At 38.2% G+C, this 174,780-nt stretch carries 158 protein-coding genes and 2 pseudogenes; 71 read left to right on the top strand and 89 right to left on the bottom strand.

The genetic code is table 11. From position 1 onward, the window contains the following. The 4 genes and pseudogenes from ODQ17_RS05005 to pepN form a co-directional block, all read right to left on the bottom strand. Positions 1 to 499, bottom strand: a pseudogene (locus tag ODQ17_RS05005) (fimbria/pilus outer membrane usher protein); the annotation flags it as partial. A 9-nt stretch (positions 500 to 508) separates the two neighbouring features. Further along, positions 509 to 1,213, bottom strand: coding sequence for a fimbrial biogenesis chaperone (locus tag ODQ17_RS05000; protein WP_322902107.1), 705 nt, complete (start codon positions 1,211 to 1,213; stop codon positions 509 to 511). 75 nt (positions 1,214 to 1,288) lie between these two features. Next, on the bottom strand, positions 1,289 to 1,819 hold the full coding sequence (locus ODQ17_RS04995) for a Csu type fimbrial protein (RefSeq protein ID WP_440206141.1): 531 nt from the start codon (positions 1,817 to 1,819) through the stop codon (positions 1,289 to 1,291). Between the two features lie 595 nt (positions 1,820 to 2,414). Continuing rightward, positions 2,415 to 5,021: an aminopeptidase N gene (gene pepN, locus ODQ17_RS04990; RefSeq protein ID WP_322902103.1), complete on the bottom strand. Its 2,607-nt coding sequence runs from the start codon at positions 5,019 to 5,021 to the stop codon at positions 2,415 to 2,417. A gap of 319 nt (positions 5,022 to 5,340) precedes the next feature. On the opposite strand from pepN, the gene ODQ17_RS04985 reads away from it, so the two are divergent. The 3 genes from ODQ17_RS04985 (at position 5,341) to thiM (ending at position 7,769) form a co-directional block, all read left to right on the top strand. Further along, positions 5,341 to 5,598 carry a hypothetical protein gene (locus ODQ17_RS04985; protein WP_013197392.1) on the top strand — a complete coding sequence of 86 codons (258 nt, stop codon included), beginning with the start codon at positions 5,341 to 5,343 and terminating at the stop codon, positions 5,596 to 5,598. 151 nt (positions 5,599 to 5,749) lie between these two features. Beyond that, entirely contained in the window at positions 5,750 to 6,907 is a 1,158-nt protein-coding gene (locus ODQ17_RS04980; protein ID WP_216070145.1) for a hypothetical protein, read from the top strand. A 34-nt stretch (positions 6,908 to 6,941) separates the two neighbouring features. Further along, positions 6,942 to 7,769: a hydroxyethylthiazole kinase gene (gene thiM, locus ODQ17_RS04975; protein ID WP_005306557.1), complete on the top strand. Its 828-nt coding sequence runs from the start codon at positions 6,942 to 6,944 to the stop codon at positions 7,767 to 7,769. A 29-nt stretch (positions 7,770 to 7,798) separates the two neighbouring features. Here thiM and ODQ17_RS04970 read toward each other — a convergent pair whose 3' ends face one another. From ODQ17_RS04970 to ODQ17_RS04960, 3 genes are all read right to left on the bottom strand, one after another. Further along, positions 7,799 to 8,650, bottom strand: coding sequence for an AraC family transcriptional regulator (locus ODQ17_RS04970; RefSeq protein ID WP_198308602.1), 852 nt, complete (start codon positions 8,648 to 8,650; stop codon positions 7,799 to 7,801). Between the two features lie 81 nt (positions 8,651 to 8,731). Next, positions 8,732 to 9,091: a 5-carboxymethyl-2-hydroxymuconate Delta-isomerase gene (locus ODQ17_RS04965; RefSeq protein WP_198308591.1), complete on the bottom strand. Its 360-nt coding sequence runs from the start codon at positions 9,089 to 9,091 to the stop codon at positions 8,732 to 8,734. Positions 9,092 to 9,134: 43 nt separating this feature from the next. Continuing rightward, the gene (locus ODQ17_RS04960) at positions 9,135 to 10,847 is read right to left on the bottom strand and encodes an AAA family ATPase (protein WP_322902099.1); all 1,713 of its coding nucleotides are present in this window, start codon (positions 10,845 to 10,847) and stop codon (positions 9,135 to 9,137) included. Positions 10,848 to 11,077: 230 nt separating this feature from the next. On the opposite strand from ODQ17_RS04960, the gene mdh reads away from it, so the two are divergent. Both mdh and ODQ17_RS04950 read left to right on the top strand, forming a co-directional pair. Then, on the top strand, positions 11,078 to 12,250 hold the full coding sequence (gene mdh, locus ODQ17_RS04955; RefSeq protein ID WP_004791599.1) for an iron-dependent methanol dehydrogenase: 1,173 nt from the start codon (positions 11,078 to 11,080) through the stop codon (positions 12,248 to 12,250). A 195-nt stretch (positions 12,251 to 12,445) separates the two neighbouring features. Beyond that, entirely contained in the window at positions 12,446 to 13,414 is a 969-nt protein-coding gene (locus ODQ17_RS04950) for an alpha/beta hydrolase (protein ID WP_322902096.1), read from the top strand. Here the strand turns inward: ODQ17_RS04950 and ODQ17_RS04945 are convergent. Beyond that, positions 13,411 to 14,601 (bottom strand): helix-turn-helix domain-containing protein, encoded by a 1,191-nt coding sequence (locus ODQ17_RS04945; protein ID WP_068932963.1) that lies wholly within the window; start codon positions 14,599 to 14,601, stop codon positions 13,411 to 13,413. The two genes, ODQ17_RS04950 and ODQ17_RS04945, sit on opposite strands and share 4 nt — an antisense overlap. A 142-nt stretch (positions 14,602 to 14,743) precedes the next feature. Between ODQ17_RS04945 and exaC the strand changes: the two genes are divergently transcribed. The 6 genes from exaC (at position 14,744) to ODQ17_RS04915 (ending at position 21,287) form a co-directional block, all read left to right on the top strand. Beyond that, positions 14,744 to 16,255, top strand: coding sequence for an acetaldehyde dehydrogenase ExaC (gene exaC, locus ODQ17_RS04940; protein ID WP_004791594.1), 1,512 nt, complete (start codon positions 14,744 to 14,746; stop codon positions 16,253 to 16,255). 220 nt (positions 16,256 to 16,475) lie between these two features. Further along, the gene (gene eat / locus ODQ17_RS04935; protein WP_267530700.1) at positions 16,476 to 17,912 is read left to right on the top strand and encodes an ethanolamine permease; all 1,437 of its coding nucleotides are present in this window, start codon (positions 16,476 to 16,478) and stop codon (positions 17,910 to 17,912) included. A 14-nt stretch (positions 17,913 to 17,926) separates the two neighbouring features. Then, positions 17,927 to 19,312 carry an ethanolamine ammonia-lyase subunit EutB gene (locus ODQ17_RS04930; protein ID WP_322902092.1) on the top strand — a complete coding sequence of 462 codons (1,386 nt, stop codon included), beginning with the start codon at positions 17,927 to 17,929 and terminating at the stop codon, positions 19,310 to 19,312. Between the two features lie 10 nt (positions 19,313 to 19,322). Continuing rightward, positions 19,323 to 20,138, top strand: a complete 816-nt coding sequence (gene eutC, locus ODQ17_RS04925) for an ethanolamine ammonia-lyase subunit EutC (RefSeq protein WP_322902090.1) — start codon at positions 19,323 to 19,325, stop codon at positions 20,136 to 20,138. A gap of 166 nt (positions 20,139 to 20,304) precedes the next feature. Further along, the gene (locus ODQ17_RS04920; RefSeq protein ID WP_004791586.1) at positions 20,305 to 21,027 is read left to right on the top strand and encodes a glutamine amidotransferase; all 723 of its coding nucleotides are present in this window, start codon (positions 20,305 to 20,307) and stop codon (positions 21,025 to 21,027) included. Between the two features lie 146 nt (positions 21,028 to 21,173). Next, entirely contained in the window at positions 21,174 to 21,287 is a 114-nt protein-coding gene (locus ODQ17_RS04915) for a hypothetical protein (RefSeq protein WP_322902088.1), read from the top strand. Positions 21,288 to 21,400: 113 nt separating this feature from the next. On the opposite strand, the gene ODQ17_RS04910 is transcribed toward ODQ17_RS04915, so the two are convergent. Further along, entirely contained in the window at positions 21,401 to 23,128 is a 1,728-nt protein-coding gene (locus tag ODQ17_RS04910) for a glutamine--tRNA ligase/YqeY domain fusion protein (RefSeq protein ID WP_322902086.1), read from the bottom strand. 168 nt (positions 23,129 to 23,296) lie between these two features. Here ODQ17_RS04910 and ODQ17_RS04905 point away from each other — a divergent pair, with 168 nt between their 5' ends. Then, positions 23,297 to 23,806: a peptidylprolyl isomerase gene (locus ODQ17_RS04905; protein ID WP_004791583.1), complete on the top strand. Its 510-nt coding sequence runs from the start codon at positions 23,297 to 23,299 to the stop codon at positions 23,804 to 23,806. Positions 23,807 to 23,821: 15 nt separating this feature from the next. Beyond that, positions 23,822 to 24,541: a UDP-2,3-diacylglucosamine diphosphatase gene (locus ODQ17_RS04900; protein WP_322902084.1), complete on the top strand. Its 720-nt coding sequence runs from the start codon at positions 23,822 to 23,824 to the stop codon at positions 24,539 to 24,541. Positions 24,542 to 24,548: 7 nt separating this feature from the next. On the opposite strand, the gene ODQ17_RS04895 is transcribed toward ODQ17_RS04900, so the two are convergent. After that, positions 24,549 to 24,779, bottom strand: a complete 231-nt coding sequence (locus tag ODQ17_RS04895; protein WP_322902082.1) for a hypothetical protein — start codon at positions 24,777 to 24,779, stop codon at positions 24,549 to 24,551. Positions 24,780 to 24,918: 139 nt separating this feature from the next. Between ODQ17_RS04895 and nfsB the strand changes: the two are divergent. Next, positions 24,919 to 25,570 (top strand): annotated as a pseudogene (gene nfsB, locus ODQ17_RS04890) (oxygen-insensitive NAD(P)H nitroreductase). A 35-nt stretch (positions 25,571 to 25,605) separates the two neighbouring features. Here nfsB and ODQ17_RS04885 read toward each other — a convergent pair. From ODQ17_RS04885 to tsaE, 5 genes are all read right to left on the bottom strand, one after another. Next, positions 25,606 to 26,466 carry a DMT family transporter gene (locus ODQ17_RS04885; protein ID WP_151823361.1) on the bottom strand — a complete coding sequence of 287 codons (861 nt, stop codon included), beginning with the start codon at positions 26,464 to 26,466 and terminating at the stop codon, positions 25,606 to 25,608. A gap of 142 nt (positions 26,467 to 26,608) precedes the next feature. Beyond that, complete coding sequence (gene hfq / locus ODQ17_RS04880; RefSeq protein WP_005306601.1) at positions 26,609 to 27,130, bottom strand: RNA chaperone Hfq; 522 nt, start codon at positions 27,128 to 27,130, stop codon at positions 26,609 to 26,611. Positions 27,131 to 27,224: 94 nt separating this feature from the next. Beyond that, a complete protein-coding gene (miaA, locus tag ODQ17_RS04875) occupies positions 27,225 to 28,169 on the bottom strand; it encodes a tRNA (adenosine(37)-N6)-dimethylallyltransferase MiaA (RefSeq protein ID WP_049836982.1) in 945 nt (314 codons plus the stop codon). 6 nt (positions 28,170 to 28,175) lie between these two features. Continuing rightward, positions 28,176 to 30,125 carry a DNA mismatch repair endonuclease MutL gene (gene mutL / locus ODQ17_RS04870; RefSeq protein ID WP_322902079.1) on the bottom strand — a complete coding sequence of 650 codons (1,950 nt, stop codon included), beginning with the start codon at positions 30,123 to 30,125 and terminating at the stop codon, positions 28,176 to 28,178. Then, positions 30,118 to 30,591 (bottom strand): tRNA (adenosine(37)-N6)-threonylcarbamoyltransferase complex ATPase subunit type 1 TsaE, encoded by a 474-nt coding sequence (gene tsaE, locus ODQ17_RS04865; protein WP_049836984.1) that lies wholly within the window; start codon positions 30,589 to 30,591, stop codon positions 30,118 to 30,120. Before tsaE ends, mutL begins: the two co-directional genes overlap by 8 nt. Before the next feature lie 120 nt (positions 30,592 to 30,711). Between tsaE and ODQ17_RS04860 the strand changes: the two genes are divergently transcribed. The 3 genes from ODQ17_RS04860 to ODQ17_RS04850 all read left to right on the top strand — a co-directional run bounded on the left by ODQ17_RS04860 (position 30,712) and on the right by ODQ17_RS04850 (position 32,582). Next, positions 30,712 to 31,620 carry a pseudouridine synthase gene (locus tag ODQ17_RS04860; protein WP_322902076.1) on the top strand — a complete coding sequence of 303 codons (909 nt, stop codon included), beginning with the start codon at positions 30,712 to 30,714 and terminating at the stop codon, positions 31,618 to 31,620. A 111-nt stretch (positions 31,621 to 31,731) separates the two neighbouring features. Next, the gene (locus ODQ17_RS04855) at positions 31,732 to 32,040 is read left to right on the top strand and encodes a type II toxin-antitoxin system RelB/DinJ family antitoxin (protein WP_174745849.1); all 309 of its coding nucleotides are present in this window, start codon (positions 31,732 to 31,734) and stop codon (positions 32,038 to 32,040) included. 98 nt (positions 32,041 to 32,138) lie between these two features. Beyond that, positions 32,139 to 32,582: a GNAT family N-acetyltransferase gene (locus ODQ17_RS04850; protein ID WP_002122286.1), complete on the top strand. Its 444-nt coding sequence runs from the start codon at positions 32,139 to 32,141 to the stop codon at positions 32,580 to 32,582. Here the strand turns inward: ODQ17_RS04850 and ODQ17_RS04845 are convergent. Together ODQ17_RS04845 and ODQ17_RS04840 are read right to left on the bottom strand one after the other, a co-directional pair. Continuing rightward, on the bottom strand, positions 32,575 to 33,279 hold the full coding sequence (locus ODQ17_RS04845) for a pseudouridine synthase (protein WP_192454064.1): 705 nt from the start codon (positions 33,277 to 33,279) through the stop codon (positions 32,575 to 32,577). The two genes, ODQ17_RS04850 and ODQ17_RS04845, sit on opposite strands and share 8 nt — an antisense overlap. Before the next feature lie 101 nt (positions 33,280 to 33,380). Continuing rightward, a complete protein-coding gene (locus tag ODQ17_RS04840; RefSeq protein ID WP_322902074.1) occupies positions 33,381 to 33,599 on the bottom strand; it encodes a hypothetical protein in 219 nt (72 codons plus the stop codon). A gap of 251 nt (positions 33,600 to 33,850) precedes the next feature. Between ODQ17_RS04840 and ODQ17_RS04835 the strand changes: the two genes are divergently transcribed. Then, positions 33,851 to 34,303, top strand: coding sequence for a DUF441 domain-containing protein (locus tag ODQ17_RS04835; RefSeq protein ID WP_004791554.1), 453 nt, complete (start codon positions 33,851 to 33,853; stop codon positions 34,301 to 34,303). A 62-nt stretch (positions 34,304 to 34,365) separates the two neighbouring features. On the opposite strand, the gene ODQ17_RS04830 is transcribed toward ODQ17_RS04835, so the two are convergent. The 3 genes from ODQ17_RS04830 to ODQ17_RS04820 form a co-directional block, all read right to left on the bottom strand. Beyond that, complete coding sequence (locus ODQ17_RS04830) at positions 34,366 to 35,286, bottom strand: LysR family transcriptional regulator (protein WP_002122195.1); 921 nt, start codon at positions 35,284 to 35,286, stop codon at positions 34,366 to 34,368. Positions 35,287 to 35,574: 288 nt separating this feature from the next. After that, entirely contained in the window at positions 35,575 to 36,372 is a 798-nt protein-coding gene (locus tag ODQ17_RS04825) for a DUF4198 domain-containing protein (protein WP_322902071.1), read from the bottom strand. 150 nt (positions 36,373 to 36,522) lie between these two features. Next, on the bottom strand, positions 36,523 to 36,951 hold the full coding sequence (locus tag ODQ17_RS04820) for a hypothetical protein (protein ID WP_017398490.1): 429 nt from the start codon (positions 36,949 to 36,951) through the stop codon (positions 36,523 to 36,525). A gap of 226 nt (positions 36,952 to 37,177) precedes the next feature. On the opposite strand from ODQ17_RS04820, the gene ODQ17_RS04815 reads away from it, so the two are divergent. After that, the gene (locus ODQ17_RS04815) at positions 37,178 to 38,371 is read left to right on the top strand and encodes an MFS transporter (protein WP_252059222.1); all 1,194 of its coding nucleotides are present in this window, start codon (positions 37,178 to 37,180) and stop codon (positions 38,369 to 38,371) included. A 32-nt stretch (positions 38,372 to 38,403) separates the two neighbouring features. On the opposite strand, the gene ODQ17_RS04810 is transcribed toward ODQ17_RS04815, so the two are convergent. Beyond that, entirely contained in the window at positions 38,404 to 39,387 is a 984-nt protein-coding gene (locus ODQ17_RS04810) for an ion transporter (RefSeq protein WP_322902069.1), read from the bottom strand. Positions 39,388 to 39,506: 119 nt separating this feature from the next. After that, a complete protein-coding gene (locus ODQ17_RS04805; RefSeq protein ID WP_322902067.1) occupies positions 39,507 to 39,941 on the bottom strand; it encodes a hypothetical protein in 435 nt (144 codons plus the stop codon). Positions 39,942 to 40,601: 660 nt separating this feature from the next. On the opposite strand from ODQ17_RS04805, the gene ODQ17_RS04800 reads away from it, so the two are divergent. Continuing rightward, on the top strand, positions 40,602 to 42,059 hold the full coding sequence (locus ODQ17_RS04800; RefSeq protein ID WP_322902065.1) for a DASS family sodium-coupled anion symporter: 1,458 nt from the start codon (positions 40,602 to 40,604) through the stop codon (positions 42,057 to 42,059). A gap of 86 nt (positions 42,060 to 42,145) precedes the next feature. Here the strand turns inward: ODQ17_RS04800 and ODQ17_RS04795 are convergent, their stop codons facing one another. From ODQ17_RS04795 to ODQ17_RS04770, 6 genes are all read right to left on the bottom strand, one after another. After that, entirely contained in the window at positions 42,146 to 42,367 is a 222-nt protein-coding gene (locus tag ODQ17_RS04795) for a hypothetical protein (RefSeq protein ID WP_132069246.1), read from the bottom strand. A gap of 295 nt (positions 42,368 to 42,662) precedes the next feature. Next, positions 42,663 to 45,302 carry a bifunctional aconitate hydratase 2/2-methylisocitrate dehydratase gene (locus tag ODQ17_RS04790; RefSeq protein WP_004791533.1) on the bottom strand — a complete coding sequence of 880 codons (2,640 nt, stop codon included), beginning with the start codon at positions 45,300 to 45,302 and terminating at the stop codon, positions 42,663 to 42,665. Positions 45,303 to 45,553: 251 nt separating this feature from the next. Then, positions 45,554 to 45,916 carry a hypothetical protein gene (locus tag ODQ17_RS04785; RefSeq protein ID WP_004791531.1) on the bottom strand — a complete coding sequence of 121 codons (363 nt, stop codon included), beginning with the start codon at positions 45,914 to 45,916 and terminating at the stop codon, positions 45,554 to 45,556. Between the two features lie 127 nt (positions 45,917 to 46,043). After that, complete coding sequence (locus ODQ17_RS04780; protein ID WP_322902061.1) at positions 46,044 to 47,279, bottom strand: lactonase family protein; 1,236 nt, start codon at positions 47,277 to 47,279, stop codon at positions 46,044 to 46,046. 320 nt (positions 47,280 to 47,599) lie between these two features. Further along, positions 47,600 to 52,105, bottom strand: a complete 4,506-nt coding sequence (locus ODQ17_RS04775) for a translocation/assembly module TamB domain-containing protein (protein WP_322902059.1) — start codon at positions 52,103 to 52,105, stop codon at positions 47,600 to 47,602. Positions 52,106 to 52,131: 26 nt separating this feature from the next. After that, positions 52,132 to 54,864, bottom strand: coding sequence for an autotransporter assembly complex protein TamA (locus ODQ17_RS04770; protein ID WP_322902056.1), 2,733 nt, complete (start codon positions 54,862 to 54,864; stop codon positions 52,132 to 52,134). A gap of 166 nt (positions 54,865 to 55,030) precedes the next feature. Between ODQ17_RS04770 and ODQ17_RS04765 the strand changes: the two genes are divergently transcribed. Both ODQ17_RS04765 and coq7 read left to right on the top strand, forming a co-directional pair. Continuing rightward, on the top strand, positions 55,031 to 56,353 hold the full coding sequence (locus ODQ17_RS04765) for an MFS transporter (RefSeq protein ID WP_192835500.1): 1,323 nt from the start codon (positions 55,031 to 55,033) through the stop codon (positions 56,351 to 56,353). A 3-nt stretch (positions 56,354 to 56,356) separates the two neighbouring features. Further along, positions 56,357 to 56,992: a 2-polyprenyl-3-methyl-6-methoxy-1,4-benzoquinone monooxygenase gene (gene coq7 / locus ODQ17_RS04760; protein WP_004791519.1), complete on the top strand. Its 636-nt coding sequence runs from the start codon at positions 56,357 to 56,359 to the stop codon at positions 56,990 to 56,992. A 44-nt stretch (positions 56,993 to 57,036) separates the two neighbouring features. Here coq7 and ODQ17_RS04755 read toward each other — a convergent pair whose 3' ends face one another. Continuing rightward, positions 57,037 to 57,585, bottom strand: coding sequence for a DUF2799 domain-containing protein (locus ODQ17_RS04755; protein WP_004791516.1), 549 nt, complete (start codon positions 57,583 to 57,585; stop codon positions 57,037 to 57,039). A gap of 406 nt (positions 57,586 to 57,991) precedes the next feature. On the opposite strand from ODQ17_RS04755, the gene ODQ17_RS04750 reads away from it, so the two are divergent. Beyond that, a complete protein-coding gene (locus ODQ17_RS04750) occupies positions 57,992 to 59,416 on the top strand; it encodes a glutamine synthetase family protein (protein ID WP_322902052.1) in 1,425 nt (474 codons plus the stop codon). Between the two features lie 75 nt (positions 59,417 to 59,491). Here ODQ17_RS04750 and ODQ17_RS04745 read toward each other — a convergent pair whose 3' ends face one another. The 9 genes from ODQ17_RS04745 to ODQ17_RS04705 all read right to left on the bottom strand — a co-directional run bounded on the left by ODQ17_RS04745 (position 59,492) and on the right by ODQ17_RS04705 (position 70,471). Continuing rightward, positions 59,492 to 60,208: a response regulator gene (locus tag ODQ17_RS04745; protein WP_192454074.1), complete on the bottom strand. Its 717-nt coding sequence runs from the start codon at positions 60,206 to 60,208 to the stop codon at positions 59,492 to 59,494. A gap of 11 nt (positions 60,209 to 60,219) precedes the next feature. Beyond that, positions 60,220 to 62,874 carry a sensor histidine kinase KdpD gene (locus tag ODQ17_RS04740; protein WP_322902049.1) on the bottom strand — a complete coding sequence of 885 codons (2,655 nt, stop codon included), beginning with the start codon at positions 62,872 to 62,874 and terminating at the stop codon, positions 60,220 to 60,222. Between the two features lie 38 nt (positions 62,875 to 62,912). Then, a complete protein-coding gene (gene kdpC, locus ODQ17_RS04735; RefSeq protein ID WP_322902047.1) occupies positions 62,913 to 63,518 on the bottom strand; it encodes a potassium-transporting ATPase subunit KdpC in 606 nt (201 codons plus the stop codon). Positions 63,519 to 63,531: 13 nt separating this feature from the next. Continuing rightward, entirely contained in the window at positions 63,532 to 65,571 is a 2,040-nt protein-coding gene (kdpB, locus tag ODQ17_RS04730) for a potassium-transporting ATPase subunit KdpB (RefSeq protein WP_322902045.1), read from the bottom strand. An 8-nt stretch (positions 65,572 to 65,579) separates the two neighbouring features. Continuing rightward, positions 65,580 to 67,289: a potassium-transporting ATPase subunit KdpA gene (gene kdpA, locus ODQ17_RS04725; RefSeq protein ID WP_322902043.1), complete on the bottom strand. Its 1,710-nt coding sequence runs from the start codon at positions 67,287 to 67,289 to the stop codon at positions 65,580 to 65,582. A 258-nt stretch (positions 67,290 to 67,547) separates the two neighbouring features. Next, complete coding sequence (locus ODQ17_RS04720) at positions 67,548 to 67,985, bottom strand: 2-amino-4-hydroxy-6-hydroxymethyldihydropteridine diphosphokinase (RefSeq protein WP_322902041.1); 438 nt, start codon at positions 67,983 to 67,985, stop codon at positions 67,548 to 67,550. Then, positions 67,942 to 68,322, bottom strand: coding sequence for a dihydroneopterin aldolase (gene folB / locus ODQ17_RS04715; RefSeq protein ID WP_322902039.1), 381 nt, complete (start codon positions 68,320 to 68,322; stop codon positions 67,942 to 67,944). The genes ODQ17_RS04720 and folB overlap by 44 nt, the downstream gene beginning before the upstream one ends. A 15-nt stretch (positions 68,323 to 68,337) precedes the next feature. Next, the gene (locus ODQ17_RS04710; RefSeq protein WP_005306693.1) at positions 68,338 to 69,636 is read right to left on the bottom strand and encodes an ABC1 kinase family protein; all 1,299 of its coding nucleotides are present in this window, start codon (positions 69,634 to 69,636) and stop codon (positions 68,338 to 68,340) included. A gap of 58 nt (positions 69,637 to 69,694) precedes the next feature. Beyond that, positions 69,695 to 70,471, bottom strand: coding sequence for a HesA/MoeB/ThiF family protein (locus ODQ17_RS04705; RefSeq protein ID WP_322902035.1), 777 nt, complete (start codon positions 70,469 to 70,471; stop codon positions 69,695 to 69,697). Positions 70,472 to 70,644: 173 nt separating this feature from the next. Between ODQ17_RS04705 and ODQ17_RS04700 the strand changes: the two genes are divergently transcribed. Next, complete coding sequence (locus ODQ17_RS04700) at positions 70,645 to 71,223, top strand: flavin reductase family protein (RefSeq protein ID WP_322902033.1); 579 nt, start codon at positions 70,645 to 70,647, stop codon at positions 71,221 to 71,223. A 138-nt stretch (positions 71,224 to 71,361) separates the two neighbouring features. Here ODQ17_RS04700 and ODQ17_RS04695 read toward each other — a convergent pair whose 3' ends face one another. After that, positions 71,362 to 72,498, bottom strand: coding sequence for an acyl-CoA dehydrogenase family protein (locus tag ODQ17_RS04695; RefSeq protein ID WP_322902031.1), 1,137 nt, complete (start codon positions 72,496 to 72,498; stop codon positions 71,362 to 71,364). A 19-nt stretch (positions 72,499 to 72,517) separates the two neighbouring features. Then, positions 72,518 to 73,288: a 3-hydroxyacyl-CoA dehydrogenase gene (locus ODQ17_RS04690; protein ID WP_322902030.1), complete on the bottom strand. Its 771-nt coding sequence runs from the start codon at positions 73,286 to 73,288 to the stop codon at positions 72,518 to 72,520. 169 nt (positions 73,289 to 73,457) lie between these two features. On the opposite strand from ODQ17_RS04690, the gene ODQ17_RS04685 reads away from it, so the two are divergent. The 3 genes from ODQ17_RS04685 (at position 73,458) to ODQ17_RS04675 (ending at position 76,545) form a co-directional block, all read left to right on the top strand. After that, positions 73,458 to 74,486, top strand: coding sequence for an AraC family transcriptional regulator (locus ODQ17_RS04685; RefSeq protein ID WP_322902028.1), 1,029 nt, complete (start codon positions 73,458 to 73,460; stop codon positions 74,484 to 74,486). A 241-nt stretch (positions 74,487 to 74,727) separates the two neighbouring features. Continuing rightward, a complete protein-coding gene (locus ODQ17_RS04680; protein ID WP_322902026.1) occupies positions 74,728 to 75,702 on the top strand; it encodes an aliphatic sulfonate ABC transporter substrate-binding protein in 975 nt (324 codons plus the stop codon). Between the two features lie 3 nt (positions 75,703 to 75,705). Then, positions 75,706 to 76,545, top strand: a complete 840-nt coding sequence (locus tag ODQ17_RS04675) for an ABC transporter permease (protein ID WP_199987758.1) — start codon at positions 75,706 to 75,708, stop codon at positions 76,543 to 76,545. 2 nt (positions 76,546 to 76,547) lie between these two features. Here the strand turns inward: ODQ17_RS04675 and prmC are convergent, their stop codons facing one another. Continuing rightward, positions 76,548 to 77,363, bottom strand: a complete 816-nt coding sequence (gene prmC, locus ODQ17_RS04670) for a peptide chain release factor N(5)-glutamine methyltransferase (RefSeq protein ID WP_322902021.1) — start codon at positions 77,361 to 77,363, stop codon at positions 76,548 to 76,550. Next, the gene (prfA, locus tag ODQ17_RS04665) at positions 77,363 to 78,451 is read right to left on the bottom strand and encodes a peptide chain release factor 1 (protein WP_005306718.1); all 1,089 of its coding nucleotides are present in this window, start codon (positions 78,449 to 78,451) and stop codon (positions 77,363 to 77,365) included. Before prfA ends, prmC begins: the two co-directional genes overlap by 1 nt. Positions 78,452 to 78,933: 482 nt before the next feature. Here prfA and ODQ17_RS04660 point away from each other — a divergent pair, with 482 nt between their 5' ends. From ODQ17_RS04660 to ODQ17_RS04645, 4 genes are all read left to right on the top strand, one after another. Continuing rightward, positions 78,934 to 79,353 (top strand): glycine zipper domain-containing protein, encoded by a 420-nt coding sequence (locus tag ODQ17_RS04660; RefSeq protein WP_005306721.1) that lies wholly within the window; start codon positions 78,934 to 78,936, stop codon positions 79,351 to 79,353. Between the two features lie 237 nt (positions 79,354 to 79,590). Then, the gene (locus ODQ17_RS04655; RefSeq protein WP_322902018.1) at positions 79,591 to 80,103 is read left to right on the top strand and encodes a hypothetical protein; all 513 of its coding nucleotides are present in this window, start codon (positions 79,591 to 79,593) and stop codon (positions 80,101 to 80,103) included. Between the two features lie 133 nt (positions 80,104 to 80,236). Further along, positions 80,237 to 81,241 carry an LLM class flavin-dependent oxidoreductase gene (locus ODQ17_RS04650; protein WP_224970668.1) on the top strand — a complete coding sequence of 335 codons (1,005 nt, stop codon included), beginning with the start codon at positions 80,237 to 80,239 and terminating at the stop codon, positions 81,239 to 81,241. A gap of 147 nt (positions 81,242 to 81,388) precedes the next feature. Further along, positions 81,389 to 81,952: a flavoprotein gene (locus ODQ17_RS04645; RefSeq protein ID WP_322902015.1), complete on the top strand. Its 564-nt coding sequence runs from the start codon at positions 81,389 to 81,391 to the stop codon at positions 81,950 to 81,952. Positions 81,953 to 81,991: 39 nt separating this feature from the next. On the opposite strand, the gene pgaD is transcribed toward ODQ17_RS04645, so the two are convergent. The 5 genes from pgaD to ppsR form a co-directional block, all read right to left on the bottom strand. After that, positions 81,992 to 82,450 (bottom strand): poly-beta-1,6-N-acetyl-D-glucosamine biosynthesis protein PgaD, encoded by a 459-nt coding sequence (pgaD, locus tag ODQ17_RS04640; RefSeq protein ID WP_322902013.1) that lies wholly within the window; start codon positions 82,448 to 82,450, stop codon positions 81,992 to 81,994. Further along, the gene (pgaC, locus tag ODQ17_RS04635; RefSeq protein WP_322902011.1) at positions 82,447 to 83,694 is read right to left on the bottom strand and encodes a poly-beta-1,6-N-acetyl-D-glucosamine synthase; all 1,248 of its coding nucleotides are present in this window, start codon (positions 83,692 to 83,694) and stop codon (positions 82,447 to 82,449) included. The genes pgaD and pgaC overlap by 4 nt, the downstream gene beginning before the upstream one ends. Further along, positions 83,694 to 85,520, bottom strand: a complete 1,827-nt coding sequence (gene pgaB, locus ODQ17_RS04630; protein ID WP_322902009.1) for a poly-beta-1,6-N-acetyl-D-glucosamine N-deacetylase PgaB — start codon at positions 85,518 to 85,520, stop codon at positions 83,694 to 83,696. Before pgaB ends, pgaC begins: the two co-directional genes overlap by 1 nt. After that, on the bottom strand, positions 85,520 to 87,958 hold the full coding sequence (gene pgaA / locus ODQ17_RS04625; RefSeq protein ID WP_322902007.1) for a poly-beta-1,6 N-acetyl-D-glucosamine export porin PgaA: 2,439 nt from the start codon (positions 87,956 to 87,958) through the stop codon (positions 85,520 to 85,522). The genes pgaB and pgaA overlap by 1 nt, the downstream gene beginning before the upstream one ends. 385 nt (positions 87,959 to 88,343) lie before the next feature. Beyond that, a complete protein-coding gene (ppsR, locus tag ODQ17_RS04620) occupies positions 88,344 to 89,180 on the bottom strand; it encodes a posphoenolpyruvate synthetase regulatory kinase/phosphorylase PpsR (RefSeq protein WP_004791471.1) in 837 nt (278 codons plus the stop codon). A gap of 147 nt (positions 89,181 to 89,327) precedes the next feature. Here ppsR and ppsA point away from each other — a divergent pair, with 147 nt between their 5' ends. The 12 genes from ppsA to alr all read left to right on the top strand — a co-directional run bounded on the left by ppsA (position 89,328) and on the right by alr (position 101,733). Beyond that, the gene (ppsA, locus tag ODQ17_RS04615; protein ID WP_322902005.1) at positions 89,328 to 91,715 is read left to right on the top strand and encodes a phosphoenolpyruvate synthase; all 2,388 of its coding nucleotides are present in this window, start codon (positions 89,328 to 89,330) and stop codon (positions 91,713 to 91,715) included. A gap of 64 nt (positions 91,716 to 91,779) precedes the next feature. Next, positions 91,780 to 92,535 carry an RDD family protein gene (locus ODQ17_RS04610; RefSeq protein ID WP_322902003.1) on the top strand — a complete coding sequence of 252 codons (756 nt, stop codon included), beginning with the start codon at positions 91,780 to 91,782 and terminating at the stop codon, positions 92,533 to 92,535. 316 nt (positions 92,536 to 92,851) lie between these two features. Further along, positions 92,852 to 93,886 carry a ubiquinol oxidase subunit II gene (gene cyoA / locus ODQ17_RS04605; RefSeq protein ID WP_004791463.1) on the top strand — a complete coding sequence of 345 codons (1,035 nt, stop codon included), beginning with the start codon at positions 92,852 to 92,854 and terminating at the stop codon, positions 93,884 to 93,886. A 3-nt stretch (positions 93,887 to 93,889) separates the two neighbouring features. Beyond that, a complete protein-coding gene (gene cyoB, locus ODQ17_RS04600; RefSeq protein WP_252059194.1) occupies positions 93,890 to 95,881 on the top strand; it encodes a cytochrome o ubiquinol oxidase subunit I in 1,992 nt (663 codons plus the stop codon). Between the two features lie 4 nt (positions 95,882 to 95,885). Further along, the gene (gene cyoC, locus ODQ17_RS04595; protein WP_005306751.1) at positions 95,886 to 96,506 is read left to right on the top strand and encodes a cytochrome o ubiquinol oxidase subunit III; all 621 of its coding nucleotides are present in this window, start codon (positions 95,886 to 95,888) and stop codon (positions 96,504 to 96,506) included. Then, positions 96,506 to 96,835: a cytochrome o ubiquinol oxidase subunit IV gene (locus tag ODQ17_RS04590; RefSeq protein ID WP_004643325.1), complete on the top strand. Its 330-nt coding sequence runs from the start codon at positions 96,506 to 96,508 to the stop codon at positions 96,833 to 96,835. The genes cyoC and ODQ17_RS04590 overlap by 1 nt, the downstream gene beginning before the upstream one ends. Before the next feature lie 10 nt (positions 96,836 to 96,845). Further along, positions 96,846 to 97,724, top strand: coding sequence for a heme o synthase (gene cyoE / locus ODQ17_RS04585; RefSeq protein WP_107880963.1), 879 nt, complete (start codon positions 96,846 to 96,848; stop codon positions 97,722 to 97,724). Between the two features lie 184 nt (positions 97,725 to 97,908). Beyond that, positions 97,909 to 98,292: a 30S ribosomal protein S6 gene (gene rpsF / locus ODQ17_RS04580; RefSeq protein WP_004791455.1), complete on the top strand. Its 384-nt coding sequence runs from the start codon at positions 97,909 to 97,911 to the stop codon at positions 98,290 to 98,292. Positions 98,293 to 98,303: 11 nt separating this feature from the next. Beyond that, on the top strand, positions 98,304 to 98,531 hold the full coding sequence (gene rpsR, locus ODQ17_RS04575) for a 30S ribosomal protein S18 (RefSeq protein WP_004791454.1): 228 nt from the start codon (positions 98,304 to 98,306) through the stop codon (positions 98,529 to 98,531). Between the two features lie 8 nt (positions 98,532 to 98,539). Continuing rightward, positions 98,540 to 98,986, top strand: coding sequence for a 50S ribosomal protein L9 (gene rplI / locus ODQ17_RS04570; RefSeq protein ID WP_004700828.1), 447 nt, complete (start codon positions 98,540 to 98,542; stop codon positions 98,984 to 98,986). 198 nt (positions 98,987 to 99,184) lie between these two features. Continuing rightward, the gene (gene dnaB, locus ODQ17_RS04565) at positions 99,185 to 100,630 is read left to right on the top strand and encodes a replicative DNA helicase (RefSeq protein ID WP_004791451.1); all 1,446 of its coding nucleotides are present in this window, start codon (positions 99,185 to 99,187) and stop codon (positions 100,628 to 100,630) included. A gap of 32 nt (positions 100,631 to 100,662) precedes the next feature. After that, the gene (gene alr, locus ODQ17_RS04560; RefSeq protein WP_322901999.1) at positions 100,663 to 101,733 is read left to right on the top strand and encodes an alanine racemase; all 1,071 of its coding nucleotides are present in this window, start codon (positions 100,663 to 100,665) and stop codon (positions 101,731 to 101,733) included. Positions 101,734 to 101,791: 58 nt separating this feature from the next. Here the strand turns inward: alr and ODQ17_RS04555 are convergent, their stop codons facing one another. From ODQ17_RS04555 to ODQ17_RS04540, 4 genes are read right to left on the bottom strand one after another with little or no spacing between them, the layout of a single operon-like run. Next, positions 101,792 to 102,526 (bottom strand): proteasome-type protease, encoded by a 735-nt coding sequence (locus tag ODQ17_RS04555; RefSeq protein ID WP_013197333.1) that lies wholly within the window; start codon positions 102,524 to 102,526, stop codon positions 101,792 to 101,794. Positions 102,527 to 102,542: 16 nt separating this feature from the next. Further along, on the bottom strand, positions 102,543 to 103,322 hold the full coding sequence (locus tag ODQ17_RS04550; RefSeq protein WP_005306763.1) for a transglutaminase family protein: 780 nt from the start codon (positions 103,320 to 103,322) through the stop codon (positions 102,543 to 102,545). A gap of 2 nt (positions 103,323 to 103,324) precedes the next feature. Then, positions 103,325 to 103,921 (bottom strand): alpha-E domain-containing protein, encoded by a 597-nt coding sequence (locus tag ODQ17_RS04545; protein ID WP_322901996.1) that lies wholly within the window; start codon positions 103,919 to 103,921, stop codon positions 103,325 to 103,327. Between the two features lie 22 nt (positions 103,922 to 103,943). Continuing rightward, entirely contained in the window at positions 103,944 to 105,494 is a 1,551-nt protein-coding gene (locus tag ODQ17_RS04540) for a circularly permuted type 2 ATP-grasp protein (RefSeq protein ID WP_322901994.1), read from the bottom strand. Positions 105,495 to 105,721: 227 nt separating this feature from the next. Between ODQ17_RS04540 and ODQ17_RS04535 the strand changes: the two genes are divergently transcribed. Continuing rightward, positions 105,722 to 106,729 (top strand): helix-turn-helix transcriptional regulator, encoded by a 1,008-nt coding sequence (locus ODQ17_RS04535; protein WP_322901992.1) that lies wholly within the window; start codon positions 105,722 to 105,724, stop codon positions 106,727 to 106,729. Between the two features lie 377 nt (positions 106,730 to 107,106). Here ODQ17_RS04535 and mnmG read toward each other — a convergent pair whose 3' ends face one another. Then, positions 107,107 to 108,987: a tRNA uridine-5-carboxymethylaminomethyl(34) synthesis enzyme MnmG gene (gene mnmG / locus ODQ17_RS04530; RefSeq protein WP_322901990.1), complete on the bottom strand. Its 1,881-nt coding sequence runs from the start codon at positions 108,985 to 108,987 to the stop codon at positions 107,107 to 107,109. 231 nt (positions 108,988 to 109,218) lie between these two features. Here mnmG and ODQ17_RS04525 point away from each other — a divergent pair, with 231 nt between their 5' ends. The 11 genes from ODQ17_RS04525 (at position 109,219) to ODQ17_RS04475 (ending at position 119,738) form a co-directional block, all read left to right on the top strand. Continuing rightward, the gene (locus ODQ17_RS04525; protein ID WP_013197328.1) at positions 109,219 to 109,512 is read left to right on the top strand and encodes a lipase chaperone; all 294 of its coding nucleotides are present in this window, start codon (positions 109,219 to 109,221) and stop codon (positions 109,510 to 109,512) included. A 155-nt stretch (positions 109,513 to 109,667) separates the two neighbouring features. Continuing rightward, positions 109,668 to 110,573, top strand: a complete 906-nt coding sequence (gene prmA, locus ODQ17_RS04520) for a 50S ribosomal protein L11 methyltransferase (protein ID WP_005306779.1) — start codon at positions 109,668 to 109,670, stop codon at positions 110,571 to 110,573. Positions 110,574 to 110,585: 12 nt separating this feature from the next. Continuing rightward, entirely contained in the window at positions 110,586 to 111,431 is an 846-nt protein-coding gene (locus ODQ17_RS04515) for a DUF3426 domain-containing protein (protein WP_151767628.1), read from the top strand. A 376-nt stretch (positions 111,432 to 111,807) separates the two neighbouring features. Next, positions 111,808 to 112,077 carry a DNA-binding transcriptional regulator Fis gene (fis, locus tag ODQ17_RS04510; RefSeq protein ID WP_001086304.1) on the top strand — a complete coding sequence of 90 codons (270 nt, stop codon included), beginning with the start codon at positions 111,808 to 111,810 and terminating at the stop codon, positions 112,075 to 112,077. 85 nt (positions 112,078 to 112,162) lie between these two features. Beyond that, the gene (gene purH, locus ODQ17_RS04505) at positions 112,163 to 113,737 is read left to right on the top strand and encodes a bifunctional phosphoribosylaminoimidazolecarboxamide formyltransferase/IMP cyclohydrolase (protein WP_225995951.1); all 1,575 of its coding nucleotides are present in this window, start codon (positions 112,163 to 112,165) and stop codon (positions 113,735 to 113,737) included. Between the two features lie 124 nt (positions 113,738 to 113,861). Further along, the gene (purD, locus tag ODQ17_RS04500) at positions 113,862 to 115,145 is read left to right on the top strand and encodes a phosphoribosylamine--glycine ligase (RefSeq protein ID WP_013197324.1); all 1,284 of its coding nucleotides are present in this window, start codon (positions 113,862 to 113,864) and stop codon (positions 115,143 to 115,145) included. A 486-nt stretch (positions 115,146 to 115,631) separates the two neighbouring features. After that, positions 115,632 to 116,504 carry a MetQ/NlpA family ABC transporter substrate-binding protein gene (locus ODQ17_RS04495; protein WP_013197323.1) on the top strand — a complete coding sequence of 291 codons (873 nt, stop codon included), beginning with the start codon at positions 115,632 to 115,634 and terminating at the stop codon, positions 116,502 to 116,504. 75 nt (positions 116,505 to 116,579) lie between these two features. Next, entirely contained in the window at positions 116,580 to 117,605 is a 1,026-nt protein-coding gene (locus tag ODQ17_RS04490) for a methionine ABC transporter ATP-binding protein (protein ID WP_322901980.1), read from the top strand. After that, positions 117,602 to 118,297, top strand: coding sequence for a methionine ABC transporter permease (locus ODQ17_RS04485; protein WP_322901978.1), 696 nt, complete (start codon positions 117,602 to 117,604; stop codon positions 118,295 to 118,297). Before ODQ17_RS04490 ends, ODQ17_RS04485 begins: the two co-directional genes overlap by 4 nt. A 161-nt stretch (positions 118,298 to 118,458) precedes the next feature. Then, entirely contained in the window at positions 118,459 to 119,190 is a 732-nt protein-coding gene (gloB, locus tag ODQ17_RS04480; RefSeq protein WP_322901976.1) for a hydroxyacylglutathione hydrolase, read from the top strand. A gap of 344 nt (positions 119,191 to 119,534) precedes the next feature. After that, complete coding sequence (locus ODQ17_RS04475) at positions 119,535 to 119,738, top strand: hypothetical protein (protein WP_003652518.1); 204 nt, start codon at positions 119,535 to 119,537, stop codon at positions 119,736 to 119,738. Between the two features lie 172 nt (positions 119,739 to 119,910). Here the strand turns inward: ODQ17_RS04475 and ODQ17_RS04470 are convergent, their stop codons facing one another. Together ODQ17_RS04470 and ODQ17_RS04465 are read right to left on the bottom strand one after the other, a co-directional pair. Further along, complete coding sequence (locus ODQ17_RS04470) at positions 119,911 to 121,209, bottom strand: dicarboxylate/amino acid:cation symporter (RefSeq protein WP_004791418.1); 1,299 nt, start codon at positions 121,207 to 121,209, stop codon at positions 119,911 to 119,913. Between the two features lie 446 nt (positions 121,210 to 121,655). Next, the gene (locus ODQ17_RS04465) at positions 121,656 to 122,228 is read right to left on the bottom strand and encodes a TetR/AcrR family transcriptional regulator (RefSeq protein ID WP_322901973.1); all 573 of its coding nucleotides are present in this window, start codon (positions 122,226 to 122,228) and stop codon (positions 121,656 to 121,658) included. 133 nt (positions 122,229 to 122,361) lie between these two features. On the opposite strand from ODQ17_RS04465, the gene ODQ17_RS04460 reads away from it, so the two are divergent. Further along, complete coding sequence (locus ODQ17_RS04460) at positions 122,362 to 123,564, top strand: MFS transporter (protein WP_322901971.1); 1,203 nt, start codon at positions 122,362 to 122,364, stop codon at positions 123,562 to 123,564. 39 nt (positions 123,565 to 123,603) lie between these two features. On the opposite strand, the gene ODQ17_RS04455 is transcribed toward ODQ17_RS04460, so the two are convergent. From ODQ17_RS04455 to ODQ17_RS04420, 8 genes are all read right to left on the bottom strand, one after another. Then, complete coding sequence (locus tag ODQ17_RS04455) at positions 123,604 to 124,755, bottom strand: sterol desaturase family protein (protein ID WP_322901969.1); 1,152 nt, start codon at positions 124,753 to 124,755, stop codon at positions 123,604 to 123,606. A gap of 132 nt (positions 124,756 to 124,887) precedes the next feature. Then, a complete protein-coding gene (locus ODQ17_RS04450) occupies positions 124,888 to 125,778 on the bottom strand; it encodes a LysR family transcriptional regulator (protein WP_322901967.1) in 891 nt (296 codons plus the stop codon). Positions 125,779 to 125,867: 89 nt separating this feature from the next. Next, positions 125,868 to 127,223, bottom strand: coding sequence for an MFS transporter (locus ODQ17_RS04445; RefSeq protein ID WP_322901965.1), 1,356 nt, complete (start codon positions 127,221 to 127,223; stop codon positions 125,868 to 125,870). Between the two features lie 42 nt (positions 127,224 to 127,265). Beyond that, positions 127,266 to 128,543 (bottom strand): salicylate 1-monooxygenase, encoded by a 1,278-nt coding sequence (gene salA, locus ODQ17_RS04440; RefSeq protein WP_322901963.1) that lies wholly within the window; start codon positions 128,541 to 128,543, stop codon positions 127,266 to 127,268. 177 nt (positions 128,544 to 128,720) lie between these two features. Beyond that, positions 128,721 to 130,094 carry a PQQ-dependent sugar dehydrogenase gene (locus tag ODQ17_RS04435; RefSeq protein ID WP_322901961.1) on the bottom strand — a complete coding sequence of 458 codons (1,374 nt, stop codon included), beginning with the start codon at positions 130,092 to 130,094 and terminating at the stop codon, positions 128,721 to 128,723. Between the two features lie 70 nt (positions 130,095 to 130,164). Beyond that, positions 130,165 to 130,575, bottom strand: coding sequence for a PH domain-containing protein (locus tag ODQ17_RS04430; protein ID WP_322901959.1), 411 nt, complete (start codon positions 130,573 to 130,575; stop codon positions 130,165 to 130,167). Positions 130,576 to 130,644: 69 nt separating this feature from the next. After that, complete coding sequence (locus ODQ17_RS04425) at positions 130,645 to 132,474, bottom strand: DUF1302 domain-containing protein (protein ID WP_322902117.1); 1,830 nt, start codon at positions 132,472 to 132,474, stop codon at positions 130,645 to 130,647. 101 nt (positions 132,475 to 132,575) lie between these two features. Next, a complete protein-coding gene (locus ODQ17_RS04420) occupies positions 132,576 to 133,181 on the bottom strand; it encodes an RBBP9/YdeN family alpha/beta hydrolase (protein ID WP_322901957.1) in 606 nt (201 codons plus the stop codon). A 290-nt stretch (positions 133,182 to 133,471) separates the two neighbouring features. Between ODQ17_RS04420 and ODQ17_RS04415 the strand changes: the two genes are divergently transcribed. Then, positions 133,472 to 134,482: an AraC family transcriptional regulator gene (locus ODQ17_RS04415; RefSeq protein WP_322901955.1), complete on the top strand. Its 1,011-nt coding sequence runs from the start codon at positions 133,472 to 133,474 to the stop codon at positions 134,480 to 134,482. 94 nt (positions 134,483 to 134,576) lie between these two features. Here the strand turns inward: ODQ17_RS04415 and ODQ17_RS04410 are convergent, their stop codons facing one another. From ODQ17_RS04410 to ODQ17_RS04375, 8 genes are all read right to left on the bottom strand, one after another. Further along, positions 134,577 to 135,587: a YeiH family protein gene (locus tag ODQ17_RS04410; protein ID WP_322901953.1), complete on the bottom strand. Its 1,011-nt coding sequence runs from the start codon at positions 135,585 to 135,587 to the stop codon at positions 134,577 to 134,579. Continuing rightward, a complete protein-coding gene (locus ODQ17_RS04405; RefSeq protein ID WP_322902115.1) occupies positions 135,580 to 135,888 on the bottom strand; it encodes a Rieske (2Fe-2S) protein in 309 nt (102 codons plus the stop codon). Before ODQ17_RS04405 ends, ODQ17_RS04410 begins: the two co-directional genes overlap by 8 nt. A 14-nt stretch (positions 135,889 to 135,902) precedes the next feature. Further along, a complete protein-coding gene (locus ODQ17_RS04400; protein ID WP_322901951.1) occupies positions 135,903 to 136,559 on the bottom strand; it encodes a DsbA family oxidoreductase in 657 nt (218 codons plus the stop codon). Then, a complete protein-coding gene (locus ODQ17_RS04395; RefSeq protein ID WP_322901949.1) occupies positions 136,556 to 137,905 on the bottom strand; it encodes an MFS transporter in 1,350 nt (449 codons plus the stop codon). The genes ODQ17_RS04400 and ODQ17_RS04395 overlap by 4 nt, the downstream gene beginning before the upstream one ends. Before the next feature lie 117 nt (positions 137,906 to 138,022). After that, on the bottom strand, positions 138,023 to 139,075 hold the full coding sequence (locus tag ODQ17_RS04390; RefSeq protein ID WP_322901947.1) for a 3-keto-5-aminohexanoate cleavage protein: 1,053 nt from the start codon (positions 139,073 to 139,075) through the stop codon (positions 138,023 to 138,025). Positions 139,076 to 139,134: 59 nt separating this feature from the next. Then, complete coding sequence (locus tag ODQ17_RS04385) at positions 139,135 to 139,983, bottom strand: TauD/TfdA dioxygenase family protein (protein WP_017385476.1); 849 nt, start codon at positions 139,981 to 139,983, stop codon at positions 139,135 to 139,137. Between the two features lie 11 nt (positions 139,984 to 139,994). After that, a complete protein-coding gene (locus tag ODQ17_RS04380; RefSeq protein WP_322901945.1) occupies positions 139,995 to 140,981 on the bottom strand; it encodes a quinone oxidoreductase family protein in 987 nt (328 codons plus the stop codon). A 136-nt stretch (positions 140,982 to 141,117) separates the two neighbouring features. Further along, positions 141,118 to 141,870 (bottom strand): aspartate/glutamate racemase family protein, encoded by a 753-nt coding sequence (locus tag ODQ17_RS04375; protein ID WP_322901943.1) that lies wholly within the window; start codon positions 141,868 to 141,870, stop codon positions 141,118 to 141,120. A gap of 142 nt (positions 141,871 to 142,012) precedes the next feature. Here ODQ17_RS04375 and ODQ17_RS04370 point away from each other — a divergent pair, with 142 nt between their 5' ends. The 5 genes from ODQ17_RS04370 (at position 142,013) to ODQ17_RS04350 (ending at position 145,151) form a co-directional block, all read left to right on the top strand. Continuing rightward, the gene (locus ODQ17_RS04370) at positions 142,013 to 142,666 is read left to right on the top strand and encodes an NUDIX hydrolase (protein WP_322901940.1); all 654 of its coding nucleotides are present in this window, start codon (positions 142,013 to 142,015) and stop codon (positions 142,664 to 142,666) included. 30 nt (positions 142,667 to 142,696) lie between these two features. Then, positions 142,697 to 143,230: a shikimate kinase gene (locus tag ODQ17_RS04365; RefSeq protein WP_322901938.1), complete on the top strand. Its 534-nt coding sequence runs from the start codon at positions 142,697 to 142,699 to the stop codon at positions 143,228 to 143,230. Between the two features lie 174 nt (positions 143,231 to 143,404). Beyond that, on the top strand, positions 143,405 to 143,977 hold the full coding sequence (locus ODQ17_RS04360; RefSeq protein WP_322901936.1) for a nuclear transport factor 2 family protein: 573 nt from the start codon (positions 143,405 to 143,407) through the stop codon (positions 143,975 to 143,977). Beyond that, complete coding sequence (locus ODQ17_RS04355; RefSeq protein WP_322901934.1) at positions 143,944 to 144,438, top strand: chalcone isomerase family protein; 495 nt, start codon at positions 143,944 to 143,946, stop codon at positions 144,436 to 144,438. Before ODQ17_RS04360 ends, ODQ17_RS04355 begins: the two co-directional genes overlap by 34 nt. Positions 144,439 to 144,455: 17 nt before the next feature. Beyond that, positions 144,456 to 145,151, top strand: a complete 696-nt coding sequence (locus ODQ17_RS04350; RefSeq protein ID WP_322901933.1) for a response regulator transcription factor — start codon at positions 144,456 to 144,458, stop codon at positions 145,149 to 145,151. Here the strand turns inward: ODQ17_RS04350 and ODQ17_RS04345 are convergent. The 10 genes from ODQ17_RS04345 to ODQ17_RS04300 form a co-directional block, all read right to left on the bottom strand. Next, the gene (locus ODQ17_RS04345; protein WP_322901931.1) at positions 145,148 to 146,476 is read right to left on the bottom strand and encodes a sensor histidine kinase; all 1,329 of its coding nucleotides are present in this window, start codon (positions 146,474 to 146,476) and stop codon (positions 145,148 to 145,150) included. The genes ODQ17_RS04350 and ODQ17_RS04345 overlap by 4 nt on opposite strands. 32 nt (positions 146,477 to 146,508) lie before the next feature. Then, positions 146,509 to 147,555: an SAM-dependent methyltransferase gene (locus ODQ17_RS04340; protein WP_322901929.1), complete on the bottom strand. Its 1,047-nt coding sequence runs from the start codon at positions 147,553 to 147,555 to the stop codon at positions 146,509 to 146,511. An 8-nt stretch (positions 147,556 to 147,563) separates the two neighbouring features. Further along, positions 147,564 to 148,343 (bottom strand): DUF1295 domain-containing protein, encoded by a 780-nt coding sequence (locus ODQ17_RS04335; protein WP_322901927.1) that lies wholly within the window; start codon positions 148,341 to 148,343, stop codon positions 147,564 to 147,566. Between the two features lie 29 nt (positions 148,344 to 148,372). After that, positions 148,373 to 149,572, bottom strand: a complete 1,200-nt coding sequence (locus tag ODQ17_RS04330; RefSeq protein WP_322901925.1) for a cyclopropane-fatty-acyl-phospholipid synthase family protein — start codon at positions 149,570 to 149,572, stop codon at positions 148,373 to 148,375. Beyond that, on the bottom strand, positions 149,569 to 150,360 hold the full coding sequence (locus ODQ17_RS04325; protein ID WP_322901923.1) for a DUF1365 domain-containing protein: 792 nt from the start codon (positions 150,358 to 150,360) through the stop codon (positions 149,569 to 149,571). Before ODQ17_RS04325 ends, ODQ17_RS04330 begins: the two co-directional genes overlap by 4 nt. A gap of 21 nt (positions 150,361 to 150,381) precedes the next feature. Beyond that, positions 150,382 to 151,644, bottom strand: a complete 1,263-nt coding sequence (locus tag ODQ17_RS04320) for an NAD(P)/FAD-dependent oxidoreductase (RefSeq protein ID WP_322901921.1) — start codon at positions 151,642 to 151,644, stop codon at positions 150,382 to 150,384. After that, complete coding sequence (locus tag ODQ17_RS04315; RefSeq protein WP_322901919.1) at positions 151,641 to 152,612, bottom strand: acyl-CoA desaturase; 972 nt, start codon at positions 152,610 to 152,612, stop codon at positions 151,641 to 151,643. Before ODQ17_RS04315 ends, ODQ17_RS04320 begins: the two co-directional genes overlap by 4 nt. Before the next feature lie 119 nt (positions 152,613 to 152,731). Further along, positions 152,732 to 153,295 (bottom strand): lipocalin family protein, encoded by a 564-nt coding sequence (locus ODQ17_RS04310; RefSeq protein ID WP_322901917.1) that lies wholly within the window; start codon positions 153,293 to 153,295, stop codon positions 152,732 to 152,734. A gap of 96 nt (positions 153,296 to 153,391) precedes the next feature. Continuing rightward, a complete protein-coding gene (locus ODQ17_RS04305) occupies positions 153,392 to 154,795 on the bottom strand; it encodes a heavy metal sensor histidine kinase (protein ID WP_322901915.1) in 1,404 nt (467 codons plus the stop codon). Beyond that, a complete protein-coding gene (locus ODQ17_RS04300; RefSeq protein WP_322901913.1) occupies positions 154,792 to 155,463 on the bottom strand; it encodes a heavy metal response regulator transcription factor in 672 nt (223 codons plus the stop codon). The genes ODQ17_RS04305 and ODQ17_RS04300 overlap by 4 nt, the downstream gene beginning before the upstream one ends. 125 nt (positions 155,464 to 155,588) lie before the next feature. On the opposite strand from ODQ17_RS04300, the gene ODQ17_RS04295 reads away from it, so the two are divergent. Beyond that, on the top strand, positions 155,589 to 156,056 hold the full coding sequence (locus tag ODQ17_RS04295) for a GlcG/HbpS family heme-binding protein (protein WP_081313722.1): 468 nt from the start codon (positions 155,589 to 155,591) through the stop codon (positions 156,054 to 156,056). Positions 156,057 to 156,067: 11 nt separating this feature from the next. Further along, a complete protein-coding gene (uraH, locus tag ODQ17_RS04290) occupies positions 156,068 to 156,490 on the top strand; it encodes a hydroxyisourate hydrolase (protein WP_322901911.1) in 423 nt (140 codons plus the stop codon). 60 nt (positions 156,491 to 156,550) lie between these two features. Here the strand turns inward: uraH and ODQ17_RS04285 are convergent, their stop codons facing one another. From ODQ17_RS04285 to ODQ17_RS04270, 4 genes are read right to left on the bottom strand one after another with little or no spacing between them, the layout of a single operon-like run. Further along, complete coding sequence (locus ODQ17_RS04285) at positions 156,551 to 157,258, bottom strand: PqiC family protein (RefSeq protein WP_322901909.1); 708 nt, start codon at positions 157,256 to 157,258, stop codon at positions 156,551 to 156,553. Then, positions 157,248 to 158,915 (bottom strand): PqiB family protein, encoded by a 1,668-nt coding sequence (locus tag ODQ17_RS04280; protein WP_322901907.1) that lies wholly within the window; start codon positions 158,913 to 158,915, stop codon positions 157,248 to 157,250. Before ODQ17_RS04280 ends, ODQ17_RS04285 begins: the two co-directional genes overlap by 11 nt. Positions 158,916 to 158,922: 7 nt before the next feature. Next, complete coding sequence (locus ODQ17_RS04275; protein WP_322901904.1) at positions 158,923 to 159,732, bottom strand: paraquat-inducible protein A; 810 nt, start codon at positions 159,730 to 159,732, stop codon at positions 158,923 to 158,925. Beyond that, positions 159,729 to 160,337 carry a paraquat-inducible protein A gene (locus tag ODQ17_RS04270; RefSeq protein ID WP_322901902.1) on the bottom strand — a complete coding sequence of 203 codons (609 nt, stop codon included), beginning with the start codon at positions 160,335 to 160,337 and terminating at the stop codon, positions 159,729 to 159,731. Before ODQ17_RS04270 ends, ODQ17_RS04275 begins: the two co-directional genes overlap by 4 nt. Before the next feature lie 350 nt (positions 160,338 to 160,687). Between ODQ17_RS04270 and ODQ17_RS04265 the strand changes: the two genes are divergently transcribed. The 3 genes from ODQ17_RS04265 to ODQ17_RS04255 all read left to right on the top strand — a co-directional run bounded on the left by ODQ17_RS04265 (position 160,688) and on the right by ODQ17_RS04255 (position 164,747). Then, entirely contained in the window at positions 160,688 to 160,804 is a 117-nt protein-coding gene (locus ODQ17_RS04265; RefSeq protein ID WP_227555991.1) for a tautomerase family protein, read from the top strand. Positions 160,805 to 161,406: 602 nt separating this feature from the next. Further along, complete coding sequence (aspT, locus tag ODQ17_RS04260) at positions 161,407 to 163,092, top strand: aspartate-alanine antiporter (protein WP_013197284.1); 1,686 nt, start codon at positions 161,407 to 161,409, stop codon at positions 163,090 to 163,092. Between the two features lie 56 nt (positions 163,093 to 163,148). Next, positions 163,149 to 164,747, top strand: a complete 1,599-nt coding sequence (locus tag ODQ17_RS04255; protein WP_013197283.1) for a bifunctional aspartate transaminase/aspartate 4-decarboxylase — start codon at positions 163,149 to 163,151, stop codon at positions 164,745 to 164,747. Between the two features lie 83 nt (positions 164,748 to 164,830). Here the strand turns inward: ODQ17_RS04255 and ODQ17_RS04250 are convergent, their stop codons facing one another. Further along, positions 164,831 to 165,385, bottom strand: a complete 555-nt coding sequence (locus ODQ17_RS04250) for a TetR/AcrR family transcriptional regulator (protein ID WP_322901899.1) — start codon at positions 165,383 to 165,385, stop codon at positions 164,831 to 164,833. Positions 165,386 to 166,235: 850 nt separating this feature from the next. Here ODQ17_RS04250 and ODQ17_RS04245 point away from each other — a divergent pair. Both ODQ17_RS04245 and ODQ17_RS04240 read left to right on the top strand, forming a co-directional pair. After that, entirely contained in the window at positions 166,236 to 166,613 is a 378-nt protein-coding gene (locus tag ODQ17_RS04245) for a DoxX-like family protein (protein WP_322901897.1), read from the top strand. 50 nt (positions 166,614 to 166,663) lie between these two features. Next, the gene (locus ODQ17_RS04240; protein WP_322901895.1) at positions 166,664 to 167,497 is read left to right on the top strand and encodes an SDR family NAD(P)-dependent oxidoreductase; all 834 of its coding nucleotides are present in this window, start codon (positions 166,664 to 166,666) and stop codon (positions 167,495 to 167,497) included. 86 nt (positions 167,498 to 167,583) lie between these two features. On the opposite strand, the gene ODQ17_RS04235 is transcribed toward ODQ17_RS04240, so the two are convergent. Further along, complete coding sequence (locus ODQ17_RS04235) at positions 167,584 to 169,413, bottom strand: monovalent cation:proton antiporter-2 (CPA2) family protein (RefSeq protein WP_322901892.1); 1,830 nt, start codon at positions 169,411 to 169,413, stop codon at positions 167,584 to 167,586. A gap of 113 nt (positions 169,414 to 169,526) precedes the next feature. Further along, positions 169,527 to 170,762 (bottom strand): sodium/glutamate symporter, encoded by a 1,236-nt coding sequence (gltS, locus tag ODQ17_RS04230; RefSeq protein ID WP_322901890.1) that lies wholly within the window; start codon positions 170,760 to 170,762, stop codon positions 169,527 to 169,529. A gap of 359 nt (positions 170,763 to 171,121) precedes the next feature. Between gltS and ODQ17_RS04225 the strand changes: the two genes are divergently transcribed. After that, positions 171,122 to 172,273, top strand: a complete 1,152-nt coding sequence (locus tag ODQ17_RS04225; RefSeq protein WP_322901888.1) for an alpha/beta fold hydrolase — start codon at positions 171,122 to 171,124, stop codon at positions 172,271 to 172,273. Positions 172,274 to 172,989: 716 nt separating this feature from the next. Beyond that, positions 172,990 to 173,331: a hypothetical protein gene (locus tag ODQ17_RS04220; protein WP_322901886.1), complete on the top strand. Its 342-nt coding sequence runs from the start codon at positions 172,990 to 172,992 to the stop codon at positions 173,329 to 173,331. Here the strand turns inward: ODQ17_RS04220 and ODQ17_RS04215 are convergent. Together ODQ17_RS04215 and ODQ17_RS04210 are read right to left on the bottom strand one after the other, a co-directional pair. Beyond that, the gene (locus ODQ17_RS04215; protein WP_322901884.1) at positions 173,306 to 173,776 is read right to left on the bottom strand and encodes an AnBLUF65 family BLUF photoreceptors; all 471 of its coding nucleotides are present in this window, start codon (positions 173,774 to 173,776) and stop codon (positions 173,306 to 173,308) included. The two genes, ODQ17_RS04220 and ODQ17_RS04215, sit on opposite strands and share 26 nt — an antisense overlap. A gap of 281 nt (positions 173,777 to 174,057) precedes the next feature. Continuing rightward, entirely contained in the window at positions 174,058 to 174,267 is a 210-nt protein-coding gene (locus ODQ17_RS04210) for a cold-shock protein (RefSeq protein WP_003650775.1), read from the bottom strand. Positions 174,268 to 174,780 lie beyond the last annotated feature (513 nt).

The following is a 174,780-nucleotide window of genomic DNA, read 5'->3' as shown; positions in this document are numbered from 1 at the left end:
AGTTCAGAATAGCCGCGTTTAAGGGCTTCATTTTCAGCAAATGAGGGCTGGTGACTTGCTGGCCATTTAAGTCAACTGAATAATCCGTCAACATGTTCGACGGAACTTGTAAATTTAGAGCCTGTTCATTCTCTAGATATTTAAACTTGATTCCTTTTAATTCATCAATACAGACCCATTGGTTATCAGGAGTCTGCTCATCCATTTTCACCCTTAAAGTTTTTAAGGCACTAGAGCGAATATATAACTTTCCATCCTTAGATTGCTTCACAGCCACTAAGTCTTCAGAGGCATTAGAATTAATAGAAACAACTAAAAAAAGCTGGGTAAAATTAATATTTTGCTTATCGTCACTTGTATTTCCCTGTGCATATTTCTTAGTGCTATCTATAGACTCGGGAACACTCGGCATTACAGTATTCGTATTATCTTGTAGTTGCTCGGCAAAAGAATACGCCGGAAGATATGCCACACATAAGACACCTATAATATATTTCATATAAGCCTCTTAAAGTGTGGTTTTCTTACCGTTAACTGTCAGAGATACACTGTATTTATGATTTGGCTGATATGTAAAATTATGAATAGAGTAGCTTCGTGCCTGCTCCGCAAGAATATAACCATTTACGGTATTTACTTTAATCGGGTAACTTTTATTCGCTGTTGTATCAACAAGGATTAAATTATTTAAGAGCGCATGTCGGTTTCCAATATTACTTATGTTTAAGGAAGGTGCCTCTTGATTAGGATCAATTTTCCAACTAAGTTTGGTAATGGCATCTTTATTAACTACAAACACGGGTAATGATGAGCGTAATAATACATTTATGCCCTGAGCTGCTTTACGACTATCAATTGGTTTTGGTAACTCATCAATAATAATACGATAGGTTTTTTCACCAGAAATAGGTGTTGGATTAATTCTGACTACACGTAAGTTATAAGAATCATTAGACTGTAATTTTAAAAAAGGTGGACTAATGGCAATCTCATCTGTAGGTGTTAATTGATCTTGTCCATTTTTTTGAGTCCATTCAAATACGCGAATCTGCAAATCAGTGCTTTCATTTGACTGGTTAAATAAACTAATTGATGACGCATTTTGATTACTTAATATTTCCACATTTACAGGTGAAAGACGGATTGTCGCGGCGTTAATAGTGCTAGATAACGATAAGAATAATCCCGTAATAATAAAGATATTTTTTTTCATGATTTACTCAAATATAACTTTTTTTAATGTGTTAGCCCTTTCAAAAGGGCTAACAATATTTCTAATTTATAAAAATTAATAAGTTACTGTTATTGTTACCGTATCAAGATAGCTACCCGCACTCGGTAGTGTAGACCCAGCTGGAATACGGCCATACACGTTAACCGTTTGGACATTACCGGTTCCAGTTCCACTATAGGCAGTCGTTGCAATGCCAATTGCCGTACCATGCGCAGTATCTGAGAAGAGGTTATAAGGAATATATTCGTTGCTTGTTGCTCCACCAATCATACGACGTTGGGTCGTTTGAGCATGTTGCCCAGCATCGAAAGCCAAGGTCCACGGCACAGTGTTGTTACAAAGGACTTTGATTGAAGTACCGCCTGTCGTTGTGGTGTCTGCATCGACATTGCTAGTAAGAGAACTTAATGTTCCAAAGTCTATAACGGCATTTGTTGTAGTGCCTGTTGCTGAGGTATTTAATACACAACTGTTCGTTACTGTTGCCTTAACAGTTAATGTACCTGTTGCTGTTGCTGCATTTGCTGTATTAAGAGAAAATAATCCTACAGCAATGAGTGATAAATGAAAAAAAGTCTTTTTCATAGTCAAAACCTTTTAAATTAAGTTATAAAAACTAATAGATATAAAAAATTTAACATTTATTCTTACAATCATTTTTTATTTGACTGCTCCTTTTTAAAGTTTATTTTTTTACCCTATTTTAGACATCATACATAAAAACAATTAAAAAACATGCAGGCGTTATTATTCCAATTTCAAAAAAATAACACCAAGTTACCAACTTTAACACTCAATACACATTTAGTAATTTTTTAAAACCTTAAATTATTGATTTAAAGCAACTTAACAAATACGTCATAAAATTTATTTAAAAAATTTTAAATAAATATGTCAATAAATGTAGCTAGTTTTGTAAGTAGTCAAGGTTACTTACAGACTTAATAATTTTATTTCTTATATTATTATTCTATCTAAATTTTAATTTCACATATTCCATTTAAAGATATATTTAAAATAAACCATTAAATATTACAATTTAAATAAAAAGAAAATTGACGAGTAGAGGAACAACAGTTCACCCCCGATAAAATAATTTTCTTTCTTTTAAACTTCAATTTTTGATAAAGAAATATAAAAAAGGCCTCTTACGAGACCTTTATTTAGTAAGTTTAAATAATTAAATGCTCAGCATGCTATTTAAAGTTTCAGAAACATTTTTCGATTTCACTTTAGGCTGCAATGCTTGTAAAGCCTGTTGCACTTGAGTACGTTGCGGTTCAGCAAGTGTGTACCAACGCGACAATACCTGTAACAGACGTGAACCTAAAATTGGGTTCTTTTCATCTAGATATTGTGCAAGATTAATAAAGTGAGCTACACCAAAGCCCCAAGTGTTTTCTGGGTTATTTGACAGCCCTCCACTCACCGCACGAATACGGTTTGGAGTTGTTAAATCATAGTCAGGATGTTGAGTCAGGTACTCGATTGTTTCTGCTGTCGCATTTGGGTTTGCTGCCTGAATCATGAACCATTGATCTAAAGACAAGGCTTCATCTTTAAAGCGGTCATAGAAATCAGCAAGTGCATCTTGAGCTTGAGGCGCATTTTGCCAAACCAATACACGTAACGCCCCTAAGCGTTCAGACATATTACCTGTGTTTTGATATTGCACGTGTGCAAGTTCAAATGCAGTTTGATCGCCCTGACGAGCCATCATCATCAGCATAATGTTCTTTAATGCACGCACACCCATTGCCAAAGAAAACTCTTTTTGCAAGTCTGGATCAAGCGTAAGGTAAGTATCTTTCCAGAATGAACCTAACTCTTGTGCCAAACGATTCAGCAAGGCTTCACGTTTTACATGAATATCAGATGGTGCATAGTTCTGATCGATGCGACTACCTAAGTAACCTTCACTTGGCACATCAAACAAACGCGATGCTAAAAGCGGGTCACGACCAACTAGCTCAGGTAAAGTGCTTTGAATAGCTTGAATGTAAGCATCAGCTGAATGGTCTTCTAACAAGATACGCTCAAGCAAGGTTTGGGTGGCTTGCCATTGGTTAAAACCATTCGTTTCGTGCTGAATTAAGAAAGCTAATTCTTCATCGGTATAATCAAATACAAGATTTACAGGAGCCGAAAAATTACGAAGTAGCGAAACCACTGGTTGCTCAGTCACGCCAGTAAACTCAATGCTTGCCTCATCTTGATCAAATAGATACACGCCATCTTTAACATCGTTTACAAATAGGCTGTCACTGTGCAATGTGTATTGCTCGCCTGTTTTAGCATTAAAGAGTGCTAAAGCCACAGGAATCGGAACAGCTTTTAAATTTGGGTATTTAGGATGTGCTTTCAGGCTTTGCTTAAAGCTTAAACGGTAAGTTTGTGCTGCTGCATCATATTCACCTTTTGCTTCAAGCTTTGGTGTACCTGGTTGGTTATACCAAGTTAAGAATGCAGATAAATCTACGCCAGAGCCCGCTGTTAAAGCAGCAACCCAATCTTCTACAGTTACAGCCTGCCCATCATGACGGCGGAAATATTCGTCGGTTCCTTGACGGTATTTTTCTTTGCCCAGTAAGGTCGACATCATACGGTTAATTTCCGCACCTTTTTCATAAACAGTTGCTGTATAGAAGTTATTAATTTCTACGAAGTGGTCTGGACGTGGCGGATGCGACAATGGACCTGCATCTTCAGGGAACTGATGAGATTTAAGTACAGCGACATCATCAATACGTTGAACTGCCGCAGATTGTAAATCTTCAGAGAAAGATTGATCACGGAATACCGTTAAACCTTCTTTTAAGCAAAGTTGGAACCAGTCACGGCAAGTAATACGGTTCCCTGTCCAGTTATGGAAATATTCATGCGCAATCACAGACTGTACACGCATAATCGCTGCGTCAGTCGTATATTCTTCATCAGCAAGTACACATGACGTGTTAAAGATATTTAAACCTTTATTTTCCATTGCACCCATGTTGAACTGGCTTACCGCAACAATCATATAGTTGTCGAGGTCATAGGCACGGCCATAGTGTTCTTCATCCCAACGCATAGAATGCTTTAATGCTTCCATCGCGATATGGCATTTTGGAATGTCTTTCTCAATCGCATAGATTTCCAAAGCAACATCGCGCCCTTCAGACGTCGTATAACGATCTTTAAGTACAGCTAAATCACCAATGACACAAGCAAATAAATAGCTTGGTTTTTTAGTCGGGTCTTGCCAGATGGCAAAGTGGCGGTTTTCGCCAACTTCACCTGTTTCTAGCAAATTACCATTGGCAAGTAGCACTGGATATTTTTTGTCTGCTTCTACACGTGTAGTAAAGACTGAAAGTACGTCTGGACGGTCTGGATAGAACGTAATTTTGCGGAAACCTTCAGGTTCGTTTTGGGTTACAAACAACTCATCGGCTTTATATAAACCTTCTAATTGAGTATTGGTTTCAGGATGAATAATGACTTGTGTTTGTAAAATGACTTCAGCTGGTGCGTTAGTGATCACCAATTGCTCACTGTCGAGTGAATATTGTGCAGAAGTAAGAATTTGTCCATTTAACTGAACAGATTGCAACTCAAGATCACGACCAAGTAAAACGAGATCGCCCTCAGTTTGGCGCTTCATCACCAATGTTGAATCAACAATCGTTTTATCATCATATACTTGAATATCAAGATTAATTGATTCAACTAAAAACGCAGGTTTTTGATAATCTTTTAAATAAACTGTTTGATCTGCCTGAACTGGAGGCTGCGCCGCAATATTCATCTTTATTCCTTATATACTCGTCTAAAACGGCAGTATGAGTCGCCATGAAATATCATACGCCAAGTCATACATACTGTATTTGCTTACCTTTATAAAATTAATGGGACTTCATTGATACATTTCAAATTAGAATCGGGTTTTATTAGCACAGATTAGACCAAATTTACGATAATCGTTGTTTATATAAGCAATCTATACAATAAAAATAAAACACCTTTAGCTTTTAACATTTTTTAGAGTCAGCTTACATTTTGGGCATGGTTCTTGCCTATTTAAATAGACCAATATGGGTATTTCAATAAGAGCAAGAGGTGTCAATATGGAATTAAAAGCACATTTTCATCGTTTAGAAAATATTAAAGCGATTCATGATTTACACGCAGCTGGACTCGATCACCATGTGATTGCGGTGTTCTTAACTGCGGAAGGTATTTCTATGACGACTCAGGAGGTTAGCTCCATTGTGAATACTTACGATGCACTAGGCAAAGTAAAATTACCAAGTAAAAAAGTACAGGCACTTATTAATGCCAAAAAACTTGGACAGAATGATGAGAACTTGCCGTGCCCTGTTTAATCAACAATTTAACTCGATATGAAGACCTAAAATTCTCACATAGATTTTAGGTCTTTTTATTTTAACAACAAACGGAGCTCGCAATCTCAGCCATATACAGTACGGCTGTGTATAATAGCCCCATCATTTTTCATTTTATGTTCGGAGCAAAATGGCCTTACAAATTCTACAGAAACAACTGGATGAAAGTAGCCATTGTCCTCTCTGCCAAGCGTCAATGTACTGGGTAGATGCCGAGCAATTTGAACAAGACATTCAATTTCATGAATGTAGTCATTGTCAGCACCGCATATTTAAAGATGAAAAAATGACGTGCCACTGTGAGACATGCACAAAACAACGGAAAAAGCTTTTACAGCAAACACGCTTACAAGAACAACGCCAATTTAAATCAAAAGAACAACCACAACGCAGTCTGGAACAGCTCAGCTTCTTACATAAACTTTTCTTACTGAGTCTTTTAGATGAATATGCGCGTGAAGAAATCACTCATGATGAATATATTCATTGGGACAAAATTAAATATCATCACATCACTCCTAACTGGATGTTTCAGAGCTATTTAATTAAACAGCTACATAAAGATGGCATTTTGAATGCAAATGATCAAACTGAAGATCCACAGTGTTTTTATTTAAATATTCGTTTAGATGGCTACAGCGATCCAAGTTTATTTAGTGTGGCTCAGCAACTACGTAATTGGTTTTATGAAAATTTAAGTTTCGGCGTTCCCTTTCGTAGTGCAGATGAAGTTAAAGATGTACTTTTTCAGGTGCTCTATCAAGAAATTATCCAGTTCATGCAATTTTATTGTCGAACTTGGGGCATCCAGATTGCTGGGAATTCAAATTTCCAAAGCTTTTGCTACCGCTTAATGGAATCATTGGCGATTGGACAGATCTATTATCTGATTCAAACGGCACTCGAATATCTTTATAAACAAAAAGCATTGCAACCTCGCAATGAGAAATTTATTAACACCAATTTGTTAAAGAAAACATTAGAGCAATATCGTGAGAGAGCCTTAACTGAAAAGTGGGAAACCTCCATGCTGCCGCGTCCTCATAATATTCCCTATAGTAAAATGAGTTATATTTTGCTTAACCGTTTCTTAGGTTATGACGAACAGATATTTGTACAACCTGTATGGAAAGCATGGCGCAAAATTGAACCACGTTTAAATTTTTATTCTGTCAAACGTTGTATGCATTGTGGTTCAAATGATTTAACCGTTGATTATGATGCGGCAGATTATGTTTCTTTGATTTGCCAAAAATGTAAGCATCAAGACCACTATTTTACCCACTAAATCTATATCACTTTAGCTTACTCGGGATAATAATATGACATCGACATCTAGTTTGATTGAACAGGTCATTGAAGCTTGGCAAAGCATGCAGGCAAAAACGCCTCTTGTGCAATGTATTACCAATAGCGTTGCGGCTAACTATACAGCCAATGTGTTACTCGCTTCTGGTGCTTCACCTGCGATGATTGATAATCCTTATGAAGCAGAAAGTTTTACTAAAATTTCATCGGCTTTAAGCATTAATTTAGGCACCCCAACTTCAGAGCAAATGCAGGCCATGCAAATCTCTGCAAAAACAGCACAGCTTAATAACATTCCATGGGTGCTTGATCCGGTGGGCTATGGGCCAGTTTTAGCTTGGCGCAGTCAAATGACAGATGAGCTTCTACAGTTTAAGCCTAGTGTTATTCGTGGTAATGCATCAGAAATCAGTACACTTGCAGGTAATCAAGTTCAATCTAAAGGTGTTGATAGTACCCTAAGTAGTGATGATGCCTATCGACAAGCTTACGCGCTATTAGTACATACCGACTGTATCGCAATTTCAGGTGAGTCAGATTACATTTTATCTAAAGAGCTAGATGTCGTTATTCAAGTTAACGGTGGCAGCCCCTTACAACCCAAAATTACAGCAACTGGTTGTGCTTTAGGTGCATTAATCGCTGCATATAGTGCGGTAACGACTCCAACCATTGCAGCGCTTTCAGCCCATGTGCATTTTGCAATTGCGGGTAAACTTGCTGCCAATCAGGCACAAACGATGGGAAGTTTTAGTACCATTTTTATGGACTATATCCATATGTTAGATGACAATCTTATTGAGCAATATGCAAATATAAAGCTATTAGGTTTAAAGGCATAACCGCAAGTTATGCCTTTATCCCACTACTCTTATTTTAAAAGTAAGTAGATATCTGTAATAAGATCACACTCTTTCACATCATGCACAAAGTTATGATAGTGAAAGAAAACTGGATATTCTCCTGCTTCTTCGGCTTGCTCAGGTAACCAGTTTCTAAAGATGTAATAAACACTATCTTTAATCTGGTCGTGGCTACCCAAATGTCTTACGGTCGCATAACGACCTGCAGGAATTTCCCCTGTTAGTACGCCGTAACTATTTTCCGGTACAGCCTTTTCAATTGAACCAGCAATATCAAATCGAAACTCGTCAGACGGAGTCTGCTCAGGGTCAGCAAACGGAATACCATAAGTTCTAGACTTGGTCACAGGCGACAAACCTGTTTCTTTACGCCAAGCAATAAAACGTGCAGCGGTTTCAAAGACTTTATCTGGACTGCCTAAATGAGACAGATAGGCAATCTTTTCAACAGGACGCTCAACAATATTTACATTCATTTTTAGCTCACTTTTTGGAAGTGTAAAAACAAACTTCTGGTGCCAAGATTCCCAGTCCGGTTTATCTCTAAAAGCCCGAGGAGTTTGATCAAATGAACGCTTAAATGCACGAGTAAATGCCTCGGGACTATCAAACCCTGCTTGCAATGCAATCTCAATAATTTTGAGATCTGGTTCAAAAGCCAATTGAAAAGAGGCCCGCTTTAAACGAGAAAGTTGAATAAACTTCATCACATTTAAACCAATATGAATGGCAAAAATACGATGAAAATGAAACTTAGATAAGGCCGCAATCTGGCTCAATCGGTCAACATCTAAATCTTCATCTAAATGTCTTTGAATATAATCGCAAACCAGTTGCAGCTTTTGTATATATACAGCCATACATTTATGTCTGTTCATTCGATAGCACTACTTTTACATAGTGCTGATCTCTATTCTTGATCGAAATTGCGCTTTTTAGTGTTATACAACTTGCTTGAAATAATCTTCTCTTGGCATATCGACAAGCTCAACGCACAATTGAATTTCTTTATTAAACTCTTGCTGTAGGTAATTTTTATTGCTGAGCGCCGTTAATAGCTGGTCACCCATTAGCTGTTTTTGTTCGTCAGTTCTTCCCGACAAAATATAAACTTTTACATGAATATAAGCTTGATCAGCCCCTAAGCCAATGAGGAAAATCTCGTCTTTACGCGCACGGCTTTTAATGTCTTCTGGACTAAATAGCTCTGTCTCAATCAGTGTGGTATTAATTTCTTCAAGTAATTGTTTTGCGTTTAATCCAGTTAAGTTTTCTGAATAATCAACTACAACGTGCGGCATAGCCACCTCAATTTATGTAATAAGTAATTAAGCTAATTAAACTTTACTCAATAAATAATAAAGCTAATCGAACCTGATCATATCCCATTCGAGGACTGGTTGCTTCAACAATTGGTCTTAGTTTGATTGAACCATCATCAGAAAAATGATCTGGATTTTGACGTTTTTTCAGCTTCTTATAAATTTTGCGAATTTCTTCGACTACTTCTTCACCCGGATGGGCAACTGAAATATCTAGCTTTTGTTCTTTATGAAGTCGAGCCAAATGATTAATGATGGTTGCTGGTGTCAGACCACGTTCATGCGCGATGTCTTCAATTTCATAGCCTTCTTCAAACAGCGCACGTGTCTCGTCTAGCGTTGCCGTAGCGTAGTTTTGCTTTCCACCTTTTGCGAGTTTCTTCTCATTACGAGAAATCTCAGTTTCATTTAAGGTGCCGCCACAGTGACGAATGAAGGCTTTATGCTGAGCGGTTAAATCTACATCTGCAAAGTTGTCTTCAGCTTCTTTAGAAAGCTCTTGGAAACGACGATCAGCTTTTACAGCTAAACTATCTAACTCTAAAGCTTGCTCGTTAATCCCTAATAACTTAAGACCAGTTAAAGATTTTAAACGCGACAATGCTACATAACCCTGACCTTTTTCAAAGGTATTCGTGAGGTTAATTTCAGCAGCTTCTAAAGTCATGCCTTGGCTTTTATGAATGGTAATTGCCCACGCTAAACGAAGTGGAATTTGCTGAAAACTTGCAATCACTTTGCCTGCTTCATTTTCAACTGACCATGTTTCAGGAGCAACCAGCAAAGTCGTGCCATCGGTTAGTTTTACCTTTGGCAATAACCCATTTTCGTCATCTTCTTCAAAGCCAATGACTTCACCTAAACTCCCGTTGATATACCCCATATCAAAGTTATTTTTGACAAACATAACTTTGGCATGTTTTTTCAGTGTGAGTTCTTCTGGTGCGCGTACCGAAGATTTTAAAGTTTCTAATAACTTTTCATTACCATCTAAAACGGCATTGAATTGATGCCCTTCATTATCAATTTCATTTAAGTGCTGATAATTGATATTGTCGACATCCATATTGTGCGTATAAAGACGAGTAAAAGTCTCACCAATATCATGCGAGCGTGATTGACGTAATGCGTGTAAATGATTTGATTGAATATTCTGCGCACGAATAGCATTTAAAATCTGATTTAGAATTTCATCATCTTGACGGTGTTGTTCTGTTAAATAACATACGCGAAATTTGGCTTCGACCCATGCATCAGACATAAAACAGAACTTGTCACGGTTGGCTTCACTATTACGCCCAACGGGTGGCAACTGAAAGAAATCTCCAGCCACAATGACTTGAATGCCACCGAATGCTTCATCACTTTCTTTAAAATATTTTAAAACCTGATTGACCAGATTAAGCTGCTTAGCATGCAGCATTGAGATTTCATCGATGACGAGAACCTGCGCATTTTCAAGGTGTTCCTTGAGATATTTACGCTCTTTCATACGTTTTAGGTCATCGTCAGTTAACTGATCTTTAATACCGATGCCCGCCCATGTATGAATGGTCATGCCGTTCATATGTGTTGCAGCAATACCTGTAGATGCCGTAATTGCCACAGGCACTTTACGTGCTTTTAAGTATTGGATGTACTGATTAAGTGTATAGGTTTTCCCTGCACCAGCCGAACCGGTTAAAAAGACATTTTCACCTGCTTTAAGCAGTTTAAGCGCAGTTTCCTGTTTCATAATCTCATAAGTACATCTTCAACAGCCCATAGCTTAACGACTTTCCCGAAAAAATTAAATGAATGCGCCAGAATTTCTGTAAAATCATTATAAATCAATAACTAATAATAAAATAATATTTGGTAGGTTTTTGGTAGGTAGGAAAATAATCCTCACATCACAATACTAGCCCCATGGTGAGGCTCACCTGTAATAACAAACAATGGATTTATGGAAGAAGGAATCACTCCATGGCTTTTAAAAATATTGCAGATCAAACAAACGGTTTTTATATTCCCTGTGTATCACTCTTTGGACCAGGATGTGCCAAAGAAATTGGTACAAAGGCACAAAACCTCGGCGCAAAAAAAGCATTAATTGTGACCGATGAAGGCTTATTTAAATTTGGTGTCGCAGATCTTATCGCAAACTATTTAACTGAAGCAGGCGTTGCGAGCCATATTTTTCCGGGTGCAGAACCTAACCCAACCGATATTAATGTTCATAACGGTGTAAATGCCTATAACGAAAATGGCTGTGACTTTATTGTCTCTCTAGGTGGTGGATCATCTCATGACTGTGCAAAAGGGATTGGTTTAGTCACTGCTGGTGGGGGTCATATTCGTGATTACGAAGGCATTGATAAAAGCAAAGTGCCAATGACACCACTGATTGCAGTAAATACAACGGCTGGTACCGCATCTGAAATGACCCGTTTCTGTATTATTACGAATACAGACACCCACGTAAAAATGGCAATTGTCGACTGGCGTTGTACCCCACTCATTGCCATTGATGACCCTAAACTCATGATCGCAAAACCGGCTGGTTTAACAGCGGCAACGGGTATGGACGCGTTAACTCATGCGGTTGAAGCTTATGTTTCTACGGCGGCCAACCCAATTACCGATGCGTGTGCAGAAAAAGCGATTACGATGATTAGCCAGTGGCTCCAACCTGCTGTCGCAAATGGTGAAAACATCGAAGCACGTGATGCGATGAGCTATGCACAGTACTTAGCAGGCATGGCATTTAACAACGCATCTTTAGGTTATGTCCACGCAATGGCTCATCAGTTGGGCGGTTTTTACAACCTACCTCACGGCGTATGTAATGCAATCTTGTTACCACACGTGTGTGAGTTTAACTTAATTGCTTGCCCAGATCGTTACGCAAAAATCGCGGAATTAATGGGTGTGAGAACTCACGGGTTAACAGTGATGGAAGCTGCCTATGCTGCTATTGATGCCATTCGTAAACTGTCTTCATCGATTGGTATTCCATCAGGTTTAACAGAGCTAGGTGTAAAAACTGAAGACCTTGCAGTCATGGCAGATAATGCTCAAAAAGATGCGTGTATGCTCACTAACCCTCGTAAAGCAAACCATGCACAAGTTGTGGAGATTTTCAAAGCAGCACTTTAATACTGATGTAATCGCATATCCCTCTAGTAAGTCAAATCCCTCCGACCGTTGACTTACTTTTTTCGGGAATACTTAGCTCCAGCGGTATTCCCTTTTTTTAGAAACTATATTCCAACCCTCTCTAAACCTGATTGACAATTCGCCCATTTCATTGAAGGATACTCAGCATGTCTTAATTACAATAGCTCGATAAAAATGAATACATCTTCAGCTAATCAAAATTATGTTCCAGATATTTTAGGTACTGGCTACGAACAGCTCACACTCAACTTTCCTAACGATTACGAAGGAAAAGTTGTAGCCACCTTAGTCCGTAAAAAGGCCGCTCGATCGACTCAAAAAGCCGTGCTATATATTCATGGTTTTTTAGATTATTTCTTTCAAACCGAAATGGCTGAGCAATTCAATGCTCATGGTTATGACTTCTATGCGCTAGATTTAAGAAAATATGGCCGTTCAAAGCTGCCTCATCAAATTTTCTATAATGTGCTTGATTTAAATGAATACGATGCTGAAATTACACAAGCATTAGAGATTATTGGCAAAGAACAGCACACACAAGTCTTGCTTGCAGGGCATTCGACTGGCGGTTTGACAGCGACGCTTTATGCTGCCCATAACCCAAACCACCCTCTGATTAAAGGACTTTGGGCAAACAGCCCGTTTTACGATTTTAATTTAAGCTTGGTCGAGAAAAAATTTGGTATTCCAGTACTCAGTCGAGTAGGAAAATATCTGCCAAAAGTTAAATTCCCAAGTCAATTAAACAAATGGTACACCGCGAGCCTTCACAAACAGCTCAAGGGCGAATGGGACTTTAATCTGGACTGGAAACCTACCTCTGCCCCTACTGTTCAACTCAGCTTTCTACATGCGATTCATACAGCACAAAAAGAGATACATCGCGGGGTCAAACTCAATGTTCCCGCACTAATTATGCATTCTCACCAGACTAAAAACCCTAAAAAATGGGGAACAGATGCGACTCAAAGCGATGTAATTTTAGATGTTAAAGACATTGAAAAATTTGGTAAAAAAATCAAAGGCGATGTCTCTGTTGTCTCTATTCACAATGGGTTGCATGATTTAGTCCTTTCAGCCCAGCCAGTACGAGAACAAGTCTATCAACAATTGTTCCAGTGGCTGGATCAAAAAATCACTTAACTGAGCTTAGGTGAGTCAAGGTATTTCACCAGTAATTGATGCGCAGGATGTTCACTCGGTAAGAGCTCCATAAGACGTTCTACCGCATCGATTGCTTCAGGGAAATGAGCTAAATGCTTAAGTAATAAATCCGTTTCTTGCGTTTTAAAAATTGCATCGCTCAAACGCGATTCAAGGCAGTCGCGCCATGCACACAAAAACGGACTTTCCGTTTTTGCCAGAAACACACCTGTATAAAGCTGCAAAGCTGAGGCCGCATATCCTGCATCCAGTGCTTGTTCCGCTTGTAAAAAATCGGCTTCAACATGTACCAGCAAACGATATGGGCGTGAACCAAGTAAACCGCCCAAAATATCTCGTAGTTGAGACATTTCAGCTTTAAGCGTACCCATACTGACTTTACGTTCGCCATAGAGCGCCTGATAAAGATGCTCTAAAGTTAAACCATGTGGACATAACGCCAATATGGTTAAAATTTCAATTTGACGCGGTGTTAATAATAAACTTTTGCCATTAAATTTAACTTGTGGCGTCGAAAATGCACGAATATGTAATTGCTGGCGCTGCTGCTCTAGCAAAGCAGACTGAATAATGGATGCACAACGTTCAGCAGCCAATATTCCTAAACTATTATGGTTCTTCCACGTGGTTGATAAATCAACGACACCGAGGGTTTGTTTTGAGTATGGATCGATAATCGGTGCGGCATAGCACACCCACTCGTGGATCGATTCCATGTAATGTTCATTTGAAAAAACACAGCTTGATTGTTGAGTTTTTAAAGATAAAGCTAAGGCATTTGTGCCCACAAATTCTTCACGCCACTGACCACCCTGCACAAAATGTACACGTTCAGCAGCACTTTGCATTTGAGGACTTGGTGCCGTCCAGATAATGGTACTACCGATATCACCGACAGCAATCACCATTGAAGATTGCTCTGCAATATGACGTAAATCGTCAGCACACTGACTTAAAGCCATATCTAAAGCATTTTGTGAGGCAGATTTTTTTTCGACTAAAGGAGCCGCAAAACGCTCTTTAGGAATCGCAGCAGAAGCTGACCGTTCCCATGAGCTTGCAATACTTTGGCCGAGTTTGGCAGCATTCTGAGGAGAGAGACTATTTTGCGTGCGCAGTTGATCAATCAACGTCCGTTGCTGCAATAAATCCTTTTTTGTGAACATTTGTAAATTCCTTATATATCCACATTTCTATTCCAACCTTTCTCCAACCTTCTTCTTTATATCCTAATTATACAAAGTACGAAAGTACCTACTGACAGGGTTCTTGTTAGTCTTTAGTCCTAAAAAGCAAAGGAATATTTATATGCGCTATATCGATCCAAATCAACCAGGCTCAAAAGTTCAATTCAAATCACAATACGAAAATTTTATTGGCGGTGAATGGGTTGCACCTGTAAAGGGTGCGTATTTTGACAATGTATCTCCTGTTGACGGAAAAGCTTTTACACGTATTCCACGCTCTAGTGCCGAAGATATTGAGCTCGCTCTAGATGCAGCGCACAAAGCAAAAGCGACATGGAATAAAGCATCACCAACGGTACGCTCAAATATCCTTTTAAAAATTGCTGATCGTTTAGAAGCAAATCTTGAAATGCTTGCTGTTGCAGAAACTTGGGATAACGGTAAAGCAGTGCGTGAAACTTTAGCAGCCGACCTTCCACTTGCGATTGACCATTTCCGTTATTTCGCTGGATGTATTCGTGCTCAAGAAGGTGGCATCTCTGAAATTGATGAAGATACCATTGCGTATCATTTCCACGAACCACTCGGTGTAGTTGGTCAAATCATTCCATGGAACTTCCCGATTTTGATGGCAGCATGGAAACTTGCACCTGCTTTAGCAGCTGGTAACTGTGTCGTGATTAAACCAGCTGAGCAAACTCCAGTGGGTATTTTGTTGGTGGCTGAACTGATCCAAGATATTTTACCACCAGGTGTCCTTAATATTGTCAATGGTTTCGGTTCAGAAGTCGGCCGTCCATTAGCAACAAACCCACGTATTGCAAAAATCGCATTCACAGGTTCAACTCAAACTGGACAAATGGTGATGCAATATGCGACTGAAAATATTATTCCAGTGACCTTAGAACTTGGCGGTAAGTCACCAAACCTTTTCTTTGAAGATATCATGGATAAAGAAGATGACTTCTTAGAAAAAACGCTTGAAGGTTTCGCCATGTTTGCCCTAAACCAAGGTGAAGTATGTACTTGCCCTTCTCGTGCTTTAGTACAAGAAAGCATTGCTGATCAGTTCTTGGAAATGGCCGTCGAGCGTGTAAAACGTATTAAAACTGGTCATCCACTTGATACAGAAACGATGATTGGTGCTCAAGCATCTCTACAACAACAAGAGAAAATCTTACGTTGTATTAACACTGGTCGTGAAGAAGGTGCAGAACTCTTACTTGGCGGTAGCGGCCGTAAAGAAGTAGGCGATGGTTACTATGTCGATCCGACTATTTTTAAAGGTCACAATGGCATGCAAGTTTTCCAAGAAGAAATTTTTGGACCTGTACTTGCTGTGACAACGTTCAAAGACTTTGACGATGCAATTAAAATTGCCAATGACACCATGTATGGTTTAGGTGCAGGTGTATGGTCACGTTCAGCTCACATTTCTTATCGTGCTGGTCGTGCTATTGAAGCTGGCCGTGTTTGGACAAACTGCTACAATATCTACCCTGCACATGCTGCATTTGGTGGCTACAAGAAGTCTGGTATTGGCCGCGAAAACCATAAGATGATGCTAGATCATTATCAACAAACTAAAAACTTGTTGGTGAGTTATTCAACTAAACCAATGGGCTTCTTCTAAGTTTCGCACCAAGTTGATACCAAACTATCAACACTAGAAAGAAGTAAGATTATTAATTATATAAGAAGCCAGTAATTTAGATTGCTGGCTTCTTTATTTCCGATTGTTAAGCTTGAATTTTTATCATTTAGAATAAAAAAGCTCTATCTACTCTCTGAAGTGCTTCATTTAGGCATTGCTTTTGCATTGATTCATACAAACCCACTCGCAGGAGTATTGTATGAATCAACCAGAAACAGCTTCCGTCATTTCTTCAAGCACAGAAGTCTCATCAGCAGAATATTTTGCTCAGCGTCAACTAAAACAAGGTACGGTTGGTTGGTTACTCCTGATTGGTTTAGGCGTAGCTTATGTGATATCTGGTGATTTTGCCGGCTGGAACTTTGGTATTGCTCAAGGTGGTTGGGGTGGCATGTTTATTGCCACTGCACTCGCTGCAATCATGTATCTGTGCCTGTGTCTTTCTATGTCAGAAATGTCCACCATGATGCCGACAGCAGGTGGCGGTTATAGTTTTGCACGTGCTGCTTTTGGTCCTTTTGGGGGCTATTTAACAGGAACAGCCATTTTAATTGAATATGCGATTGCTCCTGCGGCGATTGCCGTATTTATTGGTGGTTATTGCGAATCTTTATTTGGTATAAATGGCTGGATGATTTACCTCGCCTGCTATGCCATTTTTATGGGCATACATCTGAAAGGTGCCGGCGAAGCCTTAAAAATTATGTTCGCAATTACACTTGTCGCAGCTGTTGCTCTGGTTGTGTTTATTATGGCAATGGTTCCACATTTTAATACACAAAATTTGTTGGATATTCCAGTTGGCGCAGCAGCTGGCGCAAGTCGTTTTCTACCTCATGGCTATTTAGGCATTTGGGCCGCAGTTCCTTTTGCAATCTGGTTTTTCCTTGCAGTTGAAGGTGTGCCATTAGCAGCCGAAGAAGCAAAAGATCCAGCAAAATCTCTCCCACGCGGTTTAATCGGAGCAATGCTCATCTTAACGGCGTTTGCCATGCTCATTTTATTCTTGGGTGCGGGGGCAGCAGGTGCAAGTACTTTGCAAAACTCAGGTGCTCCCCTTGTCGATGCTCTGGTTAAAGTTTATGGCACCAACACTTGGCTTGCGACTTTTGTTAACTTTGTTGGTTTAGCAGGTTTAATCGCGAGTTTCTTTTCAATTATCTATGCCTATTCACGTCAAATTTTTGCATTGTCACGTGCTGGTTACTTACCTACTTCACTCTCTTTAACCAATAAAAATAAAGCCCCTTATCTCGCAATTATTATTCCGGGCATTATTGGGTTCTTGCTTTCACTCACCAAAGAAGGCGATTCACTGATTTTAATCGCGGTTTTTGGTGCAACCATTTCTTATGTGTTGATTCTTTTATCCCACATCAAACTACGCCTATCTAAACCCGACATGCCTCGTCCTTATAAAACTCCTGGAGGAATCGTTACTTCAAGTATTGCCTTAGTTCTAGCAGTCGCTGCTGTAGTTGCAGGCTTTGTTGTTAATCCAAAAGTTTGGTTTATTGCTGCCGCTATTTATGTCGTATTTATTGCTTACTTTTTATTCTATAGCCGTTATCATTTAGTTAAAGGTACACCAGAAGAAGAGTTTGCAAATATTAAAGCCGCAGAACAAGAACTATAAAAAAGGATGCAACTATGAGTTATCGCAATATTGTCGCCAATCAACAGTATCACTTTACTGACTTGAAGACCTTGATGGCAAAAGCAACGCCGTTACGTTCTGGCGATGAATTAGCAGGTGTAGCGGCCAGAGATGCAACCGAACATGTTGCGGCACAAATGACTTTGGCCGATGTACCACTTAAAACCTTTTTAAATGAGGTTCTGGTCGATTACGAAACTGATGAAATTACACGACTAATTATTGATGAACATGATCTGGCAGCCTTTGCCCCTATTTCACACTTTACAGTAGGTGATTTTCGAAATTGGTTACTTGGAGAAGAAGCCACTGCCCAAAGCTTAAAAGCATTAGTATCAGGTTTAACTCCAGAAATGGTGGCTGCTGTCAGCAAAATTATGCGCAATCAAGATTTGATTTATGTCGCCAGCAAATGTGAGGTAATAACCCAATTTCGCAACACGATTGGTTTAAAGGGTCATCTTTCTACCCGTTTACAACCGAACCACCCCACCGATGATGTACTGGGTATTTCTGCCAGTATTTTAGATGGTTTAATGTATGGCAATGGTGATGCAGTGATTGGTATTAACCCTGCCACAGATAACCTTCATAATTTATCAGAGCTACTAAAATTACTTGATCATGTGATTCAGGAATATCAAATTCCAACACAATCTTGTGTACTCACACATATCAGCTCAGGTATTCAACTGACTGAAAAAAATGTGCCTATTGATTTAATGTTTCAATCAATCGCTGGCACCCAACTGGCTAATGAAGGTTTTGGTATCTCGCTCGATTTACTACAAGAAGGATATGAAGCCACGCTCGCACTTAAACGTGGAACCATTGGACAAAATGTTATGTACTTTGAAACGGGTCAAGGCAGTGCATTATCCAGCAATGCACATCACGGCGTTGATCAGCAAACATTAGAAACACGTGCTTATGCAGTGGCCCGTAAATACAATCCGCTTTTAGTGAATACAGTCGTTGGCTTTATTGGTCCCGAATATCTTTTTAACGGTAAACAAATTATACGTGCAGGACTAGAAGACCACTTCTGTGGCAAGCTACTCGGAGTACCAATGGGCTGCGACATTTGTTACACCAACCATGCCGATGCTGACCAAAATGATATGGATGTTCTCCTTACTCTGTTTGGTGCTGCGGGCATTAATTTTATTATGGGAATTCCGGGTTCAGATGATGTCATGCTCAATTATCAAACGACCTCGTTCCATGATGCCCTCTATTTAAGACAACTCCTCGGTTTAAAACCCGCTCCTGAGTTTTCTGCTTGGCTTGAACAGCAAGGGATTTTTAAACAGCAAAACTCTCAAATTTGTTGGGCAGACCACATGCCTGACCAATTCTCTCGTCTGCTCATGAACTAGGGAGAATGCTATGAAACTGAACCGTGATATTCAATATCCATCTTCTACCCATCAAGATCAGTGGGAAAAACTTAAACAGTTTACTGATGCCCGTATTGCTCTGGGCCGTGCGGGTTGTAGTATCCCAACACGCGCCTTACTTGAATTTCAGTTGTCGCATGCACAAGCAAAAGATGCGGTTTATCAAAACATGGATGTTACCTATTTATCTGAAAAATTAGCGCAAAGACAGCTGCAAAGTCTTCATGTACAAAGTAATGCTCCTAATAAGGAAGTCTATCTTAAACGTCCTGATTTAGGACGTCAGCTTTCAGATCAATCAAAAGATGTCTTAATTAAGAAGTATGCAGAAGGCCCTCAACAATACGATGTTTGTATTGTGGTCGGTGATGGACTCTCTGCAAGAGCGATTGAAGCGAATGCTATTCCATTCATTACTGCATTAAGTGAACAAGTTCAGCAAGAAAACTGGACTCTTGCGCCCATTACACTGGCAACAGGCAGTCGGGTTGCTTTAGGTGATGAAGTTGCTGAGATCTTTAAAGCACCCATGCTAGTGATGCTTATCGGTGAGCGCCCTGGTCTAAGCTCTCCTGACAGTATGGGAATTTACTACACGTGGAATGCATATTCAGGCTGCCTCGATGCTAAACGTAATTGTATTTCTAATGTCCGCTCTGCAGGCTTAAGTATTCCAGTTGCGGTACAACGCTTAATGACATTAATGAAAAAATCAAAACAGCTCGGCTTTTCAGGAGTTAATTTAAAAGATGAACATCAACTTTCAGATTTAAGTCTTGAGGGAACTCAAAAGCTATTATTTTAAACAGTAGAATATGTTTAGGGATTTATTGATAAATAGATAATCCTTTGCATAACAACATCATTTTAACGAAAAATATCAATTTTCAGGTATTGACGATTTATACAGATATTTTCTTCTTTATATTTATCGCTATACTCCACCTATTGATCTTCTATGAATCATTTGTATGAGCACAACAAACGCCTTCCCAAAAACTATTTATGCCATTCAGCATCTTGCTTTCGAAGACTTAGGTTCATTAGAAGATGTCTTTTATCAACTCGGATTTCGCGTCCGTTATTTTGAGGCAGGTGTTGATGATTTAACCCCTGCTTTTTCACATGAAGGTTTAACCATTATTTTAGGCGGTCCAATCGGAGTTTATGAAACTGACGATTATCCATTCTTAAAAGATGAAATCGCTTTACTCAAACAACGTTTAGCAGCTGACAAGCCTACACTTGGTATTTGCCTAGGTGCACAGCTCATTGCTCATGCACTTGGCGCAAAAGTATATGCAGGGCATCAAAAAGAAATTGGCTGGGGTCCACTCAGCTTAAGCTTACGCGCTAATCAGGTTTTATCTGGTTTGCTTAACAATGTTCATGTTCTACATTGGCATGGCGACACTTTCGATCTTCCAGAAAATGCGGTGCTATTAGCAAGTTCTGATGTTTATACCAATCAGGCATTTGAAGTCGGTAATAATATTCTTGCCTTGCAGTTCCACATTGAAACGACTGAAGAACATTTTGAAAAATGGCTCATTGGTCATACATGTGAACTTCGTCATGCAAATATTTCAATTCCAAAACTTCGCGAAGAAAATCAGCAATATGCTCAAAACCTCGAACATGCTGCTTTTGATGTTATTCAAAAATTCCTTAAACGAATTGGATATAGTGGTTAATCACTTTTTTATTGCTACAAATAAGTTTAAATGCTTTTTTATTAACCAAAAGATAGCGTAATAACCTATCTTTTGGAACATTTTATATTAAATTAAATGTACTGCTTCACCATTCTTTTCTTCACAAATATAAATAGTTAATCATTATGGAAATCCTGAAATTTATTAAAAGCTTTAATACGGTGAATACCTATTTATCGCTAGCGTCTATTATTCTTATCATCATTGTCCTTTATTTTTATGTGGTTAATCCGGCTTAGCTTATTTGCCAACGCCCCCTAAAGCATAATATATGTACGAAATAGATATAAAAAAGCCCAACTGAGTTGGGCTTTTTTATATCTGCTATTTGATCAAAAACATTTTACGCGTCTTATTTTTTCTCAGGCTTAAAGCTATCTTTTAAATCGAGAATACGGTTAAACACTGGTTTTTCAGGTGAGTGATCGTGTTGATCAGCAACAAAATAACCTTCGCGTTCAAACTGGAAACGATCTTCTGGACTCGCTTGTGCCAAAGCCGGTTCAATTACAGCTTCTAACACTTGTAATGAATCCGGATTTAAGTTCGCTAAGAAATCATCACCTGTTTCAGGATCTGCTTCTGTGAACAAACGATCATAAATACGTACTTCAGCAGGAATACCTTTTGTTGCAGATACCCAGTGAATTACGCCTTTCACTTTACGGCCTTCAGGATTTTTACCTAAGGTTTCTGGGTCAATTGAACATTTAAGCTCAATGACTTCACCATTTGCATCCTTAATAACTTCATCACATTTAATGACATAAGCATGGCGTAAACGCACTTCACCTTCAGGAACTAAACGCTTGAAGCCTTTTGGTGGTACTTCTTCAAAGTCTTTACGGTCAATATAGATTTCCTTGGTTAAAGGAATCACACGGTCACCCATATCTACGTTAGGATGGCGAGCATGTGTAAGATCCATATCTTCTGGTAAATTAGTTAAAGTCACTTTAAGTGGACTTAAAACAGCCATTCCACGCGCAGCTGTATTTTCCAAAGATTGACGAATACAGAACTCAAGCATTGCAACATCAACAATACCGTCAGTTTTTGACACGCCTACACGCTTACAAAACTCACGTAAGCCTTCTGGTGTGAAACCGCGACGACGCATACCCACTACAGTCGGCATACGCGGGTCATCCCAACCATTCACATGACCACCTTCCACCAATTTACGTAATTTACGTTTTGATGTAATGGTGTAGTCCACATTTAAGCGTGAAGATTCATACTGATGTGGAACCGCTGGAGATTTTACCTTTTCTACAATCCAGTCATAAAACGGACGGTGATCTTGGAACTCTAATGTACAAAGTGAATGAGTAATCCCCTCGATCGCATCAGACAATGGATGAGCATAGTCATACATTGGATAGATTTTCCATTTATCACCTGTTTGGTGATGTTCTGAATGCAATACGCGATATAAAATTGGGTCACGCATGTGTACGTTTGGACTTGCCATATCAATTTTGGCACGTAAAACCGCTTCACCCTCTTTAAATTCGCCACTACGCATTTTTTCAAAACGCGCAAGATTCTCTTCAACAGATGCATCACGGTATGGTGAGTTTTTACCCGGTTCAACAAAACTACCGCGGTTTAACTTAATTTCTTCTGGAGATTGTAAATCAACGTAAGCATCGCCCTGCTCAATGAGTTGAACAGCCCATGCATATAATTGATCAAAATAACCCGATGCATAGCGTGGCTCACCATTCCAGTTAAAACCAAGCCATTTCACATCATTAGCAATACCGTCAACATACTCTTGTTCTTCAGCATCAGGGTTTGTATCGTCAAAACGTAAATTACATAACCCATCAAATTCTTCAGCCACACCAAAGTTTAGGCAAATTGCTTTTACATGACCAATATGTAAATAGCCATTTGGTTCTGGTGGAAAACGCGTTACGATCTGCTTTGCACGCCCAGCAGCCAAGTCTTCTGTAATGACTTGGCGAACGAAATCTAAGCCAGCCTGTTGTTCTTGCTGCGCAGAATCGACAGAGGCATGAGTATTCGGTGTCGGGTTATTTGGCAGGCTCGAGACAACATCATTAGGCTTCATAGTGTATCAATCACTTCTTTGTAGATAAAATTTCGAAAAATTTAAACGCTATCTTCATTTTTCACAAAGATTTTAACGTTTTTTACTTGCCTTGTAGTTTACAGTTTGCTTATGCTTCTCTCAACCAAAAACCCATGGTCATAAGCCCATGTTTAGGAGATTAATGTAATGAGTTTTCCTCAAGTCGAATTAAACACCAATAAAGGTCGTATTGTTCTTGAACTGAATGCTGAAAAAGCACCTAAAACAGTAGCAAACTTTTTAGAATATGTACGTGACGGTTTTTATGACGGCGTTATTTTCCACCGCGTCATTGATGGTTTCATGATCCAAGGTGGCGGTATGGATGAAAACTTCAAAGAAAAAGCGACACGCGATTCAATTGAAAACGAAGCTGATAACGGTTTAAGCAATGACGAAGGTACGATTGCAATGGCGCGTACTCAAGCTCCTCACTCAGCGTCTGCTCAATTCTTCATCAATGTAAAAAATAACTCTTTCTTGAACCATACTTCTAAAACTGCTCAAGGTTGGGGTTATGCTGTATTTGGTAAAGTTGTTGAAGGTTTAGATGTTGTTGAAGCGATCAAAGGTGTTCGCACTGGCAACCGCGGTTATCACGCTGACGTTCCTTTAGAAAATGTAGTAATCGAATCTGCTAAAATTATTTCTGAATAATTTTAGGATAAAGCTGTGACTTATCTGTTTATCTCAGATTTACATTTGTCACCCGAACACCCTCGACTCGTTCGAGGGTTTTTAGACTTATTGTTGCATTACCAACATAAAAATACTCAACTCTACATCTTAGGCGATTGGTTTAATGCCTGGATTGGAGATGACTATTCAGCACCATGGCTTGATGAAATTGTTGAGGCCTTAAAAGACTTTAACCAAAAAGGGAATCGGGTTTACTTTCAAGTCGGTAATCGTGATTTTGCGCTTAATCAAGTTTTCCTCAATAAATTTAATGGCGTCTTACTCCCTGACATTTATTCTCTCAATATCGCAGGACATCAATATCGTCTAGAACACGGCGATGCATTATGTACAGATGATATTTCTTATCAAAGATTTAAAAAGATTATTCGAAATCCGCTCTTAGTTGCTCTTTTACGCCGGACTCCTCTCAGTTTTCGCACTAAACTAGTGAATGGCTTTCGCAAAAGAAGCTCCGCTGATAAACAGCAAAAAAGCTATGAAATTATGGATGTAAATGAACAAGCTGTTATTTCTGCTTTAGAAGATGTAGATATACTGATTCATGGGCATACTCACCGCCCTTCAATTCATCAGGTACAAGCGAAACAACGAATTGTTCTTGGCGATTGGCGTGAAGATCAGGCTTATATTTTGGAAATTGATCCATCCTCAAATACGCAACAGCTCGAATTGATTGTCTGGAATTATTAACTAGTAATTAGTCATTTTTTATTTCAACTTTCAATTCTTTAATTTTTTTATTTAAATCAGAATCGTAAATCACACACATGCTGGCAATAAATATAAATCTCCAGCTTATATGTGCATGATCGTGATAATCAATGTATAAAATAAGAAGACTCAATACAAAAGCTAAAATTATAAAGACTTTAACAATTCTAATTTCTTGCAGCTTACTCTTTGCATCTGTTGGCAGTAAATCAATCATTTTCAATAAATTACTAAACTTTTATATAAACATTATATTTCTTTATCAAATTACATAGGAAATGTTTTTGAATAAAATAGCGTATGATGGCAAAGATTAAATTCTCTCAATTGCCATAAGATTGATATGGAGCACACCTATGGACCTATTGAATTCTGTTAAAAGTCGCTATACAACAAAAGCGTATGATTCTGAAAAGAAAATTCCTCAAGAAAAATTTAATAAATTATTAGAAATTTTACGTTTTACCCCTTCTTCAGTAAATATTCAGCCTTGGCATTTCGTAGTTGCAGATAATCAGGCAGCTAAAGAACGAATTGCAAAAGCTTTAACAGGTAAATATGCCTACAACGCTCCAAAAGTACTCGAGTCATCACACACTTATCTTTTGCACAAGAACAGATATTTCAGCTGAATACTTAAATCAATTGCTTGAACAAGATGATTTGAGCGGTCGTTTTAAAGATGAAAAAGCAAAGCTCGGCCAAAAAGATACTCGCCATGGCTATGTTGAATTCTATCGAAATGAGCAGAAAAATTTATTTGGGTGGATGGAAAATCAAACATTCATCGCTTTAGGGCAACTACTTTTTGCTGCGGGTTTAGAAGGAATTGATGCAACACCAATGGGCGGCTTTGATGAAGATATTTTAAATACTGAGCTTGGGTTAACTGAAAAGGGCTTGCGTAGTTCAGTCATTGTTTCTCTAGGTTATCGCAGTGAAAACGATTTCAATGCCAAACTTCCTAAATCGCGTCTACCAGATGAAGTTATTTTTACTTATTTATAAAATTAAAATAGTTCAAGAGATTCAACTCTCTTGAACTATAAACTCATTGCCCTAGCTAAACAAAGTACACCACTGATCCCTAATAAAATACCCAAAGTGGTAGGCCATTTTAATTTTTCTTTATACAAAATAACGCCACTTGCAATTCCTAATAACACAACGAGAATATTCATACTTGCAAAAACAATTGCAGGTGAATCCTTTAAAAGGATATGAGCTTTCACATATAAAGCAATATTTGAAAAATTAAGAACACCTAATACTAATCCAGCTATAGCACTTTTAAGCTGCCATTTTTGAGTTTTCTGCACTAATAAATATGAAATTGATAATATAAAAGCTGTAATAAAAATAAGATTCAACGTGAGTGTAAATTGAAGACCTAAACTACTCGTATATTTTAAGAGAATGTCTACCGCGGCATATCCACACCAAACACTTAATAGAGCAACAATTGCTTTTCGAGATTGATGATTCGAAGAAGTATTCATTTGTCCAAATAAGACGAGTAAGACTGCAAAAACTCCTAGACCTATTCCCCACAGCTTTAATGCATTAAATTGCTCATTAAAAATGAAATAAGCGGCGAGTAAAGAAAGTACCACGGAAAGTCGTTGTGCAACCTCAGTTTTAACAATTCCTGCATATTCTAATGATTTAGCTAAACATAGAAAAATACTGGGCAAAATCATTCCTAGTGCAACAATTAACCACCAAGGCGTCTTTTCTATTGAAATATGTTGAATATCCGGCTGAAACCACCAAAAGCAAAGAAGACTTGCACTCGCATAATTCCATGCAATCATTTGTAGCGGCTGGTAACCTTTTTTCTTTAAGTTTTTTAAGAGGATGGACACCAAAACACTGCTTAAAGCAGCAGCTAATATTAATAGCATCGATTAAAACTCTATTTATTTAGATATATCAGCCATAATGATCAAATTACGACTACTGTTGAATTAAATATTTTAAATTAATTTATAAATAAACATAAAAAAAAGCCAGTCATTATCTGACTGGCTTCTTTTTAGATTTCAATTAACGATTATTTTCGTCTTCTTGACCATCTTCAAATTTAGTATCGTTGTCAAAACCACCTTGATGACCACCGAAACCGCCTTGACCACCGAAACCACCTTGACCACCGAAGCCACCTTGACCACCGAAGCCGCCGCCTTGACCACCGAAGCCGCCTTGACCACCGAAGCCGCCTTGACTACCACCAAAGCCACCGCCTTGACCGCCACCAAAGCCACCGCCTTGACCGCCACCAAAGCCACCAGTAGGTTGACCACCGAAGCCGCCTTGTGCGCCACCTTGTGCTGGGAAGCCAGTACCTTGCGCGCCTGCTGGGCGTGGGTTACGAGCTGGAACAACAGTTGAAATAGCGTGTTTGTAAACCATTTGACTTACTGTATTTTTTAATAAAACAACATATTGGTCAAAAGATTCAATATGACCCTGTAATTTAATACCGTTCACAAGGAAAATAGAAACAGGGATACGTTCTTTACGGAGAGAATTTAAGAACGGATCTTGTAAAGTTTGACCTTTAGACATTTTTAACTCCAAAAAAAAATTTTTAAATCAGCGCAAAAAAACTATCTTTATTTTTCAACTAAAAATTATAAAAAGACAGTGTGCAAATTTTGCTTTATCCATAAGAGTTTCGCAAGTCTTCTTTCGCCTGCTTTATCGTCAAGTAAGTTTTAAAATCGTGTATTTCTTGCAAAGAACGTAACCACGTATATTGACGTTTGGCAAGTTGTCGTGTTGCAAATAAAGCTTTATCCTCCATTTCACGTTTACTTTTGAGACTTAAGTCACTTTTTAATAGAAATTCTAGTGCTTGTCGATAACCCACTGAACGCATTGAGGGTAAATTTTCATCTAAATCGTATTTTTCAATTAGAGCTTCAACTTCACTCAAAAAACCGATATCCCACATTTTGCTTAATCTTTGCTCAATGCGTTGATGTAATTCTACCCGATCTGGAAGTAAAGCATAATTATGAAATATGTATCGATATGGTACGTTTTTTGGTTGTTCTGCCTGCAATTTAGTAATTGGTTCACCCGTAATCTTATAAACTTCTAAGGCTCGAATAATCCTTTGCTTATCAGTCACATTAAATTTTATAGCAGCAGCAGGATCTACAGAAACCAACTCATCATAAACGGCCTGCCACCCTTCATTTAAACCTTTTTCTTCAATTGCTGCGCGAACTTGAGCATCAGCACTCGGCAAATTACCAGACAACCCTTCTAATAATGCCTTAAAGTACAACATGGTGCCTCCAACCAAGATAGGAGTCTTACCACGTGAATGCATATCATCAATTAACTTACATGCATCTTCAACAAACTGAGCAGCTGAATAAACTTCAAGAGGCGTAATAATATCAATCAGATGATGAGGATAAAGCGCTTGCTCTTCACGCGTTGGTTTAGCCGTGCCGATATCCATATCTTTATAGACGAGCGCAGAATCAACAGAAATTAGCTCAAAATTTCCACGCTCGTATAATTCACATGCCAAAGCGGTTTTTCCGCTCGCAGTTGGTCCCATTAAATTGATGACGGGCAATTGATTTGACATGTAAAACTACTCTCCTCGAGCAAATAATTTATCTAATTGAGATAATGGAAATGCACGCCAAGTTGGCCGCCCATGGTTACATTGGCTCGCAAATTCAGTTTGTTCCATTTGACGAAGTAAAGCATTCATTTCTGAAAGGCTGAGTTGTCGATGTGCACGCACTGCCCCATGACATGCCATTCCAGCTAATAATTCGTCCCTTTTTTGAAGTAACCCTTGGGCTTCATCATTTGGATCTAAATCATTTAAAAGTTCTGGAATAAGATTTTCAAAATCTGCTTTTTGTAATATGGCAGGCACACCGCGAACAATAACTTGCTCATCGCCATATAAATCAATTTCCAAACCTAAGCGCTCAAGTTGAGGTTTTAACTCCTCTACCCTAACGGCTTGCATACGGCTAATAGAAATGACTTTAGGTATAAGTAATTGCTGAGATGTCCAAAATTCAGGTTTATCCCAAGCATTTTTCATTTGTTGTAATAAAATACGCTCATGTGCCGCATGCATATCAACAATAATAAGCCCTTCGGTATTCTGCGCTAGAATATAAATTCCATGAAGTTGAGCAATTGCGATACCTAAAGGAAATTCATCAACTTTAGTTACTGGTTCAATATTTTCATTTAATGAAAAAGTAGCAGGTTGGTCACGTAGAGGCGCTAAGTATGTCTTTAACGCATTATTTAATTGAGCAGAACCATTATATTTTGGTGTTTGATCTGCATAGTGAACAGCTTGCGGACGACTAGCATTAAAATCGGTTAATAACTCTGTTGGTGCGTGCTGAGTCTGTGGCTCACTATCTGCATTTAAAGTTTCATTTGCTCGGTGCAATGAAAATTGTTCCTGATATTTCGGCTGCGGCTGTACTGAATAATCTGATTGTTCATCTACTTTCATCGCTTGAGCTAAATCAGCACTCGCTGTCTGAAATTGCGATAGAGTTTCTTTTGCATAATGCCTTACAAACTCATGCACTTCTCTTTGATTTAAAAAGCGAATTTCATGTTTTGTAGGATGAACATTGACATCAATATTTTCAGGATCAACTTCTAAGAAGAGTAGATAAGATGAATGTTGATGACCATGTAAAATACCGTCATATGCCATGCGTAACGCATGCGAAATTGTTTTATCTTTGACAATACGCCCATTTACATAGACATATTGCATATCAGCCTGCGCACGTGCATCTGAAGGATGGCCAAGCCAACCCGATAAACGCATACTAATACTTTCAGCATCCATCCAATATGCATTTTGTACGAATTGCGAACCTAATAATTGCTGTACCCGCTGAAAACGGAGCTCGCCGCTATCTGCTATAGGTAAATTAATTCTAATATTATCATTATGTTCAAGCACAAAACGTATATCAAAATGTGTTAGAGCTAGACGGCGAACAATCTCTTCGATATGGCCAAATTCAGTGGTTGGTTTTTTTAAGAATTTACGGCGTGCAGGAACATTAAAAAATAAGTCCTGAACACGTATATGGGTTCCCTTTTGAGCAGCAACAGCTTGTACTTCTTGATGATCAAATGCTGTGCCGTTTACTTCAACCTGATGGCCAATACCACTTTCATCTTGGCTACTGGTCAATGTCAATCTTGAAACAGCAGCAATCGAAGCAAGTGCCTCCCCACGAAATCCTAGACTTACAATAGCGTGTAAATCTTCTGCCGTTTTAATTTTACTTGTGGCATGACGCATAACAGCTAGTGCTAAATCTTCAGAATGAATGCCATGCCCATTATCAATAATTTCTATTAGGGTTGAACCACCTTGAGCAATTCGCACAATGAGTTCAGTTGCACCGGCATCGATAGAGTTTTCTAATAATTCTTTAACAACAGATGAAGGACGCTCAATCACCTCACCAGCAGCAATCTGGTTGGCTAACGCTGCGTCTAATGTATGGATACGACGTTGTGTTAGCTTTTCATCAGTCATGAAGCTGTTCCTGCAAAGTCTGATACAAATGTTCTGTAGGTAGAGTTAGGGTTACTAAACGGCTCAACTCATCATCTGACTTTTGAATATCAATAATGATATCGGCCTCTGGAATTTCATCGCCACCTTTTGATGGCCATTCAAATAAAAATAATGCGTCTGTGATATCTAAATAATCACGGATTCCCATTAATTCAAGTTCATAAGGGTCATTCAAACGATATAAGTCAAAATGAAAAATTTCTTTATCATTAATTTTATATGGCTCAACGAGTGTATAAGTTGGACTTTTAACAGAGCCTTTGTGGCCCAAAGCCTGTAAGAAATAGCGCGTAAGTGTGGTTTTACCCGCACCTAGATCCCCAATTAAATAAATTACACCCGACTGAACATGCTGCGCCAAAGCTTGAGCTAAACGCTCAGTATCTTCTTCATGATTTAAGACCAATTTCAATGAATACGACATAGCACACATAACATGATTTGAAATAATCGATATGATAACATTGCCCTGCCTTAAAAGCCTACTTAAGCCCTAGAAGTTGGCTTTTTTTATATCAATTTCCTTACATATTTACACTTTTTTATGTCTAGTCCGAACGATTTTTTGCCACCTATGATTGATGGTGTGAGCGCAAGCCAAGTCTATCTTCCTGCACAAACAAATACTCAAACTATTTATGAGTATCTATGCCAACATTTCCAACATATTAAAGTGCAAGAGTGGCAACAACGATTTCAAGATGGACTTATTTATGGGGCAAATGGACAAAAACTAACATTAGACAGTCCATACCAAAGTCATACCCATATTTTTTATTATCGATTTCTGGCTTATGAACCACATGTTCCATTTGAACATCGGATTTTATTTGAGAATGATGATTTACTGGTGGTCGATAAACCCCATTTTCTAACGATTAGCCCGACTGGACAATATGTTCAAGAAACGCTTTTAGTCCGTCTTAAAAAACAAACAGGCAATGAATTTTTAACCCCTATTCATCGTCTAGATCGTGAAACTGCTGGTGTTGTTCTATTTTGCAAACGGGTTGAGTCGCGTGGTATTTACCAACAATTATTTGCAGAGCGCCAAGTTAATAAAATTTATCACGCTGTTGCACCTTATAAAAAAGATTTAAATTTTCCTCAGACATTACACTTGTATTTAGATAAAGGTCATCCTTTTTACACTATGCAAGTTATAGAAAATGCAAAAACAAATACCGAGACTTATATTGAGCTTATCGAGCATAACCAGATTTGGGCAAAATATCGCTTAACACCGACAACAGGCAAACAGCACCAACTTCGCGTGCATTTAAGCCATTTGGGAATTCCGATTAAAAATGATCCATTTTATCCAGTAGTTCAACACAAGGCTGAAGATGATTTCTCGGAACCATTACAGCTGCTAGCCAAGCACATTTCATTTATAGATCCCCTCACAAAAGAGGGAATGTCTTTTAATTCTGAGTTTGAATTGACATTGTAATGTAACCGTAATGACAAAAAGATTATTTTTTATGCCAAAAAGCATTGAAATTACATTGCGATGGTTTAAAATAAATTCCTAAAAATTAAAAATCATTTGGTTTTGTTATTCATGCGAAAAACAGAAGTTTATCAGGTTCGACTTGACTCCCAAGAAAAAAAACAGGCTTTTGCTGTTTTTAAACAACTGGGAATTACCCCTGCCCAAGCAGTACGACTTTTTTTTAAACAGGTCGTATTAACTAAATCTATTCCTTTTGCTATCGAAAATCAGAATATTAATATGGAACAATTATTAAAGCTGAGAAAAGCAAAAGCATCTTCATTGAACCAAAATCCATCAACTTTAGCTGAAGATGATGACCATGAAGATTTATTTGAAGAACTTAATGCACTTCTTGGTGAAAGCGACAAAACTTAACACTGTTGCATTTATAAACAAGTTTTAACGTCAAAAAGCTGTTTTTTTCGTTATGCTCTCTTTGTAAAAACATAATGATAAGTTACAAGGAGTGCCAAATGATCGTTAGACGAGCGACTTTTGAAGATTTAGAGCAACTCGCCGTTTTATTTGATGAATACCGCCAATTTTATGGGGCCTCTTCTAATTTTAATGAATCACTTCACTTCCTTAAACAACGTTTTGAGAATAGAGAAAGTGTGTTCTTCATTCATATTAAAGACGATAAAATCACGGGTTTTATTTTACTCTATTTAGGTTTTTCTTCAGTTGCTTGTTCAACTTACTATATTTTAGATGATGTATATGTTACGCCCGTTTTTCGTCGTCAAGGTTCTGCTAAACAGCTAATCGATACAGCAATCTTATTTGCAAAACAAGAAAATGCTTTGCGGATTAGTTTGGAAACTCAAAGTAACAACCATGAATCTCATCGTTTATATGAACAAATGGGATTTATTCGAGATAGTGAGTTCCAAACCTTCCATTGTTTTCTCAAATGATATTTTGAGCGAGCTGTTTTTGTTGTTCAGATAAATAAACCCACTCTCCATCTTCAAGTTCAGGTAAAACCAATTGCCCTACTTGATGGCGATGTAATGCTTCTACCTTATTTCCTACAGCTGCAATCATTCTTTTTACTTGATGATAAACACCTTGATGAATCGTCATGGTTAATTGATGCGTTTCTAATATCTCCACATCTGTTGCAGCAAAAACACCTTTTTCTTGATGCAAATTTACGCCTTGGCTCAACATTTCAATTTGCTCAGGTCTAACCGGATCTATAGTCGTAACATGATAAACCTTTGGTACATGTTTACGAGGATGAGTTAAAGCTTGAAGGTATTTACCGTCATCAGTAAGTAAAAGTAAGCCGGTTGTGTCTTGATCTAAGCGACCAATAGCCTGCACACCACGTTGAATCATAATTTCTGGTAAAAGGCTAAATACGCTTTGATGATGATGAGGCTGGTGTGAACACTCAAAACCTTTTGGTTTTTTTAGAGCAAGGTAAACTTTTTCTCGATATTGATAAGTTTCCCCAAAAAGAGAAAACTCTAAATTTTCTGGAGAGAATTGTTTTTTGAGATCATCTGCAACCTCTCCATCAATACTTACAGATCCGTTTTTTATTAACTGCTGACAATATTTACGAGAACCAAACCCTTGTGATTGTAAAATTTTTTCCAGCAGCATGAAGTTTTCTCATTAGAACTAAGCTGTTATTTTAACGTAGTTTCCACTTTTTACTAAACGCTACGAGCAGCTCTTTACATTTACTTCATTCAACTCACACTTTACTCTTCAACTACTCGATAAATATTTTCATTCTTTTCACTTTCAAATAATAATTCGGTAGTAGGCAGAATAATTTCATTATCAACAATAATATGTTCAATACGTTGGCTTAGCTTTAACGATTCATTTTCATGTTCAACTAAATTTTTCTTTAGTTGCGCTTTTGCATCATGAACCTGGTCAAACTGATCTTTGATTTTGATATCTATAATGTCCATAAATCTATCCTGTACTCATGAGTAATGACTATTTTTATATCATAATTTTTAAAAACTAAAATTTTTAACTTGTTAATTTATATAACATTGTTTCCAAGCGTAACCAGAAATTAAAACTCTTTAGGATTGAGAGATATACAATCATTTATTCTTAAAAATAAGATTTAAAATCGGCTATATCTTTTAAAGCGTTCACATTACGTGTCTTAAATATTATACAATTCCATTTATTTACTTCCTCCGCACTCCCCATGCTTGCCCAATTTGATGTTAATTTAGTTGTTCTACTCGTTCTGTTGATCTGCGGCTTATTAAGTCAAAATGCAGCTGTAACGATTGCAGCTGGTGTGCTCATTGTCGTTAAAATTACGCCATTAAATGAGTTTTTCCCCTATATTCAAGCTCACGGTCTTAATTTAGGAATTCTTATTTTAACGATTGGTGTACTTACTCCTATTGCCAGTGGAAAGCTCAGTGGGGAGAGTATTTTAAAGTCATTTGTTAGTTTTAAATCACTTTTGGCTATTGCAATTGGCTTATTAGTCGCTTGGTTGGGTGGTCGTGGAGTAAAACTAATGTCGAGCCAACCTGATGTGGTTGCAGGTTTACTGATTGGTACGGTTGCTGGTGTTGCTTTACTCCGTGGTGTACCAGTCGGTCCTCTGATTGCAGCAGGCTTACTCTCTTTATTTATTGGTAAATAAGAAGTCGATATAAAAAAGGTGCAATTAAGCACCTTTTTAACACTTAGGCTAAATTTTTATTTTTAGCCAGAATAATAAGCGTTTCGTTTTAAAGAGAACTTTTCTAACTGCTTTAAAAATCCTTCAAAATAACTTTTCTCTTTTTCTTCAGTTCGATAACCCGCATATAAAGTTCGTCTTAAACCTGTAGGAGAAACACAATCTAAACGGCGGCTTGTGACCCAGCCCTTTTGTTCATATTCATTTACCACCCAATCAGGTAAAGCAGCAATACCTCGTCCGCTTGCAACAAGCTGAATAAGCATTTGAGTTAAATCAGTTGTTCGTATTTGCTTAGGCTGAATATTCGCAGGAATGAAAAGTTTAGACATGATATCTAAACGGTGCTTATCAACAGGATAAGTAATTAAAACTTCTTCGGCCAACTCTTGAACTGTAATATTTTCAGCTCGTACCAAAGGATGCGTATTTGATAAGACTAAACGTGATTCGTATTCAAAAATCGGAAAATACTCAATTCCTTTTAACGCAATTGGGTCAGCTGTAATCAGTAAATCAAATTCTGCATTTTGTAAGAGTTCATGCGGATTGGCTTCAAAACCTGAAGCGAAGTCTAAATCTACATCTGGGTATTGCTGACGATACTGATTTAATAAAGGCATTAACCAGTCAAAACAACTATGGCATTCCGATGAAAAAATAATTCTGCCGGTCTGCCCATGCACAATACGCGTGATATCACTGTGGGTGATCTGAATTTGTGGCAAAACATCATCGGCTAACTTTAATAAGCGCTGTCCAACATTAGAAAAACTAACAGGTCTGCTTCGACGATTAACAACCTCTACCCCATACCAATGATCTAATTCTTTTAATTGATGGGAAATAGCAGATGGCGTTAAACAAAGGTCATTTGCTGCCGAAACTAATGAACCATGCTCGCGTAAAGCAACGAGAGTTTTAAGGTGGCGTATTTCTAACATGGGCACAAGCCTACAAAAAGAGATTTATCTATAAATGGGTAAAGCTCATGTTTGCTTTTCCATAAAACTTTCGACAAATCTTCATTAATGAATTTTATTCACTTTAACACAAAATTAGTTAGTTTGTCTCAACATGAATTTTATTTCACTATTTTTACATGGGATGAATTTAGGTATCTTCAAAAATAAAGGAAAATTAAAACGATTTTATAAAAATTTTTAAAGGGGTTAAAAAGCATAAGATAAAAATAGACCTTTATTAGGTCTATTTTTATAAAAAACTAAAAACTATTGTGCTAATACATTTAAGCTAATAATCGTATAACTCTGGTTTTTAGGTTTTACTTTCAAGTTTAGGGGAGCTGTTACTTCTACTAAGTACTCTCCAGCTTTTGGAAAGCTAAGCTCAACCTGACCATTCTTTTCAGCCTTAAAATGCTGCACTTGTTTGTCAGTTGCACCTTTTTCTCTTACATTAACTTCAGCATAAGCTAAAGGCTGGCCCTTTTCAGTTATAGCTAATTTAACTGGTTGAGCAGCTTTAATCTGGTTTGGATGCACAGAAAAACTAACTTTAATCGGTGTATTAGGAAGCTGAATATCTGAAATTTTTCCCTTAGAAAGATAACTTTGTAACGTCCATTCTCGTGTTACTTGCTCTGTTTTAATTGTTTTTGTTTTAAGGTCAGCCGGAATCAAATATTCGCGTTCGGCTTTCGGTGGAGCTTTATCAGCTGGCATTTCAAAAAATAGATGCCATTCTTTTTGGTCAAATACATATTTTAAAGGGTAACTCGTCTGATTTTGAACAATGTATGTACCTTCTTCAGGTAGATCTATATCAAAAACAGTTACAGACTTATGCACAGCTTCTGAGTTGACAGTTTTAAGCTCATTTTTAGGTGTAATTACAGTAAGCTTGGCATCCTTTAAAGCATATTCACTATTTAATGCTTCTTCAGCATAACCAGCAATTACAGGTACTTGAGTCTGTTGAGTTTTATAAGCTACAGGTGCTATATAAGGTTCATGAGCAAAGCCTGTTGTACATATCAATGCAAGTGACGTCATTAGAAATCTATTCATTATTACAAAATCCTGTTGTATGCAAAGTTAAAAATTAGACAAAATATAAGCGAATACAGTATACACAAATAAAAATAATTCTTATTATCATTAATAAATTTAATTTTACATAAAAAAAGACCCGAAGGCCTTTTCTTATTTAATTTGATTTTATTGCTGTTTCATCTTTGGAAATGTCTGCTCGAAATCAATTAGCTTATAGCTTTTCACTAAATCATCTGGTCCGTAAGATACTTCGTATGAAGTTTCTTTACCATTAAAATATGCTTCTGTCGGAGTCCCAAATACTTCCCAAAGGCCGATTGAAGCCACATCTGCCACACCATGACCAAAAGCTCTGCCGACTTTCACCCACTTTGAATAACCTTGCTGAAAAGTATAGATCTCAACGCGTGTTCCATCACGGTATTCTGAAAGTACAGGCGCACCAAACTCAGCAATCACATAATTACGAGAACTGCCTGGATTTAGAACATTTAAATTTTTTTTACTTGGTTGATTACCCGCCATAAATACTGCGCAACCAGACATAGATAACATAGCCATACCCATAAGGCAGGTAATAAATAATTTTCTCACGTTTTAGCATCTCTTTTTTTAGATATTTATACAACTTGTTGTAATGCTTAAAGTATTACGCGCTAATCATATATAATTTTTAAAAGTTTTTCGATGAATTATTCCATATAAAAATTTAAATTCACTTCATTTGAATATGTAATCATTTTCTCAATATTTCAGTTTTTTATTATTTTGTTCTCTTTTCCCTTATACTTCCCTTTTTTGAGTTTCCCCTTAACTTATTATGGCGTCCCCGCAATCTCCCCTTTCTACACATCAACACTATTCTCTCTTTTTAGCAATTTTCTCTCTCGCTGTAGGTGGTTTTTGTATTGGAACTACCGAATTCGTCGCAATGGGACTGATTCAGGAAATTGCAAATAATTTAAATATTACAGTACCTGAAGCTGGCCATTTTATTAGTGCCTATGCATTGGGTGTAGTTATTGGCGCTCCTATCATTGCTATTCTCGGAGCCAAAGTACCTAGAAAAACTTTATTACTAGGCTTGATGCTTTTTTATGGTATTGCTAATGCGTGTACTGCTTTAGCTCATACACCTGAAACTGTCTTAATCTCACGTTTCATTGCAGGTTTACCACACGGAGCATATTTTGGAGTGGGTGCCTTAGTTGCAGCAGAACTCGCGGGTCCATCCAGAAGAGCTTCTGCGGTTGCCCAAATGATGATGGGTCTTACAGTGGCAACTGTAATTGGTGTTCCTCTCGCAACGTGGTTAGGTCAAAATTTTGGCTGGAGAGCTGGTTTTGAGTTTTCAGCAACCATTGCATTCGTCACTTTAATTGCTGTTGGTTTCTTTGTACCCAATATTCCAGTCCAAGCTACTGCCAGTATAAAAACAGAATTAGCTGGTCTTAAAAATATTAATATGTGGTTAACACTAGCGGTAGGAGCTATCGGTTTTGGAGGCATGTTTTCTGTTTATAGTTATGTCTCACCAATTTTGACTGAATATACAAAAGTTAATATCCAAATTGTCCCTATCGCTTTAGCTATCTGGGGTATCGGTATGGTTATTGGTGGCTTAGCAGCGGGATGGCTTGCAGATAAAAACCTAAACAAAACGATTGTAGGTGTATTAATTAGTTCAGCTATCGCTTTTGTTGTTGCCAGTTTCTTAATGAGTAATATCTATAGTGCTATTGCTTCATTATTTTTAATTGGTCTCACTGTAATGGGATTAGGTGGAGCTTTGCAAACCCGTCTAATGGATGTTGCAGGCGATGCCCAAACATTAGCAGCATCACTTAACCACTCTGCCTTTAATATGGCCAATGCATTAGGTGCATTTTTAGGTGGATGGGTACTCAGCCACCAAATGGGTTGGATCGCGCCAATCTGGGTAGGTTTTGTTTTGAGTCTCGGTGGTCTTATCATTTTACTTATTGCATTTGCTGTTGAAAAAGCCAGTAAGTAAATTTAATCAAAGAAGACGCTAACTTATTATTTCTAATCATTTAGCTTTCCACCACAGTGTGGGCAATAACATTTTTTCTCTCTAACAGATTCTTCTTGTTCTAATACTTTTTCTCGCATAATTTGAACAATCAGGTTATGCGCCTGCTCTTTGGGTAGACCAACTTTTTGACGGATTCGTTCTATTTCAACTTCATCATGTAAAATATCAATACCTCGTACTTGAAGTAATTCACGAAATTCTTGCTCTAGACGTTGATTACGCTGGTTAAGTTCATTTGCAAGCCCCGATGCCAAAATACCAGCTGGTAAAGCCGCAATACCCACACCCAAAATTGTAATAAGTGCCCCCAGTAACTTTCCTAAACTGGTCACTGGTGTTACATCGCCATAACCCACTGTGGTTAAAGTCACTACAGCCCACCACATAGATTTAGGTATTGAACTAAAAGCTTCTGGCTGAGCCTTGTTTTCAACCACATAAATTCCAGAAGCAGTCATAATAATCATAATGATTAAAATAAAAATAACTGCCTGAAAAGAACCTTTCTCCCGTTTGATCACGCATAACAGTATCTGTAGTGAGATAAAATACCGTGTTAATTTTAATAAACGAAGCAAACGTAAGATTCTGAGCATACGAAGATCAATTCGTACAAAGAAATTGAGATAGGCAGGTAAAATTGCCATCAAATCAATAATTGCTTCTCCGCTTTTCATCCAGTTCAAGCGGATTTTCCACGCAGATTGTGTCGTATCTCGATCTGCAACACTCCACAATCTTAATAAATATTCAATACTAAAAATTGCAATTGAAGCAACCTCAAAATAGTCAAACCAAACACGATAACTTGTGTATAAATCATTTACTGTTTCTAATAAAACGGCAGCGACGTTGCCAACAATTAAAACAACTAAAAAATAATTAATACATCTACTTACCGTAGTTTCATAGTCATGATTATGAAGATTATTATAGAAAAACTTACGCAATCCCTTCAACGCTGAATTTTGCATATTGATCTGACCACTTGATATTGAAGATATAGTAAGCTCTCACTGCCTATTCACCAATACGGTCTTTAATAAATTTTCCTTAACACGCTTCGGTAATTAAAATTTTATATTTTTCTACTTCAGCTCGCCGCTACACATCGGAATTCATTTTCTCTCCACCACATCACATCATAGATTCCCGGATGTGATTTTAAGATAATATTTATATAATTTTGCAGCACCATAATATGATGGGTAATATCAATTTTTCGAAATAAAAACTTTCTTAAAATAGGTGTATTGGGTGAAATAAAAATTGCGAATCCGTTTCTATATTCTTCATAGACACTTATTCCAAGATACATCGTTATTTCAGGCAATGGAATTTCAATTTGCCATCCCCAATTTTCACTATACAGCTCAACATTTAAATGATATCTATTTCTCAATATACTAAAAATATATTGCGCGATGTCTTCAGTTTTTTGAACTAAAACTCCTCCTTCGTTGGAGTGGATTTTTTGTTCATATAGTTGATAATCATCAAATTTAAATTCAACTATTGTCTTTAGCATTCTCAAATTCCCTATATAAAATACCCATATTTTTTTTAATTATTTTTAAGTTCGTTTAATTATTTTAAAACAAAAAACCAGTTAATTACTACTACTATATTCAATTTTATATATATTAAATTTTAAAATGATATATTTAACGTTTTTAAATAAACTCATGACTCATTTCACGCTTTCAATAAAATTAACAACTCAGAAAGACCAATTTTTGCCCAATATTATATCTAAGTTATTTTATTTAATAATTTTTTATACCTGTTATACCTTAATTTAGATATATAATTTATTTTTTGATCTTTAATATTTTCTAAAAATTAGTATTAAAATATATTAATTTAATTAGATATCTTTATAGCTTTTTCTAAAATTAACCATACTAAGTACTATTTATTAGACTGATATCTATACAAAGAATTTATCATTCTGACATCCATTTCAGAACTAAAAGTTCAGAAAAACTTAATAATTTAGGTTTAAATTAAGAAATATTTAACTTAAAAGAATGACGTTTTCATAGAAATGAAAGTTAGTACTTATCGCTTGTGATTTTTTGAATTCTTGAATCATTTAATCGATAATAGAACTTTAATACTTATGTCTTTAGCGATTTACTCATAAAGAACTTTAATTTTTAATCATACGAAAACAAGGGGAAATTACATGGGATTTAAAGCCCTCCCTACACTTATTTCTTTATTTATTACATTGTTAATCTGGTTCGTTATTCCTGTACCAAATGGTGTTGATCCTGATGCTTGGCATTTGTTAGCGATGTTTGTAGGTGTAATTGCCGCAATCATCGGTAAAGCGATGCCAATTGGTGCCATTGCCATTATTGCAATAACTTTAGTCGCTATTACTGGCGTGACTAACACGAGCCCAAGCGGTGCAATTCAAGATGCCCTTAGTAGCTTTGCTAACCCACTCATCTGGTTGATTGGTATTTCAATCATGGTCTCTAAAGGTTTGCAAAAAACTGGCTTGGGTGCAAGGTTAGGTTATTTATTTATCGCAGTTTGGGGCAAGAAAACCATTGGGATTGGCTATAGCATGGTACTTTCAGAACTCATTCTCGCCCCTGTAACGCCAAGTAATACGGCTCGTGGTGGCGGAATAATTCATCCGATTGTACTGGCAATTTCTACTAGTTATGATTCTGATCCTGCTAAAGGTACCGAAGGTCGGATGGGAAAATATCTGTCATTGGTTAACTACCAAGCCAACCCGATTACCTCTGCGATGTTTATTACGGCCACTGCCCCTAACCCATTAGTCGTTGATTTAGTAGCAAAAGCGACCAATAGTGAAATTTCATTAAGTTGGAGCACTTGGGCATTGGCAATGTTACTGCCTGGTTTGATTGCTTTAATTATTATGCCTTTGATTATGTATTTGATGTATCCACCCAAAGTCAAAGAAACGCCTAATGCGGCTCAGTTTGCTAAAAGTAAATTAAAAGAAATGGGCCCAGTCAGTAAAAATGAAATCATCATGCTTGGTGTATTCGGTATTTTATTGATGCTATGGGCAGGTATTCCCGCCATGATTTTTGGCTCTGCTTGGGCTGTTGACCCAACGACGACTGCCTTTATTGGTTTAGGATTATTGTTACTTACAGGTGTTTTAACTTGGGATGATATTCTTACGCAAAAGAACGCATGGGATACGATTACTTGGTTCGCTGCATTAGTCATGATGGCAACTTATTTAAATAAGCTTGGTTTAATCACGTGGTTCTCGAGTGTTTTAGAAACTAGTATTGGTCATTTAGGTCTAAGCTGGATGCCTGCTTGTCTATTATTAATGCTTGCTTATCTGTATGCACATTATATGTTTGCTAGCACCACGGCGCATATTACCGCTATGTTTGCAGCCTTTTATACGGCAGGACTTGCACTTGGTGCACCGCCAATGCTCTTTGCTTTAATGATGGCAGCAGCTTCTAGCATTATGATGACCTTAACCCATTATGCGACTGGCACTTCCCCTGTTGTGTTTGGTTCAGGCTACACCACACTTGGTGAATGGTGGAAAGCTGGCTTTGTCATGAGCGTGGTTAATATCATTATTTTTGTAGTGATTGGCGGGCTTTGGTGGAAAGTGTTGGGTTATTGGTAGAATTGTTTTAGTTTTTAAAAAAGCCCCCTTATGATGGGGCTTTTTCATATATTTATTTTAAGAAGTACTAAATTATATCTGCTGAATTAATCGGGCTTGATATCATAAACCCAATTTCGTGCTTGTTGGTCTGTTGTAGTTTCGCAGACGTAGTAATCTTGATCCCACGAGTCTGGGTGGAAAATTTCCTTTTTGTGATAGGTTACGTGTTTATTATTTTCAACACAGATAAAACTATCACCTTGATCTTTAACAGCCGAGCCGTTAAGGAATCCACCAATACATAAGAAACGTGATTGTTTAGCCATTTAGTTGAATCAACTTTTTAAGTCGCTAATTTTCAATAATTAAATGATGGATTGATTGAATTGTAAAGACAAAATTACTGGACTATAACCATTAAAATTATTAGATATGCATAGTACAGGAATCACTACAATTTTTTGATTTAAAGCTTGGTATCAAATTTTAGATTAACTAGAAATTATTTCAAAAAATAAGGGCTGATTAATCAGCCCTTATTTTTAGCTTTTTGCTCAAGCAAATCATAGATTTGCTCTTGCGCTAGGGAAAAGCCTTTCGGCTTTTCTTGATCCTAACTCATTAAGTCAATTGAGCAGCTTGGATTTTCTTAGTATCAACTTGATCAGCTTCTTTAGTATATTCGCTCATCTTGTCGAAGTTTAAGTATTTGTAGATGTCAGCAGAAGCGCTGTCGATTTGCGACGCGTACTGTTGATATTCTTCTGGGCTTGGTAATTTACCAAGAACCGCAGCTACAGATGCAAGCTCAGCAGAAGCTAAGTAAACGTTTGCACCTTGACCTAAACGGTTCGGGAAGTTACGAGTAGAAGTCGATACACATGTTGTGTTCGGCGCTACACGTGCTTGGTTACCCATACATAATGAACAGCCTGGCATCTCTGTACGCGCACCAGCACGACCATAGATGTTATACAAGCCTTCTTCCATTAATTGGTGCTCGTCCATACGAGTTGGTGGAGCCAACCATAAACGAGTAGACAATGAACCACCAGGTACTTTATCAAGTAACTGACCAGCTGCACGGAAGTGACCGATGTTCGTCATACAAGAACCGATGAATACTTCATCAATTTTGTCGCCTTGAACGTCAGAAAGAAGTTTCGCGTCGTCTGGATCGTTCGGGCAGCAAAGAATTGGTTCTTTGATGTCAGCAAGATCGATTTCGTAAACTTTTAAGTATTCTGCATCAGCATCAGCTTTTAACAAGCTTGGGTTGTCTAACCACTTCTGCATGTTTTCAGCACGGCGCGCCATTGTACGAGCATCGCCGTAACCTTCTGCGATCATCCACTTCAACATGGTGATGTTAGAACGTAAGTATTCAGCAACTTTCTCTTCAGAAAGTGTGATTGAACAGCCTGCTGCAGAACGTTCAGCAGAAGCATCAGAAAGTTCGAATGCTTGTTCAACAGTCAAGTCATTTTCCATTTCTGACAAATCGATCTCAAGGATACGACCAGAGAAGATGTTTTTCTTACCTTTCTTCTCTACAGTTAAGTCACCCGCTTGAATTGCGTAGTAAGGAATTGCATGTACAAGGTCACGTAAAGTGATACCAGGTTGCATTTTACCTTTGAACTTAACAAGTACAGACTCTGGCATGTCAAGTGGCATCACACCAGTTGCAGCTGCGAACGCAACAAGACCAGAACCCGCTGGGAATGAAATACCGATTGGGAAACGTGTATGTGAGTCACCACCAGTACCTACTGTATCTGGAAGTAACATACGGTTTAACCAAGAGTGGATAATACCGTCACCTGGACGTAAAGATACACCACCACGGTTCATGATGAAGTCAGGTAATGTATGGTGAGTTGTTACGTCAACTGGTTTTGGATACGCAGCAGTGTGACAGAAAGACTGCATTACCAAGTCAGCAGAGAAGCCCAAGCAAGCTAAGTCTTTTAACTCGTCACGAGTCATAGGACCAGTTGTATCTTGAGAACCAACTGTAGTCATCTTAGGTTCACAGTAAGTACCTGGACGGATACCTTGACCTTCAGCTAAACCACATGCACGACCAACCATTTTCTGAGCTTGCGTGAAGCCTTTGCCAGTGTCAGCAGGTTGTACAGGTGTACGGAACAATGTAGAAGGTGCAAGACCTAATTCTTCACGTGCTTTAGTAGTTAAACCACGACCAATGATCAAGTTAATACGACCACCAGCACGTACTTCGTCTAAAAGTACTGGAGTTTTAAGTTCTGCTTCTGAAATTTGTACGCCATCTTTAAAAGCAGTAACTTTTGCAGCAGCGTGGTCAATTTTCAATACAACTTCGTCGCCCATGTTCATGTTAGCAACGTCGATTTCTACAGGTAATGCACCTGCGTCTTCCATTGTATTAAAGAAAATTGGAGCGATTTTAGAACCTAAGCACACACCACCATCTTTTTTGTTTGGAATGTGTGGAAGTTCGTCACCGAAGAACCAAAGTACAGAGTTAGTTGCAGATTTACGAGAAGAACCTGTACCAACAACGTCACCAACATAAGCAACTTGGTTGCCTTTCGCGATGAGTTCTTTGATTTGGCTTAATGGACCAACTTCACCTGGTTTTTCAGGGTTGATACCATCACGCTCGTTTTTCAACATTGCATTTGCATGTAATGGGATATCTGGACGGCTCCAAGCATCTTGAGCTGGAGACAAGTCATCAGTATTTGTTTCACCAGTTACTTTGAACACAGTGATTTTGATTTCTTCTGGAACATCAGGACGGCTAGTGAACCATTCTGCTTCTGCCCAAGATTGTAAAACAGCTTTAGCCGCAGCGTTACCAGCTTTTGCTTTATCTGCTACGTCATGGAATGCATCAAATACAAGAAGTGTTTTCTTTAATGCTTCAGCAGCTAGGTTTGCAAGTTCAGCATCGTCAAGAAGCTCAACAAGTGGTGCTACGTTATAACCACCAAGCATTGTGCCAAGTAAGTAAACTGCACGTTCTTTAGAAACGAGTGGTGAAGTTGCTTCGCCTTTTGCAATCGCTGCCAAGAACGCTGCCTTTACGTAAGCTGCTTGGTCAACACCTGCAGGAACACGGTTTTCAAGCAAATCAACCAAGAACGCTTCTTCGCCTGCTGGTGGATTTTTTAATAGTTCAACAAGCTGAGCTGTTTGAGCATCATCAAGTGGCTTCGGTGGGACTCCGAGTGCGGCACGTTCTTCAACGTGTTGGCGGTAAGCTTCTAGCACGGTGTTCATTCCTCTTTTTTTGAAAAATTACTTGCAAATTCCAGCTTTCTTAAAAAGCTTCACAAGTAATATGGACTACAAAAGTTTACTAGAGTTCAAGGTAAAAGTTAATGAAAACGGGGTATTTCTCCGTGATGCCCATTATTTTGTATCTAAATACCTGTGTATAAATAACAAACAAATTAGCCAAATTTGGATTGTTTTTGAGCAAAAACACCCCTCAAGAGAGGAAATTCAATAACCTTACACAATTAGAACGATTTATATTTTGGCATTTTGTCATGAGGCGTTATCAAACATTCATCCATCGCTTGCTTTCTAACTTTTTCTTGGAGTGCTTGAGAATCTTGAGTTAATTCTTCTTTTGGAATTGCATAGACTTTGTCAATAATATTAAGAATGAATTTTTTGGTAATGTCATCTTCAATTTTATTTGCATGCTCAACAGCCTGAGTTTTTTCAATTGCTTGCTGACGATCAAAAACAATGCTTCTAGCCGCATTTCCTACGCTAGTACAAAAGCCATGCCATTGCTCTTCAGGTGTTAATGGCTTTTTTTCTGAACAACCAACAAAAAATAAACTCACTGCAATCAATAAAATCTTTTTCATCATTTCACTACACTAATTATTGCTGCCCATATCATACGGAAAATCATCATTTTTGCAAAAACAGTCAAAAAAAATGAGATGATTCCCCCTCGGCCTTTTTTATATCAAGCATTAGAAATGCGAGTTTGAGTTAATTAAAAAATTTGATATCCGTCGGTGTTGATATTTTTGCTGCATCACCAACGGGTTTTAAGGTGCCTTTATTGACATCAAAACGGAACAAGCTAATGTTATTACTATAAACATTGGTTACATACAGATATTTACCCGACGCATCGAATGAGAAAGCACGTGGTTCAATACCATTAGCTTTATAAACTACTGGTTTAGCTAGCAATCCATTCTGCTGAATTTTAAATACCAAAAGTTTGTTGTCTGCACCACGATTGGCAGCAATCACATATTTGCCATTTGGACTGAGGATAATTCCACTCGCGCTCTTAAATTCAGGTGTTTTGTCTTCGTGAATTAGTTTTAATTCAGCCACTTTTTTCAAATGACCATCTTGCACATTAAATGTCACAATTTCGCTTCGCATTTCTGCGGTAACGTACGCATGTTTGCCATTTGGTGAAAAGACCATATGACGCGGGCCAGAACCATGCGTAAAAGTCACATCTCGGCTATTGTCTGCTTGGAGTGGTTGAGGCTTATTCGGGTTATAGTGAAAAGTATAGACTTTGTCATTTCCAAGATCGCTTGCATATAGATACTTACCATCTGGACTAAATGTGGTCGAATGCGCATGACCACTGTCCTGACGACCTTTGACGTGACCAGAACCTTCGCTAAAAACAATATTTTGTACTTTTTCACCTAAATGACCGTTTGGCAAAATTGGAAAAACAGCTACCCCACCACGACCCTTATCAAATGCGGAATAGTTCGACACAAATAGGAATTTGCCATCTAAACTGATTGATGCGTGTGTTGGATGTCCACCATGGCTATCCACTGTGTTCAACACATCCACCTTTCCATTTTGAATGGATAACGCAGTCACCGCTCCTTCATTTTCTTCATTAGTGGTATAGGCAAAGCGGCCATCTTTCGATTTCACAATCCAAGAAGGACTTTTCATTTTCAAGACATTAATAGGAGTTAAGGTTCCATCGCTATTCACTTTAAGCTGGTACAAACCTTCACTGGCTTGTTTTGGTTTTTGCGCAAGTGGTGCATTAGGAATCGATGTCCATGTTCCCACTAAAGCAATTTGTTGTTGTGCAGCATTTACGGTAGAGCCCCATCCAAATGACAAAAGCGTCAATGACAATGTTGCTGTTAGTTTTTGAATTAGCCCACGATATTTAATATTTGTATCGTTTTCCTTGTCATATTTAATTTCAACAGAAGTATCTATTTTCACTGGTATATCCTTGGAAAAAACCACCTTATTTGCACTTATCAACAAGGTATTATCAATTTAGTTTCATTTAATGATTCTGAAAACTAATTTATAAAATAGTAATTTTCAAGTGAGTTTTCTTTAATTAAAAGCCTGTTCAAGCTTTGGTTCCCTTTAAGAGAATCGATACTCTATATCGATAAATATTCAATTTTTTTAAAACCTATAGAAATGTTTAAAATAAAAGCCCACTAAGAAGTGAGCTTTTATTTCATTATTACTTGAGACTAATCAAATCATTATAGGTACTAAAGTACTTTCTAATGTTTAATTTCCGTCTACTAGAAGCGCCAATTGTAGAATAAATCGATCGCTCTTTCTAAAGACTGACTTGCTTCTAAGTATAAACGTCGATTCATTTGATAACGTAAAGTCAGTTTGTTCACTGGAGTAAATACGCCAACACCATAACGAATAAATAGATCAGGTGTGATATAGCCCGTTAAGCTTACTTGCGTATCTTCACCCGTACCTTGTGCATCTAGAGCTAAGCCACTCAAACCGAAAGTACGTCCAATCTGATTCGTTAAAGCACGTGTACCACCCAAGCCCATACTAATCCCTGCGGCAGCAATGGTGTTATTTACATCGGACTTAAATCCTTCTGCATTACTTAAACCACTTGAACCTTCATTAATACGGCCCGTAACGAGCGCATTCAATGCTTCTTGCTCAGATAGTCCGGCATCATTGTAAACCTGAATGTTTGGCGATGTTGCAGTACCTGTAACACGCACCCCAACCATACTGCCCTGAACATTTTTGTTTGCATCGATATCTAAAGTCGGATTAGCCAATGGACCATTAAAACGCGCAATTGCTCGATTTAAATCTAAACTTTGTCCGTAGGCTTCGATTTTCACTTTTTGGCTGACACCAATTGCTCCATTCGCTCGCATTGCAGTCTCGTAGCCACGTTGGCTTAAATTTAAACGACCAACTAATGGAATATTACTGTTGAAGCCTTGGAATATCACTTGGTTTCCAATATTAACAGCAATATCAGCCCGAATATCCCAAGGTTTAGCAGCTCGTAAAATTGCAAGCGGATCTTGGCCTTGTCGAACTATGCGAACATCTGATGAGGTGTTAATGACTGGAGCAGTTGTTTCTGGCATTGAAATACGTGCACGAGGAACATCTACCGATCCTTTTAAGCTTAAACGCTTATCGAAAGGATACATATCAAGTGTAAGGTTTGGATTAGCAATTGCAGTAATTAACGGAGCCTGACGTACAAGTAAATTATCACCTTTGAGGTTTAATTGAAGACGCGGCGAATCTTTCCATTCAAAACTACCTTTTAAAAGTCCTACACCTTGACCACTGTTAAACGCGCCATCAATTGTTGCCATGTCCTGACGAATTGATGAGTAAACCTGAACATTCGTTAAATTAACTGGAAGCGAAATCATACTGATTGCGCCATTTTTCAAACGCATTTCACCAGTAAATTGTGGCTGAGTTAATGTACCATTGACTTTACCAGCCAAGGCTAAGGTCCCGCTCAGTTTACGGACATCTTGAATAAATGGTTTTAATACTTTTAATTGAACATCATTAAATGCGACTTCACCATGCATTGGCATTGATGGCTGGAATGGATTGATAATGACGTTCGCATAACCCGTACCAATATCAGGTGTTTTCACATCAACACGGAATAACAGTCCTTCAGATACACTTTTTGCAATAACACCCAGCTCATCATAAGCCAGCGTGGTTGCAGGATCTTGTGGATCTTCAGCAGCCAAACCAATTTCACCTTTGCGCGTAATTAAACGTGCATCAAGTTTTGGATGTCCACCATTTACCCACGCTGACTTGGCATAACCATTTAGTTGTCCAGTCATCGCCAAGCCTTCCGGCATAAATGCCGCGAAGTCACTTAAATCCATGTTCTGAGTTACAAACGAAATATTACCGCGAGCCTTACTTACTCGTACTGGCTGATCAAAACAGAGCTGGCTATTCGCACTTTGCCAACAATGTTGACCTACATATAGCTCAGATCTTGCAGAAGAATAAATCACTGGAGCATTTTGATTTTGTGCAAGACGAATACGTCTTGAATCAAAACTACCTTTTTGGATTTGACCTAACCAATCATTGTTCTGGTTAAACCCACCTGCTAACTGAACATAGAACTTAGAAATACTATTATTGCCAAGTACTTTCAATAAATGCGCTTTTCTTGTTCCTGTCAGATTCACTTCAGCCGACTGAATTTGTCTATTTCCGCTACGCAAATTATCTAATTTTGCGGTTAATTGAGTTGGCGTTGTTTCCGAGGTTGGAAGTTCACCCTGAATACTCAATCTCTTCACGCTTACTAAAGTATTAAAAGCAAAATCATCTACGGCGATATTTGCTGTTGCTTTTAAACGTGGCTGTGATTGTACATTCAGATCCCCATAAGCTCGACCGCGTAGTCCTGGGTATAACTCGTAAAGTGCTGGTGCATTGAGCTTGATTTTTAGATTTTGAGCATTACCTGTCGCTTGTAGCTGATTCTGCCCATAGACTAAAAATAAATTATTTGCTTCAAATTGCTGAGGTAAAAAGCCGTTTTGGTTAGAGTCCATCAATAAAGATAGATTACCCTTACCTCGAACAGGTTTATTATTTATAAAGCCAGCAAGATTCAGTTGTTGAATATTAATTCGTTTCAAATGATCTGACCAAACCCCTTGAGTTTTCAGATTACCTGAAATTTCACCTTTTACAGCTGAGGTAAAATATTGAGGTTTAAAGCGCACCAATGAACTATTAATATCCCATGCAATGCGATCTTTCAAATTTACAGAACCTGTTGCATAGATTTTCCCAGCGACACCATCATGCTGTAACTGGTTAATTCGAATAAAATCTGGTGTACCCGCTATAGAAAACTTCAATAAACCATTTGCCTGTTTTAGGGCTTTTAAAGATCCATCATAATTAACCGCAAAACCTTTAAAGCCACCACCAGCTTTTACATCATGGAATAATAATGCTGCGGTACTTTTCCCACCCAAACTAACAGTCTCTTGACCTGCTTGAGCCAGTCGACCAGTTAAATCAATTTTCTCAAATTGAATGATTTGCTGATTTGGTTTAGCAAAACCATTCGCTTTAATCGAACCATTTAAAAGATTAACAGGTGCTGCCGCATGAATACTCTGTGGATTAAAATCTTTTGCATTTAATAATGCATTCCAAACCAACTGACGTTTTTCAGTTGGAAGAAACACTTTAGCCTGACCAGTTAAGCTACCTTTTTCAGCAGCAAAACTAAAATTGGGAACATTTAAAATATTATCTTTAACATTCAGATTGGCTAGATATTGTCCTGCTGGCAATAAAGTTTTTTCATGCTGATATACTTTTGTTGCAACTTTAATATCTTGCTGACCATCACGTAACGTTAAATCGACCTGACCACTGTCACTACTTAACCACCCAATATAAGGCATTGCACGATCTATTTTCGTCCAAGCTACATTCATGAGCATTGGTTGAGGTTTATTATTTTTTTCAGGAGCCTGATTAAACTTAAGCTTCCAAGACTCATAACGGTCGAAATCAACATTAGCAAATACTTCAGTACCTTTTTCCAAAGAACCGGTTGAGGCAACAGCAGCATCTAAACTTGGCGGTAAAAAGTCTTGTACAACCTGAGGAATAGCTTTATCTTTCGGATTAATATGGTCTAAACGGCCTTTAATATCCCAAGTAACGTGATCTTTCCAGCTCACTAAACCTTTTAGGTTAACAGCACCTTTCATGACTTGGCCATTAAAATCAGTGATATTCAACTGATGAACCAAATCAGTATTCATTAAAGCGTTATATTGACCTTCAGGTAAATTCTCACCTTTTAAATCTGTATCAACGGCCAAATTAAGTTGTTTAATATCACCTTGAAACTTAATTACACCATTTTTTGCAAATAATTTTTGTTCAACCAATAAAGGTAAGTGGTAATTTTTTAGTAGTAACTCACCTTGCATTGGAACTTCATCACGAACAGGATGCAATACCACCCAACCCGTTAACAAATCGGGAGTTGTTGTTGCAACCCCAGCTTTTAAAGTATCTAAACTTCCGCGTGCTACGACTTTAATATTTTGAATATTTAAACTTTTTAAAGATGGGATTCTTAAATCTGCTGTAGCATCTAATGGATATTTACCACTGAAATCCATTTTTCCTGTGGCATTGTGGACTGAAAGATAGCCCATATCCATACTGGATTTTTCAAATTCTAATTTAGTCTCTGACCAAAGTGCATCTTGCAAATGAACGTCATGAAAACTTAGATCTGAGGTTGCTAGCTTAATTTCTAAATGATCAACATCAGCCTCATCGACACGTAGAACAAATGGTAATTTAATTGGCTTAAATTCGAATGCCTTACCAGACGGCGGTGTTTTATTAATAATACGTAAATTACGCACATCTGCATGGCTTAAATGCACTTCTTTTTCTAATAATAAAGAGCGCCAACCTAAGCCTACGTCAGCTCTGTCTAATGAAACATCAACTTCGGTTAATTGCACCAAAACATTCTTAAGAATAATTCCGCGCAGTAAGTTTCCGCCTTCGTATTCATATTTAATTATTTTCTGAGCTTCTAAAACTCGATCTAATAAAAAACGACTTCCGCGATCTGTTGACATCATGATGACTAACGAAGACGCTAATAATAAAAATATGATTAAAATCGTCAGCAGGAAACTACGCAAAATGCGCCGCTTCTTAGGTGAGCGAGGTGCCGAAGTTGGCTGCTGTTCTACATCCGCCATAAAATAAACCTAATAAAATTTTATTTTTAAAGTTGTGGGCCTATAAAGAAATGTAAACGAATCGGATGGTTTTCATCTGAAATACCCGAAGCGACATCTAAACGGATTGGTCCGATTGGAGACTTCCAGCGAATTCCAACCCCAACGCTATAAGCTGCTGGATTATTAAAGTCTTTATCATAGGCATTACCAAAGTCTGAGAAAACAGCGGCTCGCCAACCGTCTTTAAACTGATAGTTATATTCTAAAGAACCTACAGCCAAAGCTTGTCCCCCAATTTTATATCCATCTACTTCTGGGGAAAGACTCTTATAGTCAAAACCACGAATTGTCTGGTCACCCCCCGTAAAGAATCGAAGATTGTACGGAACTTTGTCAAAATCGTCGGTAAAAATGTAGCTAAGGTCAGATCTTCCAACGAATTGATGATCATCATTTTCACCAAGAGAATAAATAAACCGCCAACCTGCACTTGCGATAGCCATATTGGCATCGGACAGTAAACTTTCACTACCTAATTCTAATTTATAGGTTTGTTTAAAAGCTTTCGTTGGGTTTAACCGTGTATTACTCGAAGTTTTAGATGTTTCATAACTAAACAATAAGGCTTCTTGCTCTGATGCCGCAGTTTTAAATGCATCTGGTAGCTCAGAAATATCAACATTACCCTGTTGAGTCAAACGGTCTAAACGGTAGCGGACACCAAAAGTATGTTGCCAGTTCCCTAGTGGACGCTTAATTATTCGCTCACCACCAACAACAGCGGATTCAGTAAGCAAACTTACATCTGGACCAATGTCATCACGAGTTTCACGCTCATAACCGCCCACGATGTTAAAATAGTCATTTAACGGATGTTTATAAGGAATACTATATCGGCCATCAATAGATTGACGAATTTGTGAGACTTCTAAGTTGGCATCAAAAGAATGACCATATTTATTGACAATAGAGCGACGATACTGACTACGTAAACGTGCACCTGTATCGGTCCCATAACCAATACCCGTTTCTAAACTATTTAGCTTATCTGCATTTAAAGTCACAATGACTGGAATTCTTTTCGTTTCACGTGCTTGAGCTTGTAAACGATCTTGTTCAGTTTCTTTGTCATCCTGCTGAGTTGGAGCACTTTGCAACATTGCTGTTTGAGGTTCTCCCTCTTTTACTTTTTGTGTTCCAGCAAACTGTTTTTCATCTACTACGTTTTGTGTAACTTCTTTATTAGATGTGGCTAATTGACGTGCTTTAGCAAGTTGTCTTTCTTCAGGTGAAAGTAAATTAGACTCATCAACATCGATATTTTGCTCATCGACTAAAGCTTGCAAATCTGGTGGTAGTTCAAGTGGTTTTTCAATTGGATCAGGCTTGATGCTATCAACTAAGGTGTAGTTAAAATAACGAGAGTTAGTTAGGTTATTTGCTAAAGTATTTACACGCCAAAATGCATAGTCATCACCCTCTTTCCAAGGGGCCATACTTTCTAAAATATTTTGATTCAAAGGCAACGGTTTCGATGGATCGCTCATGCGAAACTCAACCTTATCTAATTTATAGCGCTCACCTGTTTCGTAGCGCAAATTGATATCAGCCTTGTTTTCTGGCTGACTCACTTTCACATCGTGCAGTCGCCAATAAGCATCAAAATAACCGTTATCCGTGGCAGCGTTAACAATTCGGGTTTTCGTGGTTTCATATAAACCATGATTAAAGATATCCCCAACATCCTGATCAGGAATTAAGCGAATAACCTGAAACTGGGGGCGTTTTTCACCAGCACCAGTAAATTCGATATTTTGCTCATTAATTCGCACTGGTTCATTTGGGGTAACCTTAACGCGAACTCGGCTCGGACTTAATTTTTCAAATTTAAACTCAGCATTATAATAACCAACTGCTTGAGCTGCCTGATTACTTAATGTTCTGAGCTGAGGTAAAGCCGCATTAAAATCTTCAAATGATTCTTGGGTAAATGTTGATAATTTCCCTTTAATATTTTTAGCCAGTGCATCTGAAGCACCGTCCACATCTGCACTAATACGCGGAACTTGTTCCATCGGAATTGCACGTGGTGGGCGCACTTTATTTAAAATACGTTTAAAGAAACCTGCTTGCTCAGGTGGCTGCTCAGCCTCCGGAGTTAACTCAGGTAAAGTTTTTCCAGTTTCATTGGCTTCGACTACAATCTGGCTATCAGATTTAATCTCTTGCATAAGCTGATCAATATTTACAGGCGCTTGATTAATCTGATTTAACTCAGACTGAGTTGCATCACTGACTGTAACTTCGGGTAGCTTCTGAGTACCATTTTGGAAGTTTTGCGCCTCACTTTTAGCTTCTTCAGCGACTTTATAAATCTCGTTTGCCATGTTTTGATCAACAGGCATGTCCGGTAAATCATCAAGATTATCAAGCGTAATTGGCTTAAATTCGTCAATTTGATTTGGAAATTGTTCTTGTTGTTGCAATATAGCCAAGCTATCTTGTTGTTGCTGAGCTTGAGTCACAAGAGTAGCAATATCTGTGATTGGAGCAGTTGTTTGCTGACTCACTGGAACTGATTGTTCAGTTGACGCATCAGACACCGTTTGATTTAAAGTTGAAGTGTCACTATCAACTGAAGTTTGAGCAAAACTTTGTGTTACACAAACTGTGAACAACAAGCTGCTACAAATAAGTTTAGGAATCCCCTGCATTTTTAAAATTAAATGCATAGAATGAGAGAGAGTTGACTGTTTAAACTTAATTTTAGAAGGCATAGAAAACTCTAGACTTATTTTTTAATAAAACGCACCAAGGTAAGTGTAAAACTCACTCAAAACCATTGATTTTTCATTTAATCAAGCGTTAAAAATATCATACATGGTTTTCGATGCAAATTAACAATCCGTCACATTTTTTTATAAAACACAATGAAGTTTGCACATGATGAAACAAGATGAGCACCTGATGACATCACGTCGGTTCGTACCGATGTTTTTTACCCAGTTTTTTGGCGCATTAAATGATAACGTTTTTAAGCAAGCTTTATTATTAGTGATTACTTATGGCTTGATTCAACAGCAATCTGCCCCTGTAAGTACTCTCAATAATTTAGCAGCTCTCTTGTTTATTTTGCCCTATTTCTTTTTTTCGGCCACTGCTGGACAAATTGCAGATAAATATGAGCGCTCTCAACTCGTTCGTGGCATAAAAATTTTAGAAATTATTATTATGCTCATCGGTACTGCGGGTTTCCTGTTGGGGCACTTATGGTTACTTCTTTTTGCCTTATTTTTGATGGGGACACATTCAACGTTCTTTGGTCCTATCAAGTACGCAATTTTGCCTGAAATTTTAAAACCACAAGAATTAATGTCTGGTAATGCTCTGTTTCAGTCGGGCACATCAATGGCAATTTTATTCGGGATGATTTTAGGTGGTGCTGTAATTGCATCATCGCATGGGAACTTATTGTGGATTAGTCTTACTGTTGTGATTATTGCTTGCATTGGCTATTTATGTAGTCGCTTCATCTTGCCACAGAAAGTTGCTGCTCCCGATTTAAAGATTGATTGGAATTTTCTTCGCACAAGTTTTCAAACAATTAAATATGCTAAAAGCTTACCTTTAGTGTTCACCATTTTGTTAGGTAACTCATGGTATTGGTTTTATGGCGCTACTTATTTAACGCAAATTCCACAGCTTACCCAACAAAATCTGCATGCATCAGAAAATGTGGTCAGCCTTTTGCTTACTTTCTTTTCAGTCGGTATTGGCGTCGGGTCTCTCCTTTGCCGTAAAATTGGTGGTTCAGAAATTAATATTAAAATGGTACCAATTGGTGCGATTGGCCTTACCGTTTTTGCACTTTACCTTGCCGCGAGTTTAGCTTTTGTACCCGAAAGAACTGGCGCACTACTTACATTAAAAGATATTTTTACCCAAGGTTGGGTTTACTATCACGTCATGATTGCGGTGACTTTACTGGGAATTAGCGGTGGTTTTTATATTGTTCCTTTATATGCAATGATGCAGGCTTATTCACCACGTTCACATCGTGCTCGTGTTGTAGCAGCAAACAATATTTTAAATGCCGTTTTTATGGTTTCATCTGCAATTTTTTCAATCTTAATCTTAAGTGTTTTAAAAATTGATATTAAAATACTATTTATTATTACAGCTGTACTTAGTGCAATCTTTAGTATTTGGCTTCTAGCACGTCTAAAACCAATGCTTGCCACAGCACATCTTTCTTTGGAGGACTAATTTATGCGCCACTATACTGGAATTGATCAACTTATTAACTCTTTTGATCAAGCATTACGTAGTCTTGTTCCAGGTGCAACCGCAGCACAGCGCCAAAATCCGGCCGAATCAGTTGAAGCAAAACTAGGAGTAGAAGATGCTCGTCATGTCGCAGGTTTAATGCGTGTTAACCATAGTGGTGAAGTGTGCGCACAAGCCCTTTATCATGGACAAGCATTAACGGCGAAATTGCCAAATGTACGCAAAGAAATGCAACAAGCAGCAATTGAAGAACAAGATCATTTAGCGTGGTGTGAAGTTCGTTTAAAAGAGCTAAATAGTCATACCAGTTTATTAAACCCAATTTGGTATGGGCTTTCGTATGGCATGGGCGCACTTGCGGGTATTGCGGGCGACAAATATAGCTTAGGTTTTGTGGCCGAAACTGAACGCCAAGTGAGCCTTCATTTACAAGATCATTTAAACCAGTTACCTGCTCAAGATGATCGTTCTCGTAAAATTTTAGAGCAAATGAATGAAGATGAATTACATCATCGCCATACAGCACTTGAGGCAGGTGGTGTTGAATTACCATATGCAGTAAAAATTACGATGACTGCTATTTCAAAGTTAATGACAAAAACGAGTTATTACCTTTAAAAAACAAAGGATTGATCTCATTCAGATCAATCCTTTTTAAAATATTATTTTAAGCCATGATCATATTTGAAACGCTCAATATCTCGAATTGAGTTCCAATAGTTTCGATTAATACGGTCACGATCATTTTGTAATTCTCTTAAAAGCTTACGATAACGTTCACGCTCTTCTGGCTTTAATTTTTCGTTATAAGCACTGTCAGAATATTGCTTAAACTTTTCGTCATAACGATCATATTCATTTTTTGCATTATAGTAGTCAGAAGCTGCCTGATAATACGGTCTTAAACGATTACGCTGCTCGACTGGGCATACGTTGATATTGCCACTACCCTCTAAAGCGCTATAAAAAATATTTGTTGGCTGGCAATAATACCCTAGACCTTCTTTATATCCCCGTTCATATGACTTTTGATCTGGAACAATATTGGCTTTTCCACATGCTTTGTAATATTGATCTAAACGTGGTGACGAACCTTTTGAACCATCTTTCTCACCCACTAATGACCAATTCGCAGTCTTACATTCTTCTACGCTCATTGCAGCACAACCTGAAAGGCTGATTGCTAGAATGGCTAAACCGATATTTTTCATATTAAGAGAACTCAAAAAATAAATTAAAAAAAACGCAAAAATAAAATTCCAGTAAACACCCTAAAAGGTCTTGCTCTATTAAAGACTTCAAAAATAAGTGATTCACTGGATAAGTCTTAAGTTTAAATCAGTTTGACCCTCTCACCAAATTGAAAGGTCATAATCCTTAATATTGTTTAATTAAAAAAATCAAATTCGCAGAAATTTGCTCACTCTTAAACTACCTTTATACACTAATTTTACTTAAAACAATTACCTCAAAAATTAATTACAAGTTTATGATTATTAAAATAAAAAACCAAAACCACTCATGAATTACTCTTTAATCATTTTACTCTTTTTTTACGCGATTTACTTCAAGGGCTAAGGTAGGATTTTAGCTAAATAACCACCAAGGTTTTTTATAATGAGTACGCATATTTACCCAAGTTTAAACTTACAAAATCCTCACTTTAAGGCATTTAAAATATCAGATGATTTTATTCCTCCAACACAACCTCATATTTTCAATTCCGAGCTTTTTTTAAAAGAGGTTGATGATTATTTAAATTTATATCCTCACACTCAGCACATTGATATTTGTCTGCACGACTTAAACGGACATATTCGAGGGAAACGGATTGATGTTAAAAGTTTAAAGAATCTCTCTCATGGATGTTATTTTCCACTTTCTGTTTACGCCATGAGTCTGGATGGAAAAGTAATTGAAGAAACAGGTCTAGGAAAATATATTGGTGAACCAGATAGACTTTGCCTGCCCATTTTAGGCAGCTTGCAACCAAGTGCCTTATCCCCAGAATTAAATGCCCAGCTTTACTTATCCATGCAAGAAGAAGATGGTACAGACTGCCGCTATGAACCACGCAATATATTAAAAAAAATATTAAATCAGTTACACGATCATAATTATTTTCCGGTCATGGCTGCCGAGCTAGAGTTTTATCTTTTCTCACCTCAGCATCAGTCTGAAACCTGCATAGAAAACCAATGTTTCGATATAGATGCACCGAATAACTATCAGCAAGTCCTAGATGAAGTTGAGAAAGCAGCCCTACTTCAATCTATTGAAATTACCGCTATTGTTGCGGAGTCATCACCTGGACAATACGAGTTAAACCTCCAACATAGCCATGATATTTTAAAGCTCTGCGATCAAATTAATGCTTTAAAAAGAATTGTAAAACAAGTCGCAAGAAAGCATGACTTAACTGCTTGTTTCATGGCGAAACCAAACTTGGCAAAAGCCGGTAGCGGCATGCATTTTCATATGAGTCTACTCAATCAATACCATGAAAATATATTTAGCTCCGAAGAAGTAAAAGATGAGCTTTCCGTCAAACTACTAAACGCGATTAGTGGACTCATTGAGTTAATGCCTGCATCTATGGCGATTTTAGCGCCTAATATTAATTCTTATAGACGTTTTAAAATTGGTCATCATGTGCCATTAGAAGCCAACTGGGATACCAATAATCGTAATGTCGCAATTCGCATTCCATGCTCAGATGTACAAAATCAACGTTTAGAATATCGGGTTGCTGGAGCCGACTGTAACCCCTATCTGGTTGCAGCGACTATTTTAGCTGGCGTGTCTTATGGCTTATCTCATAAGTTACCGCTGCCAAAACCTGCACATCTTTTAAAATTTCAAGACGAGCACATTTTATTAGCCAACAACCAACCAGAAGCCTTAAAAATATTTAAAGGAAGTCTTATTTTAAAAGGATATTTAGGCGCTGACTTTGTCGAACATTGGTACACAGTTAAGCAGGCTGAATATCAAAATATTTACAGCCAAATGACTGAAGCAGAACAACATTGGGATATATAAATAAAAAAAGCTAAAAGATACAAACCACTTTGCAAGCCCTTAGGGAGAAATACCCTAAGGTTTTTTTATATCTCATTAATGATTTTTCTGTTGAGCTAAAAAACGTAATCCAACACCAGGTTCAGTAGCAATATAGCGTGGTTGAATCGCGTTATCCCCCAATTTACTACGTAACTTTCCCACTAAAATACGTAAATAGTGAGTATCTTCCTGATGGGTTGGCCCCCAAAGTTCTTTTAAAAGTTGTGGCTGTGTTAAAAGCTGACCTTGGTAGCGCATTAATAACGTCAAAAGTTGAAATTCTTTTCGAGTTAACGTAATTGGCTGTTGCTCAACCCAAACTAAACGTTGCGTAACATCAACTTTGAGATAACCATCATCATATACATGTGCTTCTTGCTGGATTGGTTGGTTTCTTAAAATGACACGTATGCGCGCCAAAAGCTCTTGCACACTAAAAGGTTTGGTCATGTAATCATTTGCGCCAGCATCGAGCAGAGCAACTTTTTCATATTCATCGGCACGTACAGATAACACAATAACAGGCACATTCGACCAGCTACGTAATTCTTGGAGCACTTCTTTCCCGTCTAAATCGGGTAAGCCTAGGTCAAGAATAACCAAGTCAGCCCCTTGGGTTGCCAAAGCTTCTAGACCTTTGTAACCCGTTTCGCAAAGTGTGGTTTTATATTTTTGAGTTCTTAAAGCGATGTCTAAAAATTTACGGATTTGAGGCTCATCATCAATAATCACAATACGTGTTTCTACAGGAGATGTTTCTGAAGTTATCATGACTTTACAACTTATTCTTTTACTGGATGAATGGGTAATCTGATTTGGATTAAAGTACCTTTATTTTGGCGTCCTGAAAATGCTTCTATTGTACCCATATGAGCACCAATAATCGCTTTTACGATTGTAAGCCCTAAACCTGTACCAAATTTTCCACGGTCTCCGCGCTCCATGGTGTAAAACATATCAAAAATGCGGTTTCTTTCGTCTTCAGGAATTCCTGCACCTTTATCTTCAATTTCTATTTTTACTTCATCCTCTGATGAAAGATGAGCTCGAATCATGACTGGTTCATCTGGAGGTGAAAAGTTTGCCGCATTTTCTAAAACATTAAAAATGGCTTGCTCTATCAGTGCTGGGTGTACATATAAACTAATCGCTTGTTCAGGTAATTCAACCAACACTTGAGTATCTGGTTTATAGCGCTTTAAACGGCGGGTTGCAGAACCAATTAATTCATCCACACCAATCCAGTCTCTTTTTAAAGATAGACCTTCATGCCCCAAACGTGTCATATCAAGTAAGTTTTGAATATAACGATCTAAGCGTTCGCCTTCTAAATGAATGGTTTCAAGTAAATCCTGTTGGTCTTGTTCTGACATATCAGCTTTAAAATGGGCAAGTGTGTCTGCTGCACCAATAATAGAAGCAAGCGGTGAACGTAAATCATGTGATACCGAAGATAATAAAGCCGAACGTAATCGCTCTGTTTCACTGGTGACTTTTGCTTGTTCAAGTTCATTGACCAATTGGGTGCGAAGAGCCGCTTGTGCAATATACTCAATTACACTTTCCGTCAGTTTCTTTTGCTCAAAATTTAGAGAAACCACATCATTCTTAAAGTAAATTCCCACTATACCTAGGCTATTTTTTTGCTCTAAAAGTGGTAGAAACCACCAGTTCGATTGACTAAGAGTATCGGTAAAACGTCCGCACGGTTGTTTATGTTTTAAGCACCAATCTGCCGCGACTTTTTCTTTATCGCTTAGCTCTATATCAGATGAAATGACTCTATCTTGAATAGAAATCCACACCTTCGTTTGAAGTTGGGTTTCTAAAGTTATTCGGCCTGTTTGCATGACTTCTTCAAGGTTTACTGCACTAGAAAGTTTACGCGCTAAGTCTTGCATTACCGTAGTGTAAGCATTGGCAGCTTTTAAGGATAAAACCTGCTGACGTAATTGAGAGGCCAAACGCCCAGCAATTAAAGCTGCCGCAAAAAAAGCCACAACAGTAACCACACCTTGGTGTGCTGAAATTTGTAGGGTAAAACGTGGAGCAATAAAGAAAAAATTATAGGCTAAGAAACAAATAAGAGCAGCTACTACCGCAGCGAGCATTCTAGTTTTCGTTGCTACAATTAAAACTGAAATAATGAAAATGACGGAAAAGTCTTCAATACCTAATAGAACTTCGGCAAAGTGAGCGATAAAAATACTGGCACATGTAACAGCTAGAACAAAAATACTTTCTTTTAATGATAAAAATGACGGCTTTTCAATCTGATTGATCTTTTTAGTACCCTGTTCTGGGTGCAAAATGGTTAAAGCAATCGAGTTTTCTTGATTTAATAATTGCTGAGCTAAATTTTTCTTAAATAACTTTAACCACCACGGCGAAATACTTTTACCAATGACTAGATTGGAAATACCTCGATCAATGGCGGCATCCATTAATACTGACGCAACTCGATGGCCATATAAAACTTCTGTTCGACCACCGAGTTGCCGAGCCAATTCAAATGCACGATCAATCTCAATATATTCTTTTTTATATGAGTTTGCTGAACTCTGACCAAAGTCCAGACTTTTAGCTACATTCACTACCGTCCATGTAGCACCATTACGCTCTGCTAAGCGGCAGCCTGCCCGCACTAAATACTCAGAAGAACCTTGTCCGTCTATCGCAATCATTAATTCATTTTGCAACGAGATAGACTTCAAACCTTTAGAGGCATAGCTCTCTTTTAAATCTGAATCGACATGTTCAGCAACGCATTGCATTGCCAGTTCACGTAATGCTGTTAAATTTGAAATGCTAAAAAAGCCTTGCAATGCCAGATTCGCTTGCTCTGGCACATAGACTTTTCCTTGATGGAGTCTTTCAATGAGTTCACTGACAGGTAAATCAATTAAGCGAATGTCTCGAATACGATCAAATACCCGATCTGGTACCGTTTCATTTACTCGAATCCCCGTAATCTGGTAGACCACATCATTTAGGCTTTCTAAATGCTGAATATTAATGGTCGTAAATACATCAATACCTGCGTCTAGCAATTCATTGACATCTTGCCAACGTCGTTCATGACGACTATTCGGTACGTTGCGATGAGCCAACTCATCGACCAAAACAATTTCTGGATGCCGAAGCAGAATAGCATCCAGGTCCATTTCTTCTAAAGTGTGCCCCTGATATTGCATTTCCTTTCTAGCAATTTCAGGTAAGCCTTCCAAAATTTTTAGAGTTTCTATTCTTCCGTGGGTTTCAACAATACCCACAACAACATCTGTGCCCTGTTGAAATAACTCTTTGGCGCGGGCAAGCATGGCATAGGTTTTTCCAACACCCGGTGCCGCACCTAAAAAGACCGTTAGTCGACCGGCTTGATATCTATTGACATGATTTAATAAGGCCTCAGCCTGATTTTCGCGATTGCTTTGCACTTGATATCATCCAGTAAACTAACAACTTTATTTTTAAGTTAATGTGTAGATTGTAATTGATCTAAAGCAATATTGAGTTCTAATACATTAACACGAGCTTGCCCCAATACACCAAACTGCTTCGGTTCAATATGCTTTTGCAAAACCTCTTCCACAATCTTAGGGTCTAAATGACGCGCTTGAGCCACTCGAGCAACCTGTAACTGAGCAGATTCAGGACTAATATGCGGATCGATACCACTCCCCGATTTAGTCACTAAATCACTTGGAATTGGTGTATTACCTGTGTGATCTTGTTTTTTCACCGCAAGAATCTGAGCATCAATTTGTTGCTGTAATTCAGGATTAGTACGAGCTAAGTTTGTACCTGCCATAGCCATCGGGTCATAAGCGACTGCCGAAGGACGTGGATGAAAATAAGCCTCTCCCACAAATGGCTGAGCGACTAATTTTGACCCTAAAACTTTATGATCTATTTCAATCAAACTACCATTCGCTTGATTGTTAAATAGCACCTGTCCCGCACCTGTAGCAATCGCACTATAAACAGCACCACAGCCAACTAAGGTAAAAATTAATAATCCCAAAGATGCTCTTAAGGTCTGACCCAAATTTGCTTCTGAATTTTGTGCATAAGTTTTCATTTCAAACTCCAGATTACAAACCAAATAATTGAACAATCACAACATCAATCGCTTTAATGGCAATGAATGGTAGAACCACGCCACCCACACCATAAATCAACATATTTCGACGTAGTAACTGAGTTGCCGTTGACGGTTTAAATTTCACGCCTCGGAGTGCGATTGGAATTAATAGCGGAATAATAATCGCGTTAAAAATTAATGCAGATAAAATCGCACTGCTTGGACTTGCTAAGTGCATTACATTCAATACTTGCATTTGTGGAATTGCAGCAGCGAACAATGCAGGCAAGATGGCAAAGTATTTAGAGACGTCGTTTGCTAACGAAAATGTTGTTAAAGCACCACGGGTAATTAGCTGCTGTTTCCCAATCTCAACTACAGCGAGTAGTTTGGTTGGGTCAGAGTCTAAATCGACCATATTGCCGGCTTCTTTTGCAGCTTGTGTACCCGAGTTCATGGCTAAACCAATATCAGCTTGCGCTAATGCTGGCGCATCGTTTGTTCCGTCACCGACCATCGCAACTAAACGACCTTGTTGTTGTTCAGTACGAATACAAGCCAATTTATCTTCTGGTTTTGCTTCGGCAATATAATCATCTACACCAGCTTCAGCAGCAATCGCGGCCGCAGTTAATGGGTTATCACCTGTGACCATGACGGTTTTAATGCCCATTTCTCTTAAACGGGCAAAACGTTCTTTAATGCCGTGTTTAATTACATCTGAAAGTTCAATCACGCCCAATACATGATGTTGATTTGCTACGACTAACGGTGTTGCACCTTTTTTAGCAACTTGTTCAACACGTGCTTTTAACTCTAAATCTTGAGAATAATCTTCATCTACAAACTTTAAGGTTGCATCTAAAGCACCTTTACGAATTTGGTCACCATTCGGTAAATTCACACCGGAAATTCGAGTCGAAGCACTAAAAGAGATAAATTCGGCTTGCTCAGGTTCTTGCTGTTTTAAACCTTGCTCTTTTGCTAACTTAACAATCGACTTCCCTTCTGGTGTTGGGTCAGCAAGTGAACTTACCCAAGCAGCAGCTCTCAACTCAGACTCGGTTACCGAAGTTAAAGGATAAAAAGAAGTTGCTTGACGGTCACCATAAGTAATGGTTCCTGTTTTATCGAGTAAAAGCACATCAATGTCACCCGCGACTTCTACCGCTTTACCTGATTTCGCCAAAACATTGGCTTTGAGGGCACGGTTCATCCCCGCAATACCAATCGCAGGTAATAAGCCACCAATGGTTGTAGGTATCAGACAGACCAATAACGCCACGAGCACAACTGGATCAAGTTCAATATGCAAATACTTGGCAATAAATGGCAAGCTAATCACGACAATTAAAAACGTGATTGTCATCACCATTAACAAAAAGCCAAGCGCAATCTCATTCGGAGTTTTTTGGCGATTTGAGCCTTCAACCAAAGCAATCATACGGTCTAAGAAACTTTGACCAGATTCAGCAGTCACTTGCACAACAATACGATCTGTCAGAACTTTGGTTCCGCCAATAACACCTGAACGGTCTGTTCCAGCTTCACGTAACACAGGTGCTGACTCACCTGTAACAGCTGATTCATTAATAGTGGCAAAGCCTTCTACAATCTCACCGTCGGCTGGAACAAGCTCACCTGCATGTACTTCAATATAATCATTTAAATGAAGTTCAGTAGCTGCGATTTGAGTGGTTTGACGGTCTGTCAAAGAGTTGAGTCTTCGAGCCGTTAAATTTTCTCTTGCTGCACGTAATGAAGATGCCTGTCCACGACCTCTGGCCTCTGCAACTGCTTCAGCATAGTTAGCAAATAAAATGGTAATAAACAGAATTGCTGTAACCGCGAAACCAAATAACAGCGTGGTGTAACCCAAGATTGTACTAATGCCTGTAACTACTGTTCCAAGCCATACGATTGCCATCACAGGGTTTTTAATTGCATGCTGCGGTAGCAGTTTCACAAATGCATTTTTCCAAACTTCAAAATTTGGCACTGCCATGGTTTGTTTATGGCTATTTACATGAGTTTGTGTATTCATTTTCACTCGCCTCCTTAGCCTTTAACCAACAAAAGTTGATCGGCAATAGGCCCAAGGACAAGAACTGGCATAAATTGTAATAAGGTAAGCAACACAACAATCGTAATCAGCGTTAAAGCAAAGGTTGGAGTTTCAACTTGAAGACTACCTGCTGTTTCGGGTGCTTTTCTTTTTGCTGCTAAATGTGTCGCAATCATTAATGGCAAAATTAAGGTCGGAAAACGTCCTAACAGTAGAGCGATACTACAAGTAACATTCCACCATATAGTGTTATCTCCAAGACCTTCAAAACCTGAACCATTGTTGGCAAATGCAGAAACATATTCGTAGAACACTTGGCTAATACCATGTGGTCCCGGATTACTAATTCCAGATATGCCTGGAACGCTGAGGCTTAATGCGGTGAATGCAAGAATGACTAAAGGTTGAATCAAGATAATAATCGCGAGCAATTTAATTTCTGCTGCTTCAATCTTGCGCCCAAACAATTCAGGGGTACGGCCTGTCATTAAACCTGCAATAAATACTGCAAGTAACAGATAAATCATAAACTGTTGCAGACCACAGCCTACACCACCCCAAATCGCATTAATCAACATATTGATGAGTTCGACTAAACCAGTAAGCGGCGCAGAAGAATCATGCATCATATTGACCGAACCGTTATTCACCTGTGTAGTGATTGCTGCCCAAACTGCTGATGCAGCTGGTCCAAAACGTTGTTCTTTACCTTCCATTACGGCAAGTTGAGATGCTGTCGATGACATACTCTCAGACCAGACAGCCGCTGCACCTGAAATAATCGACATGAAAAGCATGCTGCCAAACACAAAGTAAGCAAATTTTTTACGCTGGGTAAAATGTCCCACCATAAAAATCACGGTAAGTGGAATGAGTAATATCGCAATCATTTCTAATAAATTAGAAAGCGGTGTTGGATTTTCTAAAGGCACACTACTATTTGGACCATACCAACCACCACCATTACTACCCAATTGCTTAATCGCTACCATTGGTGCAACTGGCCCTAAAGGAATTTTTTGGGTTTGTACTGTATTCGCTTTATCAATCAGCTGTACTTCAGGCCCGCCTTGGAAAGTTGCTGGTACACCTTGGCTGTTAAGCAATAAAGACCAGACAAAACAGAGAGGAAGCAAGAATCGGACTGTAGGGCGAATTACATCTGCCCAATAATTACCAATTAAAATTTGATCTGGTTGCTCGGCAACATCGGCTGCAATATGGTTAGGACGTTGATAAAAGAAAGCTCTTAAGGTCGCGACAACTAAAGCCAGTCCCATCATTGGAGTAATGACTTGCAAGCCCACAATACCTGTCATTTGCGACAAATAAGATAATTGAGCTTGCCCAGAATAATGCTGTTGATTGGTATTAGTTAAAAATGAAATAACCGTGTGTAATACTAAATCCCAACTCATATTTGGTGCATGATTTGGATTTAATGGTAGCCATGCTTGTGTCATAAAAATAGCAAAAACGGCCACAGCTAGAACAACACAGCTCACAACAAATGCTAGCGAATATTGTTTCCAGTTCATTTGTTGTTGTGGGGATATACCTAATAAGCGATAAACAGGATTTTCAATCCAGCGAAATAATCTATCGCCCACCATCGGCTGATTTGTCATCACTTTGGATAGATATTTACCGAGGCACCATGCTAGAAAAATAGCAATAAATAAAACAAGTATAAGTTCTAACATGGCTATTCTCCTCTATACCCCTTGGCTTGATTTGCCAAACTGGAAATAAGGAGAGATGAAGAAATATCATTTGTTTTAAGTCCGCATAAGACAATGCTAGACTGATGCAAGATGCGCATTTGAGAATTTATAAGCATCTTTATTGTCCTGAAATAACACTAATTTAGTGAATTTCAGTATGGATAAAATGCCCGTAAATTCTCTATTGAGGAAATTAAAGACCGCGTAAAGTTTGCGTAAAATCTAGTTTGAAAGCATTTAAACTTTAAAATTAACGACTGGATAAAGTGGACTATTAACCTTTAAGGTTTCACAAGGCCAAAGTTCATATAAAGGAATTTTTACATCAAGCGCCAAAGGTAGTTTTTTAGAATTAAATTGCATATGGTCCAGATCACTTCCCCATGCAATCAAATCTACATCTAAAGAAATATGATGCGATGGGCGAACACGCCCCGAATCTGACTCAAGTTTCTTTAAAAAAGATTCTACTTGGTCACACGATAAAGTGCTTTTTAATAGACATGCTGAATTCCAATAATCATCTCCAATACCATCTCGGCATGGAATTTGATAAACAGATGAAAACTGCACTTTCCCCAAAGTTGCTAATTGCGTATACGCAAAAGTAAAGTGCTGATCTGCGTCTAAATTACTCGCTAGGGCGAGCGCAAAAATTGTTTCTGGTGCGTTCAAGACGAATTCCTACAGCATTAGCTTCTGCAATGATGGCGGGCTTACGGATGGTTATGGTAATTTTTTCAACTGTTGGAAAGGTTTCAAACAAACATTTCAAAACAAGATGTGCTGCATGTTCAATTAATTCAGGTTTGGCTTGTTGAATGGTTTGAGCCGATAACTCACAAATCTGGGCATAGTTGAGTGTGTCCTCAAGTTTGTCAGACTGCGCTGCTCGGCTCAAATCATTATGGATGGTTAAATCCAACATTAAAGGTTGAATAATTTGTCTTTCCCAGTTGAAACAGCCAATCACTGTCTCAACCTTCAAGCCTTCAATAATAATGGCATCCATAAATTTAAACTGACCTTAGTGCTTTAACAACGAAGCAGGTTCCATATTTTGAACCATTTTCAAACGTTGGTCTGCATAAATATCAGTATATGGTGCGAGTACGCGCATAAAACGATCGAAATAAAGCATTTGCTTAAATAATAAAGCAAAATCACGTGGGAATTTAATACCGTGGCGCTCACCAACCCCTACCATATCCATCATAATGTCGTTTAAATCAGCTGGATTCGAAGCGAGAATTTGTTGAGGGTCAGACATTAATACGCCGTTAAACAAGCGCTCTAAATCTTGTGCTAATACATCAACATCAACTTTGTTATGAGTCATACCCATTTTCAGCATATTTTCAGCCATTGCCTGATAATCAGTTTTTTGCAATGCATCCATAAAGGCCATGCATGCTGTCCAAACTTCTGGCTTTAACTGGCCGACAATACCGAAATCAATAAAACCAATTCGACCATCTTCAAGCAACATTAGGTTTCCAGCATGTAAATCCGCATGGAAACTCTTGCATAGCATGAGGCTACCGAACCATGTATTCATGGCAGTAATCAGTACTTGCGATGGATCTTTAGCATATTGTTTTACAACACTAAAGTCTGTTAAAGACACACCGTATAGGCGTTGCATGGTTAAGACACGGCGCGTAGAAAACTGATGATAAACTTTAGGTGCAGTCGCAGCTTTGTTTTGAGAAATATTCAGATATTCAATAAAGTCATCTAAGTTTTGTGCTTCTTCAATGAAATCGACTTCACGAACCATACGGCTTTTAATTTCATCAACAATTTCGGAAAGAGCAGCAAATTTGATTTTTGGTACCGCACGCTCAAGCAGCTTGGCAGCCCAATGCACCACACTTAAGTCTGTATATAAAATGGTTTCAACACCGGGCTTTTGTACTTTAATAACAACATCTTCACCTGTAGTCAGCTTAGCTGCATGAACCTGAGCAATTGATGCAGAAGCTAATGGCTTTTCATCGATATAGCTAAAAATCTGGCTTAAATCACGCCCTTCAAACTCAGATGCAAGCACACCTTGAATATAACTAAACGGAAGTGTTGGTGTCTGGTCTAAACAACCTTGAAATTCTTCTACATATTCTCTCGGGAAAAGTGATGGTGTACTCGCAATAAACTGACCAAGCTTAATATAAGTTGAGCCAAGCGACTCAAAAGTCTCTCGCATGAGTTTGGCATTACTTGGTTTTTCAGTTGCGTATTTAATTCCAGCTTTGGCCGCAACCACTGCTGTTTCACCAATGCGGGCGACTGAACGTAACCCATCAAACAAAATATTTTTTTTCATATTTCTTCAAAACCAAATCATTCAGGTTGAGTGTAGCAAATTTTGTTTCATTTACTGATTAGCTTGCCTGACAAAGTGGGCAATTTACATCTTTATCAAAACTAACAATACGTTGTGTCATATTTAAACCATCCCACAATAATAGTTTCTGCTTTAAAGGTGTACGATTTAACCCTAAATACAACAATGTGTGATGTGCTTGTAATGACGCTATCATTACAGGAGTAGTTGCAAGTACCCCGGACTCTGCACAGCGAAGGCCTTCATTACTATGTTGTTCTTTCGGAAAAAGACATTCATAGCAAGCTGAATCTCCTTCAACCATAAACATTTGTGCCTGAAAACCAATTGCTGAAGCACTAATTAACGTGACCTGATGTTTCTTGCAAGCTGCATTTACCAAATAGCGGGTTGTAAAATTATCACATCCATCTAAAACCACATCTTGGTGTTCAACCAGTCTATCAATGTTATGTTCGTCTAACCGTTCGTTATAGTATTCAACACAGATATAAGGGTTAATTTTCTGTAAACGTTTAGCCAAAATTTCTGCTTTATAACGTCCGATATCTTCATGACCAAATGCAATTTGACGCTGTAAATTACTTATCTCGATCGTATCTGCATCAATCAGTGTAATTTTCCCAACCCCTGCTCGCGCAAGTAGCTCTGCACTGCTACAGCCTATTCCACCAGCACCTACAATCAGCACATTAGCAAGTTTGAGTTTTTCCTGAGCTTCAATATCCCATCCATCAAGTAAAATCTGACGGCTATAGAGATGCATTTCTTCATCACTTAACTCTACAAAATCGATATCTTGAAGCTCGGTCACACGTTAATCCTTTCACTTAGAAGCGAAATGATTTTATGACTAAGTTCGTTATTATGAAAGCTATAAAATAGAAACAACTTTTTTATTCTAATAAAGCTTATTTACCAACATTGCATCTATCAAGCTTTCTGCAACAATAGAAATATCCATTTTCTTTATTACTTAGGTTAAATATGACGCAATCATATATTGCACCTGTAGAGTTAGAAAAAGCTTATCGTTTATTAAATCATGGCCCAACTGTGCTTGTTTCCGCACAACATGGAGACGACCGCAATGTAATGGCTGCTGCTTGGGCATGTGCCTTAGAGTTCAAACCAGCCAAAGTGTCCGTGGTTCTTGATAAAAGTACTAAAACCCGACAGCTCGTTGAGCAAAGTGGCTATTTCACACTACAAGTTCCCTGCTATGCACAGCTCGATCTGACTCATCAACTTGGAACCATTAGTAAGTTGGATGATCCACAAAAACTTGAGCATTGTGGTGTTGAACTATTTTATCAAGAAGGTCTTAGCAGCCCGCTTGTATCAGGTTGCATTGCATGGCTTGCCTGTAAACTTATTCCAGAACCTCATAATCAGTCGGCTCATGATTTATTTATTGGTTCTGTTGTGGGTGCATGGGCAGATAGCCGCGTTTTTAGAGATGGGCACTGGCATTTTCAAAATGCACCGAAAGAACTTCGAAGCCTGCATTATATTGCTGGAGGAACCTTTTATTTAATTGGTGAAGAAGTCAAAGCACAGCTTTAATCAAAAAAAACTGGCTTTACTTAAATTTCTGAATTTCATCGAATCGAATTCAACCTAGAAAATTTCTGCTCAATGGCAAAAGACCGCATAACAATTGCGGTCTTTTGCAGTCAGTGACTATTTTTTAAAATTTCATATTTAAACTTGAGCAACCTCACGAGCAATCACCAAACGTTGAATATCCGAAGCCCCTTCATAAATCTGGCTTACACGAACATCACGATAAATTCTCTCAACTGGGAAATCACTGACGTAGCCATAACCACCATGAATCTGGATCGCATCTGAACACACCCGTTCAGCCATAGTAGATGCAAACAGCTTGGCCATTGAGGCTTCTTTTAAACAAGGTAGTCCGGCATCTTTTAAAGTTGCAGCATGCAAAACTAGCTGATATGCAGCTTCAATCTGAGTTGCCATATCGGCTAAGCGAAAACCAACCGCCTGATGCTGAACTAATTCCACCCCAAAGGCCTTACGTTCATTTGCATATTGCACGGCTGCATCAAAAGCCGCTCTTGCCATTCCAACAGATTGAGCAGCAATCCCAATACGTCCAGCTGCTAAATTAGAAAGTGCAATTTTATAACCTTCACCTTGCTGCCCTACCAAATTTTCTAACGGAATTCGACAGTCCTCAAAAGTAATGGTTGCTGTGTCTGAAGCATGTTGGCCCATTTTGTCTTCAATTCGAGTCACCAAGTAACCTTGTGTATTGGTCGGCACAAGAAAGCACGAAATGCCTTTTTTGCCAGCTTGTTTATCTGTGACCGCAAATACCAAAGCCACTTGGGCATTTTTACCGCTGGTAATAAATTGTTTTACGCCATTTAAAACCCAATGGTCACCATCTCGCTCGGCTTTACATAGAATTGCGCTCGCATCGGAACCGACATGTGGCTCAGTTAAACAAAAGCACCCTAGCCATTCGCCAGAGGCAAATTTTGGCAAATAGGTTTGTTTTTGCTGCTCCGAACCGTATGCCAGTGTAATACCGCAAATCAAAGAGTTTTGTACGCTTACGATTGTCGAAATAGCACCATCGCCTGCGGCAATTTCCTCAATTGCAAGCACCAAAGATACATAGTCCATTCCGGCACCGCCCCATTCATTTGGAACAGTCATCCCCATAGCACCTAGTGCACCTAAATCTTTTAATTCCTGAGCAGGAAATTCATGAGTTTTATCGCGATGTGCAGCTGTTGGTTTTAACTGATTTTGCGAGTAATTACGCATCATCTCCTGAACCATACTTTGTTCAGCATTTAAGATCATTTAAATATCCTTGTTTTTATTATTTTGCTGCCATACGAATTGCACCATCTAGACGGATGACTTCACCATTTAAGTAAGAGTTTTCAGCAATATGCCCAACTAAACGAGCAAATTCTTCGGGTTTTCCTAAACGAGATGGATATGGTACCATTTGTCCCAAAGCATCTTGCACATTTTGTGGCATTCCTTTAAGCATTGGGGTTTCCATAATTCCTGGCGCAATGGTCATAATGCGAATGCCATGGCGCGCAAGCTCACGAGCAATTGGCAATGTCATCGCAACAATAGCGCCTTTAGATGCTGAATAAGCTGCTTGTCCAATTTGACCATCAAATGCTGCAACAGAAGCGGTGTTAACAATGATTCCACGGTCCTCTTCACCTGCTCCAACCGTGTTTTTATTCATTGCATCTGCTGCAAAACGCAGCATGTTAAACGTACCCGTGACATTAATATTTAAAGTCTTTGCAAATAATCCTAAGTCATGAACGCCCTCACGGCCAACTACTTTTGCAGAAGGGCCAATACCCGCACAGTTCACTAAGCCATGCAAACGACCATGTTTTACCAAAATATCTTTAAAGAACTGTTCAGCAGCAACTTCATCGGATACATCAAGTTTTACAAAATCAGCTTTTGGTCCTAATTGTTTCGCCTGCTGCTCACCTGCTTCTACATTCATGTCGACCAATGTGACTGAAGCACCTTGCTGGACTAAATACTCAGCTGTAGCAGCTCCTAAACCAGAGCCGCCACCTGTAATCACGAAATGTTTCCCTTGAATTTTCATTATTTACGATCCTATAAAAATGTTCTTTAACTTTAGTTGTGAGAGTAAAAGTTGTTGTTTTCCGATACAATTTCAAAAAGCCTCAATATGCTTGCAGCTTTTGATCAATCCAAATTTTAAATATGAAATATTTCACTTGAAATATATGAAGAAAATATGAGTCTTTGACATGGTTGTCCAATCTTCTTTAAGTAAAGGCACAATTTCGATTGCACTAGTACATGAAGCACTGAGTGCGGCTTATGCCAAAGGCCTAAATACACAAATAATTCTAAATAAAGCAGGCATTCCCGCTGAATTACTGATGTCTCCAAAGGCTCGTGTGCCTGTTACGACATATGCCCAATTATGGATAGAGCTTGCCAACGCCATGAACGATGAGTTTTTTGGTATGGATAGTCATCCCATGCGTCGTGGCAGCTATAAATTATTGACTAAACTTGTCAGTACAGCCGAAACTTTAGAAAAAGCACTCTACGATATTTTGAAGTTTTTTAACTTTGTGCTTGATGACATGCGCGGAGAATTAATACGAGATCAAGAAAAAGCTTATTTGGTGATTCATGATCGTGAACAACCTAAACGCATGTTTACCTATGCAACCTTTTTAATATTAGTACACGGACTTATGTGCTGGTTAGTAGACCAACGAATTGGCTTAAATAGTATTAGAGTACGTTGTCCTAAACCGAACGATATTCAGGATTATCTCGTACGTTTTGGTGAAGATATTCAATTTAATGCCGAGATAAATCGAGTTGAATTCGATGCTCACTATTTAGATATTAAAATTAAAAAAGATAAAAAAGCGCTTTATGATTTTTTAGAACAAACTCCACAAAATCTTTTAGTTCGCTTTAAAAATGAAAACGCCTTGAGCGTTCTTATTCGTCGTCATTTATTGAAACTCCACCCCGCCCAATGGCCCGAACTCAAAGATGTTGCAAAACAACTCAATATTTCAGAAGCCACCATTCAACGCCGTCTGAAACATGAAGGAGTTAGTTATCAACAAATTAAAAATGAAATCCGCTGTGATATTGCGGTTGAACGTTTAAGTAAAACTAATGATTCAATTCAAGATATTAGTGAAGATTTAAGTTTCCAAGATCCAAGCGCCTTTCACCGTGCTTTTAAAAAATGGACTGGCGTTAGTCCAGGTGCGTATCGAGATAATTTAATTGCACACAAGCAATAAAATACAAACTCAACGAAGCTTGAGATATAGAAGCTTAAGCTTATGATATTTATGTCTTTTAAATTCAATATTTCAGATAAGTGTATTCCTCAAAACTTAATAATCACTATAAAACATCAACTTATAATTTTATCTAAACTTTTATCTTTCAATCTGATTTATAAATCAAAATAACTAAGTTTGTAAGCCATCAAACGCGTGAAAGGATAATCTCTTATTTCATTTCGGTTCTATTTTTATCATGTCTTTAAAATCAAAATTTTCTTTATCAAAGACTTTGCTGGCATCAACATTGGGGTTTGTATTTGCTTCATCTGCTTTTGCAGCAGTTCCGACTACACTTAAACTTGATTATGCTTACTACGCACCAACCAGTTTAATCGTCAAAGATCAAAAACTTCTTGAGAAAGCACTTCCAAATACTCAAATTAAATGGGTTTTTAGTCAAGGTAGCAATCGTTCATTAGAATACCTCAATAGTAACAGCATCGATTTTGCTTCTACCGCCGGATTAGCAGCTGTATTAAGCCGAGCAAATGGTAGCCCAATTAAAACGGTGTATGTACAAAGCCAACCGGAATGGACCGCCCTTGTTGTTGCAAAAGACTCACCAATTAAAAGCCTAAAAGACTTAAAAGGTAAGAAAATTGCGGCCACCAAAGGAACCGATCCATTCTTATTTACACTACAAGCGCTAGACACTGTAGGCTTGAGTAAACGCGATGTACAGCTGGTTCATTTACAGCACCCCGATGGAAAAACTGCATTAGAACGCGGTCAAGTAGATGCTTGGGCTGGACTTGATCCTTTAATGGCTTCAGCTCAAATTCAATCGGGCGCGAAATTACTTTATCGTAATGTAGCATTTAATAGTTATAGCGTACTAAGTGTTAAAGAAGACTTTGCAAAGCAAAGTCCTGAAGCGGTTGAAGCCGTTATTAAAGCCTACGAACAAGCCCGAAAATGGGCAAAAGCCAATCCAGATAAAGTGGCAGCACTTTTAGCTCAAGAATCAAAACTCCCTCTACCTGTGGCTAAGCTACAACTGAGTCGAACCAACTTTGATCAAAGCATTCCATCGGCAACTCAAGCACAAGCGCTAAAACGTTCTGGGAAAATTTTGACAGAAGAAGACTTGGTTAGAAAAGGTACCAATGTCAATCAAGTGGTTGATCAGTTGTTAGATCCTCGCTTTGCTCAAAAAGTCGTGAAATAGTATATGAGTGATTCACTTAACAAAGCTGAGCTAAATCATTTCTTAGCTCAGCAGGCTTTAAAATCGCAGAAAAAGCATTTAAACAATAAATTTACACGTTGGTTTAAAGCGCTACTCATTCCACTCATCTTTTTGGGGGCTTGTGAATTTTTAGTCAGAAATGGCTATATCGATGCTTATCTACTCCCTGCACCGTCTAGTTTATGGCAATCTTTTTTAGATTTAGCTCATAGCGATCTATTTGCCCACATTTATATTAGTACATGGCGTGTTCTGTTGGGGTTTATTATAGGAAGCGGTTTAGGTTTAGTTTTTGCGATTTGGGTGGGATTAAGTAAAGAGGCAGAAGCATATTTAGAACCAACTTTTTCAGCAATTAAATCAATTCCAAGTCTTGCGTGGATCCCACTGCTATTACTTTGGTTAGGAATTGATGAGGGTTCAAAAATTACATTGATTGCAATTGGAGCTTTTTTTCCAACCTATACCAATACAGTTGCAGCAATTCATAATGTAGATAGAAAGCTCATTGAAGTTGGAAAAGTTTATCGGCTTAATGCTTTTCAGCGGATTATATCTATTATTTTACCAGCAGCCTCTCCGGGCATTTTAACGGGTTTACGCAACAGCTTAAGCTTATCTTGGATGTTTATGATTGCAGCTGAACTGATTGCAGCTACTCAAGGGGTTGGCTATTTACTCAGTGATGGCCGAGAAACCTCTCGCCCAGATATTGTTATCATTGCAATTATTTTATTAGCCCTATTGGGTAAAGTAACCGATACCTTAATGAAACTTATTGAAAACTGGTTATTACGTTGGCGGGATACACTTCAAAAGTAATTTTAAATCCAGCATGCCAAAGTGACTCGATCATTTTGGCCATAGTCTTGAATAGTTTTAATCTCACTAAAACCATGCTCAGCAAATATATTTCGAACAGCTTGCCCCTGATCATAACCATGCTCTAGTGCAATCCAGCCTTGTAGTTTTAACCAGTTTTTCCCTTGAGCAATAATAATTTCAATATCAGCCAGTCCCTGATGATCTGCAACCAATGCACGGCGTGGTTCTGTTGCCAAAGCTTGCATGTGTTCATCTTCAGGGTCGATATACGGCGGATTAGAAACAATTAAATCAAATTTTTGTGGCTCTAGTGCTTCAAACCAAGCGCCGCAAGCGAATTTTACACGTTGCAAATTATGAGCTAGTGCATTTTCTTTTGCGACTTCTAAAGTAGGTGCATAAATATCAGTTGCTGTGACGAACCAATCTGAACGTTCACTCGCTAAGGCAAGCGCAATTGCACCTGTCCCCGTTCCTAAATCAACAATATTTGCAGTATTTGGCAAATTTAGATTTAAAACCGTTTCAACTAAAATTTCAGTATCCGGACGTGGCACTAAAGTATCAGATGTTACTTTTAAATCGAGCGTCCAAAATGGCTGTGAACCCGTCACATAAGCTAAAGGTTCACCTTTTTGAATACGTTCAAGACCAGCTACATAGTCTTGCTCTTGTTGGGTAGTTAACTCTTGCTCAAGTCTAAACTTTAATTCAAGCGAATTGATTTTTAGAAAATGCTCAAGTAACCAAGCATTTTCCTGTCGTTCATAACTGTCAGGCTCACCACGAATTGCAAGCGCTTGAGCAATATTCATTAGCCGCCATTTTCCTGTGCAAGCATCGCAAGCTGATCTGCCTGATATTCACGATGTAAGCTATCGAGCAATTCAGTTAAATCACCTTCCATAATCGCGTCTAACTTATATAAAGTTAGGTTAATACGGTGATCCGTCATACGACCTTGTGGATAGTTATAAGTACGGATACGTTCAGAACGGTCACCAGAACCGACTAAATCACGACGCATTTCAGAAGTTGCTGCATCAGCCGCTGCACGTTTTGCATTTTCTAAACGTGAAACCAAAAGAGCCATCGCTTTGGCTTTGTTTTTATGCTGTGAACGTTCTTCTTGGCACTCAACTACTGTACCTGTGGGAATGTGAGTAATACGTACCGCCGAATCAGTTTTGTTAATGTGCTGACCACCTGCACCAGAGGCACGGTAAGTATCAATACGTAAATCTGCCGGATTAATTTCAACGTTGGTATCAACATCAATTTCAGGCAAGATTGCAACTGTACAAGCAGAAGTATGAACACGCCCTTGTGATTCAGTCGCTGGAACACGTTGTACACGATGCGCACCACTTTCAAATTTTAGGCGACCATAAACACCATCACCATCTACACGGCAAATGACCTCTTTAAAGCCACCATGCTCACCTTCATTTTCAGAAAGGACTTCAATACGCCAATTTTGTGTCTCGGCATATTTACTGTACATGCGGAATAAGTCACCAGAGAAAATTGCAGCCTCGTCACCACCCGTTCCAGCGCGAATTTCTAAATAAGCTGCATTAGAGTCATTTGGATCTTTTGGAATCATCAAAATATTGAGCTGGCTTTCTAACTCTACAAGCAAATCTTTATTTGCTTGAATTTCTTCTTCTGCCATATCTTTAAAGTCAGGATCAGACTTCATCATTTCAGCAGTTTCAATGTCTTCTTCTGCTTGACGGTATTTGCCCCAAACTTCGGTAATTTCAGATAAATCACTATGTTCGCGAGACAATTTACGGAAACGTTTGTTATCGGAGATGACTTCCACATCTGCAAGCAACGCGGTAAGTTCTTCATGTCGATCACAGAGTTGATCAAGTCGTAAACGGAGTGACGCTTTCATAAGAGGAAATATCTCAAAAGTCCAAAAAGCTTATCAAATGCTATATAAATAGAAGATAAGCAAAATCGTAAAAATAGCGCATAGTTTACAGATTATGCCGCTTAAATGACATATATAATCAACCAATTCATCAACTTTCACTGTAAATAGCGACTTATCAATGTAATGATTTCAGATGAGATTTGCAGGCCACTCACGTCCCTTCTCTTTACTGTATGCACAACATAAACATATGTCTTCTGCGACAAGAGCTTTGATCAATTTTCTCTGTTCAGATCGCGAGCAATTAACTCATTAAAATTAAATGAGACTCATATTTATTTATATGGGTATTAAACATTCTATTTTAATAGAAAACATACAAACCAGACACTAAACTACAATAATGAATTGATGGTTCTCCATATTTTGAGAAACGTGTTTTGTTACATTTGCCGTAACAAAAGATATAGCGTCCTGCTGCTAAGGACACGGAGTAGAAAATGAAATTAAATGCTTGGTTATGTAGTGCTGTTTTAGCAACTTCTATGGTTACTGTAGCTCATGCTGACAACACAACACATGTAGCAGCTGCTTCTGCTTTAGGTAGTGTTGCTGGTACTGCAATTGGTAAAAGCATGGGTGGTACATCTGGCGCAACAATTGGTGCTGCTTTAGGTGGTGCTGGTGGCGCAGCTGTTGCAAGTGACCGTCGTCACCGTACAGAATCTGCAATTGGCGGTGGTTTAGGTGGTGGTGCTGGCTATACTGTTGGTAAAAGCATGGGTGGTACAAACGGTGGATACATTGGTGCTGCTTTAGGTGCTGCGGGTGGTTCTGCTTTAGGTAATAAAATTTCTAAAGACCGCGATTATGATCGCTCTTCTAAACACTGGAAGAAAAAACACCGTCGTCATCACTAATCAAATTTGATGAAACGACTCTAAGCACCTTCGGGTGCTTTTTTATTAGGATCAATAAATATTCATAACCTCTTACTTGCTCAGCATTTATCCATAAATTAATAGAAACCATACAAACAGACACAAAACTAACGTATCTCCTTTGGGGTTCTCCATAATTATCACGAAATTTTTTATTACATTTATCTCAAGATAAAAATACTGTCCTTCTCAATAAAAAGGACATGGAGTTGCAAGATGAAAATGAATATTTGGTTAGCTAGTGCATTAGTTGCAACATCGTCTATGGTGACAGTTGCACACGCAGATAATGGTACTCGTGTTGCTGCAACCTCTGCATTAGGTAGTGTTGTTGGTACAGCAATTGGTAAAAGCATGGGTGGCACAACAGGCGCAACAATTGGTGCAGCTTTAGGCGGTGCTGGTGGTGCAGCCGCAGCGAGTGACCGTCGCAATCGTACCGAAGCTGCCATTGGTGGTGCTTTAGGTGGTGGTGCTGGTTATACCGTCGGTAAAAACATGGGTAGTACCAACGGTGGTTACATCGGTGCAGCGGTAGGTGCTGCGGGTGGTTCAGCGCTAGGTCGTAAAGTTTCTGAAGATCGTAACTACGATGATCGCTATGATCGTGGTAGCCGTTATGATCGAGATGATCGTAGATATGACGATGGTGACCGTCGTTACTATAGTAAAGGTGGCCATCGTCGTCATGACAATGGTTTACACCGTGGTTGGTATAAAAATCGCTAATTCACATATGAATCAAAAGAGCACCTTCGGGTGCTTTTTTATTAAGAGGTAAAAGTTAATATCGAAAAAAAACGATATACATTACCCCTTATATATCGTAGTATTTCGATATACCACTATTCGAGAATATCGCATGCGATCACTTCAAGATACCAAGTTTTCAATTTTGGAACTTGCTCCCATTCGTAATGATAAAACTATCGAATTTTCGTTACGTCACGCATTAGAGTTAGCACAACATGCAGAGAAACTAGGTTTTGAACGTTTCTGGCTTGCAGAACATCACAACATGGATGGAATTGCGAGCTCTGCTACAGCGGTTTTACTCGGTTTTATTGCAGCACATACACAGCATATTCGTTTAGGTTCCGGCGGCATTATGCTTCCTAACCATGCTCCTTTAGTTGTCGCAGAACAATTTGGAACACTTGCTACGTTATATCCAAACCGTATTGAACTTGGGTTAGGACGTGCTCCAGGTACAGATCAACTTACCATGCGAGCTTTACGTCGTGGTCATCAAGAAACAGAAGATCAGTTTCCAAGAGATGTTGTCGAAATCTTAAAATATTTTGACGCCCCTCAGGCAGGACAAAAGATTATTGCAACACCAGGTCAAAATACGCATGTTCCTGTTTGGTTACTTGGGTCTAGTCTTTTTAGTGCGCAACTGGCAGCAAAACTTGGACTTCCCTACTCATTTGCATCTCATTTTGCACCACGTATGTTAGGTCAAGCGATCCAGCTCTATCGAGAGAACTTTGAGCCTTCTGAGTACTTAGATAAGCCTTATGTTTCAATGGGTGTGCCTGTTGTTGTGGCAGATACAGATGAGGAAGCCCAGTTCTTAGCAACGAGTGCGTACCAACGTGTACTAGGTTTAATTCGTGGCGAAAGTTTAAAGCTTAAGCCGCCGGTTGAATCAATGCAGGGATTATGGAATACAGCAGAACAGCTTTCTGTTGAAAACTTCTATGCAATGGCGCAAATTGGTTCTGTAGATACAGTTCGCTCTGGTTTACAAAAACTTTTAGCGACATACGATGTTGATGAATTTATTTTCACATGTGATGTATACGATACAGCTAAACGTTTAGAAAGCTTTACACAACTAATGAACGTAAAAACAGAACTTTAAACTCCCTTCGCATTCCCATACTTGAATTGATTTCGAGTATGGGATGACCATCTATCTGAAAAGACTTTACCCCGACTTCCTGCTTGGTTATTTATATTAAAACGATAAAAACATCATGATTTAAAAACCAAAAGGACTTTTGGAAAAATGAGTATTAATATTAAAAATAACACTTCAAAATCAGCAATTTTTCAAAATACCTCTCAAGATTTTGAAGACTTTACTGGTCAAGTGATTCTATCAACCTCAATTAAAGAATTTGATTTTTCAGATTCATCTGTCGCGATTATTGGTACAAATCAAGATACGGTGACCCATCTTGAAAAAATCTGTCAACAGGCAAAATTTGTGACCGTATTTCAAATCACACCTCACTTTATTTTGCCTCATAGTCAAATGGGCACAAATAAGTTAATTACCCATCCTCTCATTATCAAAAACCGGAGATTATTTAACAATCGAGTAAAAAGTCTTTTGGCTTTACGTTTTCTTGATACTCAGGTGAGTGAAACATGGCTTAAGCGCCTTTTAACACCCAATATGGCAACGGCTAAAAAGGTATTTTTTAAAGCTGATAGTTATTATGCCGCACTCCAAAAAACCAACTGTAAACTACAAACTTGGCCCATTGTGAAAGTTAACCCTACATCAATTCATAGTATGGATGGCATAGAACAACCTGTTGATATCATTATTAGAGCAACCGTATAAAAATAAAAAAAGCATGGTTTTTAAGCCATGCTTTTTTATTTACTCATACTTTTCCAAATTGCCATGATCATCGTAATGTAAAATGACACGTTGTTTCTTTTGCAATTCACTTAACATCTCGGAACTAACCGAAAATTGGGCTGCTAACAGTTCAACAGAACTATTAGGCGCCTTAGCTCTTCGGTCCTCACCACTAAACCTGATCCAGTTATAACTCGCCCATAAAATTAAAATGAGCGCGCTAATTCCGATGAGTAATGCTAAATGTAATAAGGTCTTAACTTCTGATATATGATCAACCCAGACATAATCATAAATTAAGTGTCCTTCAAAAACCCATAAAAACAGTGAAACCAAGGGAAATAGCAACCACATCAAACAAAACCAACCGATGGTTTGTAATGTGTAGTTTGCCGTTTTATTTTTGACGTATTCTGGCTGGTCAATATATTCAGGGATATCTAACGTTTCGATATCTTTATTTTCCTCAGGTTTCATGGGCTATCTCCACGGAAGCCTCGGTCTGGACTTACCCAGCGGGCACGTTTTTTAGTGTTAAATAAAGTCTTTGGTACTGCAACAACACTTGTAAACAAAGTCAGTAGCCAGAAAAATAATGGATACCAAATAACCCAAAAATAATTTCTAAAGAAGCGGCTACGGTCATAGCGTTGATCAATCCACAAACTCACCAAAAACTGGATTAAACATGTTCCGCCGAGTATTACACCATACCACTGTGGCATAAGCGTTTTGATCTGCCATTGCAGAGGCAACTCAATAAACAATCCGACAAAAAATAGCGTAAAGATCAGAATCATGACATAAGACCAGATAATACTAACTAGCGCCTCGATCATGACAGGCCACATTCTGCGGACACGCAGTTTGAACATTTGTGGAATATATTCTATAAGTACCTCTACCCCACCTTGTGCCCAACGAAGGCGTTGCTTCCATAACCCTTTAAATGTCTCAGGCATATAGATATAACAAAGCGCTTGTGGAATATACTGAATATCCCAATGGTCGAGCTGTAGCTTCCATGAAATATCAATATCTTCGGTAATTTTATCATCTGACCAAAAACCGACTCGAACGAGAGCTGTTTTACGGAATGCCGCAATCACACCCGACACTGTAAAAATACGGCCATATGTACGCTGCGCACGTTTGATCAAACCAATAATCGAAGAAAACTCACCAACCTGTAATTTTCCTAAAATACTAGATCGGTTTAAAATTCGTGGATTACCCGTGACAGCCCCAATTCGCGGGAAGTTAATAAATGGCTGCATTAACCAAAGTACGGCATGTGGATGTAACAATGCATCGCCATCGATACAAACAAGATATTCGTATTTACTAACTAATACGCCCGATCTTAAAGCTACGGCTTTACCCTGATTTTCTGCTAAGTGCACAACCCGAAGTCGTGAGTCTTGCGCTGACAATTCATCTAGAATTTCAGCTGTCCTGTCACTACTTCCATCATTAACGGCGATCACTTCAAAATTAGGATATTTGGTTTGCAGTGCATAACGAATTGTTTGGCGTACTTGAGCTTCTTCGTTAAAACACGGAATAATGATACTGCATCCTTCGCTGGTCGGTTCAGGAAGTGCTTGTTCACGGTATTCTCTTTTAAAGAAGAACCAAAGTCCTCCTACCATCCATGTCCAAGCCATCAGTAAGGGATATAAAAAGGCAAAAGCAAATAGAATATCAAGTAATACTCTCATTACTTTTTCCCCTCTACCAATTCAGCAAAAGGCTGATACATCACAGGACTAGCATTCAGACTAATCGGATTATATAAATATTGATGAACATCTTTTGATTTTTCAAAGTCATAGCCATCGATACCGAATTTCTGGATTCCGACTCGCTGAATCGAAAAAAGTCCTTGCTGTACTTCTTCCCAAGCCGTTTTTTGCGAGTTTTCTGGTAATTCTAAAGTCAGCATTATTCTTTGCTTATCATTTTCATCAAGTCTATTTAAAAGCATTAACAACTCATTAAATTGCTTTTTCTTACCAATCACATCGAACTTCAAATTGACTAAATCATGTTGTAATAAAAGCGTTTTGATAAGCTCAGGTAGCTTTTCCACATGATCTAAATCAGGTGTAAGCAATAAACTAAACTGCGCCTGATTACTCATGTTTAAATAAGGTTTGACCGCTTTTTTAGTCATTTGACTCAGTTGTGCGAGCTGTTTTGATTGCTCAATACAACTGTTTTCTTGCACTGTTATTTTTTGCATTGCGCAGTTTAAAGCTGTTCCTGCATTGAGCTGAACACCGCTTAAATTACTGTTAAAGCGTGCGATATCTTTAGCCAAATCTACTGTTAAAAATGGCTTATCTTTTTGAGGATAAGCTGGCAATTCTAATATTACCGATTGACCAGCCCGAGTTTGAGCCTGCCATAAACTACGGTTTAAAATATCTTGTTGAACTGGCATTTTATTTGTAGGGAAATAAGCAACATCATATTGCCCATCTCCGTCTTTATCTTCCAAAGGCTTTAAGATTAGAGCATTGTTTTTTAGGCTATATAGTTTTGATAACAACTGCCCTAGTTTTTCATCAGTCTGAGCATTTTGTGGAGCTGCTAATTGCTTTAAATCCATACTCACAAAATGACGAGGTTGCTTAAATAAATCTGACTCTTCGAAATTCAGAATATTTAACATACCTTCGGTGAGCTGTTCGGCTGTAGGGTTACCTATAACCAAGCTACGCTTAAAAGTTGAATCATTCACACGATTCATACCATCACGACCCAAACTGAAAGAAAACTCAAAGCCTGCTTGCTGTGCTAGTTTTTCCAGTTGCTCATTCACAGCGCCATAAGGCCAAATAATTGCTTTCGGATTAACACCGACTTCTTTTTTCAAAACGGCGTAGGATTTTTTCAAATCCTGCAAAATACGTTGTTGATATTCTGCATCTGTTTCATAACGTGATTGCGATTTTAAATAGGCATAAGAAGTTGCAGCCGGTTGCTCATTACCTTGAGGATTGGCCAATACACCATGATGTAAATCATCACTATGGCTTGCAAACTCGGCTAACCCCGATGCTTGCATTTCACGAACTTGAGCCCAGTTCACCAAGTTACCCTGCCCATAAGCTTCATAACCTGCCTGAGTATTGCCATTTAACCAACTAGTTGGAAGAGCAAAAACTGCTGGAATTTTATATTGCTTAAGTAAAGGAAATACTCGGCTATAACTACTCAACGCCCCATCATCGAAGGTCAGTAGAATAGAGTTATGAGGTAATTCTTTACCTTGCTTACGAGCCTCTTCAATATCTTTCAGACGAATCGGTTTCCAATCAGACTGACTGAGCCAATCAAGAAATTGCGCCAGATTATTGGTCTGAATCGCATAAACATCACGGTCGCCTTCCTTTAGTACGTCATCTCGCACATCATGAAAAGTTAAAGAAACTGTATGATTTTTTGGTAGTTCAGTTTCAATACGGGCATGAGAAAATTGTACGGGTAATAATGTTGAAGCAAGCACACAGCTCAACATTTTTGACTTCATATTATTCATTAAAAACGCCCTTCAAATCCGAAAATACCGTAGGTATGTTGTTCATCATGACCATCGTATGGATGGTATTGCCAACCAATTCCATAATTAAGTTGCCAAGTCCGTGAGAGCTGCCATTGATGTTGATATTGCAAAGAATATGTTGGTCGAGCTGAGTAATCTGCTTGTTTATAAAGCCCGACTCCAGCTTCAAAATGCTGTTTAAATGAGCGTTCGTATTCTCGCCAAGAGACCCAGTCATGGCTTAAATTCAACTCAGCACTGTAGTGATTGCTTGGGCTAAAATAAGCTGTCTGATCTTGGCTATTGCTGCCATAAAATCCACGAACGGTTCCGTAGGTAACATGGTGAGGGGCATCAAATAATCGCTCGCGCCAAAAAGTAGAAAATTCTTGTTGTTTATTCCCGTCGCTTATATCAGTTAAACCGTAACTCGCCCCAATTTGGCGTGACTCATCTTTTTGCCAGGTCAAAGCGGCACGGTAAGCTTGCCCATCCTCACCAGCGTCAATTGCCTGCAATGGAATATTAGCTTGACTGTCATATTGCAATTGATATTGCCAGTGGTCATTTAACCATTGCGACCAATCAAGACGAACTCCTGCTTGTCCACCATCCGTACTTTGCGACAAAATTGCCGACAATGCCTTACGGTTCGCTTGCCACTCAGCACCTACGCCATAACGTTGGTCATGCACATCACCAAAACGATATTCTCCGAAACGGTCTTGATGCCAAGCAAATAGACGATAATTATCTTTAATCCACGGGCTATTAATACGAGTTTCCATTTCGCGGTCTTTTAAACCATTTTGCCCACTCACAGAATCGCTATTCTCTGCTTTACTCTGGCCCCAAGTCGTTGAGTGCGAGATGGTTGCTCTATCACGATCATCCAACTCTTTTCGACTTTTAACTACGCCGCTATCTTCAGGATAATATTGCAAAAGAGTTTCTGTGCTTTTGCGCCACTCAGGAATATCCCCTAAAGCCTGAGCATTTTGCATCTGGTTAATTCGAGTATCTTTGGCAACTGGTGTTAAACCATTTAAACGAGCAATTGTTTGTTTGGACTGTAAAGGTTTATCTCTCCAACGCTCAACACGAGCCAAATTATTAATTAAACCTTCGTTGGCAGGGGCAAGATCTACTTGTTTCTGGAAGTGTTTTTCTGATTGATCCAAATGATTTGCATAAGCTAAATGCATACCTTGTAAAGCAATATAATCATCACGATCAGGGTGGCTCGATTTATCCACCCCTTTCGCTTGACTATATTTATACGTAGGAATTAGCCGATCAACATCACTCAAAAGTTGTTCAGCTTGTTTATATTTTTCTTGTTCAATATATGAGTAATACAGTCCAGTATATACCGTCATATCTGAATAGTTTTTTTCAGTAAGCAAGGTTTTAAAAGCAAGCGCAGCTTGTTGCGGCTGTCTTTCAGCCAAATAACTATCAGCGATCGCATGACGAATATAGGCAGGTAGTTTTTCTAGAGGTACATTTAATTTAGTAAATTGATCTAATACCGTACGACTACGCCCGCGGAAATCTAAGGCATATATGTAGTCATAATGGAATCTTAAATAATTAGGATCTGACGTTTGAATCAAAGGCTGCATTTGCTCGCCTTGCTTCAACACAGCATCAAGCTCAGCAAAAGCTTCACTATCCGACATGCCTTCTCGATTTAAATATTTATAACGAGTAATTGCGTTATTTACACGTTGAGAAAACTCACTCACTTGTAGCCAGTGTTGTAACGATTCAGTTTGTGCATTTTTATCGCTGGCAAGCACTAACTGCTGAGCCTTGTTATAAGCCCCTACAGCCGCTAAGTCATAACTGTATTCTTGTAAAACTGCAAAAGACTTCGGCTGCTGCTGATATGCTTGTTCAATTACAGATAAAGCATCTACAGGCGAATTGATAAGTCGATATGCATAGGCTATTTGTACAAGTTGATCAGTCTTCAGATTTTTAGTATTAATCTTTGCTAACTGTGCTTTGCCATTTACAACATCTTTAGCTTCAGCATATAAAACTGCCAGCAAAATCTGTCCATCAGGCGTCTTTTGAATATTAAATTTATTCGACCAAGCAATCGCATCTTTAAAGTGTTTAAAATCACGAAAATTACGTATTAAAGGTAGCTGTCCATATTCTGGAAAAGTAACTAAATTAATATTCGCTAAATGCTGAGAAAAAGTTACTAGATCTTTTTTTTCATTTGACATTACAACTAAATAATCAGCTAGCAATTTTTGATCATGCGGATAGGTTTTTAGCAATTGATCCAGTTGAAATATTGCTTGGTGAGTTTGTCCAGTTTTGTAGGTGTGAATAGCCTGCTCTCTCAATTCATCCACTTGAGCAGCATATAAATTGAGAGGCAAGATGTATACCAATGAAAAAACACATTTTTTTAGCATTTTGATAATCGGATAGTCCCATATCGAGGTGGGAAAGTATAATTAAAATCAAAAACCAATCACACAACACAAAAATAATGTGACCTATTTATCATTTTTAAATATTTAATGTATTTTTACATGATTTTTAAAAATATTTAGCAAAATTAAATAATTAGAATTTTTAAACTTACTCAAATATATACATTTCTTTTCAATATTATTATTTTATTTCACAATTGAATTATAAAAACCTTACAGGCTGATAACTAATAAAAACGTTTTAATAACTTTTTGTTTTATATTTAAAACTTTTATTTTTCTCATGTTTTATATTTATAACCATTCAAATTACCTATAAATTAATATAAAAAATTTGAATGGTTAAAATAAAGATTTGATTAAATTAACCAATACGACGTTTTAATCCTGTCATTTGTAAAACACGCGTTGAAATTTCTTCAATCGACATTTCAGTCACGTTTAAATATTTAATCCCTTCTGAAATATAGATTCCTTCAATTGCTCTAAGTTCCATTTGGCATTGGCTAAAACTTGCATAACGACTATTCGCTTTACGCTCACTACGAATCGCAACTAATCGCTCAGCATCAATCATTAAACCAAACAATTTACTGCGATGCGGTCTTAGTACTGCTGGCAAACGGTTATCATCCAAATCTTCTTCTGTTAAAGGATAGTTTGCAACACGGATACCGAATTGAAGAGATAAGTAAATAGAAGTTGGTGTTTTACCCGAACGAGAAACGCCAATTAAGATTAAATCCGCTTTATCATAATGACGAGTACGCGCTCCATCATCATTATCAAGCGCAAAATGAACAGCATCAATACGAGCTTTATAAGATTCAGAATCGGTTACGGCATGTGTCTGCCCAACTAATGTCGTAGGAGGCGTACCTAACTCTTGTTCCAATTTGCTGATTAAACCTTCAAACACATCAAGATTAACTGCTTTAGCAGTATTAATGATTTCTCGTACGTGTGGATCAACTAAAGTATCAAAGACTAAAGGTAGGCAACCATCTTTGGTCTGACATCTATTAATTTCAATCACAACATCCATTGCCGCCTCTTCAGTTGTAATATACGGCATGATATGAATATCAAAATCAACATTGGGAAATTGTGCTAATAACGAATGTCCAAGAGTCTCGGCAGTAATTGCAGTTCCATCAGAAATAAAAAAAACGCTCCGTCTAAACTGTTTACTTTCTGACATTAAAATTCTCCTTAAACATTTGTCTTAGTGCTATATAATCTTTATAGTAAACTGATCTTACATGACTGTCGCTTAGTATAATTCTCAACTAAGCACTTTATTTTTATAATTTCATGCCAAGATAGACATTAATACTGCAAAAGTGGAGTGAAAACTTTGGAAGCGCGCGTAATCGGTCTAGAAAAATTAGGGAAACACGATGTCGAACTCGTAGGTGGGAAAAACTCATCTTTGGGTGAAATGATCAGCCATTTATCAAATGCTGGTGTATCGGTACCTGGCGGTTTTGCAACTACTGCTGATGCCTATCGTGAGTTCTTAGATCAAAGCGGTCTTAACGCTCGAATTCAAGCAGAACTTGCTCAACTCAATGTTGATGACGTAAATGCCCTTGCAGAAACAGGTGCTAAAATTCGTCAATGGATTGTAGAGACTCCACTCACTGCAAACCTAGAACAAGAAATTCGCGCCGCTTTTACAACACTTTCTAACGGCAACCCAGAAATCGCGGTTGCCGTTCGTTCATCTGCAACTGCTGAAGATTTACCAGATGCTTCATTCGCAGGTCAGCAAGAAACTTTCTTGAATATTCGCGGTATTGATAACGTTCTTATTGCGATTAAAGAAGTATTCGCTTCTTTATATAATGACCGTGCAATTTCTTACCGTGTACACCAAGGTTTTGACCATGACGTCGTTGCACTTTCTGCAGGCGTTCAGCGTATGGTTCGTTCTGAAACTGGTGCTGCGGGTGTAATGTTTACACTTGATACTGAGTCTGGTTTCCGCGACGTTGTATTTATTACAGCATCTTATGGTTTAGGTGAAATGGTTGTACAGGGTGCCGTTAACCCAGACGAATTTTACTTATCTAAACCATTATTAAATGCTGGTAGACATTCAGTTTTACGCCGTAACCTTGGTTCAAAACACCAGAAAATGATTTATGGTGAAGAAGGTTCTGCTGGTAAATCAGTTATCGTTGTTGATGTTGAGAAACAAGAGCGCCAACAATTTGCTTTAAATGATCATGAGTTACAAGAGCTAGCTAAACAAGCGCTTATTATTGAGCAGCACTACGGTGCGCCAATGGATATCGAATGGGCAAAAGATGGCGATGATGGTCAAATTTATATTGTTCAAGCTCGCCCTGAAACAGTAAAAAGCCGTCAAAATGTAGGCACAATGGAGCGTTACCTTCTTAAACAAAGAGGTACTGTTCTTTGTGAAGGCCGTTCAATTGGTCAACGTATTGGTTCTGGTAAAGTCCGTATCATTAATTCAATTAAAGAAATGGACAAAGTTCAAGAAGGCGACGTTCTTGTATCAGATATGACCGATCCTGATTGGGAACCGGTAATGAAACGTGCTGCGGCAATTATTACTAACCGCGGTGGTCGTACATGTCACGCGGCAATTATTGCACGTGAACTTGGTGTACCTGCTATTGTCGGCTGTGGTAACGCAACAGAAGTATTGACTGATGGACAAGAAGTAACAGTTTCTTGTGCTGAAGGTGACACTGGCTTCATTTACGAAGGTGCTTTAGATTTCGAAGTTCAACGTAACTCAATTGAATCTATGCCTAAGCTATCGTTCAAAATTATGATGAACGTAGGTAACCCTGACCGTGCGTTTGACTTTGCTCAAATTCCAAATGAAGGTATTGGTCTTGCTCGTCTTGAGTTCATTATTAACCGTATGATCGGCGTGCATCCTAAAGCCCTACTCAACATTGATAGCCTACCGCGTGAAACTCGTGCTGCGGTTCTAACTCGTACTGCGGGTTATGCTTCACCAGTAGATTTCTATGTTGAAAAATTGGTTGAAGGTATTGCGACCCTTGCTGCTGCATTCGGTGACAAGCCAGTTATCGTTCGTATGTCTGACTTCAAATCAAATGAATATGCAAACTTGATTGGCGGTAAGTTATACGAGCCTGAAGAAGAAAACCCGATGCTCGGTTTCCGTGGTGCAAGCCGTTATGTATCTGATAACTTCCGTGACTGTTTCGAATTAGAATGCCGTGCACTTAAAAAAGCTCGTGATGAAATGGGTTTAACCAATATTCAAATCATGATTCCTTTTGTACGTACTGTATCCGAAGCAAAACGCGTTATTGAGTTACTTGCACAAAATGGTTTGAGACGCGGTGAGAACGGCTTAAAAGTAATCATGATGTGTGAATTACCAACTAACGCTTTGTTAGCTGAACAGTTCCTAGAGCATTTTGATGGCTTCTCTATTGGTTCGAATGACTTAACTCAGTTAACGCTGGGTCTTGACCGTGACTCTGGAATTGTTTCACACCTATTTGATGAACGTGATGCAGCAGTTAAAGCGCTTCTTTCAATGGCAATCCATGCCTGCCGTAAAGCGGGTAAATATGTAGGTATCTGTGGTCAAGGCCCTTCAGATCATCCAGATCTTGCAAAATGGTTAATGGAACAAGGTATTGAGTCTGTCTCTCTTAACCCAGACTCAGTTTTAGATACATGGTTCTTCCTTGCTGAAGAAAAAATCAAGCAAATCTAATATGTTATAAAAAAAGGCCCATCCGTGGGTCTTTTTTCATCTTTAGAATAGAGAATTTTTATTTATGCAAATTTACTTGGCACGTAATAATCAACAAGCGGGGCCTTACACCTTAGAACAAGTAAATCAAATGTTGGCTAGCCAACAAATTTTGTTAACTGATTTAGCTTGGCATGAAGGCATGACAGAATGGAAAGCTTTAGGAGAATTAACCCAAGGTAAACTTGTATATCAACCTATCGGTTATTCTGTACCTGTTATAAACACCAGTAGCTCACCTAATGAAACTATTCGTCAAATTCGTGTAGAGCCTAAAATTCACGAACTTGCCTCAATTCAATCTCGAGCTTTGGCAAAAATTATTGATTTATTACTTTGGTTACCCATAGCTGCGATTCCTTCTTTTTTCTTTAATGAATCTCAATATAAGCAATTATTTGAATTGCAAAAACAAATGCAATCAGCTGAAGTTGCTTCAACTAAAGCAGCAGAGCTACAACATCAACTTTTTACTTTAATTCCTATTGAAGCTTGGCATTCTATGCTTGCTTACGTCGTAATCATGCTTGCAATTCAAGCCTTTCTTTTAACAAAATATGGGCAAAGTATAGGTAAGAAAATTGTTGGAATTAAAATTGTAGATGCCGAAAGCAATGGTAAAGTTAATTTAACTCGCATCTTCTTATTAAGAAGTGTTGTTTTCATCATACTCAACTTGTTGTTTATGCCTATTAGTACAATTATTGACTACGCTTTTGCATTAGGGCAAAAGAGACAGGCGCTACATGACAAAATTGCAAGAACAAAAGTGATCAAATGATAGTGAATGACTCATTCATTTAAGGTCTAAAAAAAAAGGAGGCACCCCGCCTCCTTTTTTCTATAGAGAGTTGATATTTAAATAAAAGCTCCATATTGATTCGATACCCTACAAAAAAAATCGGGTTTTAAAACAATTATTTCAGACTACTTTATGTATAGCTTAGTTTGTCGATATGAGGCATAATGCCCTACAACGTAGCGGTGTCATATAATTGAGAAGTCTAAATTTAAGGATTAGCGTTCTCAATCATGCGACACTTTAATCGCTATCCCATATTTAATTAGGGAATGGGACTCTTCACCGAGGTTGTAAAATGAGACAAACGATTTTAGCTGTATTGTCTTTATCAACGCTTGCCGCACTTTTGACTGGGTGTGGTGGTGATATGGTACTTCTAAACTCTAAAGGTCCAGTTGGTCAAGGTCAAAGTGACCTTATGATGACTGCGATCTATTTAATGTTACTTGTGGTGATTCCTTCAATCATCATGGCATTATGGTTTGGTTGGAAATATCGCGCGTCAAATAAAGATGCAGACTATAAACCTACATGGGCACACTCAACTACAATTGAAGTTGTAGTATGGGGTATCCCTGTCATTATTATTGGTATTTTAGCTTGGTTAACTTGGTGGGGTTCCCACAAGTATGACCCATACCGTCCTTTAGAATCAGATAAAGCTCCTTTAACTATTCAAGTTGTTGCAGAACAGTTTAAGTGGATCTTCATTTATCCTGAACAAAACATTGCAACTGTTAACGAAGTACGTTTCCCTGAAAAAACTCCGTTAAGCTTTAAAATCACCTCTAACTTTACAATGAACTCATTCTTCATTCCACAGTTAGGCGGCCAGATTTATGCAATGGCAGGTATGCAAACTCACCTTCATTTGTTAGCAAATGAAACTGGCGTATATCGTGGTTTCTCTTCTAACTACTCAGGTTACGGTTTCTCTCAAATGCGTTTCAAGGCGCATAGTGTTACAGAGCAACAGTTCAATGAATGGGTAGCAGCTGTAAAAGCGGGTAATGGTTCTACTATTAACCCAGAAGCAGTTCAAAAAACTACGCTTGACCAAGCTGAATTAGCAACCTTACGTGATGGTGACCGTTCTAAGCACCAGATCGAGCATTTAGTAAATCGTGCTAAAGCTGCTGGTGATCAAGAAGCGCTTGCTAAAGCTGAAGCTATGAAACCGTTCCCGACTAAGCCACACCCTGTGACTTATTACTCTTCAGTTGAACCACAATTGTTTGAAACAATTATCAACCATTATATGAGTAACTATCATGGTGTTGACCACTCTGCTGCGCATGCAACAGCTGAACACGCTGCTCAAGGGGAATAAGACATGGATATGATTTTTGGTAAACTGGGTTGGGACTCTATCCCGACAGAGCCAATCGTGCTTGTCACCATGGTCCTTATGGCACTTGGTGCAATTGTTGTGCTTGGCGGTATCACCTATTTCAAAAAATGGGGATACTTGTGGAATGAGTGGTTTATTACGGTAGACCATAAAAAAATTGGTATCATGTACATTCTTGTATCTGTGGTCATGCTTTTGCGTGGTTTCGCCGATGCAATTATGATGCGTCTACAACTTTTCCTCGCTAAAGGCGGCGGCGAAGGTTATCTACATCCAGACCATTACGACCAGATCTTCACCGCACACGGTGTAATCATGATCTTCTTCGTAGCAATGGGTCTTGTTGTTGGTATGATGAACATCTCTGTACCATTACAGATTGGTGCTCGTGACGTTGCATTCCCATTATTGAACTCTTTAAGCTTCTGGTTATTCGCTGGTGCTGCTGGTTTGATGATGCTTTCACTTGTATTAGGTGAATTTGCTGCGACTGGTTGGATGGCTTACCCTCCTCTGTCTGGCATTCAATATTCTCCTGGTGTAGGTGTTGACTACTATATCTGGGCACTTCAGGTTTCTGGTCTAGGTACGCTTTTATCTGGTGTTAACTTCTTCGTTACCATCATCAAAATGCGTGCACCTGGCATGAAATTAATGGACATGCCTATTTTCACGTGGACTTCACTTTGTACGGCTGTATTAATCATTGCATCGTTCCCTGTATTAACAGGTACACTTGCAATGTTAACTCTAGACCGTTACTTCGGTTTCCATTTCTTCACAAATGAGCTTGGCGGTAGCCCAATGCTTTATGTGAACTTGATCTGGACATGGGGTCACCCTGAAGTATATATCTTAGTATTACCAGCATTTGGTCTATACTCAGAAATCGTTGCAACCTTCTCTCGTAAAGCGTTGTTCGGTTACAAGTCTATGGTGTATGCAACTATCGCGATTACAGTTCTTGCGTTCGTTGTATGGCTTCACCACTTCTTTACAATGGGTGCTGGTGCGAACGTTAACGCGTTCTTCGGTATCATGACCATGGTTATTGCGATTCCTACTGGTGTGAAAATCTTCTCTTGGTTATTCACTATGTATAAAGGTCGCATCACCTTTACTACTCCAATGTTATGGACGCTTGGCTTCCTTATTACATTTGGTATCGGTGGTTTAACTGGTGTACTTATGGCTGTTCCACCTGCGGACTTCCTTGTACACAACTCATTATTCTTGATCGCTCACTTCCATAACGTAATTATCGGTGGTGTGGTGTTTGGTATGTTTGCCGGCATCATTTACTACTGGCCAAAAATGTTTGGTTGGAAGCTCAATGAAGCATGGGGTAAAGCTGCGTTCTGGTTCTGGTTCTTCGGTTTCTATTTTGCATTCATGCCACTTTATATCCTTGGTTTCATGGGTATGACTCGTCGTTTGAATACATATGACAACCCAGAATGGGATCCTTACCTTGCAATTGCATTATTTGGTGCTGTTCTCGTTGCGATTGGTATTGCATGTTTCTTAATGCAAATCATTGTTGGTTTCTTACAACGCAAAGACAACATGGACCTTACGGGCGATCCATGGGATGCACGTACGCTTGAATGGGCGACTTCTTCCCCTGCTCCGTTCTATAACTTTGCGCATGAACCAGATGCAAGCGGTATTGACCGTTTCTGGACTGACAAAGAAAATGGTGTAGCATACGCACGTAACACTAAATATGAAGACATCCACATGCCGACTGATCGTGCTGCTGGTTTTGTCATTGCAATGTTCATTACAGTTCTTGGCTTTGCACTTATCTGGCATATTTGGTGGCTCGTTGTTGTTTCATTCGTTTCAGCTGTTGTTAGCTTGATCGTAAGCTCATTCACTAAGAATGTTGATTACTACGTTCCTGCTGCTGAAGTTGAGCGTATTGAAAACGAACGCTATGCTTTACTTGAAAAACACTTGAAGAAGGACTAAGGAAATGGCTGAAGTACTTCATCACGACAACCACGGCCACGATGGTCATCATGAGCATGATGATACTGACTTAACGGTCTTTGGTTTCTGGACATACTTGATGAGTGACTTGATTCTTTTCGGATCACTCTTCATTGCGTTCGCTGTATTAAGCAGTCATATTCCACCAGGAACTCCAAGTGCATATGACCTGTTCCATGATTCATTAGGCTACGTTTTAACTGAAACATTTGCCTTATTGATTTCATCGGTAACTTTCGGTTTTGCTGTACTTGCATCTTATAAAAAGAATGTAAATCAAGTTATCACTTGGTTATTTATTACATTCCTTTTTGGTGCAACGTTCATTGGAATGGAACTTTATGAGTTCCATCACCTTGTAGAAGAAGGTCATGGTCCAACTCACAGTGCATTCTTATCATCGTTCTTTACTTTGGTTGGTACACACGGTATCCACGTAACTTCTGGTTTAGTGTGGATGTTGGTATTGATGTATCAAATCAAAACTAAAGGTTTGACATTACCGAATACACGTCGTCTAGCTTGCTTAAGCTTGTTCTGGCACTTCCTTGACATCGTTTGGATCTGTGTATTCAGCGTCGTTTACTTACTGGGAGTTCTCTAATGAGTAGTCATGACCATAATGCTGCAGGTGCGTCACACGGTAACTTTAAGCAATACACTGTTGGATTTATCCTTTCTGTTATCCTCACCATCATCCCGTTCGGGATGGTGATGGCGGGTGGTTTCAGTCGTGGAATTTTAGTTACAGTAATTGCTATCGCTGCTGTTGCTCAGGTTCTTGTACAACTTGTGTACTTCCTACACATGAATACATCATCTGAACAACGCTGGAATATGATTGCATTCATCTACACAATCTTATGTATCGCTGTGCTTTTAATCGGTTCTGTGTGGATTATGAATTACCTTCACTACAATATGATGATCTAAACTGATTGTCATGTTGAAAAAATATCTATTCCTGACTAAACCAGGAATTCTCTTCGGTAATTTCATTACCACCTTGGGCGGCTTTTTCTTAGCCGCCCAAGGCTCTATAGACATCTTATTATTACTACTCACCTTACTTGGAACAACTTTAGTTGTCGCTTCTGGTTGTGTTGTAAATAATGTGATAGACCAAGACATCGACACAAAAATGCAGCGCACGCAAAACCGTGCATTGGTCAAAAAAACCATCTCTCCTACTGTTGCACTTATATATGCATTTGTTCTTGGACTTATCGGTTTTAGTATTTTGTGGTTCGGTGTAAATGCTTACGCTTTCTTGTTTGCAATGATTGGTTTTATTGTCTATGTCGGTTTTTATAGTTTGTGGACAAAACGCACCTCAATCCATCAAACCGTCATTGGTAGTATTTCCGGAGCGAGCCCTCCTGTTATTGGTTATACAGCAGTAACACATCATTTTGATGTAGCCGCTTTACTTTTGTTTTTAGCTTACGCGCTATGGCAAATGCCACATTCATGGGCAATTGCTATTTATCGTTTTGACGATTACAAAAATGCGGGAATCCCCATTCTGCCTGTTGCACGTTCTATTTATCGCACGAAAGTAGAGTGTGTCATTTATATTGTGTTGTTTGCAGCCGTATTGAATGGTTTATATTGTTTTGGCTATACCAATATATTTTTTCTAGTAACTTTTAATGCATTAACAGCATATTGGTTCTATTTATCAATTATTGGCTTTAAAGCTGAAAATGACCAACTTTGGGCTAAACGTTTTTTCCTTTACTCGGTCATATTAATTACCCTGTTAAGTTTGAGCTTTAGCTTTACCTATCAATCCCCTGCTCCAAATCTTCCTCTCTTTTAAATAAGGGAGGATTTCCTCCTCGATAGTAAAGAAGTTTTACTTTTCTCATCAAAAGATTTGTTTTTAGTCGAACTTTTACTTATAATTCAGCCTTCGCAAATTTTGCGACATAACTTTCAAGTTATGACTCCTTGCTTCTAATTTTTTATTTATTAGGGGCTGTTTAAACCGTAAGGAGCTGACAATGCGTCATTACGAAATCGTACTTTTAGTACACCCAGATCAAAGCGATCAAGTTGTAGGTATGGTTGAACGCTATATCTCTCAGATCAAAGAAGCTGAAGGTCAAATTCACCGTTTAGAAGATTGGGGCCGTCGTCAATTGGCTTACCCAATTAACAAAATTCACAAAGCGCACTACATTCTTATGAATGTTGAGTGTGGTCAAACTACACTTGATGAGTTAGAAGAATTGTTCCGTTATAATGACGCGATCATTCGTAACCTTATCATTCGTCGTGAACACGCAATCACTGAAGAGTCATTGCTTGCTAAAAGTGCTGAAGAAAAGCGTGCGCGTAAAGCTCAACGTGAAGAAGCACAGCAAGTTGCTCAAGACGCTGAATAAGGAGAACATCAATGGCACGTTTTTACCGTCGTCGCAAGTTCTGCCGCTTTACAGCTGAGAATGTTGTGTACATCGACTACAAAGATATCGATACTTTAAAACAGTACATCACTGAAAACGGCAAGATTGTTCCTAGCCGTATCACTGGTACTAAAGCTCGTTATCAACGTCAATTAGCTCTTGCTATCAAGCAAGCTCGCTACTTGTCTTTGATTCCGTACACTGACAACCATAAGTGAGGTGATCTGTGGACGTTATCTTATTACAACGCATTAAGAACCTTGGTAAATTAGGCGATAAAGTATCAGTTAAAGCTGGTTACGGCCGTAACTTCCTTATCCCTCAAGGTAAAGCAGTTGCAGCTACTGAAGCTAACACTGCTGCTTTCGAAGCTCGTCGCGCTGAACTTGAAAAGCAAGAAGCTGAAATTTTAGCTGCTGCTCAAGCACGTGCTGAACAATTGAATGAAGTTAACATCGTTATCACTGCTAAAGCTGGTGACGAAGGTAAACTCTTCGGTTCTATCGGTACTCGTGACATCGCTGACGCTTTAACGAATGCTGGTCTTACAGTTGACCGTGCAGAAGTTCGTTTACCGAATGGCGCGCTTCGTCACACTGGTGAATTCAACATCGCAATCCAATTGCACCATGATGTTGTTGCAGAAGTTCTCGTTACTATCGTATCTGAGTAATTTCTCATCAAAAAAAGAGCATGCTTCTGCATGCTCTTTTTTTATGTGCCCTATTTTTAAAATAAGATATATTAATTCCTGATCAGTTCTTTAGTTTAATTGGTTTTTTAATTAGGTAGTTTATTTCATTTTGTTTTAAGATAGTTCTCGGCCTCACAGGCTATTTGCGTACATCTTTCTTTATCATCAGGTCTAATTATGTCTCAGGCGAATGCCACTTCTTTAACTCTTTCATCTCCAACAGAAAATAAGACGAGTGAATCAGGCCAACTTAAAGAGTTTCGCACTCCCCCACACAATTTAGCCATTGAACAGGCTGTTCTTGCGGCCTTAATGACAGTTGCCGAATCTTTTGAACAAGTCAGCGACTTATTAAAAGAAAATGATTTTTATGCAACACGTCACAAATATATCTATCGTGCCATTGAGAAACTAGCACAAGAAAACTCTCCTTATGATGCTGTATTAGTAAGTGACTGGCTCTTAAAACAAAATTTACTCGATGCAATTGGTGGCGAAGAGTATTTAATGCAGCTTATGGCTGATTCACCATCAAGTTTCTATAACTTAGAAACGTATGCCAGTAAAATTAAAGAATTCTCTACGCTTCGTAGCATGATTAAAGTTAGTACTGAAATTTTACAAAATGCTTATGACACAAAAGGTCGTGGTGTTAGTGAAATTCTAGATTTGGCCGAAACGAGTATTTTCTCTTTAGCAGAACAGCACAATAACAATAAAAAGGATGCAGGCCCCAAATCTATTAGCTCTGTTACCGCCGATGTAATTAGTAAACTTGATGAACTCTCAAAACTCGATGGCAATATTACAGGTTTAACCACAGGCTTCTTAGAACTTGATAATAAAACATCTGGTATGCAGCCTGGTGACTTAATTATTGTTGCTGCACGTCCATCGATGGGTAAAACTACTTTTGCCATGAATTTGGTTGAAAGTGTTTTGCAATATAACAAGTTACCCGCTCTGGTTTTCTCTATGGAGATGCCAGCAGACTCTATTGCGATGCGTCTTATTTCTGCAATGGGTAAAGTTCACCAAGGACATTTACGTTCGGGTAACTTAGATGCAGATGAATGGACCAAGGTGACTGGTACCATTTTACAACTTCAACAAATGCATTTGTATATTGATGACTCATCTGCTCTACCTCCAACGGAACTTCGTGCCCGTGCTCGACGCGTTGCCAAAATGCATGATGGAAAAATTGGTTGTATCATGGTCGATTACTTGCAGCTTATGAAAGTTCCTGGCATGGGTGATAACCGTGTAGGTGAGATTTCAGAAATTTCACGTAGTTTGAAAGCATTAGCAAAAGAAATGCAATGCCCAGTTATCGCACTTTCCCAGCTCAACCGAAGTCTGGAAAACCGCCCAAATAAACGCCCAGTAATGTCCGACTTACGTGAATCTGGTGCGATCGAGCAGGATGCCGACTTAATCATGTTTATTTACCGTGATGAGGTTTATAACAAAGAGTCGAAAGAAGCTGGTACCGCAGAAATTATTATTGGTAAGCAGCGTAACGGTCCAATTGGTTCAGTCCGTCTTGCCTTTGAAGGTCAATATACTCGATTTAGTAATCTCTCTCCTGAGTATTACAGCCAATATGATGATGAAGAATAAACTCTATCTCTAGCCCAAAGGAGTAAATGAGGGTGCGCCAAGCAACAGTTTATATTGATCGCAATGCGCTTCAATATAATTTAAACCGTGTCAAAGAACTCGCAGCAAATTCAAAAATTGTAAGTATGGTGAAAGCTAATGCTTATGGACATGGAATCAAAGACTGTTTAGCAGCTTTAAATGCCTCAGATGCCTTTGGTGTCGCCTGCCTACAAGAAGGTTTAGAAATTCGTGAACTCGGATTTCAACAACCTGTTACTTTAATTGAAGGGGTATTTTCTGAAGATGAAATGCCAATTGCAATTGAACAAAAATTTGAATGTGTAATTCACCATCAACAACAATTTGAATGGTTAATTAAACATAAGCAAAAATACATTGCTCAAAGTTTAAAAGTCTGGGTTAAGCTTAATAGCGGCATGAACCGTTTAGGCTTTAAAGTTACTGAAATTATTGAAGTTATTAAAAATTTAAAAGCCGAAGGATTTACCTGTGTGCTAGCGATGCATTTCGCAAATGCAGATGTAGAGCACCCGCTTAACGAACAACAAAAGCAACAATTTTTACAAGTTAAACAAGCTTGTGATCCAGTTTTAGCATCTTGCTGTAACTCTGCTGCTATTTATAAATGGCCAGAATTACATTTTGATTATGTTCGTCCAGGTATTATGCTTTACGGCGCTTCACCTTTTGCAGATAAAACAGTCCATGATCTTGACTTAAAACCAGTCATGACTTTTTCAGCAGAAGTCATTGCACTAAACCATATTCAGACTAATGAGCATGTCGGTTATGGTTCTACTTTCTGTGCAAAGCAAGCAATGGATATCGCGATCGTTTCTATAGGTTATGGTGATGGTTATCCACGAGCTTATATTAAACAGAACTATGTCGCTATTGATAAACAGCTCTGCGCAGTTGTAGGCCGAGTGAGCATGGATATGCTTGCAATCGATGTGACAGATATGCAAGTAAAATTAGGTACACCAGTCGAACTTTGGGGTGCACACCGTTTAGTGGATGATGTTGCAGATGCAAACGGAACAATAGGATATGAATTACTCTGTCGCTTAAGCAATCGCCCTACTCGTAAAAGCAGTTAAATAATAAAATAAAAAAATCCAAGCATGCTTGGATTTTTTTATTTATATATTCAAAATTTTATCGCCAATAGTCATCAGTCGGTTTTGGCATTTCCTGTAAGCCGCGACGGAGAGTATCGGACCATTGCCGACTGATTTGTGAAAAATAAGGATCATCTTCTGTAATTCGTTTTCCCATCGGAATTACAAAGCTATCTTTTATATAAATCAACGCATCTAGTGGTAAGCCGACAGAAACATTTGAACGTAAAGTCGAATCAAAAGAAATTAAGCTACAACGTAATGCATCATCTAATGGCATTGCGTAATATAAAGCTCGGTCCAGAATCGGTTTGCCATATTTACTTTCACCAATTTGAAAATAAGGCGTATCCGTCGTTGCACAAATAAAATTGCCTTGTGGATAGACATTATAAAGTTGCATGTCACCACCTTTAATCTGTCCACCCACCAAAATACTACAGGCATAATTCATTTGTTCTTGGGTGTCCGAACTAATATCCTCTAAAACAGCTTTTAAAGTTTTACCAATGAGTTCTGCTGCCTCGAACATCGTATTAACACTATATAAATTAGGCTCTTGCTGTAAAGTAAGCGCATTTTGCAAATGACCTATAACAGCTTGCGTTGTGGCTAAATTACCGGCTGTTTGCAAGGCAATAAAACGTTCTCCGGTAACGCCAAAAGTATGCAATTTTCGGAACACAGAAATATGGTCAACTCCTGCATTAGTCCTCGTGTCACTAATAAACACTAAACCTTGTTCCAATCTTAGCGCACAACAATAAGTCATTTCATTCTCTTTACATTCAACATGCCAACACTTGAACCACAGACATCATGTTCTCAACTCCACCTTGCTCTCTTACACCACGAATAGGTGCCACATCGAGATAGTCACGGCCAACTGCAAGGTAGATATGATGTTTGGGTGTAAACAACTGATTGCTTACATCAAAACAATACCACTGATTTTCTACAAATACTTCCGCCCAAGCGTGACTGGCAAGGTGCGGATAGTTTTGATCAAATAGATAACCAGAGACATAACGTGCTGGTAATTGTAGCGCACGACACATTGCAATTAAAACATGAGCATGATCTTGGCATACACCTTCTCCAGCATGAAAGGCTTCAGTTGCAGTTGTCTGAACTGAAGTACTTTCAGGCTGATAAAGTATTTTCTGTAAAATATATTCACTTAATAATGCAATATGCTGTCGATCTTTGACTACTACAATATTTCTAGCAAAATCCAACATTTCTGGATCACATCGTGTTGCACCTGTCATCTGCAAAAACAAATTTGTAGGTGTAGATAAATTTACACAACCCAGCTCTACATCTTGAAGCTCAACAATCCCTTGAGCCATGAATGTAAGATGTTGGTATTGATAGCGCTGACTAGCCGTCATCCAGACATTGTTAAATATGTCCCTTTTAATCGTTTTCTCACCTGGCACGCTAATTGCCCAATTCATAACATGTTGATGCGGCGATGTTTGAGGCATCATTTTAATATACTGAATACTGTTTTGAGCAGTTTCCGTATAGCTATAATGCGTTTGATGATTAACCATCAATTTCATAATCAGACCTCAAACATATTTTCCAACTGCTGCGTAAAAGTATAATAAGTGTCCCACGTAAGTTGCTGTTTCAGCACTTGCCAATTTTGATCTATATTCTCCCACCCTAAATCAGCAAGCCGCTTCACCAAAATATCTAGCTCCAACACCAGAGCAGATAAATCTTGCCCAAAACGTAACTCAATATCAAATTGCTCTATTTTTTGACCTAAATGCAGAAATAAACAAACATCTTCATTTTCCGCTTCTAGTATTTGAGTACATTGTTCAACAGCTTTTCTCAAGATTTCAGGTTGAGCTTCAAGCGTGTTAATAACATGATTTAATTCTGCATAAGCCTTTGATGACAATATACCTCTTAGTTCCTGAATATTATCTTTAGCAATAATGAACTGGTTCAGTAATGAAAATGTTTGCTTCTTGTCTAACATATAGTGATTTAGTAATTCAGCATTTTCTATGACCAAACCAAATGCTGCTGCAAATTTTGTTGCTTTCTCATCTTGTGTAAAGGGTAAATGAGAGGCTGCGAATTTAACTCGCATTAAATATCGACCCAACCAATATATTTGATGCGCACTCGAATTGAGTAAAACCATAAAGTTCCTCTTTAACCCACAATCAGGAATGTAATGTTTCGACAACCCATGTATCTTTTATACCGCCACCTTGGGACGAATTTACGACTAGAGAGCCAGCCTGCATCGCCACACGTGTTAAGCCACCCGGTACTATTTCAGTACGATAAGGTGAACTCAATACAAATGGACGCAAATCAATGTGACGTTCAGCCACCCCTCCTGTAGTTAAAGTGGGAGCAACAGATAAAGCTAAGGTAGGTTGTGCAATGTACATATGAGGCGTGGCGATCAATTTTTTTCTAAAGTCATCAATTTCATACGAACTGGCTTTAGGCCCAATTAACATGCCATAACCACCTGAACCCTGAGCTTCTTTAACAACCAATTGATCTAAATTAGACAGTACATAATCTAAATGTTCATCTTTACGGCACTGATAAGTAGGTACATTTTTTAGAATTGGGGTTTCACCCAAATAGTATTGGATCATTTGGTCTACGTAAGGATAAATAGATTTATCATCAGCCACGCCTGTTCCAGGTGCATTTGCAATCACAACATTTTTTTGCAAATAAGCAGACATAAGGCCTGCCACGCCTAAGGCACTATCTGGCCGGAATGCTAAAGGATCTAGAAAATCGTCATCTAAACGGCGGTAAATTACATCTACTTTTTGACGCCCACGAATAGTTTTGACAAAAACTTGATCATTTTCTACAAATAAATCCCGGTTTGTAACCAACGGCACATCCATTTCACGTGCCAGAAAAGCATGCTCATAAAAAGCACTGTTAAAACGTCCCGGTGTTAGTACCACCACAAAAGGTTGGTCTGCTGGTGAGTTCTCCTGCAATATTTCTTTTAAAAGTTTTGGATAATGCTCAATTCCCTGTAAATTATTGGCTGCACATAGCTCCGGCATCAATTGTTGGCTAATGTTTCGGCTTTCGATCATATAAGACACACCAGAAGGTGTTCTTAAATTATCCTCCAATACAAAAAACTCTCCCTCACCATCACGGATAATATCAATTCCGCTAATTTGTGAATAAATTTTACCTTTCAAAGCATGTTTGAGCATGTGGGGTTGGAAAGCCTCATTCCCCATGATTTGATCTTCGGGAATCAGTTGTTCTTTTAAAATATGTTGTCCATGATAAATATCATCTAGGAAATAATTTAATGCTTTAACGCGCTGCGCACAGCCCGAAGCTATTTTCTCCCACTGTTTTTTTTCAATTACCCGTGGAATTAAATCAAAAGGAATTGTTCGCTCTGTACCTTCTTTATCACCGTATACGTTAAAAGTAATTCCATGATAAAGAAAATGCTGCTTCGCTTGAGCATTTAATTCTTTTAACTCATCTAAAGTACGAATACTCAACCATTGTTCAATTTTTTTAGAAGCCGCGCCATTTGATGTCACATCATCAAGCATCTCATTAAAAAATTCTGATTTCAGCTGTTCAAATAGATTGGTTTGTACGGAAATATGTTCTAAAAAAGAGGTTGGGTTAATGAGTGCCGTAGTTGTCTGCTCTTGTATAAAAAAGTCATTATCTATATGTAATTCATGCTCTTGTTCTGACATAACCACCTCGTCTTATCATTTATCTATATTTCATTTTTAAATAAGCAATTTCAGTGCCACTTATATATGTTTAATATTTTTACGGTGTTTTGTTATAGCTTTCTTCTTCTAAATCTTAACATCGATTGTAAAAGGTTCAGTAAACTGAATCTGACAAACTTGCTAAATGTGTAAAGATTTTTTATTGTGTTGACACCAAAGCAATTGGATATAGATGTATTACGCTTATGTCTGTAATAGAAAAAGAAACTTCGAATAGTTTATATCGCCAATGGCAGATCTTGTCTCGCCTTCCAACCGGTAAATGGATCGGAACACGGGAATTACAAGAAATGCTTGAACGTGAAGGTATTGATATCAGTTTAAGGACTATTCAGCGTGATTTAAATCAAATTGCTCAGCGCTTTCCGATTGAAAGCAATAAGGCCGTACCTCAAGGCTGGCGGTGGCAATCCGATGCGCCTATTCAGAGCTTACCGCACATGACGAGCTCTCAGGCAGTAACCTTTATGATGGTTGAGGAGCATCTTAAACACTTACTTCCACCTAGTCTGCTTGATGAGATGGGACCTTGGTTTGATTTAGCTAAACGTAGTCTCTCTACACAAAATAATGTGAGACAGTGGATTAACCGAGTACGTATCGTACCTGCAAGCCAACCACTTATTCCACCTGTAGTCGACCGTGCTGCTCAACAAGCAATTTATGAAGGTCTACTTCAAGATAAACAAATTGAATGTGTTTATCAGGCTCGAGTAAATCAAGGTGAAGATAAAACTTATGTTTTAAACCCTTTGGCTTTGGTACAAAAAGGTGCAGTAATTTATTTGATTTGCACACGACATGGCAAAACTGAAGTTCAAACGTTTGCCTTGCACCGTTTTAAATCAGCAAAAGTCTTAGATAGTCGAGCACTGCATCCTGTCAATTTTGATATTGATCATTATATTGATTCAGGTGCTTTAGGCTTCAGAGTGGACTATAAACAGCCAACTGAGTCAATCCAGCTCACATTAACTATGACAGAGCAGACTGCTCGAACTTTCTATGAAAGTCAGTTAAGTAAGGACCAAACTATCATTCCACTTGAAGAAAATATTGTAGAAGTTACCGCAACAGTACCTTTTACATCTCAACTGGTGTGGTGGCTACGTAGTTTTGGCAAAAAATTACTGCATATCGAACCTATTCAAGTACACAACGCTGTTCGAGAAATTGAATCTGAGAATAAATAGATAAAAAAAAGAGAACCATAAGGTTCTCTTTAGATTTTGAATTATAATTTTCTTAATTTTATATTGTCTCTTATATTTATAGTTGTTTCAGATCAATCTGTTCTCCCCCTACAAAATTGATCTGCTCTTTCTTTTGCGCTATTTTGACCATGAACATTGGCATGCCATTTCATATCCATTGTAGCGAATTGATTTCATTGTCATGGTTAAAGCCCTCTTGTTTGAACGTGAATTTAATATAACTGGCTACCTGAAATATGTGAAATAAGAAAAAAAGGAAGCGAAATCTATTTTCTTCCTTAGGAAGTTTCCATATATTTTTTGAACAGAAAATAAAAAAGCCCAGTCTTAACTGGGCTTTTTGTACACTTAAATGATTAAGCTGTTTTCTTAATCATATTGTTTTTACGAATTGTGATCATTACAAGCTGAACAGCTGCTGGTGTAACACCAGGAATACGACTTGCTTGAGCTAATGTTTCCGGAAGAACTGTTTTTAATTTCTGAGTAATTTCGCGAGATAAACCAGACACTACGTCATAATCAAAATCGGTAGGAATTTTAGTTTCTTCAAGACGCTTTAACTGTGCCACATCTTCATGCTGACGGTTAATATAACCTTCGTATTTCACAGCAATCTCGATTTGCTCACCCACCTGCTCAGAAACTTCAGAACCTGTAAGTTCTGCAATTTGACCAAAGCTAATATTAGGGCGTTTAAGCAAATCAATTGCGCTACATTCTTTACTTAAATCAGCACCCGTCATCTCAACGAATTTCTTACCCATAGGGTTATTTGGTGCTGCCCACAAATGTTGTAAACGAGAGGTTTCACGCTCAACAGCTTCCATTTTTTCACAATAAGCAGCCCAACGAACATCATCAACCAAACCAAGTTCACGACCAACAGTCGTTAAACGCTGATCTGCATTATCTTCACGTAACATCAAACGGTATTCCGCACGTGAAGTAAACATACGGTACGGTTCTTTGGTTCCTAAAGTGATGAGGTCATCAACCAACACCCCCATGTAAGCTTGGTCACGCTTAGGTGTCCACTCTTCTTGCTCCCACGCACGGCGCGCAGCATTTAAGCCAGCAAGTAAACCTTGAGCACCTGCCTCTTCATAACCTGTCGTACCATTAATTTGGCCAGCAAAATATAGACCATTAATCGCTTTAGTTTCGAGAGTGAATTTCAAAGCTTGCGGATTGAAATAATCGTATTCAATCGCATAGCCTGGACGCAAAATATGCGCATTTTCCATACCACGAATAGAACGAACAAGTTCAAACTGCACATCAAATGGAAGTGAAGTCGAAATACCATTTGGATAAAGCTCGTGTGTATCTAAACCTTCTGGTTCCAAAAATACTTGATGTGAGTCTTTATCAGCGAAACGGTGAATTTTATCTTCGATTGACGGGCAGTAACGTGGACCAACACCTTCAATAACACCGGTATACATTGGTGAACGATCTAAACCACCACGAATAATGTCGTGAGTTTTTTCATTGGTATGCGTGATATAACAATTTACTTGTTCTGGGTGCATAGAAACATCACCCATGAAAGACATGACTGGAGACGGAAAATCACCTGGCTGTGGAATCATGACTGAAAAATCAACCGAACGTGCATCAATACGTGGTGGAGTACCAGTTTTTAAACGACCAACAGGTAGCTTTAATTCACGTAAACGTTGAGCAAGTGCAATAGAAGGTGGATCACCCGCACGACCACCGCTTGATTTTTCTAAACCAACGTGGATTACACCGCCTAGGAATGTACCTGTAGTCAACACAACAGTTTTAGCATCAAAGCGAATACCCATTTGGGTAACTACACCTTTAACTGTATCACCTTCAACAATCAGGTCGTCAGCTGCTTGCTGGAAAATATCAAGATTTGCTTGATTTTCCAAAGTATCGCGGATGGCAGCTTTATAGCGCACACGGTCAGCTTGAGCACGTGTTGCACGCACTGCGGCACCTTTACGCGAGTTTAAAATACGGAACTGAATACCACCTTTATCGGCAGCTAAAGCCATTGCGCCACCAAGTGCATCAATTTCGCGTACTAAATGCGATTTACCAATACCACCGATTGCTGGGTTACAACTCATTTGACCCAAAGTCTCAATGTTATGGGTCAAAAGCAAAGTCTGTCGTCCCATACGCGCAGCAGCAAGGGCTGCTTCCGTACCTGCGTGACCGCCGCCGATAACAATAACATCATAAACTTTAGGGTAGTGCATGAGTACAAAACACCAGAAAAAAAAGACGGAACATTATAGCAAAATTATCTGCTTATTGATGTACATAATTACAAAATTGTCTTCACATGGTTTACGGTACTCCACATGTTTTGACATTTTGTTGCATGAATTCAATACAAAGTGAATGTTTTTAAGATTTTTTCATCTTAGAATAAAAAATGTACAGCACTTCTACGACTTTAAAATTAACGCAACGAGAAGGAACACAAAATGAAAACGACTATGTTAAAAATCTTAACCGCATCTCTCCTTTGTTTTTCAGGCGTAACGTTTACCCACGCTGCGACGAATCATACTGCTAAATCGACTCATACGGCTAAATCAAGTAAAACAGCTAGTCATACTGCAGATTCGAGCAAATCAGTTGCGCAAAAAGAACTTAGAGCTTGTGTAAAAAAACAGCAAGGTGAATGGGTATCTTATAGCCATAATGGTGTAACCTTTAATGGTACTTGTGAACCAAACGAAAACGGTAAACTACAATTTAAAGCCCCTGCTCCTTAAGCAGTTTTGAAATAAGGTAGAGAAGAAGTCATTTATTTTCTGCCACATCTCATCAGTATTTTCAAAGACGGCTCATTAAAGATGAGCCGCTTTCTTTTTTAAAATGGTCTAGTCCGCTACAATACGCCTTTAAATAAAATTTTTAGGTCCTTTTCGTGAAGTGGTTACAAATACACATTACCGTTGATCAAGAACAAGTTGAGTTCACAGAAACACTTTTAATGTCTCTAGGTGCGGTAAGCGTAACTCTGGATGATGCTGAAGATCAGGCTTTACTTGAACCATTACCAGGTGAAACACCTTTATGGAACAAAGTAATCGTGACAGGCATCTATCAACAAGACGAACAAGACCCAATTGATGTCGACACTTTAGAAGCTTTCTTAAAAGCTCAACTTCCAGATGCTCCTATACGTCACGAAGAACTTGAAGACCAAGTATGGGAACGCGCATGGATGGATTATTATGAACCAATCCAAATTGGGGAAAAGTTCTGGATCGTACCTGAATGGCTAGAGCCACCAGAAGCAGATGCAACTAACATTAAGTTAGATCCAGGTCTTGCGTTTGGTACAGGTAACCATGCGAGTACCTTCTTATGCTTACAATGGCTAGGTAAAACTGACGTTAAAGATAAGATCGTGATTGATTATGGTTGTGGTTCAGGCATTTTAGGTGTAGCCGCTTTATTATTAGGCGCAAAAAAAGTATATGCCACAGATATTGACCCTCAAGCCGTTTTAGCAACAAAACAAAATGCTGAACTTAATGGGGTATTAGATGGACTATATGTAGGCCTTCCTGAAGAATTCGATCAAGAGTTCAAACCTCAGCAAGCAGATGTTCTAGTTGCAAATATTTTGGCTGGTCCATTAATGGCACTTGCGCCAGAGTTTGCAAATTTAATTAAATCTGAGGGTGAGTTCGCACTCGCAGGTGTAATTGAAGAGCAAGTTGCTGATGTTTCAGGTGTTTATTCTGAATTTTTTGATATATTAGATGTCGAAAAGCGCGAAGAGAACTGGTGTCGCATTTCAGGAAAACGTAAAACAATAAATTGAGACTTTTAACTCATGAATGAAAAACAAACCCGCTGCCCTAAGTGTTTAACAGTTTATAAAGTATCTCTTACTCAATTGACTGTTGCTCAGGGTATGGTTTGTTGCCCTAAATGTGATTCGAGCTTTAATGCACTCACCCATCTGATTAATATTGAAAACCCTGTCATAGTTAACTCATCTACATTAGCCAATGGTTCAATGCAAACGAGATATATGACACATTCGCACGTATTAGATATCTTCGATCAAAAAGTTGAAAATTCTAATATTGATCTTTTAACCTATCTCAACAACTTAAATTATTTTCATAACGAACCTATTAACGCCCTACCAAATCTTAATTTAGCTGAACAAACTTCCTCGCAAGAACAAGACAATAATAAAAAGCATAGTTGGCTGTACTACACGCTCTGGAGTTCTGCTAACCTTATTTTAATTTTAGTTTTTACTTTTCAAATTCTCTGGTTTAATCCTAAGCTCATGCATGCAAGTCCAACCGTTAGCCATGCGTTTAATTATGTTTGCGGAATAATGCACTGCAATAAGTCAGCCGAACAATATCAACTTATTTATATAGAAAAGTTAAAACTCCGCAAAGTTGACACAAGTCATACGCAATTCTCAGGCATATTGCTTAATCAGAATGATAAAAGTATTGAACTTCCCAACCTAAAGTTGAGTTTTTCAACAGAGCCAAATAAAACAGAAGAAATTATATTGACTCCTCAACAATATCTTGTTGAAAACTTAAGAGGTATTCAACGCATCCCCTCTGATACTCCTTTCCGATTCCAATTTGAGCTAAACAAAAGCAAAAAAAGCCTACTAAATTATCGATTAGAAATTGTCCACCCCTAAAATGTAAAAAAAGTGAAAAAAAAATAAAAAAAAATGCAGTTAATTTGCTCACTTTTTCCTAGACAGTGGTATGATACGCGCCACGAAAGCTTTGACTCATATACTCCTCGCTCTCAATCCAAAAAAAATACTGTTAAGCATGTGTGCTTTTCTACTTTAAGCACATAGCCTAACTTTTTTTGTTTTTGAGGGAGCTGTAACAAATATTTAACTATTGTTACGCTTATTTTTTATTCAATACGAAGAAATATGGCAAGCTAATTGTTCTTATGTTTTAGAGTCACTGTTTTAGGATCTAAAACAGGACTCCGTATTTTTAGACCACATTTATATACTACTTTATCCAAGTTAGTATTTGATTTTCGGATTAACTCGCATGAATAGCAAATCTCCTATTTTTACTGCACAATCTGATGTTGCTCTTCGCATCCACGTGGATCGCGCAGTTCGTCATTATTTTGCACAATTGCAAGGTGAGCAACCATCTCAGGTATATGACATGGTGCTAGCAGAAATGGAGAAACCTCTTTTATCTGTAGTTCTTGAATATACACGTGGTAATCAAACCCGTGCTGCAGAGATTCTTGGACTCAACCGTGGCACTTTACGTAAAAAGTTAAAAGCTCACGGTTTAATGAGTGAATAAATGATAAAATGCTCACGACTTCGTGGGCATTTTTTTATGCTTATTGGTTTTAATCCGTAGACTTGAAATTGTTGAATTAAACATCATGACTATTAAACGTGCTTTGATTTCTGTATCTGATAAGACAGGAATTGTCGAATTTGCTCAAAACCTTGCAGCTTTAGGGGTAGAATTATTATCTACAGGCGGCACATACAAGTTGCTTAAAGATAATAACATCGCAGTTGTTGAAGTATCTGAACATACTGGCTTCCCTGAAATGATGGATGGTCGTGTTAAGACATTACATCCAAAAATTCATGGCGGTATTCTTGCTCGTCGCGGCTTAGACGAAGCAGTAATGGAAGAACACAACATTGATCCGATTGATCTAGTTGTTGTAAACCTTTATCCATTCGCTGCAACAGTTGCAAAACCTGACTGTACCCTTCCTGATGCAATCGAAAATATCGACATCGGTGGTCCTACAATGGTTCGCGCAGCTGCTAAAAACCATGCTTCTGTAGGTATTGTAGTAAATGCTTCAGATTACGACACCGTAATCAATGAATTAAAAACTGCTGGTTCACTTTCTTATGAAACACGTTTTGATTTAGCTGTTAAAGCATTTGAACATACTGCTCAATACGACGGCATGATCGCTTCTTACTTAGGCGCTCGCGTTGGTAAGACCGAAGGTGAAGCTGATTTATTCCCTCGTACGTTCAATACTCAATTGAACAAAGCACAAGATCTACGTTACGGTGAAAACCCACATCAATCTGCTGCATTTTATGTTGAAGCAAATGCAAAAGAAGCATCAGTTTCTACAGCAAAACAGTTACAAGGCAAAGAATTGTCTTATAACAACATTGCTGACACAGATGCTGCACTTGAATGTGTTAAATCATTCGCAAAACCTGCTTGTGTAATTGTAAAACATGCTAACCCTTGTGGTGTTGCTGTTTCTTTAGACGGCATTAAAGCTGCTTACGATTTAGCTTATGCAACAGATCCAGAATCTGCTTTCGGTGGCATTATTGCATTTAACCGTGAGTTAGATGTCGCAACTGCTCAAGCAATCGTTGACCGTCAATTCGTTGAAGTTATTATTGCTCCAAGTATTGCTGATGGTGTGCTTGAAGTTACTGGTGCTAAGAAAAACGTACGTGTTTTAGTATGTGGCGAATTACCTGCGATTGATGCACGTGCACCACAACTTGACTACAAACGCGTTAATGGCGGTTTATTAGTTCAAGATCAAGACTTAGGTATGATTACTAAAAATGATCTTAAAGTAGTAACTAAATGCGCACCAACTGAACAAGAAATTGATGACCTCATCTTTGCTTGGAAAGTTGCGAAATATGTAAAATCAAATGCAATTGTTTATGCGAAAAATCGCCAGACTATTGGTGTTGGTGCAGGTCAAATGAGCCGTGTTAACTCAGCTCGTATTGCTGCCATCAAAGCTGAACATGCAGGTTTGGTTGTTGAAGGTGCTGTGATGGCATCTGATGCATTCTTCCCGTTCCGTGACGGGATTGATAATGCAGCTAAAGCTGGCATTAAATGCATTATTCAACCGGGTGGTTCTATGCGTGATGAAGAAGTAATCGCAGCAGCTGACGAAGCTGGTATTGCAATGGTCTTCACTGGTATGCGCCATTTCCGCCACTAATTTAAATTTAGTCCTCCCTAACCCTCCTTTTATTCAGGAGGGTTTTCCACAATAATGGAGCTAACTCTCCAACTTGAGGGATAGAGGGAGATGAAAAGGATTAAAGTTAAGGAACAAATTAAAAATGAATATTTTAGTTTTAGGTAGTGGTGGTCGTGAACATGCTTTAGCATGGAAAATTGCGCAAGATACCAATGTTACTCAAGTTTTTGTTGCGCCAGGTAATGCTGGAACTGCAACAGAAGACAAATGTGTTAATGTTCAACTTGATATTTTAGACAACTCAGCAATCATTGCTTTTGCTAAAGAAAATAATGTTGATCTTATTATTGTCGGCCCAGAAGCACCATTAGTTAATGGCGTGGTAGATGCTGCACGTGAAGCAGGTTTAAAAATTTGGGGACCTACTCAATATGCAGCGCAGCTTGAAGGTTCAAAAGCATTTGCTAAGCACTTTTTAAAGCGTCACAACATTCCAACTGCTTTCTATGACGTTTTCACTGAAGTAGATGCAGCTAAAGCGTATGTTGAAAAAAATGGTGCACCAATTGTAATTAAAGCTGATGGTCTTGCTGCTGGTAAAGGCGTAATCGTTGCAATGACCAACGAAGAAGCTTTTGCAGCAATTGATGACATGCTTGCTGGTAACAAATTTGGTGATGCTGGTTCACGCGTTGTGATTGAACAGTTCCTTGCGGGAGAAGAAGCTTCTTTCATTTGTATGATTGATGGTAAAAATATTTTACCAATGGCAACTTCACAAGATCACAAGCGTATTTTTGAAGGCGATCAAGGCCCTAATACCGGCGGTATGGGTGCCTACTCTCCTGCTCCAGTGGTAACTTCTGACATTTTCGAACGCGTTATGACTGAAATCATGCGTCCGACTGTTGATGGCATGGCTGCTGATGGACATGTTTACACTGGTTTCTTATATGCTGGTCTAATGATTGATGAGCAAGGCCAACCACGTGTGATCGAGTTTAACTGTCGTTTTGGCGACCCTGAAACTCAACCGATCATGATGCGTTTAAAATCATCTCTTGTGGAATTGGTAGAAGCTGGTATTGCTGGTAATTTACCAAAAGAAGCTGAATGGGATGAACGCAAGTCAATCGGTATTGTACTCGCAGCTGAAGGCTATCCTGATAGCGTGCGCAAAGGTGATGTAATTTCTGGTATCGGACAATCACCTGAAGATACTAAAATTTTCCATGCAGGCACTGCAACTCGTGAAGATGGTCACATTGTGACTTCTGGTGGTCGAGTTCTTTGTGTAACAGCATTGGGCGACAGCGTTCTTGAAGCACAAATTAATGCGCTAGAAGTATGTGGTCAAGTTACCTTTACTGGTATGCAATATCGTAATGACATTGGCTACCGCGCAATTGCACGTGAAAAAGCTTAAAAAACCTACAAGTTTAAAATGCTAATAAAAAAGCCTCTATATAGAGGCTTTTTTATTACGTATCACGATATAAGAAAATCGTATAAATCTTTAAAATTTTGCTAAAGATATCAACAAACAAAAAGAAGCCCCCTATATCAAGCATACTTTTATTGCTATCATTAGTACATAGTTGTAACTGTCATCAGACACTGCTGTTTTAATAATTTCCATAAAGACTTGCTCTACAAATTATGCCTGTAGAGAGTTTTTTAATATTCTAAATTTATGAATGCTCGTTTGGCTACTGTTGGGGATGAACTGTTTGGGGAAACAGTTTTTGTTTATTAAACAATTACCCTCTGTTATAGCCAAAATATGCAAGCAAATTATGGAACCCCAGAAAAAGATCACAGAGTTTAGACTAGTTGTAATTCCAACTCCTCTCTTTTCATATTGATATAGATCAATCGTTATTGTTCTATATCTTAATCAGGACTTTTTTAAATGAAAAAGCTGATCAGCCTTTTTTTAAGCATGTCAGTAGTATTATTGACAGCATGTAGCAAACAAGAAAATGCTCAACAAGCCGAACAAAACAATGATAGTACCAAAGTACAAAAGGTAGTAATTGCCTCTACAGGTTCGGATGCTGAAATTTGGCGTTATATCGCATCTTTACCTGAAACCCAAGCTGCTGGCTTAAAGTTAGAAGTGAAAAACTTCACAGACTCCGTTTCAATGAATACAGCAATTGCAAATAAAGAAGTAGATTTGAACGCATTCCAAGCTTATTCTTATCTTACTGCATTTAATAATTCAAACCCGGATAAGATTGCAGCGGTTTCTACCACTTATATTGAGCCAATGGGGATTTATTCAAGTAAATACAAAAAAATTGAAGAACTTCCTGAAGGTGCAATTATTTCAATCCCGGATGATGCTGCCAGCGAATCTCGTGCGCTACTCTTGTTACAAACTGCTGGCTTAATCAAGCTTAAAGCTGACTTTAATCCTATTCAGGGCAGTCCAATTGATGTTATCGAAAATCCCAAAAAGATCAACATCAAACCAATCAAAATGGAAACTGCATTACGTCTTAAAAATGAATTTGATGCAGTTGTATTAAATAATACCATAGCACTCGAGGGAGGTTTAAACGTACTCAAAGATTCTATGTTCTATGAACCTATTGATCAAATCTCAAAAATTAGTGTCAACGTTCTAGCAACTGCTGAATCACGTAAAAATGATCCTGTCTTACAAAAAGTTGGTAAGCTTTACCACAATGCAGCTGTTAAAAAATACATTGAAGAACACTTTGGTGGAACAAAAGTTGACGTAGACAAACCAATCAGCTATCTCTCAGAAGCTAAATAGTAATATAATAGCCCAAACGTGAAACAGGCAAATTCTCTTTGCCTGTTTTTTCTTTCCAGCATAGCTTCTGAAGATATGATTCAATTTAAAAACATTTCAAAGCACTATCAGCTCAAAAATCAAACCATACGCGCACTCGACGAAATCAATTTAGAGATTCCAGAGGGCAGTATTTTTGGCATCATTGGCTATAGTGGTGCAGGTAAAAGTACCTTAATCCGCCTGATCAACCTTCTTGAGCGACCAACTGAAGGTCAAATCATTATTAATCAGAAAGATTTCACTGCTTTGGATGCACGCTCATTACGTCAGGAACGTGCAAACATTGGAATGATTTTCCAGCACTTCAATCTGCTACAAACCAAGACAGTTGCTGAAAATATTGAAATGCCAATGCGCCTACTGAATTACAATAAGGTAGAACGTGAAAAACGCCTGAATGAGTTATTGGAGTTCATTGATCTTAAGCATAAAAAAGATGCTTATCCAGATGAGCTTTCTGGCGGACAAAAGCAACGTGTCGGTATTGCCCGTGCTTTGGCAAATCATCCAAAAATTCTTTTGTGTGATGAAGCAACTTCTGCTCTAGATCCGCAAACTACCAAATCAGTTTTAGAACTGCTGAAGAAAATTAATCAAGAGCAAAAAATCACGATTGTTATGGTGACCCATGAAATGGATGTTATCGAAACTATTTGTGATCATGTGGCTGTAATGGAAGCAGGTAAAGTCATTGAACAAGGTTCAACGATTGATATTTTTAGCAAACCTCAACATCCAACGACTAAAAACTTCATTCAAACTGTTTTACATCAACAGTTGCCTGTAAATATTTTAAATCAGCTCGAAAACCAGCATCATCATAGTATTTACTGCTTACAGTTTTTAGGACGTTCTGCTCAAGAACCTGTAATTCAGTCACTGATTAAAAAATTCGATATTAGCTTAAATATTTTATTTGCGAATATGACTGAAATTAATGGCACCGTCATTGGTCAAATGTTTGTGCAGCTTTTAGGTGATCCTCAGCTCATCAAACAAGCTATTGATTTTTTGGAAGAAAATGAAGTAGGTGTAGTTCAATCAGGAGATCAAGTATGAGAGATTTAATCGTACAATGGTTAACTGAACTTACTCAACCTTTCTGGCAAAGCTCCCTTTCTATTGATCAATTCGTTACAGCTTTGCAAGAAACCTTTAATATGGTTTTCTTCGCACTTTTGTTTGGTGGTATTTGGGGATTTATTCAGGGAATTATTTTATTAGTTACCCGTCCAGATGGCATTTTACCGAATAAAGTGATTTATCATTTACTTAATCCAATTGTAAATGCTTTACGCTCCCTTCCTTTTATTATTTTACTTATTGCAGTGATTCCTCTTACTAAGCTATTAGTAGGTACTTCAATTGGTACATGGGCAGCTATTGTTCCATTGACTATTTATGTTGGTCCTTATATGGGACGTCTGATTGAAACTTCATTGCTTGAAGTCAATGAAGGAATTATTGAATCTGCTCAAGCAATGGGTGCTACACCTTGGCAAATTATCTATCGCTTTATTTTGCCTGAAGCACGTAGTTCGCTCATTTTAAACCTTACAACAGCGACAATCAGTCTTATTGGTGCAACCGCTATGGCTGGCGCAGTTGGTGCAGGTGGTATTGGTGATTTAGCAATTTCTTATGGTTATCAACGTTTTGATACTAGCGTTGTGATTTTAACAGTCATTATCCTATTACTATTAGTACAGATTGTACAAACGCTAGGAAACTGGCTCGCTAAACTCCGTTAAGTCATCCATACAAAAAAGCTCTCTTCTAGAGGGCTTTTTTTGTTTTATATAACTCTTTTCTTAAAGATAGTTGAGCACATGGCTCAATACCATTTTCTGGTATGATCAAACTTAGTCATTATTATTCATTTACTCTTTGGATTTAGTTTCAGGATAAAACAATGCGTTATAGAATTCATTTTATTGATGTGCAGAATGCCCTCCAAAACTATATCTGGATTTTAGAAGATACTGAAACCCAAGAAGCTGTAGCAGTTGACCCAACAGAAGCGGAACTAGTCACCCAATTTTGTCAGAAGCATCAGTTAAATTTAAAACAAATTTGGCTTACTCATTGGCATAAAGACCATATAGGTGGTGTTGCTGATTTAACGGCTGCCCAAAATATTACTGTCTATGGTCCCCGTGATGAGCTCACAAAAATTCCGGGAATTACCCACCCCTTACAACATGACGATCATCTAAAATTTAATGATTTAAAAGTAGAGATTATTGCAACCCCAGGTCATACCTTAGGACACATTGTATATTTTATTGAAGAATTAGAAGCTGTATTTTGTGGTGATACTTTATTTGCAATGGGATGTGGTCGCTTATTTGAAGGTACGGCTGAACAAATGTATCACTCACTGTGCCGTCTAGCAGCATTACCAACCAACACAAAAGTTTATTGCACACATGAATACACGCTTTCAAATGCCGAATTTGCTTTAACAGTAGAACCGCATAATCTTGCCTTAGCAGAACGAGCTCAAGAAGTCCGTGAACTACGTAAACAAGGTTTAATCACGCTACCAAGTACGATTGAACTTGAATTGGCGACCAACCCCTTTCTTCGCGCAGAAAGTGTTGAAGACTTCGCACATATACGTACTCTTAAAGATAATTTCTAAAATTGAGCTTTAAAAAAAGATACGGTTTCATTTTAAGAACTGTATCTTTTTGCTTATTAGCTGTTGTCTGTAATTATTTTTTACATTTACTCTGTTTTTTATTTACTCACTATTCTAAAAATTACGTTGAGTTTATATTTTCAAAAACACTCAAGAAGACTGCTCTTTAAATAAAAATTTATTATTTTTCATACATATAATGAATTTATTATTTTATAAAAATAAAATCTTTTCTTACTTTTTTACAAGTTGAAAAATAAAAAAAAGTTTTACCCCTTTAAAAAATCCAATTAAAACCCTATTAATAAATAAGATGTAATGCCACGGATAGAAGGAGTTCTCACGTGAAAAAGGTTGTTAAAGCTAAAAATTTGATTGCGTTTCGTATTTGGTTAGAAAAGTTAGGGTATTCTGTTAAAAATCTCGCTGACGGGAAAGGTTTTACTTTTAGTTTTAAAAAAGAATATGGTTTAGTCACTTGTGAGTTAGCAGGTAATTCATTAGCTATGCAATTAGGTGAAGAGTTTGAGGATCACTTAAAAGCATAATTTTTTACGACTTGATTTTAATTACAGTACTGTCTTTCTTGAAAGACAAGTAATGTTGCAGAACTTTAGAATGGCTTAATTAAAATATATTTTTTAGTTATTAAATAAAAAATCTGTAGCAGGGCTACTCTCCCAAATTGCCCTTAGCTACAGATTTTTTTATTTTGTAAGGTTAATCTGCTTTATGGTTCTTTAATGCTTTATCAAGAAGATCTTTATCTAAAGCCTTATCCCAACGTGCCACCACAATTGTTGCACAAGCATTACCAACTAAGTTTGTTAATGCACGGCATTCAGACATAAAACGGTCGATACCAAGAATTAAAGCCATACCTGCGACAGGAACAGCCGGCACAACGGATAGAGTTGCAGCCAGAGTAATAAAGCCTGCACCAGTCACCCCTGCCGCACCTTTAGAACTTACCATTGCAACAAGAAGCAAGGCAATTTGTTCACTAATTGATAAATCTACATTACACGCTTGTGCAATAAACAGAGCTGCCATAGTCATGTAGATATTTGTACCATCAAGGTTAAATGAATAACCTGTTGGAATCACTAAACCTACCACCGATTTTTCACAACCTGCTTTTTGCATTTTGTCCATTAAAGATGGTAAAGCTGCTTCTGAAGAACTTGTTCCTAAAACCAACCAAAGTTCATCTTTGATATAACGAATTAAGTGAATAATTGAAAAACCGTTGTAACGAGCGACTGCACCTAAGATCACTACGACAAATAACACCGCAGTAATATAGAACGTCATAATTAATAATAATAAATTACCAATTGATTCGATTCCATAAGCTCCGATCGTGAAAGCCATTGCACCAAAAGCACCAATTGGAGCAAGCTTCATTAACATACCAACCAAGTAGAAAACTGGAGCTGTTAAGTTATTTAAAAAATCGGTAATTGGGCGCGCTCGGTCGCCTAAAGCAGCTAAAGAAATACCAAATAATACCGCTACAAATAACACCTGCAAAATCTCGCCACCAGCCAGAGGACTGACCAAGGTTTGCGGGATAATATTCATGAAGAAATCGGTAATATTTGTTGCATGTGCCTTTTCAACGTAAGTATTTACTTTGTCGTTGACTAAGGTAGCAGGATCGATGTTAAGGCCTTTACCCGGTTGGATAATATTTGCCACAATCATACCAACCACAAGAGCCAAGCTTGAGAAGGTCAGAAAATAAAGCATCGCTTTACCAGTTACACGGCCCACACGGCTCATGTTTGTCATACTGGCAATGCCTGTAACAACTGTTAAAAAGATGACGGGAGCAATAATCATTTTAACGATCTTGATGAATGCATCACCAAGCGGTTTTAAACTTTCGCCAAGTTCTGGGTAAAAATGACCAATTAAAATGCCCAAAATAATTGCAAAAATGACCTGTACATACAAAATTTGGTGAAATTTCTGTTTTTTCTGTACTGTTTCTTGGTCAAGGGTATTGAAATCCATTATCTAAATACCTTTTCGATGGGGATAAAAAAATAAAATATAAAGCGAGCACCACAAGCTGCTTTAACAAGGAAAAGCCATTGTAAAGAATAAAAAACACCCTGTGTTATAAATTTAAAAAATGTCAAATTAAAAAATCATGCATTAATTTGTATAGAATACTTTTTATTTTAAGATTTAAAAAATTATAAAATTTATTAAAAATAATATTAAATTATTGTTTATATTAAAATTAAACCCTATTTAAGTTAATAAAATCGGCTTTAAGGACTTGTTTAACTGATTCAGGACTACCATTTATTAAATAAATGATTTTATTAAAAACATGTAAATTATAAATTATGAAAATTTAATTTAAAAATAATAAGAAAAATTGATATATAATTTTTTAACAAGAGAAAATGTCTATTTCTTGTTAAAAAATTACCCTAATAAGATGTGATAAATTAATTAAAATTAGGGTGGGCCTTAAATAACCGCTCTAATAAAATATGGACGTAGTCTAAGCTTAATGTACGATCAGTGAATAAGATGCGGAATAACATAGGTGCAATCACAGCTTCGATAATTTCTTGATTTTCTATAGTTAATTCACTACGCGCCTTAGCTCTGGCTTGAATAATATCAAGTTGTTGAACGATTAAAATTTCACACTTTCGAGCGTTTGAAGATTCAGTTGCATATAGCAAATCTCGTAGCAATGTTTGCCCTACTTCAGAAGAGTACTCTTCGAAATATTGTTCGACCCATGTCGTGATATCAAGCTGAAATGAGCCTAAATCTTTTGGCTCCATATCGGGTTTCAGCTCATTAAGAGCAACATCTGAAAATAACTGATTGATATCTCCCCAACGACGATAAATTGTAGAAGGTGTTACACCTGCTTCATCAGCAATCATGGGTATAGTAATTTGGCTTTGCTCCAGATTTTTTTGAAGCTCTTTTACTGCTTGATGTACCGCAGTTTGAATTCTTTCACTACGACCACCCGGGCGTAACCCAGTAACAACTTTTGCCATTAATTAGCTCTACTTCAATAAAAACGATTAAAATAATATTTGTATATACAAAATACACTAAAGCTAATGATTTGCTTTAGTGTAAAAATCATGTATAAAAGCTAAATATTCGCTTTTATGTTATTCATCTTATATGAACAATTCAAGTTCAAAACGGTCTGGATCAGTTTTTCAGTTAGATTCAACAGTAGCATTGACCTTAAACACAATCACGCTTATGACCTTTATGGCGGCGTCTAGTGCCCCTACGCCTTTATATCGTTTGTATCAGCAGATATGGCAATTTTCGCCCGTTATCTTAACTTTAATTTTTGCAACCTACGCGTTTACATTACTTGCTTCTTTACTCATTATTGGTTCTTTATCTGATTATATCGGACGTCGGCCCGTCATTATTTCAGCAATTTTTTTGCAAATCGCTTCAATGAGCTTTTTTCTTTTTGCCTCAGATGTTTCTATGTTATTTATTGCGCGTGGCTTACAAGGTATCGCAACAGGTCTTGCCGTTTCTGCAATTGGAGCTGCAATTTTAGATTTTAGTAAGCATCATGGTTCCCTAATTAATAGTATTGCTCCAATGGTCGGCATGGCAGTAGGCGTTTTTATTACATGTTTTATTCTGCAATTTTCAGCTCAACCATTACATTTGGTTTTTGAACTCTTATGTGTTTTGTTTGCACTTGAACTTATTCTAAGTTTCTTTAACCCTGAGACTGTCCGCAAAAGATCTGGAGCTTTGGCTTCACTAAAACCCAACATGGCTATTCCTCATCAAGCAAGAGGTGCTCTATTAAGTATTAGCCCTATTAATATTGCACTTTGGATGGTCAGTGGTTTTTTCTTATCACTTATGCCCTCTTTACTGGCAAAAATTTTTCAGACATCTTCAGCTTGGCTAAACGGCAGTATGTTTATGGCGCTCGCACTTTCAGGTGCGGCAGGGATTCTGACTCTTAGAAAATCTACCAATTTGCGTATTTTGCTCACGGGCACCTTATCCATCATTATTGGTGCAACCGTTTTATTTTTAGCGATCAATTTTACAAGTGCCGTGATTCTATTTATTGGTTCTATTATTACTGGAGTCGGTTTTGGTACAGCTTTTATGGGAGCAATTCGCACAGTCATGCCCCTCGCTTTACCCGAAGAACGTGCAGGTTTAATGGCCGCATTCTTTGTTGAAAGCTATTTGGCTTTTAGTGTTCCAGCAATTCTGGCAGGCTACTTTGTGGGTAAAATCGGACTTATGAACAGTGCCAATATTTATATGAGTTTAATTATTGGGCTTGCACTGATTGCCCTTCTAATGATTTTTAAAAATATTAAAAGCAAATAAGGATTAAAAAAACAGCCTCGATCAAGGCTGTTTTTTATTTTACTGATCACGCCAAGGTTTTAAAAAACGCTTTACATACTTTTTAAAAGGCCAAGTAAACTGTTTTATAAAACTATTTGGGATTTTATAACCCACTGTTCCATATACACTCGCCAAATGTTTAGGCATATATACGCTTTTAAAAATGACATCATAGAGTGGAATAAACGCAGCGTAATTTTTATCAATGGCAGGTTTTTCTGAAGAATGATGCCAATGGTGGAATTCTGGCGTTGCGATAATCCAGCGCAAATATGGAAAACGAAAACGCACATTCGAATGAATGAAAATAGCGTGAAATGAAATAAAAACTAAATAAGCAAAAACAGCTGAAGTATGAAAACCCAATAGGAAAATCGGTAAAGTCGCAATAAAGCGAGTCATTAGCACTTCAATGAAATGCAAACGAGAAGATGCTAACCAATCCATATATTCAGTCGAATGATGAATCGCGTGAAAGCGCCATAAGAAATTAACTTCATGCATAGCACGATGTAACCAATACACCGTAAAGTCGACCACAATTAATAGTTCAATAAATTGCAACCAAATCGGCTGAGCTTGTACATAAGGCACAATTGGATTATCAGGTAGATGCGTAATCCAATATTGAATCGGCATGACGGTTAAAAAGCTAAATAATTGAATGCCAACATGGCTGACCATGAAATATTTCATATCAGTCACCCAGCCCACCCTTAATATTTTCTGTTCAGGATTTTTAGCAAAAAAACCTTCAAGCGGAATAAAAATGAACGCTAAAATGAATAAGGTCAGTACAAAATAATCGATACCTGCATAAAACGGTACACTTGGTAAAACGGGCGCCTCTATTACACCACAGCCCAAAACTGCTGCTACAAGTGAAAAACATAGTCCGTAAAAGCCATATCGGTTTTGACGGACAATTGCACTAAATGCACCGAAACCAGCGCTAATAATAATGCCCGTAATCAGGCCATAATAAAAAAGATGATAATGTTTTGCGTAAAGAGGACGCAGTTCTGGAGTCGTTAATACACTGGGAAATAAAAAGCATAATGCACCAAACAGACAAAGTAAGCTGAGTGACATCGAAATAAAGGCGCTGATTTTACCTAAACCTGCGTTCAGTTCTAAATTTTCAAATTTTGCTCTTAATTGATCTGTCATAATTCATATACAATTCTTATTCTGTATAACGCGAATGCTATCAAAATTTAATAATAAATTGGAAAGAACTTTAAGTTCTCAGATCAGAGCGCTTAATCTGAAAATGAAATTTTAAGTAGCTGTAAATAGTTTTTATAAAACTTCAAATATTTGACCGACAGATTGAATCAGCCACTTTCTGGCAATAATATCATCGCTACGATTAAACCAGTTCAAGCTCACTTTAAAAGAATCCATGGCAAAAGGTAATTCAAACATTTGGACATTACCATGTGCTAGATAATGCCGAGCTGCTCGCGATGGTAAAGTTACCAACATATCTGAACTCTGCAAAACACCTTGTAAAACACTAAAATGTGGAACCTCTAAACGAATTCGTCGCTTCAAATCCATTGTTTTTAAATATTGCTCAACTTGGATATGCCCTGTCGATGACTTGATAGCAATATGATCTTCTTGCAAATATTGATCTAATGTCAGTTGCTGCTGTAGCCTTGGATGGTCAGCTCTTGCAATGCATACATATCTTTCTTCAAATAAAGTACGTGTTTCTATTTTAGGCATTATGGTCTGTGTACTATTAAATACGGCTAGATCTAAAAAGCCATCAATAAGCCACTGTTCGACCTTAGACGACTGAATCTCTTCAATCTCAATTTGAATATAGGGCGCTGTTTTCTGCAAAAAGGCCATAAGACTAGGCAATAGGCAAATCTCCCCTGCATCAGAGAGTCCGATTCGGAAAGTTTTATTGGAGTTTTGAGGATGAAACTCCTGTGCTTGAGCAATCGCTGATTCAATATTAAAAATTGCTTGATGAAAAATTGGATAAAGCTCATGTGCAACTTTTGTAGGTTCGACGCCACCTCTGCTTCGGGTGAACAACTCGTCATTTAATTGACGGCGTAAACGGTTCAAATTATAAGTCACAGAAGGCTGACTCAAATTCAATTTATCAGCAGCTTTACTAATATGCCGAGACTCATAAATACAGACAAAAACTTTAATCAAACCTAAATCCATGGTTCTGATCCTTTAAATACTCTAAACAAAGACTTTAACTTCTTTGCTTAGAGTTTAGTTCCTTTTACAGGAATAAAAATGCTTAATTCTTATGGAGATATACTTGAATTTAGCTTTACACGGTTGGTTCGATTACAAATACTTATGGCAATAACACTTAAAGTTGCCAGCACACAAGGAATGGCTAGTGCGATAAAATTATATTCAATGGGTAAATGCAAACTTAAAAGCCAGCCGCATAAAATCGGTCCTAAAATCGCTCCAATACGGCCTACACCCAAAGCCATACCAATGCTAGTACTGCGAATTGGTGAAGGATAAAACTGAGCCATATAAGCGAGCAATAAAATTTGCCCGCCAATAGACGCCGCTCCTGCAATGGCAATACAGAAATATAAGATGACCATGGGTAAAGCATAGCTCAGCAAGTAAAGTGAAATTGCACCTGCTAAGAAGAGTGAACAAATGACCTTGCCTAGGTGAAAACGATCAGCAAAGTATCCTCCACCGATTGCGCCCAACATCCCGCCCAAGTTTAGCGCTAGTAAAAAGACTAGACTGGTTGATAAATCATATCCTGCCTCGACCATAAGTTTTGGTATCCAGTTACCGAGCGCATACACCATCAATAAAGCCATAAATACACTCAGCCAGAAAAACACAGTGACTAAAGCACGGTTCTCGGTAAAAAGAGCAACCAAAGGTCGAGCCGCAGTTTGTTGATTTTCTTGATGTAATACGATGGTTGTATGATCAGCTATGTTTTGTTGTGGCGCTAACTGTTTAAGTAAGTCACGTACCTCATTCCATTTTTTCTGGCGTACCAGATAATCAATTGATTCGGGTAAAAATTTCCAAATAATCGGTAATGAAATGAGTGGAATACCCGCCAAAATAAACATGATTTGCCAACCAAATTTAGGAACCAACCACATACCTAAAAGCGCTGAGCTCATGCCACCAATTGCATAGCCGCTAAACATGAGCGATACCAAAGTTGATCGTAATTTCTTTGGAGCAAATTCGGTCATTATGGCAATGACATTTGGCATTACACCGCCCAAACCGAGGCCAGCAATAAAACGATAAATGGCAAACTCTTTAGGGCTATTAGCAAAACCACATAACACCGTAAAACCGCTAAAAATGAAGACACAAAGCATAATTAAACGCTTACGGCTAAAGCCATACGACTCTAATTTGTCGGCCAAACTACCGAAAATCATTGCACCAAACATCATGCCAAATAATGCAACACTGCCCAGCAATCCAGCAGTCATACTATCTAACTGCCAATGTTGCATGAGCTTAGGCAATGCCACACCATAAATGACTAAATCATAGCCATCAAAAATAATAATGAGCGCACTCAGCAAGATCACCCGCCAATGTAATGGTGTTAATCTTGCATCATCAATCAATTGATTTGCATTTAGTTTTTCCATAATTGCTTTCCTTAGCAAATTGTGTGTAAAACAAAAATTTATTTAAATGGTTGCCATTCCTAATTGATGTAATTGTTGCTGTACTTCTGCAACATCCTTTTCTAGGTCATGTTGCCATAACCAGTCAAAGCGATGCTCAAGATGTTCGCCAATTTCGGCAAACGTTGGGTACTGAGTCGAATAACACTCATAAATTTCACCAGACTCACGAGAAGTTTGCTGAACACGACAAGCACGTTTTAAACGGAGCTTTTCATATATCGAAGACACATCGGTTAACTGATCTGCTTGTAAGTTTTTTGTCGACAATAAGGCCGCAAGTATTAATGCATCTTCAAGACCTTGGCCTGCTCCTGCACCTTGGTGAGGTAACATGGCATGTGCAGCGTCGCCCATGACAATGACATGACCTGAGGTACTTTGATAAGTCGAAAGTTCTTCAATTTCATGTAAGGCCCAAATGGTAGGCTGTTCAATTAAACCGAGTAGTGTTTGGCAACTTTCACTCCAGTCTGAAAAATCGGAAAGCATTTGAGCTTTATCGACAGGTTTAGTCCACGGTGTATCGGCTGGTAGTATTGTATCTTCGCGGTTTGAGCAGAAAGCAACGATATTAATTTGCTCCCCCTTACGAATTGGGAACGTTAAAATATGTTTGTCTTTGCCCAATAGCATTTGCGGAATATCTGCTAAATCTGTTTCGCCATTTATTTGTCGCAAAGCTTCTTTAAATGAAGCGTGAGAAATAATGCCACGATATGCCCAAGTTCCTGAAAAATGTGGATGAACTGGTGGTAAATGATGAGAAGCTAAAACATATTGGCGAGCCACGGAGCGGATACCGTCAGCCCCAATCAAATAATCGCATTCATGCTGACTACCATCATTAAAATGCAGAATCACCTGATCATCTTCTTCTTCAATCGCCTCTAGACGTTTAGAAAAGTGGACATTTTGCGTAGGCATGTGAGGAATAATGGCATCAAGAAAGTCAGCACGATGAACAGATGATTGTCCAATACCTGTCGCGATAGATGCAGATAAATATTCATCGGTATAACCATTGCGCCATTGAAACCAAACATCTTGAAATGGTGGCGATACTTGATCTGCAATTGCATGATATTCGTTGGCTAAACCTAACAGTTCAATGGCTTTGACTGCATTGGCACCAAAAGAAATCCCTGCCCCAATTTCAGAAAACTGAGGTGCAGATTCAAACATTTGGACATCTAAATGGGCGTGTTTACTTAAATTACTTGCTAAAGCCAGACCAGCAATACCACCACCGACCACGGCAATTCGAATATGTGTATTCATGTGTTTGTTCCTTAAACATCATTATCGTTTTCACATATTCATTTTTGAGAAGTTGGCTTATAAAGTCCAATTAGTATTTTTTTTGTTCAATTATTTAAAAATTAAATAATAGCCATTTGGGCGAACCTCTATAAAGCCTAAAGGCCGCCCATGCTAATAAATGATTGTTAAAACACTTTATGGTGTGCCTGGCGGGGTTCCAATAGCATATTTCATTGGAGCTTCATAAGTTGTCTCTGCAACTGGCGAAACGCGCCAAATCGTATTGCCCACATCATCTGCAACTAATACAGCACCTGAGAAATCAATTGCCACCCCCACAGGACGACCATACGCTTTGCCTTTATCACTGAGGAATCCAGTCAAAATATCTTGCGGCGGACCAGAAGGTTGACCACTTCTAAATGGTACAAAAATGACTTTATAACCACTGTGAGGCTTACGGTTCCAAGAACCATGCTGACCGATCAATGCACCTCCTCTAAATTGCGGCATGAGTTCGGCTGCATAAAATGTGAGGCCTAAAGAAGCCGTATGGTTGCCTAGTGCATAGTCTGGTTTAATTGCACGGGCAACCATTGCTGGATTTTGTGGTTTAACTCGTACATCAACATGTTGACCATAGTAGCTGTAAGGCCAGCCATAAAAAGCTCCATCTTGAACCGATGTCATATAATCGGGTACTAGATCACTACCAATTTCATCGCGCTCATTAACTACCGTCCAGAGTTTTCCACTTTGAGGTTGCCAAGCCATACCATTTGGATTACGGAGGCCTGTTGCAAATGGGCGTGACTGACCACTGGCAATATCAAACTCTGTAATTTGTGCTCGGCCTTTTTCTTGATCTAAACCATTTTCAGCAACGTTACTGTTAGAACCAACGGTAATGTACAGCTTGGTACCAGCTGGGTTAGCAATCACATTTTTGGTCCAGTGGTGATTTAAAGGGCCACCTGGTAAGTCCAACACTTTGGTTCCACTGGCTGTAATTTGAGTTTCACCTTCCTGATAAGGAAAACGCACCAGTGCATCTGTATTGGCGATATATAAGTTATTACCGACCAATGCCATACCAAATGGAGAATTTAAGTTTTGAAGAAATACAGTTTTCTGGTCAGCAACGCCATCCCCATTGGTGTCACGAAGTAAGCTAATACGGTTTGCACTTGGATGAGATGAGCCTGCACGTCTCATCACAAAAGACATAATTTTACCTTTAATCCCTTTGCTGTCCTCTGGTTTAGGCGGGGCATCTGTTTCAGCAACTAATACATCGCCATTTGGTAATACATAAAGCCAGCGTGGATGTTCAAGTCCTTTGGCAAATGCTTTGACCTTTAAACCTTCTGCTGGTTTTGGCATTACCCCACTCGGCCAGCCTTCTGCTGGAGCTATATTAACGGTTGGTAATAGGCTTGATTTAGGCTCAGGTAATTTTGGATCTGGCCCATAACTGTCGGTAATTGGATATTGAGAGGATGAAGCGCATCCAGCTAATGTAATTAAAACCGTAGTGCCAAAAATTGGCAGTAAAAAACGTGTCGCCATGGGTTATCTCCATTTATTTTTTGTCGTCATGGAAATAGCGTAATTTATGTTTGCAATTAAACAAGCAACTTTAATGGAGTCTTTTGTTTATGGCTTGAAAAAAACGTTCTTTATCTTTTGGTGAAATCATCACTGAACTAATTTCTCCATTTTTCATATAATAAATTTTGAGTCGATCTAATGAGAGCGCTGGAGATGAAAGTGGATTATGAGTAGGTTCTATTTGAGTAATATCATTAATATTAATTTTCCATCGAAATACCAAGCTCTTAATCATTAAAGTGTTGTTTTCTACCAGATAATAAGTATTAAAAATGGGGAGCCAAATAAGAAAAATGATTAAACTATAAATGATGAGATATGGAAAATTTGAAGCTAAAGAATAATGATGATTTGCTTCATAAATCTTCATAAGGATATTGGCAGTGATAACAACAAATATTAATAAAAGCCACCAATCAATTTTTGATCTAAATTTCAAAAGTTATCCTCCACGTCTAAATCTCATTTATAACGAGTATTTCTATATATTTTTTATAAAATAATTGAACTAAAAATTAGCTTTAAATGTTAATGATAAAAAATCTCGATCATCTATCGTGCTAAATTCATTAGAACCAAAAAAGTTATTATAGGCAATCTCTGTTGTATATTTTTGCTGATAAGTCATAGATAACGCCGCAGTTACACTCATTTGCCCTTCTTGAAAGTTTTGGCTATATCCATAAACATCATGTCTAAAACTAAGACTTGGCGTAATCACTGTAGAGGGTAAAATATCTTGATAATTTAATGCACCACGTAATCGGTAGCCAAATGACCATTCATTAAAAAATCCTTTTTTATTACAAAAGCGTTCATTTAAATTGTCTATTTCTGTATTAGTAAGATGAGCTGTACCATACGGCGTACATTTAAAATCGCCTGTTTCAGGATTATAAGCCCCTGTTGGCAGCTCACTACGGCCAAATGCGCCTGTCCGGCCAAACCGATGATTACCAATATCTGCAATATGGTTTAAGGCAAACTCTGTAGACCATGTCATCGAATTTGCGCCCCAAATATTGAATATGCTATCAGTTGCTCCAACCGAAAATTGTGTTACGGGTAAGCGTACATATCCTTGAATATATTGACCCAATTCAACAGTTTTTCCCGGCGGCGCAAATGGCGTTCCTTCCGATAGTACTTGAGCATAGACAATGTCTGTGCCGTTTAGTTGTAAAGGTTGATTAGGTTTGTGGGTTAATTCACTAAAAACGGTTGTTGTGCCAACTTTACCAGTCAGACTTAATCCAAACATTTTAATATTTTCAGGATAGATAGAAAAATAACTTGCGGTATTAAAATGTTCTGGTCCTACTGCTGTTACAGCCGTTCCATCAAAGTTTGCATTACGGCTATGGTAGTTCGCATAGTAAATACCTAACTCAGCATTATTTAAACTGGGTAATGTCTGTTTTAAAGCAATACCATATTGGCCGTTATCCTTTGCTTTTCTACTTTCTGCACGTGGAATATAGGTACGTAAACGAATTGCGGTATCTGATAATTTATCTCCCCCTCCAGCAATCAGAACTGGACCTGCATTTTCGGGCACAAAGTCTGAAATCTCAAAGAAAGTTCCGTTACCATCAACAACTGAAGGTCTAAATTTAAATTGATAGAACCCTTCTATTTTCAAATTTTTATTAATGCTTGTGTCGAACGAAAACATTTCAGTTGGAATGATTCTTTCTTTTGCATCACCACCCGGTCGGTTAATTGCAGCAAAATCAAAGGCACTCACCGAATTTAAACCGTTTTGAAAAAACTGAGATTTCCCCCAATTTAAAGTCTGTTTGCCTAATTTTAAATTGATGCTTTTTCCATCGTCTAATTCAAAATCTTTCCATATATAGGCATTCCATAAATCGATACCTTTGAACTTGGCGAGCCTTGGCCACGCTGAATCATTAAAGGGTTTAAAGTCTCCGTGTCCTGTCTCATAAGCATGGTCATACCAGTATTTAGTGCTAATAACCGCACCTTGTTGTTTTCCATTTAGCTTAACTTCGGTTATGCCTCTAATAATCTGTGAAATGGCATCATATTTACTAAAATTCATACGCCCATCATCACCATTCACATCAATGCTAGCGCCTTGTTTGCCTATTTTGTTTGCGTCAGGCCGATAAAGTAATGAAACGGATGGATCTTGGGTACTCCAACTAGCACCTAAGCTTAATGTCGTTTTTGTATCGACCTTCCAGTCTTTATCAATATCAAAACTGGCTGTATTTGCTTTAGACATAAATAAAATTAGGCTTAATGAAACACCTATTTTTTGAATATATAAAACGTGATTATTTCTTTGATTTAAATAGACGTAATGACCCATCATATTATCTCCCTATAAATATGATTTTTCTTATTTATTGCTTATTACTCAAAGCCATCCATTGGCTTTTAAATGGTTTACATAAGCAGGTATTTTTTGTACTAGGCAGGTTGTTCGACCTGATCTAATTGTTGAATGAATTGTTCAGCTAAAGGCCAATAGCCAAAGCCAGATGCAGGGTTTAAATGCCCCACTTCACCCAAATTTACGAGTTGACTACCCCACTTTTCTGACATTTCACTTACAGCTTCATAACGAGCTAAATGGTCATTGGTGCTTGCAACCAAAATGCTGGGAAAAGGTAGTTCTTGATCTGGTAAAGGACTCCATCCTTCTTGATGAAGTACGGTTGGGCTTGGATAATTTTCTGGCCAGCTTTCGTTTAAGTCAGGTGGAGCTACAAGTAAAGCACCCTGAATTGGTCTTTGATATTTTGCAGCCCAGTGTGTTGTCATCAATACGCCTGCGCTGTGTGCAACCAAAATGACAGGCCCTTGTATTTGTTCTAGCTGTGCTTGTATTGCCGCAACTCTATTTTCACAATTGAGTTTGTTGGTTTGCACAGGTGGTACAGAACGAACCTTTGCTAGCTTTGTTTCTAAGATCGTTTGCCAATGCTCGGGAACATGATCGCGTAACCCCGGAATAATTAAAATTGTTGCTTTGGTTTGTATTTTTTCCATTTCAACGCCTGTGAATTTTGCCATCTAGGATGCATAAGAATTTTTATAAAACTCCATTCACAATAAAGGCTCATTTCAGCTAATGGTGTACATAAGACGTCACGGACTTTTCATTTGACGACACATCTTTTTAAAATTTCGTAAATTAATTAAATTAGTTTTTGTAATTACAAATGAATTAAAAGAACAGATTTAAAATTGATTCGACATCATGATTAGGCGCTTAAATAAAAGCTTTTGTAATGCAGATATTTTAGTTATAACTAGATATGAGCTGTAAGGAATATGGCTGATTAAGAACAGGAGATAATAAAATGGTGCCTCTTGCGCATACCGCCTCTTTAAAAAATTATTTGGCAGTTGCTCAGCAATTAGATCTAAATCCCTACCATTTATTATCACGTGTTGGGCTTAGCCAAACTCAATTGAATGATCTTAAACAACGTATTCCTGTAGATAAAGCCATTACCTTGCTTGAAGACTCAGCCCAAATGAGTAATTGCGATGTATTCGGTTTACATATGGCAGAGCAACGTGAAATCGCGGATTTTGGTGAACTAAGCTTATTATTAAGTTACCAATATACTTTGAGAGAAGCGCTACAAACGATTGTTCGTTATAGAAATTTACTCAATAACTCACTTGAAATATATATAGAAGAAATTGACGATACAGTAGTTATTCGAGAGGAAGTTGTGACAACTACTTGCGGATATAGTCGCCAAGCGACGGAACTTGCTCTAGGAATTACCCATCGTTTTTGCGCAGCACTCATGCTGCAAAAATGGCGACCGTTAAGTGTACACTTCACTCATAACCCGCCTAGCGATTTAACTTTACATCGGCGGATTTTTGGCTGTGCGCTCGAGTTTGGTAGTGACTTTAATGGTATTGTTTGTACGGCGGCCGAACTTGATACAACAAACCCTCAAGCAAATCTGGCTATGGCTAACCATGCGCAGCGTTATTTAGATATTTTGCAGAATAGTAATGAATCGACCATGATTTTTGATATTCGTAAAAGTATTTATCTTCTTTTGCCAATGGGCCGCGCTACGATTGATCAAGTCGCTCAAACACACGGTATTCACGTACGGACTTTACAGCGTCGATTAGAAGAAGCTCAGACGAGTTTTAGTGATTTAATGAATGAAGTACGCAAAGATCTCGTATTTCGTTATTTAAAAAATCTAAATTATTCACTTGCTCAAGTGTCTGATATTTTAGGTTACTCAATGCCGAGTTCTTTTACGCGTTGGTTCATTAGCCAGTTTGGTATGTCACCGAATACGTGGCGTAATCACAATAAAGCCCTGCTTAATTAATTCTTTTGTGTTTGATACCAAATGAAGTCATTTAAAATATAAGGAAGCCATGGGGAACCACTACATAACTTCCTTAAAAATCTAATTTTTAAAATTAAAACCACAAGCGCATAAGTCCAAGAACCAATACCACTAAAAAGATGCTTTCGCCGATCATTAAAAGAATCGGTTTAATTCCGACAGATGCTAATTCTTTTAACTGAGTTTTCATACCTAAAGCACTAATTGCAATGACTAAAAACCAGCGTGATAAATCATTAATTCCATTTTGAACCATAGCTGGTACCCATCCTGTACTGTTAATACAAGCGAGTAGTAGAAAGCCAACAGCAAACCAAGGTAGCAATGGCGGTCGTTCCCCCATTGAATCTGCACCTTGCATGCGGGTAATCATGGCTGCACAAACGATTACTGGAAGCAGCATTGCCACACGCATGAGTTTAACTACAGTTGCCGTATCACCTGTTTGAGTAGACATGCTATAACCAGCGCCGACCACTTGTGCAACATCGTGAATCGTAGCACCAAGAAACACTCCAGCCGCTTGTGGCGATAACTCTAGCCACTTCGCAATCATTGGATAGACAATCATTGCAAATGTTGAAAGTGCCGAAACACCAATCACGGTAAACAAAGTCGCTTTTTCTTTTTGCGGATGATTTGGAAAAGCAGCCGATAGTGCCAATGCAGCTGAAGCACCACAGATTGCCGTTGATCCACCAGTGAGCATGCCAAATAGTTTTTGGAAACCTAAAATTTTAGCTGCAATAACAGAAACGGCGATTGTGACAATAACCAAAGTGACAACTAACGCAACAGGCTGCCAACCTAGTGCGGTAATTTGCCCCAAAGTTATACGCATGCCGAGTAACGCGATGCCCATTCTGAGTACACTACGTGCGGTAAACTCGATACCTACCTTACATTTACTTTCAGCCGCTAAAAAATTCACGCTCATGCCGAGCAGTAGTGCAAATAGCATGACTGGCGCACCATAGTGCTCTGATAAAAAACAGGCAGCCGCAGCAACGACCGAACTGACCACAAAGCCTGGTGCCAATTCTCTTGTACTCTGGGAAATTTTTTTCAAAACTAAACTAATCATGATTTTCCCCACAGCCCATCATAATAAATACTTTGTCCTCGATCACTTCTACGGGATAGGTTGCAACTTTGAGATGAGCAGAATTAACTAAACAGCCATTTGTTAAATCAAAGCGTAGACCATGGGCACAGCACTGAATCACTCGTCCTTCTAGACGTCCACTAAATAGCGATGCGCCCTGATGAGGACAGCTGTCATCGATTGCATAAAATTGAGCCGCAACGTTAAATAGTGCGAGAGTTTTATCTCCAACTTTTAAAAAAGCCCGCTCACCTGAATTCGGTATTTTCTCAAAAGGCACTTCAAATCGGTTGGTCATATCAACTCTCCTTGTGCCACCATTGCCTCTTGCATCGCTTGATAAAGTGCATCTGCTGACTGCGCGCCCACTAAGACAGAAGTCCGATCAAAAATAAAGTAAGGCACGCCATTACCTCCTGTTCTTGCAGAGATAAAATCTTGATGATCATGAATAAGTAAATCTTTGATAAGCTCAGGTGAGAAGCCACAACGTTTCGCGATTTTGTATAAAGTGGTGGTATTTCCGATGTCTAACCCATCATAAAAATATGCAGCAAAGAGTTGTTCTAACAATGCATTACACTGCTCAGGAGTACCTATCTTTAAAGCTTTATCAAATATGCGATGAGCTTTGGCCGTATTTGGCATCCGTTTAATCTGTTCAAAATCTATCTTAAGCCCAACTTTATTTGCAGCTTTATTGACCTGTTCTTGTCTCATACGAACTGCTGTCAAACTACCTAACCGTTTCAAATAAAACGTTTGAAAAGGTACCCCTTCAATTGCCAAGTCGGGTATGAGCTGAACACCTCGCCAGTGCACAACAACTTTGACTTTGGGGTGAAGCTGATAAAATCTATTTATAGCGATCAGTAACTGACGTTTTCCGATCAAACACCAAGGACAAATAAAGTCAAAAAATACATCAATGTGTAATTGCCGAATCATCATTTGTTATTCATCCCGCATTTTTGTATTTGGTTACCTGAATGATTTTTAAGCTCAATTATTCCTTGCTGCTCAAAGCATGCGATATCTTTGTGATAATGGCGTTTGGCATAAAAAAATACGGCTGCGGCTGCAATACTGACCAATGGCATCAGTTGAAATGCACTGTGTAAACCAATCACATCAGATACTTTGCCAACGACTAAAGGACCAAGCGCTAAACCAAGAAAATTGTTAGCTAAGGTGAGTGTTGCAAATGCAGAGCCATGAACTGAGTTATGTGTGAGATTGGCCACCATGGCACTAGATGGCCCATTGGTTCCTAGAGCAATAAACATTCCGAGGCAGATGAGAAGTAACTGGTTACGTCCCGCAGGCACAGCAAAAGCAATTAATAAAAGAACACAACCAAGCAAGCAGTATGTAATCGCTAAGCTGACCTTACGATCTGGACAGTTACGGCCCAAATAATCACACAACATCCCGCATAGAATTGTGCCTACTGCACTACATAGCAAAATGACCGCTGCCATCACACCTGCCTTGTCGGTACTCATGCCGTAATAGCGATTGAGATAACTCGGCATCCAGACAATCACTGTGCCACCAACAAATAATTGCAGACCACTACCAATGTAAGTGGCAATGACTGAACGACTTGAATATAAAGTTTTTAAAGGGCTTTTAATGTGCTGAGTTTTACTACGAATTTTATTTTGAGGTGCTGCGTTTATTCTGTTTTCTTTCACTAAAATTGGATATAGAAAAGCCAAAATGAGACCAAATAAAGCAATACCACCAAAAGCCCAACGCCAACCGAAATGCTGTGCGAGTACACCACCTAAAGCCACACCCAAAAACGAGCCAAATACGCCACCCGCCATAAAAGCACTGGCGAGTGTTGCACGCATTTCTCGTGGGAAAACAGCTACCACCACCGCGATTCCCACGCTGCCATAAGCAGCTTCACCCACACCAACCATAAAGCGAGCAATAAACATTTGCTCATAGTTCTCAGCCAGTGCGCATCCTAGAGTCGCCAAACTCCATAAAGCCGCCATAATGGCCAAGCTTTTCACTCTTCCAAAACGGTCTGCCATTAAAGACAACGGCAGAGTCAATAAACCAACCATTAACGCGACAATGCCACTGAGCAAACCTAACTGGCTATCGCTGAGCAACCACTCATTTTTAAGTAAAGGAAAGACTGCGTTTAAGACTTGCCTTGACATGTAATCTGAAATGAGCAAACCAAATGTCAAAGCAAAAACAAGCCATGCATAACGACGAGGTATACTGATTGACGTATCAACATCGCTCATTTGATCTGAATACTGATGTGCATTCATACGACCTCCTTGTATTTTTTATAATTTCTATTTAGCTAGTGCAGCAACGCACTTTTAAAAACAAAGCGAATAAGCTGCACTATATTTGAGGTCTAAATTCCGTTAGACCTTGTCACATTAGTTACGCTGCGGCACGCCCTTTTGCCCTGCTTTCCGATTGGGTGCCATACCATTTGCGATTAGGGTTTCTTCAATACTGTTGTATTGCACCCCAATACGATAAATTTCACGGGCTTCTTTTCCTGAGGCAATTTCACGGCCTAGTTCATGGGCAATCCGAACGGTTTGCTTAATTTGCTCTACAGATGAAAAACGGCGTCCGTGATGATCAATGATCGTGTCTTCATTACCCACACGGGCATGTAAACCCATTGCCATCGACATGGTGTTAAAAGGCAATACATTTTTGAGCAAAGATTCTGATGTCAAAGTACATCCATCAGGTACGCGATGAATAAAATTAAAGAAATTAAATGGATTTGGACCATCAAAACCACCGCCAATTCCAATCCAAGTTAAGTTTAACGGCCCCATGTACAACCCTTTACGCACCATACGTTCTAGGGTTTCAAGCCCATGCATACCCGTTAACTGAAAGTGCGGTTGAATATTGTTTTTACATAAGCGCTTGATGTGTTCAGTAACCCATGCAGGTCCTGCCGGTACAATCATTTCTGCATATGCTGCCTGAGTCGCTGGATGTGCCAATGAAGTCCCTTCTAAATATTCAGGATAGAGCAATTCCATAATATTCATTTGTGTGGTGTTAATTGCCACCGTAACCTGATCCGGCTTTGGTGTAAGTTCAGCTAACATATGTCGGGTGTCATCACTTAGCCATAGAGCCGCTTCACCTTCACTCTCTGGTGCAAATGAAATCGAACCACCTACCTGAATAATCATGTCAGGCACAGCCTCACGAACACCTGCGATAAGTTCATTAAATTTTGACAAGCGTTTAGAGCCTTTGCCATCAAGCTCACGGACATGTAAATGCAGCACTGTCGCGCCCGCTTCATAGCACTCAACCGCTTTTTGTATTTGCTCATCCATGGTCACTGGAATATCTTCGGGAAAGTCTTCTGGCATCCATTCGGGTCCATACGGCGCAACCGTGATTACCACTTTTTCCATATTTTCCGGGTGCAATGAGTCGTCAAAGAATTGCATGCGCATCTCCATATATGTTTTAGAATTTTCAAATAGATAAAATTATTTAGCCAATAACCTTAATAGGTTGCGTCACCAATAATGCCGGCCCGCTCCATTTTTCGGTGGCAAGGTGGATAATCCATGACTGCATAATGTTGTGTGCTGCGGTTATCCCAGATGGCAATGCTGTTAGGCTTCCAGCGCCAACGCACTTGAAACTCTGGAATATACGCTTGAGAAATTAAGTAACGCAGTAGTTCAGCTGCGCCCGGATTGGCATCTTGTCCAAATCTGACGCGCTCTTTGGTGTGATAGTTACTGAAGTGGGTTGTGAACGCGTTGACGTATAAAATTTTCTCGCCCGTTTCAGGATGAGTACGTACCACTGGGTGCTCAGCATCGGGAAACTTTGCTTTTAAGTCCAAGCGTTTTTCAAGTGGCATAGCCGCACCAAAACTCGCTTCTATGCTGTGATAAGCACGTAAGTCTGCAATCTTATCCTTAATATCGTTGGGTAAAGACTCATAGGCCATCACCATATTGGTCCACATGGTATCGCCACCTACAGGTGGGCATTCAACACAATGCAACACACATCCCATCGGTGGAACCTTGCGCCAGCTTGCATCACTGTGCCAAGCATTTTCATAACGATCGACAGGACTTTCGGGATGCTTATAAATCTGCACCAAACCCGGATGATCAGGATGGCTGCCTACCGCAGGATGATCTTCTAACTGTCCAAATTTTTCTGCAAATGCCACATGATCCTGACGGGTTAAATGCTGATCTCGTAAAAACAACACACGGTGTTTAAGTAGTTGTGTGCGAATTTCAGCAAATAATCCATCATCATAAATCGCATCAGCGAGTTTGACGCCACTGAGCTCTGCACCAATATTGCAAGTTAACTGTTCAATTTGCATAAGAAATCCTTTCAAATTACAAAGATTGATGAACCTATTGTTTTACGTGCTTCCAAATCACGATGAGCTTGCACGGCATCCTTTAGCTCATAGCGCTGATTAATTTCAATTTTGATTCGTCCATGCCGAACATGATCAAATAATTCATTTGCCAGTTCTTTCTTCTCGGCAGGATCTGCAATGTAATCTGCCAAAGCTGGACGTGTGACAAACAATGAACCTTTCACGGCTAGTAATACCGGATCAAAAGCAGGGATTGGACCAGACGCTGTTCCTACGCAGACCAACAAACCACGGCGTTTGAGTGAGTCTAATGAACTCATAAAAGTGGCTTGGCCAACACTATCGAAAACGACATTTACACCCACGCCACCTGTTAACTCACGTACACGTTCGGCAACATTTTCATGGCTGTAGTTAATGACATGATCACAACCATGAGCTCGCGCTACGGCAGCTTTTTCTTCTGAAGATGTGGTACCGATAACAGTCAAGCCAAGTAATTTAGCCCATTGAGAAACGATCAGCCCAACACCACCAGCGGCTGCATGTAATAAAATTGAATCGCCTGTTTTAAAGTCATAAATGCGGCGCATCAGATAAGCAGCGGTCAGCCCTCTCATGGTCATGGCAGCCGCTGTTTCACAAGAAATTTCTTCGGGTAATTTAATTAAAGCATTTGCTGGAATTAGACGGTGGGTACTATATGCACCTAAGGTATTTAAAAAACCTGTATAAGTAACTCGATCACCTACTTTAAGCTGAGTCACTCCTTCGCCTAAAGCTTCAACGACACCTGAAGCTTCGACGCCCATGCCATTAGGCATTGGAATTTGATAGGTTCCATTACGAAAATATGTATCGGCATAATTTAGGCCGACTGCCACATGACGTAGGCGTACTTCTCCAGCTTTTGGATCTCCTACTTCTACATCTTCATAGCGCATTACTTCTGGCGTTCCTGTTCCATAGAAACGTATAGCTTTCGTCAACGTCATGTCCTATTCCATATTTTGGTTTTTTATTGGGTGCCTATAAAAGCAATAACCAAAATTACAACAGTTAGGATATGGGCCACTTTACATTTCACGACACAAGCTTAACGTTTAATGACAAAGGATATTCCAAATATTGCTAAAGAATACTCCCAGCAATTGCAGCAGACTTATGTAGATTGGCGCTATTAGAGTTTTTATTTTCGTTTAAGCTAAAACTGACCGCCTCTTTTGCATGAATGGTGGTCGTATCAAATAAAGGAACCGCGAATTTAAGCTCACCAATCAACATACAAATTTCGGTACAACCCAAGATAACGCCTTGGGCACCTTCAGCTATAAGCCTCTCTACAATAGCGATGTACTGTTGCTGAGAATCTGGGTTGATCACACCTAAACAAAGTTCTTCATAAATGATGCGATGGACGATCTTTCTATCGGCTTCATTTGGAATAACGACATCAATTCCATAATCCTGCAATCGAGCTTTATAAAAATCTTGCTCCATTGTAAAAGCTGTCCCTAACAGTGCAACTTTACCAATGTTTTGACTCAAAATTTCTTTTGCCGTTGCATCAGCAATGTGTAAGAACGGAATCGTAATTGAATCTTCAATCTGTGCAGCAACTTTATGCATGGTGTTAGTACACACCAAAATACAATCTGCTCCTGCCTTTTCTAAATTTTGTGCTTGCTCAGCTAAATATGCGCCAGCTTCTTGCCATAAACCCTTCGCTTGCAAAGCTGCTATTTCTTCAAAATCGACACTATTAATAATGACCTTAGCAGAGTGTAATTTTCCTAACTTATGATGAACCATTTTATTGATTTGTTGATAATAAAGTGCTGTAGATTCCCAACTCATTCCGCCTAATAAGCCGATTGTTTTCATTATTGAATCCTTCTATTTATTTAAAACTTATCTATATCTCTTATGGGTAAAGCGCAGCTAGAATAAAATTGCTTTTTTTGATACTTAGAACTTTAAATGAAGTTAAAATATTTTGAGTAAATTTATACTTGATAAAAAAGATATGAATATTGATATATTTAATGATAATTATGAACACATTGGGATTATTGATAAAAAATTAGCCCACCAATTAGGTCTATGGCATAGGGTGTTTACTTGTCTTGTATACAACCCATCAACTCAATATGTTTATTTTCAGCTTAAAAACTCTGATAACTATACTTTTGATAGAAAAAATTTTCTTGATATTTCAGTTGGTGGGCATTACGAGGCAGGTGAAACCATTGAACAAGGAATAAGAGAGTGTGAGGAAGAGTTAGGAATTAAAATAGAATTCAATCAACTTATCCCTATTGGAATTCGACAGACTGCTTGCCATATTGCAGAAAATTATATTGCAAATGAATTTCAGCATATCTTCTTACTCCCTTTAAATATTGAATTATCTGAGCTAAAACCAAAAGATAATGAGGTAGTAGGATTTGTAGAAGTTCAAATATATGATTGTATTGATTTACTTCAACATAAAGTTAATACAATACAAATAAAACAAAATATTAAAACCAAAGAAGACTTATGGGAAGTAAGTACTAGAACTATTACATTAAAAGACTTTCCTCCAAATTATTTAGCTATTGATAAAATAATTGAGAGATTGCTCATCGCAGCTACGAGACAAATTTCTGGCGAAAATAGAGACAATATTTATTGGTGAGTTAAGAGTCAATTTAAGGGAAATTTATTCATGCTTATATATTTTATAGGACCGGGAGGTGCTGGAAAAACAACACTAGCCAAGCAGTTTTCTAAAGATTTTAATGCTATCTGCTATGATTTAGATGAACACTTTATGTTTAAAATAGGAAATATTTCTCAATTTATAAACACATATGGGTATGAAGAATATGCTATTAAAAATATTGAGTTGTATCAAAATTTAGTAAAAAATATAGACAATAATTTAATTAATATTATTGTGTGTTCATCAGGATTCATGACTTATCCAAATGAACTCACACCTAATTACCGCGAAATAAAGACTCACATTGAAGATCATTATTTAACGTTTTTAGTCTTACCTTCTTTCGAGTTAGAAATTTGTGTAAAAGAAATTGTAAATAGACAGTTACAACGCACATATTTAAACGGATCCGCCACAAGTGAAGAACATAAAATTAGAAATCGCTTCCCTTTATATATAGATTTAAAGTGTCAAAAAATCTTAACTAATGAAGCACCTTCAAAAATAGCGTTTAAGCTATACAAACAAATTTTTTAATAAGAACGCTATGTTAGAAAAAGAACGTTTAATGTCAGACCATTTCTTGAAGTAAACTTATCTATTCTAGAAAACAAAGCTTAGCTTAACCCCAAATCATAAAACATAAGAATTCACGCAAACTTCACGACCAGCTCTTTAATTTAATATTATAAAGTTGGCTCGGATATAGACATGAAAATTATAACTACAGCCCTAGGGCTAATTACCTTGGTAGGTTTAACAGCGTGTAAAAGTGTGCCTAGTTACTCTGGTGACTACAGCAAAGCCGAACAAAAAATTACTGGAATAGAATTAAATGACCAACAAGCGCTAGAGATTGGCAACCGTTTTGTTGACGCTTTTAATACGCTTGGTACCCCTTCTTTTGTGAATAACGCGAGTCATCTTTACGCTGATCAGCTCTATATCAACGATACACTCTCGCAGTTCTCTCAGAAAAAAGATCTGATTAAGCATTTTGAAGGCATGAATGTCCGAGTGAGTAATGTCACTGTAAAACTCATTAGTGCAACTCATCACCAAGATACAGCCTACATTCATTGGTACATGACCTATGACTTTAAAATGTTAGGTCGCTCAAAAACCATGGCTTCTTATGGAATTAGTCAAATTAAGATTAATGACCAACAAAAAATTATTTTCCAGCAAGATTATTGGGATCCGGCAAATGGCCTTTACCGTTCTTTACCAATATTTGGAGGAGTATATAAATGGGTATTACCGTTCAAAAAAGTCGAATCTTGATATTTCTGGGAATCTTAATCGTATCTCAAGCGAATGCGGCTGAACTAAAAAAATGCAGTTCAGCACCTTTAATGGTGACGAACAAGAAGGTGGGAAATGTCAGTTACTTTGCTGAAGATTGCCTAAAAAATTGGCAGAGCCAAAGCATTAAAATGGACTTTAGCTATAACCGCGATATTCCCGAGTGGGCATTTAAACGCGCAGCCACCCACTTTTTGAAGAAAAATGTTAGCGGCTTTGATGCAAAATCTCCGCTTAATCAGATTAATGAACTATATAGACCAATTAAGAGTGGAGATTTTTACAGTCTTTACTATCAACATGAAAATCAAAAACTAGAATTAAAATTAAACCAGAAGCTGCTCGGTTCTTTAAATAATCCGAATGCAAATCAATATTTTAAAATCTGGTTTGGTAGCGAACCGTTTAATGCTAAATTAAAACAACAACTATTAAATTAATGGCTTAATAAAATCTCATGGGTAATCACTTTATCCTCATGGTTGAGGACCATTTTGAACTTGCAGCAACAGTCTGCGAATTTCTTGAAGTGCATGGTTATGTCGTCGATCATGCGCGTAATTTAGATGCTGCACGGACTTTTCTTAAATCGCAGCATTATCATCTTTTACTGCTCGACATAAATTTGCCTGATGGCTCTGGTTATGACCTATGTAACTGGCTACGTACCGAACAAGGTGTTGATATTCCAGTTCTTATGCTGACAGCAAGAGATACTTTAGATGACAAACTTAAAGGCTTTACTGCTGGCACAGATGATTATTTAGTCAAACCTTTTGATTTTAATGAATTAGTGATGCGAATTCGTGCATTAATCAAAAGAGCAGCTGGTGAAGTTACTCATCATAAAATTCAGATTCATGACTTAATTCTTGATAGTGCAACTCAAACCGTGGTTCGTGCCGGAACTAATATTGAGTTACCCCCCATTCAATTTAAACTATTAAAAATTTTGATGCGCCAGTCTCCAAAAGTAGTGACCAAACAAGAACTGATGATGGAGTTGTGGGGCGATAAAGAACCTGAAAGCGATGCGTTACGCAGTCATATCTATAACCTAAGAAAAATGGTTGATAAGCCTTTTGACCCAAAGCTATTACATACAGTAGCAGGTGTCGGTTTAAAAATTGCTTTAGATAATTCTACAAGTTAACTCAAATAGACCACAACAATTAAACCCGTGGTCGGTTCCAAATCGAGTTCAGGATGAGTAGTTAAATAATATTGTCGATCAAACAACTCAACTCGCCATCCTAATTGTTTGCAAAGCTTTTGTACCAATTGCAAACCAATTCCGTGGCCTTTAGCCTTTAACGAGAGTTGTGAATCACTGAGCTCTTGTACTTTCACATCATTAGGTAAAGAAATTCCAATTCCATTATCTGCAATAATTAGGCTGTTTTTTTGTTGAATGATGTCGATTTGTGAGCCTTGAGAATAGTTCAGCGCATTACGTAAAATATTGCTTAACACCATTTGTGTCATAGAGGGATATAACCAACGCGGCTGTTCAGAAAGATCGGGTTGAATATGTATATGTATGCCCTTACTCTCACTGACCCCTTCTAAACTTTCGACTAAATCTCTCACAATTCTGGATAAAAAATTCTTTTCAGATGGTAAGCTTTTTACTGTATTACGTGCGATTGCCAGTAAGGTATCGACTAATAACTGCATATCTTCAATTGTATTATGAAGCCGAACTAGGGCTTTATCCTCTCCATATTTCGCCTGACAAAGTTGCACATTACCCTTTAAGATTGTGAGCGGAGTGCGTAACTCATGACTTACATCTCCCGTAAATTCTCTTTCGCGTCGAATAAAATCGCTTAAAACCTGATGATATTTTTCCAAGGCTTGTTTGAGATATTCTGCTTCCATATTGCCATTGGTATTAATATCTTTAAAAGGAGAAGCTTGAGTGTCTTGATGTGCCCAATCAATATTTTCCAAAGCATTTGCTAAACGCGTAATTGGGGAAAAATAGCGTCTTGCTCTTCGGTTTGACCACCATAAAAAGCTATATAAAACAGATAAACTGAACATCAGTGGAGCAAGTCCAAATAACCAGATCAGTTTATTGACATTACTTTCGCCAAATACCAATAGAACATGCTGACCGTTATGCTCACCATAGACCGTCATCCGTTCTTTACCATCAACAAATACTCGATGCACACCACTTTCTAAACGCATGTCTTTAAAAGGTTGAGGTGCGACCTCTGTATTCCACCGATATCCATATAAATTTTTGGTATCTGGTAGATCAGCATTTGGATTACGTTCTATGCGTAACCAGTAATGCTCCATTTCCTGTTCTAAAGCGGTTTTAAGTAAAGAGCCCTTAATCACCCAAGCACTACAAGCCAACCCGACCACGATCGATAATGCAATCAGACCAATCTGCAACCAGTAATATCGATTGAACATTTGGGCTAATGGATGACTCGCTTTGCCATCGTTTCGAGTTCTTATCATATCTTTATCGCCGGGATAGGCTGTAGAAATTACTATGATCTCTTTTTAAATAAAAAGTGACCAATGACCCATTCTTGTCCTTGCTCAAAACCGAATAGCTCAGCACAAGCCATGAAGAAAATACGCCAGCGTTGCCACCAAATATTGGCATCTTTTCCATAGATTTTTTTAAACAGTGGTTTCAGTTCGACTTCTTGGTTATCCATATTCTCAAGCCAAGCATTTGCCGTTCTCATATAGTGCTCACCCGACCATTGCCACTGTTGAGCCAACTCTAAATGCTCTTGAAAATGCAAAAAAGTGGAAGTCGATGGCATTAATCCGCCAGTAAAGAAATACTTGGACATCCAATCATAATCTGATTTCACTTCAAAAGGATAATGTAAAAAGCGATGGCAAAAAATATGACACCAAAGTAAGCCATCTGCCTTTAACCAGCCCTGAATTTTTTCAAAAAGACGTTGGTAATTACGGACGTGTTCAAACATTTCAACCGACACAACACGATCAAACTGCGCTTGGTCTAATTCAAGTACATTTACATCACAGGTGAGCACTTCAACATTGGTTAAACCTCTCAATTCTGCTTGCCCGAGAATATGCTTTTTCTGAGTTGCAGAATTTGAAACAACTGTAATCTGTGAACGTGGATAGTTTTCTGCCATCCACAAAGTTAAAGAACCCCAGCCACAGCCTAACTCTAAAATGTGTTGACCATTTTTAAGTTGTGCACGTTCACAATAAAGCTGAAGTGTAAGCTCCTCTGCCTGATCTAAAGTTGTTGTTTTAGTCGGAAAATAACATGCACTATATTTGAGTCTTTTTCCAAGCACCGCCTGAAAAAACTCAGTGGGTAATTCATAGTGCTGCTCGTTTGCCTTGTCCGTTTCAACTGCGATTTCGCTCTTCTTCAGCATATTAAGCACATCCATGTATCGCTGCGCCCCTTGTTCAGGGTCATAACGGCCTTCTTGAATTAAGCGTTTTTTGCTTAAAGCACGGATTGCAGCTCGAATTGCATGATCTGGAACTAAACCACTTTCAACAATTCTCAAAGACTGATGAACAATTAAATCCATATGCGCACCTATTTTTTGGGTTTTCGCGGAATAAACATTGATGTTTTTTGCTGATAATCACGATAATTTTGACCGCGACTTTTAATTGCTTGTTTTTCACTAAATGGAATACCCGTGACGTAATATAAAAACAGCCACATCAGTAACGGATAAATCCACAATAAATATTGGCCTGCTGCTAAACCAATCATTGGATAGGCAAACCAATGTAACCATTCAAAAAAATAATTTGGGTGACGTGAATAACGCCATAAACCCTGATCCATGGTTTTGCCATGATGATCTGGATTTAATTTAAATCGATATAACTGCTGATCAGCGAGCTGCTCTCCAATAAAGGCAATCGCCATGATGACGGCCGCAATCACTAAAGTGACTTTATATCCACTACTCCATTCAGTTACTTCTACATTGAGTAGCGTCCACATTGGTAAGAAGAACAAAAGCACTAAAAGTGTTTGAAAGATAAAAAATAAGAAGAAGCCAAAATGCTGAAACTTTCCCATGGCTTGACGCATGTTCGCGTAACGACCATCTTCTTTGTGTTCAGATTGATAACGCCTTAACAGGTGCCAAAATAATCTTAAAAACCATAAGCCGCTAAAAATACCGACAAAAAGTCTCACTTGAACTGGAGCAACTGAAATGAGTAAAGAAGACACAATAATGTTTACTGCCAGACAGAAACTCCATGCGGCATCTACAATTCCAGCTCGACCATTTGCTGTGGCAAGTAGCCAGCTCAGCAACATGATCATTAAATCTAGAATCAGTAAATTCAAAAACATCAGCAGTCTCCTTACTTGAGCTGTTTGAGTTAGTAACTAGCACTCTCAAACAACAAGTGAACATTGCTTATCACGCCTTCTTTAAAACCGCCTTCGCAATAACATAAATAGAAATCCCACATGCGAATGAAGTTTTCATCAAAACCCAGAGCCAATACTTCTTCTCGTGCGGTTAAAAACCGTGCTCGCCAGTGATGAATTGTTTGTGCATAACTTAAACCAATGTCATTTAACTGTTTTAGCCTTAAACCACTCTCAGAGGCGGTTTGAGTCAATACACTTATGCTAGGGATAAAACTACCAGGGAAAATATAGCGCTTAATATAATCAACTGTATTTAATGCTTTTTTATATCGAAAATCTTCAATGGTTATGGCTTGAATAAAGGCTAGACCTTGGGGTTTTAATAGTGCTTTACACTGATCAAAGTATGTTGATAAATATTGCGCACCAACGGCCTCAACCATTTCAATTGAAACCAGCTTATCGAACTTTCCTTCGAGTAAGCGATAGTCTTTCAGTTGCACATCAATTCGATGAGCTAAGCCTGCGTCATTTACACGAGTAATCGCTTCATCATATTGAGCTTGTGAAATGGTAATGGTGGTCACTCTGCAGCCGTAATGTTGAGCTGCATAAATAGCAAAACCACCCCAACCGCTTCCGATTTCAACCAAATGATCCAATGGTTTTAAATCTAACTTTTTACAGATCAGCTCTTTTTTAAAATCAGATGCGTCTTCGAGTGACATATTTTCATTTTCAAAAAATGCACTCGAATACATTAAAGATGGATCTAGAAATAATTTAAAAAAGTCATTACTTAAGTCGTAATGCTCAGCAATATTTTTACGGCTACCGCTTAAAGAATTCTTTCTATTTTTATACCAAGCTTTAAGAAAAAGCTGGCTCGCTTGTGCAATAACATTCTGGTTGAACTGGTCCAATACATCTCGATTACGTGCCAAGATCTGCACCAACTCTACAAGTTGCTCACTACTCCAGTCACCACGGATATAGCCTTCCGCTGCCCCTAAAACCCCATTTTTTAAAATCAGATCCATCAATAAAGGATTGCGGACTTCAATCACAGCATGTAAGTCTGAAACCTCGCCAACCGTACCACTCCACGCGCCCTGAAAAGTAATCTGTCCATGACGTAGTTTAAGAAGACTCTTGAGCAGTAACGGTAGTGAGTCATCTTCACCATAAAGAAATGTTTTTATCATGTCTTATCTACCTTTATCTTTTTAGGATGGCGATAAAATGGAACTTTTTTTCGCCACAACTTAAATGCCTCTAAATATATTGAAAACAGCATTTTAAAAGGCGCTAGGCTGTTCATAAGAGCATATCGATATTGCTGTGAAGGAAATGTGATGGGCACAAGTTCAAAGCGCATAGTGGCATCAAAGAGTTGTTTTTGTTCTTCAAAGAGCTGCATGTGAATGACATTTTGCTGATCTGAAAAACTAAACCGCCAGTGATAAGTCAACTGCATGGGCATGAACGGCGAAACATGAAATGATTTTTCAAAATGAAAATCAAAACTCTGATAATCACCCATATTTCTTTGTTGTTTTGAGCAGTCATGTATATAAACTTTTCGTTCATTCCACGGGGTATTGGTAATTTCACTGACAATAAATACGGGTTTTCCAGTTTTATTTAAAACAAAATAAAATACGACCGAATTAAACCTAAAACCCAAACTACGAGGCAAAGCCAAGACTCTGATTTGCCAGTCTGGCCGAAGATGTGAGTTGTTATTTTGCAGTATCGCTTTCTCGACTCGATCCTTTATAGAACCGCGATACATGTTTAAAAAATCATTTTTAGATAGTGTTAGTACATTCCAATGATCAGTCGACCACAGTGAGCAATCTTTTGTAATATCATCTAATTGATCTGGATCGAACCATAAATAATTTAAGGTCGATGTAAACTCATGTGGTTTGGGGCTATAACGCCGATGACGAATAAGTGCAGGAGCGATAGCAAGTTTATTTAATAACATTTGAAAGCTCCTTACCTATTTTTATAACGCTAAGAGTTGCTCTACAACACGTGCTGCACTGCGGGCACCATCTTCATGAAACCCCCAGCCCCAATACGCTCCACAAAACGAAGTCCGATTTTGTCCATTAATTTCGTGCCAACGAGATTGAGCTTGAATCGCTTTTGCATCAAACACAGGATGACGATATTTACGCTCAACCAAGATATCTTCAGCTTTAATTTTCATATTCGGATTTAACGTAGAAAAAATCTGGGTAGCGCAGGATAAGTTCTGCAAATTGTTCATCCAGTAGGTAAAACCATAATGTATGTCGGATACTTCGTTTTGAACTTGAGATGCAGGAGTTACATGCACATGCCAGCTTGCCCACTGCAAACGGCTTTTAGGCATAATTGAAAGATCACGGTGAACCACCATTCGATTATCTTGATAACCAAATTGGCTTAAGATTTCCCGTTCAAGCAAAGAACTATCTTTTAAGAGACTTAGGCTATCGTCAGCGTGGCTTGCAAAAATCACCCAGTCGTATTGGGTTTGTCCTTCAACAGTTTCGATCAAAACTGTTTCGTGCGAACGACTCACAGCTTTTACTTCTGCAAATTTCCACTCAATGGATGGGCAATTCTTTTGAATAGCACGAATGTAACTTGCTGAACCGTGTTTAACCGTTTGCCATTGCGGCCGCTCTTTTAGCTGTAACATGCGGTGATGTTGAAAAAAGCTCACCACAAATCGATATGGAATTTGGCCTACCTGCTCAACTGGAGCTGACCATAAGGCACCGCACATCGGATAAAGATGCTCATAACGGAACTCATGACTATATTTATGGAGGTCTAAATACTCTTCAATCGATAAATTAGGATCAATATCTGCCACATCTATATCTTTATTATCATCATAAAAACGCAGCAAATCTGAGAGCATTTGCAGGAATTTACGGTTTAAAAAGTTCTGCGGGCGGGCAAAGAGCGACCATTTTTTTGAAGGATTATATTGAAGTCCACTCACCAAATTATTTACTGAAAAACTCATATCGCTACTTTGAGTTTCTACACCTAATTTTTTAAGCATGTTGGTAAATAACGGATAGTTATAGTCATTAAACACAATAAAACCACTATCTACCGCGACTTTAGTGCCTTCTATCTCTAGCTCGTGAGTGTCAGTATGACCGCCAAAATAGTTATTTTTTTCATACACAGTGACCTGATGTTGTTCTGACAATCTCCAAGCTGCGTAAAGTCCAGATATACCTGAACCAATAATGGCAATTTTCATAACACTTCACCGTTTTCAATTTTCTCTATCGATAAGTTTTTAATCTTTTTATATTGATAAACCTTGTTTGGTACTGGCTTTAGTCCCCACACCAAACCAAATAGAGACATCAGCTTGAGCACATAAAAAGTGATATCAATCTGCCACCAATAAAAGCCTTGACGCACACTACCCGCGTAAAAGTGATGGTTGTTGTGCCATCCTTCACCCAAGGTAATTAAAGAAAGTAGGAAGTTATTACGGCTATCATCTGGGGTATTAAACTCACGTGAACCATAACGATGAGCGAGTGAATTAATACACAAGGTTGCATGTGTTAATAGAACAGTGGAAATCACAAATCCCCACACTAAAAGCTGTAAACCATCCGTGCCCAACTCAGGAAAATGTTGTGCAAGCCACGAACCTAAACCATAAATTGCTAAGGCCGTCAAAATCACAATAGGCAAACTAAATCGGTCTAGCCAAATCAACTCAGGATATTTCAACCAGTCTTTAATGACTTTTTTTCGAGTAGCAAAATTCTGCTCATTTAAAAACCAGCCTACATGGGAATACCAAAAGCCTGCTTTCGATGAATGCGGGTCTTGATCAGTGTCGGTAAAGTGATGGTGATAACGGTGATGAGCTGACCACCATAAAGGTCCGCGCTGCGCACTCATGGTTCCGATCAGTATAAAAATGAATTGAACAATACGTGATGTCTGAAAAGTTTTATGCGAAAGATAGCGGTGGAAAAAAGCGGTAATTGCAAACATGCGAATAAAATAAAAACCAAGCATGAAAACAACAGCGAACCAAGATATACCCACCCAAAACGCAGCTAAACAAGCGATATGCAATAAAATAAAAGGAATAATTCTTAACCATTGAATGTTCTTTTCAATGACATATTCGCTAGAAGCACCCACTTGCGCATTTTCTGAATCTGACCAGCTATCGATCCAGCGCAGAAAAAATTTAGACATTGATTATTCCTGATCTAAAGCATTTCTTTTGGTTCTAATTTAGAAAATGCGCAATGAATTTTATGTGAAGTTCACTCAGTTACGAGATAAATATGAGCATCTACGCAACCAGCACTTCGCTATTTAGACTGTGTTGTCTTAACGAGTTTAGAAACGTCGTAGCCATAGCTTTTGGCAGTTTGCAGATAAGACTGATATGTCGCCTCATCAATTTGAGAACTACGAGAAAGAATCCATAAATATTTCTGGCTTGGGCCACCCACTAAAGCGACCTGATAATTTGGGTCAACTCTTAAAACCCAATAATCGCCTTTTGTAAAAGGAATCCATCTAAGACCAGAAGGTAAAAAGCTCACCTTCAATTTACTGTTGCCTTCATTTTGCGAGTAAGCAACACCTTCAGATGAGATCGTTTCGCCTTTTTTTGTCGTACAGCTATTTAATACACCAACGGTTTTGTCTGCGTTAATAGAATAGTTTGCAGTTGTATTTGCTACACAATTACGCTGAAAAAACATGGGTAAATGCGCAATTTCATACCACTTACCTGCGTATTTATTAATATCGATAGAATCAACAGCGACAGGTTTAGTATTGGTGTCGGCAAAGGTGCTCAAAGGGAGCATTAAGCTAACCGCTGCAAGGCTACTGCTGATGACAAGTGATTTAAATAATAATTTCATGATTGCCCTCTTCTGTTTATTTCATACGTTTAAACATACGCCAGAGGGCTGTGAACAAAGTGTGAATTTTAGAAATTAAGCAACATTAATAAGGATTTAATTGTATTTCTTTGCAGCATCTGCAACTGGGAAATCAAGTTCAAAACACACACCCTCGACCGTGTTATAAACTCGATAGAAGCCATGATGTAGATCCATAATTGAAGCGACAATTGATAAACCTAAACCACCTGTCTGGTTCTCATCACTTCGACTTGAGTGGCATTGGTAGAATCTTTCAAAAAGATGCTCAAGTTGATGTTCAGCAATTGAAACCCCACCCGTTACCACAGTTAGACTCACCCATTGCGTATGTCCAATCATCTTATATTTGGTTGCGATATAAATAGTCCGCTTGTCACTACCGTGAACCAGTGCATTTAAAATCAGGTTATAAACGGCTCTTTGAAATAACTCAGGATCTGCAAATAAGGTTTGAGCTTCTAAGTTAAAACTAAAATGACACTTTTGTTCTTCAGCTTGATATTCAAAAATCTGGCATAGGCCATCTATAACGTCTTGGACGTTTATTTCCTGTTTATTTACAAGCACCATTTTCTGATCGGCTCTTGCCAAGAAAAGCATGCTATCAATCATACGTTTTAATCTGTGGTAGTCCTCTAAATGAGACACCAGTAAATCTTCATATTGTTCAACCGAACGTTCACCAGTTAAAGCAATCTCAGTTTGCCCAATCAGATTATTTAAAGGTGTGCGGAACTCATGAGCAATATCTTCAGAAAAACGGTTGAGCTGGGTATAGCCCTTTTCAATACGCTCAAGCATATAGTTTATATCTTTTGAAAGCAGCTCAACTTCTAAAGGTGAATTAGATAGGTTTAATCTTTTCTGGAGCTGATTTACGTTAATAGAATGAGTTTGCTTACGAAGCTGTTGTAGCGACCGTAAACCTAAATGACACGCTAAAATACAAAGCACAAAGATTGCAAACACGCCCCCGACCACATACATCAAGAGACTTTCTTGAAAAGGTAAAAGAATATTAATGCGTTCCGACCACTGTTTACCTGCAATGAGCAGATAAGGCTCGTTATTAATTTTTATGGTTTTCCATGCAATGCGTGTTGGATATGAGTTATTGGTTAAATCTTGAAATTGAAGATTGTCGCGCTGTGCAAGCTCAGGCAGTTGAATGTGAAGCGGATTGATATTAATTAAAGTTTTGTCTTTATGAATGAGCAGAAACAAGTTGTCTTGGTTGCCGAGCATGTTTTGATACAGCTTAGGACGCGCAATGATTTGCTCTACATTTTCGCTATCTTGCAGCAAAATTTCCAAACGGTTAATTCTGTCTGCTAAAGCTTTATCTTGTTGCTTTAATAAAATCTGGTTAATACCCAAATAGGTCATAAAGCCGACTGAACATAAAATTAAGGCAGAACAAAGCGTGACCAGTAATGTAATACGGACTTCAAGAGAACGCAGAAATTTAAAGTTCATAAGCTAACCGAAATTTTATAGCCCAAGCCACGTATGGTATGAATGAGTTTTAACTCATATCCCTCATCAATTTTACTTCGTAAACGGCGTACAGCGACATCAATAAAGTTTGTATCAGTATCAAAGTTAATATTCCAAACTTCTGAACCAATTTGTCTGCGTGTCACAATTTGCTCTTTGTTGAGCAATAGATAGCGCAACAAATTAAATTCGGTTTTACTCAGCTCAATTAAGTTTCCATTACGCCATACTTTATGAGCAACCACATCCATTTTTAAATCACTAATAGACAGCTCATTTTCTTGCAGATATTGCTGTCGTCTTAACAGACTTTTAATGCGTGCCAACAGTTCAATATAGGAAAACGGTTTAGCCAAGTAATCATCTGCACCTAACTCTAACCCTTTCACTCTATCCATCACCTGATCTTTTGCCGTTAAGAAAATAACCGGAATTTTGGAGAACTGGCGTAGTACTTGTAATACGCTCCAGCCGTCTATGTCCGGCAACATGACATCAAGAATAAGCAAGTCATATTGATCTCTCTTTAGCATTTCCAAACCTTGCATCCCTAAATGAACACACTCCGCTTGATATCCAGACTCTTTTAATCCTTTGACCAAATAAGTGGCGATCTTGATCTCGTCTTCAATAATAAGGATACGCATTTTGTAGAGACTCATTTGAAAGATGACAACTTTGTAATGTGATTGTCACGCTTGAAGTTAAGCAATTTGTTTAAGATTTTCAAAGCGACATAGAGGTAATCAACATGAAAAAATTGAACTGGCTGATGTTAGCAGCCGTGCTATTCGGTAATAGTACTTTTGCACAGCCACCTGCTTTGAATCAAGTTTATTCGTTAGATCTAAAAACTGCCCACCTGCTAGCCGACAGTGCAAAAGAGGCATGCAAAAAATTAAATCAAAATATTGCGGTTGTTGTTGTAGATCGCGGCGGTAATCCATTAACTGCCGAACGGCATGAGCTGGTGGGTCCGCATAATTTAATGGCTGCCGAGAAAAAAGCATATACCGCGTTATCTACCAAAACATCGACCTTAGTTTTAAGCCAAAACAGTAACCAAAACCCCGATGCAAAAAATTTAACCACCGTAGCAAATTTACTTTTGTTAGGTGGCGGCGTACCTGTTCGTTTTGAGAACCAAGTAATCGGAGCGATTGGAGTCGCGGGTGCTGGCGGCGCACAAAATGACAATCAATGCGCAAGCAAAGCCATTGAAACCATTTTTCATTCATAAGGAGCTTCAACATGCCTAAATCATTTATTGCTTTATCTTCATTATTTATTGCTTTATCTTCATTATTTATTGCTTCGGCTACATTTGCACAAACTAATCCGCTAAGTGTGCATGTGTTAAATCTAGAGACGGGTTTGCCCTCTTCTCAGGTTGAAGTGATTTTAGAAAAAAATACCAATAACCAGTGGGTTAAACTCAATCAGCAAGTGACCGATTCAAATGGTCGGATCACTGCACTCTATCCAGAAAATAAAAAATTAGAGCAAGGAGTTTATAAAGTTACTTTTAAAACTGAAGACTGGTTTAAAAAGAATAAACAACAAACTTTTTTTGCCGAAGTACCTGTAATTTTTAAAGTTGATGGAAGCGTAAATCACTACCACATTCCGTTACTACTTAGCCCTTACGGTTACTCAACCTATCGAGGCAACTAAAATAGAAAACCCCTTTATCTGTTGTACACAAATAAAGGGGTTGGTTAAAAGCGATGCGTTTTACGAACAAACACCATTGCTAATAACCGATTTTTTGTTTGAATCTAACGCCACAATTGAAGAAGAAACAGTATTAATAATTTGAGTCATTGCCTCACTTGAAGCACTCACAATCGCATCCATCTTTTTAGCTTTTTGATCAATCGGCTGCTGAAAAGCAATTCGACAATTTAACTGAGATCCTGCATTTGTGATGACTTTTGGATTGTTTGACTCTAATTGACTAGGCGGTATTTGACGCTTCACCACCCAAGACACTGCAATATTAATATAGCTTTTATCTACAATATCAAAATGAGAAAAGTCTGTAGAAACTCGATATAAAGGCTGATTATTTCCAGCAAGCCCACTGCTATAACTATCAATTGCCCCTAATTTTTGTTGCAAACCCGCCGACAAGGTATCGCGTAATTGCGTGCCCATGGTCGATGTCCAGCGCTCATTGTTCAACACCGTAGACTTACCACTACTGTCTTGCAGCACCAAAGGTGCACGGTCCAATCGGTCTGGAATCCCGACGGGTAACACCTCAATCACCTGCACAGTTGATTTGGTAGCCGCAGTGATTTTAGGGGAAATCGTATAATAGTTTGGCGTTGGCGAACTCGAACATGCCGTCATGGCAACTGCCGTTAAAAACAGGCCGCTCCCAAGCAGCCATTTGGCTGCTTTAGGATGTTGAAAAGATAGAGTGTTTTTATTTTTCATCATCGGCCTCTGGTGTCTTACCACGAATAATTGATTCAGGATGTTGCTCAATATAATCTGCCATTAACTGTAGTGAAGCTGCCGCACGTGTCATTTGCTGCAATGCTTTACGTACGTCTTGTTGTAACGGCGCATCGCTCGACAAAATAGACTCGGACGATCTTACAGTTTTACGAACATCGTCTAAAGTTGCTTGTAAACCAGGGGCAACTTTTCCATCTAACTGTTTAACCAGTTTGTCGGTAGACGCAATGGCAGTGTTCATATTGTTAAGTGTTTTACGCACATCTTGCCCAATTTCAACTAACGGGAATTTAGTTAACTTGTCAGCAATCTGAGAAACTTGAGCTTGTAAGCCACTCAGTTCGGTTGGTGTAGTTGGAATTACTACACGGTTATCACCTAAAATTTGTAATGTCGCTGGTTTAGCTTTAGGGAACTTGTCTAGAGCAATATAGTTTTGACCCGTGAGCAGGTTGCCTGTTCTCATTTGAGCACGCCAGCCATGTTCAACAAAATCTTTGAAAATTTCACTATTTGGATTAAGCGCTTGACCATTTTCAACACGTGAAGGATAGATAACCGCCTCAACACGCATACGAATCTGTTTATAGTGGTCATAAAACTCGGCATTAATTGATTTAACATTACCAATTTCAATACCCATGAAATCAATTGGCGCACCAACAGAAAGCCCACGCAATGAATGATCAAAATACATAATCACACCACGAGGTTGTCCGTCAGGCTCTTTTAATGCTTCAGATTTTGAATCCCAAAGATTAAAGCGACTCTGATTCGCTGCCATTGTGGCATGTGAACTTTCAGGGAATCCAAATGCAATACCACCTGCGACAATACTTGCCAAAGATTGAGTATCTAAATTAAAGCCTGAAGCATTTAAGGTTACATCGATCCCGCTCGCCTGCCAAAAACGTGCATCGGTAGTGACAAACTTGTCATACGGCGCACGAATAAAAGTTTGCAGCTCTACAGATTTACCATCCTCAGATAATTTATAGGCTGTAATTTGCCCTACGTTAATTCGACGATAATAAATTGGAGAACCTATATCTAAAGATCCCAAATCATCTGCATTTAAGAAAAATACTTTTCCGGGAACGTCTGAAGATATGACTGGTGGCACTTCTAATCCAGTAAATTCAAACTTATCCTCTTCTGATTTTCCACCATCCACTTCAATGTATGAACCTGACAATAATGTGTCTATTCCTGAAACTCCACTCGTCCCAATACGCGGTCGCACGACCCAAAATCGTGAATCTTTTGCTGCAAAGTTACTGGCGCCTTTACGTAAATCAATTCTAGCAATAACATGTGAACGATCATCTGAAAGATCAATCTGCCGTACTACACCAATATCCACCTGCTTATAACGAACTGTTGTTTTACCGGCAACTAACCCTTCAGCTGTGCGAAAAGACACATCAATGGTAGGGCCATGAGACAGTAGCGCCTTTACAGCTAATGAAAGCGCGATTAAAAGAGCAATTAATGGAATCAGCCAAATCAAAAGAGGCTTCCATCGACTTTTCTTTTCTTGGGGTTCTGGCAAATCATTCATGTTATCCAGTTCAACATCCGGATCACGATGATCTGAGTTACCAGTGGTTATTTCATTTTCAGACATACTCATTGTTCTTTTATTGACTGGGGTTAATAGAATCATTATTCAGTGGCGGATGTTCTGCGTGAATAATCTTTGGTTTTTCTGAAGCAAAAGAAGAAGGTTTATTTGTATTTTGAGATGCGTAGAAATTATCCCAAATAATACGTGGGTCAAAACTTAACGATGCAAACATGGTTAACACCACGACCGCGCCAAAAGCAATCGAACCCGGCCCTGCAAGAATGGTAGCAAGCGATTGAATCTGAATGAGTGCTGTTAATAATGCCACAACAAATACATCAATCATTGACCAACGGCCAATAAACTCAACAATTCGATATAATTTTACGCATTGCTCGGGTAAAAATTTCCAACCTGCCGATTGTTGAAGATATACCGCCACTAATAAAAAATACAAAATCAGTAGCTTCAACATGGGAATAAAAATACTGGCCATGAAAATGACCACTGAAACCAGATAGTCTCCACTTTGCCAAAAGTAAATAACCCCACTCATGATGGTATCTTGCTGACTTCCCAAAAGTGAGTCAGTCACCGTCATGGGAAGTACATTGGCTGGAATATAGAGAATGGTTGCAGCCACCACTAAAGCAAAAGTTCGATTTAAACTCGCTGGCTTACGTGAATGCAGCACGCTATTACATCGAATACAACGTAAAACTTGAGGGCTTTGGTTGAGTCGTCTTTTCTCATTTTGAGCAGAATTTACGATGCCACAGCAGTGACACACAATTAATGAAAGATCTTTGGCTCTTGGATATTGCTTAAGCACTGACCCATGCTGCGAGCTTTTTGTTTGGGTCACTTTTTTTATCGTTTTCATGGCAGTGACCTATCAATTTCATTCCATATATCACTCACCTTTATGGAAGTAATATAGACCAACAATACACTTAAGATCGCAAACGCCCATAACGCAATCTCGGGAATCACCAAGACCATTCCCATTAACTTCACAAGCGTGACCAAAATTCCGATTAAGAACACCTCAACCATTCCCCACACTCTCATAAAAAAAAGTGTGCGTAAGGCAAATACCAAAAATGTAGGTCTTTTCTTCAATACGCTTACTGTGCCCAGTACATAAGAAAGTAATAGTAGATATGAAAGCGGCACAACAAAGGTAGTGATTAAAATGAGTACACCAACAAAAGCCCGATCATAGTGAAACATCACCCAAACTGCCCCAAGTAAGGTGGTTTCAGATGTGTTTCCCTGTAATTCAATTTTTACAATCGGAAAGCTATTGGCAATAACAAATACGATTAATGCCGTTAAGATCAAAGCCAATAATGTCGAAAAAGGTTTGGTGTGCCGATAGAGTTCAGCACCGCAGCATAAGCAATAAGCTCTTTTTCCATAAGCAAGCGGGGTTCTACGATAGACAGTATCGCACTCCTCACAACCTGCTAATTCTTTAAGCTTCATAGTTATACCCTAAGGTTTATCGTTTTACTGTGTCACACAAAGCTCTTTTTATTACTAAGATAAATTAAAATATAAATCAATCTAAAAGCTATATCAGACAATGGAAATTACCATAAGTACTGTTCAATATATTGTTGAAACTGCTAAATAATCTGTACATATTCGGTGATCAAATAAAAATAGTTATATAAAGTCATAAGCTTAAGTTCAGATAATACACTTTTTGCCCCAAGTAGCTGAGCGTCAAATAAGTAAACCCTAACTATTGCTTAACATCTTTCCCTATTGAAAAGTTCATGATGCTCTAGATCACTTTTATCCCTTGAACGCTGCAACAAGAATCAGATTTAATGCAGCATATGACAGAACAGTTCCTGCAAAAATTTAGCATTCCTAAGCAGGATGTCATGTTTGTGATTGTGCAAATTAGCACAGAAGATTGGCACTTTGGTCATGCAAACGAGTAGATCTTTTATTAAAAATGTTAGCATCAATAAACTAGCTCTCAAATTTAAAACCACAATAAAGCTCTCTTTTTAATATGATAAATTTATTTAAAGATAAAAATTAAATACCAAAAAAACCCCACTCAAATATAAGCAGAGTTAAAAATTTAAAGATTATTATGAAGATTAAATTAAATATACCCATAAAACACTTAAAACCAAATTATGCGACACAATTAACAAAAATTTAATTTTAAGTAGATTATTTTTTATAAATTAACAACTCCAACAACAATAAAAAATAATTACCAATAAATATCAATATCTTAATAAAAAAATTAAATCAAAAATTAGTATATATGCTCTTTTACATTATGAAACATTCTTTATATTATTGTAATTAAATTTTACTCCAAGTTAAAAACAAAAGTTGATTTAATCACTCAGAATTACCGATATATCTAGATCACAAGCATTTTAAATATATTATTTCTACAATTAAACTTAAGAAAGTCACCAGATTTGAAGGTTTGCTTAAGCAATTTTCATACTGTATTTTAAAAAAGGAAAAATAAATAATTTCATATATTAAAGATATATCTAATAATAAAAGTGAGATCAAAATGATTGAATGGTTACAAAGTGTCTTAAAGCACAGCCCCGAAATATTATTGTTCTTATCACTCGCAATCGGCTTCTGGATTGGACAGTTCCAGTTTGGAAAATTTCAGTTTGGCGGAGTCGCAGGCTCCTTACTCGTCGCAGTTGTTTTAAGCCTTATTGGCGTACCTGTCGATAACGGTGTTAAAGCAATTTTGTTTGCCCTCTTCATTTATGCAGTAGGTTTTGAAAGTGGCCCTCAGTTTTTTAAATCACTGGGTCCACAGTCCATAAAAGAAATTTTATTAGCAGTATTCATGGCAGTGTGTGGTTTAGTCACTGTTTTAGTGATGGCTAAAATTTTTCACCTCGATAAAGGCTTGGCTGCGGGTCTCGCTGCGGGCGGCATGACTCAATCAGCCATTATTGGGACTGCTGGAGATGCAATTTCTAGACTCGATCTCCCACTCGCAGAAATTCAAAGACTTCAAGCAAATGTCGCGATTGGCTATGCGGTCACATACATTTTCGGATCATTGGGAGCAATTATTGTCTGTGTGAATATTTTGCCTAAATTTATGGGTAAAGAAATTCACGACGATGCATTAAAAGCTCAAAGTGAACGACTCAAAGGTGCTTTTGAACTAGCACCGGGTCAGGAACTGGCAATGCCCGAAATTGTTGGCCGTATTTATAAAGTTAAACAAGCCAATGGACACACTATTGCGGAGATTGAAGCAAAAGAACCGAGTATTACGATTGAACGGTTAAAACGTAAAGATCAATTTATTGATGTTGCTCCCGAACTGACCTTACAAACTGATGATGTCGTCTTGCTGGTTGGTCGTCGTGCCAATGTAGTTTCAGTTGCCGAGCAAATCGGTAGCGAATTACAGTCATCGCAAGGTATGGAAATGATTATGGATACCAGCGATGTCATCCTAAGAAACTCCAAATACATTAACCGTACCTTAGGAGATATTAAGGCCAATACGCCTGCGTATTTAAAGCACGGTATTTATGTACTTGCGATTAAGCATAACGATGAGCCACAACCTTTAAGTGACGACACTGTTTTACGCCAAGGTGATGTAGTCACCGTCTACGGTACAAAAAGCGACCTCGATCGTTTAGTGAAAGAAGCTGGTAAAGCCTTACCTGAAAGCTTAAAAACAGACTGGATTTTCCATGGTGCAGGCCTTGTAGTCGGTTTAGTGATTGGTCTGTTTGTTATTCGTTTAGGTGATGTGCCCTTAACGCTTGGTGCGGGTGGCGGAGCTTTACTATCAGGACTGCTTTTTGGTTGGATTCGAAGTCGAAATCAGGTGCATGGCAATATGCCTCTAGCGGCTTCTCAGCTTCTGAAAGATTTGGGTCTGGCAGGTTTCGTTGCCGCCGTCGGCTTACAATCAGGATTACAAGCCATTCAAACCATTAAAGAAAGTGGCCTTTCACTCTTTATGATTGGGGTTGTGGTAACACTAGTTCCTCTGCTGCTTTCCATGCTCTTTGCTCGTTATGTTCTGCGTTATAACAACGTTGCAGTGATGGCAGGTGCACTATCTGGTTCACGCAGTGCAAACCCTGCATTTGGGGCCATCTTAGATAAAGCAGGAAACTCAATTCCGACCGTTCCATTTGCAATTACCTATGCCCTAGCAAATGTGTTCTTGACCTTACTCGGACCACTAATCGTAGGCTTGGCCTAACTTTGTACATTGAATTAGAAATTTTATTCATCTCACTATAATTAAGGAGACGTCCCATGGGGAAAGTCGATTATTCTAAATATGCAAAACTCAGCCCATTTGAGCTTAAAGATAATTTAATAGAATTAGCTCAAAGCAGAACTGACCGAATGATGTTAAATGCTGGGCGTGGTAATCCGAACTTTCTTGCGACTATCCCACGTCGCGCATTCTTCCAACTGGGTCTATTTTCAGCGACCGAATCAGAGTTCTCGTTTTCATATATGCCAGAAGGTCTAGGTGGTTTCCCGCGCCCTGTTGGACTTCAGTCACGTTTTGATAACTTCATTTTGGAAAACCGCGACAAACCCGGTGTGGTCTTTTTAGGTAAAGCCGTGTCTTATGTACGTGACCAATTAGGTCTCGACCCAGATCTTTTTTTACTTGAAATGGTTGAAGGGATTTTAGGCTGTAACTACCCTGTGCCGGACCGAATGCTTAGAGTGAGTGAAACGATTATTAAAGAGTACGTCTTAAAGGAAATGGGCGTACAAGGCATGCAAAAAAGAGACTTAGATTTGTTCGCTGTTGAAGGCGGAACAGCAGCAATGGCCTACATTTTCAACTCATTAAAAGAAAATAAAATTATTAAAAATGGCGACCGTATTGCGATTGGTAGCCCAATTTTCACGCCATATCTGGAAATTCCAAAACTCAACGACTACCAGCTTGAAGAGGTACTCATTGAGGCAGATCCTAATCTCGGTTGGCAATATCCAGAATCGGAACTCAGAAAGTTAGAAGATCCATCTATTAAAGCGTTCTTTTTAGTCAACCCAAGTAATCCCCCATCTGTAAAAATGAGTGATGAAGGGCTTGCGATTTTGGCAGATATCGTTAAAAAACGCCCTGATCTGATTATTTTGACAGATGATGTATACGGTACTTTTGCAGATAACTTCAAATCGCTATTTGCAATCTGTCCTGATAATACAATTCTGGTTTACTCATTCTCTAAATACTTCGGTGCGACTGGTTGGCGACTCGGTGTCATTGCACTTTCAAATAACAATGTGCTTGATAAACAAATTGCGAACTTATCAAAAAAAGAAAAGAAAGAGCTTGAAGAACGCTACTCATCTTTAACTACCGACCCTGCAAGCATTAAATTTATTGACCGTTTAGTTGCAGACAGCCGAAATGTTGCTTTGAACCATACCGCTGGTCTGTCTACCCCACAACAAGTTCAAATGGTTTTATTTGCCTTGTTTAATCTAATGGATTCACGCCAAAGCTATAAAAAAGCTGTTAAATCTGTTGTTCGTGAACGCGATGCGGCACTTTATAGACAGCTTGGTGTCGAGGTTCCAACAGATCCAAATGCTGTGGACTACTACACCCTAGTCAACCTTGAAAACACATCACGTACTCTTTATGGAGATGAGTTTGCGGATTGGGTCATGAAAAATAAAAATCCGACAGAACTTTTATTTAGAGTAGCTGATGAAACAGGTGTGGTTTTATTGCCAGGTTCTGGCTTCGGTGTACAACACCCTTCTGCCCGTGCGTCTTTAGCAAACCTGAATGAATACCAATATGCAGCTATTGGTGACTCTTTAAGACGCTTTGCGGATGAAGCTTATGCAGAGTATTTAAAAACTAAAAAAGGAAAATAAGTACCTATATAAAGTGAGGCTCTAACAGCCTCACTTTTTCCTTTCTGTTCTTTAATTTTCTATTTCAATTTAATAAGTTCAACTTAATAAACCATATTTAAAAAGTAATCCAGTAACCTCTCAGGCTCTTCATTTTTACTTGAACTTAAAAACCCTAGAATGGCGCCATCAATCATAAATACAAAAATATCAGACTCCTCATACGAAGCTGTTTTCTTATTTTCCATAAGCAGGCTAAAAATTTCATTTTTAAGCCATTGTCTATATCTCACCGCACTTTGATAAGCATTGGGATAAAGCTTTTCAATTTCAAAAATCGCTTTAAACAACAAATAATAAGCACTTTTTAAGTCAGCATGTAAAAGATAGATTTGTCTAAGCTTAAGAGACAAATCTGAATATTGGCTAGATTCACACACTGCTCTCACTTTTTCTTTTAGCTGGTCTTTTTGAAGGACCAGACACATTTCAATCAGCCTTTCTTTTGAGTGAAAGTAGTTGTAAAAGGTGGCTTTGGGAATTTTGGTCTCAATCATGATTCGGTCCACCCCGACCTTGTTGAAGCCATATTGTTTAAATAAATCTGCTGCTATGTGAAGCGCTCGCGTCGCTCTAGATGAAGCTTCTAAATTTTTCATATGTACCGCTTAAAATATTTTTTTGTTGTAAGTAAATGAGATAGAAATACCTTCACCAAAATATTAGGCGAGAAAACAGGCATGCCAAGGCAGCATAAAACCATGCCCTAGCGTATCTCAGACTTTATTGTTGCTATGAGTTTTAGTCGTAACGAAGTACAGTTTAATCTACAAATATTTAAACTGTTTTAAAGACCAAATAAGGGATATGGGTAAAGAAAGCTTGGCAAAGGCCAATAAATAAGAAAAATTAGTATGCATAGAGGACTCCTCATGTCTAAAGAAGTTCTACCGAATTACTGTCAAATAATTATGGTGGCAGAACGAGAGAAGGTTGACAGACTGGTTAGACGCCAGCACACCCGAAGGTGTCCCTCTCCCGTCCTACCGCTACGGGAGGAGACGAGAAGCTTACACACAAGAGTATTCCTCAGAAGGAATATCTGATGCGGTCTAAAACAGCCTGTCAAAGCCGGCTGGCAATGTAGGCCAGCAGGCAAAGGATAATCCGCAGGGTTTAGAGTGTCAATGTAGGGTTGAATAGAAAATGGTTAAATAATTATTGTTTTTCATTTAATTAGATACTTTAACTAATCATTAATTAAGCTGAACTATAGTTCTGCTAAACATTTAGAAAAATTTTGTTTTAAAGGATATATTTAGCTATATTTTTTATTCATTATAGGCAAACATATTACAAATCTATAATGTAATTATTATAGATGGCGGTAAAACGAAAGAGGGTTGACAGACCAATCATCTAGCAGCTGGCACGCATAAAGCGTCCCCCTTTCGCCCTACCATAATGAATATGAAATTATATACATTTTAAACTCTTAAAGTAATTTTCATGAAAAATATTAATATTTTCAAATTTATAAACCTTGTGCTGGCCTTTTTATGGATCTATCAAGGCCTCGTTCCCAAATTCCTATTTCTTAATTCTGATGAAATTTTTGTGTGGCAATGGGTAGGACTATCACTTGAACATGCAAAACTTGCAGGCCATGCAAGTGGAATAGCTGAAATGATTTTTGGTTTATGTTTTCTCTTTACTGCACATAAATATATTCACTATTTAAGCATTTGGGGTTTGCTTGGCTTACTTCTTTTAATTGGTTTTTTAATACCTTCTACCCTAATCTTGCCTTACAACCCTATCGTAATGAATCTTTCAATGATAAGTTTATCAATTGTCTATCTCATCTTATTAAGTGATCAAAATTAAATTACAGCCATTCATTTAACTATTTTTAAAGATTTTATATAGAGCGTTCAATGAGTCTACCTAAAAGTGAAGTTTACTGTGTGGTCATTACAGGAAGTACCAAGGGTATTGGCTTAGCACTCGCCGAAGCTTTTTTAAAGCTGGAATGTTCAGTTGTAATTGCTGGACGAAACTTAGAGCACTTAAATCATGCCCTTACCCACTTAGAAACTCAGTTCAATAAAGAAAAATTTATGGGTCTATGCTGCGATGTGACTCAAATTTCCGACGTACAAACTCTATGGAATAGTGCAATTGAGCGGTTTGGACATGTAAACGTTTGGGTGAACAACGCAGGAAGCTGCCACCCAACCAAAGACTTTATTGACCTTCAACCTGATGAATTAAATGCAGCCGTTTCAACCAATATTTTAGGAACGATGCTGGGTTCACAAGTCGCTTTAAAAGGCATGCTCAAACAAGGTTATGGCCAAATCTTTAATATGGAAGGTTGGGGAAGCAACGGCGAATGGAGTGCTGGCATGACTCCCTATGCAACAACCAAACGAGCAGTCAGTTACTTTAGTAAAGCACTTTATAAAGAGACAAAATCGACAGCAATTTTAACTGGCACACTAAGCCCAGGCATGGTGGCAACCGATTTATTAGTTTCGTCTTGGACCAATGGAAACGTCCAAAACTGGAAAAAGATGAAGCGCTTATTTTTCTTTGTGATTGATTCACCAGAAGTCGTTTGTGCCTATTTAGCAAAGCAAATTATGCAAAACAAAAAAGCCAACCGACGCATCGCATGGATCACGCCATGGAAGCTTTTTCTTAGATTTTTGCAACCTTATTACTGGCGTAGAAACCCCGTTAAAGGCACAGCATTAGAGCACTTATAGTCGAGCTTAGCACTTGAAGCTCTTTTCATCATAAAATTGTTCAGCAGAAGTTCTTCTAAAAAGGCTTCTACTGAACTTCATACTCATCAAGAATCGCTATCTGAGCTATCTTCTTTATTTAAAATCCGCCCTTCCCGTTTTGGTCGAATCAATGGAGCTGTCGGTCTTGGATGATGCGTATGTGTATATTGCATACCAACCCCTGCATTTACGTCATCTGCTGCGATTTCAGTTTCAAAACGCTCATTATCCAGATCTCGAATTTCCTCGGTAATTCGTTCTACTTCGTCTTCATCTACACCCAGTTCTTGCAAAATCACGCCACCAAACTTAATTGCAGATTCAAACGTTTCACGAATCATAAAGTCCACTTTTTGTTTGACTAAATGCAGTGAGTGCTCGCGGTCATATGAGCGCACTAATAATTTCGCTAAAGGAAATTCATGGGTGACGAGTTCTACAATTCTATTTGTGGTTTCTTTACTGTCCACACACACCACAATCGCTTGTGCTGTTGCAGCACCAGAAGCATGTAGAATATCTAGACGGCAGCCATCGCCATAATAAATTTTAAAACCAAATTTTTCGGCGTTTTGAATCATGTCCGTATTATTATCAATAATGGTGACATCAACACCTCTTGCCAACAATAATTGACTGGTGACCTGCCCAAAGCGTCCGAATCCAATCATTAAAACACTACCGCTTAAGCCCTCGGCAATATTGACGTTTTCTAATGAAACATCCGTTTTAGTTTGAGTGAAACGTTTAAAAAGAATACCAACAATTGGGGTCAACACCATTGAAAGTACCACAATAGCAGTAAGATTAGATTTAACCGTATTATCAATAACTTGTGCACTTAGCGCAGCAGAGAAAAGTACAAAAGCAAATTCTCCACCCTGAGCCATAAGTAAAGCGCGATCCAACGCTTCAGTATGAGAGCTTTTCGTTACTCGGGCGACTATATAAATCATGAGCGCTTTGGCAAGCATCAGGGCAATTACCCCACTCACAATCAGTTGCCAATTCTGAGCGACAACTGATAAATCCAATGACATGCCGACCCCAAGGAAAAAGAGACCTAACAAGATTCCTCGGAATGGTTCAATATCAGCTTCAATTTGGTGCCTAAAGGTCGATTCAGATAAAAGCACACCTGCTAAAAAAGCACCCATTGCCATGGTCAAACCACTGACTTGCATGAGCAGCGCTGCACCCAACACTACCAATAATGCCGCGGCAGTCATGACTTCTCGGGCTTTAGCGGCAGCCAAAAGCCTAAATAATGGGTTCAGCAACCAATACCCTGCTGCAATCAGACCTGCAATTGCGACTAATCCAATTCCTATATTTTCTAGGCGCACAGATGTGCTTTCGACCACATGATTTGGTGCCATAAAAGCAACAATAGCCAGCAAAGGTACAATTAGTAAATCTTCAAAAAGTAAGATGGCTACAATTTTTTGCCCACGAGGTTGAGTTAAATCTCCCCGATCGCCCAACAACTGCATCACAATAGCAGTCGAGGTCAATACGAAACCTGCCGCACCAATAAAAGCCACTTGCCACGTAAACCCAAATAACAGCCCAACGCCAGTCAAAGCCAATGCACAAATGATGATTTGTAGCGTACCAAGGCCAAAAATTTCGCGTCTAAGACTCCATAAATGTGATGGTTGCATTTCCAAACCAATCACAAATAGGTACATCACAATTCCTAACTCGGCAATATGCAAAATTGCGGTGGAATCTTGAAAAAAGGCAAAACCGAATGGGCCAATAATCAGACCCGCAATTAAATAACCTAATACTGAACCTAAGCCAATACGTTTAAAAATAGGGACTGCAATGACGGCCGCTGCCAATAAAACTACGGGGGCAACCAAGCTAATTGAATGTGCTTCTGAGCTCATACATTTCTCATTTTATTTATCTGCAATTTATTCTATGTGAAACTATGTTTAAGGGCGATTATTAGTTTTGAGAAAAAGAATCCATAAAAAAAGCCCTGACGGGCTTTTTTTGATTAAACAACAAATTTCAACATGAGCTGAATAACCGTGGCATTAATTAAATCGACAAAGAACGCCCCACAAAGCGGAACAATTAAAAATGCCTTATGCGATGGACCATACATGTTGGTAATGGCCTGCATATTTGCTACTGCTGTTGGTGTTGCGCCCATACCAAAACCACAATGCCCTGCTGACAACACCGCTGCATCATAGTTTTTCCCCATTACACGGAACGTCACAAATGCTGCATATAACGCCATCGTAATCGTTTGAGCACCTAAAATCACCACAAGTGGACCTGCTAAATCTGCAAGTTGCCAAAGCTTTAATGAAAGCAATGCCATTGCTAAATAAAGCGACAAAGACGCATTACCAAAAACATCAATCGCACGGTCAAAAATATCAATTTTCAACACGCTTTCTAAAATATTTCTTAAGATTACACCACCACCGAGCGCCCAAACAAAGGTTGGTAACTCAAACCAAGTTCCCTTACTAAAGCCAGTCATAAACTCTGCAAACGCCAAACATGCTGCAAACATACCTAGTGTAGTAATTGCATTGTCGGCTGTAATTAAACGAACTTGATGTGGGTTTTCAAACGGCGCGAGGTCATCCGAATTGTGTTCAACATGACCATCACGCTGTTGTATTTCAGCATTGGTTTTCGGTTGTGCAAGGTTGTAACGATTGATAAGCAATTTCGCTAACGGTCCACCAATCACACCACCAATAATCAATCCAAAAGTCGCACTCGCCATTCCTAAAGCTAGAGCACCCTGAATACCATGCTGAGTTTCTAAAATTTCACCCCAAGCTCCGGCTGTACCATGACCACCTGTTAAGGTAATTGAACCTGCAATTAAACCAATTAATGGGTCAAGGCCAAGCAAAGTTGCAAGGCTCATGCCGACCGCATTTTGCACAACGATGAACGATGCAACACAGACTAAAAAGACAACCAAAGCCATACCGCCTTCTTTAAGCTTCATAAAATTGGCACTTAAACCAATAGAAGCAAAGAATACGAGCATAAAGCTGGTTTGCAATTCGCTACTAAAAACAATGCTATATCCCCATAGTGTATGGACAAGTAGAGAAATGACCGCAGCCACCAAACCACCTGCTACAGGTTCGGGAATATTGTAGCGTTTTAAAAAATCAATTCGATTAACAAGAAAGCGGCCCAACAATAAAACAACGACCGCCGAAATTAGCGTATAAAAACCATTAAAAACAAATTCCATATATACTACTTTCTAATTACATTCCTAAAGGATTGTAAAATAATTATATTTTATTTTTTCATATGTAAAAAAAACACAAATAAACTTTACAAAACTACCCTACCAATAGATTTTTACTATTCTTAAAAAAAGCTTAAATTTTTAAAGATTTCATACAAAAATATTAAATAAATTTATTTTCTCATTAATTTCATATATTTATTTCAAATTATTCTTAATTAAAAATAATTATTCCTTGACACCTTAAGCAGAAAATACTGTCTTTTGGGTCACGGAACTTAGAACTCATTCCCTTTAATATCCCTGAAAAGACCAGCTCCTTATTGCTCTGGGCAACATCTTTATAGGTTTTATATTCAATGAGTTTATTGCTTAAAGTTCGTCAGAACGTTCCACAGCTACAGTCTATTAAGAAATCTCTTCAGACACGTGCTGGTCAAAAAATACCTCACATGCTGATCAATGCATCAGATCTTTTTTTTCGAGGTCCTGAAATTGCCTTGTCAGGCAAAACACCTTTTGACGTGATCTATAAGCATGAAATTATTAGCTTACGCCATTATAGAAACGAAGCCAATATCTCTACACCTAAACACTGTGTTCCTTTAGTGATTGTTCCGCCATTAGCTGTGAACATGCTCATTTATGATTTGTTTCCTACTCGCAGTTTTGTACGCTTCTTTTTGGCACAAGGTTTTGATGTCTATTTAATCGACTGGGGTGTACCAACCCGCCACCAAGCAAAATACAATTTCGGCACCTACATTAAAATCTTTATGCCCGAAATGCTAAAGCAGGTTCGAGAGCACAGTGGTCAGCAACAGTTGTCTTTACATGGCTGGAGTTTAGGTGGCGCACTTTCACTCTGCTATACCGCATTATTTAAAGATAAAGATATTAAGAATCTAATTATTCTCGCTTCCCCTATCGATACCCATAAAGCGGGTTATATGGGGAAACTTTATGGCAGTCTGACTAAACCTGCCGAATGGGTTCGTAAACATACGCCATTTCGTATTCGCCACCACGTGCCAAGTGAAGCATTTCATATTCATGGCTGGCAAAACACGCTGGGCTTTAAATTAACTGACCCGATTGGAAATTTGAAAACATATTGGGAACTTTTTAAGAATCTTGATAACCGAGAGTTTATTGTCGACCATGCAACCTCAAGTTCATTCATCGATAATATGCTAGCCTATCCGGGCGGCGTCATGCGTGACATTATCCTTCGTTTCTGGATTGATAATGAACTATCCAATGGTGTAATTAAATTCGGCGAACTTACAGCCTATCTAAAAGATATTGAATGTTCAGTGCTCGCGGTCGGTGGCAGCACAGATATTATTGTGACTGCTGATGCTGTTAAGCCACTCATGACTTTGATTAGCAGCCAAGACAAAACCTTTAAAGTCGTTCCTGGTGGTCATATGGGTGTCGTTTCTGGAAGCCAAGCCCCTACTGCGGTTTGGCCAGAAATGAGTCATTGGCTAGCTACACGTTCAGATTAACTCACTCACACATCATCAGACCAGTGTAGTCATATCTACACTGGTTAATATTCAAACTTTGCAAAACTATTCTGTTGATCTTTATGTATGTTGAATCGTATTTTTCTAAGAAATTTTAAAAGCAACTTATTTTAAAATATATAGATACTATAAAGATATATTAGTATTTCAATTCACAAAAAAGTATTTAAATCATCCAAAAATATAAATTTTATTTATAAAGAATATATTTTAAGAATAAAATATTTTATCAATCGTTAAAAATTATTCAAACATAGTATCTGCCATCAAATTAATATTTTTCATTTTTAAAATTATCCTTATCAAGTAGATGTTACTTTTTGTTATTTATGTAAAGCTTACCTTAACAATAAAATCAAATAAGCATTTGTTAAATATAATTTTTCTTTAATCTTATTTTGTAAAATTTGTATATTTTTTATACAAATGTAGGTAATTTCTCACAATCATGTAAGCTAAAACTCACAACACAACCAATTGTTTTTCCTATAATTAATTTCAGTACATATAAGCACTCTTTACTATTAAATAGAAAGCTGAGTATTAATGAAGAGATCTGGAGAAACGGTAACGTTATCTTTATTAATATAAAAACTCTTAATAATAGAAAAAGAATCTCAAAAAATTAATATGTACTATCTTTCCTCTGGAAACAGAGGAAAGATCTTTTTTAATCATCAGATAGGGTATAGAAAATGTTTATTGCAAAAAATATATTTGTATATTTACTATCAATGTTAGCTTTATGCTTACTGATTATTTTCTTTAACTACCTTGGAATGAATGAGACGACTAACCTGCTGCTCTCTTCAGCACTTTTTGGAATATTTATTACTTGGTATTTCAAAGGTAGCGGACTATGTCTCGCCTTATTTAGCTTTTTTTACTGGGCAATGTTTGTAATTAGTCAAAGTTTAGAAGTGATATGGATGCTCGCCAGTTCAGTCATTGTCTATCTAGTGATGACTAAAATGATTCCTAAACTCAAGACCATCCATATCGGTGTTATAGCTAAAAAGGGTTCACCCCACGCTTAACCATACCTACTTTCTTAAATGTATTAATTTTGCTTTGTTCAGCATGTAATAACTCATTTAAGAAAATTTTTAAATTTTGCTCATCAAGACAAATGGGATTAAAACTAGTTTCTCCCATATTTAAAAAGAAAGATTCAATATTTGTATTACGCTGTACATATTTCATTGACCAACGCTGAAAAGAGTTCTTCTCGATGGAATATGTGCACAACCATTTAACATTGTAGTGTCTTTGATCATCTTTAATTCTTTCAAATAATCGCTCCACTAACTCTTGTTCACCTTCTAAACATTGAAAGAAAGCATTATCAGCATAATAGAGCACACCACAAATTTGATTCAAATCATTGAAATTTCTAGCTTCTGTTAAAATATCACGTAAATCTTGCAATAAATCTTCATTTTTTTCGTTTCGTTGACTGGCATAACACAGGCGAACGTTCATTAACAATTCCGTGAAATATAAAATTTCTTTATCTAAAGATTTTTCAATCTAACACACATCTCTTCCTAATAATTTATATTTCATCCCTACACTCAATATATGTTCCCAACAAACAACCGATAAGACAATAACCAAACTTATTAGACTTACAAACGATTAGGGGTAAAACAAAAAAAGCCCTCTTATAGAGGGCTTTTATAGCTTGTAAAAGAACAATAAAATTTCTTTTAAGCCTAAAATAAAAAAAAGCACTAAATAGTGCTTTTTTTCTTACTGAAATATTATTGTGGAATAATATTTACAGCATTTGGGCCTTTTTGACCTTGAGTAACAGTAAACGTTACACGTTGACCTTCGTGCAAAGTTTTGAAACCTGAACCAGAGATCTCTTTGAAGTGTGCAAACACGTCTGGACCATTGTCTTGTTGAATGAAACCGAAACCTTTAGTTTCGTTAAACCATTTTACTGTACCGCTTACTGTATTAGACATGATATATCCTACTGATTTCTAATATTTTAGTATCATTTAATAATGACACTAACATAACTTTGAAAAAAGAATAACAAATTGAGTTAAGATCTTAAAAAACGAAGGATTATGACTAAAACTACGATACTTTAAAGAAGATTTACTAACAAGACTTTTTTCTAGTTAAAAGCATGATACCTGAAATAAATTTCTATTCAAGCTTTTTATGAGAAAAATTTTATAAATTATAATAAAAAACCCAAAAACAATAACTTAATAGTGCAACTAAAACTTAGTATATCCCCTATCTAACCAACAACTTACATCCAATTAGATAAATTGTAGAAGAATAGAAAGATCAGCACTTAGAACGCATGAGATGAGTGAATAAAAAATATAAAAAAGACTTTAAATAATTTGAACTTTAGAAATTCAGGCAATAAAAAAACTCCTAAACAGGAGCTTCATTTTTAAATCATTGGCAGAGGATCAAGGACTCGAACCTTGACGAACGGTTTTGGAGACCGTCATGCT

The sequence above is a fragment of the Acinetobacter sp. IRS14 genome (assembly GCF_034650275.1).
GTDB lineage: Bacteria > Pseudomonadota > Gammaproteobacteria > Pseudomonadales > Moraxellaceae > Acinetobacter > Acinetobacter oleivorans.
Note: the sequence above shows the minus strand (reverse complement) of the source record. Positions and strands in the feature narration are given on the sequence as shown.

Excerpts from the sequence above, each read along its gene's own strand:
- coq7 (WP_004791519.1), top strand. The coding sequence starts at position 56,357 with ATGCGCCACTATACTGGAATTGATCAACTTATTAACTCTTTTGATCAA.
- ODQ17_RS04400 (WP_322901951.1), bottom strand. The coding sequence starts at position 136,559 with ATGATGATTCGGCAATTACACATTGATGTATTTTTTGACTTTATTTGT.
- ODQ17_RS04280 (WP_322901907.1), bottom strand. The coding sequence starts at position 158,915 with ATGAGTATGTCTGAAAATGAAATAACCACTGGTAACTCAGATCATCGT.
- folB (WP_322902039.1), bottom strand. The coding sequence starts at position 68,322 with ATGGATGCCATTATTATTGAAGGCTTGAAGGTTGAGACAGTGATTGGC.
- ODQ17_RS04395 (WP_322901949.1), bottom strand. The coding sequence starts at position 137,905 with ATGAATGCACATCAGTATTCAGATCAAATGAGCGATGTTGATACGTCA.
- cyoA (WP_004791463.1), top strand. The coding sequence starts at position 92,852 with ATGAGACAAACGATTTTAGCTGTATTGTCTTTATCAACGCTTGCCGCA.
- ODQ17_RS04390 (WP_322901947.1), bottom strand. The coding sequence starts at position 139,075 with ATGCAATTCTTTGACGACTCATTGCACCCGGAAAATATGGAAAAAGTG.
- hfq (WP_005306601.1), bottom strand. The coding sequence starts at position 27,130 with ATGTCTAAAGGTCAAACTTTACAAGATCCGTTCTTAAATTCTCTCCGT.
- eat (WP_267530700.1), top strand. The coding sequence starts at position 16,476 with ATGAATCAACCAGAAACAGCTTCCGTCATTTCTTCAAGCACAGAAGTC.
- ODQ17_RS04845 (WP_192454064.1), bottom strand. The coding sequence starts at position 33,279 with ATGCTGCTGGAAAAAATTTTACAATCACAAGGGTTTGGTTCTCGTAAA.
- ODQ17_RS04775 (WP_322902059.1), bottom strand. The coding sequence starts at position 52,105 with ATGGCGGATGTAGAACAGCAGCCAACTTCGGCACCTCGCTCACCTAAG.
- purH (WP_225995951.1), top strand. The coding sequence starts at position 112,163 with ATGACTATTAAACGTGCTTTGATTTCTGTATCTGATAAGACAGGAATT.
- ODQ17_RS04310 (WP_322901917.1), bottom strand. The coding sequence starts at position 153,295 with ATGAAATTATTATTTAAATCACTTGTCATCAGCAGTAGCCTTGCAGCG.
- ODQ17_RS04385 (WP_017385476.1), bottom strand. The coding sequence starts at position 139,983 with ATGCAAATTGAACAGTTAACTTGCAATATTGGTGCAGAGCTCAGTGGC.
- ODQ17_RS04370 (WP_322901940.1), top strand. The coding sequence starts at position 142,013 with ATGAATATTGATATATTTAATGATAATTATGAACACATTGGGATTATT.
- ODQ17_RS04690 (WP_322902030.1), bottom strand. The coding sequence starts at position 73,288 with ATGAAAATTCAAGGGAAACATTTCGTGATTACAGGTGGCGGCTCTGGT.
- ODQ17_RS04435 (WP_322901961.1), bottom strand. The coding sequence starts at position 130,094 with ATGGCGACACGTTTTTTACTGCCAATTTTTGGCACTACGGTTTTAATT.
- ODQ17_RS04590 (WP_004643325.1), top strand. The coding sequence starts at position 96,506 with ATGAGTAGTCATGACCATAATGCTGCAGGTGCGTCACACGGTAACTTT.
- ODQ17_RS04910 (WP_322902086.1), bottom strand. The coding sequence starts at position 23,128 with ATGAAGCCTAATGATGTTGTCTCGAGCCTGCCAAATAACCCGACACCG.
- ODQ17_RS04300 (WP_322901913.1), bottom strand. The coding sequence starts at position 155,463 with ATGCGTATCCTTATTATTGAAGACGAGATCAAGATCGCCACTTATTTG.
- ODQ17_RS04645 (WP_322902015.1), top strand. The coding sequence starts at position 81,389 with ATGAGTATTAATATTAAAAATAACACTTCAAAATCAGCAATTTTTCAA.
- ODQ17_RS04785 (WP_004791531.1), bottom strand. The coding sequence starts at position 45,916 with ATGATGAAAAAGATTTTATTGATTGCAGTGAGTTTATTTTTTGTTGGT.
- ODQ17_RS04710 (WP_005306693.1), bottom strand. The coding sequence starts at position 69,636 with ATGAAAAAAAATATTTTGTTTGATGGGTTACGTTCAGTCGCCCGCATT.
- thiM (WP_005306557.1), top strand. The coding sequence starts at position 6,942 with ATGACATCGACATCTAGTTTGATTGAACAGGTCATTGAAGCTTGGCAA.
- ODQ17_RS04835 (WP_004791554.1), top strand. The coding sequence starts at position 33,851 with ATGCTTGCCCAATTTGATGTTAATTTAGTTGTTCTACTCGTTCTGTTG.
- ODQ17_RS04525 (WP_013197328.1), top strand. The coding sequence starts at position 109,219 with ATGAAAACGACTATGTTAAAAATCTTAACCGCATCTCTCCTTTGTTTT.
- kdpA (WP_322902043.1), bottom strand. The coding sequence starts at position 67,289 with ATGTTAGAACTTATACTTGTTTTATTTATTGCTATTTTTCTAGCATGG.
- ODQ17_RS04420 (WP_322901957.1), bottom strand. The coding sequence starts at position 133,181 with ATGGCAAAATTCACAGGCGTTGAAATGGAAAAAATACAAACCAAAGCA.
- pepN (WP_322902103.1), bottom strand. The coding sequence starts at position 5,021 with ATGAATATTGCGGCGCAGCCTCCAGTTCAGGCAGATCAAACAGTTTAT.
- ODQ17_RS04240 (WP_322901895.1), top strand. The coding sequence starts at position 166,664 with ATGAGTCTACCTAAAAGTGAAGTTTACTGTGTGGTCATTACAGGAAGT.
- ODQ17_RS04825 (WP_322902071.1), bottom strand. The coding sequence starts at position 36,372 with ATGAATAGATTTCTAATGACGTCACTTGCATTGATATGTACAACAGGC.
- ODQ17_RS04655 (WP_322902018.1), top strand. The coding sequence starts at position 79,591 with ATGAAAATGAATATTTGGTTAGCTAGTGCATTAGTTGCAACATCGTCT.
- ODQ17_RS04680 (WP_322902026.1), top strand. The coding sequence starts at position 74,728 with ATGTCTTTAAAATCAAAATTTTCTTTATCAAAGACTTTGCTGGCATCA.
- ODQ17_RS04490 (WP_322901980.1), top strand. The coding sequence starts at position 116,580 with ATGATTCAATTTAAAAACATTTCAAAGCACTATCAGCTCAAAAATCAA.
- ODQ17_RS04235 (WP_322901892.1), bottom strand. The coding sequence starts at position 169,413 with ATGAGCTCAGAAGCACATTCAATTAGCTTGGTTGCCCCCGTAGTTTTA.
- ODQ17_RS04555 (WP_013197333.1), bottom strand. The coding sequence starts at position 102,526 with ATGACTTATTGTTGTGCGCTAAGATTGGAACAAGGTTTAGTGTTTATT.
- ODQ17_RS04750 (WP_322902052.1), top strand. The coding sequence starts at position 57,992 with ATGAGTACGCATATTTACCCAAGTTTAAACTTACAAAATCCTCACTTT.
- ODQ17_RS04495 (WP_013197323.1), top strand. The coding sequence starts at position 115,632 with ATGAAAAAGCTGATCAGCCTTTTTTTAAGCATGTCAGTAGTATTATTG.
- prfA (WP_005306718.1), bottom strand. The coding sequence starts at position 78,451 with ATGAAAGCGTCACTCCGTTTACGACTTGATCAACTCTGTGATCGACAT.
- ODQ17_RS04325 (WP_322901923.1), bottom strand. The coding sequence starts at position 150,360 with ATGTTATTAAATAAACTTGCTATCGCTCCTGCACTTATTCGTCATCGG.
- ppsR (WP_004791471.1), bottom strand. The coding sequence starts at position 89,180 with ATGTCAGAAAGTAAACAGTTTAGACGGAGCGTTTTTTTTATTTCTGAT.
- ODQ17_RS04920 (WP_004791586.1), top strand. The coding sequence starts at position 20,305 with ATGAGCACAACAAACGCCTTCCCAAAAACTATTTATGCCATTCAGCAT.
- rpsF (WP_004791455.1), top strand. The coding sequence starts at position 97,909 with ATGCGTCATTACGAAATCGTACTTTTAGTACACCCAGATCAAAGCGAT.
- ODQ17_RS04375 (WP_322901943.1), bottom strand. The coding sequence starts at position 141,870 with ATGAAAACAATCGGCTTATTAGGCGGAATGAGTTGGGAATCTACAGCA.
- ODQ17_RS04460 (WP_322901971.1), top strand. The coding sequence starts at position 122,362 with ATGAACAATTCAAGTTCAAAACGGTCTGGATCAGTTTTTCAGTTAGAT.
- ODQ17_RS04465 (WP_322901973.1), bottom strand. The coding sequence starts at position 122,228 with ATGGCAAAAGTTGTTACTGGGTTACGCCCGGGTGGTCGTAGTGAAAGA.
- ODQ17_RS04455 (WP_322901969.1), bottom strand. The coding sequence starts at position 124,755 with ATGACAGATCAATTAAGAGCAAAATTTGAAAATTTAGAACTGAACGCA.
- ODQ17_RS04860 (WP_322902076.1), top strand. The coding sequence starts at position 30,712 with ATGTCTAGTCCGAACGATTTTTTGCCACCTATGATTGATGGTGTGAGC.
- mnmG (WP_322901990.1), bottom strand. The coding sequence starts at position 108,987 with ATGCACTACCCTAAAGTTTATGATGTTATTGTTATCGGCGGCGGTCAC.
- pgaC (WP_322902011.1), bottom strand. The coding sequence starts at position 83,694 with ATGAGAGTATTACTTGATATTCTATTTGCTTTTGCCTTTTTATATCCC.
- ODQ17_RS04695 (WP_322902031.1), bottom strand. The coding sequence starts at position 72,498 with ATGATCTTAAATGCTGAACAAAGTATGGTTCAGGAGATGATGCGTAAT.
- gltS (WP_322901890.1), bottom strand. The coding sequence starts at position 170,762 with ATGGAATTTGTTTTTAATGGTTTTTATACGCTAATTTCGGCGGTCGTT.
- ODQ17_RS04830 (WP_002122195.1), bottom strand. The coding sequence starts at position 35,286 with ATGTTAGAAATACGCCACCTTAAAACTCTCGTTGCTTTACGCGAGCAT.
- ODQ17_RS04855 (WP_174745849.1), top strand. The coding sequence starts at position 31,732 with ATGCGAAAAACAGAAGTTTATCAGGTTCGACTTGACTCCCAAGAAAAA.
- ODQ17_RS04800 (WP_322902065.1), top strand. The coding sequence starts at position 40,602 with ATGGGATTTAAAGCCCTCCCTACACTTATTTCTTTATTTATTACATTG.
- ODQ17_RS04320 (WP_322901921.1), bottom strand. The coding sequence starts at position 151,644 with ATGAAAATTGCCATTATTGGTTCAGGTATATCTGGACTTTACGCAGCT.
- ODQ17_RS04930 (WP_322902092.1), top strand. The coding sequence starts at position 17,927 with ATGAGTTATCGCAATATTGTCGCCAATCAACAGTATCACTTTACTGAC.
- ODQ17_RS04985 (WP_013197392.1), top strand. The coding sequence starts at position 5,341 with ATGGAATTAAAAGCACATTTTCATCGTTTAGAAAATATTAAAGCGATT.
- ODQ17_RS04220 (WP_322901886.1), top strand. The coding sequence starts at position 172,990 with ATGTTTATTGCAAAAAATATATTTGTATATTTACTATCAATGTTAGCT.
- pgaB (WP_322902009.1), bottom strand. The coding sequence starts at position 85,520 with ATGAATAATATGAAGTCAAAAATGTTGAGCTGTGTGCTTGCTTCAACA.
- ODQ17_RS04535 (WP_322901992.1), top strand. The coding sequence starts at position 105,722 with ATGTCTGTAATAGAAAAAGAAACTTCGAATAGTTTATATCGCCAATGG.
- ODQ17_RS04415 (WP_322901955.1), top strand. The coding sequence starts at position 133,472 with ATGGTGCCTCTTGCGCATACCGCCTCTTTAAAAAATTATTTGGCAGTT.
- ODQ17_RS04685 (WP_322902028.1), top strand. The coding sequence starts at position 73,458 with ATGGTTGTCCAATCTTCTTTAAGTAAAGGCACAATTTCGATTGCACTA.
- ODQ17_RS04850 (WP_002122286.1), top strand. The coding sequence starts at position 32,139 with ATGATCGTTAGACGAGCGACTTTTGAAGATTTAGAGCAACTCGCCGTT.
- ODQ17_RS04275 (WP_322901904.1), bottom strand. The coding sequence starts at position 159,732 with ATGAAAACGATAAAAAAAGTGACCCAAACAAAAAGCTCGCAGCATGGG.
- cyoE (WP_107880963.1), top strand. The coding sequence starts at position 96,846 with ATGTTGAAAAAATATCTATTCCTGACTAAACCAGGAATTCTCTTCGGT.
- aspT (WP_013197284.1), top strand. The coding sequence starts at position 161,407 with ATGATTGAATGGTTACAAAGTGTCTTAAAGCACAGCCCCGAAATATTA.
- ODQ17_RS04915 (WP_322902088.1), top strand. The coding sequence starts at position 21,174 with ATGGAAATCCTGAAATTTATTAAAAGCTTTAATACGGTGAATACCTAT.
- tsaE (WP_049836984.1), bottom strand. The coding sequence starts at position 30,591 with ATGTCGTATTCATTGAAATTGGTCTTAAATCATGAAGAAGATACTGAG.
- ODQ17_RS04255 (WP_013197283.1), top strand. The coding sequence starts at position 163,149 with ATGGGGAAAGTCGATTATTCTAAATATGCAAAACTCAGCCCATTTGAG.
- uraH (WP_322901911.1), top strand. The coding sequence starts at position 156,068 with ATGCCTAAATCATTTATTGCTTTATCTTCATTATTTATTGCTTTATCT.
- ODQ17_RS04810 (WP_322902069.1), bottom strand. The coding sequence starts at position 39,387 with ATGCAAAATTCAGCGTTGAAGGGATTGCGTAAGTTTTTCTATAATAAT.
- kdpC (WP_322902047.1), bottom strand. The coding sequence starts at position 63,518 with ATGAAAACTTATGCACAAAATTCAGAAGCAAATTTGGGTCAGACCTTA.
- ODQ17_RS04795 (WP_132069246.1), bottom strand. The coding sequence starts at position 42,367 with ATGGCTAAACAATCACGTTTCTTATGTATTGGTGGATTCCTTAACGGC.
- ODQ17_RS04545 (WP_322901996.1), bottom strand. The coding sequence starts at position 103,921 with ATGGTTTTACTCAATTCGAGTGCGCATCAAATATATTGGTTGGGTCGA.
- fis (WP_001086304.1), top strand. The coding sequence starts at position 111,808 with ATGAATAGCAAATCTCCTATTTTTACTGCACAATCTGATGTTGCTCTT.
- ODQ17_RS04360 (WP_322901936.1), top strand. The coding sequence starts at position 143,405 with ATGAAAATTATAACTACAGCCCTAGGGCTAATTACCTTGGTAGGTTTA.
- ODQ17_RS04210 (WP_003650775.1), bottom strand. The coding sequence starts at position 174,267 with ATGTCTAATACAGTAAGCGGTACAGTAAAATGGTTTAACGAAACTAAA.
- ODQ17_RS04895 (WP_322902082.1), bottom strand. The coding sequence starts at position 24,779 with ATGATTGATTTACTGCCAACAGATGCAAAGAGTAAGCTGCAAGAAATT.
- miaA (WP_049836982.1), bottom strand. The coding sequence starts at position 28,169 with ATGTCAAATCAATTGCCCGTCATCAATTTAATGGGACCAACTGCGAGC.
- ODQ17_RS04265 (WP_227555991.1), top strand. The coding sequence starts at position 160,688 with ATGCAGCATATGACAGAACAGTTCCTGCAAAAATTTAGCATTCCTAAG.
- ODQ17_RS04550 (WP_005306763.1), bottom strand. The coding sequence starts at position 103,322 with ATGAAATTGATGGTTAATCATCAAACGCATTATAGCTATACGGAAACT.
- ODQ17_RS04380 (WP_322901945.1), bottom strand. The coding sequence starts at position 140,981 with ATGACGTTGACGAAAGCTATACGTTTCTATGGAACAGGAACGCCAGAA.
- ODQ17_RS04755 (WP_004791516.1), bottom strand. The coding sequence starts at position 57,585 with ATGAAAAATATCGGTTTAGCCATTCTAGCAATCAGCCTTTCAGGTTGT.
- ODQ17_RS04425 (WP_322902117.1), bottom strand. The coding sequence starts at position 132,474 with ATGGGTCATTACGTCTATTTAAATCAAAGAAATAATCACGTTTTATAT.
- ODQ17_RS04250 (WP_322901899.1), bottom strand. The coding sequence starts at position 165,385 with ATGAAAAATTTAGAAGCTTCATCTAGAGCGACGCGAGCGCTTCACATA.
- ODQ17_RS04470 (WP_004791418.1), bottom strand. The coding sequence starts at position 121,209 with ATGGATTTCAATACCCTTGACCAAGAAACAGTACAGAAAAAACAGAAA.
- ODQ17_RS04965 (WP_198308591.1), bottom strand. The coding sequence starts at position 9,091 with ATGCCGCACGTTGTAGTTGATTATTCAGAAAACTTAACTGGATTAAAC.
- ODQ17_RS04840 (WP_322902074.1), bottom strand. The coding sequence starts at position 33,599 with ATGGACATTATAGATATCAAAATCAAAGATCAGTTTGACCAGGTTCAT.
- ODQ17_RS04245 (WP_322901897.1), top strand. The coding sequence starts at position 166,236 with ATGAAAAATATTAATATTTTCAAATTTATAAACCTTGTGCTGGCCTTT.
- ODQ17_RS04215 (WP_322901884.1), bottom strand. The coding sequence starts at position 173,776 with ATGAACGTTCGCCTGTGTTATGCCAGTCAACGAAACGAAAAAAATGAA.
- cyoC (WP_005306751.1), top strand. The coding sequence starts at position 95,886 with ATGGCTGAAGTACTTCATCACGACAACCACGGCCACGATGGTCATCAT.
- ODQ17_RS04660 (WP_005306721.1), top strand. The coding sequence starts at position 78,934 with ATGAAATTAAATGCTTGGTTATGTAGTGCTGTTTTAGCAACTTCTATG.
- ODQ17_RS04340 (WP_322901929.1), bottom strand. The coding sequence starts at position 147,555 with ATGGATTTAATTGTTCATCAGTCTTTGAGAATTGTTGAAAGTGGTTTA.
- ODQ17_RS04350 (WP_322901933.1), top strand. The coding sequence starts at position 144,456 with ATGGGTAATCACTTTATCCTCATGGTTGAGGACCATTTTGAACTTGCA.
- rpsR (WP_004791454.1), top strand. The coding sequence starts at position 98,304 with ATGGCACGTTTTTACCGTCGTCGCAAGTTCTGCCGCTTTACAGCTGAG.
- ODQ17_RS04675 (WP_199987758.1), top strand. The coding sequence starts at position 75,706 with ATGAGTGATTCACTTAACAAAGCTGAGCTAAATCATTTCTTAGCTCAG.
- ODQ17_RS04515 (WP_151767628.1), top strand. The coding sequence starts at position 110,586 with ATGAATGAAAAACAAACCCGCTGCCCTAAGTGTTTAACAGTTTATAAA.
- ODQ17_RS04765 (WP_192835500.1), top strand. The coding sequence starts at position 55,031 with ATGATGAAACAAGATGAGCACCTGATGACATCACGTCGGTTCGTACCG.
- pgaD (WP_322902013.1), bottom strand. The coding sequence starts at position 82,450 with ATGAAACCTGAGGAAAATAAAGATATCGAAACGTTAGATATCCCTGAA.
- ODQ17_RS04970 (WP_198308602.1), bottom strand. The coding sequence starts at position 8,650 with ATGGCTGTATATATACAAAAGCTGCAACTGGTTTGCGATTATATTCAA.
- ODQ17_RS04270 (WP_322901902.1), bottom strand. The coding sequence starts at position 160,337 with ATGAAGCTTAAAGAATTAGCAGGTTGTGAGGAGTGCGATACTGTCTAT.
- ODQ17_RS04905 (WP_004791583.1), top strand. The coding sequence starts at position 23,297 with ATGAGTTTTCCTCAAGTCGAATTAAACACCAATAAAGGTCGTATTGTT.
- ODQ17_RS04960 (WP_322902099.1), bottom strand. The coding sequence starts at position 10,847 with ATGAAACAGGAAACTGCGCTTAAACTGCTTAAAGCAGGTGAAAATGTC.
- ODQ17_RS04295 (WP_081313722.1), top strand. The coding sequence starts at position 155,589 with ATGTTAGCAGCCGTGCTATTCGGTAATAGTACTTTTGCACAGCCACCT.
- mdh (WP_004791599.1), top strand. The coding sequence starts at position 11,078 with ATGGCTTTTAAAAATATTGCAGATCAAACAAACGGTTTTTATATTCCC.
- ODQ17_RS04345 (WP_322901931.1), bottom strand. The coding sequence starts at position 146,476 with ATGATAAGAACTCGAAACGATGGCAAAGCGAGTCATCCATTAGCCCAA.
- ODQ17_RS04315 (WP_322901919.1), bottom strand. The coding sequence starts at position 152,612 with ATGTCTAAATTTTTTCTGCGCTGGATCGATAGCTGGTCAGATTCAGAA.
- ODQ17_RS04805 (WP_322902067.1), bottom strand. The coding sequence starts at position 39,941 with ATGCTAAAGACAATAGTTGAATTTAAATTTGATGATTATCAACTATAT.
- ODQ17_RS04945 (WP_068932963.1), bottom strand. The coding sequence starts at position 14,601 with ATGTTCACAAAAAAGGATTTATTGCAGCAACGGACGTTGATTGATCAA.
- cyoB (WP_252059194.1), top strand. The coding sequence starts at position 93,890 with ATGGATATGATTTTTGGTAAACTGGGTTGGGACTCTATCCCGACAGAG.
- ODQ17_RS04410 (WP_322901953.1), bottom strand. The coding sequence starts at position 135,587 with ATGATTAGTTTAGTTTTGAAAAAAATTTCCCAGAGTACAAGAGAATTG.
- ODQ17_RS04540 (WP_322901994.1), bottom strand. The coding sequence starts at position 105,494 with ATGTCAGAACAAGAGCATGAATTACATATAGATAATGACTTTTTTATA.
- ODQ17_RS04285 (WP_322901909.1), bottom strand. The coding sequence starts at position 157,258 with ATGAAAAATAAAAACACTCTATCTTTTCAACATCCTAAAGCAGCCAAA.
- ODQ17_RS04225 (WP_322901888.1), top strand. The coding sequence starts at position 171,122 with ATGAGTTTATTGCTTAAAGTTCGTCAGAACGTTCCACAGCTACAGTCT.
- salA (WP_322901963.1), bottom strand. The coding sequence starts at position 128,543 with ATGAATACACATATTCGAATTGCCGTGGTCGGTGGTGGTATTGCTGGT.
- ODQ17_RS04610 (WP_322902003.1), top strand. The coding sequence starts at position 91,780 with ATGCAAATTTACTTGGCACGTAATAATCAACAAGCGGGGCCTTACACC.
- ODQ17_RS04700 (WP_322902033.1), top strand. The coding sequence starts at position 70,645 with ATGACGCAATCATATATTGCACCTGTAGAGTTAGAAAAAGCTTATCGT.
- prmC (WP_322902021.1), bottom strand. The coding sequence starts at position 77,363 with ATGAATATTGCTCAAGCGCTTGCAATTCGTGGTGAGCCTGACAGTTAT.
- mutL (WP_322902079.1), bottom strand. The coding sequence starts at position 30,125 with ATGACTGATGAAAAGCTAACACAACGTCGTATCCATACATTAGACGCA.
- ODQ17_RS04445 (WP_322901965.1), bottom strand. The coding sequence starts at position 127,223 with ATGGAAAAACTAAATGCAAATCAATTGATTGATGATGCAAGATTAACA.
- ODQ17_RS05000 (WP_322902107.1), bottom strand. The coding sequence starts at position 1,213 with ATGAAAAAAAATATCTTTATTATTACGGGATTATTCTTATCGTTATCT.
- ODQ17_RS04770 (WP_322902056.1), bottom strand. The coding sequence starts at position 54,864 with ATGCCTTCTAAAATTAAGTTTAAACAGTCAACTCTCTCTCATTCTATG.
- ODQ17_RS04995 (WP_440206141.1), bottom strand. The coding sequence starts at position 1,819 with ATGAAAAAGACTTTTTTTCATTTATCACTCATTGCTGTAGGATTATTT.
- ODQ17_RS04745 (WP_192454074.1), bottom strand. The coding sequence starts at position 60,208 with ATGATAACTTCAGAAACATCTCCTGTAGAAACACGTATTGTGATTATT.
- dnaB (WP_004791451.1), top strand. The coding sequence starts at position 99,185 with ATGTCTCAGGCGAATGCCACTTCTTTAACTCTTTCATCTCCAACAGAA.
- ODQ17_RS04305 (WP_322901915.1), bottom strand. The coding sequence starts at position 154,795 with ATGAACTTTAAATTTCTGCGTTCTCTTGAAGTCCGTATTACATTACTG.
- ODQ17_RS04815 (WP_252059222.1), top strand. The coding sequence starts at position 37,178 with ATGGCGTCCCCGCAATCTCCCCTTTCTACACATCAACACTATTCTCTC.
- pgaA (WP_322902007.1), bottom strand. The coding sequence starts at position 87,958 with ATGCTAAAAAAATGTGTTTTTTCATTGGTATACATCTTGCCTCTCAAT.
- ODQ17_RS04365 (WP_322901938.1), top strand. The coding sequence starts at position 142,697 with ATGCTTATATATTTTATAGGACCGGGAGGTGCTGGAAAAACAACACTA.
- ODQ17_RS04650 (WP_224970668.1), top strand. The coding sequence starts at position 80,237 with ATGCGATCACTTCAAGATACCAAGTTTTCAATTTTGGAACTTGCTCCC.
- ODQ17_RS04355 (WP_322901934.1), top strand. The coding sequence starts at position 143,944 with ATGGGTATTACCGTTCAAAAAAGTCGAATCTTGATATTTCTGGGAATC.
- ODQ17_RS04335 (WP_322901927.1), bottom strand. The coding sequence starts at position 148,343 with ATGTTTTTGAATTTACTGATTCTAGATTTAATGATCATGTTGCTGAGC.
- ODQ17_RS04950 (WP_322902096.1), top strand. The coding sequence starts at position 12,446 with ATGAATACATCTTCAGCTAATCAAAATTATGTTCCAGATATTTTAGGT.
- ODQ17_RS04485 (WP_322901978.1), top strand. The coding sequence starts at position 117,602 with ATGAGAGATTTAATCGTACAATGGTTAACTGAACTTACTCAACCTTTC.
- exaC (WP_004791594.1), top strand. The coding sequence starts at position 14,744 with ATGCGCTATATCGATCCAAATCAACCAGGCTCAAAAGTTCAATTCAAA.
- ODQ17_RS04450 (WP_322901967.1), bottom strand. The coding sequence starts at position 125,778 with ATGGATTTAGGTTTGATTAAAGTTTTTGTCTGTATTTATGAGTCTCGG.
- ODQ17_RS04980 (WP_216070145.1), top strand. The coding sequence starts at position 5,750 with ATGGCCTTACAAATTCTACAGAAACAACTGGATGAAAGTAGCCATTGT.
- ODQ17_RS04885 (WP_151823361.1), bottom strand. The coding sequence starts at position 26,466 with ATGCTATTAATATTAGCTGCTGCTTTAAGCAGTGTTTTGGTGTCCATC.
- ODQ17_RS04330 (WP_322901925.1), bottom strand. The coding sequence starts at position 149,572 with ATGATAAAAACATTTCTTTATGGTGAAGATGACTCACTACCGTTACTG.
- gloB (WP_322901976.1), top strand. The coding sequence starts at position 118,459 with ATGCGTTATAGAATTCATTTTATTGATGTGCAGAATGCCCTCCAAAAC.
- eutC (WP_322902090.1), top strand. The coding sequence starts at position 19,323 with ATGAAACTGAACCGTGATATTCAATATCCATCTTCTACCCATCAAGAT.
- purD (WP_013197324.1), top strand. The coding sequence starts at position 113,862 with ATGAATATTTTAGTTTTAGGTAGTGGTGGTCGTGAACATGCTTTAGCA.